Annotated in this window: 199 protein-coding genes, 6 tRNA genes, 3 pseudogenes and 1 riboswitch (2 of these 209 running past the window's edge); of the genes and pseudogenes, 129 read left to right on the top strand and 79 right to left on the bottom strand. The window is 63.4% G+C overall.

The window, feature by feature from the left end; genetic code table 11:
- A protein-coding gene (locus ACZ9C1_RS12155) for a response regulator (protein WP_457378847.1) crosses the window boundary here: on the bottom strand, window positions 1-459 show its 5' end (the start). The gene continues 2,298 nt to the left of window position 1, outside the view; 459 of the gene's 2,757 nt are visible here — the first part of the coding sequence; the start codon lies at window positions 457-459; the stop codon falls past the left edge of the window.
- A 197-nt stretch (window positions 460-656) separates the two neighbouring features.
- Between ACZ9C1_RS12155 and ACZ9C1_RS12150 the strand changes: the two genes are divergently transcribed.
- From ACZ9C1_RS12150 to ACZ9C1_RS12120, 7 genes are all read left to right on the top strand, one after another.
- On the top strand, window positions 657-1,373 hold the full coding sequence (locus ACZ9C1_RS12150) for a response regulator transcription factor (RefSeq protein WP_476254010.1): 717 nt from the start codon (window positions 657-659) through the stop codon (window positions 1,371-1,373).
- A gap of 3 nt (window positions 1,374-1,376) precedes the next feature.
- A complete protein-coding gene (locus tag ACZ9C1_RS12145; RefSeq protein ID WP_476254009.1) occupies window positions 1,377-2,777 on the top strand; it encodes a HAMP domain-containing sensor histidine kinase in 1,401 nt (466 codons plus the stop codon).
- Window positions 2,778-2,871: 94 nt separating this feature from the next.
- Window positions 2,872-3,771, top strand: a complete 900-nt coding sequence (gene cysM, locus ACZ9C1_RS12140; RefSeq protein WP_046854528.1) for a cysteine synthase CysM — start codon at window positions 2,872-2,874, stop codon at window positions 3,769-3,771.
- On the top strand, window positions 3,771-5,129 hold the full coding sequence (gene rlmD, locus ACZ9C1_RS12135) for a 23S rRNA (uracil(1939)-C(5))-methyltransferase RlmD (protein WP_476254008.1): 1,359 nt from the start codon (window positions 3,771-3,773) through the stop codon (window positions 5,127-5,129). The genes cysM and rlmD overlap by 1 nt, the downstream gene beginning before the upstream one ends.
- 99 nt (window positions 5,130-5,228) lie before the next feature.
- Window positions 5,229-7,469: a GTP diphosphokinase gene (gene relA, locus ACZ9C1_RS12130; protein WP_046854530.1), complete on the top strand. Its 2,241-nt coding sequence runs from the start codon at window positions 5,229-5,231 to the stop codon at window positions 7,467-7,469.
- 123 nt (window positions 7,470-7,592) lie between these two features.
- The gene (gene mazG, locus ACZ9C1_RS12125) at window positions 7,593-8,426 is read left to right on the top strand and encodes a nucleoside triphosphate pyrophosphohydrolase (protein WP_277505430.1); all 834 of its coding nucleotides are present in this window, start codon (window positions 7,593-7,595) and stop codon (window positions 8,424-8,426) included.
- A gap of 26 nt (window positions 8,427-8,452) precedes the next feature.
- Entirely contained in the window at window positions 8,453-8,992 is a 540-nt protein-coding gene (locus tag ACZ9C1_RS12120) for a DUF2058 domain-containing protein (protein WP_110701163.1), read from the top strand.
- A 46-nt stretch (window positions 8,993-9,038) separates the two neighbouring features.
- Here ACZ9C1_RS12120 and ACZ9C1_RS12115 read toward each other — a convergent pair whose 3' ends face one another.
- From ACZ9C1_RS12115 to purM, 4 genes are all read right to left on the bottom strand, one after another.
- On the bottom strand, window positions 9,039-9,221 hold the full coding sequence (locus ACZ9C1_RS12115; protein ID WP_023630170.1) for a hypothetical protein: 183 nt from the start codon (window positions 9,219-9,221) through the stop codon (window positions 9,039-9,041).
- Window positions 9,222-9,474: 253 nt separating this feature from the next.
- Entirely contained in the window at window positions 9,475-10,185 is a 711-nt protein-coding gene (locus tag ACZ9C1_RS12110; RefSeq protein ID WP_023630171.1) for a DUF3108 domain-containing protein, read from the bottom strand.
- 8 nt (window positions 10,186-10,193) lie between these two features.
- Entirely contained in the window at window positions 10,194-10,847 is a 654-nt protein-coding gene (gene purN, locus ACZ9C1_RS12105; protein ID WP_476254007.1) for a phosphoribosylglycinamide formyltransferase, read from the bottom strand.
- Window positions 10,847-11,905 (bottom strand): phosphoribosylformylglycinamidine cyclo-ligase, encoded by a 1,059-nt coding sequence (gene purM / locus ACZ9C1_RS12100; RefSeq protein WP_038706623.1) that lies wholly within the window; start codon window positions 11,903-11,905, stop codon window positions 10,847-10,849. The genes purN and purM overlap by 1 nt, the downstream gene beginning before the upstream one ends.
- 342 nt (window positions 11,906-12,247) lie before the next feature.
- Here purM and ACZ9C1_RS12095 point away from each other — a divergent pair, with 342 nt between their 5' ends.
- From ACZ9C1_RS12095 to ACZ9C1_RS12070, 6 genes are all read left to right on the top strand, one after another.
- Entirely contained in the window at window positions 12,248-13,303 is a 1,056-nt protein-coding gene (locus ACZ9C1_RS12095; protein ID WP_476254006.1) for a DUF2066 domain-containing protein, read from the top strand.
- A 12-nt stretch (window positions 13,304-13,315) separates the two neighbouring features.
- Entirely contained in the window at window positions 13,316-14,389 is a 1,074-nt protein-coding gene (locus ACZ9C1_RS12090; protein WP_277505422.1) for an AI-2E family transporter, read from the top strand.
- 210 nt (window positions 14,390-14,599) lie between these two features.
- Window positions 14,600-15,304, top strand: coding sequence for a DnaA regulatory inactivator Hda (gene hda, locus ACZ9C1_RS12085; RefSeq protein ID WP_031314897.1), 705 nt, complete (start codon window positions 14,600-14,602; stop codon window positions 15,302-15,304).
- A gap of 125 nt (window positions 15,305-15,429) precedes the next feature.
- A complete protein-coding gene (locus ACZ9C1_RS12080; RefSeq protein ID WP_031314898.1) occupies window positions 15,430-16,065 on the top strand; it encodes a C40 family peptidase in 636 nt (211 codons plus the stop codon).
- 146 nt (window positions 16,066-16,211) lie between these two features.
- Window positions 16,212-16,745 (top strand): C40 family peptidase, encoded by a 534-nt coding sequence (locus ACZ9C1_RS12075; protein ID WP_102683628.1) that lies wholly within the window; start codon window positions 16,212-16,214, stop codon window positions 16,743-16,745.
- A 96-nt stretch (window positions 16,746-16,841) separates the two neighbouring features.
- Window positions 16,842-19,397 carry a dermonecrotic toxin domain-containing protein gene (locus ACZ9C1_RS12070; protein WP_277505416.1) on the top strand — a complete coding sequence of 852 codons (2,556 nt, stop codon included), beginning with the start codon at window positions 16,842-16,844 and terminating at the stop codon, window positions 19,395-19,397.
- Window positions 19,398-19,403: 6 nt separating this feature from the next.
- Here ACZ9C1_RS12070 and ACZ9C1_RS12065 read toward each other — a convergent pair whose 3' ends face one another.
- Window positions 19,404-19,982, bottom strand: a complete 579-nt coding sequence (locus ACZ9C1_RS12065; RefSeq protein WP_457378686.1) for a hypothetical protein — start codon at window positions 19,980-19,982, stop codon at window positions 19,404-19,406.
- Window positions 19,983-20,131: 149 nt separating this feature from the next.
- A riboswitch (cobalamin riboswitch) is annotated at window positions 20,132-20,349 on the top strand.
- Window positions 20,350-20,461: 112 nt separating this feature from the next.
- Here ACZ9C1_RS12065 and cobO point away from each other — a divergent pair.
- From cobO to ACZ9C1_RS11990, 15 genes are all read left to right on the top strand, one after another.
- Window positions 20,462-21,073 (top strand): cob(I)yrinic acid a,c-diamide adenosyltransferase, encoded by a 612-nt coding sequence (gene cobO / locus ACZ9C1_RS12060; RefSeq protein ID WP_046854540.1) that lies wholly within the window; start codon window positions 20,462-20,464, stop codon window positions 21,071-21,073.
- The gene (locus ACZ9C1_RS12055; RefSeq protein WP_102683631.1) at window positions 21,070-22,365 is read left to right on the top strand and encodes a cobyrinate a,c-diamide synthase; all 1,296 of its coding nucleotides are present in this window, start codon (window positions 21,070-21,072) and stop codon (window positions 22,363-22,365) included. The genes cobO and ACZ9C1_RS12055 overlap by 4 nt, the downstream gene beginning before the upstream one ends.
- Window positions 22,362-23,012, top strand: coding sequence for a 5,6-dimethylbenzimidazole synthase (bluB, locus tag ACZ9C1_RS12050; protein ID WP_457378685.1), 651 nt, complete (start codon window positions 22,362-22,364; stop codon window positions 23,010-23,012). Before ACZ9C1_RS12055 ends, bluB begins: the two co-directional genes overlap by 4 nt.
- A complete protein-coding gene (cbiB, locus tag ACZ9C1_RS12045) occupies window positions 23,009-23,917 on the top strand; it encodes an adenosylcobinamide-phosphate synthase CbiB (RefSeq protein WP_476254005.1) in 909 nt (302 codons plus the stop codon). The genes bluB and cbiB overlap by 4 nt, the downstream gene beginning before the upstream one ends.
- On the top strand, window positions 23,910-24,902 hold the full coding sequence (gene cobD, locus ACZ9C1_RS12040) for a threonine-phosphate decarboxylase CobD (RefSeq protein WP_476254004.1): 993 nt from the start codon (window positions 23,910-23,912) through the stop codon (window positions 24,900-24,902). Before cbiB ends, cobD begins: the two co-directional genes overlap by 8 nt.
- Window positions 24,899-26,353, top strand: a complete 1,455-nt coding sequence (locus tag ACZ9C1_RS12035) for a cobyric acid synthase (RefSeq protein ID WP_476254003.1) — start codon at window positions 24,899-24,901, stop codon at window positions 26,351-26,353. Before cobD ends, ACZ9C1_RS12035 begins: the two co-directional genes overlap by 4 nt.
- A 1-nt stretch (window position 26,354) precedes the next feature.
- Window positions 26,355-26,876 (top strand): bifunctional adenosylcobinamide kinase/adenosylcobinamide-phosphate guanylyltransferase, encoded by a 522-nt coding sequence (gene cobU, locus ACZ9C1_RS12030; protein WP_102683636.1) that lies wholly within the window; start codon window positions 26,355-26,357, stop codon window positions 26,874-26,876.
- Window positions 26,873-27,928 (top strand): nicotinate-nucleotide--dimethylbenzimidazole phosphoribosyltransferase, encoded by a 1,056-nt coding sequence (gene cobT, locus ACZ9C1_RS12025; protein WP_476254002.1) that lies wholly within the window; start codon window positions 26,873-26,875, stop codon window positions 27,926-27,928. The genes cobU and cobT overlap by 4 nt, the downstream gene beginning before the upstream one ends.
- Window positions 27,925-28,494, top strand: coding sequence for an alpha-ribazole phosphatase family protein (gene cobC / locus ACZ9C1_RS12020; RefSeq protein WP_457378682.1), 570 nt, complete (start codon window positions 27,925-27,927; stop codon window positions 28,492-28,494). Before cobT ends, cobC begins: the two co-directional genes overlap by 4 nt.
- Before the next feature lies 1 nt (window position 28,495).
- Entirely contained in the window at window positions 28,496-29,227 is a 732-nt protein-coding gene (locus ACZ9C1_RS12015; protein ID WP_102683639.1) for an adenosylcobinamide-GDP ribazoletransferase, read from the top strand.
- Between the two features lie 84 nt (window positions 29,228-29,311).
- Complete coding sequence (locus tag ACZ9C1_RS12010; RefSeq protein WP_476254001.1) at window positions 29,312-30,502, top strand: glycoside hydrolase family 5 protein; 1,191 nt, start codon at window positions 29,312-29,314, stop codon at window positions 30,500-30,502.
- Window positions 30,503-30,544: 42 nt separating this feature from the next.
- Window positions 30,545-30,949 carry a MarR family winged helix-turn-helix transcriptional regulator gene (locus tag ACZ9C1_RS12005; RefSeq protein WP_102683641.1) on the top strand — a complete coding sequence of 135 codons (405 nt, stop codon included), beginning with the start codon at window positions 30,545-30,547 and terminating at the stop codon, window positions 30,947-30,949.
- Between the two features lie 64 nt (window positions 30,950-31,013).
- The gene (locus tag ACZ9C1_RS12000; RefSeq protein ID WP_476254000.1) at window positions 31,014-32,216 is read left to right on the top strand and encodes an MFS transporter; all 1,203 of its coding nucleotides are present in this window, start codon (window positions 31,014-31,016) and stop codon (window positions 32,214-32,216) included.
- Window positions 32,213-32,335, top strand: coding sequence for a hypothetical protein (locus tag ACZ9C1_RS11995; RefSeq protein WP_256205968.1), 123 nt, complete (start codon window positions 32,213-32,215; stop codon window positions 32,333-32,335). The genes ACZ9C1_RS12000 and ACZ9C1_RS11995 overlap by 4 nt, the downstream gene beginning before the upstream one ends.
- A gap of 46 nt (window positions 32,336-32,381) precedes the next feature.
- On the top strand, window positions 32,382-32,933 hold the full coding sequence (locus ACZ9C1_RS11990) for a glutathione peroxidase (RefSeq protein WP_476253999.1): 552 nt from the start codon (window positions 32,382-32,384) through the stop codon (window positions 32,931-32,933).
- Window positions 32,934-32,971: 38 nt separating this feature from the next.
- On the opposite strand, the gene ACZ9C1_RS11985 is transcribed toward ACZ9C1_RS11990, so the two are convergent.
- Entirely contained in the window at window positions 32,972-33,232 is a 261-nt protein-coding gene (locus ACZ9C1_RS11985) for a DUF2798 domain-containing protein (RefSeq protein WP_110701125.1), read from the bottom strand.
- Between the two features lie 115 nt (window positions 33,233-33,347).
- Here ACZ9C1_RS11985 and ACZ9C1_RS11980 point away from each other — a divergent pair, with 115 nt between their 5' ends.
- Window positions 33,348-34,277 (top strand): LysR family transcriptional regulator, encoded by a 930-nt coding sequence (locus ACZ9C1_RS11980; protein ID WP_277505396.1) that lies wholly within the window; start codon window positions 33,348-33,350, stop codon window positions 34,275-34,277.
- Between the two features lie 43 nt (window positions 34,278-34,320).
- On the opposite strand, the gene ACZ9C1_RS11975 is transcribed toward ACZ9C1_RS11980, so the two are convergent.
- The 3 genes from ACZ9C1_RS11975 to ACZ9C1_RS11965 all read right to left on the bottom strand — a co-directional run bounded on the left by ACZ9C1_RS11975 (window position 34,321) and on the right by ACZ9C1_RS11965 (window position 36,694).
- A complete protein-coding gene (locus ACZ9C1_RS11975; RefSeq protein WP_102683646.1) occupies window positions 34,321-35,598 on the bottom strand; it encodes an OmpP1/FadL family transporter in 1,278 nt (425 codons plus the stop codon).
- 144 nt (window positions 35,599-35,742) lie between these two features.
- Window positions 35,743-36,225, bottom strand: coding sequence for a hypothetical protein (locus tag ACZ9C1_RS11970; protein ID WP_102683647.1), 483 nt, complete (start codon window positions 36,223-36,225; stop codon window positions 35,743-35,745).
- Window positions 36,226-36,469: 244 nt separating this feature from the next.
- On the bottom strand, window positions 36,470-36,694 hold the full coding sequence (locus ACZ9C1_RS11965; protein ID WP_102683648.1) for a hypothetical protein: 225 nt from the start codon (window positions 36,692-36,694) through the stop codon (window positions 36,470-36,472).
- 937 nt (window positions 36,695-37,631) lie between these two features.
- On the opposite strand from ACZ9C1_RS11965, the gene ACZ9C1_RS11960 reads away from it, so the two are divergent.
- Together ACZ9C1_RS11960 and ACZ9C1_RS11955 are read left to right on the top strand one after the other, a co-directional pair.
- Window positions 37,632-38,051, top strand: a complete 420-nt coding sequence (locus tag ACZ9C1_RS11960; RefSeq protein WP_476253998.1) for a tetratricopeptide repeat protein — start codon at window positions 37,632-37,634, stop codon at window positions 38,049-38,051.
- A gap of 210 nt (window positions 38,052-38,261) precedes the next feature.
- The gene (locus ACZ9C1_RS11955; RefSeq protein WP_198754057.1) at window positions 38,262-39,620 is read left to right on the top strand and encodes a DNA recombination protein RmuC; all 1,359 of its coding nucleotides are present in this window, start codon (window positions 38,262-38,264) and stop codon (window positions 39,618-39,620) included.
- On the opposite strand, the gene ACZ9C1_RS11950 is transcribed toward ACZ9C1_RS11955, so the two are convergent.
- Together ACZ9C1_RS11950 and ACZ9C1_RS11945 are read right to left on the bottom strand one after the other, a co-directional pair.
- Window positions 39,592-43,068, bottom strand: coding sequence for a hybrid sensor histidine kinase/response regulator (locus ACZ9C1_RS11950; RefSeq protein ID WP_139673519.1), 3,477 nt, complete (start codon window positions 43,066-43,068; stop codon window positions 39,592-39,594). The two genes, ACZ9C1_RS11955 and ACZ9C1_RS11950, sit on opposite strands and share 29 nt — an antisense overlap.
- A gap of 131 nt (window positions 43,069-43,199) precedes the next feature.
- Complete coding sequence (locus ACZ9C1_RS11945; protein ID WP_258701402.1) at window positions 43,200-44,390, bottom strand: MFS transporter; 1,191 nt, start codon at window positions 44,388-44,390, stop codon at window positions 43,200-43,202.
- 165 nt (window positions 44,391-44,555) lie between these two features.
- Here ACZ9C1_RS11945 and ACZ9C1_RS11940 point away from each other — a divergent pair, with 165 nt between their 5' ends.
- Window positions 44,556-45,695: a TDT family transporter gene (locus tag ACZ9C1_RS11940; RefSeq protein WP_277505384.1), complete on the top strand. Its 1,140-nt coding sequence runs from the start codon at window positions 44,556-44,558 to the stop codon at window positions 45,693-45,695.
- 6 nt (window positions 45,696-45,701) lie between these two features.
- On the opposite strand, the gene ACZ9C1_RS11935 is transcribed toward ACZ9C1_RS11940, so the two are convergent.
- The gene (locus tag ACZ9C1_RS11935; RefSeq protein WP_102683652.1) at window positions 45,702-46,271 is read right to left on the bottom strand and encodes a LemA family protein; all 570 of its coding nucleotides are present in this window, start codon (window positions 46,269-46,271) and stop codon (window positions 45,702-45,704) included.
- 1 nt (window position 46,272) lies between these two features.
- Window positions 46,273-47,388: a hypothetical protein gene (locus tag ACZ9C1_RS11930; protein ID WP_277505382.1), complete on the bottom strand. Its 1,116-nt coding sequence runs from the start codon at window positions 47,386-47,388 to the stop codon at window positions 46,273-46,275.
- Window positions 47,389-47,660: 272 nt separating this feature from the next.
- Here ACZ9C1_RS11930 and ACZ9C1_RS11925 point away from each other — a divergent pair, with 272 nt between their 5' ends.
- Window positions 47,661-49,535 (top strand): MFS transporter, encoded by a 1,875-nt coding sequence (locus ACZ9C1_RS11925; RefSeq protein ID WP_102683654.1) that lies wholly within the window; start codon window positions 47,661-47,663, stop codon window positions 49,533-49,535.
- A 16-nt stretch (window positions 49,536-49,551) separates the two neighbouring features.
- Here ACZ9C1_RS11925 and sugE read toward each other — a convergent pair whose 3' ends face one another.
- The 8 genes from sugE to ACZ9C1_RS11885 form a co-directional block, all read right to left on the bottom strand.
- Window positions 49,552-49,869 carry a quaternary ammonium compound efflux SMR transporter SugE gene (gene sugE, locus ACZ9C1_RS11920; protein WP_023631604.1) on the bottom strand — a complete coding sequence of 106 codons (318 nt, stop codon included), beginning with the start codon at window positions 49,867-49,869 and terminating at the stop codon, window positions 49,552-49,554.
- A 237-nt stretch (window positions 49,870-50,106) separates the two neighbouring features.
- Complete coding sequence (locus tag ACZ9C1_RS11915) at window positions 50,107-51,072, bottom strand: bile acid:sodium symporter family protein (protein WP_277505377.1); 966 nt, start codon at window positions 51,070-51,072, stop codon at window positions 50,107-50,109.
- Between the two features lie 42 nt (window positions 51,073-51,114).
- Window positions 51,115-51,768: an HAD family hydrolase gene (locus ACZ9C1_RS11910; RefSeq protein WP_139673503.1), complete on the bottom strand. Its 654-nt coding sequence runs from the start codon at window positions 51,766-51,768 to the stop codon at window positions 51,115-51,117.
- Between the two features lie 13 nt (window positions 51,769-51,781).
- Window positions 51,782-52,771, bottom strand: a complete 990-nt coding sequence (locus tag ACZ9C1_RS11905; protein WP_139673499.1) for an ABC transporter ATP-binding protein — start codon at window positions 52,769-52,771, stop codon at window positions 51,782-51,784.
- Window position 52,772: 1 nt separating this feature from the next.
- Entirely contained in the window at window positions 52,773-53,567 is a 795-nt protein-coding gene (locus tag ACZ9C1_RS11900) for an ABC transporter permease (RefSeq protein WP_277505374.1), read from the bottom strand.
- The gene (locus ACZ9C1_RS11895) at window positions 53,557-54,396 is read right to left on the bottom strand and encodes an ABC transporter permease (RefSeq protein WP_094011831.1); all 840 of its coding nucleotides are present in this window, start codon (window positions 54,394-54,396) and stop codon (window positions 53,557-53,559) included. Before ACZ9C1_RS11895 ends, ACZ9C1_RS11900 begins: the two co-directional genes overlap by 11 nt.
- Window positions 54,393-55,199 carry an alkaline phosphatase family protein gene (locus ACZ9C1_RS11890; protein WP_277505373.1) on the bottom strand — a complete coding sequence of 269 codons (807 nt, stop codon included), beginning with the start codon at window positions 55,197-55,199 and terminating at the stop codon, window positions 54,393-54,395. Before ACZ9C1_RS11890 ends, ACZ9C1_RS11895 begins: the two co-directional genes overlap by 4 nt.
- A gap of 137 nt (window positions 55,200-55,336) precedes the next feature.
- Complete coding sequence (locus ACZ9C1_RS11885) at window positions 55,337-56,395, bottom strand: ABC transporter substrate-binding protein (protein ID WP_198754019.1); 1,059 nt, start codon at window positions 56,393-56,395, stop codon at window positions 55,337-55,339.
- 336 nt (window positions 56,396-56,731) lie between these two features.
- On the opposite strand from ACZ9C1_RS11885, the gene ACZ9C1_RS11880 reads away from it, so the two are divergent.
- Window positions 56,732-57,445: a UTRA domain-containing protein gene (locus tag ACZ9C1_RS11880; protein ID WP_102683661.1), complete on the top strand. Its 714-nt coding sequence runs from the start codon at window positions 56,732-56,734 to the stop codon at window positions 57,443-57,445.
- Between the two features lie 55 nt (window positions 57,446-57,500).
- Here ACZ9C1_RS11880 and ACZ9C1_RS11875 read toward each other — a convergent pair whose 3' ends face one another.
- The 7 genes from ACZ9C1_RS11875 to minC form a co-directional block, all read right to left on the bottom strand.
- On the bottom strand, window positions 57,501-59,657 hold the full coding sequence (locus tag ACZ9C1_RS11875; protein WP_277505370.1) for a mechanosensitive ion channel family protein: 2,157 nt from the start codon (window positions 59,655-59,657) through the stop codon (window positions 57,501-57,503).
- 44 nt (window positions 59,658-59,701) lie between these two features.
- Window positions 59,702-59,872, bottom strand: coding sequence for a hypothetical protein (locus ACZ9C1_RS11870; RefSeq protein ID WP_167388396.1), 171 nt, complete (start codon window positions 59,870-59,872; stop codon window positions 59,702-59,704).
- A 132-nt stretch (window positions 59,873-60,004) separates the two neighbouring features.
- A complete protein-coding gene (locus tag ACZ9C1_RS11865; RefSeq protein WP_110701091.1) occupies window positions 60,005-61,294 on the bottom strand; it encodes a M18 family aminopeptidase in 1,290 nt (429 codons plus the stop codon).
- Between the two features lie 109 nt (window positions 61,295-61,403).
- Window positions 61,404-62,039 carry an RluA family pseudouridine synthase gene (locus ACZ9C1_RS11860; protein ID WP_046854572.1) on the bottom strand — a complete coding sequence of 212 codons (636 nt, stop codon included), beginning with the start codon at window positions 62,037-62,039 and terminating at the stop codon, window positions 61,404-61,406.
- Between the two features lie 154 nt (window positions 62,040-62,193).
- The gene (gene minE / locus ACZ9C1_RS11855) at window positions 62,194-62,448 is read right to left on the bottom strand and encodes a cell division topological specificity factor MinE (protein WP_023631120.1); all 255 of its coding nucleotides are present in this window, start codon (window positions 62,446-62,448) and stop codon (window positions 62,194-62,196) included.
- Window positions 62,449-62,451: 3 nt separating this feature from the next.
- The gene (gene minD, locus ACZ9C1_RS11850; protein ID WP_023631119.1) at window positions 62,452-63,264 is read right to left on the bottom strand and encodes a septum site-determining protein MinD; all 813 of its coding nucleotides are present in this window, start codon (window positions 63,262-63,264) and stop codon (window positions 62,452-62,454) included.
- A 96-nt stretch (window positions 63,265-63,360) separates the two neighbouring features.
- Window positions 63,361-64,122: a septum site-determining protein MinC gene (gene minC, locus ACZ9C1_RS11845; RefSeq protein WP_277505362.1), complete on the bottom strand. Its 762-nt coding sequence runs from the start codon at window positions 64,120-64,122 to the stop codon at window positions 63,361-63,363.
- 100 nt (window positions 64,123-64,222) lie between these two features.
- On the opposite strand from minC, the gene ACZ9C1_RS11840 reads away from it, so the two are divergent.
- Window positions 64,223-65,158, top strand: coding sequence for a lipid A biosynthesis lauroyl acyltransferase (locus tag ACZ9C1_RS11840; RefSeq protein ID WP_139673488.1), 936 nt, complete (start codon window positions 64,223-64,225; stop codon window positions 65,156-65,158).
- 60 nt (window positions 65,159-65,218) lie between these two features.
- On the top strand, window positions 65,219-66,361 hold the full coding sequence (locus tag ACZ9C1_RS11835) for a patatin-like phospholipase family protein (protein ID WP_102685447.1): 1,143 nt from the start codon (window positions 65,219-65,221) through the stop codon (window positions 66,359-66,361).
- A 118-nt stretch (window positions 66,362-66,479) separates the two neighbouring features.
- On the opposite strand, the gene ACZ9C1_RS11830 is transcribed toward ACZ9C1_RS11835, so the two are convergent.
- Both ACZ9C1_RS11830 and ACZ9C1_RS11825 read right to left on the bottom strand, forming a co-directional pair.
- Window positions 66,480-67,295: an MlaA family lipoprotein gene (locus ACZ9C1_RS11830; protein WP_102685448.1), complete on the bottom strand. Its 816-nt coding sequence runs from the start codon at window positions 67,293-67,295 to the stop codon at window positions 66,480-66,482.
- A complete protein-coding gene (locus ACZ9C1_RS11825) occupies window positions 67,288-68,586 on the bottom strand; it encodes a serine/threonine protein kinase (RefSeq protein WP_102685449.1) in 1,299 nt (432 codons plus the stop codon). Before ACZ9C1_RS11825 ends, ACZ9C1_RS11830 begins: the two co-directional genes overlap by 8 nt.
- Window positions 68,587-68,803: 217 nt before the next feature.
- Here ACZ9C1_RS11825 and ACZ9C1_RS11820 point away from each other — a divergent pair, with 217 nt between their 5' ends.
- On the top strand, window positions 68,804-69,157 hold the full coding sequence (locus ACZ9C1_RS11820; protein ID WP_102685450.1) for a hypothetical protein: 354 nt from the start codon (window positions 68,804-68,806) through the stop codon (window positions 69,155-69,157).
- Between the two features lie 115 nt (window positions 69,158-69,272).
- Here ACZ9C1_RS11820 and ACZ9C1_RS11815 read toward each other — a convergent pair whose 3' ends face one another.
- On the bottom strand, window positions 69,273-70,808 hold the full coding sequence (locus ACZ9C1_RS11815) for a glycoside hydrolase family 17 protein (RefSeq protein ID WP_476253997.1): 1,536 nt from the start codon (window positions 70,806-70,808) through the stop codon (window positions 69,273-69,275).
- Window positions 70,809-71,042: 234 nt separating this feature from the next.
- On the opposite strand from ACZ9C1_RS11815, the gene ACZ9C1_RS11810 reads away from it, so the two are divergent.
- From ACZ9C1_RS11810 to ACZ9C1_RS11800, 3 genes are all read left to right on the top strand, one after another.
- The gene (locus ACZ9C1_RS11810) at window positions 71,043-71,903 is read left to right on the top strand and encodes a glycine betaine ABC transporter substrate-binding protein (protein WP_031314875.1); all 861 of its coding nucleotides are present in this window, start codon (window positions 71,043-71,045) and stop codon (window positions 71,901-71,903) included.
- 207 nt (window positions 71,904-72,110) lie between these two features.
- Window positions 72,111-72,422, top strand: a complete 312-nt coding sequence (locus ACZ9C1_RS11805; protein ID WP_102684287.1) for a DUF485 domain-containing protein — start codon at window positions 72,111-72,113, stop codon at window positions 72,420-72,422.
- Window positions 72,419-74,083 carry a cation acetate symporter gene (locus ACZ9C1_RS11800; RefSeq protein ID WP_476253996.1) on the top strand — a complete coding sequence of 555 codons (1,665 nt, stop codon included), beginning with the start codon at window positions 72,419-72,421 and terminating at the stop codon, window positions 74,081-74,083. The genes ACZ9C1_RS11805 and ACZ9C1_RS11800 overlap by 4 nt, the downstream gene beginning before the upstream one ends.
- 79 nt (window positions 74,084-74,162) lie before the next feature.
- Here ACZ9C1_RS11800 and ACZ9C1_RS11795 read toward each other — a convergent pair whose 3' ends face one another.
- On the bottom strand, window positions 74,163-74,315 hold the full coding sequence (locus ACZ9C1_RS11795; protein WP_046854586.1) for a DUF3309 family protein: 153 nt from the start codon (window positions 74,313-74,315) through the stop codon (window positions 74,163-74,165).
- 225 nt (window positions 74,316-74,540) lie between these two features.
- Between ACZ9C1_RS11795 and ACZ9C1_RS11790 the strand changes: the two genes are divergently transcribed.
- A complete protein-coding gene (locus ACZ9C1_RS11790; protein WP_277505351.1) occupies window positions 74,541-75,353 on the top strand; it encodes an SDR family oxidoreductase in 813 nt (270 codons plus the stop codon).
- A 127-nt stretch (window positions 75,354-75,480) separates the two neighbouring features.
- On the top strand, window positions 75,481-75,666 hold the full coding sequence (locus ACZ9C1_RS11785) for a carbon storage regulator (protein ID WP_102684290.1): 186 nt from the start codon (window positions 75,481-75,483) through the stop codon (window positions 75,664-75,666).
- A gap of 7 nt (window positions 75,667-75,673) precedes the next feature.
- Here the strand turns inward: ACZ9C1_RS11785 and ACZ9C1_RS11780 are convergent, their stop codons facing one another.
- The 6 genes from ACZ9C1_RS11780 to ACZ9C1_RS11755 all read right to left on the bottom strand — a co-directional run bounded on the left by ACZ9C1_RS11780 (window position 75,674) and on the right by ACZ9C1_RS11755 (window position 81,359).
- Window positions 75,674-75,901, bottom strand: coding sequence for a YheU family protein (locus ACZ9C1_RS11780; RefSeq protein ID WP_023630058.1), 228 nt, complete (start codon window positions 75,899-75,901; stop codon window positions 75,674-75,676).
- A 119-nt stretch (window positions 75,902-76,020) separates the two neighbouring features.
- Complete coding sequence (locus tag ACZ9C1_RS11775) at window positions 76,021-77,205, bottom strand: osmoprotectant NAGGN system M42 family peptidase (RefSeq protein ID WP_110701073.1); 1,185 nt, start codon at window positions 77,203-77,205, stop codon at window positions 76,021-76,023.
- 90 nt (window positions 77,206-77,295) lie between these two features.
- Complete coding sequence (ngg, locus tag ACZ9C1_RS11770) at window positions 77,296-79,041, bottom strand: N-acetylglutaminylglutamine synthetase (RefSeq protein ID WP_476253995.1); 1,746 nt, start codon at window positions 79,039-79,041, stop codon at window positions 77,296-77,298.
- Window positions 79,042-79,044: 3 nt separating this feature from the next.
- Window positions 79,045-80,832: an N-acetylglutaminylglutamine amidotransferase gene (locus ACZ9C1_RS11765; RefSeq protein ID WP_476253994.1), complete on the bottom strand. Its 1,788-nt coding sequence runs from the start codon at window positions 80,830-80,832 to the stop codon at window positions 79,045-79,047.
- 36 nt (window positions 80,833-80,868) lie between these two features.
- Entirely contained in the window at window positions 80,869-81,036 is a 168-nt protein-coding gene (locus ACZ9C1_RS11760) for an integrase (protein ID WP_476253993.1), read from the bottom strand.
- Window positions 81,036-81,359 (bottom strand): hypothetical protein, encoded by a 324-nt coding sequence (locus tag ACZ9C1_RS11755; RefSeq protein WP_476253992.1) that lies wholly within the window; start codon window positions 81,357-81,359, stop codon window positions 81,036-81,038. Before ACZ9C1_RS11755 ends, ACZ9C1_RS11760 begins: the two co-directional genes overlap by 1 nt.
- Before the next feature lie 125 nt (window positions 81,360-81,484).
- Here ACZ9C1_RS11755 and ACZ9C1_RS11750 point away from each other — a divergent pair.
- Window positions 81,485-81,964: pseudogene (locus ACZ9C1_RS11750) on the top strand (IS5 family transposase); the annotation flags it as partial.
- Between the two features lie 463 nt (window positions 81,965-82,427).
- Here the strand turns inward: ACZ9C1_RS11750 and ACZ9C1_RS11745 are convergent.
- Complete coding sequence (locus ACZ9C1_RS11745; RefSeq protein ID WP_457378679.1) at window positions 82,428-83,369, bottom strand: LysR family transcriptional regulator; 942 nt, start codon at window positions 83,367-83,369, stop codon at window positions 82,428-82,430.
- A 91-nt stretch (window positions 83,370-83,460) separates the two neighbouring features.
- Here ACZ9C1_RS11745 and ACZ9C1_RS11740 point away from each other — a divergent pair, with 91 nt between their 5' ends.
- The 8 genes and pseudogenes from ACZ9C1_RS11740 (at window position 83,461) to ACZ9C1_RS11705 (ending at window position 94,443) form a co-directional block, all read left to right on the top strand.
- Window positions 83,461-84,771, top strand: coding sequence for a D-serine ammonia-lyase (locus tag ACZ9C1_RS11740; RefSeq protein WP_476253991.1), 1,311 nt, complete (start codon window positions 83,461-83,463; stop codon window positions 84,769-84,771).
- A gap of 96 nt (window positions 84,772-84,867) precedes the next feature.
- Window positions 84,868-86,208, top strand: a complete 1,341-nt coding sequence (locus ACZ9C1_RS11735; RefSeq protein ID WP_476253990.1) for an MFS transporter — start codon at window positions 84,868-84,870, stop codon at window positions 86,206-86,208.
- Complete coding sequence (locus ACZ9C1_RS11730; protein WP_457378677.1) at window positions 86,208-87,716, top strand: M81 family metallopeptidase; 1,509 nt, start codon at window positions 86,208-86,210, stop codon at window positions 87,714-87,716. Before ACZ9C1_RS11735 ends, ACZ9C1_RS11730 begins: the two co-directional genes overlap by 1 nt.
- Window positions 87,717-88,018: 302 nt before the next feature.
- Window positions 88,019-88,312 (top strand): annotated as a pseudogene (locus ACZ9C1_RS11725) (hypothetical protein); the annotation flags it as partial.
- 302 nt (window positions 88,313-88,614) lie between these two features.
- Window positions 88,615-90,057, top strand: a complete 1,443-nt coding sequence (locus ACZ9C1_RS11720) for a YadA family autotransporter adhesin (RefSeq protein WP_476254572.1) — start codon at window positions 88,615-88,617, stop codon at window positions 90,055-90,057.
- Between the two features lie 40 nt (window positions 90,058-90,097).
- Complete coding sequence (locus tag ACZ9C1_RS11715; RefSeq protein WP_457378676.1) at window positions 90,098-91,249, top strand: SDR family oxidoreductase; 1,152 nt, start codon at window positions 90,098-90,100, stop codon at window positions 91,247-91,249.
- Between the two features lie 129 nt (window positions 91,250-91,378).
- Window positions 91,379-92,071, top strand: a complete 693-nt coding sequence (locus ACZ9C1_RS11710) for a response regulator (protein WP_430944482.1) — start codon at window positions 91,379-91,381, stop codon at window positions 92,069-92,071.
- Window positions 92,068-94,443, top strand: a complete 2,376-nt coding sequence (locus tag ACZ9C1_RS11705; RefSeq protein ID WP_476253989.1) for an ATP-binding protein — start codon at window positions 92,068-92,070, stop codon at window positions 94,441-94,443. Before ACZ9C1_RS11710 ends, ACZ9C1_RS11705 begins: the two co-directional genes overlap by 4 nt.
- A gap of 179 nt (window positions 94,444-94,622) precedes the next feature.
- Here the strand turns inward: ACZ9C1_RS11705 and ACZ9C1_RS11700 are convergent, their stop codons facing one another.
- Window positions 94,623-96,002, bottom strand: a complete 1,380-nt coding sequence (locus ACZ9C1_RS11700) for a sodium:solute symporter family protein (protein ID WP_046854592.1) — start codon at window positions 96,000-96,002, stop codon at window positions 94,623-94,625.
- Between the two features lie 202 nt (window positions 96,003-96,204).
- Window positions 96,205-97,155, bottom strand: a complete 951-nt coding sequence (gene speB / locus ACZ9C1_RS11695; RefSeq protein WP_046854594.1) for an agmatinase — start codon at window positions 97,153-97,155, stop codon at window positions 96,205-96,207.
- 224 nt (window positions 97,156-97,379) lie between these two features.
- Here speB and ACZ9C1_RS11690 point away from each other — a divergent pair, with 224 nt between their 5' ends.
- The 4 genes and pseudogenes from ACZ9C1_RS11690 to ACZ9C1_RS11675 all read left to right on the top strand — a co-directional run bounded on the left by ACZ9C1_RS11690 (window position 97,380) and on the right by ACZ9C1_RS11675 (window position 100,732).
- Window positions 97,380-98,273, top strand: coding sequence for a LysR family transcriptional regulator (locus ACZ9C1_RS11690; RefSeq protein WP_102684298.1), 894 nt, complete (start codon window positions 97,380-97,382; stop codon window positions 98,271-98,273).
- A 98-nt stretch (window positions 98,274-98,371) separates the two neighbouring features.
- Window positions 98,372-98,722 (top strand): annotated as a pseudogene (locus ACZ9C1_RS11685) (PAS domain-containing protein); the annotation flags it as partial.
- Between the two features lie 228 nt (window positions 98,723-98,950).
- A complete protein-coding gene (locus tag ACZ9C1_RS11680) occupies window positions 98,951-99,979 on the top strand; it encodes a methyl-accepting chemotaxis protein (protein ID WP_371918135.1) in 1,029 nt (342 codons plus the stop codon).
- 153 nt (window positions 99,980-100,132) lie between these two features.
- Window positions 100,133-100,732, top strand: coding sequence for a tRNA-uridine aminocarboxypropyltransferase (locus ACZ9C1_RS11675; RefSeq protein WP_476253988.1), 600 nt, complete (start codon window positions 100,133-100,135; stop codon window positions 100,730-100,732).
- Window positions 100,733-100,870: 138 nt separating this feature from the next.
- Here ACZ9C1_RS11675 and ACZ9C1_RS11670 read toward each other — a convergent pair whose 3' ends face one another.
- The 3 genes from ACZ9C1_RS11670 to ACZ9C1_RS11660 form a co-directional block, all read right to left on the bottom strand.
- Complete coding sequence (locus tag ACZ9C1_RS11670; protein WP_046854598.1) at window positions 100,871-102,226, bottom strand: HlyD family type I secretion periplasmic adaptor subunit; 1,356 nt, start codon at window positions 102,224-102,226, stop codon at window positions 100,871-100,873.
- Window positions 102,227-102,282: 56 nt separating this feature from the next.
- A complete protein-coding gene (locus ACZ9C1_RS11665; RefSeq protein WP_110701039.1) occupies window positions 102,283-104,418 on the bottom strand; it encodes a type I secretion system permease/ATPase in 2,136 nt (711 codons plus the stop codon).
- Window positions 104,419-104,495: 77 nt separating this feature from the next.
- A complete protein-coding gene (locus tag ACZ9C1_RS11660) occupies window positions 104,496-105,869 on the bottom strand; it encodes a TolC family outer membrane protein (RefSeq protein ID WP_102684321.1) in 1,374 nt (457 codons plus the stop codon).
- A 489-nt stretch (window positions 105,870-106,358) separates the two neighbouring features.
- Here ACZ9C1_RS11660 and ACZ9C1_RS11655 point away from each other — a divergent pair, with 489 nt between their 5' ends.
- Window positions 106,359-112,742 (top strand): retention module-containing protein, encoded by a 6,384-nt coding sequence (locus ACZ9C1_RS11655; protein ID WP_476253987.1) that lies wholly within the window; start codon window positions 106,359-106,361, stop codon window positions 112,740-112,742.
- A 41-nt stretch (window positions 112,743-112,783) separates the two neighbouring features.
- On the opposite strand, the gene ACZ9C1_RS11650 is transcribed toward ACZ9C1_RS11655, so the two are convergent.
- Together ACZ9C1_RS11650 and ACZ9C1_RS11645 are read right to left on the bottom strand one after the other, a co-directional pair.
- Window positions 112,784-113,149, bottom strand: coding sequence for a YbaN family protein (locus ACZ9C1_RS11650; RefSeq protein WP_414536609.1), 366 nt, complete (start codon window positions 113,147-113,149; stop codon window positions 112,784-112,786).
- An 8-nt stretch (window positions 113,150-113,157) separates the two neighbouring features.
- Window positions 113,158-113,745, bottom strand: coding sequence for a YecA/YgfB family protein (locus ACZ9C1_RS11645; RefSeq protein WP_023630694.1), 588 nt, complete (start codon window positions 113,743-113,745; stop codon window positions 113,158-113,160).
- Between the two features lie 244 nt (window positions 113,746-113,989).
- Here ACZ9C1_RS11645 and recQ point away from each other — a divergent pair, with 244 nt between their 5' ends.
- Both recQ and ACZ9C1_RS11635 read left to right on the top strand, forming a co-directional pair.
- Window positions 113,990-116,137, top strand: a complete 2,148-nt coding sequence (gene recQ, locus ACZ9C1_RS11640) for a DNA helicase RecQ (RefSeq protein ID WP_277505337.1) — start codon at window positions 113,990-113,992, stop codon at window positions 116,135-116,137.
- A 138-nt stretch (window positions 116,138-116,275) separates the two neighbouring features.
- On the top strand, window positions 116,276-116,713 hold the full coding sequence (locus ACZ9C1_RS11635) for a MarR family transcriptional regulator (RefSeq protein WP_102684306.1): 438 nt from the start codon (window positions 116,276-116,278) through the stop codon (window positions 116,711-116,713).
- Window positions 116,714-116,793: 80 nt separating this feature from the next.
- Here the strand turns inward: ACZ9C1_RS11635 and ACZ9C1_RS11630 are convergent, their stop codons facing one another.
- Window positions 116,794-118,980, bottom strand: coding sequence for a patatin-like phospholipase family protein (locus ACZ9C1_RS11630; protein ID WP_102684307.1), 2,187 nt, complete (start codon window positions 118,978-118,980; stop codon window positions 116,794-116,796).
- 66 nt (window positions 118,981-119,046) lie between these two features.
- Between ACZ9C1_RS11630 and ACZ9C1_RS11625 the strand changes: the two genes are divergently transcribed.
- The gene (locus tag ACZ9C1_RS11625; RefSeq protein WP_023633166.1) at window positions 119,047-119,328 is read left to right on the top strand and encodes an Rdx family protein; all 282 of its coding nucleotides are present in this window, start codon (window positions 119,047-119,049) and stop codon (window positions 119,326-119,328) included.
- On the opposite strand, the gene ACZ9C1_RS11620 is transcribed toward ACZ9C1_RS11625, so the two are convergent.
- Window positions 119,329-120,216 carry a DMT family transporter gene (locus ACZ9C1_RS11620; RefSeq protein WP_102684308.1) on the bottom strand — a complete coding sequence of 296 codons (888 nt, stop codon included), beginning with the start codon at window positions 120,214-120,216 and terminating at the stop codon, window positions 119,329-119,331. It abuts the gene before it with no gap.
- Between the two features lie 170 nt (window positions 120,217-120,386).
- Window positions 120,387-121,160, bottom strand: coding sequence for a helix-turn-helix transcriptional regulator (locus ACZ9C1_RS11615; RefSeq protein ID WP_102684309.1), 774 nt, complete (start codon window positions 121,158-121,160; stop codon window positions 120,387-120,389).
- Window positions 121,161-121,284: 124 nt separating this feature from the next.
- Here ACZ9C1_RS11615 and ACZ9C1_RS11610 point away from each other — a divergent pair, with 124 nt between their 5' ends.
- Window positions 121,285-122,100, top strand: a complete 816-nt coding sequence (locus ACZ9C1_RS11610; RefSeq protein ID WP_102684310.1) for a UDP-2,3-diacylglucosamine diphosphatase — start codon at window positions 121,285-121,287, stop codon at window positions 122,098-122,100.
- A gap of 66 nt (window positions 122,101-122,166) precedes the next feature.
- Here the strand turns inward: ACZ9C1_RS11610 and ACZ9C1_RS11605 are convergent, their stop codons facing one another.
- Together ACZ9C1_RS11605 and ACZ9C1_RS11600 are read right to left on the bottom strand one after the other, a co-directional pair.
- A complete protein-coding gene (locus ACZ9C1_RS11605) occupies window positions 122,167-122,751 on the bottom strand; it encodes an HD domain-containing protein (RefSeq protein ID WP_476253986.1) in 585 nt (194 codons plus the stop codon).
- 101 nt (window positions 122,752-122,852) lie between these two features.
- Entirely contained in the window at window positions 122,853-123,164 is a 312-nt protein-coding gene (locus ACZ9C1_RS11600; RefSeq protein WP_023631733.1) for an Mpo1-like protein, read from the bottom strand.
- A gap of 154 nt (window positions 123,165-123,318) precedes the next feature.
- Between ACZ9C1_RS11600 and ACZ9C1_RS11595 the strand changes: the two genes are divergently transcribed.
- Window positions 123,319-124,365, top strand: a complete 1,047-nt coding sequence (locus ACZ9C1_RS11595; protein WP_102684312.1) for an AraC family transcriptional regulator — start codon at window positions 123,319-123,321, stop codon at window positions 124,363-124,365.
- Here ACZ9C1_RS11595 and ACZ9C1_RS11590 read toward each other — a convergent pair.
- Window positions 124,322-125,776 carry a TrkH family potassium uptake protein gene (locus ACZ9C1_RS11590; RefSeq protein ID WP_102684313.1) on the bottom strand — a complete coding sequence of 485 codons (1,455 nt, stop codon included), beginning with the start codon at window positions 125,774-125,776 and terminating at the stop codon, window positions 124,322-124,324. The genes ACZ9C1_RS11595 and ACZ9C1_RS11590 overlap by 44 nt on opposite strands.
- 189 nt (window positions 125,777-125,965) lie before the next feature.
- Here ACZ9C1_RS11590 and ACZ9C1_RS11585 point away from each other — a divergent pair, with 189 nt between their 5' ends.
- On the top strand, window positions 125,966-126,523 hold the full coding sequence (locus ACZ9C1_RS11585; protein WP_038706586.1) for an NAD(P)H nitroreductase: 558 nt from the start codon (window positions 125,966-125,968) through the stop codon (window positions 126,521-126,523).
- 33 nt (window positions 126,524-126,556) lie between these two features.
- Here ACZ9C1_RS11585 and ACZ9C1_RS11580 read toward each other — a convergent pair whose 3' ends face one another.
- From ACZ9C1_RS11580 to ACZ9C1_RS11555, 6 genes are all read right to left on the bottom strand, one after another.
- Window positions 126,557-127,945 carry a sensor histidine kinase gene (locus ACZ9C1_RS11580; RefSeq protein ID WP_277505325.1) on the bottom strand — a complete coding sequence of 463 codons (1,389 nt, stop codon included), beginning with the start codon at window positions 127,943-127,945 and terminating at the stop codon, window positions 126,557-126,559.
- Between the two features lie 12 nt (window positions 127,946-127,957).
- On the bottom strand, window positions 127,958-128,374 hold the full coding sequence (locus tag ACZ9C1_RS11575; RefSeq protein ID WP_023632412.1) for a Spy/CpxP family protein refolding chaperone: 417 nt from the start codon (window positions 128,372-128,374) through the stop codon (window positions 127,958-127,960).
- A gap of 128 nt (window positions 128,375-128,502) precedes the next feature.
- The gene (locus ACZ9C1_RS11570; RefSeq protein ID WP_038706585.1) at window positions 128,503-129,180 is read right to left on the bottom strand and encodes a response regulator transcription factor; all 678 of its coding nucleotides are present in this window, start codon (window positions 129,178-129,180) and stop codon (window positions 128,503-128,505) included.
- A gap of 7 nt (window positions 129,181-129,187) precedes the next feature.
- Window positions 129,188-129,580, bottom strand: coding sequence for an SH3 domain-containing protein (locus tag ACZ9C1_RS11565; RefSeq protein ID WP_102684315.1), 393 nt, complete (start codon window positions 129,578-129,580; stop codon window positions 129,188-129,190).
- A gap of 139 nt (window positions 129,581-129,719) precedes the next feature.
- A complete protein-coding gene (locus tag ACZ9C1_RS11560) occupies window positions 129,720-130,019 on the bottom strand; it encodes a YciI family protein (protein WP_038706584.1) in 300 nt (99 codons plus the stop codon).
- 1 nt (window position 130,020) lies between these two features.
- On the bottom strand, window positions 130,021-130,617 hold the full coding sequence (locus tag ACZ9C1_RS11555; protein ID WP_023631974.1) for a septation protein A: 597 nt from the start codon (window positions 130,615-130,617) through the stop codon (window positions 130,021-130,023).
- Window positions 130,618-130,684: 67 nt separating this feature from the next.
- On the opposite strand from ACZ9C1_RS11555, the gene ACZ9C1_RS11550 reads away from it, so the two are divergent.
- The 6 genes from ACZ9C1_RS11550 to ACZ9C1_RS11525 all read left to right on the top strand — a co-directional run bounded on the left by ACZ9C1_RS11550 (window position 130,685) and on the right by ACZ9C1_RS11525 (window position 137,170).
- The gene (locus ACZ9C1_RS11550) at window positions 130,685-131,545 is read left to right on the top strand and encodes a PHP domain-containing protein (RefSeq protein WP_110701017.1); all 861 of its coding nucleotides are present in this window, start codon (window positions 130,685-130,687) and stop codon (window positions 131,543-131,545) included.
- A 13-nt stretch (window positions 131,546-131,558) separates the two neighbouring features.
- Window positions 131,559-132,188, top strand: a complete 630-nt coding sequence (locus ACZ9C1_RS11545; protein ID WP_102684322.1) for an L-threonylcarbamoyladenylate synthase — start codon at window positions 131,559-131,561, stop codon at window positions 132,186-132,188.
- Window positions 132,189-132,313: 125 nt separating this feature from the next.
- Window positions 132,314-133,012, top strand: a complete 699-nt coding sequence (locus ACZ9C1_RS11540) for a segregation and condensation protein A (protein ID WP_167659462.1) — start codon at window positions 132,314-132,316, stop codon at window positions 133,010-133,012.
- A gap of 14 nt (window positions 133,013-133,026) precedes the next feature.
- Entirely contained in the window at window positions 133,027-133,788 is a 762-nt protein-coding gene (scpB, locus tag ACZ9C1_RS11535; RefSeq protein WP_277505321.1) for an SMC-Scp complex subunit ScpB, read from the top strand.
- 175 nt (window positions 133,789-133,963) lie between these two features.
- The gene (gene rluB / locus ACZ9C1_RS11530) at window positions 133,964-135,028 is read left to right on the top strand and encodes a 23S rRNA pseudouridine(2605) synthase RluB (RefSeq protein ID WP_038706581.1); all 1,065 of its coding nucleotides are present in this window, start codon (window positions 133,964-133,966) and stop codon (window positions 135,026-135,028) included.
- Window positions 135,029-135,751: 723 nt separating this feature from the next.
- Window positions 135,752-137,170 (top strand): amino acid permease, encoded by a 1,419-nt coding sequence (locus ACZ9C1_RS11525; protein ID WP_023632492.1) that lies wholly within the window; start codon window positions 135,752-135,754, stop codon window positions 137,168-137,170.
- 72 nt (window positions 137,171-137,242) lie between these two features.
- Here ACZ9C1_RS11525 and ACZ9C1_RS11520 read toward each other — a convergent pair whose 3' ends face one another.
- The gene (locus tag ACZ9C1_RS11520) at window positions 137,243-138,124 is read right to left on the bottom strand and encodes a LysR substrate-binding domain-containing protein (RefSeq protein WP_139673426.1); all 882 of its coding nucleotides are present in this window, start codon (window positions 138,122-138,124) and stop codon (window positions 137,243-137,245) included.
- Window positions 138,125-138,275: 151 nt separating this feature from the next.
- On the opposite strand from ACZ9C1_RS11520, the gene ydiJ reads away from it, so the two are divergent.
- The gene (gene ydiJ, locus ACZ9C1_RS11515; protein ID WP_258600132.1) at window positions 138,276-141,293 is read left to right on the top strand and encodes a D-2-hydroxyglutarate dehydrogenase YdiJ; all 3,018 of its coding nucleotides are present in this window, start codon (window positions 138,276-138,278) and stop codon (window positions 141,291-141,293) included.
- Window positions 141,294-141,433: 140 nt separating this feature from the next.
- On the opposite strand, the gene ACZ9C1_RS11510 is transcribed toward ydiJ, so the two are convergent.
- The 6 genes from ACZ9C1_RS11510 to phhA form a co-directional block, all read right to left on the bottom strand.
- Window positions 141,434-142,630, bottom strand: a complete 1,197-nt coding sequence (locus ACZ9C1_RS11510; RefSeq protein WP_258600134.1) for an MFS transporter — start codon at window positions 142,628-142,630, stop codon at window positions 141,434-141,436.
- Between the two features lie 145 nt (window positions 142,631-142,775).
- The gene (locus tag ACZ9C1_RS11505; protein ID WP_476253985.1) at window positions 142,776-147,995 is read right to left on the bottom strand and encodes a deaminase domain-containing protein; all 5,220 of its coding nucleotides are present in this window, start codon (window positions 147,993-147,995) and stop codon (window positions 142,776-142,778) included.
- Between the two features lie 378 nt (window positions 147,996-148,373).
- Window positions 148,374-148,499 (bottom strand): hypothetical protein, encoded by a 126-nt coding sequence (locus tag ACZ9C1_RS11500; protein WP_457378521.1) that lies wholly within the window; start codon window positions 148,497-148,499, stop codon window positions 148,374-148,376.
- Between the two features lie 225 nt (window positions 148,500-148,724).
- Window positions 148,725-149,918, bottom strand: coding sequence for an amino acid aminotransferase (locus ACZ9C1_RS11495; RefSeq protein WP_277505310.1), 1,194 nt, complete (start codon window positions 149,916-149,918; stop codon window positions 148,725-148,727).
- On the bottom strand, window positions 149,918-150,274 hold the full coding sequence (locus tag ACZ9C1_RS11490; protein WP_023628481.1) for a 4a-hydroxytetrahydrobiopterin dehydratase: 357 nt from the start codon (window positions 150,272-150,274) through the stop codon (window positions 149,918-149,920). The genes ACZ9C1_RS11495 and ACZ9C1_RS11490 overlap by 1 nt, the downstream gene beginning before the upstream one ends.
- Before the next feature lie 38 nt (window positions 150,275-150,312).
- Complete coding sequence (gene phhA, locus ACZ9C1_RS11485; RefSeq protein ID WP_023628482.1) at window positions 150,313-151,101, bottom strand: phenylalanine 4-monooxygenase; 789 nt, start codon at window positions 151,099-151,101, stop codon at window positions 150,313-150,315.
- A gap of 257 nt (window positions 151,102-151,358) precedes the next feature.
- Between phhA and ACZ9C1_RS11480 the strand changes: the two genes are divergently transcribed.
- Entirely contained in the window at window positions 151,359-152,918 is a 1,560-nt protein-coding gene (locus ACZ9C1_RS11480) for a sigma-54-dependent transcriptional regulator (RefSeq protein ID WP_102683096.1), read from the top strand.
- A gap of 99 nt (window positions 152,919-153,017) precedes the next feature.
- Here ACZ9C1_RS11480 and ACZ9C1_RS11475 read toward each other — a convergent pair whose 3' ends face one another.
- Window positions 153,018-153,272 carry a DUF2790 domain-containing protein gene (locus ACZ9C1_RS11475; RefSeq protein ID WP_023630669.1) on the bottom strand — a complete coding sequence of 85 codons (255 nt, stop codon included), beginning with the start codon at window positions 153,270-153,272 and terminating at the stop codon, window positions 153,018-153,020.
- Window positions 153,273-153,679: 407 nt separating this feature from the next.
- On the opposite strand from ACZ9C1_RS11475, the gene acs reads away from it, so the two are divergent.
- The 22 genes from acs to mgtE all read left to right on the top strand — a co-directional run bounded on the left by acs (window position 153,680) and on the right by mgtE (window position 175,668).
- The gene (gene acs / locus ACZ9C1_RS11470) at window positions 153,680-155,641 is read left to right on the top strand and encodes an acetate--CoA ligase (protein ID WP_139673411.1); all 1,962 of its coding nucleotides are present in this window, start codon (window positions 153,680-153,682) and stop codon (window positions 155,639-155,641) included.
- 544 nt (window positions 155,642-156,185) lie between these two features.
- Window positions 156,186-156,971, top strand: coding sequence for an ABC transporter substrate-binding protein (locus ACZ9C1_RS11465; protein WP_139673408.1), 786 nt, complete (start codon window positions 156,186-156,188; stop codon window positions 156,969-156,971).
- A gap of 91 nt (window positions 156,972-157,062) precedes the next feature.
- A complete protein-coding gene (locus tag ACZ9C1_RS11460) occupies window positions 157,063-157,752 on the top strand; it encodes an ABC transporter permease (RefSeq protein ID WP_277505302.1) in 690 nt (229 codons plus the stop codon).
- On the top strand, window positions 157,749-158,447 hold the full coding sequence (locus ACZ9C1_RS11455) for an ABC transporter permease (RefSeq protein ID WP_102683093.1): 699 nt from the start codon (window positions 157,749-157,751) through the stop codon (window positions 158,445-158,447). Before ACZ9C1_RS11460 ends, ACZ9C1_RS11455 begins: the two co-directional genes overlap by 4 nt.
- A gap of 22 nt (window positions 158,448-158,469) precedes the next feature.
- Window positions 158,470-159,234: an ABC transporter ATP-binding protein gene (locus ACZ9C1_RS11450; RefSeq protein ID WP_023630946.1), complete on the top strand. Its 765-nt coding sequence runs from the start codon at window positions 158,470-158,472 to the stop codon at window positions 159,232-159,234.
- Between the two features lie 102 nt (window positions 159,235-159,336).
- Complete coding sequence (gene argR / locus ACZ9C1_RS11445; RefSeq protein ID WP_110702358.1) at window positions 159,337-160,317, top strand: transcriptional regulator ArgR; 981 nt, start codon at window positions 159,337-159,339, stop codon at window positions 160,315-160,317.
- Between the two features lie 545 nt (window positions 160,318-160,862).
- A complete protein-coding gene (locus tag ACZ9C1_RS11440) occupies window positions 160,863-162,083 on the top strand; it encodes an aspartate aminotransferase family protein (RefSeq protein WP_277505300.1) in 1,221 nt (406 codons plus the stop codon).
- 140 nt (window positions 162,084-162,223) lie between these two features.
- Window positions 162,224-163,243 (top strand): arginine/ornithine succinyltransferase subunit alpha, encoded by a 1,020-nt coding sequence (aruF, locus tag ACZ9C1_RS11435; RefSeq protein ID WP_139673403.1) that lies wholly within the window; start codon window positions 162,224-162,226, stop codon window positions 163,241-163,243.
- A gap of 55 nt (window positions 163,244-163,298) precedes the next feature.
- Entirely contained in the window at window positions 163,299-164,327 is a 1,029-nt protein-coding gene (gene astA, locus ACZ9C1_RS11430) for an arginine N-succinyltransferase (RefSeq protein WP_102683090.1), read from the top strand.
- Window positions 164,328-165,791 carry a succinylglutamate-semialdehyde dehydrogenase gene (gene astD / locus ACZ9C1_RS11425; RefSeq protein ID WP_277505299.1) on the top strand — a complete coding sequence of 488 codons (1,464 nt, stop codon included), beginning with the start codon at window positions 164,328-164,330 and terminating at the stop codon, window positions 165,789-165,791.
- Window positions 165,792-165,814: 23 nt separating this feature from the next.
- A complete protein-coding gene (astB, locus tag ACZ9C1_RS11420; protein ID WP_277505298.1) occupies window positions 165,815-167,164 on the top strand; it encodes an N-succinylarginine dihydrolase in 1,350 nt (449 codons plus the stop codon).
- A 14-nt stretch (window positions 167,165-167,178) separates the two neighbouring features.
- Window positions 167,179-167,469, top strand: a complete 291-nt coding sequence (locus ACZ9C1_RS11415; RefSeq protein WP_011534960.1) for a hypothetical protein — start codon at window positions 167,179-167,181, stop codon at window positions 167,467-167,469.
- A gap of 10 nt (window positions 167,470-167,479) precedes the next feature.
- Window positions 167,480-168,487, top strand: a complete 1,008-nt coding sequence (gene astE / locus ACZ9C1_RS11410; RefSeq protein ID WP_139673394.1) for a succinylglutamate desuccinylase — start codon at window positions 167,480-167,482, stop codon at window positions 168,485-168,487.
- Window positions 168,488-168,790: 303 nt separating this feature from the next.
- Window positions 168,791-171,415, top strand: coding sequence for an alanine--tRNA ligase (gene alaS, locus ACZ9C1_RS11405; protein ID WP_277505296.1), 2,625 nt, complete (start codon window positions 168,791-168,793; stop codon window positions 171,413-171,415).
- Between the two features lie 83 nt (window positions 171,416-171,498).
- On the top strand, window positions 171,499-172,734 hold the full coding sequence (locus ACZ9C1_RS11400) for an aspartate kinase (protein WP_028691060.1): 1,236 nt from the start codon (window positions 171,499-171,501) through the stop codon (window positions 172,732-172,734).
- Between the two features lie 168 nt (window positions 172,735-172,902).
- Complete coding sequence (gene csrA, locus ACZ9C1_RS11395; protein ID WP_003254503.1) at window positions 172,903-173,091, top strand: carbon storage regulator CsrA; 189 nt, start codon at window positions 172,903-172,905, stop codon at window positions 173,089-173,091.
- A 72-nt stretch (window positions 173,092-173,163) separates the two neighbouring features.
- Window positions 173,164-173,254: transfer RNA gene (locus ACZ9C1_RS11390), tRNA-Ser, on the top strand.
- Between the two features lie 48 nt (window positions 173,255-173,302).
- A tRNA-Arg gene (locus ACZ9C1_RS11385) sits at window positions 173,303-173,379 on the top strand.
- Window positions 173,380-173,449: 70 nt separating this feature from the next.
- Window positions 173,450-173,526, top strand: a tRNA-Arg gene (locus ACZ9C1_RS11380).
- Window positions 173,527-173,598: 72 nt separating this feature from the next.
- A tRNA-Arg gene (locus ACZ9C1_RS11375) sits at window positions 173,599-173,675 on the top strand.
- 72 nt (window positions 173,676-173,747) lie between these two features.
- Window positions 173,748-173,824: transfer RNA gene (locus ACZ9C1_RS11370), tRNA-Arg, on the top strand.
- A 401-nt stretch (window positions 173,825-174,225) separates the two neighbouring features.
- Window positions 174,226-175,668 carry a magnesium transporter gene (mgtE, locus tag ACZ9C1_RS11365; RefSeq protein WP_023629439.1) on the top strand — a complete coding sequence of 481 codons (1,443 nt, stop codon included), beginning with the start codon at window positions 174,226-174,228 and terminating at the stop codon, window positions 175,666-175,668.
- Between the two features lie 65 nt (window positions 175,669-175,733).
- Here mgtE and ACZ9C1_RS11360 read toward each other — a convergent pair whose 3' ends face one another.
- Entirely contained in the window at window positions 175,734-176,060 is a 327-nt protein-coding gene (locus tag ACZ9C1_RS11360; protein ID WP_003254499.1) for an Arc family DNA-binding protein, read from the bottom strand.
- 345 nt (window positions 176,061-176,405) lie between these two features.
- On the opposite strand from ACZ9C1_RS11360, the gene phnN reads away from it, so the two are divergent.
- The gene (gene phnN, locus ACZ9C1_RS11355) at window positions 176,406-177,029 is read left to right on the top strand and encodes a phosphonate metabolism protein/1,5-bisphosphokinase (PRPP-forming) PhnN (RefSeq protein ID WP_457378518.1); all 624 of its coding nucleotides are present in this window, start codon (window positions 176,406-176,408) and stop codon (window positions 177,027-177,029) included.
- A gap of 74 nt (window positions 177,030-177,103) precedes the next feature.
- Window positions 177,104-177,180: transfer RNA gene (locus ACZ9C1_RS11350), tRNA-Arg, on the top strand.
- 22 nt (window positions 177,181-177,202) lie between these two features.
- Here ACZ9C1_RS11350 and ACZ9C1_RS11345 read toward each other — a convergent pair.
- Window positions 177,203-178,405: a benzoate/H(+) symporter BenE family transporter gene (locus ACZ9C1_RS11345; protein ID WP_198754048.1), complete on the bottom strand. Its 1,203-nt coding sequence runs from the start codon at window positions 178,403-178,405 to the stop codon at window positions 177,203-177,205.
- Between the two features lie 186 nt (window positions 178,406-178,591).
- Between ACZ9C1_RS11345 and ACZ9C1_RS11340 the strand changes: the two genes are divergently transcribed.
- Window positions 178,592-179,995, top strand: a complete 1,404-nt coding sequence (locus ACZ9C1_RS11340) for an aminotransferase-like domain-containing protein (protein ID WP_277505292.1) — start codon at window positions 178,592-178,594, stop codon at window positions 179,993-179,995.
- 19 nt (window positions 179,996-180,014) lie between these two features.
- On the opposite strand, the gene ACZ9C1_RS11335 is transcribed toward ACZ9C1_RS11340, so the two are convergent.
- A complete protein-coding gene (locus ACZ9C1_RS11335) occupies window positions 180,015-180,539 on the bottom strand; it encodes a hypothetical protein (protein WP_177486058.1) in 525 nt (174 codons plus the stop codon).
- A 257-nt stretch (window positions 180,540-180,796) separates the two neighbouring features.
- Between ACZ9C1_RS11335 and ACZ9C1_RS11330 the strand changes: the two genes are divergently transcribed.
- Window positions 180,797-181,795, top strand: coding sequence for a sensor domain-containing diguanylate cyclase (locus ACZ9C1_RS11330; RefSeq protein WP_457378517.1), 999 nt, complete (start codon window positions 180,797-180,799; stop codon window positions 181,793-181,795).
- Between the two features lie 72 nt (window positions 181,796-181,867).
- On the opposite strand, the gene lpdA is transcribed toward ACZ9C1_RS11330, so the two are convergent.
- The 4 genes from lpdA to ACZ9C1_RS11310 are packed head-to-tail and all read right to left on the bottom strand — an operon-like array spanning window position 181,868 to window position 186,811.
- Window positions 181,868-183,247: a dihydrolipoyl dehydrogenase gene (gene lpdA / locus ACZ9C1_RS11325; protein ID WP_102683079.1), complete on the bottom strand. Its 1,380-nt coding sequence runs from the start codon at window positions 183,245-183,247 to the stop codon at window positions 181,868-181,870.
- Between the two features lie 2 nt (window positions 183,248-183,249).
- Window positions 183,250-184,518, bottom strand: a complete 1,269-nt coding sequence (locus ACZ9C1_RS11320) for a dihydrolipoamide acetyltransferase family protein (RefSeq protein ID WP_139673372.1) — start codon at window positions 184,516-184,518, stop codon at window positions 183,250-183,252.
- The gene (locus ACZ9C1_RS11315; protein WP_038706568.1) at window positions 184,519-185,577 is read right to left on the bottom strand and encodes an alpha-ketoacid dehydrogenase subunit beta; all 1,059 of its coding nucleotides are present in this window, start codon (window positions 185,575-185,577) and stop codon (window positions 184,519-184,521) included.
- A 1-nt stretch (window position 185,578) separates the two neighbouring features.
- Window positions 185,579-186,811: a 3-methyl-2-oxobutanoate dehydrogenase (2-methylpropanoyl-transferring) subunit alpha gene (locus ACZ9C1_RS11310; RefSeq protein ID WP_094011875.1), complete on the bottom strand. Its 1,233-nt coding sequence runs from the start codon at window positions 186,809-186,811 to the stop codon at window positions 185,579-185,581.
- Between the two features lie 198 nt (window positions 186,812-187,009).
- Here ACZ9C1_RS11310 and bkdR point away from each other — a divergent pair, with 198 nt between their 5' ends.
- The 3 genes from bkdR to ACZ9C1_RS11295 all read left to right on the top strand — a co-directional run bounded on the left by bkdR (window position 187,010) and on the right by ACZ9C1_RS11295 (window position 190,403).
- Window positions 187,010-187,498 (top strand): Bkd operon transcriptional regulator BkdR, encoded by a 489-nt coding sequence (gene bkdR / locus ACZ9C1_RS11305; RefSeq protein WP_028691050.1) that lies wholly within the window; start codon window positions 187,010-187,012, stop codon window positions 187,496-187,498.
- Window positions 187,499-187,702: 204 nt separating this feature from the next.
- Window positions 187,703-188,944, top strand: coding sequence for a glutamine synthetase family protein (locus tag ACZ9C1_RS11300; RefSeq protein ID WP_476254571.1), 1,242 nt, complete (start codon window positions 187,703-187,705; stop codon window positions 188,942-188,944).
- 130 nt (window positions 188,945-189,074) lie between these two features.
- A complete protein-coding gene (locus tag ACZ9C1_RS11295) occupies window positions 189,075-190,403 on the top strand; it encodes an MFS transporter (RefSeq protein ID WP_277505288.1) in 1,329 nt (442 codons plus the stop codon).
- Between the two features lie 66 nt (window positions 190,404-190,469).
- Here the strand turns inward: ACZ9C1_RS11295 and ACZ9C1_RS11290 are convergent, their stop codons facing one another.
- From ACZ9C1_RS11290 to flgA, 4 genes are all read right to left on the bottom strand, one after another.
- Entirely contained in the window at window positions 190,470-191,213 is a 744-nt protein-coding gene (locus tag ACZ9C1_RS11290) for a flagellar brake protein (protein ID WP_102683074.1), read from the bottom strand.
- 79 nt (window positions 191,214-191,292) lie between these two features.
- The gene (locus tag ACZ9C1_RS11285; protein ID WP_102683073.1) at window positions 191,293-191,760 is read right to left on the bottom strand and encodes a flagella synthesis protein FlgN; all 468 of its coding nucleotides are present in this window, start codon (window positions 191,758-191,760) and stop codon (window positions 191,293-191,295) included.
- Window positions 191,761-191,807: 47 nt separating this feature from the next.
- Window positions 191,808-192,122: a flagellar biosynthesis anti-sigma factor FlgM gene (gene flgM, locus ACZ9C1_RS11280; RefSeq protein ID WP_046854639.1), complete on the bottom strand. Its 315-nt coding sequence runs from the start codon at window positions 192,120-192,122 to the stop codon at window positions 191,808-191,810.
- Between the two features lie 175 nt (window positions 192,123-192,297).
- Window positions 192,298-193,047: a flagellar basal body P-ring formation chaperone FlgA gene (flgA, locus tag ACZ9C1_RS11275; RefSeq protein ID WP_102683105.1), complete on the bottom strand. Its 750-nt coding sequence runs from the start codon at window positions 193,045-193,047 to the stop codon at window positions 192,298-192,300.
- Between the two features lie 64 nt (window positions 193,048-193,111).
- On the opposite strand from flgA, the gene ACZ9C1_RS11270 reads away from it, so the two are divergent.
- The 8 genes from ACZ9C1_RS11270 to ACZ9C1_RS11235 all read left to right on the top strand — a co-directional run bounded on the left by ACZ9C1_RS11270 (window position 193,112) and on the right by ACZ9C1_RS11235 (window position 199,107).
- Window positions 193,112-194,041, top strand: a complete 930-nt coding sequence (locus ACZ9C1_RS11270; RefSeq protein ID WP_046854640.1) for a chemotaxis protein CheV — start codon at window positions 193,112-193,114, stop codon at window positions 194,039-194,041.
- 51 nt (window positions 194,042-194,092) lie between these two features.
- Window positions 194,093-194,920, top strand: a complete 828-nt coding sequence (cheR, locus tag ACZ9C1_RS11265) for a protein-glutamate O-methyltransferase CheR (protein ID WP_046854641.1) — start codon at window positions 194,093-194,095, stop codon at window positions 194,918-194,920.
- A gap of 171 nt (window positions 194,921-195,091) precedes the next feature.
- A complete protein-coding gene (locus ACZ9C1_RS11260) occupies window positions 195,092-195,655 on the top strand; it encodes a hypothetical protein (protein WP_476253984.1) in 564 nt (187 codons plus the stop codon).
- A gap of 216 nt (window positions 195,656-195,871) precedes the next feature.
- On the top strand, window positions 195,872-196,279 hold the full coding sequence (gene flgB / locus ACZ9C1_RS11255; protein WP_046854642.1) for a flagellar basal body rod protein FlgB: 408 nt from the start codon (window positions 195,872-195,874) through the stop codon (window positions 196,277-196,279).
- A 2-nt stretch (window positions 196,280-196,281) separates the two neighbouring features.
- On the top strand, window positions 196,282-196,725 hold the full coding sequence (flgC, locus tag ACZ9C1_RS11250; protein WP_046854643.1) for a flagellar basal body rod protein FlgC: 444 nt from the start codon (window positions 196,282-196,284) through the stop codon (window positions 196,723-196,725).
- A gap of 15 nt (window positions 196,726-196,740) precedes the next feature.
- Complete coding sequence (locus tag ACZ9C1_RS11245; RefSeq protein ID WP_139673359.1) at window positions 196,741-197,445, top strand: flagellar hook assembly protein FlgD; 705 nt, start codon at window positions 196,741-196,743, stop codon at window positions 197,443-197,445.
- 30 nt (window positions 197,446-197,475) lie between these two features.
- Window positions 197,476-198,849 (top strand): flagellar hook protein FlgE, encoded by a 1,374-nt coding sequence (gene flgE, locus ACZ9C1_RS11240; RefSeq protein WP_102683070.1) that lies wholly within the window; start codon window positions 197,476-197,478, stop codon window positions 198,847-198,849.
- A 72-nt stretch (window positions 198,850-198,921) separates the two neighbouring features.
- Window positions 198,922-199,107, top strand: coding sequence for a hypothetical protein (locus tag ACZ9C1_RS11235; RefSeq protein WP_102683069.1), 186 nt, complete (start codon window positions 198,922-198,924; stop codon window positions 199,105-199,107).
- Window positions 199,108-199,297: 190 nt separating this feature from the next.
- Here the strand turns inward: ACZ9C1_RS11235 and ACZ9C1_RS11230 are convergent, their stop codons facing one another.
- Window positions 199,298-200,503 carry an ISL3 family transposase gene (locus ACZ9C1_RS11230; RefSeq protein ID WP_476253983.1) on the bottom strand — a complete coding sequence of 402 codons (1,206 nt, stop codon included), beginning with the start codon at window positions 200,501-200,503 and terminating at the stop codon, window positions 199,298-199,300.
- Window positions 200,504-200,674: 171 nt separating this feature from the next.
- Between ACZ9C1_RS11230 and ACZ9C1_RS11225 the strand changes: the two genes are divergently transcribed.
- The 22 genes from ACZ9C1_RS11225 to ACZ9C1_RS11120 form a co-directional block, all read left to right on the top strand.
- Window positions 200,675-201,193 carry a calcium-binding protein gene (locus tag ACZ9C1_RS11225; RefSeq protein ID WP_277505278.1) on the top strand — a complete coding sequence of 173 codons (519 nt, stop codon included), beginning with the start codon at window positions 200,675-200,677 and terminating at the stop codon, window positions 201,191-201,193.
- Window positions 201,172-201,465, top strand: coding sequence for a calcium-binding protein (locus ACZ9C1_RS11220; protein WP_277505276.1), 294 nt, complete (start codon window positions 201,172-201,174; stop codon window positions 201,463-201,465). The genes ACZ9C1_RS11225 and ACZ9C1_RS11220 overlap by 22 nt, the downstream gene beginning before the upstream one ends.
- 215 nt (window positions 201,466-201,680) lie before the next feature.
- The gene (flgF, locus tag ACZ9C1_RS11215; protein WP_046854648.1) at window positions 201,681-202,421 is read left to right on the top strand and encodes a flagellar basal-body rod protein FlgF; all 741 of its coding nucleotides are present in this window, start codon (window positions 201,681-201,683) and stop codon (window positions 202,419-202,421) included.
- A 48-nt stretch (window positions 202,422-202,469) separates the two neighbouring features.
- The gene (gene flgG, locus ACZ9C1_RS11210; RefSeq protein WP_046854649.1) at window positions 202,470-203,255 is read left to right on the top strand and encodes a flagellar basal-body rod protein FlgG; all 786 of its coding nucleotides are present in this window, start codon (window positions 202,470-202,472) and stop codon (window positions 203,253-203,255) included.
- A gap of 73 nt (window positions 203,256-203,328) precedes the next feature.
- Entirely contained in the window at window positions 203,329-204,024 is a 696-nt protein-coding gene (gene flgH / locus ACZ9C1_RS11205; protein WP_046854650.1) for a flagellar basal body L-ring protein FlgH, read from the top strand.
- Window positions 204,025-204,036: 12 nt separating this feature from the next.
- Entirely contained in the window at window positions 204,037-205,146 is a 1,110-nt protein-coding gene (locus tag ACZ9C1_RS11200) for a flagellar basal body P-ring protein FlgI (protein WP_046857711.1), read from the top strand.
- Window positions 205,147-205,157: 11 nt separating this feature from the next.
- Window positions 205,158-206,357, top strand: a complete 1,200-nt coding sequence (gene flgJ / locus ACZ9C1_RS11195) for a flagellar assembly peptidoglycan hydrolase FlgJ (protein WP_198755353.1) — start codon at window positions 205,158-205,160, stop codon at window positions 206,355-206,357.
- Window positions 206,358-206,369: 12 nt separating this feature from the next.
- Complete coding sequence (gene flgK / locus ACZ9C1_RS11190; RefSeq protein WP_476253982.1) at window positions 206,370-208,418, top strand: flagellar hook-associated protein FlgK; 2,049 nt, start codon at window positions 206,370-206,372, stop codon at window positions 208,416-208,418.
- A 13-nt stretch (window positions 208,419-208,431) separates the two neighbouring features.
- Window positions 208,432-210,000, top strand: coding sequence for a flagellar hook-associated protein 3 (locus ACZ9C1_RS11185; RefSeq protein ID WP_476253981.1), 1,569 nt, complete (start codon window positions 208,432-208,434; stop codon window positions 209,998-210,000).
- Window positions 210,001-210,141: 141 nt separating this feature from the next.
- A complete protein-coding gene (locus ACZ9C1_RS11180) occupies window positions 210,142-213,714 on the top strand; it encodes a glycosyltransferase (RefSeq protein ID WP_457378513.1) in 3,573 nt (1,190 codons plus the stop codon).
- A gap of 55 nt (window positions 213,715-213,769) precedes the next feature.
- Entirely contained in the window at window positions 213,770-216,487 is a 2,718-nt protein-coding gene (locus ACZ9C1_RS11175; RefSeq protein ID WP_476253980.1) for a glycosyltransferase, read from the top strand.
- Between the two features lie 252 nt (window positions 216,488-216,739).
- A complete protein-coding gene (gene rfbF / locus ACZ9C1_RS11170) occupies window positions 216,740-217,510 on the top strand; it encodes a glucose-1-phosphate cytidylyltransferase (RefSeq protein WP_102683063.1) in 771 nt (256 codons plus the stop codon).
- Complete coding sequence (gene rfbG, locus ACZ9C1_RS11165) at window positions 217,492-218,565, top strand: CDP-glucose 4,6-dehydratase (protein WP_277505264.1); 1,074 nt, start codon at window positions 217,492-217,494, stop codon at window positions 218,563-218,565. Before rfbF ends, rfbG begins: the two co-directional genes overlap by 19 nt.
- Window positions 218,562-219,884, top strand: a complete 1,323-nt coding sequence (gene rfbH, locus ACZ9C1_RS11160) for a lipopolysaccharide biosynthesis protein RfbH (protein ID WP_277505262.1) — start codon at window positions 218,562-218,564, stop codon at window positions 219,882-219,884. The genes rfbG and rfbH overlap by 4 nt, the downstream gene beginning before the upstream one ends.
- Window positions 219,884-220,579, top strand: a complete 696-nt coding sequence (locus ACZ9C1_RS11155; RefSeq protein ID WP_277505261.1) for a sugar phosphate nucleotidyltransferase — start codon at window positions 219,884-219,886, stop codon at window positions 220,577-220,579. Before rfbH ends, ACZ9C1_RS11155 begins: the two co-directional genes overlap by 1 nt.
- Entirely contained in the window at window positions 220,576-221,940 is a 1,365-nt protein-coding gene (locus ACZ9C1_RS11150) for a GHMP family kinase ATP-binding protein (protein WP_277505259.1), read from the top strand. Before ACZ9C1_RS11155 ends, ACZ9C1_RS11150 begins: the two co-directional genes overlap by 4 nt.
- Window positions 221,937-223,832 (top strand): N-acetylneuraminate synthase family protein, encoded by a 1,896-nt coding sequence (locus tag ACZ9C1_RS11145; RefSeq protein ID WP_476253979.1) that lies wholly within the window; start codon window positions 221,937-221,939, stop codon window positions 223,830-223,832. Before ACZ9C1_RS11150 ends, ACZ9C1_RS11145 begins: the two co-directional genes overlap by 4 nt.
- Window positions 223,833-223,842: 10 nt before the next feature.
- Window positions 223,843-225,039 (top strand): FkbM family methyltransferase, encoded by a 1,197-nt coding sequence (locus tag ACZ9C1_RS11140; protein WP_476253978.1) that lies wholly within the window; start codon window positions 223,843-223,845, stop codon window positions 225,037-225,039.
- A gap of 7 nt (window positions 225,040-225,046) precedes the next feature.
- Entirely contained in the window at window positions 225,047-226,834 is a 1,788-nt protein-coding gene (locus ACZ9C1_RS11135; RefSeq protein WP_476253977.1) for a thiamine pyrophosphate-binding protein, read from the top strand.
- A 1-nt stretch (window position 226,835) separates the two neighbouring features.
- Complete coding sequence (locus ACZ9C1_RS11130) at window positions 226,836-227,723, top strand: sugar phosphate isomerase/epimerase family protein (RefSeq protein ID WP_102683056.1); 888 nt, start codon at window positions 226,836-226,838, stop codon at window positions 227,721-227,723.
- Window positions 227,720-228,775, top strand: coding sequence for a Gfo/Idh/MocA family protein (locus tag ACZ9C1_RS11125; RefSeq protein WP_277505253.1), 1,056 nt, complete (start codon window positions 227,720-227,722; stop codon window positions 228,773-228,775). The genes ACZ9C1_RS11130 and ACZ9C1_RS11125 overlap by 4 nt, the downstream gene beginning before the upstream one ends.
- On the top strand, window positions 228,768-229,524 hold the 5' portion of the coding sequence (locus tag ACZ9C1_RS11120; RefSeq protein ID WP_476253976.1) for an SDR family oxidoreductase. It continues 74 nt past the right edge of the window; 757 of the gene's 831 nt are visible here — the first part of the coding sequence; it begins with the start codon at window positions 228,768-228,770; its stop codon lies off the right edge, out of view. Before ACZ9C1_RS11125 ends, ACZ9C1_RS11120 begins: the two co-directional genes overlap by 8 nt.

Genomic DNA, 229,524 nt, shown 5'->3' with positions numbered 1-229,524 from the left:
TACCCAACCGAGCAGGCGCTCGGCCTCGGCGGGCACGGCGTCGGTGGCCAGGTCGCGGTGATGGCCGAACACCGGCATCAGGTAGCGGGTGGCATCATTGCCGGTGCGCTGCAGCAGTTGCGTGCCGGTACCGCCGCTGGGCGGCTGGTTGAGCATGCTGGGGCCGGCGTGGGCCAGGCGCGTGCGGTCGGCGGCGAGGAACGCCACGGCGCGCACGTCGACCTGCTCCAGGGCCTGGGCCGCGATGCGCTCCAGTTGCGCCGGGGACTGGCGAGCCAGGGCCGGCGCCGCCAGGGGCGCCAACTGCTCGGCGATCATCTTGCCGCGTTGCAGCAGCTGCGTGCGCAGGTCGCTCTGTTGCAACCAGGTGAAGTAACTGCCCAGCACCAGGGCCATCAGGCTGGCGGGGAGCAAGGCCAGCAGCAGGACGCGGCTGCGGATTCCCAAACGGTCGAGCACACCTGTCTCCTGTCATGTGCCTTTAAAAGCGCTGTTCGCGCATCAGCGGGAACGTTACTCCGCACCGGGGGCATTTGTAAGGCTTTTTGTTTGCCAAGTGAGGCTGGTCCCTCGATGGTGCGTCAGTCGGGCAATGGTTGCCTTGCCAGGAGCGCTTGCCCAATAATCACGCAACTGAGAATCGATGGCAGTTGCCAATGCATCCTGAAGCTATTCGCGCCACCAATATCCTGGCCATCGAGGACGACCCCGTGCTGGGTGCCTACCTGCACGAAGAGCTGCGCCGCGGTGGTTTCCGAGTGACCTGGTGCCGCAGTGGCCTGGAGGGGCTCGAGGCGGCGGGACGGCAAGTCTTCGACCTGGTCCTGCTGGACATCCTGCTGCCTGGCCTCAATGGCCTGGATGCCCTGGCCAGCCTGCGCCGACGCAGCGCCACGCCTGTCATCCTGATGTCCGCGCTGGGGGCCGAGGCCGACCGTATCAGCGGTTTCGAGCGGGGAGCGGACGACTACCTGCCGAAGCCTTTCAGTTTCGCCGAGCTGCGGGTGCGCATCGAGGCGATCCTGCGCCGGGTGGCCTTCGAGCGGCGTGCGCTGGTGCCACGCGAGGCGGCGGCGGGGCAGTTGCGCTTCGATGAGCAGGCGGCCGATGTCTGCCTCGCTGGCGCCTGGGCCGGCCTGACCCCTAGTGAGTACCGCCTGCTCGACACCCTGCATCGTAGCCAGGATGAGGTGCTGAGCAAGCCGTTCCTTTACCAGCAGGTGCTGCAGCGTGGCTATTCGCGGCATGACCGCAGCCTGGACATGCATGTCAGCCAGATCCGCCGCAAGCTCAAGGCCATCGGCTATCACGAGCGGCAAGTCCGCACCGTCTGGGGCAAGGGCTATGTGTTCGGCGTGGGCGAGGCCGACTGAACCGTGCTCGATCGCCATTCGCTATTCTGGAAACTGACCGTCCTGCTGGTGGGCTTCTGCCTGCTGATGATCGGCCTCAGCTACAGCTGGGGTCGCCATATGGAGACCCAGGACGCCTTCCTTTCCGAACCTGCGCGTCAAGTGCTGCGGGGTTACGCGGCCGAGGCGGAACAGGCCTGGCGCAGCGGCGGCGCTGACGGTGTCGACGCCTGGCTGGCCGGGATGCGTGGGCGCGAGCAAGGCTGGGTGGGAGTGCTTGATGGCGACCTGCAGCCGTTGGGCAGCGCCGACCTGACCGCCGGGCAGGCCCAGCGCCTGACCCGCCTGCGCGGCGTCGACTGGCCGATGAGCCGGCGCAGTATCGGCCAGCCCTGGTTGCGCCTGCCGTTCCCCGGCGCGCCTGAGCAGGGCATGCTGGTGATCGAGCTGCCGGAGCGCTTCAACCCGGGCCAGTACCGGTTGTTCTGGCGCATCGTTACCAACGGCATCATTCCCGGGTTGTTTACCCTGCTGTTGTGCGTCGGCCTGTACCGCATGCTGATCGTGCCGCTCAATCAATTGCGGGAACAGGCCAACGCCTGGCGCGCCGACCAGCTGGCGGCGCGCCTGGATTCGCGCACCACCCGGCGCAAGGACGAGCTGGGCGAACTGGCCAGGGCCTTCGACCAGATGGCCGAGCGCCTGCAGGGCACCGTGGCCTTGCAGCAGCAGTTGCTGCGCGATCTGTCCCACGAGCTGCGCACGCCGCTCAGCCGCCTGCGCGTGGCCTGCGACGGCGAGACCGACCTGCAGCGCCTGCGCGAACGCCTGCACCGCGAGGTGGACGGCATGCAGCAGCTGGTCGAAGACACCTTGCAGCTGGCCTGGCAGGACGCCGAGCGCGCCCCGCTGAACCTGGAGCCGATCCAGGTGCCGGCGCTGTGGGACCTGCTCAGCGAAAATGCCTGTTACGAAAGCGGCTGGGCACCTGGGCGGTTGCGCTGTGCGTTGCCGGCGGACTGCTGGGTGCGGGGCAGCCTCAACGACCTTGCCCAGGCGCTGGAGAACATGCTGCGCAACGCCATCCGGCACTCGCCCGAGGCGGGGGTGGTGCGTCTGGGCGGCTGGCGTGAAGGCGGGTATTGGCGTATCGACCTGGAGGACGACGGCGGTGGCGTGGCCGAGGAAGACCTCGAGCGGATCTTCGCGCCGTTTTCCAGGTTGGACGGGGCACGGCCCGGGGACGGTGGCTTCGGCTTGGGCTTGAGCATTGCCCGCAATGCGATCCGCCGCCAGGGTGGGCTGGTGTGGGCGGTCAATGGCGAGCGTGGCCTGCGCCTGTGCATGCGCCTGCCTGCCCATGAAGCGGGGCCATCGGTTGGTCCGGCGCGGGCAAGCCCGCTGCCAGGAAGCAACTCCTTATAGCTAGCCGCTATAACCACCGACAATTGCGTGATATGGCCGCGCCGGGTTTGCCGGTATGATAGGCGCCCCTGCCGTCCGGATTGCGAAAACGCCCATGACCCTGCAGTACCCAACCATCGCCGACTGCGTCGGCCATACGCCGCTGGTTCGCCTGCAGCGCATCGCCGGGAACACCAGCAATACCTTGCTGCTCAAGCTCGAAGGCAACAACCCGGCAGGTTCGGTCAAGGACCGCCCGGCGTTGTCGATGATCACCCGTGCCGAACTGCGTGGCCAGATCAAGCCTGGCGACACCCTCATCGAAGCCACCTCCGGCAATACCGGCATCGCCCTGGCCATGGCAGCGGCGATCAAGGGCTACAAGATGATCCTGATCATGCCGGACAACTCCACCGCCGAACGCAAGGCGGCCATGACCGCCTATGGCGCGGAGCTGATCCTGGTGACCAAGGAAGAGGGCATGGAAGGGGCTCGCGATCTCGCGGAAAAACTGCAGGCCGAAGGCCGTGGGCTGGTGCTTGACCAGTTCGCCAACGGCGACAACCCGATCGCGCACTACAACAGCACGGGCCCGGAGATCTGGCAGCAGACCCAGGGCACGATCACCCACTTCGTCAGCTCCATGGGCACGACCGGCACCATCATGGGTTGTTCGCAGTACCTCAAGGAGCAGAACCCGGCGGTGCAGATCATTGGCCTGCAGCCGATGGAAGGCTCGGCCATTCCGGGCATTCGCCGTTGGCCCCACGAGTACCTGCCGAAGATCTTCGACGCCACCCGGGTCGACCGCGTGGTCGACATGTCCCAGCAGGAGGCCGAGGAAACCACCCGTCGCCTGGCCCGCGAAGAGGGCATTTTCTGTGGCGTATCCTCCGGCGGGGCGGTTGCGGCGATGCTGCGCCTGTCCCGTGAAGTCGAGAATGCGGTGATGGTCGCCATCATCTGCGACCGCGGCGACCGTTACCTTTCCACCGGCCTGTTCGATCCGACCTGATGTCCAGAAAGAAAAGCAACACCGGCCTGCGCTTCCAGCCGGCCGGCGGCAACCGTGCCGCACAAGTGCCGGTGGGCAAGAAGCAGCGCCTGCTGATCGAGCGCGTGGCCGGTGACGGCCGCGGCATCGCCTTCAGCGAGGGGCGCACCTGGTTCGTCAGCGGCGCGCTGGGCGGCGAGGACGTCGAGGCGCGGGTACTTGCCGCGCGCGGCAAGGTGGTCGAGGCGCGCCTGGAGCGGGTGTTCCAGGCCAGCCCCGAGCGCCGTGAAGCGCCTTGCCGGCATTACGCCCGCTGTGGTGGCTGCAACCTCCAGCACCTGCCCCATGACGGCCAGCTGGCGCTCAAGCAGCGCCTGCTCGCCGAGCAGTTGCAGCGGGTGGCCGGCGTGCAGCCCGAAGAGTGGGCTGTTCCCTTGTGCGGACCGGAATTCGGCTACCGCCGCCGGGCGCGAGTAGCGGTACGCTGGGATACCAAGGCGCGTCAGCTGGAGGTCGGTTTCCGCGCCGAGGCCAGCCAGGACATCGTTGCCATCGACGACTGCGCGGTGCTGGTACAGCCCTTGCAGGCGATCATGCGTCACCTGCGGACCGTGTTGCGCAGCTTGAGCAAGCCGCAGGCGCTGGGGCATGTGGAGCTGTTCAGCGGTACCGCCGAGGCGGTGTTGGTACGGCATGTGGCGCCATTGCCAAGGGAAGACCTGGCGCGGCTCGAGGCATTCTGCCGCGAAGCCGGCGCCCAATTGTGGCTACAAGGCGAGGGCGAGCCGGCACCGGTGGAGGCTACGGCGCAACTGGGCTTTGCCCTGGAGCCCTGGGGCTTGGAGCTGGCCTGGCGACCGGGCGACTTCGTCCAGGTCAATGCCCAGGTCAATACCTTGATGATCCAGCAGGCTTTGGCCTGGCTGGCGCCCGAGGCGCATGAGCGGGTGCTGGACCTGTTCTGCGGCCTGGGCAACTTTGCCTTGCCCCTGGCGCGTCAGGCGCGCGAGGTGGTGGCGGTGGAAGGCGTGCAGGCGATGGTCAGCCGTGCCGAGGCCAACGCCCACGCCAACAATGTGCATAACGCACGGTTTTTTCAGACCGATTTATCGCAGCCTTTGGCGGGCGCCGGATGGGCTGTCGAGGGCTTTTCTGCGGTACTCTTGGATCCACCGCGCGACGGGGCTTTCGAGGTGGTGCAGGGCATCGCCCGGCTGGGTGCGAAACGGCTGGTCTACGTATCGTGCAATCCGGCCACGCTGGCGCGTGACGCGCAAGTGCTGGTCGGGCAGGGGTACCGGTTAAAAAGGGCCGGGATTCTCGACATGTTTCCTCAGACGGCGCATGTCGAGGCCATGGCGTTATTCGAAGTGGGCTAGCCGGGCTGGCCCTCTTGGTGCGGCCTTCAGGGAGTGAGGGGCGCACAGGTGATAGCCAGTGCACCCGCGTGGTGCGCTGTATGGAAAGGTAAAGCAAAGATGGTACAGGTGAGAGTGCACCAGCCGGTCAACAACGACGGCAGTATCAATCTCGAAGCATGGCTCGATCATGTGGTGAGCGTCGATTCGCAACTCGATCGCCCGGGGTTGAAAGAGGCCTGCGAGTTTGCCCATGAGGTCGAGAAGAAAGGCAATCCGGCCAAGCATTCCTGGGCCGATGGCACGTCCAGTTTCCAGGCGGGGCTCGAGATCGCCGAAATCCTCGCCGACCTCAAGCTCGACCAGGATTCCCTGGTGGCGGCGGTCATCTACCGTTCGGTGCGCGAAGGCAAGGTGACCTTGGCCGAGGTCGGCCAGCGCTTCGGGCCGGTGGTGTCCAAGCTGATCGACGGCGTGCTGCGCATGGCGGCCATCAGTGCCAGCCTCAGCCCGCGCCAGTCGCTGGTGCTCGGCTCCCAGGCGCAGGTCGAGAACCTGCGCAAGATGCTCGTGGCGATGGTCGACGACGTGCGCGTGGCGCTGATCAAGCTGGCCGAACGCACCTGCGCCATCCGGGCGGTGAAGTCCGCCGATGACGAGAAACGCCTGCGCGTGGCCCGCGAGGTGTTCGACATCTATGCGCCGCTGGCGCACCGTCTGGGTATCGGCCATATCAAGTGGGAACTCGAGGACCTGTCGTTCCGCTACCTCGAGCCCGACCAGTACAAGCAGATCGCCAAGTTGCTGCACGAGCGCCGGCTGGACCGCGAGCGTTTCATCAGCGATGTGATGAACCAGTTGCAGAACGAGCTGCTGGCCACCGGTGTCAACGCCGATATCAGTGGCCGGGCGAAACACATCTATTCGATCTGGCGCAAGATGCAGCGCAAGGGCCTGGAGTTCAGCCAGATCTACGACGTGCGTGCGGTACGCGTGCTGGTGCCGGAAGTGCGCGACTGCTACACCGCGCTGGGCATCGTCCACACCCTGTGGCGGCACATTCCGAAAGAGTTCGACGATTACATCGCCAACCCCAAGGAAAACGGCTATCGCTCCCTGCACACCGCGGTGATCGGCCCCGAGGGCAAGGTGCTCGAGGTGCAGATCCGCACCCATGGCATGCACGAGGAAGCCGAGCTGGGCGTCTGCGCCCACTGGCGCTACAAGGGTACCGACGTCAAGCCCAGCTCGAACCACTACGAAGAGAAGATCTCCTGGTTGCGCCAGGTGCTGGAGTGGCACGAGGAACTGGGCGATATCGGCGGCCTGGCCGAACAGCTGCGCGTCGATATCGAGCCGGACCGCGTCTACGTGTTCACCCCCGACGGTCACGCCATCGACCTGCCCAAGGGTTCCACGCCGCTGGACTTCGCCTACCGGGTGCACACCGAGATCGGCCACAACTGCCGTGGCGCCAAGATCAACGGGCGCATCGTACCGCTGAACTACAGCCTGCAGACTGGCGAGCAGGTGGAGATCATCACCAGCAAGCACGGCAGCCCGAGCCGCGACTGGCTGAACTCCAACCTGGGCTACGTGACCACCTCGCGGGCCCGGGCCAAGATCGTCCATTGGTTCAAGCTGCAGGCCCGCGACCAGAACGTCGCCGCCGGCAAGACCCTGCTCGAGCGCGAGCTGTCGCGTCTGGGCCTGCCGCAGGTGGACTTCGAGCGCCTGGCCGAGAAGGCCAACGTCAAGACCGCCGAGGACATGTTCGCCGCCCTCGGTGCCGGCGACCTGCGCCTGGCGCATATGGTCAACGCCGCCCAGCAGTTGCTCGAACCCGAGCGCCTGGAGCCGGTCGAGCTGATCCCGCGCCAGGCGCGGGGCATCCGTTCGGGCAAGCGCAACGACATCCAGATCCAGGGCGTCGGCAACCTGCTCACGCAGATGGCCGGCTGCTGCCAGCCGCTGCCGGGCGATGCCATCGTCGGCTACATCACCCAGGGTCGTGGCGTGAGCATTCACCGCCAGGACTGCGCTTCGGTGCTGCAGTTGGCGGGCAAGGAGCCGGAGCGCATGATCCAGGTCAGCTGGGGGCCGATCCCGGTGCAGACCTACCCGGTCGACATCATCATCCGTGCCTACGACCGCCCGGGTTTGCTGCGCGACGTTTCGCAGGTGCTGCTCAATGAGAAGATCAACGTGCTGGCGGTCAACACCCGCTCGAACAAGGAAGACAACACCGCCTTGATGTCGCTGACCATCGAGATCCCTGGGCTGGACGCCCTCGGGCGCCTGCTTGGCAGGATCTCGCAGTTGCCCAACATCATCGAGACGCGGCGTAACCGTACCCCTTGAGACAGAACGGGGCCGCTGTGCGGCCCATCGCTGGCAAGCCAGCTCCCACAGGTACGGCATAACCCTGTGGGAGCCGGCTTGCCGGCGATCGAGGGCAAGGCCCTCGCTGAGGAAAAGATATCCATGACCTACACCCTCGACGACCTGCTGCACCTGATGGCCCGCCTGCGCGACCCGCAATACGGTTGCCCCTGGGACCTCAAGCAGGACTACGCCAGCATCGTCCCGCACACGATCGAAGAGGCCTATGAAGTGGCCGACACCATCGAGCGCGGCGACTTCGAGCACCTGCAGGGCGAGCTGGGCGACCTGCTGTTCCAGGTGGTCTACTACAGCCAGCTGGCACGGGAAGAAGGGCGTTTCGAGTTCGACGGCGTGGTCGATGCGATCACCCGCAAGCTGATCCGCCGCCACCCCCATGTATTCCCCACCGGCGAGCTCTATGCGCCGCTGGACACCCCCAAGCTGGACGAGGCCCAGGTCAAGTCGCGCTGGGAAGAGATCAAGGCCGAGGAGCGCGCCGAGAGGAGCGAGCCTGAACAGCTCTCGCTGCTCGACGATGTGCCGGCGGCCTTGCCTGCGCTGTCACGGGCGGCCAAGCTGCAGAAGCGCGCCGCCACGGTCGGCTTCGACTGGCCGGACGCGCTGCCGGTGCTGGACAAGGTGCGCGAGGAGCTCGACGAAGTGTTGCAGGCCATGGCCGATGGCGACAGCGATGCGCTGGAAGATGAGCTGGGCGACCTGCTGTTCGCCACCGTCAACCTGGCCCGCCACCTGCGCCACGACCCGGAAAACGCCCTGCGCCGCGCCAACCGCAAATTCGAGCGGCGCTTCCGATTCATCGAACAGGCATTGCGCGAGCAGGGCCTGAACATCCAAGATCGTACCCTCGACGAGCTGGACGCCCTGTGGGGCGAGGCCAAGCGTCAGGAAAAGAACCTGCCCAGCTGCGGCTGAGCTGATGCATAAGTGAGTGAACTTCCATGAGCCTTTCCCTTCGCGACCAATTGCTCAAAGCCGGTCTGGTCAACCAGAAACAGGTTTCTCAGACCAACAAGGCCGAGAAAAAACAGAAACGCCTGGAGCACAAGGGCCAGGCCGAGGTGGACGACAGCCAGCAGCGCCTGGCCAAGGAAGCCCTGGCCGAGAAAGCCCGAAAAGACCAGGAGCTGAACCGCCAGGTCCAGGAAAAAGCCGAGCAGAAGGCCCGTGCCGCGCAGATCAAGCAATTGATCGAGGCGACCCGCCTGCCCAAGCTGAATACCGAGGACTACTACAACTTCGTCGATGACAAGAAGGTCAAGCGCATCGCCGTCAACGCCCTGATGCGCAGCAAGCTGAGCAACGGCGCGCTGGCCGTCGTCGCTCATGGCGGTGGCTACGAAGTGATTCCACGCGAGGCGGCGGTGAAGATCCAGGAGCGCGACCCCAATCGCATCCTGCTGCTCAACACCCATGTCGAGGAGGCGGACGAGGACGACCCGTACGCAGCCTACAAGATCCCTGACGATCTGATGTGGTAAGCATGAAAAACCCCGCCTAGGCGGGGTTTTTCGTTTGAAGGGGGTGTTATTGCGACGGTCGCTGGTTCTCTAGGTATTCCAGCTCCATGCGGTACTGCTGGGCTTGGTGCTCATCATGGAACATGCCGACCAGTTGGCCCTGTTGATGCACATCCCAGATCCGCACACCAGCGGCCAGGCCTTCGTGGGACATTTTCGATTCGTCGCGTTCGGTTACTTGGACTGTCATCGTTAAACTCCACTGCTTCAGTTGGCTGCGACAGCGTGTCGCACACCCTCTTTATAGAGTTTGTTAGCAGGCTAAGTAAATAAAACAGCGATGAAACAAGTTTCATGAATGGGCCAATCGCGGGGCAAGCCCGCTCCCACGAATCGAGCACAAATACGTGGGAGCGGGCTTGCCCCGCGATTGGGCGATACAGGCATTCACCAAAAAAGAAGCCCCGCACAAGACGGGGCTTCGGGTATTGCAGGCAGCGTCATCAGTTGCCTTTGACCGCCTTGCCGTCCACCGTGCCATCCTGCAGCACGATCACGTATTCCTTGCCATCGGTCTCGACCTGGCGCAGTTGCACCAGCAGGTAGTCCCAGTCCTTGGCGAACCACAGCTCGGTGATGCGCTTGCTCTGGCTAGGGTCGCGCACGCGCTCGACCTTGACCGCGTCGACCTGACCAGTCTTGGTGGCCACTTTCTCGGTGCCCAGCACGCGGAAGTCGTAGGTGTCGATCTCATCACCGTCGACCACCTGGTAGGTCATGCTTTTCTTGCCGGCGGCCACGTCATGCTGCAGTGCCAGTTGATAGGACGACTTGTCCAGCACGCCACGGTTGAGCGGCAGGCTGATCGCGTCGCCACGGTCGCTGCCAGTCACCTTCTTGCCGGTCCAGTCGAAGGTGAGGTCGACTTTCTTCGCCTTGCCCAGGCCGCCGCGTTCGAAGTGGTACTTCTGCGGCAGCAAGGTGTCATTGTCGAGCTTGAGGGTGCTTTGCTCGGTCAGGCTGGCGATCATCATGGAGGCCTTGAAATTAAGGTCCCAAGTACCGTTGGCGTTCTTCACCAGGCTGCGCTCGGCAGTGCCGCTCATGGGCAGCTGCTTCCAGTCAGCCGTGTAGCTGGCTGCGAAAGGCTTCAGATCAGCTGCCTGGAGGGGCAGGGCGAGCACGGCGAGAGCCAAGAGCAGGGCGCGACGCATAAATTCTCCTAGGATCGAATCAAGTGACCGCTGGCCGCCAGCGGCTGGCCATCCAGTAATGCACCGTGCTCGCCCAGACGCAAGCGTCCTTCGGCGAACCAGCGCACCGCCAGCGGGTAGATCTGGTGTTCCTGCAGGTGCACGCGCTGGGCAAGCGTCTGCGCGCTGTCATCCGCTGCAACCGGCACCACAGCCTGTACGACCAGAGGCCCGCCATCGAGTTCCTCGGTGACGAAGTGCACGCTGCAGCCGTGCTCGGCATCGCCAGCCTCCAGCGCACGCTGGTGGGTGTGCAGCCCTTTATACTTGGGCAACAGTGACGGATGGATGTTGAGCAGGCGGCCTTGATAGTGGCGCACGAAGCCGCCACTCAAGATGCGCATGAAGCCAGCCAGCACCACCAGGTCGGGTGCGAAGCCGTCGATCAGCGCCATCAGCGCCGCATCGAAGGCTTCGCGACCGTCGAAGCCGCTGTGCGCGAGCACCGCGGTGTCGATACCGGCTGCGTTGGCGCGTTCCAGGCCGTAGGCATCGGCGCGGTTGGAAATCACCGCGCGGATGCGTACTGGGCTGTCACTGGCGCTGTTGCTGTCGATCAGCGCTTGCAGGTTGCTGCCGGAGCCCGACAGCAGTACCACGACGTTGCAGGTCTTGCCCGGCATCAGTGTGCCTTGAGGTTCTTGAGCTCGACCTGGGCGGCGCCTTCGGCGGCCTCGGCGATCTGGCCGATGACCCACGGCTGCTCGCCGGCGGCGCGCAGCACGTTCAGGGCGTTGTCGACCTGGTCCTGGGCGACGCAGATGACCATGCCCACGCCGCAGTTCAGCACGCGGTGCATTTCATGTTCGTCGACGTTGCCTTTTTCCTGCAGGAAGTCGAACACCACCGGGCGCTGCCAGCTGGCCACGTCGACCACGGCCTGGGCGCCTTTTGGCAGCACGCGCGGGATGTTGTCCAGCAGGCCGCCGCCGGTGATGTGAGCCATGGCCTTGACCGCGCCGGTCTGTTTGATCAGCTGCAGCAGGGGCTTGACGTAGATGCGGGTCGGCGCCATCAGCAGGTCGGCCAGCGGCTTGCCGTCGAGCTGGGTGTTGTCGATGTCGGTGCCGGACACTTCGAGGATCTTGCGGATCAGCGAGTAGCCGTTGGAGTGTGGGCCGGAGGACGGCAGGGCGATCAGGGCGTCACCGGTGACCACTTTCGAGCCGTCGATGATCTCGGCCTTTTCCACCACGCCGACGCAGAAACCGGCCAGGTCGTAGTCTTCACCTTCGTACATGCCTGGCATCTCGGCGGTTTCACCACCGACCAGCGAGCAGCCGGCCAGTTCGCAACCGGCGCCGATGCCGGTGACCACGGTGGCGGCCACGTCGACGTTGAGCTTGCCGGTGGCGTAGTAGTCGAGGAAGAACAGCGGCTCGGCGCCGCACACCACCAGGTCGTTGACGCACATGGCGACCAGGTCCTGGCCGATGCTGTCGTGCTTGTTCAGGTTCAGCGCCAGGCGCAGCTTGGTGCCGACGCCGTCGGTGCCGGAGACCAGCACCGGCTGCTTGTAGCCGGCCGGGATCTCGCAGAGGGCGCCGAAGCCGCCCAGGCCACCCATGACTTCAGGGCGTGCGGTGCGCTTGGCGACGCCCTTGATGCGTTCGACCAGTGCTTCGCCGGCGTCGATGTCTACACCGGCGTCTTTGTAGCTCAGGGAGGGTTGCTTGCTCATTGATCCAGGCCTTTAGGAGGGAGGGATTCAGAAAAACGACCGGGACGGCCAAGGCCACTTTCAGAAACGGTGGCTGCCTGTACGTCACTGGTCTGCGAAGGCGCGCGATTTTATCAGGGTTGCCCCAAGGCGGCCATCCTCAGGCCGACGGGCAGGCGGGAAATCTGGGCAAAAAACGCTGTTTCACCCTGTGCGACTGGTTGCCGCGTCGGCGCCTGTATAAGGTATAGGCATGGCGACGTGCGCAAAGGCGCGGCACGGCGGAGCATTTTCCGGCGTGGCGCGGTCTCAGCCCACAGGCAAGGGCGCGTCGCCCCAAGGTCATCTGGACAGGAATCCTCAATGCGTCTTCTCAATTTCCTTGCTGGCGCCTGCCTCACTGTGGCCGGCACCCTCGCGCAGGCCGAAACCGTCTCGGGCCTGTATCAGGTTCGCGAGCCCGTCGAAGGGCAGGGCAGCGAGGCCCGCGCCCAGGCGACCGGCAAGGCGCTCGATACCCTGGTGCTGCGCCTGACCGGCGACCCCAAGGCCGCGCAGAATCCGGCGCTGGCCGCGCTGCGCAAGGACCCGCAACAGATCATCAACCAGGTCGGCACCGAGGCAGGCCCACCGGAGTCGGTGCTGGTCGAGTTCGACCCTGGCAGCACCGAGCGCGCCCTGCGCCAGGCCGGGCTGGCATTGTGGGGCAGCAACCGGCCGTCGGTCCTGGGCTGGTGGCTGAACGACAGTGTCGAGGGCAGCAGCCTGGTCGGCGATGGCCAGGGCGCCGCTGAGCCATTGCGCCGTGCAGCCCAGCATCGCGGCCTGCCCCTGCGCCTGCCATTGGCCGATCTGCAGGAGCAACTGGTGGCCAATGCCAAGCTGCTCGAGGGTAACGACCCCGCGCCGCTGCGCGAGGCGTCCGAGCGCTATGGCGCCGATGCCTTGCTGGCGGTGCACGCCCATGAGGCCGACGGCAAGTGGCAGGGCAAGTGGCAGTTGTGGCTGGGCGACCAGCGTGAACAGGGCAATGCCGAGGGCAGCGATCAGGCGGCCCTGGCCGATGCGGTGCTGCTGGCGGTGAGCAACCGCCTGGCGCCGCGTTATGTCACGCGGCCAGGCGCCAGCAGCGACCTGCAGGTACAGGTGCAGGGGATGAACCTGCAGCGTTACGCCGAACTGAGCCGGGTACTGGAGCCTTATGGCGCCCGCTTGCAGATGGCAGAGGGCGGCACCTTGACCTACCGGGTCAGCGGCAATCGCGAGCAATTGCGCGCCCAGCTGGGCCTGGCCAAGCTGCAGGAGCTGCCTGCCGAGCCTGCAGCCGCCACGCCTGCGCCGAGCGCGCAGGGCGATACCGGCACAACGCCGCCCACCACTGCCGCAACGCCGTTCGACGGCTTGCGCTTTCGCTGGTAAGGAGTGGCGCAAATGACTGACATGCGTCGTTGGGTCTGGGTGGGCGCGGCCTTGGTGATCGCCGTGCTGCTGTACTTCCTGCACAACATCCTCTCACCGTTCCTGGTGGGCATTCTGCTGGCCTACCTGGCCGACCCGCTGGTCGATCGCCTGGAGCGGCTCGGGCTGTCGCGCACCTGGGGCGTGGTGGTGGTGTTCAGCCTGTTCACCCTGATCTTCCTGGCCTTGTTGCTGGTGCTGGTGCCGATGCTGGCCAAGCAGTTGCTGCGCCTGTACGAGCTGGCGCCGCAGATGCTCGACTGGCTGCAGCACGTGGCGCTGCCTTGGGTGCAGAGCCGCCTGGGCTTGGCCGACGGCTTCTGGAAGTTCGACAAGATCAAGGCCGCGATCGGCGAGCACATGGGCCAGACCACCGACATCGTCGGCGTGCTGCTGTCCCAGGCCACCGCCTCGAGCCTGGCGCTGATCGGCTGGCTGGCCAACCTGGTGCTGATCCCGGTGGTGGGCTTCTACCTGCTGCGTGACTGGGACCTGATGATGGCCAAGCTGCGCAGCCTGCTGCCGCGCCAGCGCGAGCCGCAGGTGGTGGGGCTGGCCGGCGAGTGTCACGAGGTGCTGGGGGCGTTCGTGCGCGGGCAACTGCTGGTGATGCTGGCGTTGGGCGTCATCTATTCCTCGGGGCTGATGCTGGTGGGCCTGGAGCTGGGCCTGCTGATCGGCATGCTGGCGGGGCTCGCGGCGATCGTGCCATACATGGGCTTCATCATCGGCATCGGCGCGGCGCTGGTCGCCGGGTTGTTCCAGTTCGGCGGCGACCTCTACCCCATGCTCGGTATCGTCGCGGTGTTCATGGTCGGGCAGGCGCTGGAGGGCATGGTGCTGACGCCGCTGCTGGTGGGCGACCGCATCGGCCTGCATCCGGTGGCGGTGATCTTCGCGATCCTGGCTGGCGGTGAGCTGTTCGGCTTTACCGGGGTGCTGCTGGCACTGCCGGTGGCGGCGGTGATCATGGTGTTGCTGCGCCATGTCCATGACCTGTACAAGGAATCGGACATGTACGCCGGGGAAATAGACCCGGATCTGTGAGTGATCGCGGGGCAAGCCCGCTCCCATGCCTGGAGTCTTGAACACCCGGGGGTGGGAGCGGGCTTGCCTCGCGATGTGCTTACATTAAACGCAACTGCTTGATTTTACTTGTGCTATTCCCCTGCCGGATTGTGCCGTCCGCGTTGCGGGTATAGACTTTGCACACTGTTCATCAAAGGCCCCCTGTGGTCCCCGCGACCGCCCGCGAGCATGAAACCGATCCAGTTGCCCCTGGGTGTGCGTCTGCGCGACGACGCCACCTTCATCAACTACTACCCCGGCGCCAATGCCGCGGCACTGGGCTATGTCGAGCGGCTCTGCGAAGCCGACGCCGGCTGGACCGAAAGCCTCATCTACCTGTGGGGCAAGCAGGGCGTGGGCCGAACCCACCTGTTGCAGGCCGCCACCCACCGCTTCCAGCAACTGGGCGAGCCCGCCGTGTACCTGCCCCTGGCGCAATTGCTCGAGCGTGGCGTCGAACTGCTCGACCATCTCGAGCAATACGAGCTGGTATGCATTGATGACCTGCACGTGATCGCGGGCAAGGCCGACTGGGAAGAGGCCATGTTCCACCTGTTCAACCGCCTGCGCGACAGTGGCCGGCGCCTGCTGCTGGCAGCCTCCAGCTCTCCGCGGGAGCTGCCGATCAAGCTGGCCGACCTCAAGTCGCGGCTGACCCTGGCGCTGATCTTCCAGATGCGCGGGATGTCCGACGAGGACAAGCTGCGCGCCCTGCAATTGCGCGCTTCGCGTCGCGGCCTGCACCTGACCGACGAAGTCGGCCACTTCATCCTCACCCGTGGCACGCGCAGCATGAGCGCGCTGTTCGACCTGCTCGAACGTCTCGACCAGGCTTCCTTGCAGGCCCAGCGCAAGCTGACCATTCCCTTCCTCAAGGAAACCCTCGGCTGGTAGCGCTGAAAACACGGTGCCAGAGCGTCGAAACGGAAAAGTCACATGTTTTTCGATAAAATTTGCAAATGGGTCCGATAGAAGGCATAGTTTCCCCCTTCTAAAGGACTACAGACACGGTCGTGCCCATGCTGAAGCGCTTCGCACCCCTCGTGCCACTTGCACTTGTCACCCTTCTTTACGGCTGTGCCTCCACCGGCCCGGTCGCGCCTTCGCAGGATCAACGCATGGCCACCGAGCAATCGGTCAAGGCCAAGGCTTCAGCTTCTTCCGTATTCACCGAGGAAGAGCTGGCCAGCGAAGATGACCTCGAGGCATTTTCCAGCAACAGCAAGCCGTACCAGTTGCCCGTGCTGGCCGACAGCATTCTCGAACGCGGCATGGCGCTGATCGGTACCCGCTACCGCTTCGGTGGCACCTCCGAGAAGTCCGGCTTCGACTGCAGCGGTTTCATCGGCTACCTGTTCCGCGAAGAGGCCGGCATGAACCTGCCGCGCTCGACCCGCGAGATGATCAACGTCGACGCACCGAAGGTCGCGCGCAACAAGCTCAAGCCCGGCGACCTGCTGTTCTTCAGCACCAACGGTCGTGGTCGCGTCAGCCACGCCGGCATCTACCTGGGTGACAACCAGTTCATCCATTCCAGCAGCCGCCGCAGCGGTGGTGTGCGCATCGACAGCCTGGGCGATCGCTACTGGAGCAAGACCTTCATCGAGGCCAAACGCGCGCTCGCCATGGCGCCGACCACGATCTCGCGCAATTGAATTGATATCAAAATGCTGTACCCTGCCACGGCGGCGTAGCTGAAAAGCTCGCCGCCGTGCGCATTTACAGAAAGCGTCTAATCTAAATTTCTCAACTCTTTTTACCTTCGGCCATGGCCGGGGCTCTCCGACAGGACGTTTACATCATGGCGATGTTGGCGCGCTTCGCATTCTTCTCCCTCGTGGCCCTGCTCGCGGCCTGCTCCAGCCGTGCACCCGCTCCGGCACCGATGGCCAAGGCCCCAATGGTGTTCAACCCATCGCCCTCGTCGCCTGCGGCGGACGATGTGCTGTTCCGCGCCATCGGCCTGGTGGGCACGCCCTATCGCTGGGGTGGCAATACCCCGGACTCGGGCTTTGATTGCAGCGGCCTGATTGGCTACGTGTACCGTGACGCCGCTGGCATCAGCCTGCCGCGCACCACCCGCGACATGATCGTCATGCGTGCGCCGAACGTGGACCTCGATGCGCTGCAGTCCGGCGACCTGGTGTTCTTCGCCACCAGTGGCGGCTCGCAGGTCAGTCATGCCGGGATCTATGTGGGTGAGGGGCGCTTCGTGCATGCACCGTCCACCGGTGGCACCGTGCGCCTCGACTACTTGTCGAACAGCTACTGGGCCAAGGCCTACCTCCAGGCCAAGCGAGTACTGCCGCCGGGGCATCTGGCGCAAAATCCCTGACGCCATGGCCGCCGCCGGGCCAGGCTAGACCTATCTAACGCACGCTTTTCGCGGTGTCGATGACCATGTTCGATTCCAATGAACCAGGAATCGAACATGAGTACCCTAGCGCAAATCACGCAACATAATCTGCAGGTTCTTGGCCTCGGGCATGCCCTCGCCCGGTTGGCCGACGACGTTCTGCGTGACTACCCCGAACCCTACCTGCTGGCGCGTCGTCATGCCCGTGCGCTGCTGCGCAAGCACACCGGTAAACCGCTGGATCCCGAGCGGGTGTGGTGGCATCAGTTCAACCAGTCCCATAGCAACAGCCGTAGCTTCAGCGGCTGGGCGCACAACGGCCCGCCCGGCAAATCCATCAGCCTGGTGCAGTTGCTGATTCAACGCTTTGACCTGCCATTCCAGGATGCTGGCGATGAACTAGATGTCTACGGCGGCTTCTATCACCAGGGCCCGCATGGCGGTGCGTACGACGAGCGCAACGAAGTGCCGATGCTCGGCAAGGATGTTCAGGCAGACCTGTGGGCGCTGGACCTGGGGGCGCGACACCGCGAACAAGTCACCCTGTTCTGGACGCGACATGCCGATAATTTTCGCGTTTTGGCCAAGGTCAACCTGCTGGCGCAGCTGGAGCTGGCAGGCAAGGCCGGTCGTGTCGACGCCGCGGATGCTGCAAGCCTGCGCCAGAGCGTGGCACCGCAGTGGCTGAACGCGGATGTGCAGAGCACCGTGCAAGCGCTGCGTCGTCAAACCGCTACGACCCTCCCGGCGCTGCACTATGCCCTGGGTGCGAGCGAACGGGCGGCGCTGTGCTGCCTGCATCTGCCCAATGGCCATGTGCTGCTGTACTTGCCCTGGATGGAGCAGGCTCTGCGAGGGTTCGATTCGCCGGTGGCGTTGGCTGGGTGGTTGCGCGGGGAGTTGCAGGAGGGGCGTCAGCGCGCGGCGTACCAGCGCGCCCTCGCTGCCGATCCGCATGACCAGGCGCAAGCGGCAGCGGTTGGCGAAGCATTGGCTGCGCTGGCGGCGGCGACCGATGCCAACGAGGCCTTGGCTTTGCTCGACGCATCGGCAAGGCCGCTGCCGGGCGACTTCTTTACTTGGCTGAGCGAAAGGGCCCGGGAGGACATGCAGCGCAGTGCTGAACGCATGATCAGCAATAGCGAGTTGCGCAAAGCCATGTGGCGCGGTTACCTCGGCGCTTTCCTGCAGGTGTTTGGCGGCTTCGCGCCGTTGGGATGGCCCGCTACCTTGGTGTTGCTGGGCGCGTCGCTGGGCCGGACCGCGCTGGACGTGGATGCGGCCGTGCATGCCTCGGACGCCAAAAGCCGCAAAGCTGCGCTGCGGGCTGCGATACTCGACAGCCTGTTCTCGGCACTGGGCATGGTCGAGGTCGGCTTCGGCAGCAGCTTTGCATCGCTGTCGTACGTGGCGCCTTTCCATGAAACCGGGGTTTCGCTCAGCTCCTGGACCCGTGCCGGCAGTCAGGGGGCGGGCGTGCTCGAGGCCCGTGTCGCCAACCAGGTGCTGATCGATCCGCTGCAGGGGCCTGGTTTGCTGCGCGGGATCACCCTGGGCGGCGATGGGCAGACCTGGATCGAGTTGCAAGGCATGCCGTACCGGGTGCGCTACAGCACGGACCTCGGTCATTGGCTGATCGTGCCGCCAGACAACCCGTTTGCCTATGTACCGCTGCGGCCGGTGCGCCTGTCGGCGGGTGGCCAGTGGGAGCTGCTGCAGCGGCCACGGCTGGTGGGCGGCAATCCGCCGCTGGCAGCCGGTCTGGAACGGCAGGGTTCGCCGTTCTGGGACGAGTACATGCGCACCGATGGCCAGCGCAGCGTGGATATGTCCAATGCTGCCCTGGCGCGCCATCGCGCCGTGCTTGCCGAACAGGATATTCCGCAGTTGGGCGAGGACGAAGGCAGCAGCCAGGATGACGACGGCTTCTGCCACATTTTTGTCAATGGCGAGCCGGAATACACCTATCGGGAAGGCGGTCACTACCGCAACGACCTCATCTACACCTATACCGAGGAAGATTCACGTATCAATGACTATCTGCGCGAGGGCAGGCGGGAATTCGATCACGGCGACGAGGTCGACTACATCAACAAGCTCGCCGATTCGATGGTCGAGTTACCCAGGGACAATGTTGTTCCGCTGTATCGGGGCGGGCACGGCGGGCGCGGCACCAGCGGTCAGCACTTTCGGAGCGGCCAGTTGAAGGTCGGCGATGTGCTGGTCAATACGGATCTGGCCTCGTTCACTGAAAACCCTTATATCGTCCGTCGTTTTGCCGCCGATACCGAGCAGCCTGCTCCGGGCGGGCGCGCCGGGCTGTTCGACGACACTTCGGTAGTGTTCGAATTGCCAACTGGCCACTATCAGCGAGGCGTACAGATCTCGTCGTTTTCCAGCCTGCCGGACGAAGCGGAAACGTTGTTCTTGCCGGGAAGCTGCTTTCGTATCGAGGCGTTGTGTGAAGTGGAGGGCGCCGACTACCACTTTGTCCATGTCACCCTCAGGGAGATTGCCCGGCCTGCCAGCGGGCCATTGCATGATCTGCGCACCGGCGAGGTGTTCGACCTGACGGCCTATGCCATGCGCCTCGGCAACCAGCAGTTGGCCAGCCGTTTCTTCGAGGACTGATCGGCCTCAGGCCTGCTTGAGCAGCAAGGCCACCCCCGGGAAGTACTGGCCCAGCTCGTTGTGCAGCTTGCGATAGGCATAAGGGAAGTACCAGGCGATCGCACAGGCGGTGTGCTTCTGCAGGTCATCGACCAGGTCCTGCAGCTCCTCGGGGCTGGCGTGCTGGCCGGCCTTCCACGGGGTGACGAACAACGCCCCGGCCTTGAGCTGGCTGGCGTAGGCGATCGCCTTGGCCTGGATGGCGCTTTCCTGCAGCGCCGACGCCAGGTCGAGACGGGCAATGCGTGGCCAGCGCTGGCTGGTGTGCAGGTGGATCGATTCCTCGGCGCTGCTGATGGCCAGGTCGCCACGGGCTTCGCGTTCGCCTTCGTCGCGCTGCTTCTTGCTCGTGTACTGCTGCAGCGCCACCAGCTCGGCCTGCCAGGCGGCGGCTGCGAGCAGCCCGGCATTGGCGGCTGCACCGTGCCAGTAAGGGGCTTCGTTGTCGCCCTGGAACTGGTTGAAGCGGTCGATGCAGTCGACCCAGCGTTCCAGGGCCGAGCGTAGGAATTCCAGGCGCGGGTTATTGATGATCAGGCCTTGCATGCTGCGCTCCTTGTATTTGTGATCGAGGTCAGCCGAAATGGTGGCTATGTGATATCACTGCTTTCAGTGTGGCACAAGCTGGCGGATCGGCCATTGATCTAGGCCAGATCGGTCCTCGTTCGATTGACGCTCCCGGTGCAACCCTCTAACCTTCGCGGCGTGTTTCAGGTGCCCGGCGAACCGAGGTTCGGCAGGGTGAAACTGGGAAGCCGGTGGGCGCCAGCAGGCGCGAATCCGGCGCTGCCCCCGCAACGGTAGGTGAGTAGAAGGCGGCGCATGGCCACTGGGTACAGGTATCCGGGAAGGCGCGTCGTCCGGGCATGGCCCGCTCACGAGCCCGGAGACCGGCCTGTCACTGCCAACGGCATCACGGAGGGTGATGTGCGGTGCGATGTGGCCTGGGGCCACGGCCCCTGCGCGTTCTCCGTCTGCCCGCCTTTTCCCTGTCGCCAACCGGCGACAGCCTGCGGAGACCCCTGATGAGCGAATCCACCGAACGCGACGAACGTCACCTGGCGCGCATGCTGCGCAAGAAGGCGATCATCGACGAGCGCATCGCCAATTCCCCCAACGAATGCGGCCTGCTGCTGGTACTGACCGGCAATGGCAAGGGCAAGAGCAGCTCGGCTTTCGGCATGCTCGCCCGGGCCCTGGGCCATGGCATGCAGTGCGGCGTGGTGCAGTTCATCAAGGGCCGCAACAGCACCGGTGAGGAGCTGTTCTTCCGCCGCTTCCCCGAGCAGGTGCGCTATCACGTGATGGGCGAGGGCTTCACCTGGGAGACCCAGGACCGCCAGCGCGACATCGCCGCTGCCGAAGCGGCCTGGGCGGTATCGCGCCAGTTGCTGCAGGATCCGTCGATCCAGTTCGTGGTGCTCGATGAGCTGAACATCGCCCTCAAGCATGGCTACCTCGACCTCGACCAGGTGCTATCGGACATCCAGGCCCGCCCACCGATGCAGCATGTGATCGTCACCGGCCGCGCGGCCAAGCCCGAAATGATCGAACTGGCCGACACCGTCACCGAGATGGGCATGCTCAAGCACGCCTTCCAGGCCGGTATCCGCGCACAGAAGGGCGTCGAGCTGTGAGTGACTCGCGCCAATGCCCTGCCGTGCTGATCGCTGCCCCGGCCTCGGGCCAGGGCAAGACCACGGTCACCGCCGCCCTGGCCCGCCTGCACCGCAACCTCGGGCGCAAGGTGCGGGTGTTCAAGTGCGGGCCTGACTTTCTCGACCCGATGATCCTCGAGCGCGCCAGCGGTGCGCCGGTCTACCAGCTGGACTTGTGGATGATCGGTGCCGAGGAGAGTCGTCGCCTGCTGTGGGAAGCAGCGGGCGAGGCCGACCTGATCCTGATCGAAGGCGTGATGGGGCTGTTCGACGGCACGCCGTCGAGCGCCGACCTGGCCCGCCATTTCGGCGTGCCGGTGCTGGCGGTGATCGATGGCACGGCCATGGCCCAGACCTTCGGCGCCCTGGCACTGGGCCTGGCGCGCTACCAGCCCGACCTGCCGTTCGCCGGAGTGCTGGCCAACCGGGTTGGCAGCCTGCGCCATGCGCAGTTGCTCGAAGGCAGTCTCACCGAAGGCCTGCGCTGGTACGGCGGCTTGTCCCGCGAGCGTGGCATCGAGCTGCCCAGCCGCCACCTCGGCCTGGTCCAGGCCAGTGAACTCAACGACCTGGACGCGCGCCTGGATGCCGCCGCCGAAGCGCTCGGTGCCAGCTGCGATGCCGCATTGCCACCACCGGTCGGTTTTGCCCGGCCTGAGCCGCTGGGCGTAACCACGCCGCTTGCCGGGGTGCGCATCGGGGTGGCCCACGACGAAGCCTTCGCCTTCACCTATGGCGCTAACCTGGACCTGCTGCGCAGCCTCGGCGCGCAGCTCGAATTCTTCTCGCCTTTGCATGATCGGGAGTTGCCTGACGTAGACAGCCTGTACCTGCCAGGCGGCTACCCGGAGCTGCACCATCAGGCCCTGGCCGCCAACGCTCCCATGCTGGGGGCGATCCGTGGCCACCACGCCGAGGGCAAGCCGCTGCTGGCCGAATGTGGCGGCATGCTCTACCTGCTTGATGCCCTGACCGATGTGGCCGGTGTGCGTGCATCGCTGGCAGGCCTGCTGCCGGGCGAGGCAACCATGCAGAAGCGCCTGGCGGCCCTGGCCCTGCAGGCCGTCGAGTTGCCCGAAGGCACCCTGCGCGGCCACACCTATCACCATTCGCTGACCAGCACCGAGCTGGAACCGATTGCCCGTGGCCTGAGCCCCAATGGCGGACGCGGCAACGAGGCGGTCTACCGCCTGGGGCGGCTGACCGCTTCCTACGTGCATTTCTATTTTCCGTCCAACCCCGATGCGGCGGCGGCGCTGTTGCGACCATGAGCGAACACGCGTACAGCGCCGTTGAGCGCGCGGCGATCTACCGGGCCATCGGCGAGCGCCGCGACATGCGCCATTTTGCCGGCGGCGAGGTGGCGCCCGAGTTGCTGGGGCGTCTGCTGGCCGCCGCTCACCAGGCCCCCAGCGTGGGCCTGATGCAGCCCTGGCGCTTCATTCGTATCAGCCAGCGTGAGTTGCGCGAACGTATCCAGGCTTTGGTGGAGGAGGAGCGGGTGCGCACCGCCGAAGCCCTGGGCGAACGCTCCGATGAGTTCATGAAGCTCAAGGTCGAAGGCATCAACGACTGCGCCGAGGTGCTGGTGGCAGCGCTGATGGACAAGCGCGAGGCGCATGTCTTCGGCCGCCGCACCCTGCCGGAGATGGACCTGGCTTCGCTGGCCTGCGCCATCCAGAACCTGTGGCTGGCGGCGCGGGCCGAAGGGCTGGGCATGGGCTGGGTGTCGCTGTTCGAACCCCGGGCCCTGGCCGAGCTGCTCGGTATGCCCGCAGGCGCAAAGCCCATGGCGGTGCTGTGCCTGGGGCCGGTGACCGAATTCTACCCGGCGCCGATGCTGGTGCTCGAAGACTGGGCCGAGCAACGGCCGTTGAGTGACATGCTGTACGAGAACCATTGGGGAGAATGCCCATGAGCGTGGCCTTGCTGACCGTGGCCGGCGTGGCCTTGGATGCACTGCTGGGTGAGCCGCGGCGGCGCCATCCGCTGGTGGGCTTCGGCAACCTTGCCGCGCGCCTGGAGCAGCGCTTCAACGCCGGTGGCCGGGGCTGGCGCAGCCACGGTGTCACGGCCTGGTTCCTGGCGGTGGTGCCGCTGACCTTGCTGGCGCTGATCCTTTCCTGGCTGCCCGCTATCGGCTGGCTGGTGGACGTGCTGGCGCTGTACTGCGCCCTGGGCCTGCGCAGCCTCGGCGAGCATGTGCTGCCGGTGGCCCAGGCGTTGCGCCAGGGCGACCTGGAGGAGGCGCGGCGGCGCGTCGGTTACCTGGTCAGCCGCGAGACCCGTGAACTGGACGAACCTGCCGTGGCCCGGGCGGCCACCGAGTCGGTGCTGGAGAACGGCAGCGATGCGGTATTCGCCGCGCTGTTCTGGTTCGTCGTGGCCGGGGCGCCTGGGGTGGTGCTGTATCGCCTGAGCAATACCCTGGATGCCATGTGGGGCTATCGCAACGACCGTTTCGAGCGCTTCGGCTGGTGCGCGGCGCGCATCGACGATGGGCTGAATTATATTCCCGCCAGGCTGGTGGCGCTGACCTATGCGCTGCTGGGCAAAACCCGGTTGGCCCTGGCCTGCTGGCGCAAGCAGGCGCCGCTGTGGGACAGCCCCAACGCCGGCCCGGTGATGGCGGCGGGGGCCGGAGCCCTGGGGGTGGAGCTGGGCGGCCCGGCGGTGTATCACGGCGAGCTGCACGAACGCCCGCGCCTGGGCGAGGGGCCGATGGCCGACGCTGATGCCATCGAGCGTGGCTGGAACCTGGTACAGCGCGGCGTCTGGCTTTGGGTGCTATTGATCTGCGTGGGAGCCTACCTGAATGCTTGAGCACGGTGGCCGCCTGCTACGGGCGGTGAAACAGTACGCGATCCCTCGGCACCAGTGGCTCGACCTGTCCAGTGGTATCGCACCCTGGCCCTACCCGATACCGCCGATTCCCGTGGACGCCTGGGCTCGACTGCCCGAGACCGAGGACGGCCTGGAAGCGGCGGCGCGGCGTTACTATGGCGCGCAGCCGCTGCTGGCGGTAGCTGGCTCCCAGGCGGCGATCCAGGCTTTGCCGTACCTGCGTTCGACCGCTCGGGTCGGGGTGCTGACGCCATGCTATGCCGAACATCCGCATGCCTGGGAGCGGGCGGGGCATGCGCTGGTCGAGCTGGATGAGGCCCAGGTCGAGGACGCACTCGACAGCCTGGATGTCCTGGTACTGATCAACCCCAACAACCCCACCGGTCGCCGTGTGCCCCGCGAACGCCTGCTGGCCTGGCATGCGCGTCTGGCTGCGCGGGGTGGCTGGTTGTTGGTGGACGAAGCCTTCATGGACAACACGCCGGCACACAGCGTGGTCGATCAGGCCGGACAACCTGGGCTGATCGTGCTGCGCTCGTTCGGCAAGTTCTTCGGCTTGGCCGGCGTGCGGCTGGGCTTCGTCGTCGCCGAGGCGGATGTGTTGCGGCAACTGGCCGAGGCGCTCGGGCCCTGGACCGTCAGTGGCCCGACCCGCGTACTGGGGCAGGCGTGCTTCGCCGACGAGGCGACGCACCTGGCGCAGATTGCCCGGTGCGCCCTGGCCAGCCAGCGCCTGGCCAGGTTGCTCGAAGGCGCAGGCTTGCCACCCAGCGGCGGTTGCGACCTGTTCCAGTACGTGCGTGACGAACGCGCCACGCACCTGCACGACTACCTTGCCCGCCGGGGCATCCTGGTGCGGCTGTTCGAGCGACCGTGCGCGCTGCGCTTCGGCCTGCCCGCCACGGCGGCTGACGAACAACGCCTGGCCCAGGCCCTGGCGGACTACCACAAGGAATCGGCATGACCACCCTCATGGTGCAAGGCACCACCTCCGATGCCGGCAAGAGCACGCTGGTCACCGCCCTGTGCCGCTGGCTGCTGCGCCAGGGCGTCGCCGTGGTGCCGTTCAAGCCACAGAACATGGCGCTCAACAGCGCCGTGACCGCCGACGGCGGCGAGATCGGTCGCGCCCAGGCGGTGCAGGCCCAGGCCTGCCGGCTGGCGCCGCACACCGACATGAACCCGGTGCTGCTCAAGCCCAACAGCGACACTGGCGCCCAGGTGATCGTCCATGGCCGGGCGGTGACCAGCATGAACGCCGTGGCCTATCACGACTACAAGACCATCGCCATGCAGGCGGTGTTGGCCTCCCACGAGCGCCTGAGCGAAGCCTATCCGGTGGTGATGGTCGAAGGTGCTGGTTCCCCGGCGGAGATCAACCTGCGGGCCGGCGATATCGCCAACATGGGCTTCGCCGAGGCGGTCGACTGCCCGGTGGTCCTGGTGGCCGATATCAACCGGGGCGGCGTGTTCGCCCATCTGGTCGGCACCCTGGAGTTGCTGTCGGCGAGCGAGCAGGCGCGGGTCAAGGGCTTCGTCATCAACCGTTTCCGTGGTGACATCGCCTTGTTGCAACCTGGCCTGGACTGGCTGGAGCAGCGCACCGGCAAGCCGGTGCTGGGCGTGCTGCCCTACGTCACCGACCTGCACCTGGAGGCCGAGGATGGTATCGATACACGCCAGGGCGAAAAGGGTGAGCGCCTGCTGAAGGTGATCGTCCCGGTGTTGCCGCGCATCAGCAACCACACCGACTTCGACCCGCTGCGCCTGCACCCTCAGGTGGACCTGCAGTTCATCGGCCCGGGCCAGCCGATTCCGCCTGCCGACCTGATCATCCTGCCCGGCTCCAAGAGCGTGCGCGGCGACCTGGCGCAACTGCGCGAGCGCGGCTGGGACACGGCCATCGCTCGGCACCTGCGTTATGGCGGCAAGCTCATCGGCATCTGCGGTGGCCTGCAGATGCTCGGCGAGCAGGTGCATGATCCCCTGGGCCTTGAGGGGCCGGCCGGCTCCAGTGATGGCCTGGGCCTGCTGGCGTACAGCACCGTGCTGGAATCCGAGAAGCAGTTGCGTAATGTGGCGGGCACGCTCGATCTCGAGCAGGCCCCGGTGGCGGGGTATGAGATCCATGCCGGCGTCACCAGCGGGTTGGCGCTGGAGCGCCCCGCAGTGCAACTGGCCGATGGCCGTGCCGATGGCGCCATCAGCGCCGACGGGCAGATCCTCGCCACCTACCTGCATGGCCTCTTCGAAGGTAGCCAGTCGTGCGCCGCGCTGCTGCGCTGGGCCGGGCTGGCCGATGCGCAGACCATCGACTACGAGACCCTGCGCGAGCGCGATATCGAGCGCCTGGCCGATCTGGTCGAGCAGCACCTGGACACCGCGCGCCTGCGCGAACTGTGTGGAGTCGCCTGAAATGCACAGCCTGATCCTCGGCGGCGCCCGTTCGGGCAAGAGCCGCCTGGCCGAGCAACTGGCCGAAGCCAGCGGCCTGCCGGTGACCTATATCGCCACCAGCCAGCCGCTGGACGGCGAGATGAATGAGCGCGTGCGCTTGCACCGCGAACGGCGTCCGCCCCATTGGGGGCTGGTGGAGGAGCCCGTGGCGCTGGCCGCCGTGCTGCACGCCGAAGCCGCCCAAGGGCGCTGCCTGCTGGTGGACTGCCTGACGCTGTGGCTGACCAACCTGCTGATGCTCGAGGATGACCAGCGCCTGGCGCAGGAGCGCGACGCGCTGCTCGCCAGCCTGGCGCAACTGCCGGGCACGATCATCCTGGTCAGCAACGAAACCGGCCTGGGCGTGGTGCCCATGGGCGAACTGACCCGCCGTTATGTCGACCTGGCAGGCACGTTGCACCAGGCCGTGGCTGAACGCTGCCAGCGCGTGGTGCTGACTGTCGCCGGCCTCCCTCTCATGCTCAAAGGACCAGCCTTATGACCCCGATGTGGTGGTGTGACGCCTGCCAACCCCTCGACAGCGCCGCCATGGACCAGGCCCGCGCCCGTCAGCAACAGCTGACCAAACCGGCTGGCTCCCTTGGCCAGCTCGAAGGCCTGGCAGTACGCCTGGCCGGCCTGCAAGGGCGCGAGCGTCCCAGCCTGGAGCGGGTCGCCATCACGATCTTCGCCGGCGACCATGGCGTGGTGGAGGAGGGCATCTCTGCCTATCCGCAGGCGGTGACCGGGCAAATGCTGCGCAACTTCGTCGGCGGTGGCGCGGCGATCAGCGTACTGGCGCGCGAGCTGGACGCCGAGCTGCAGGTGGTCGACCTCGGCACTATCGACGCGGACCTGCACCTGCCAGGCGTGCACCACCTGCGCCTGGGCGCCGGTACCGCCAACTTCGCCCGCCAGCCGGCGATGACCGACGCGCAACTGGCGGCGGCGTTGCAGGCCGGCCGCGACAGTGCCTTGCGCGCGCTCGACAACGGCGCCCAGCTGTTCATCGGCGGTGAAATGGGCATTGGCAACACCACTGCCGCGGCCGCCCTGGCCAGTACCTTGCTGGGCTGCCCGGCGCGTGAGCTGAGCGGCCCGGGCACCGGCCTGGACAGCGCCGGTGTGCGCCACAAGGCCGAGGTGATCGAGCGCGCCCTGGTGCTGCACGGCCTGCGTGCTGACCAGCCGCTGCAGGCATTGGCCTGTGTCGGCGGCTTTGAAATCGCCGCGCTGGCAGGTGCCTACATGGCCTGCGCCCAGCATGGCGTGGCGGTGCTGGTCGACGGCTTCATCTGCAGTGTCGCCGCCTTGGTGGCGGTGCGCCTCAACCCGCAATGCCGCCCGTGGCTGCTGTTTGCCCACCAGGGCGCCGAGCCAGGCCACAAGGCCCTGCTGGCTGCGCTGGAGGCCGAGCCGCTGCTGGCCCTGGGCCTGCGCCTGGGCGAGGGCAGCGGCGCGGCGCTGGCGGTGCCGCTGATTCGCCTGGCTTGCGCCCTGCACGGGCAGATGGCGACCTTTGCCGAGGCCGCGGTGGCGGATCGCCCGGTATGATTCTCGAGCTGCTGCGTCATGGCGAGACCGAGCTCGGCGGCGGCCTGCGCGGCAGCCTCGACGATGCCCTGACCGAAAGTGGTTGGGCACAGATGCGTCATGCTGTCGCCGATGCCGGCCCCTGGGACGTGCTGGTCAGCTCACCGTTGCAGCGTTGCGCGTCGTTTGCCGAAGAGCTGGGGGCACGGGTCAACTTGCCGGTGCAGCGTGAGACCGGTGTGCGTGAGCTGCATTTCGGCGACTGGGAAGGGCAGAGCGCCGCCCAGATCATGCAGGCCGATGCTGATGCCCTGGGGCTGTTCTGGCGTGATCCGTATGCGTTCACCCCGCCTGCGGGCGAGCCGGTGCTGGTCTTTGCCGAACGGGTGCTGGCTGCGGTCGAGCGCCTGCGCCGCGAGCATGCCGGCAAACGGGTGTTGGTAGTGACCCATGGCGGGGTGATGCGCTTGCTGCTGGCGCGTGCACGCGGGCTGCCACGTGAGCAACTGTTGCAGGTCGAGGTCGGCCATGGCGCGCTGGTGCGCCTGGCCGTGGCTGAAGACGGTCAGTTGCGCGAGGTGCGCTGAGATGCTGCCGTTCTGGATTGCCCTGCAGTTTCTCAGCAGCCTGCCGGTGCGCCTGCCGGGCATGCCGGCGCCACAGGAAATGGGGCGTTCGCTGCTGTTCTATCCCGTGGTGGGGCTGCTGTTCGGTGTGTTGCTGTGGCTGGCCAGCCAGCTGCTGCATGGCGTGGCGGCCCCTCTGCACGCGGCCTTGCTGCTGGCGCTGTGGGTGTTGCTCAGTGGCGCGCTGCACCTGGATGGCCTGGCCGACAGCGCCGATGCCTGGCTGGGTGGGTTCGGCGATCGCGAGCGCACCTTGCAGATCATGAAGGACCCGCGCAGCGGGCCGATCGCCGTGGTCACCCTGGTACTGGTGTTGTTGCTCAAATTCTGTGCCCTGTGGGTACTGGTCGAGCGGGGGGCTGGTGGCCTGCTGGTGCTGGCGCCGGTGGTGGGGCGGGCGGCGCTGCTTGGGTTGTTCCTCGGTACGCCTTATGTGCGGCCCGGTGGGCTCGGGTCGGCACTGGCCGAGCATCTGCCGCGGCGCGGCGCCGCGTGGGTGTTGCTGGGCAGCGCGGCACTCTGCGTCACCTTGGGCGGCTGGTCGGTGCTATGGGTGTTGCTGCTGACGGCAGTGGCGTTCGCCTGGTTGCGACGGGTGATGTGCAAGCGCTTGGGAGGGACCACCGGGGACACCGCCGGGGCACTGCTCGAGTTGCTGGAACTGGTGGTGGTGCTTGGCCTGGCGTTGCAGTAGGTCGCGTCCTGCGGGGAAAACGGAAAACCATACCAAGCACTTGTTCTATCCTCGTTCGCTCGCCAACCACCAGGAATGCCTCGCATGCACCACTGGATCCTCGCCGGCCTGCTTGTGCTTGCCGGCATGCCCGCCAACGCCGCCGACCTGATCGACTTCTGGGATACACCTCGCCATGGCGGCAACAGCTTCAATCGCCTGCCCCCGGACCAGGCCTACTTCGATGCCTTGAAAAGCTACGGTGCCAGCTGGGTACGCCTGTCGTACGACAAATGGCAGCCGGCCAAGCGCGATTTCCTGTTGGGCAATGCCGACGATTACCAAGGCTTGGCTGCCTGCGATCTGCGGCAGCTGGTCGAAGTGCTAGACCGCGCCCACGCCGCTGGGCTCAAGGTGGTCATTACGCCACTGTCGCTGCCTGGCATGCGCTGGGCGCAGAACAACCAGGGCCGTTTCGACGACCGGCTGTGGCACGACAAGCGTTTCTGGACCCAGTCCGCGCGTTTCTGGCGTGATGTTGCCCTGGCGCTCAAGGATCACCCGGCCATCGCCGCCTACAACCTCGTCAACGAGCCTGCGCCTGAGAAGCAGGGTGGTCTGGCCGAGCATGCCGATCTTGCCCGGATGAAGCGATGGTACGCCAGCGAGCAGGGCGGGACGCGTGACCTGCCTGCGCTCTATCGGCAACTGTTGACGGCGATCCGCGAGGTCGACGGCAAGACGCCGGTGATGGTCGATGCCGGCTGGTACGCTGCTGCCGACGCCTTCGGCTACTGGCCCGCGGCGCTGGAGGGCGAGCGCGTGCTGTACAGCGTGCATATGTACGAGCCCTATGCCGCCACCAGTGCGCCGAACCTGGCGCGGCGCGAGCCATACGCCTACCCGGGGCCGGTACCGTTCGCCGGGAAGACGCAGCAGTGGGACGCCGGGCAAGTCGCGCGCTACCTGCAACAACCGGTCGATTGGGCCGATGCCATCAAGCTGCCGCGTTCGCGCCTGGTGGTTGGCGAGTTCGGTTGCATGCGCCGCCTGCCCGGTTGTCGGCAGTACCTGGAGGACGTCCTCACGGTGCTTGACCGCCAGCAGTTGCATTGGGCGTTCTATAGCTTTCGCGAAGACAGCTGGGACGGCATGGACTACGAACTGGGTTCGGCCAAGGTGCCGTGGCGGTACTGGCAGGCGATTGACACGGGAGCGCCTGATCCACTGGTGCGCAAGGCCGCGGCGGAGTTCGAGCCGATCCGTCGGCGGCTGCAGCCCGGAATCACCCCTTGAAATGTCTTGCAACGTCGTTGATGCGGGTATATACACGTATCCATGCTGACCAGTGAATGCATCTGTACCCATCTACGTCGTGCCGCCCGTGGGGTGAGCCGGCATTACGACGAGGCCCTTGTCGGCTTCGGCATCAATGTCGCCCAGTTTTCCCTGCTGCGTCATGTCCAGCGCCTCGACCGCCCCAGTATCACCTGTCTGGCCGAGGCCATGGGCCTGGAGCGCAGCACCTTGGGTCGCAACCTCAAGGTGCTCGAGGCCGAGGGCTTGGTGCGGCTGGCCGACGGAGAAGACCAGCGCAACCGTGTGGTGCTGTTGAGTGAGGCGGGCAGGGCATGCCTGGATGCCGCCTACCCGGCCTGGCAGCAGGCCCAGGCGCAACTGGTGAAGCGGCTGGGTGAGGGGCAGCGCGACGAGTTGGTGCGCTTGCTGGAGCAACTCGCCTGATACACGACGATTAAAAGCGGGTATATACCCGCATAAACCTTGCGATGGGCTGGAGACAACGACAATGACTTCCCTTTGGCGGAGCAGCGGTTGGGTACTTCTGGGGGCGGCGCTGATCCTCGCGCTGTCGCTGGGGGTGCGGCATGGTTTCGGCCTGTTTCTGGCGCCGATGAGCGCCGATTTCGGCTGGGGCCGTGAGGTATTTGCCTTCGCCATTGCCCTGCAGAACCTGATCTGGGGCCTGGCCCAGCCGTTCACGGGTGCCCTGGCCGACCGCCTGGGCGCGGCCAAGGTGGTGGTCATCGGCGGCATTCTCTACGCAGTCGGGCTGGCGATGATGGCCTTTGCCGATTCGGCCTGGTCGCTGTCGCTCAGTGCCGGCCTGCTGATCGGCATCGGCCTGTCCGGTACTTCGTTCTCGGTGATCCTCGGCGTGGTCGGCCGCGCCGTGCCGGCGGAGAAGCGCAGCATGGCCATGGGCATCGCCAGCGCCGCCGGCTCCTTCGGCCAGTTCGCCATGCTCCCAGGCACCCTGGGGCTGATCCAGTGGCTGGGCTGGTCGACAGCCTTGCTGGTACTGGGCCTGTTGGTGGCCTTGATCGTGCCGTTCGTAGGCATGCTGCGCGACCGCCCGCTGCCCAGCCATGGCGCCGAGCAGACCCTCGGCCAGGCATTGCGTGAAGCGTGCGCGCATTCCGGTTTCTGGTTGCTGGCGCTGGGCTTCTTCGTCTGTGGTTTCCAGGTGGTGTTCATCGGCGTGCACCTGCCGGCCTACCTGGTCGACCAGCACCTGCCGGCGACTACCGGCACCACCGTGCTGGCGCTGGTAGGCCTGTTCAACATCGTCGGCACCTACACCGCGGGCTGGTTGGGTGGGCGCATGTCCAAGCCGCGCCTGCTGACCGGCCTGTACCTGCTGCGCGCCGTGGTCATCGTGCTCTTCCTCTGGGCGCCGGTGACCCAGTACAGCGCCTACCTGTTCGGCATCGCCATGGGCCTGCTGTGGCTGTCCACGGTACCGCTGACCAATGGCACCGTGGCCACGCTGTTCGGCGTGCGCAACCTGTCGATGCTCGGCGGCATCGTGTTCCTGTTCCACCAGCTGGGTGCGTTCCTTGGCGGCTGGTTGGGCGGCGTGGTGTATGACCAGACCGGCAACTATGACCTGGTGTGGCAGATCTCGATCCTGCTCAGCCTGCTGGCCGCGGCGCTCAACTGGCCGGTGCGCGAACGCCCGGTCGCCCGCTTGCAGGCCCAGACGGCATGAACCGCCTTCTCGGCCGCGGCCTGCTGCTGGTTGCCGCAGTGCTGGTATTGGCGCTGGTGTGGTGGGGCTGGCACAAGGGTGGCCTGGCACTGATGCAGTTGGGCATGAGCCTGTGTTAAGCGCTACCCTGCACAGTCAAGGAATCATGTGCAGGAGACCGATATCATGCATGCCCGCTGGCTGACCCTACCCCTGCTGGCCCTGTCCGCCGCCACTTCGAGCTGGGCGGCGGACTGCCCGGCGCTGCTTCAGGGCAGCCTGCCCGAGCTGCGCGGCAAGGAGCAGATCGACCTGTGCCAGCGCTTTGCCGGCAAGCCGCTGGTGGTGATCAATACCGCCAGCTATTGCGGCTTCGCCCCGCAGTTTGAAGGCCTGGAGGCGACCTACAAGGATTACCGCGAGCAGGGCCTGGAAATGCTCGGCGTGCCGTCCAACGACTTCAAGCAGGAAGACGCCGACAGCGAGAAGACCGCCAAGGTCTGTTACGCCAACTATGGCGTGACCTTCACCATGACCAAGACCCAGGCTGTTCGTGGCAAGGATGCGATCCCGATGTTTGTCGAACTGGCTCGGCAGAGCAGTGCGCCGAAGTGGAACTTCTACAAGTATGTGGTGGATCGCAAGGGCAAGGTGATCGGTAACTTCTCCAGCCTGACCAAACCGGATGATCCGGCGTTCAAGGCGGCGATCGACAAGGCGATTGCTTCGCAGCCTTGAAGGCGTTCAGGAATAGGCGCGGGGTGTCTGGCCTAGCGTTATTCAGGGTGTACAGTCAGTGACACCAGCCGGAGGACTACAGGCCGAACCATCAGCACACAGAAAAACGCCACTGGCATCGCCAGTTGATAAGCCTTCAGCACATTGTGCAGGTAGTCGACATCGATCCCGCCGTTGGCTGCGGTAATCACAAAGCACATTAGCAGTGCCATGATGGCTGACATGTAAAAAGCAAAAACATAGGGCGTTGTGCCTCGGTGCAGCTTGCGTCGGCGGCGCGGGGTAGCGAATCCAGTCATGGTACTTCCTCGATGATGGGTGGATGCGCAGGTTAGCAACGGCTGTGCGAGGTGCTGTAGACCTTGATTGGTGAGTTCTTTATAAAGAGAAACTTACGAATCAGCCAGGCATCCCATGGACCTACTCAACGCCATCCGCAGTTTCATCAAGGTCGTCGAGGCTGGCAGCATCGCCGGTGGAGCCCGCAGCCTGGGACTTACTCCAGCGGCCGTGAGCCAGAACCTGGCACGGCTCGAGACACACCTGCAGGTACGGCTTTTGACCCGTACTACCCGCAACATGGCCCTGACTCCGCCTGGCAGCTTGTACTACGAGCGTGTACGGCATATCGAGCGCGACCTTGCCCAGGCCGAGCAGGTGGTTATCACCCCGGACAGCGAGCCCCAAGGGCGGCTGTGCATCGCCTCGACCTCGGCCTTCGGCCGGCATGTGCTGGCGCCGTTGATCCCGGCATTCAGCGCCCGTTACCCGCTGCTTTCGATAGAGTTGGTGATGGCTGATCGCAAGGTCAATCACGCCCTCGAAGATGTGGATGTCAGCCTGCGCATCACCCCGCAGTTGGAAGACCACCTGCTGGCCCGGCATATCGCCCGTATTCCATTTGTCTGCTGCGCGTCACCTGGCTACCTGGCCAGCGCTGGTCGGCCCGCTACCCCGGAAAACCTGCAAGACCACAGTTGCCTGGTGTTCCGCTACCCGGTGGATGGGCGCTTGCTGCCCTGGGGCTTCATGCGCGACGGGCTGCGTTTCGAGGCCCGATTCGGCAGGGTATTGATCAGTGACGACATCGATGCGTTGACCCAGATGGCCCTGAACGATGGCGGCATTACTCGCCTGGCGGAATTCGTCGTGCGTCCGCACCTGGATGCCGGCCGGCTGGTGCCGTTGTTTGAAAACAATGGCGGTGGCCACGCTTATGCGCGGACTGAACCGATGGATGTCTATCTATGCTTGGCCGACCGCTTTGCGCTGACGACCAAGGTGCGTGTATTCATGGAATACCTGCAACAGTGCCTGGGTGAACAATGGCCCGTGCAGGCATGAAAAAACCGCCACGAGGGCGGTTTCTTCATGCCGCGGGTGACACTCAGAAGCGGTAGGTCAGCGAAGCACCAATGCCGTGGGCGCTGTTTTCGTACTTGGCTTGGTAGCTGCCTTTGAGGCCGGCCTCGGTCAGGCTGTGTGGCTGGTTGTTGACCTTGGTGTCCTCTTCCCACAGGTAGGAGTAGGCCACGTCGATGGTCATGTCGTCGGACGGGCTCCAACCGGCACCGATGCTGAAGATCTTGCGATCGCCAGTGGGGATGCGCGGCGAACGGTTGGTGTTGTTGGTCGGCGACTGGTCAACCGAGAAACCGGTACGCAGGACCCATTCCTTGTTGACCTTGTACGAGGCACCAATGGCGTGAGCCCAGGTGTCGTGCCAGTTCTGCTCTTCGGTAATGGTCGCGAACTGCCCGGCAGGGCCTGCCGGCACTTCGTTGTTGACCGTGATGTTCTCCAGGCGGCTCCAACGGGTCCAGGTGCTGCCTGCGTACAGGGTCCACTGGTCGTCCAGCTCGTGGGTTACCGAGAAGTCCACCGACTCGGGGGTCTTGATCTTCAGGGTGGCATCGAACTTGTTGCCGTCCAGGCCCAGCAGCGGGTAGCTGACCTTGGTCTTGCCTTCGAGCTTGTAGTCGACCATCGAGTGGTAGGTCAGGCCGACGCGGGTGCGGTCGGTGGCTTGCACCAGGATACCGATGTTGTAGCCAACCGCGGTGTCGTCGCCCTTGATCTTAACTTCGCCATCGGCCGGACGCAGCGGCGAGATACTGGCCAGGTTGGAGCCCAGTTCACCCTCGATGCGGTTGATGGTCGGGCCGAAACCGATCGAGACCTTGTCGTTGAACGCATAGCTCACGGTCGGCTGGAAGGTCACGACCTGAACATGGCTTTTCTTGCCCCAGTAGCGCGCGGCATCGTCGCTGCCGTAGTCGGTGACCAGGCCGAATGGCACGTAGACGCCGAAACCGACGCTCCAGTGGTCATCGATGGACTTGACGTAGTAACCCATCGGCACGCCGACCAGAGGCACCATGTCGCCGTCCATTTCCCCCCCTTTGTTGCTGCCGCGTCCGGAAATATCGGACTTGGCGATGACCGCGGCACCGCCAACGGTCATTTGATCGCGCTTCAGGCGGGACATGCCCGCCGGGTTGCCATACACGGTGCTGGCATCTTCGGCAGAAGAAGAACGACCCGCAAAACCTGTCCCCATGCCGCTGATGCTCTGTTCGTTCAGGGCAAAGCCGCTGGCGAGCAATTGGCTGGAAGCGAGGGCAACGGCAACGCCGAGAGAGGTTTTGAGCATAACTTTTTTCATTATTAGAAACTCCTTGGGATCTCCGGGGCGAAACGCTACCAACAAATGCCGCGCTGCGCTATAGGCTAGAACGCAGGAGATAGAGCGGTTTTGTAGGACAATCCGACCAAAATTCCGTTTATTCCGGTTGTAGGACGTGGCTGTTCAGGAGGCGTGGGTAAGCATCGGCTCGATGCACTGGTGCCAGGCGTGGGTGAAATCCCGCAGGCGCCCCTGGGGGTGGAAGGTCTGCCGCCAGATCCGCGCCAGGCCCAATAGATCGTCGGCGGCCGGCAGCGGCGTGGCCTGCTCTTCTATCAGCATCCAGGCGATGGCGGTGGCATAGCGCAGGTTGACGGTGAGTTCGAGGTGCGGGCCACCGAGGAAGGCGTGCTGGCTGGCCAGGCCACGGACCAGGCTGGCCAGTTCGGGGTCGCGTGCGAGGTATTCGTCCCATAAACAACGGTGACGATTCTCACCGATCCGGTAAAGCCCATGGCCGCGTCGGTCATGCAGGGCAGCCCCCAGCCCCGACTGGCTTGCAGCAACGCCCAGTAACAAAGCTTCTGCGCTGTCGCAGTGGCGGCCCAGGTAGATCAGGGTCGGTCGGATCACGTATCGACTCAACTCGTTCGCAGCGATGCCCATGATGGCCTCTTACGAAAAGGGCCGACGGGCGCTGGAGCTTGGCAGCTGGTGAGTGGTCAGGCCCGCCGGAAGCGGCAGGTGCCGCTCGAGTTGAAGTGTAGTGTGATAACTGTGGTGTAAAGGGCTGTTTTTAAATCGATTGCAGCCAGAAGGCGCGGAGCATATGCCCGCTGGCGATTAAGCCAATTACCTTCAGGCTGGCGCGTGCAGGGTGTATTCATGACGCGAATTACCCCTCATTCATTCATGCCGTCAACGACTGGCGCGCACGCTCGATGACAGCCTGCAGCGGCTCGGCCCGGTTGTATTGTTCCGGATAGAGGCGCTCGCTGTGGCAGGCGACACCGTATTGGTCGACCAGGGTGAAGCTGAAGCTGCCCTTGCGTGGGGCAACGATAAGGCACTTGAGTGGAGCGAAGGCCTGGGAAAGGGTGCCAAAGGCAGCCTGGATTTGTTGATGGTTACTCATATTGTTGGATGTTCCTGCGTAAGACACGGTGATTGATCCGTGCACAATAGAAACGTTCCAGTGACGTCTTTATTAAGGAGACGCAGAACCTGACTGGAACAGGGCAGCCAGAGGGGCGCATGCAATAAATGGCGCTGGGCTGACTGGTAGGTACGACAGAAGGCAGGCAGCACACCGACACCAGGGTTCTGGGCATCGGGGAAGATCCTGATCAATCTGAAAACGTGATTCGTGCTGGGCAGGGTTTGCCGAGTGAATCATCGAATGGGCCGGTCCCGATGGGGCAGCGCCTGCTCGTCTTGAGCGTCGGGCTGTAGGGACTAAGTGGCCAGAATGACTTCAGCTGGGTACTAACAGGGCGCAACCCTACGCGAACATTCAAGGGTTGGCAAGTTTTTATTTCTTGCGGTAAGCCGACCATTATGTCGCCTATTGCACCTGCTGTGAAGAGGGGGAAATACCCCGGCAATTGTCTGGATGTACCCTTTTCGGGCGCAGTCGTGCCGTTTGTTGGTGCACTTGTACACACTCGCCCGGAGACTTGTAACGCTCTAGCAACATCCTGTGGAAGGCTCGCCAATGACTTGACTAAGGGCTTAAGTCAATGAAAAAAAACACTAATTTTTGCTGGTGAAAAAATCGACAGTTTGACTGAAAGCCCCATTTCACAGGGGTTTGCGGGCTGCCTTCAGGGGTTGTCCACCGACTTATCCACAGGTTCTGTGGATTGTCCCGGGCGCTTGCTCTAGGACGGGCGTGCCAGCTGTTTTGTCGATTGTCCGACAATGGGTGGCGCGGTCTGGCACGGGCATTTTCACCGTGAAAACGTCAAGAAAAAATCATCGAAAAAAATGTCGATCAGCCGAAAGTCGCCCGGGCCAGTTTGCGAAAAATCGAGTAGAGTGGCGCGCCTCTCGAGTCACCCTTGCTGTTGGTCATGAAGCTTCGCGGTAAACACTTCGCCAGTCCTGATGCCTCTGCATCACTGCCGTCCCCCAAGCGCTTTTCCCTGAAAGTGGCCCTGTGGCTACTCGACAGCCCGCACCTGGGCGACAAGCCCAGTGTCAAGCACCTGGCCGGGCGCATGCTCAAGCAACCGGCGCGCCAGGGCGTGGTGGTGGCGCAAAGCCGCCTGGGGCAGATGCTCTGCCGGGACTGCGGCAATGCCCGCGACCGGCGTATCGGTCATGAGCTGTTGCGTCAGGCGGCCCGTGCCGGCGACCGTCGGGCACAGCTGGAGTTTGGCCGGTTGTGCCAGGCCCAGGAGCCTGAACAGGCCCGTTACTGGTTGGAGCTGGCAGCGGGGCAGGGTTCGCAGGAGGCGCGGCGGCTGTTGCGTCAGTGGTTCCCCGCCTGAACAGGCGCGGGCTTGCCCGCGACAGGGCTGCACAGGCAACCGCGTCAGCAGCCTGATAAGCTGCGCAGCATCAATCAGTGTTCGATCGGGGTAGGCATGACAGTGGATCTGACCAGCATTCTGCTGGGCTTGGTGGCAGGTGCCGTGCCTTGCCTGGGCTGGGTCATGCAGGTACAGCGCGGCCAGGGTGCGCGCAAGGCCGAGCAAGCGTTGCTTGCAGAGCGCCTTGCCGCCGCGCAGTTGGCCCAGGCCGGCCTGCAGGCGCAGTTGGAGGCCAGCCGTGACGAGATCAGCGACCTCAGCGAGGCCAACACCGTCAAGCAGACCCAGCTAGCCGCCCAGGGGCGTGAGCTGGAGTTGCTGCAGATCGACCGCGACAACAGCCGCGATGCCGCCCACGCCTGGCACCTCGAGCGCGCCACCCGTGAGGCCGAGCTGCGCCGCCTGGAGGCGCAGGCCGCACGGCTGGAGGCCGAGTTGCGCGAGCAGCAGGAAAGCCACCAGCAACGCCTGGAAGACCTGCAGGAAGCCCGTGACACCCTGCGCGCCCAGTTCGCCGACCTGGCCACCAAGATCTTCGACGAGCGCGAACAACGCTTCGCCCAGACCAGCCAGCAGCACCTGGGCCAATTGCTTGACCCGCTCAAGGAGCGTATCCAGGCCTTCGAGAAGCGTGTCGAGGAAAGCTACCAGCAGGAAGCCCGTGAGCGGTTCTCGCTGGGCAAGGAGCTCGAGCGCCTGCAACAGCTCAACCTGCGCCTGTCCGACGAAGCCACCAACCTCACCCAGGCACTCAAGGGCCAGAAGACCCAGGGCAACTGGGGCGAACTGATCCTGGAGCGGGTGCTGGAGCACGCCGGCCTGGAGAAGGGGCGCGAGTACCAGACCCAGGTCAGCCTCAAGAGCGCCGATGGCGAGCGGTTCCAGCCTGACGTGCTGATCATGTTGCCGGGCGACAAACAGGTGGTGGTCGATGCCAAGGTCAGCCTCACGGCCTACCAGCAGTTCGTCGGCAACAACGACGAGGCCGCGCTCAAGCAGCATGTGCAGTCGCTGCGCAATCACGTCAAGGGTTTGTCGAGCAAGGACTACAACCGCCTGGAGGGCCTGCACAGCCTCGACTTCGTGCTGTTGTTCGTGCCCATCGAGGCGGCCTTCTCGGCGGCGCTGCAGGCTGAGCCCAATCTGTTCCAGGAGGCTTTCGACCGGCAGATCGTGATCGTCAGCCCGACCACCTTGCTGGCCACCCTGCGGGTGATCGACAGCCTGTGGAAACAGGAACGCCAGGGGCAGAACGCCCGCGAGATCGCCGAGCGCGCCGGCTGGCTGTACGACAAGTTCGTGCTGTTCATCCAGGACCTGGACGAGCTCGGCGCCCGCCTGGCCCAGGTCGACAAGGCCTATGCCGCGGCACGCAACAAACTGTGCGAGGGGCGCGGCAACCTGGTCAGCCGCAGCGAGCAGCTCAAGCTGCTCGGCGCCCGGGCCAGCAAGAGCCTGCCGGCCGAGCTGGTCGAGCGCGCCCTGACCGACGAGGCGCTTACTGAACCAGGCTCAGATGTCGATTGAGCAGGGCGCGCAGGGCTGCCGGCTTGACCGGCTTGGCCAGGTAGTCCAGGCCCGCGGCATGGACCAGGGCGATGGTCTCGTTGCGCCCGTCGGCGCTGATCACCACGCCGGGCACCGGCTCGCCCAGACGCGCCCGTAGCCAACCCATCAGCCCGGTGCCGGTCTCGCCGTCATCCAGGTGGTAGTCCACCAACGCCAGGTGCGGGCGCAGGCCTTTGGCCAGCAACGCCTCGCATTCGGCCTGGTTGCGCGCGGTCCACACCTGGCAGCCCCAGCGGCTGAGCAGGCTGTTCATGCCGATGAGGATGCTGTCCTCGTTGTCCACGCACAGCACCTGCAGACCGGCCAGCGGCTGGCCGGCCTGTTCCACGGGGGCGGGCGTCGCGGGCGCGGGGCTTCGGGCGATGGGCACGTTGACGCGGAACACGCTGCCCTTGCCCGGCCAGGAACGCACCTCCAGTGGGTGCGCGAGTACCCGGCACAGGCCGTCGGCGATCGCCAGGCCCAGGCCCAGGCCTTTTTCGGCGCGGGTCTGGTGGCTGTCCAGGCGTTTGAACTCCTGGAAGATCACCGCCAGCTTGTCGTCGGCGATGCCAGGGCCGCGGTCCCATACTTCCAGCCACAGGCTTTCACCTTTGCGTCGGGCGCCGAGCAGGATCGGGCCTTTGCCGTAGCGCAGGGCGTTGGTGAGGAAGTTCTGCAGCACCCGGCGCAGCAGCTTCATGTCGCTGTCGACCCGCAGGCGGCTGCCGCGCAGGCGGAACTCCAGGCCTTTTTCGGCGGCCAGTACCTTGAACTCGGTGCCGAGGGTATCGAACAGCTCGTTGAGGGCGAAGGGTTTGATGTCGGGGGTGACCTTGCCGTTCTCCAGGCGCGAGATGTCGAGCAGGTCGCTGATCAGCTCTTCGGCCGAGCGCAGCGAACTGTCCATGTGCCGCACCAGTTGCCGGGCTTCGTCGTTCATGCCCTCGGCTTGTTGCGACAGGGCGGCGGAGAACAGCCGGGCGGCGTTGAGCGGTTGCATCAGGTCGTGGCTGACGGCGGCAAGGAAGCGAGTCTTGGACTGGCTGACCGCCTCGGCGCGGCTCTTGGCCTCGGTCAACGCCTGGTTCAGCTGCGACAGTTCGTGGGTACGCTCGGCGACCCGTTGCTCCAGCCCCTCGTTGGAATCGCGCAGGGCCTGCTCGGCTTCGCGGAACGGGGTGATGTCGGTGAAACTCATGACGAAGCCGCCCCCGGGCATCGGGTTGCCGATCAGTTCGATCACCCGGCCATTGGGGAACAGCCGTTCGGAAGAGTGGGCGCGGCCCTGGCGCATCCAGTGCAGGCGCCGCGCCACATGCACCTGGGCCTCGCCCGGGCCGCACAGGCCGCGTTCGGCGTTGTAGCGGATGATGTCGGCGATCGGCCGGCCGACGCTGATCAGCCCGTCGGGGTAGTTGAACAGTTCGAGGTAGCGGCGGTTCCAGGCCACCAGGTGCAGGTTCTGGTCGACCACGCTGATGCCCTGGTTGATGTTCTCGATGGCCCCCTGCAGCAGCGCACGGTTGAACTGCAGCACTTCGCTGGCTTCGTCGGCGATGCGCACCACGTCCTCGAGCTGCATGTCGCGGCCTTCGATGGCGGCCTTGACCACCGCCCGGGTCGAAGAGGTGCCGAGCACACCGGCCAGCAGCCGTTCGGTGTGTTCAATCCAGTCGCCGTCGGCGTTCTGGTTGGGGTTGAAGCCCTTGCCCTGGCGGTAGGCGAAGCGGATGAAGCTCTGCCGGGCACGTTCCTCGCCGACAAAACGTGCGGCGAGCTTGAGCAGGTCGTCGATCTGTACCGCCAGCAAAGGTTTGCTGGAGGGGCGGGCGCTGGTCTGCTGGCCGATGAAGCGCCCGGCCTGCCAGTGCTCGGAAACCCGCGTGCGCGACAAGATCGAGACCCAGGCGAACAGGGTGAAGTTGCCCGCCAGCGACAGCACCACGCCCTGGGTCAGCGGGGTGATTGGCAAGTTGAGCGGGTTGCCGTGCAGCCAGGCCAGGCCCGGGAACAGTTGCAGCGACCAGCCCAGGCTGTGGGCGGCGATCGGCAACACCAAGGTGTAGAACCACAGGAAGATGCCGGCGGCCAGGCCCGCGAACACGCCGCGGCGGTTGGCCTGCTTCCAGTACAGCGCGCCGAGCATCGCCGGGGTCAGTTGGGTGACCGCGGCGAAGGCGATCTGGCCGATGGTCGCCAGACTCGCGGTGGAGCCAAGCAGGCGGTAGCTGACGTAGGCCAGCAGCAGGATCACCACGATGGTCACCCGCCGCACCGAGAGCATCCAGTGGCGGAACACCTCGAACGGCCGCTCGGCGTTGTTGCGGCGCAGCAGCCAGGGCAGCAGCATGTCGTTGGAGACCATGGTCGACAGCGCCACGGCCTCGACGATGACCATGCCGGTGGCCGCCGAGGCGCCGCCGATGAACGCCAGCAGGGCCAGGCTCGGGTGGGCCTCGGCCAGCGGCAGGCTGATCACGAAGGAGTCGGAGATCACCGTGCCCGGCAGCAGCATCTGCCCAGCCAGGGCGATGGGCACCACGAACAGCGCGGCCAGGGCCAGGTACAGCGGGAACACCCAGCGCGCCAGGCGCATGTCCTGGGGCTCGATGTTCTCCACCACGGTGACGTGGAACTGCCGGGGCAGGCAGATGATCGCCATCATCGCCACGGCGGTCTGCACCACCATCGACGGCCAGTTGATGGTTTCTTCCCAGTAGTCGTTCAGGTGCACGGACTGCCGCGCCTGGGTGAACAGGTCGTCGAAGCCGTCGTACAGGTTGAACACCACGAAGGCGCCCACGGCGAGAAAGGCCAGCAGCTTGACCAGTGATTCGAAGGCGATCGCCAGGACCATGCCGCGGTGGTGCTCGGTGACGTCCAGGCTGCGGGTGCCAAAGACGATGGCGAACAGCGCCAGCACCAGCGACACCACCAGCGCGGTGTCCTGCACCCGGCTGCCGGTGGCGTCGGCATTGGCGCCGATCAGCAGGTTCACCCCCAGCACGATGCCCTTGAGCTGCAGCGCGATGTACGGCAGCACGCCGACCAGGCAAATCAGTGCCACTACCACTGCGAGGGACTGCGACTTGCCGTAGCGGGCGGCGATGAAGTCGGCAATCGAGGTGATGTTCTGCTGTTTGCTGATCAGCACCATCTTCTGCAGCACCCAGGGCGCGAAGATGAGCAGCAGCACCGGGCCCAGGTAGATGGGCAGGAACGCCCAGAGCTGCTCGGCGGCCTGGCCGACCGCGCCGAAAAAGGTCCAGCTGGTGCAGTACACCGCCAGCGACAGGCTGTACACCCAGGCGCGCAGGCGCGGCGGCAACGGCGTGCTGCGGCGGTCGCCGTAGAAGGCGATGGCGAACATGATGGCCATATAGGCCAGGGCAACCACGGCGATCAGCCCGCTGGACAACGACATGCAAACTCCGGAGCAAAAAAGAAAACGCGGTCCCGATCAATCAGTCTGGCACGCAGGGCGCGGTTCGTCAGCGCCGACGATGGTCGCAGTGGCAGGACGTCGCAGGCCCCGTGACGGGCGGGTATTGCCAACTAAGCCTGTCGGGCCATGTGTGTCCCCAGCCAGTAGAACACCGCCGCCAGCATCACCGACCCGATCAACAGATAGAACACCGTCACCGGCACCACATGCCCCAGCGCCAGGCCCACCAGTATCGGGCCGAGCCCCGCGCCCAGGTTGGAGAGGTTCTGCGCGCCATAGTAAACCCCGCGCAGGTGCTCCGGCGCGATCAGGTCGATGAACATGAATTCGGCCGGAATCACGATGATCTCGCCCAGGGTGAACACCAGCATGGCCAGACACCAGACCAGCGCCGAAGCGGCCACGGAGAATCCCAGCAACCCGGCAACGAACATGGCCATGCCAGCCATCAGCCAAGGCATCAGGCGCTGACGGGTGATGCGTCGGCCAATCAGGTACTGCAGGCCGATCACTGCGAGGGCGTTGGTGGTGACCAGGTAGCTGGCCAGGCGCGCCACCTCGGCGGGATCGTGCTGAGTCACCACCAAGTACTGCGACAGGTAGGCGGTGAACTGGCCGAACACCACAGCACTGAGCACGCCGCCTAGGGTGAAGCAGACCAGCCGCCGGTCGCGCAGCATGCCCAGGGCGACCTGGGCGAAGCTCGCCGCCTGCCCGGCCTCGCGCAGGCCCAGCAAGCTGCGTTCGCCCAGGCGGTAGTAAGCCAGGCTCAGGCCGAGGCCGATCAAGGCCGACACCACGAACGGCAGGTGGTCGTCCGCCTCTATTAGCATCACCCCGAGCATCGGCCCTGCGGCCCAGGCGATGTTGTTGAACGTGTACTTGATGGCGAATACTTCGCCGCGTCGGTTCTCTGGCAGCAGGGCGCAGAACCCGGCCTTGGCGGCAATGTCGACCACCGTCTGGGCCAGGTAGGCCACCACCAGGAAACAGAAGAACGGCGCAGCCGAGGTACTGGCCACGATGCCGACGAAGGCCAGGGCGAACACCAGGGTGCAGGCGACGATCAGCGTATGGCTGCGCAGGGTGTCGACCAGGTGTCCGCCGTAGAGGCTGAGCAGGGATGCCAGGAGCATCGCGCCGCCGACCAGCAGGCCGGTCTGGCCGACCGACAGGCCCAGGTGTGTTGACAGGTACACCACCAGATAGGGCAGGGTGATCGCCCGCGCCATGGTCAAGGTGAAGGTGGTGAACAACAGCAGGCGAACCGCGGTGGGATAGCCTTTCAGGGCGCGGAGCATCGACTGATCCTTGTCATTGTCATTGTCAGCGGTCAAGCATATGCCAGGTGCCGGACTGGCTGCTATATCTTTAAAATCGATAACAGATAGAGAAATTACCCGTTATATAGATATTCTATGCAGGCATAAGATATCTCTACCTTACACAAGGGCAGGAGACACCTTATGCCATGCACCCAGACCCGCGCGCCTTCCTGGCGCCCGTTCAGCCAGTTGGCCCATCCCCGCGAAGTGATTCGCCAGTTCACCCCCAACTGGTTCGCCGCGACCATGGGCACCGGCGTGCTGGCCCTGGCCTTTCATCAGGTCCAGGTGCCGGGATTGGACAGCGTGGCCGAGGGACTGTGGTGGCTGACCATCGGCCTGTTTACCCTGTTCTGCGTCCTGTATGGCGCCCGCTGGATAATGTTCTTCAATGAGGCGCGGCGGATTTTCGCGCATTCCACCGTGTCGATGTTCTTCGGCACCATCCCCATGGGCCTGGCCACCCTCCTCAACGGCGCCCTGGTGTTCGGCTTGGCGCGCTGGGGTGAGGCCGTGGTGCCGTGGGTTGAAATGCTTTGGTGGCTGGACGTGGGCCTGGCGCTGCTATGCGGCGTGGCAATTCCCTACCTGATGTTTACCCGCCAGGAGCACAGCATCGATCAGATGACTGCGGTGTGGCTGCTGCCAGTGGTGGCGGCGGAGGTTGCCGCCGCCAGTGGCGGGTTGCTGGCGCCGCACCTGGCGGACGTTCACGCACAGTTCCTGGTGGTCATCACCAGCTATGTGATGTGGGCGGTTTCGCTGCCGGTGGCGTTCAGCATCCTCACCATCCTCATGCTGCGCATGGCCTTGCACAAACTGCCGCCGGCCAACATGGCCGCCTCCAGCTGGCTGGCGCTGGGCCCGATCGGTACCGGTGCGCTGGGCATGCTGGTGCTCGGTGGCGATGCGCCGGCGGTGTTCGCCGCCAATGGCCTGGGCGGCCTCGGCGAGGTGGCCCGTGGGCTGGGGCTGGTGGCCGGTATCGTGCTGTGGGGCGCCGGGTTGTGGTGGTTGCTGACGGCGGTGCTGATCACCCTGCGCTACATGCGCCAGGGCATGCCGTTCAACCTGGGTTGGTGGGGGTTCACCTTCCCCTTGGGCGTGTACTGCCTGGCCACGTTGAAACTGGCCGCCTGGCTGGGCCTGGTCTTCTTCACGGTGTTCGGCCAGGTGCTGGTGGTGGCGCTGGCGCTGCTCTGGCTGCTGGTGGCCAGCCGGACCCTGCGCGGGGCGTGGCGCGGCGAGCTGTTCGTGTCACCGTGCATTGCCCAGCGCTGATCGGCCTTACAGGTTGGGTGTGTAGTCGAAGGCGCTGGCGGCTTGGATATCGGTGAACGGGGTGACGGCCGCATGCTTGTTCATCACGCTGTTGACCAGAGAGCCTGGGAACATCTGGATGCCGTTGTTGAAGCGTTCCACTTCGCCGTTGAAAATCACGATGGCCGCGCCGACGTTCTGTTGCTGCTCGGCGATTTCGCGCATGAGGTTGTTCATCAGCTCCGAGGCCTTGAGATCGGGGTAGGCCTCGAAAGCCACGCGCAGCCCGCCGAGCAGCGAACGGGTTGCGTCTTCGGCCTTGGCCAGGGTCTTGCCGTCCGCCTCGACAGGCAGCTCGGCAATGGCGCTGCGCAGGCGGGTGATTCCGGCCAGCACGCCTTGTTCATGGTCGCGGTACAGGCCGGCCTGCTCTTGCAGCGCATCGAGCACCTTGGTCTTCTGCCGCTCATAGGTCAGCACATCGGCCCAGGCGCGTTTGACCCGGTTATGGTTGCCGACGATGCCGTTGTGCAGGCTGATGACGATCAGCGGTACGCCGATCAGCACGGCGAGCAGGATAAGGGCGAAAAGGTCCATGTCATTGTTCCGTCTGTAGCTGTGCCGGGGTAGGCACGGTGAAATTGTCGTCGTGCTGCTCGGCCAGGATGTGCACGGCGTCGAGCAGAGCGCTGAGCTGAGGCAGGTGCACGCCGTGGTCGATCAGCAAGCGGAAATCGCTCGCGCGGGACAGCTCGCAAGTCAGCTTGAAAGCGAGCGGGTTGTCGTTGCTGCTCAGGCACAGTTGCCCGTGCTGCGAGAACTCCAGGTTGGGCGTATCAAGCTGGCGATGCAGGTCGATCAGGTGCAGCACCGTCACCGGCTTGGCGAAGCGGGCGCAGGCCATGGCCGAGCTGCCAGTAAGGCTGAAGGCGCGGTCGAAGTCGCTTGAGGCGGTCTTGAAGTGGTGCTCCATGTCGACCATGGATGAGCGGCCGCCGCTGCCGCCACCCAGGGCGATTCCCTGCACCCAAGGGAAGTCGATCACCAGGCTGTAGCGATCGTATTCCTGGTAGGAGGTCACGGTTTTCGAGGTCGTGCCGCCCTTGCCATCGGACTCGGTTTCCTGGTGGGTCTGTTTGTCCACGTAATGCAGGTGGTACCAGCGGTAGTTGAAGCTGTGCAGCCGACCCTGATAGTGGCCCTGCACGGCGCGGCGCAGGAAACGCTTGTGGTTGCCGCGCACATAATCGCGAAACTCGATTTGCAGGCCCTTGAGCAACTGGCTGTCGGTCACCGGGATTTCCTGCAGGCCGGCGGTGATCAGGCTGGAGCGCTCGGCCAGGTCGTAGGCAAGCTTGGGGATGAGCTTCCTGCGCTGATAAAGGACGATCAGGCTGAACGCAGCGCCACCGAGCAGGCCGAGCGTGAGGTTGGACGCAAGCTGCGGCACGCTCTGGCCCAGCAGCTTGGCCAGCGGCGCCAGCAGCGGCTCGTACGCCTGCAAGTAGCCTGCGATGCTGGCAATGGCCAGTGGTCCACAGAGCAGGGCCATCAGCCAGGGCACCCGGTTGTCGAACTGCATGTTGCCGTAAAAGGCGGCCATGGCGTCCACGGCGGCCAGCAGTTCCTGCTTGGTCGTCGCCGTGCGTGCGGTGTGGCTGGCCGCCCGCACTGTGCGTTTGAGCCGGGCGTTGTGGGTATTCAATTGAATCAATGGCTGGCCTTCATCCCTGTCCAGTTCGACCCCAAGTGGCGCACCTTTGCGCGTTGGTGAGGGGCGGCAGTCTGCCAGCTTCGCGGTTGCCGTTCCATCGTGTCGAGCGACAGGCGCTGAACTGACAGCCGCTGCTTCTGCCACAGGCGTGGCGCAGCCGAAACCTATGGAAGGAGCAACGGGCTTGCCTTCATCGTCCATTCCCGTGCAGATTTGTGGCTTTATGCGCTGAACGTGCCTCCAATGACAAAGCCCAACCAGGTACACGGACGATGAGTCACCCCTCGCAATTCACCCTGCTCGGCAAGCGGCGCTTCCTGCCGTTCTTCATCACCCAGTCGCTGGGTGCCTTCAACGACAACCTGTTCAAGCAGTCATTGATCCTGGCGATCCTCTACAAGCTGAGCCTGGAGGGCGACCGCTCGATCTGGGTCAACCTCTGCGCCTTGCTGTTCATCCTTCCGTTCTTCCTGTTCTCGGCACTGGCCGGGCAGTTCGGCGAGAAGTTTGCCAAGGACCGCCTGATCCGCGCGATCAAGCTGGCCGAGATCGTCATCATGGCCATTGGCGCGACTGGTTTCGTCACGCACCACCTCGAGCTGATGCTGGTGGCGCTGTTCGCCATGGGCACCCACTCGGCGCTGTTCGGCCCGGTGAAGTACTCGATCCTGCCCCAGGCCCTGCGCGAAGAGGAACTGGTGGGTGGCAACGGCCTGGTGGAGATGGGCACCTTCCTGGCGATCCTGGCGGGTACCATCGGTGCCGGCGTGCTGATGTCTTCCAGCCAGTACGCAACGTTGGCCGCTGCGGGCGTGGTGGGCACCGCGGTGCTGGGCTACCTGGCCAGCCGCTGGATCCCGCGGGCGGCGGCCGCCGCGCCGCAGATGAAGCTGGACTGGAACATCTTCAAGCAGTCATGGCTGACTCTGCGCCTGGGCCTGGGCCAGACCCCGGCAGTGTCGCGCTCGATCGTCGGCAACTCGTGGTTCTGGTTCGTCGGCGCGATCTATCTCACGCAGATCCCGGCCTACGCCAAGGACTGGCTGCACGGCGACGAGACCGTGGTCACCCTGGTGCTGACCCTGTTCTCGGTAGGCATCGCCGTCGGTTCGCTGCTGTGCGAGCGCCTCAGCGGGCGCAAGGTGGAAATCGGCCTGGTGCCGTTCGGCTCGTTCGGCCTGACCCTGTTCGGCCTGCTCTGGTGGTGGCATTCGGGGGACGTCCCGGTCGGAGCCGCGCCCCATGACTGGCTGACCTTGCTGGGCATGAGCCAGGCCTGGTGGATCATGCTGTCGATCGTCGGCCTGGGCATCTTCGGCGGCTTCTACATCGTGCCGCTGTATGCGCTGATCCAGGCACGCACCCCGGAAGGTGAGCGGGCCCGGGTGATTGCCGCCAACAACATCCTCAACGCACTGTTCATGGTGGTGTCGGCGATCATCACCATCGTCCTGCTGAGCCTGGCCAAGCTGAGCATCCCGCAGCTATTCCTGGTGGTGTCGCTGCTCAACATCGCGGTCAATGCCTACATCTTCCGCATCGTGCCCGAATTCACCATGCGCTTCCTGATCTGGCTGCTCAGCCACTCGATGTACCGGGTCGAGCACCGCGAGCTGCAGCGCATTCCCGACGAAGGCGCGGCGCTGCTGGTGTGCAACCACGTGTCGTTCGTCGATGCACTGCTGATCGGCGGCGCCATCCGCCGGCCGATCCGGTTTGTCATGTACTACAAGATCTACAACCTGCCGGTGCTCAACTTCGTGTTCCGCACCGCCGGTGCCATCCCCATCGCCGGGCGTGGCGAGGACGAGGCCACCTACGAGCGTGCCTTTGCCCGTATCGCCCAGTACCTGGCCGACGGCGAGCTGGTGTGCATCTTCCCCGAAGGCAAGCTGAGTTCGGACGGTGAGATCGATGTGTTCAAGGGTGGAGTGAACCGCATCCTGCAGGAGACGCCAGTGCCGGTGATCCCGTTGGCGTTGCAGGGGTTGTGGGGTAGCTTCTTCAGCCGTGACCCGAACAAGGGCTTCTTCAAGCGCCTGTGGTCGCGGGTGACCCTGGTGGCCGGCGCCGCCATCCCGGTGGAGGCGGCGCAGCCTGAAGTGCTGCGCGAGCAGGTGAGCCTGCTGCGCGGCGACATGCGCTAAGGGAAAAGGAGGGAGGTCAGCTGGCGCTGACCTTCAGGCCGACCAGGCCGGTGATGATCAGGGCGACACTGGCCAGGCGGATCAGCGCCATGGATTCACCGAACAGGATGATCCCGGCGATCACCGTGCCGACCGCGCCGACGCCGGTCCAGATGGCATAGGCGGTGCCCAGCGGCAGCTCCTTCATGGCAAGGCCCAGCAGGCCGAGGCTGATGACCATGGCGCCGACCGTCAGAACGGTGGGCAGGGGGCGGGTGAAGCCGTCGGTGTACTTGAGGCCGACAGCCCAGCCAACTTCGAACAGGCCGGCGAAGAACAGGATGATCCAGGACATGGTGATTCTCCATCGTTATCAAAGATGGGGCCGTCCCCGGTATGTTCACGCACAGCGTCGTGAGGCCGTCCTCACAGTGCGCACTATAGTGCCCATTTGCCGAAGCTGGGGCAAGTTTCAAGGATCGGTGGTTGCCTCATCGCCGGCAAGCCGGCTCCCACAGGGTTAGCGCATGGCTGGCTTCATGCGGTCGGTGTGGGAGCCGGCTTGCCGGCGATGAGTCCGGGGCAGGCAACATCAATTTCTGGCAGATACGATGTTCTGTACCTCGGGCTCAGGCTCCTCCATTCGCCTGAACCACGTCGACAGCAAAGCCCCGGAGATGTTGTGCCACACGCTGAACAGCGCACTGGGCACCGCGGCCAGGGGCGAAAAGTGCGCCGACGCCAGGGCCGCGCCCAACCCGGAATTCTGCATGCCCACCTCCAGCGCCAGCGCCTTGCGCTGGGCCAGCGGCAGCTTGCACAGCTTGCCGGTCAGGTAGCCCAGCAGGAAGCCGAAGCTGTTGTGCAGCACTACCACCGCCATGATCAGCAGCCCCGATTCGGCGATCTTCGCCTGGCTGACCGCCACCACCGCGCAGACGATCATCACGATGCTTACCACCGACACCAGCGGCAGCACCTGCACCGCCAGCTGCACGCGGGCGCCGAGCAGGCGCTGGGCGAGCACGCCGAGCACGATCGGCAGCATCACCAACTGCAGGATCGACCAGAACATGTCCATGAACGAGACCGGCAGCCACGCCGAGGCGAGGAACCAGATCAGCGCCGGGGTAAGCAGCGGGGCGAGCAGGGTGGTCACCGCGGCGATCGCCACTGCCAGTGCCAGGTCGCCCCTGGACAGCCACACCATGACGTTCGACGCCGTGCCGCTCGGGCAGCAGCCTACCAGGATCACGCCCACGGCGATTTCCGGCGGCAGTTGGAACAGCTGGCACAACAGCCAGGCCACCCCGGGCATGATCACGAAATGCGCCACTACCCCCAACGCCACCCGCCATGGCTGGCGGGCGACGGCGGCGAAGTCGTCGAGCTTGAGGGTCAGGCCCATGCCGAACATCACCAGGCCCAGCAGCGGCACGATGGCGACCTTGAGGGCGATGAACCACTGCGGCTGAAGGAAGGCCAGGCAGGCGAACACCAGCACCCACAGGGCGAAGGTGTTGCCGACGAAGCGGCTGAGGGCGGCGAGGGCACGCATGGGGCAATCCTTGTTGTTCTGTTCAGGTGCCCCCGATCATACTTAAGACCAGCTCAGAATGGGCCAGCCGTTGGTTTGCGCGTGCTCGCGCAGCACCGGGTCCGGGTTCACCACGTAGGGGTGATCCACCTTCAGCAGCAGCGGCAGGTCGTTGCGCGAGTCGGAATAGAAGCTCGCGCCTTCGAGGTTTTCCTGTTCCTGGTCGAGCCACTCCAGCAGGCGGACGATCTTGCCCTCGCGGTAGGTGAGCACGCCGTGGGTCTTGCCGGTGAATACGCCGTTGACCGCTTCCAGCTCGATGGCGAGGTATTCGTCCACCCCCAGGCGCGCCGCGATCGGGCCGACGAGGTGGGTGCCGCTGGCCGAAATGATCAGAATCCGGTCGCCACGCTGGCGGTGCTCGGCGATGCAGCGGCAGGCGTCGCCGTAGATGATCGGCTCGATCACATCCTCTACCCAAGGCTCGACCAGGTGCTCTACTTCTTCCAGGGTGCGCCCGGCGATCGGCTCCAGGCTGAAGGCCATGTAGTCCTCCATCTGCAGGTGGCCTTTGCCGTAGGCTTCCATCAGTTCATGGTCGCGCTTGAGGAAACTCTTGCCATCGACCCAGCCCAGCCGGGCCATCTGCTCGCTCCACAACGACGCGCAGTCGCCGTGGATGAGGGTTTCGTCCAGATCGAAAATTGCCAGTGCCATGCGTTGAATCTCCTTAGGCCACTTCCCGTAGCGCCGTGGGGTCGATCGACAAGGATACCCGTTGTCCGTCCGCGTGCAGATCGCTGGCGCAACGATTGAGTACGTCCACCACCAGTTCAACGCCGCGCACCTGGACGCGGTAGCGGATCACGTTGCCCAGCAGGCTGTGGCTGCGGATCTCGCCATCCAGCTCGCCGTTCAGGCTCAGGGTGATCGACTCTGGGCGGATCGCCAGGCGCGCGGCCACCGGGCGTTGCAGCAGGCGGCTGGCGCTGTCGGCGTCGAGCAGGTTGTAGTTGCCGATAAAGCCGGCGGCGAACAGGTCCACGGGCGCGGTGTAGAGGGTTTCGGCATCGCCGCTCTGGACGATGCGTCCCTGGTTCATCAGGACGATGCGGTCCGACATGGTCAGGGCTTCTTCCTGGTCGTGGGTGACGAAGATGGTGGTAAGCCCCAGCTCGCGCTGGATGGCGCGGATCTGTTCGCGCAAGTGCTTGCGGATACGCGCGTCCAGCGCCGACAGTGGCTCGTCGAGCAGCAGCAGGCGCGGGCGGGTGACCAGCGAGCGGGCCAGGGCCACGCGCTGGCACTGGCCGCCGGACAGCTGGTGCGGGTAGCGCGTGGCGAAGCTGCCGAGCTCGACCAGGTCGAGTACCTCGCGTACCCGTGCCTGGCTTTCGTCGGCCTTGACCTTCTGCATGCGCAAGCCAAAGGCGATGTTCTGTTCCACGGTCATGTTGGGAAACAGCGCGTAGCTCTGGAACACCATGCCGATGCCGCGCTTCTGCGGGCTCAACGGCACGATGTCCTGGCCGTCGAGCAGGATCCGCCCGCTATCCACCGGGGTCAGCCCGGCGATGCAGCGCAGCAGGGTGGACTTGCCGCAGCCGGAGGGGCCGAGCAGGGTGACGAACTCGCCGCGCTCGATCTGGCAGTCGATGTTTTCGAACACCGGGCTGCCGGCGTAGCTCTTTTGCAGTTTCTGTACGCTGACGAAGCTCATGTCAGGTCTTGTCCTTGTTCAGGCGGTTGGCGACCCAGGTCAGCACCAGCACGAAGGCGAAGTAGGAGATTACCAGGGCGCTGTTGAAGTGGCCGCTGCTGTTGCGCATGTTGTTCAGGTACACCTGCAGGGTCTCGTAGCGGGTGCCTACCAGCAGGTTGGCAAACACGAACTCGCCGAACAGGAACGAGAACGACAGCAGCAGCGCCACCATCAGGCCTTTGCGCAGGTTCGGCAGTACCACCAGGAACGCCGCCTGCCAGGTGCTGGCGCCGAGCAGTTGGGCGGCGTCCATCAGGTCGCGCAGGTTGATGGCCTGCAGGTTGTTGGTGATGGCTCGATACATGAACGGCAGGGCGATGGTGAAGTAGCAGCCGATCAGGATCCACGGCGTGCCGACCATGGCCATCGGTCCGCTGCCGTAGAGTTGCAGCAAGCCCACCGCAGACACCACGGGCGGCACCGCGAACGGCAGCAGGATCAGCACGTTCATCAAGGCGTCGAGCTTGGGGAAGTGGTAGTGCACCACGAACAATAGCGGCAGGATCAGCACTACCGACAGCACCAGCGCGCCCACGCACACCAGCAGCGACTGGCCGAAGGCTGCGAGAAAGCGCGGTTCGCTCCACAGCGCCACATACCACTTGAAGGTCAGCCCGCTGGGCAGCAGGGTGGCCGACCAGCTGGTGGCCAGCGAATAAAGCAGGGTGCCGGCCAGTGGCAGCAGCAGGATGAGGAACAGCAGGTAGACCACCACGCTGTGGTAGAGCCCGCCGGCTTTGTTTTCAGCGCGCATGGTAGCTCCTCTTGAGCAGCCATTGATGGGCCACCGTGACCACGGTCATCAGCCCCACCAGCACCATCGCCAGGGCGCTGGCCAGGTTCGGGTCGAGGCTGATGTCGCCGGCCACAAGGCCGGCGATACGGATCGGCAGCACGTTGAAGTTGCCGGTGGTCAGGGCGTAGACGGTGGCGTAGGCGCCCAGGGCGTTGGCCAGCAGGATGACGAAGGTGCCGAGCAGCGCCGGGGTAAGCACGGGCAGGCCGATGTGCCGCCAGAACTGCCAGTGGCTGGCGCCCAGCAGCGCGGCGGACTCACGCCAGTCTTCGCGCAGGGCGTCGAAGGCGGGGTAGAGCAGCAACACGCCCAAGGGGATCTGGAAGTAGGTGTAGACCAGGATCAGGCCGGTCTTGGAGTAGATGCTGAAGTCGCCGAGCAGCCCCATCTGCTTGAGCAGCAGGGTGAGCGCGCCATTGAAACCGAGCAGGATGATGAAGGCGAACGCCAGGGGCACGCCGGCGAAGTTGCTGGTCATGTTGGCAAAGGCGCTGACGAAGTCGCGCAGTTTCGAGTCGACCTGGCGCAGCGAATAGGCGCCCAACGTGGCGATGACGATGCCGAACAGGCTCGACCAGAAGCTGATCTCCAGGCTGCGTTGCAATGCCTGCAGGTAGAACTTCGAGGCGAAGATCTTGCTGAAGTTGGCCAGGCCCCAGCCACTCTCGCTTTGCAGGCTGTTGATGGCGACCCAGGCCAGCGGCGCGATCTGGAAAATGATGAAGAACACGGCGAACGGCAGCAGGCAGAGCAGGGCCAGGTAGCGGCCGCGATGGCTTGCATTCACTTGAGCAGCTCCCGGCAGACCGGTTTGTCGTGGGCGGCGCCGAGCAGTTCGCAGATCGTGCCGCACAGCTCGGACTGCAGCGGCTTGGCCGCAGGGTCGAGGCTGAAGGCTTCGCCGAACACGAACAGCGGCACTTCACGCTCCTCGGCGAGCAGGCCGTTGTGCGAGCGGTCGTTGTTCATGCCGTGGTCGGCGGTGACCAGCACCTGGTAGCCCTCCTCGAGCCAGCGCGGCAGGTAGTCGGCCAGCAGGATGTCGGCGCTGCGCGCGGCGTTGCGGTACTGGCTGCTGTCCAGGCCGTGGCGGTGGCCGGCGTCGTCGATGTTCATCGGGTGTACCAGGAGGAAATTCGGCGCATGGCGGCGGCGCAGGTATTCGGCGTCGGCCAGCAGGTGCGAATCGGGGTAGTGGTCGGCGTAGTAGAACAGGCCGTGCTGGATCGGCAGCTTGGGGGCATGGGTGTGGCGGTCGCGCAGCGGGTCGAAGGGCGAGCGGTTGTACAGCTCGCTCATCCAGTGGTAGGCCGCCGCCGCGGTGCCCAGGCCGGCCTCGCGGGCGTAGTGGAACACGCTGCGCTGGTTGGACAGGCGGTTGATGTTGTTGTGCACGATGCCGCTGTCGATCGGCGGCACACCGGTGAGGATGCATTCGTAAAGTGGTCGTGACAGCGATGGCAGCTCGCACTCCACGCGGTACAGCGCGGCGCGGTCGGCCTCGACATAGGCGTGCAGGTGGCCCATGGCGTGGTGGGCGACCTGGTGGTTGAGGCCGTCGAGCAGGACCAGGATGACGTTGTGTTGCATGGTGGCTCCGCAGGGGTATCAGTCGGTAGCGCGTCGCCCTCATCGCTGGCAAGCCAGCTCCCACAGGTCTTGCGCTGACCTTGTGGGAGCTGGCTTGCCGGCGACAGGGCCGGTTCAGGCAGAAGGGAATCTGCCCCTTATTCCATCTCGATGATCACCTGCTCCTGCCACTTCTGTGGCAGGGCCTTGGAGGTCGCTTCCCAGGCCGCAGCATCTTTGATTGGCTGGGCGGCCTTGTACTGCTCGTTGGGCAGCAGCTTGGCCTGTACGTCCGCCGGCAGCTTCAGGTGTTCGGCACGGATCGGCCGGGCGTGGCCGATGGCCAGGTTGGTCTGGCCGGCATCGCTGAAGATGTATTCACGGGTCAGCTTGGCTGCGTTAGGGTGCTTGGCGTACTTGTTGATGATGGTGGTGTAGCCGGAGATGACCGAGCCATCGGAGGGGATCAGCACCTCGAAGCGTTTCGGGTCGATCTGTTCGCGGTAGCTCAGGCCGTTGAAGTCCCACACCACGCCCACTTCCACCTCGCCTTTCTCCAGGGTCTGGATGGTCGGGTTGGCCAGCGACAGACGCTTCTGCTGGGCCAGTTTGGTGAACAGTTGCAGACCTGGCTCGATGTTGCTTTCGCTGCCCTTGTAGGCGATGGCGGCGGCAAGCACGCCGTTGGCGGCCTGGGCGGCGGTGCCGACGTCACCGATGGCGACCTTGTACTTGCCCTTTTCCAGGTCGTGCCAGGTGCTTGGGCGGTCCTCTTTCTTCACCAGATCCTTGTTGATGATGAAGGCGATGGTGCCGGTGTAGGCCAGCGCCCAGTGGCCGTCCTGGTCCTTGGCCCACGCCGGGACCTGGTCCCAGGTGCTTGGCTTGTAGGGCTGGGTCACGCCCTTGGTGACCGCGATCGGGCCGAAGGCCGCGCCGACGTCGCCGATATCGGCGCTGGCGTTGTCCTTCTCGGCATCGAACTTGGCGACTTCCTGGGCCGAGCTCATGTCGGTGTCGCTGTGCTTGAGGCCGTACTTTTTCGCCAGGTCTTCCCAGGTGCCTTTCCAGTTGGCCCAGGCATCGGGCATGCCCACGCTGTTGACCGTGCCTTCCTTGCGGGCGGCGTCTTCAAGGGCCTTGAGGTCCTGGGCCATGGCCGAGGTGCAAAAAGCGATGGCCGAACCGAGCAGTGACGCCATGAACAACTTTTTCATCCGAAGCTCCTTTGGTGGGTGCCTTGCATTCGTTGTTATGAACGGAAGCGGTGCTTGCGACCCCTTGGTCTAGGTCAGCAAACCTTGCGCCAAGGTAGGCCTGTTGCGTGACAGTTTGATGTAAGGGGCGGGGGCGGGTGGCAGGCCCAAGGCCCTGGAACTACAGCGTAGACCAGATCGAAAGCCTTGATTCGCGTGGGCTGGCGCGGATCTGGCATATCTGGCAAGTGCCCTGCGGCGCCTGTGTCACAGGATGTTCATCAGCCGTGCCTAGGCTTGCACTACGCTCCAACTGCCCCGTTTCGGGGCTGGACTAGTCCAGATAGGTAACCTTTGATGCAAGCGACGCCACCGCGCGCGGTAACAGCCATCTGCCACGCGCTGCAGGAGCAGATCGAACACGGCTTGCTGGCGCCCGGCGGCAAGCTGCCGGCCGAGCGCAGGCTCAGCGAGGTGTTCGACACCACGCGTATCACGCTGCGCGAGGCCCTGGTGCAGCTCGAGGCCATGGGCCTGATCTACCGCGAAGAGCGGCGCGGCTGGTTCGTCGCGCCCGAGCGTCTGACCTACGACCTGATCGAGCGCAGCCACTTCCATGCGATGGTGCGAGACCAGGGGCGCGAGCCGCGTACGCAGCTGCTGTCGGCGCGGCTGCAGCCGGCTTCGGCGGCGATCTGCGCGCGCCTGCGGCTGCCGGCGCTGTCCAGCGTGGTGCGGATCTGCCGGTTGCGGCGTATCGACGGGCGGGCGGTGCTGTATGCCGAGCACTATCTCAACCCGCGCTACTTCCCAGGAATCCTTGAGCTGGACCTGGCCCGGTCACTGACCGAGATCTATGCGCGGGAGTACGCGATTCACTATGGGCAGGTGTGCTTCGAGATCCTGCCGACGGCGTTGCCGGTGGAGGCGGCGGCTGCCTTGAAGGTGTCGGCTGGCAGCCCCGGGCTGCATATCACCCGGGTCAACAGCGACCAGCATGGGCACCTGATCGACTGTGACCTGGAGTACTGGCGCCATGATGCGATTCGCATCCGCGCGCAGGCGGGGTAAGGGGGCTGCTGTGCAGCCCATCGCCGGCAAGCCGGCGATGGGGTGCGAAGCGGCCCTAGCTGGCGGCTCCGCCGGCTTCAGGGATGGCACCACCCCCAGCCGTCACCACTTGCACCGACAGCCGTGGCGTCGCCAGATCCAACCCCGCTTCATCGAGCTGGCGCTTCAACGCCAGGTTGAACGCCCGCGAAACCTCCCACTGCTTGATCGGAGCGGTCTTGAACCGCGCCCGCAGGATCGCCGAGCCCGACTCGAAACTCTCCACCCCCTGCAACTCCAGCGGCGACCAGATGTTGCGGCGCATCAGCGGATCATTGCGCAGCTTCTGGCCCACTTCGCGGATCAGGGTGATGGCCTGGTCGATGTTCATGCTGTGCGGGATGGCCACACGGAAGATCGCGTAGCCGAACTCGCGGGAGTAGTTCTTGATGCTCTTGATCTCGCTGAACGGAATGGTGTGCACGATGCCATCGATGTCGCGCAGGCGCACGGTGCGGATGGTCAGGCCCTCGACCGTGCCCAGGTGGCCGCCGACATCGACGTAGTCGTCGATGGCCAGCGAGTCCTCGATGATGATGAACAGGCCGGTGATCAGGTCGGCCACCAGCGACTGGGCGCCGAAACCGATGGCCAGGCCGATGACACCGGCACCGGCCAGCAGCGGGGTGACGTTCATGCCCATGTTGGCCAGGGCGACGATCACCGCGATGATGACGATCACCACGAACATCACGTTGCGGATCAGCGGCATCATGGTCTGCGCACGGGCGTTGGCCAGCCCGCGCCGCGAATGCACCAGGGCATGGTGCACGGCGGTGTCGGCGAGGATCCACACCAGCCAGGCGACGATCAGCGTGCCGGCCAGGCCCAGCAGGCGCAGGCTGACTTCATGGCCGTCACCCTCGGCGAAGCTGATCATCGAGTGGCCCCATACACGCAGGCCCAGTTCGATGAACAGCAGCCAGATGAACAGGTGCACCAGGACATAGCCGAAGTTGCGCAGGCGTTCGGTGTAGACCGCCTGGCGCTTGTTGGCGCGCCTGGGCTTGGCGGCATGGCGGCGGACCAGGCCATTGAGCACCATGCACACCACCACCAGCACCGTGCACATCAGCGACTGGCGCAGGGCGGTGCTGGTGTCGCCGGCGGAGACGAAGGTGGCGAACAGCGAAATTGCCACCAGGATCAGCGCCGGGATATACCAGAAGCTGCCGAGCAGTTCGATGGTGTCGCTCAGGGTGCGCCGGGTCAGGCGCCGTGACAGGGGCTGGTTGCGAATCAGGTGGGCGATCGGGCGGCGGAAGCGCAGGATGAACAGCCCGGTGCACAGCGCGGCGATCACATTGGCCAGGGTTGCCAGGGCGTGGGCCAGGTGGCTGCCCAGCGCGGTGGTCAGGCGTGGGTCGCTCATCGCCTCGCCGAACGCGGCGAAGCTGCCGATCAGCCACAGCGGGCGGAACGCCTGGTGCCGCAGAATGTGAAGGGCACGGTGGCGATGTGGGCCATCGAGCAGCGAGAAGGCAATCACGCAGATCGCCGAGAACAGGGTGCCGACCACCAGCGCGTAGGCCAGCACCATGGCCATCGACTTGCCCAGCGAGGAGGGCAGGGCGAAGCTCAGGTACACGGTGAACACCAGCGCCACCAGCCATGGGCCCAGCTTGCGCAGGGCAAAGCGCACCAGGTCCCAGGTCCGCGGGTGCTGCGGCAGGTCTTCGGTCAGGCCGAAACGCAGGCGCACACGGTGGCCGATCCAGTTGAAGGCATAGGCCAGCAGGCCCCAGACCAGGATGACTCCGGCGAAGCCGAACAGGATCGCCGGCCATTGATGCACCGGCACCACCAGTGCGGCCAATTCGTCCTGGGCCTGGTCGATTTCCAGCGACCAGCGCTTGAACGGGCTGGCATCGCCGCTGAACTGTTTCTCGAAATCATGCAGGGCACCGCCGATCAGGCCGAGCACGCCCTGTTCGACGGTGGGTTGCGATTGCCGGGTGGCGTCGCGCAGCTTTTTCAGGTCGGCCAGCAGCTTGGCGCGTTGCTGGTCGTTTTCCAGGTTCTTGATCACCTCGTCCAGGGACTTGCCCAAGGGCTCGCTGGCCTCGGGCTGGGCGGGCGTGCTGGAACCGAGCAGGCCGGGCAGGCCGGCGGCATGCGCTGGGGTGGCGAGCAACAGGAACAGCAGCGTGATGCAACGCAGGAGGGCTGGCACCGGGAAATCTACCTCAGGTCAAACGTTTGCCCGAGTGTAGAGGTTTACGACGGCAGTTTCTCGAGGATCTTCCAGCAGGTGAGGCCGAAAATGCCGAGGGTGCCGATCCACATCATCAGCACGCCGACATTGCGCTCGCGCAGGCTGAAACCGATGGTCAGCAGCATCAGGAACAGGAACACCGGCACGAACAGGGACAGGAACGGCGATGACATGGACAGCATCCTTCTGTTTTGGGGGCCATGTATCAAGCATAGCGCTTTGCAAGCGAGGCGGATTGACCGGGGGCAGGCGGTGGGCAAGTCGCACCGCCGCTCCCACGGGGGCGCGTGGGAGCGGGTTGGCCGTCAGGGCAGTTCGCGGCTGCGGTAGAAGGCGCCGAGCACCTTCACCAGGTGGGCCAGGTCATGGCTGCCGCACAGCTCGCGGATCGAGTGCATGGCGAAGGTCGGCAGGCCGATATCCACCGTGCGCACGCCCAGGTGGCTGGCGGTGATCGGGCCGATGGTCGAGCCGCAGCCCATGTCGCTGCGCACCACGAAGCTCTGCACCGGTACTTCCTCGGCCATGCACAGGTGGCGGAAGAATCCTGCGGTTTCGCTGTTGGTGGCGTAGCGCTGGTTGTTGTTGACCTTGATCACCGGGCCGGCATTGAGCTTGGGCCCGTGGTTGCCGTCGTGCTTGTCGGCGTAGTTGGGGTGCACGCCGTGGGCATTGTCGGCCGAGACCATCAGCGAGCGCTGGATGGTGCGCACATAGTCGTCGCCATCGGGCAGCAGGCGTTGCAGGGTCTGCTCGAGCATCGGGCCATCGGCGCCGCAGGCCGAGCAGGAGCCGACTTCCTCGTGGTCGTTGCACACCAGTACGCAGGTCTCGTCGCCTTCGGCGTTCAGCAGCGCCTGCAGGCCGGCGTAGCACGACAGCAGGTTGTCCAGGCGGGCGGCGGCGATGAAGTCGCCGTTCAGGCCGATCAACGCGGCGTCCTGGGTGTCGTAGAAGCTCAGCTCGTAATCCAGCACCACGTCGGCGTTGAGGTCATGCTCGCGGGCCAGCTGCTCGGTGAGCAGGGCGCGGAAGTCGATGCGCTCGTCGCCGGCGACCTGTGCCAGGATCGGTGGCAGCTCGGTCTGCGGGTTGATCTGCCAGCCTTCGTTGGCGGTGCGGTTGAGATGGATCGCCAGGTTGGGGATCACCGCGATCGGCAGCTTGAAATCGATCAGCTGGCTTTCCACCTTGCCGTCACGGCGGAAGGTGACCCGGCCGGCCAGCGACAGGTCGCGGTCGAACCAAGGGGCTAGCAGGGCGCCGCCATAGACTTCAACGCCCAGTTGCAGGAAGCCCTGGCGCTGCAGCTCGGGCTGCGGCTTGACCCGCAGGCATGGGCTGTCGGTGTGGGCGCCGACCATGCGGATACCGCCGATCAGCGGCGAATGCTTGCCGAGCTTGATGGCGATGATCGAGGAATCGTTACGGGTCACGTAGTAGCGACCACCAGGCGTAGTGGCCCAGCTGTCGCGCTCGTCCAGGCGCTGGTAGCCGGCGGCCTCGAGGCGTTGCGCGAGGCTGGCGGTGGCGTGGAAGGGCGTCGGGGAGGCCTTGAGGAATTCGATCAGGCCGGCGTTCAGGGCATCGCGCATAAGTCACTCCAGACAGCAGTGGCGCGAGTTTAGCGTAAATGCTCGAAAAATTGTGTCAGCCCTATCGCGAAGCGTGGGAGCAAGCTTGCCCCGCGATGGGGCCCGAGTCTCAGAACGGCGCCGGACACTCGAATTTCAGGCGTTCGCCAGACACCGGATGGGTGAAGCTCAGCATCGAGGCATGCAGGCACAGCCGCTCATGGGCCGCCAGCGCCTCGGGGTTGGCGTACAGCCGGTCGCCGAGCAGCGGATGGCCGATCGACAGCATGTGCACGCGCAGCTGGTGCGAGCGCCCGGTGATCGGCGTCAGTTCGACCCGGCAGTGATCGCCGCAGCGCTCGACGATGCGCCAGAAGGTCAGGGCATGCTTGCCCTGCTCATGGTCGACCACGTGGCGCGGCTTGGTCGGCGGGTCGTAACGCAGGGGCAGGTCGATGCTGCCGCTGTCGAGCGCGGGCTGGCCCCAGCACAGCGCGGTATAGGCCTTTTCGGTCTCGCGGTCGTGGAACTGGCGTGACAGTTCGCGGTGGCTGTCGGCGTCGCGGGCGAGCAGGATGATCCCCGAGGTTTCCCAGTCCAGGCGGTGGACGATCAGGGCTTCCGGGTAGCCGTTTTCCTGCAGGCGGGTGATCAGGCAGTCCTTGTTGTCCTCGGCGCGGCCCGGCACCGACAACAGCAGGGTCGGCTTGTTGATCACCAGGACGGCGGCGTCTTCGTGAAGGATCTGGATGTTCGACAGCGGCATTGCTAGGTCTCGGTGAAATGGCGGAAAGCACTGGGGCCGCCTTGCGGCCCATCGCCGGTAAGCCGGCTCCCACAGGATCCCGCGTTGTCTGTGGGAGCCGGCTTGCCGGCGATGGGCTGCAAAGCAGCCCCAATGATTACACCCAGCTGCGCGATCAGCGATCAGGCAGGGTGATGTTCAGTTCCAGAATCGAGCAGCTGCCCTGGTTTTCCAGTTCGATCTGTACGTCGTCGTTGCCGATGTTGACGTACTTGCGGATCACCTCGACCAGCTCCTTCTGCAAGGCAGGCAGGTAGTCCGGGGTGCTGCGTTGGCCACGCTCGTGCGCCACGATGATCTGTAGACGCTCTTTCGCTACCGACGCGCTGCTCTGTTTCTGTCTGCCACGAAAGAAGTCAAAAAGGTTCATGGTTTATTTGCCTCCAAACAGGCGCGCGAAGAATCCTTGCTTCGGCACTTCGATGAACCGCAGTGGCTTGGGCTTGCCCAGCAGGCGGTCGACGGTGTCGCTGTACGCCTGGCCGGCATCGCTCTGGTCATCGAGGATGACCGGGATACCCTGGTTGGAGGCCTTCAGCACGGCTTGGGATTCGGGGATGACACCCAGCAGTTCGACCGAAAGGATTTCCTTGACGTCCTCGACGCCAAGCATTTCGCCCTTTTCGACGCGCTCGGGGTGGTAGCGGGTGATCAGCAGGTGTTCCTTGATCGGGTCTTCGCCCTGTTCCGCACGGCGCGACTTGCTCGACAGCAGGCCGATCATGCGGTCGGAGTCACGTACCGACGAGACTTCCGGGTTGGTCACGACGATGGCTTCGTCGGCGAAGTACATCGCCAGGTGCGCACCTTTCTCGATACCGGCCGGCGAGTCGCAGACCACGAAGTCGAACTGGTCCTTGAGCTCCATCAATACCTTTTCGACGCCTTCCTTGGTCAGCGCGTCCTTGTCGCGGGTCTGGCTGGCGGCCAGCACGAACAGGTTTTCCAGGCGCTTGTCCTTGATCAGGGCCTGCTGCAGGTTGGCCTCGCCGTTGACCACGTTGACGAAGTCGTACACCACGCGGCGTTCGCAGCCCATGATCAGGTCGAGGTTACGCAGGCCGACGTCGAAGTCGACGATGACCGTCTTGTGCCCGCGCAGTGCGAGGCCGGTACCGATGGCGGCGCTGGTGGTGGTCTTGCCCACACCCCCCTTGCCGGAAGTAACCACGAGAATCTTGGCCAAGGTGTTTCACCCCTAAATAATTCGGGACAGACGTCCCTGCAAATACAAAAAACGGCAACGGGAAAAAGTTGCGCTAAAAATGCCGGCAAGTATCCGTTAAAGACGGGTTATGTTCAACACGTCGCCGGACAGGCTGACTTGTACGCCCGAACCCCACAGCGGGTCGCGGCGCAGGTCTTCGCACACTTTGTACTGGCCGGCGATGGAGACCATTTCTGCGGTCATCTGCAGGCAGAAGATGCGCGCCTTGGTATTGCCTTTGATGCCGGCCAGGGCACGGCCGCGCATGGCGCCGTACACATGGATGTTGCCATCGGCGAGAAGTTCCGCGCCGGGGCTGACCGAGCCGGTCACCACCAGGTCGCCGCCCTGGGCGTAGATCTGCTGGCCGCCGCGCACCGTCGAGGTGATGATCCGCGTCGGGCGAACTTCGGGTTCGGCCGGCGCAGCTGGCGGCGCTGGCGCGGGCTCGGGCTTCTTCACCTCGGGCTCCGGCTCGAGCGGCCGTTCGCGGGCGCCGGACGGCGGCAGCACCGGCAGGTCGATGGCGATCGCGGCGGCGATGTCCTCGATGCGGCTGGCGCGGATCGCCAGGGTGCGCAGGCCATGGTGACGGCACACGCGCATCAATCCGGGCAGGTCAATGGCGCTTTCGTCATGGGGCAGCTTGTCCAGGGCCAGCACCAACGGTGTGTTGCTGAAGAAATTCGGCGCCTGCGCGACCTTCGCCGCCAGCTGGCGGTCGAGGGATTCGAGGTCGTTGCGCGCCAGTTCCAGCACGGTGATGGCAAGCATGCTGCCCTTGAGCTGGAACACGGGGGCGTTATCGGGTGTCGGGTTGGGGCTCATGGTCTGCATAGACGGCTTGTTGCGAAAAAAGTGCCCTGACTTATAGCGATAAGACCGTTTGCCCGCAACCGATGTAGAATGCCGGGCTCATGTCTTGCCGGAAGCTTCAATGGAACGCCCGCGTTTTCGATCCTCTTTCCTTCACCCGCGATTCTGGGGGCTGTGGCTGGGCCTGGGCCTGCTGTGGCTGGTCGCCCAGCTGCCGTACCGGGCTTTGCTGGGGCTGGGGCGCGCCCTGGGCGCGGTGATGTACCGGCTGGCGGGTGAGCGCCGGCGTATCGCCGCGCGCAACCTGGAGCTGTGCTTCCCGGCGCTGTCCGGCGACGAACGGCAGCGCCTGCTCAAGGAAAACTTTGCCTCCACCGGCATCGCCTTCTTCGAGATGGCCATGAGCTGGTGGTGGCCAAAGGCCCGACTGGCGCGCCTGGCCCACATCGAGGGCATCGAGCACCTGCAGGCCGCCCAGCGTGAAGGAGAGGGGGCCATTCTCATGGCCGTGCACTTCACCACCCTGGAGATCGGCGCTGCCTTGCTGGGCCAGGTGCATACCATCGACGGCATGTACCGCGAACATGGCAACCCGGTGTTCGACTTCATCCAGCGCCGCGGCCGCGAGCGCCACAACGCCGACTCGCTGGCGGTGGAGCGCGACGACGTGCGCGGCATGCTCAAGCTGCTGCGCAAGGGGCGGGCGATCTGGTACGCGCCGGATCAGGACTACGGCCTCAAGCAAAGCATCTTCGTGCCGCTGTTCGGTATTCCTGCTGCCACCGTCACTGCCACCACCAAGTTCGCCCGGCTGGGCAAGGCGCGGGTGATTCCGTTCACCCAGAAGCGCCTGGAAGATGGCAGCGGCTATCGCCTGGTGGTGCATCCGCCGCTCGCGGACTTCCCCGGCGAAACCGAGGAGGCCGACTGCCTGCGCATCAACCAGTGGGTCGAGGGTGTGCTGCGCGAGTGCCCGGAGCAGTACCTGTGGGCGCATCGGCGCTTCAAATCGCGGCCTGAAGGCGAACCACGGCTGTACGACAAGAAAAAGCGTTAGGGAGCGGGCTTGCCCCGCGACAGGGCCGGTACTGGCAACCACTGACTCCAGGAAGGATGCATGACCTCAACCACCGGCCTGATCCTCTCCGGCGGCGGTGCCCGCGCCGCCTACCAGGTCGGCGTGCTGGCCGGCATTGCCGAACTGCTGCCACCGGGCGCCGCCAATCCTTTTCCGGTGATCGTCGGCACCTCGGCCGGCGCGATCAACGCGGTCAAGCTGGCCAGCGGCGCCACCCGCTTCGCCGAGTCGGTGGAGCAACTGACGGCATTCTGGCAGAACTTTCGCAGCCACCTGGTGCTGCGCAGCGACTGGCCAGGCGTGATCCGCCAGGCCAGCCGCTTCGTTGGCCACAGCCTGCTGGGGCTCGGCGGCCAGGTGCCGGTGGCACTGCTCGACAGCCGCCCATTGCGCCGCCTGTTGCACGAGCATCTGGACCTGGACGGCATCGCTCACTCACTGGCGGCCAATCAGTTGCGCGCCATCGCCGTGACCGCGTTCGGCTACGAGTCCGGCCAGGCGGTGACCTTCTACCAGGGCCGCGACACCATCGAACCCTGGTTGCGCCACCGCCGCATCGGCATGCCCACGCCGCTGACCATCGACCACCTGCTGGCCAGCTCGGCGATTCCTTTGCTGTTCGCGCCGGTGCGCCTGGGCGAGGAGTACTTCGGTGACGGCGCGGTGCGCCAGCCGGCGCCGATCAGCCCGGCGCTGCACCTGGGGGCCAGTCGCGTGCTGGTGGTCGGGGTCAGCGGCAACCCTCAGCGACCCTCGCCGCCCTTGCCGACCCAGCGCGTGTTCAGCGGCCAGCAACCGAGCCTGGCGCAGATCGGCGGACATATGCTCAACAGCACCTTCATCGACAGCCTCGAGGACGATATCGAGTTGCTGCAGCGGCTCAATCACCTCAGCCACCTGCTGCCGGCGCACCTGGACGCCCGGCGCCTGGGGCTGGCGCCGATCGAGGTACTGGTGGTGGCGCCCAGCCAGCCGCTGGACGAGATTGCCGCCCGTCATCGCCGCGAGCTGCCGGCGGCGCTGAGGCTGTTCCTGCGCGGGCCGGGGGCGACCAAGACCAGCGGGGCAGGGGTGCTGAGCTACCTGCTGTTCGAGGCGAGCTATTGCAGCGAACTGATCGAGTTGGGGCGCAATGACGCCTTGGCCAAGAAGCGGGAGCTGTGCCAGTTCCTGGGGATTTGAGGTTTCCTATACCGGCGCTCACAGCTACTGCATTGGCCTCAAGGGATGCATTGTCTCTGTGGGAGCCGGCTTGTCGTGGCGACGAACCGCGGCGAAAGGGCCGCGCAGCGGCCCCTGTTCACTCGGCGATCTGCAACTTGCGCGCCTGGGTATACACGTATCGCAGCTTCTCGTACTCGAACGGCGAGTTGGTCTGCCCGTAACGGAAGTTGGTGGTGTAGCGCTTGTCCACTGCCCGCAGCACGGTGAGTTCCGGGTGGTCGCTGGCGGTGTCGGGCACGTTCAGGTAGTTGATTTCCTTCTCCCCCACATAGTCCACCACCAGCCCGGTGGTGTCGCGCAGGTTCGACGGCCCGAGGATCGGCAGCATCAGGTATGGCCCGTCCGGCACCCCGTAGAAGCCCAGTGTCTGGCCGAAGTCCTCGCTCTGCCGAGGCAGGCCCATCTTGGTCGCCGGGTCCCATAGGCCACCGACACCGATGATGGTGTTGAACATCAGCCGCGCGGTGATTTCCGCTGAACGCTTGGGCTTGAGCTGCAGCACGCTGTTGAACAGATTGGGCACGTCGCCCAGGTTGTTGAAGAAGTTGCTCACCCCGGTGCGCACGAGGCCGGGTGTGACGTAGCGGTAGCCGTCGACCACCGGCAGGAACACCCACTGGTCGAAGCGGTAGTTGAAGTGGTAGATGCGCCGGTTCAGCGACTCCAGGGGGTCGTAGATGTTCAGCGCGGCCAGGGTCGAGCGTTCGAACTCGCGCTGGTCCAGGCCGGGGTTGAACTTGAGCTCGCGCAGTGGATCGACGAAGCCGTCGGCCTCCACGGTGAGGGTTTCGGTCTTGTCGGCCTCCACCACGCTGGCACGCGGCGCGACTTCCTCGGCCAGGGCGCAGCCGCTGGCGAGCAGGGCGGTGACGAGCAGCAGTCTGTTAACCACGGAAGAACTCCAGCATGGCGTCGCTGTTGACGCGGTAGTTGAGGTTGCCGCAATGGCCGCCATGGGGGTAGAGCGTCAGGCGTTCGCCGAACACCCGGCGCAGGAAGCCGATGTCGCCGGGGCCGAGGATCACGTCGTCGGCGTTGTGCATCACGGCGATCTTCGGGTTGTCGCGCAGATAGTCCTCCAGCGCGTACAGGCTCACCTGGTCGACCAGTTGCAGCAGGCTGTTGCCGTCGGTGCGCGCACGCCACATGGGGATCACCTGCTCGGTCAGGTAGCAGTCGAAGTCGCATTGCAGGGCGCGTTTGAAGAAGGGCTCCAGGCTGCTGCCCTCGGTGATCGGAAACTTCGGCGGAATGATCAGCCCACGACGGTTGATCAGGTCGGAGGTGAAGGCGATGTCGGCGGCCGAGAAGCGGAACGAGGTGCCGATGAGCATGGCCATCTGCTCGTTGGACAGGTGCTGGCGCGACTTCTGGAAGTCGTAGAGCAACGCATCGTTGAGGTCGATGTAGCCTTTGTCCTGGAAGTAGCGGGTGAGCTTTTCCAGCATCAGTTCATAGAAGGTGGTGCTGCGGTCGATGCCCTTGACCCGGGTCTGTACCAGCTTGTCCAGGTTGGTGATCGAGGTGTACAGGTTGACTGGCGGGTTGAGCAGCAGCACACGCTTGAATTTGAAGCTCTGGCGGGTTTCGTCGAGCTTGCTGACGAACGCCGCGTCCAGCGCACCCAGGCTGTAGCCTGTCAGGTAATACTCGCTCACCGGCAGGCGTGCCTGTTGGGCGCGTACCGCCTGCATGACCCGGTACAAGTCCTTGGCGTCCTCGCTCGACACCCCGGGGGTGGCGAAGCGCGAGGCGGCGCTCATGAAGTCCCAGCTGGTGGGCGAGGACAGCTGCACCACATGGTAGCCGGCTTGGTAGAACAGCTTCTTCAGGTACTCGTTGATGCTGCTGGAGTAGGGCGCGCCGGTGCCGGCGATCAGGAAGATCAGCGGCGCTTCGTGGTCTTGCTTGGCCAGGCGGTAACGCAGTTTCTTCACCGACCAGAAATTATCGGGCAGGGTGAACTCGCGTTCCGGGCGCAGAGTGAGGCTGTAGTCGGCCTGGTCGATGTCATCGTCGCTGGGCAGCGTCGGGCGCTGTTCCGGCGGCGTGGTGGCGATGGTCGCCTCGAACGGGTTGGTCAACGGGTAACCGTAGCTCGCGGCATCAATATCCCGCGCCGAGGCGGCCGCCGCCATGAGCAGGCCACCTAGCAGGGCGGCGAGACGCAAAGATCGAAGCATGAAGTCCCCCAGGGAAAACGCAAGGTCGTGCATTACGCAGGCTAGGACCACGACAGGCTGGACAAAGTTGCCCGTCGCCCTGTCGTTCGTCGCACCAGATGTTGCCGCGCCAGCCAACGTTTGTCTTGTGCAACATAGCTGCGGGGCCATGATTTTGCCTTTCAGCGCCCCTGTGAGGGATCATGCAGCGTTTCCATTACCGCTGTTGGAGAACCGGATGTCTCGTACCTGGCCACTCTTTGTCCTGCTGGTGGGCCTGCTCCTGTGGCTGGCGGCCAGCTATGGCGTGCGTTATGGGTTGATGGAGGATGCCCGTTGGGTCGGGTTGTGCAGTGCGCCAGGGGACATCTGGCAATGCCAGGCGCGATCGTTGCTCGGGCTGGGAATTCATTTCCAGGTCATGGCCTGGGGGGCATTGGGCCTGGCGCTGGTCTGTCAGTTGTTGCCGGGGCGGGGCGGCTGGTGGCTGGCGGTGCTGGCGTTGGCGCTCGGGGTTCCGGCGCTGGTGCTGTATACCGCGAGCATCGCGGTGTTTGCGTTGGTCCTGGCGGGGTTGCGGCTGGTACGGTAAATGAGCAGCCGTTGGGCGGCCCATCGCCGGCAAGCCGGCTCCCACAAGGTCTGACGCGCTTTTCTGTGGGAGTCGGCTTGCCGGCGAATCGAGGAAGAAGTCCTCGCGCTCGGTTTCACGCCGGGCGCAACCTCAGGCTGCGCCACAACGCTCCGACCATCAATACGCTGACCACCGCCCAGCCCCACGCCTGCGGGTTCTGCAGCCCTTCGCGGAACAACTGCGGCGCCACCCCGGCACCCACGATGAAGGCCAGCAGCGCCACCTCCGCTCGCCGCGCCGGTACCGGTCGCAACAGATAGACCACTGCCGGCAGCAGCAATGCCGCGCTGGGGAAACTGCGATAGCGCGGGTCGAACACCATCGCCAGCATGCTCACCGCTGCCGCGAACCCTGCCGCCAGCAACCCTGTGCCCGCGTGCTTCTCGAACCAGGCGAACAGCCGCTGACGCCAGCCGTCACGGCGGGCCAGCGCCAACGCGCTGTGGGCCAGCACCAGCAGGTTCAGGCCGACCAGGGCAAACGTCCACAGCCATTCGCCGGCAAAGCGGGCATTGGTGCGCATCAGCTCACCCCACAGCCCCAGGCAGCCAGCGCCCAGGGCCGCGAGCAACGGCAACAGCAGAGCGGCGCGCTGGTCGGCCGGGCGCCCGGCCAGGGCCAGGGCCGCCAGCATCAGGATCACGCTGGCCAGCAACCATTGTGGCCAGAGTGCCAGGTTGCTCACCGGACCTTCGAGCACGCCCTTGTCCTGACGGTCGGCGTCGTACAGTCCCCAGTAGCCGCCCACGGCGCCTTCGCTGGCGCGCTTCCACGGCTGGTCGAAGGCTTCGATCAGGTTGTAGCGCCAACCGTTGGCTTCAGCCAGGGCAACGAAGCCGCGGATAAAGCGTGCTTCGTTGACCCGGCTCGGCTCGGCGGTTTCGCGCTGGCGGCCCTCGCTGGGCCAGCCGGTCTCGCCGATCAGGATGTCCTTGGGCGCAAAGCGGTTGCCGAACACCTGGCGCACCTCGGTGACATGGGCCAGCGCCGCATCGATGCCGCGAGGGTCGTCTTCCCAGTAGGGCAGCAAGTGGATGGTCAGGAAATCCACCGCCGGTGCAATCTGCGGATGCTGCAGCCAGAACTCCCAGACATCGGCGTAGGTCACAGGCACACTGACCTGGCGCTTGACCTTGTCGATCAGGCCGGCCAGGCGCTCGCCCGTGACTTCCTTGCGCAGCAGCGCCTCGTTGCCGACGATCACCGCGCTGACCACGTCGGGGTTGGCGTTGGCCGCGGCGATCAGCAGCTCGACTTCCTTGTCGGTGTCCACAGGGTTGGCGTTGACCCAGGCGCCGAGCATCACCTTCAGCCCGTGCTTGCGCGCCAGCGCCGGGATCGCCTCGAGACCCGTCATCGAATAGGTGCGGATGCACTGGAAACGTTCGCTGAGCAACGCCAGGTCGGCGTCCATGCGCGCCGGGCGCAGCCGGAACGGCTGGTCGAAGGGAGACTGGTCCTTGTCGAACGGGGTGTACGAGGCGCACTGCAGCTTGTGCGCAGGGCTGGCGGCGTCGGGCAGGTGCACCGGCTTGCCCAGCCCATACCAGAGGGCTGTCAGACATAGAAAGGCGAGCAGGCTGGCGAGCAGGTAGATCGTGCGCAACATCGGGCGGTCCATCGTCGTATTCGGGAACTGGGGCCGCACAGCAGCCCCAAAGGCCAGTGATAGTAGCCCGGCGCCAAGCGTTTGGCATGCAAGGATCGCGCAGACCGCCATGCTCGCATGGCGCTAATGGCACAGTGCTGTCGCTGATCGCTCGCTGAAGGTCGCTGACAGAGCAGGTCGCAGGTGCCGGCAAGTCGATGATGCAATCTCCAAGACCTGACGAGGGATGCTTTGATGGCGACTATTACAAGAATGCGACGTTTCCTGGGCGTGGGCACCGCCCTGGTTTTGGCCATGAGTACTGCGCAGGCGATGGCCAAGGAAGTCAGCATCGGTTACGTGGATGGCTGGTCCGACAGCGTCGCCACCACCAACGTGGCCGCCGAAGTGATCAGGCAGAAACTCGGCTATGACGTGAAGCTGCAGGCCGTGGCCACCGGCATCATGTGGCAGGGCGTGGCCACCGGCAAGCTCGACGCCATGCTCTCGGCCTGGCTGCCGGTGACCCATGGCGAGTACTGGACCAAGAACAAGGACAACGTGGTCGACTACGGCCCCAACTTCAAGGACGCCAAGATCGGCCTGATCGTCCCTGAATACGTCAAGGCCAACAGTATCGAAGATCTCAAGACCGATCAGAGCTTCAAGCAGAAGATCGTCGGTATCGATGCCGGCTCGGGGGTCATGCTCAAGACCGATCAGGCCATCAAGGACTACGGCTTGACCGGTTACAAGCTGACCGCCAGTTCCGGCGCGGCGATGACCGCGGAACTGGGCCGCTCCTACGCCAAGCAACAGTCGATCGCCGTGACCGGCTGGGTGCCGCACTGGATGTTCGCCAAATGGAAGCTGAAGTTCCTCGAGGATCCGAAAGGCGTGTATGGCGCTGCCGAGACCGTCAACAGCATCGGCAGCAAGGAACTGGCGAGCAAGGCCCCGGAAGTGGCCGAGTTCCTCAAGAAGTTCCAGTGGCAGTCCAAGGATGAGATCGGCGAGGTGATGCTGGCGATCCAGGAAGGCGCCAAGCCGGAGGCTGCAGCCAAGGACTGGGTGGCCAAGCATCCGGAGCGGGTCAAGGAGTGGACCGGCAAGTAAGCGCTGGTCGAATCGCGGGGCAAGTCGCATCGGCGAACCGCCGCTCCCACGAACAATGGGAGCGGGCTTGCCCCGCGATGCGTTTGCGGTTGTTGCAAATTTTGCAAAACACCGTTGCATCTAAGACTAAGGTCGTCTGGTTGGCGTCCAGCGGCAGCATAAAGTGGAGTCGGGTTCTCCCTAATCTGTGCTGCTAGGACAAAAACAATGAACGACAGCATTTACCAATCGATACAGAACAGTCCGCGCTTCAAGGAACTGGTCACTAAGCGCGAGCGTTTCGCCTGGATCCTCTCGGCGATCATGCTCGGCCTCTATTGCGCCTTCATCCTCCTCATCGCCTATGGCCCGCACCTGCTCGGCGCCAAGCTCAGCGCCGGCTCGTCGATCACCTGGGGCATCCCCCTGGGGGTCGGCCTGATTCTCTCGGCATTCGTGCTCACCGCGCTCTATGTGCGCCGCGCCAACGGCGAATTCGACGAGTTGAACAAGGCGATCCTCGAGGAGGCCAAGCAATGATCCGACACGCCAAAACCCTGGCCGTCCTGGCCTGCGGTGCCTTCGCACCCGCCGTGTGGGCCGCCGATGCCCTGACCGGCGAGGTGCAGAAACAACCGCTGAACGTTGCTGCCATCGCCATGTTCGTGGCCTTTGTCGCCTTCACCCTGGGTATCACCTACTGGGCCTCCAAGCGCAACAAGTCGGCGGCCGACTACTATGCCGCCGGCGGCAAGATCACCGGTTTCCAGAACGGCCTGGCGATCGCCGGTGACTACATGTCGGCAGCCTCGTTCCTGGGGATTTCCGCGCTGGTGTTCACCTCCGGCTACGATGGCCTGATCTACTCCATCGGTTTCCTGGTTGGCTGGCCGATCATCCTGTTCCTGATTGCCGAACGCCTGCGCAACCTGGGCAAGTACACTTTCGCCGACGTGGCCTCGTATCGCCTCGGGCAGAAGGAAATCCGCACCCTGTCGGCTTCCGGTTCGCTGGTGGTGGTGGCGTTCTACCTGATCGCCCAGATGGTCGGGGCCGGCAAGCTCATCGAGTTGCTGTTCGGCCTGGACTACCATGTGGCGGTGATCCTTGTCGGCATCCTGATGTGCCTGTACGTGCTGTTCGGCGGCATGCTGGCCACCACCTGGGTACAGATCATCAAGGCGGTGCTGCTGCTGTCCGGCGCCAGCTTCATGGCACTGATGGTGATGAAGCATGTCGGCTTCGACTTCAACACCCTGTTCTCCGAGGCGATCAAGGTGCACGCCAAGGGCGAGGCGATCATGAGCCCGGGCGGCCTGGTCAAGGACCCGATCTCGGCGTTCTCGCTGGGCCTGGCGCTGATGTTCGGCACCGCCGGCCTGCCGCACATCCTGATGCGCTTCTTCACCGTCAGTGACGCCAAGGAAGCTCGCAAGTCGGTGCTCTACGCCACCGGTTTCATCGGTTACTTCTACATCCTTACCTTCATCATCGGCTTCGGCGCGATCCTGCTGGTCAGCACCAACCCCGACTTCAAGGACGCTGCCGGCGCCCTGATCGGCGGCAACAACATGGCGGCGGTACACCTGGCCGACGCGGTAGGTGGCAGCGTGTTCCTCGGCTTCATCTCGGCAGTCGCCTTCGCCACCATCCTCGCGGTGGTCGCGGGCCTGACCCTGGCCGGCGCTTCGGCGGTGTCCCATGACCTGTACGCCAGCGTCTGGCGCAAGGGCAAGGCCAACGACAAGGACGAGATCCGCGTGTCGAAGATCACCACCGTCGCCCTGGGCGTGCTGGCGATCGGCCTGGGGATCCTGTTCGAGAAGCAGAACATCGCCTTCATGGTTGGCTTGGCCTTCTCCATCGCCGCCAGCTGCAACTTCCCGGTGCTGCTGCTTTCGATGTACTGGAAGAAACTGACCACCCGCGGCGCCATGATCGGTGGCTGGATGGGCCTGGCCAGTGCGGTGGGCCTGATGATCCTCGGCCCGACCATCTGGGTGCAGATCCTCGGTCATGAGAAAGCCATCTACCCGTACGAGTACCCGGCACTGTTCTCGATGATCATCGCCTTCGCCGGCATCTGGTTCTTCTCGGTCACCGACAAGTCCAAGGCCGCCGAGAACGAACGTGCGCTGTTCTTCCCGCAGTTCGTCCGCTCGCAGACGGGGCTGGGCGCCAGCGGGGCGGTTTCCCACTGATGAGTAGATAGCACTCTGAACGAAGACGCCCCGGCATGCCGGGGCGTCTTCGTTTCCAGGTGTCTGTTGCAGGCTGAAGTCATATCCGCCCGAGCAACAACAGGATCAACAACACCACCAGCACCACGCCGATGATGCCGGAAGGACCGTAGCCCCAACTGCGCGAATGCGGGAAGACCGGTAAGCCACCGATCAGCAGCAGGATCAGGATGATGATGAGGATCGTGGTCATGGTGGAGTCCTTGCGTAATGGAAGGGCTGGGGCGGTCTGCTGGCCGCTTACTGTTTCCGACCAGTGGCTTCGCACAAAAATTCAATCGCCGTGGCGTAATGCTCATCTTCGCTACCCGTGCCATGACAGCGCGATGTCCACCTATTCAGCAGCCTGATGCCGCACCGCCCTCCAGCGAGTTCTGGCTAGACTCCAGCCCATTCCCACTGTTCAAGGCGCTCCACCATGCTCAACCGAATGATGATCACTGGCGCCGGCTCCGGCCTTGGCCGCGAGATTGCCCTGCGCTGGGCCCGCGAGGGCTGGCAGCTGGCCCTGGCAGACGTCAATGAGGCGGGCCTGCGCGAAACCCTGGCTTTGGTGCGCCAGGCCGGAGGCGACGGCTTCACCCAGCGCTGCGATGTGCGCGACTACAGCCAGCTCACAGCCCTGTCCCAGGCCTGCGAGGAAAAGTTCGGCGGCATCGATGTGATCGTCAACAACGCCGGGGTGGCCTCGGGCGGCTTCTTCGCCGAATTGTCCCTGGAAGACTGGGACTGGCAGATCGCGGTCAACCTGATGGGCGTGGTCAAGGGCTGCAAGGCGTTCCTGCCACAGCTCGAACGCAGCCGTGGGCGGATCATCAACATCGCCTCGATGGCAGCGCTGATGCAGGGGCCGGGCATGAGCAACTACAACGTGGCCAAGGCCGGTGTGCTGGCGCTGTCCGAAAGCCTGCTGGTGGAGCTGCGCCAGGTGGAGGTAGCGGTGCATGTGGTGTGCCCGTCGTTCTTCCAGACCAACCTGCTCGACTCGTTCCGTGGGCCGGATCCGGCGATGAAGGCGCAGGTGGGCAAGTTGCTGGAAGGCTCGCCGATCAATGCGGCCGACATCGCCGAGTACATTCATGAGCGGGTGGCTGCCGACGAGTTCCTGATCCTTCCCCATGAAGCCGGGCGTCAGGCCTGGAAACTCAAGTGCCAGGCACCAGAGCGGCTATACGACGAAATGGCGGACATGGCGGTCAAGATGCGGGCAAAGTCACGTAAAGCTAACTAATCAGAGATTTTCTGTAGGCTTTCTTTACCTTCACAAGTAGGAAATGTCTATTTCTGCGGCGAAGGATTGAGTAGGCGAAAGCTGGCGAGGCAGTCTCCGATTTTCCCTTGAGCGAGAGGCAACGGAGATGCTGGTTATCGGACGTGAAGTGGGCGAGGTCATCGTCATTGATGGGGGCATCAGGATTCAGGTGATGTCGGTGGAGAACGGCCAGGTGCGCTTCGGCATCTGCGCACCTCGAGAGGTGGAGGTGCACCGGGTAGAAGTCTACAAACGTATCAAGGCTCTGGAACTGGAGAAGCAGCGAGCCTGATGAGCCGTTACTCCAGCAGTTCCCGTGGTACTTCATGCCGGGCCAGCAACTGGCATTGCTGGCTTTCCAGGTCGAACAGGATGAACGCCTGCCCCTTGGCCAGCGCCTGGCGTACCCGCAGCACTCGGGTTTCCAGCGGCGTGTCGTCGCCATTGTCGGTGCCGTCGCGGGTGACGAAGTCCTCGATCAGGCGGGTGAGGGTTTCGCTTTCGAGTTGGTCGTGGGGGATCAGCATGGGTTTGGGCAGTGGTGATGGGGATGTGCGCATGCTACGTGAAATCCTCTGTCATGCGCAGTCGATTGGCGTAGGAAGCCTGTGCAGGAGCGGCGTAGCGCCGCTCCTGCAGATTGCTCTCAGCCCTTGTTGCCCACCAGGCTGTCCACCGCCGGCACCCGGGTGTCGCTTTCCATCTGCGCATCGTGCTCCAGCTGGTGGCTGAAGCGCTCCAGAGACGCACTGGCCGGCTGCGAGTCGCTGGCGAACACCGGGGGGCTGAGCAGGTAGGCGCCGAGCAGCCGGCTGAGCGCCGCCAGGCTGTCGATATGGGTGCGCTCATAGCCGTGAGTGGCATCGCAGCCGAAGGCCACCAGGGCGGTGCGGATATCATGCCCTGCGGTCACCGCCGAGTGGGCGTCGCTGAAGTAATAGCGGAACAGGTCGCGGCGCACCGGCAGGTCGCGGTCGCCGGCCAGTTTCAGCAGGTGGCGCGACAGGTGATAGTCGTAGGGCCCGGACGAGTCCTGCATCGCCACACTCACCGCGTGCTCGCTGGATGCCTGTCCCGGTGCCACCGGTGCGATGTCGATGCCGACGAATTCGCTGACATCCCAGGGCAGGGCGGCCGCGGCACCCGAGCCGGTCTCCTCGGTGATGGTGAACAGCGGGTGGCAGTCGATCAGTGGCTGCCGGCCACTTTCGACCACGGCCTTGAGCGCCGCCAGCAACGCAGCGACACCGGCCTTGTCGTCCAGGTGGCGTGCGCTGATATGGCCGCTTTCGGTGAACTCCGGCAAGGGGTCGAAGGCGACGAAGTCGCCGATGGCGATGCCCAGTGCTTCGGCGTCGGCGCGGGTGGTGCAGTAGGCGTCCAGGCGCACCTCCACATGCTCCCAGCTGATCGGCATCTGGTCGATGGCGGTGTTGAAGGCGTGCCCGCTGGCCATCAGCGGCAGTACGCTGCCGCGGTACACGCCGGTGTCGGTGAACACGCTGACCCGGCTGCCCTCGGCGAAGCGGCTCGACCAGCAGCCCACCGGCGCCAGGGCCAGGCGGCCATTGTCCTGCAACTGGCGAACGCTGGCGCCGATGGTGTCCAGGTGCGCCGAAACGGCACGGTCAGGCGAGCTCTGGCGGCCCTTGAGGGTGGCGCGGATGGTGCCGCGACGGGTCAGCTCGAAGGGGATGCCCAGTTCATCCAGGCGCTCGGCAACGTAGCGCACGATGGTGTCGGTGAAGCCGGTGGGGCTGGGGATGGCGAGCATTTCCAGCAGGACGCGTTTGAGGTAGTCGAGATCGGGTTCGGGGTGTTTCTCAGGCATCAGGATCACTCCTTCGTTTCGAGGGCCTCATCGCGGGGCAAGCCCGCTCCCACGCAATCACGTGGGAGCGGGCTTGCCCCGCGATGGATTTCAGGCCAAAGCCCGGCTATGCGGGAACAACAAGTCGACGAAGCGCTCGGCCGTCGGTTGCGGCTCATGATTGGCCAGCCCGGCGCGCTCATTGGCTTCGATGATCACGTAGTCCGGGTGCTCGGCATCGCGGACCATGAAGTCCAGGCCGACCACCGGGATCTCCAGGGCGCGGGCGGCGCGCACGGCGGCGTCGGCCAGCACCGGGTGCAGGCGTTCGGTGACATCCTCCAGGGTGCCGCCGGTATGCAGGTTGGCGGTGCGGCGCACGGCCAGGCGTTGCCCGGCGGGGAGGATGTCGTCGTAACCCAGGCCCGCGCCTTTGAGCGTACGTTCGGTTTCGTCATCCAGCGGAATGCGGCTCTCGCCGCCCGTGGCGGCCTGGCGCCGACGGCTCTGCGCTTCGATCAGCGCACGGATGCTGTGCTTGCCGTCGCCGACCACCTGCGCCGGGTGACGGATCGCTGCCGCCACCACTTCGAAGCCGATCACCACGATGCGCAGGTCGCAGCCGGCATGGAAGCTCTCCAGCAGCACACGGCTGTCGAAGCGCCTGGCCTGCTCCACGGCATGGCTGACTTCATCGATCGTCGTGAGGTTGACCGCCACCCCTTGGCCCTGCTCGCCATCAACCGGCTTGACCACCACCGCGCCATGCTCGTCGAGAAACGCCAGGTTGTCGTCGGCATTGCCCGCCAGCTGTTGCGCCGGCACCTGCAGCCCGGCATTGTGCAGGGCGTGGCGGGTCAGGCGCTTGTCCTGGCACAGGGTCATGGTCACGGCGCTGGTCAGGTCGCTCAACGATTCGCGACAGCGGATCCGCCGCCCGCCCAGGCTGAGGGTGAACAGGCCGCTGGCGGCATCGTCGACCTGCACCTCGATGCCGCGCCGCAGCGCTTCGTCGACGATGATCCGCGCATAGGGGTTGAGCGTCGCCTCGGGGCCAGGGCCGAGGAACAGTTGCTGGTTGATGCCGTTCTTGCGCTTGATGGCGAAGGTCGGCAGGTTGCGAAAGCCGAGCTTCTTGTACAGCCGTTTGGCCTGGCGGTTGTCGTGCAACACCGACAGGTCGAGGCAGGCCAGGCCGCGGCTCATGAAGTGCTCTATGAGGTGGCGTACCAGCACTTCGCCGACGCCGGGCCGCGTGCACTGCGGGTCCACCGCCAGGCACCACAGGCTGCAGCCGTGCTCGGGATCGTCGAAGGCCTTGCTGTGGTCCAGGCCCATGACGCTGCCGATCACCGCCTGGCTGTCCTCGTCCTCGGCCAGCCAGTACACCGGCCCGCCGAGCTCGCGCGGGGTGAGCAGCTCGGGGTCGACCGGCAGCATGCCACGGGCCTGGTACAACGTGTTGATTGCCTGCCAGTCCGCCGGGCCCTGCGCCCGGCGGATGCGGAAGCCGCGGAACACCCGTTGCGCGGGGCGGTAGTCGGTGAACCACAGGCGCAAGGTGTCGGAGGGGTCGAGGAACAGTTGTTGCGGGGCCTGGGCCAGCACCTGCTGAGGCGCCGCGACATACAGCGCGATGTCGCGCTCGCCCGCCTGCTCCTGCAGCAGGTCTTCGGCCAGGCTGAGCGGATCGGGGTAGGTATGCCCGATCAGCAGCCGCCCCCAGCCACAGTGCAGCGCCCGTGGCCGGTCGTGAGGCTCGCTGCCATCACCGGCCAGGCGCGCCTGCAGGCGCTCGTAGGACGGCGCCTGGCCACGCAGCAAACGCTGGCCGTAGGCGATCTCGTGGGCTTTCATCGGTCAGATTCCTTGTTCGCTGAGCCACAGGTTCAGGGCCGCCAGCTGCCACAGCTTGGAGCCGCGCAGCGGCGTGAGCTGGCCGTGCGGGTTGCTCAGCAGGCGGTCGAGCATGGCCGGGTCGAACAGGCCGCGATCCTGGCTCGGGTCGGTCAACAGCTCGCGCACCCAGCCCAGGGTTGCGCCTTCCAGGTGCTTGAGGCCGGGTACCGGGAAGTAGCCCTTCTTGCGGTCGATCACCTCGTGGGGGATGACCCGCCGCGCCGCCTGCTTGAGCACTTGCTTGCCGCCATCAGGCAGTTTGAAGCGCGACGGGATGCGCGCCGACAGTTCCACCAGACGGTAGTCGAGGAACGGCGTGCGCGCCTCCAGGCCCCAGGCCATGGTCATGTTGTCGACCCGCTTGACCGGGTCGTCCACCAGCATCACCGTGCTGTCCAGGCGAAGCGCCTTGTCCACCGCGTCCGGCGCGCCGGGGCGGGCGAAGTGCTCGCGCACGAAGTCGCCGGCCGCGTCGGTATCCAGACGCCAGGGCGCCTGCACGGTGGCGCGGTACTCGGCGTGGCTGCGGTCGAAGAAAGCCTCGCGATAGGCCGCGAAGGCATCCTCGGCGCCATCGACCTGCGGGTACCAGTGGTAGCCGGCGAACAGTTCGTCGGCGCCCTGGCCGCTCTGCACACCCTTGCAATGCTTGGCCACTTCCCGGGACAGCAGGTAGAAGGCGATGCAGTCGTGGCTGACCATCGGTTCGCTCATGGCGCGAAATGCCGCCGGCAGTTGTTCGATGATCTCGTGCTCGGCGATGCGCAACTGGTGGTGGCGGGTGCCGTAGTGCCGGGCGATCAGGTCGGAGTACTGGAACTCGTCGCCGCGTTCGCCGCCGGCGTCCTCGAAGCCGATGGAAAAGGTCGACAGGTCGTCTACCCCGGCCTCGCGCAACAGGCCGACCAGCAGGCTGGAATCGACTCCGCCGGAGAGCAGCACGCCGACATCCACCGCCGCGCGCTGACGGATGGCCACGGCATCGCGGGTGGCGTCGAGCACGCGGGTGGTCCAACCCTCCAGGTCGAGTTCGCGTTCGTCAGGGTTCGGGCCGTAGTGCAACTGCCACCAGGTCTGGCGCTCGACTTCGCCATGGCGGTCAATGCGCATCCAGGTGCCGGGCTCGAGCTTCTGCACATTGGCCAGCAGGGTGCGCGGCGCGGGTACCACGGCGTGGAAGTTCAGGTAGTGATTGAGCGCCACCGGGTCGATCACCGGGTCGATATCGCCGCCCTTGAGCAGCGCCGGCAAGGTCGATGCGAAGCGCAGGCGCTCGCCATTGCGCGACAGGTACAGGGGCTTGACGCCCAGACGGTCGCGGGCCAGGAACAGGCGCTGGTTGTCGCGCTCCCAGATGGCCAGGGCGAACATGCCGTTGAGCTTGGGCAGCAGTGCCGCGCCCCAGGCGTGATAGCCCTTGAGCAGCACCTCGGTGTCGCCGTCCGACCAGAAGCGGTAGCCCAGGTCTTGCAGTTCCTGGCGCAGCTCGGGGAAGTTGTAGATGGCGCCATTGAAGGCCAAGGCCAGGCCCAGGTCATTGTCGACCATGGGCTGCGCCGAGCCGTCGGACAGGTCCATGATTTTCAGGCGGCGATGGCCGAGGGCGATCGGGCCCTGGCTATGGAAGCCCCAGGCGTCCGGGCCGCGGGGCGCCAGGTGATGGGTGATGCGCTCCACCGCGGCGAGGTCCGCCGGGCGAGAGGCTTGGTCGAGGGGGCTGAAACGTAACTCTCCTGCTAATCCGCACATGTAACGTAGACCCTTTGAGTTTCGGCACTCTTGGCGTTACTGGCTTTCAGCTCGTACCACTTTTGTACCACTTTCCAGCATTTTCAGCTTATCAAGCTCAGCCCAGTCGTTAGGCGAGTTGATCCACTTGGCATACGTGGAAAGCAAAACCTGCACGCTATGCCCGAGTTGCGCGGCGATGAATGCCGGGTTCATGTCGGCCATCAGGCACATGGTCGCGTACGTGTGGCGCGTGTCGTACATCCTGCGAGCTTTCGCAGTGCTGCCAGCCAGTAGCGTTTTTGACTCGTCTCGGAGCGAATGAACATCCCCGAGCGGTCACCCGTCCCACTGGGCGCGAACACATAATCTGAACGAGCCTCGGTGAGCGGTCTGGCTTTTTCGAGCGCATGAAGCGCGCGATCGTTCAATAGAACTTTCCGGGTGCGCTTCGTTTTAGGGCGATCCTGGATCACACCACGGATCTGAATGCGGCACACGTTGGCCGTCTTTCCGCGCCTGTCGATCTCGCTCCAGCGCAGGGCCATCACCTCGCCTGGCCGCATTCCGGTGTAGAAGCATTACTCGAAATAGGCTGCGTAAATTGCCGTCATGCCGTTCGTCGTTTCGTACAGGTGGGTAAAGATCGAATCCGCCTCATCTTTGCGAACCCTATCCATTGGAAACCATGTTGCGCATTAATCTACTGCAAAACTGGTTTTCACTGAGTGACCCGGCCATGGAAGAAGCATTGTACGAGATCACCTCGATGCGCCAGTTTGGTCGACTGACGCTCAGCGCCCCGATCCCCGAGGACACGACGATCATGAATTTCCGACACCTGCAGGAGAAGCACCAGCTGGCGGGAGGTATCCTGGAGACCATCAACGGGTACCTGCGAGACAAAGGCTTATCGCTGCGCCAGGGCACGATCGTCGATGCCACGATCATCCACGCGCCCAGTTCGACCAAGAACAAGGAAGGCCAACGCGACTCGGAAATGCACCAGACGAAGAATGGAAACCAGTACTTCTTCGGCATGAAAGCGCATATCGGAGCCGACGCTGAATCGGGTCTGGTACATCATGTTCATGGCACCGCCGCCAACGTGGCTGACGTGACGGAAGTTGCCCATCTGTTGCACGGTGACAAAGCATGTTGTCTGTGCATGCAGAAAAACCGGAGGCGTCTCAGTTTTTTTGTGTAATGCGCGGCTGAAAAACCCGCTGAACCGACGCTGTCTGCGATCAGGGGCCGGATATCTGGTGACTTTTTCCGAGCATCCCTAGGAAGGCCCTGGATCTTTGTCACCAGAAATACCGTATTTGTAGGGGTAGGCCGGTGTATTCGGGTCCAATTTAAGAATGAATTTCTATTCAGGTGAAGGGCCTGAGAATTGTGCCTGCGATTGAGGGAGTGCTTTCAAGTGCTGTAAAAATGCAAAAATGTTCAGGCGGCGTTGCGTAATTCGATAAATTTTTAATAATCATGCCAGCCATTAAAAATGGCTACTGCATCTCAAGAGCGTGAGATAATCCTATGACTTTCGAGTAAAGCTGCAAGTTCTGCTGCTCAATCAGGTTGCTCAATCGGATAGATCAGCTTAGTCGCGTTGCTTAACGCCCAAGTATTATGTCACGAGCCGTTACGAACTGAGTGCAGACGGATGAAAGCCATTGCGCGAACACCTTAACGCGGTGGTCCTCCGCGCTGCGTCGCAGCATCACGTAACGCGCTGGAGCCTTGACATATTTCCCAAAGGGGTTGACTAGCCGACCACTGATCAAGTCGTCGTAGACCAATGTAGCCCGTCCCATAGCAATCCCTTGGTCGTTAAGCGCTGCGCTGATTGCCAGGCAGGAGAGGTTGAATTGTGGCCCCTCTATGTGGCCGTGATATTCAGGCATGTGTGCATCCAGCCAGGTCTTCCATTCGATAAACTCCGGTGCTCCTGACCAAGGCGTCGCATCGTGTAGCAGCACGGCTTTATCAAGCGCCAGCCCGTTATCATGTTTTAGATTTTTTTCCACATAACGAGGCGTGGCGACGGGTACTAGATATTCGTCCATCAGGAAATCAGTATGCAGATGGCTGTAGCTCTCGGGATCATAGCGGACCGCTAGATCAATTTCTTGTTCGTCCATTAATTGCCGATCCAGCGCCTGAAACTCTGCTTTCAAACGCACCTGTATGCTGGTCTCCAAGCGATTAAACTCCGGCAAACGCGGCATGAGCCATTGCAGCGTGAAGGACGGTAGGCAATTTATTTGCAGCGGTGCATTGGGCGCTGCAAGACGGTTGATCGTCTGCTGCATCTCATTGATCAGACGCGTACTCACTTCGAACAATACGGCACCGTTCGGTGTGAGTGTCAGCGCCCGAGGTTTGCGTATAAACAAAGGGTAACCAAGCCGTTCCTCCAAGTGGCGGATCTGTTGGCTCACCGCACTTTGAGTCAAATTCAGATGGGCTGCAGCCTGAGTAAAGCTCAGGGTTCGGCCGGCGGCCTCAAAGCACCTGAGGCTACCCAACAGGGACGAATCGAGAGTGATAGCCATAAGGTGTCCTAATGCATTTGTTAGAAAAAATCGTTATAGGCAATTGTCGTGGAGCTCTAGTATTCCAAGCATCACGGTGCAGGATCAGACGATGCCTATCTCGAAAATTGAACGCAGTATATTAGAACAGCTTAGATCAAGGCAGCCTATGCTATGGGTCAACCCAACCCTTGGCCGGGCAGGCTCGAGCGACATGCAGGAGGATCAACAGATCGAGGATGCCCGGCTGCGTCTTGCACGCTGTGCCCCCCTGTTGGCCAAGTTATTTCCTGAGCTTGAGCCTTGTAATGGCGTGGTGGAGTCCGAGCTGCAACCTGCCGGGCCTCTTCAGCAAGCGGTGTTCGCAGATGACACAGTTGCAGGGCATTGGTTCATCAAACGAGATGATCAGTTGCCGGTAGCGGGCTCCATCAAGGCCCGCGGTGGGTTTCATGAGGTCTTGGCTTTTGCAGAAAAAGTAGCACTGGAGAATGGCTTGCTGCGTGACTCTGATGATCGGAGCGCGATGGCGAGCCAAAAAGCCCGTGAGCTTTTCTCGCGCTATGCGGTAGCAGTCGGAAGCACCGGAAATCTAGGTTTGAGTATTGGTGTGATGGCTGCGGCATTGGGGTTCGACACTGTTGTGCACATGTCTGCTGATGCGAAGCAGTGGAAGAAAGATCGCCTGCGCAATCGTGGCGTCAGGGTTGTCGAGCATGCTGGTGATTACGCCCAAGCGGTTGCCGCCGGTAGGGCACAGTCAGATCAGTCTCCGCTTAGCCATTTCGTCGACGATGAGCGGTCGCCGTTGTTGTTCTACGGTTATGCCGCTGCTGCTGAACACTTGGCCAAGCAATTAGCCGAGCACGGCCGAAGGGTTGAAGTCCAGAGTCCTCTATTCGTATACATACCCTGTGGCGTAGGTGGTGCACCAGGGGGAATCGCCTATGGTCTCAAGCTAATATTTGGTGATCATGTTCATTGCTTCTTCGCCGAACCTGTGGCTTCCCCATGTGTACTGGTGCAAATGGCGGCGGGTTGCGAAGAACCTGTCTCGGTGTACGACATCGGGTTGGATAACCAGACGGAGGCTGATGGATTGGCTGTTGGCCTTGCATCGGAGTTCGTTTGTCCGTTGATGGTTGATCGGCTTTCTGGTGTGTATACCGTCGCCGACGACCAGCTCTACCTGAACATGCTGTCACTAAGAGACGCCATGGGCGTAGAGATCGAACCTTCTTCGGCAGCGGCGATCGACGGCCCCGGCTGGCTGGTCAAAAGTGTGGAGGGGCAGGCTTATGTTGAAGCCTTAAGTCTTAATTTACAAAATGCCACTCATGTGATCTGGGCCACTGGCGGCTCTCTCGTTCCTCGTCAGGAGCTTAATCGCTTCATTGAATACGCTCAAAGCATCAGCCGTTGATTACTATTTCATCGGTGGATGCGGGTACGTAATAACGATTGACCAGTGCCCATTCCCTAAACTGCCAAAATGCCAAAAATTACAAGGAGCAGTCTCATGGAACACTCATCATGCGCCATCAGCGATCAAGCCGCTAAAAGCTTTGCGGATAAGACCTATCGCAAAGTGGAGTTGCGTTTTATCCCGTTTCTCATGCTATGTTATGTGATCGCCTATCTGGATCGAATTAACATCGGTATTGCAAAGCTAAACATGCAGGCGGATCTACAGTTTAGCGAAGCCGCTTACGGTTTAGGAGCAGGCCTGTTTTTTATCGGTTATCTTATGTTTGAGGTTCCGAGTAATTTGATTCTGCACAGGGTGGGCGCTCGCATATGGATCGCGCGGATCATGATAACCTGGGGCATCCTGTCCGGAATGATGGCGTTCGTAAGTGAGCCTTGGCATTTTTACACCCTCCGATTTCTTCTCGGCGTGGCTGAGGCCGGTTTCTATCCAGGGGTAATTCTGTTCCTGACCTACTGGTTTCCCAACCATCGACGGGGAAAAATGACGGCGATTTTTCAAGCAGGTATTCCAGTTGCGGGTCTGGTCGGTAGTCCTCTGTCCGGTTGGATCATGGAGCACTTCCACATGATGGGTGGTCATCCTGGTTGGCAGTGGATGTTCGTGATTGAGGCTTTGCCAACTCTGCCGCTGGCCATCGGTGTTTTGTTGATTTTGTCGAACCGGGTTCAAGATGCGAAGTGGCTCAGTGCAGAAGAGAGGAGCCTGATTGAGCATGATTTGGCTCAGGATGATCGGGGTAAAGAGCACATGACTTTCATGCAGGTGCTGCGGGACACTCGAATCATCCGCATCATTCTGATGACCTTTGCAGCCATGATGGCGCTGTACACACTGGGCTTCTATCTGCCGACCTTGATCCGTGATGCCGGTGCGACGGGCGCCACTGAAATCGGAGTGCTCAGCGCAATTCCCTATTTTGTAGCAATAATTACCATGGTGCTGGTAGGGCGTAGCTCCGACAAGCACGGGGAACGACGCTGGCATCTGGCTGGGGTGATGCTGGTTGGTGCACTTGGGCTTATTGGCAGTACGTTTGCAGGGCAGAATTTGGTCTTGGCAGTGATCTGCCTGTCCATTGCTGCAGGAGGGATCATCAGCTTTTCTCCAATAATGTGGACATTGCCTACCGCGTTTCTTGGGGGGGCGACGGCAGCTGCTTGCATTGGTGTGATTAACAGCTTGGCTAACTTGGGTGGCTTCGTTTCGCCTTATATGATCGGTTGGATCCGTGATACCTATCAGAGCACTACTCCTGCTGTTTACCTGGTTGCAATTGCCCTGATTATCGGCGCGATTATTTCGCTTACGCTTAGTAATAAAAGGTTTAGTAATCATGGCCGTTCAAATTCTGTCGCGGAGGCAGATTGATGAATAAGAAAGCACCGATCCGATTGGCAGTCGCCGGGATCATCCATGAAACTAATACCTACACCACCAGCGTTACAGGTGCTACAGAGCTGAAAAGCTTCGAGCAATATCAAGGGCAGGAGATTGTTGAGGCATTTGCTGGTGCAAACCACCAGGTTGGTGGCTTCATTGAAGGTGCCAGCAAGCTTGGCGCATGCCTTGAACCGTGCTACCTGGGGCAGGCGACCCCGTCGGGTACCATCTCTACAAACGCTTATGCCGCAATGAAGCAGGCGATCGTGAGCGAGATTCAGCGCGTCCTGCCAATTGATGGTGTGTTGTTGGCGCTACATGGCGCAGGGGTAGCGGAGGGGGTTGAAGACATCGAAGGGGACATTGCCCAGGCTGTACGTGACCTTGTGGGGCAGAACGTGCCTATCGCTGCGGTGTATGACCTGCATGGAAACGTCACTATACAGATGCAAGAGACCTGCGATATTTCCCTACCATGCCGTTTGTATCCGCACACTGATTTTCGTGATCGTGGCGTCGAGGCAGTGGAGTTGATCCTGCGCATGCTCGATGATGAGCTTAAGCCGGTTAGTGTCATTCGCCGTTTGCCCATGCTTCCCTATATCGTCGCTACACAAGAGGGATACACACCGTTTCAGGTAAATGAGCTTTGTCGGCGTTTGATGGAGCAGTCAGGAGTCGTTGACTGTTCATGGTTCCACGGTTTTCCTTATGCCGACATTGCAGCACCGTGCCCAACCGTGATCTGTACCACCAACGGTGATGAGCAGTTAGCTCAGCGTTGTGTCGATAAAGTAGCCGAGTGGATCTGGGCCAACCGAGAAACGTTCAGGCCTGAGTACCCGTCCCCTGAAAAGGGTGTGGCCATGGCGCTTGAGCATGCTGGCAAGCCGATCGTGATCAACGAATACGCCGATAATCCTGGGGGCGGCACACCGGGTGATGGCACGCATCTCTTGAGGGCGTTGCTTGACGCGAACCCTCCACCTGGGGAGTGCTGTTTCGCCGCTATTAATGATGCAGCGGTTGTCCGTCAAGCGCAGCATGCAGGTGTAGGCGCAACCATCCGTGTCTCTCTCGGTGGTAAACAGGGTGAATTACAGGGAAGCCCTATCGAAGTTGATGCATACGTCAAATCCATTACCGATGGACGCTTTGCCAATCGGCCAGGCGCTATGTTTGCGGGGGTGAAATTCGATCTGGGCGCGATGTGTCGACTGATCATCCAGGGAATTGATGTCATCGTCGCTTCACGCGCAGAGCAGATCTATGACACGGAGCCGTTTGCGCTGCATGGTTTGGACGTTAGCGGACACAAAATCATTGCAATCAAGGGGGCTAACCATTTCCGAGCCTACTTCAACGGTATGGCGGAGCAGATTATCACGGTCGACAGCGTAGGATTGAGCACAGCGAACATCACGAGCTTCCCTCGTAGCCGCTTGCGAGGCCCATTCTGGCCCCTTCAAGAACTAGATGGGCCTTATAGGTTTTGAGAAAACTGCATGCCCTGCCTGATGTCTCCCGCGTGGGTAAATCTGAGCTTTCAAAGGACGTACTGGCGCGCGCTGACAGGCTTAACGCCAGAAAGCCACTAGTGGCTTTCTGCGCGTAGCCGATCGCTTTGATTTTCCAGTAAGTGTGATCGGGAAAGGTGGATAAGTGGAGGCTACGGGGATTCCAGGAGATGTTGGCGTCGCTTCAACATATGACCCGACCAAGCTCGCAAATCACGTTGCAAAAAAATAGCAGAAACATATCGCTGGTGGTGTCGAGGTCCGTGATTGGACAGAGCGTACACGTCGACGGATATCGAATACAGCCGGTCATCCCGCTTCGCTCAATTAAACGCAAACCTAAGCTTGGCTTGCCGAGGATGTTTGTTCGCCCCAAATATCAACAGCGCAGCATCATCGAGCGTATGCTCGGCTGGATAAAAGGGAGCCGCCGAATCGTCAGTCGCGTCGACAAGCTCACAAAAAGTTATGCTGCCATCGTCTCGCTGGTTTGTGTCATGCGGTGTATGCGACGGCTTTTTCAGACGGAGTCTAGCAGTCGTACCGCTACCTCTGTGGCAGTTTATGGCAGGTAAAGTCAGAACGTGCTATGGCCTGTGAAAAACCAGGCGAAAATGCATGCTCAGAACAGCGATGATCTCTATCAGTCAGCAATCATTGATTTTTAGGGAAGTTCCGATATCTCTAGCAAGACTTCACCTAGATTATTGCACTCACGTTTTAGCTCTGCGGCGCGTTTGAGGCGGCAAGCTGAATCTATATTTCAACTGAGTGATTTTTTGGTGCGTAGCACGTCGTTCGGCCTTGCATGGCTACGGCGATTTCGTGTCAAGAGGGAGGGTGAGTTATGCTGTCAAGGTTAGAGGCATTGGCCGTTGTGTCTAAGCGGCGCGGGGCTGGAAGTGTATTTGCTGTATTATTGACTGCTGCCGGTAGTTCACAAGTAGCTGCCGCGGCAGGAGAAACAGAGCTAGAAGAGCGCCTCTATACCAAAATGGTTAACCAATTTGAAGAGGAGCTTTTCCAGATTAGTAAGACGTGGGAAAGTTTTATGGCGCCGCACGTAAATTTCGTGATGGCTAGTATAGACGCGCGTTTGGACGCAACTGACGCTGGATTCGATCATCTTGCTAACGCACTTGGCGGAGGGGGTAAGGTCAAGATTGATCCGAGTACTACGAGTAACACAAACTTTGAGCTGCCAGTATTTGGCATTACGCAGGTTGATTCAGCAGGCAATATCCATGCGATACCTGGCAGCAGTAATAGTGTAGCTGGCGCCGTGGATGGCTTGGGGGAAAGTATCAAGAACACGGCCAACGCAGCGGTCAAGTACGACAACCCAGGCAGCAAGGCCCAGTTAACCCTGAACCCCGGCGGCGAAGCTACCCGGCTTGCGAATGTACAAGCGGGCGCGTTGACGGCTGACAGTACAGACGCGGTCAATGGCAGCCAGCTGTCTTCTTCAAACGGGCGTATTAGCCAACTGGATGCGCAGTTCAGTGAACTCGCCACGCGTACAGGTAATGACATAGCAGCTGCCAGGGCGCATACCGATTCGAATGTGGTCGCCGTGCGCGAATCCATCCAGGCAGTGGAGGGCGTTGCTGCCGATGCGGCGCGCACAGCGGGCAAAGTAGGCGCCGAGGTCGCAGAGCTGCGCAAAGGGGTCGGCAAAGCCTACCAGACTGATGCCAAGAGCACGCTCAGCAAGCCCCAGGCCTCCGGCAGTGACGCCGTGGCCGGTGGTGGCGGTGCCCGTGCGGTGGGTGAGGGCAGTGTGGCGATGGGCGCCCAGGCCCACGCCGAGGGCAGCAAAGCCAGTGCGGTAGGGCGCGGCGCGGTGGCCGTGGCCGATAACAGCGTTGCGCTGGGCGCGGGCTCCGTTGCCGAGCGCAACAACACTGTTGCGGTGGGACATGCCGGGAGCGAGAGGCAGATCACCCACGTGGCTGCGGGCACTCGGGGTACGGATGCGGTGAGTGTGTCGCAGTTGGCAGGTGCCACGGCGTCGGCCACCCAGCAGGCGCACGCCTATACCGACCAGCGCTTTGCACAGATCCACCATGACCTGAAGGAGCAGGACAACACCCTTAGTGCAGGTATCGCCGGTGCCATGGCCATGGCCAGCCTACCGCGCTCCCTGGTCGCCGGCAGCAGCATGACGTCGGTGGCAATGGGTAACTACCGCGGTGAGTCAGCGCTGGCGGTCGGTGTCTCGTACGTGTCGAACAGCGGTCGTTGGTCTGGCAACTTCATGGGTACAACCAATACCCGCAACGATGCTGGCGCGGCGGTGGGTGTCGGTTATCAGTGGTAGTGCATTCGACTCACTCTTCAAAGGCGAGCGTTGGACGAGCATGCAGGTATACGGTAAGTCGAACAGGGGGCTAGCGGTTGGGGAATGTCTTCTGATCACCGGTGCCACAGGCTTCATCGGCGGTGCGGTGGCGGCCCAGTTGATTGCCGAGGGCTGCGGCAGTCAGTTGTGTTTCCTGGTGCGTGCCGCCACCCCTGAGCAAGGGCTGCAGCGCTTGCTTGCCAACCTTTACCTGCATGGCCTCGATGGAGGGAGCTGCCGAGCGCTCAGTCCAGCTCAGATCATCTGTGGTGATTTGCTCGACCGATCGTGGCTTGAGTGCACGATGCCTAGGCTGATGAAGGTTGACCGGGTTATCCATTGTGCTGCTGTGTCGTCGCTTTCAAAGAGCCCAAGCCTGTGGCCGGTCAACGTTGAGGGTACCTTCGCCTTCGCCGAAGTCATGAGTAACTCATTGCGCCTGAAGCGCTTTGTGCATGTAGGGGCGGCTATGAGCTGCGGCTTTGGCTGTGCATCACCTGTCAGCGAATCTTGGCATTTTCCCGATGCTCAGCGGCAGTTGGCGCCCTCCCTGGCTGCCAAGGCCGAGGTTGAGCGGCGCATGCGCAAGGCGTTGCCCGGGCTGCCGTTGCTCACTGCGCGCCCGTCAATGGTTGTAGGGCACCGCCGATTGGGGTGTCAGGCCTCGGGAAGCCTTTTCTGGCTATACCGAATGGCCTTCATGCTGGAGTGCTTCACCTGTGAGCGCGACCAGAAGCTCGATGTGATTCCGGTCGACTATTGTGCCGAGGTGCTGATCGCCTTGGCGATCAGGCCGCACTTGGCCCACGACCTTTATCACATCTGTGCAGGTATAGATGGTACCTGTGCCTTCGCCGATATCGATCGGGCGTTCGCTTTGGTTTGTGGCACTGAGCCGGCAGGCGAACGCTGCCGGCAACGGCCGGTTGACGATCTGCACGCCTTGGCGGGCAGCTTGAAATCAATGTTCGGGCCAAGTAATGCGCGCAGGATCTTGTGCGCTTTACGCCGGTACAGCCGTTTTGCCACGCTCGGTTATGTGTTCGACAACAGTCGACTGCTCGATGAAGGTTTCACGGCGCCCCCCTGCTTTACCGACTACATAGACGTGTGCGTAGAGTCGTCCAAGGGGGTGCCAATCACTGAACAGATGCAATGGGACTTCAAGTGACAGGGGGATGGCGCGTTACTGTCATATGCGCTGGAGCCAAATGCCCGTGCAAAGGCCACGGCCCAAGCTTGCAGCTCGACTTTTAAATCATCTGGGTGTCTCGTAGTTTTTGCTCTCAATGGAGTCAACATGGGCAGTTCATTGGCCACCATTCGTGTTGCCGTGCTGGACGATCATGCCGTGGTACGTTGCGGCGTGCTCGCGCGTCTGGCCGAGGAAGCGGATATCCACGTGGTGGGAAGCTACGCGTCCAGCTGCTCGATGATCGCAGGTTTGCGCGGTGCCCCTGCCGATGTGCTGCTGGTCGACTACTCGCTTGGCCCTGACGAAGTGGATGGGGTTTCGCTGATACGCGGGCTCATGGCCAAGTTCCCCACCTGCGCGATCGTGGTGTTTTCTTCGCACCATGAGTTATCGATTGTAAACCTGGTATTGCGGGTGGGGGCGCGGGGGTTTGTCAGCAAGAACCAGGATCTGGGGCAGGTGGTCACTGCAATCCGCAGTGCGAGCCGGGGCAAGACCTACCTCGACACCGACATGACCTTCCGCTTGGCACAAGCGAGTGTCGATTCACCGATAAGGCAACCCTCGGTACAGGCCACGGAATGCAGTTCGGTCAGGCTGGAAGGTGTGCGGCTGTCCGCCAAGGAAAGCGAAGTCATTCGCTGTTTCCTGGAAGGGTTGAGCGTTCGCGAAATCGCTAAAAAATTTGAACGCAGCGAAAAAACCATTAGCACACAGAAGTGGGCGGCCTTTCGCAAACTTGGCGTGATGTCAGATGCCGAGCTGTTCAAGCTCAAGCATCAATTGAGGGGCTTTTGAGAGTACTGGTACTGCTCGGCTTTTTCGCTCTGTTGACCTGGGCTGAACCGGCGTTGGCCCAACTGGTACTGACTGCAGAAGAGCGCGCCTGGATTCAGATGAACCCGGTTGTCAGGGTGGCGGCCGACCGCAACTGGATGCCGATCGAGTACTTCGAGAACGATAAGCTCAAGGGGCTTTCCGCCGAGTTTCTTACTGTCATTGCGCAAAGTACGGGGCTGCGTTTCGAGCCTGTTTTCGGTGCGGACTTAAATGCCGTGGCTGGCATGCTCCAGCGCCATGAAGTAGACATGGTGCTTTCGCTGGTGCGTGGCTTTGCGCAGCCCGCGTTCGCAGACCTGATTACGCAGACCCGCACCTACTACATCGGCAACAGCTTCATCTTTGCACGTGAAGACAATCCGATGATCTTCGATGTGAAGCAATTGGAAGGGCAGGTCGTCGCGATCAAGGGTGGGGGGGAATACGAAGCCAAGCTGCGGGCGCGTTACCCCAAGATCAAGCTGCTGGGCGCCCGAACGCCTGAGGATGCCTTGATCGCAGTGATCGAAGGGCGTGCCGATGTTGCACTGGGTGCAGGGCAGACGATGCTGCCTTACCTGCGTAGGAAGTACGACGGGCTGCTGCAGGTGTCTGGTGGCATCGCCAGCCTTTCCGTCGAGCTGAGGATGGGCGTCAGGCGCGACCTAATGATATTGCACGGTATTGTGGACAAGGCGCTCGCTGCGATCACAGCAGAACACGCCTATGAGATCGAGGAGCACAGTTTCGACGATGCCACCTACGGTGCGCCGACCTTGAGGGTGATGCTAAGTTACTACGGGACGGTCATTGCGCTGGTTGTCATCAGCCTGTTGTTGGTCGTCTTTTTTGCGTGGCATGCCCGAAAGGAACGCTTGCTGGCCATTCGCAGCGAAAGTGAGAAAAGCATGTTTATCGCCGTGCTGAGCCATGAGATACGCACGCCCATGAATGCAATCATTGCAGCCATCGAGTTACTGGGGCGAGACGATGAGCTGTCGCGGGAGTCGCGTCACTTGCTGGACTTGGCCAGAGGTGGGTCTGAAAACCTGCTGTACCTGCTCAACAATGTGCTGGATGTGTCGAAGCTGGAGGCGGGGCGGTTGCAACTCGACTGTGTGCCCACGGATGTTGTCGAACTGATGGGCTCTATCATCGACCGGCTCGCCATCAAGGCCTGCGAGCAGGGGCTGACCCTGGAACTTGTACAGGCTTCTCCCATCGAGCAACTGCTGATGCTGGACAGGCTGCGCCTGGAGCAGATTCTGCAGAACCTGATCAGCAATGCAATCAAGTTCACCTCCGTGGGCGGGGTGACCGTGAGTGTGGGCCTGAACGCAGATGCCGCTTCGACAGGCGTTGGCGAGTTGCAGATAAAGGTTAGCGATACCGGAGTTGGTATAGATCCCAAGAACCTGGAAAAACTGTTCCAACCCTACGCGCAAGCCAATGAGCAGGCGACCCACCGCTACGGCGGTACGGGCCTGGGGTTGTTGATCTGCCGCCAGTTATGCGAACTCATGGGCGGGTCGATTCAGCTGGACAGTGAGCCAGGCAATGGCACGCAGGTAACGGTGAAGCTTGTGTGCAAGCGTCATGGGCCTCGCACTCGGCGCGCGCCCCACACATTAGCGGACCCACGTGCAATAGAGGTACGCCCGGTAGAGCATGTGCTTCGCGTGTTGCTGGTGGAGGATACGCCTGCCAACCAGATCGTGCTGCAAGCCCAATTGGAAGTGCTGGGGTGCCAGTCGACCCTGAGGGCGACCGGCGCTGACGCCCTGCTGGCGCTGGAGCAGAACCGCTACGACATCGTCCTGCTCGATTGCCACCTGCCGGACACTACTGGCTATGAAGTAGCGGGGCGTTGGCGGCAAACCGAGATCGTGCGGGGGGTGGCGCCGACGCCGATCGTCGCGTTGTCGGCACAGAACGATGCCGAACATACGATTGCCTGTTTCGATGCCGGCATGAACGGGGTACTGAGCAAGCCGATCAGGCTGGGCAAGCTGCGCGACACGCTGCAGCTCTGGGCTGACATGCCCCTTATCGAAGCGGCGCAGGAATCGTTGTCCATTAGCAGCCTGGAAGCGGCCATCGAATCGCTGTGGGTCGATACCGATGCCCTCGGTGGTGCCATCGAACACCGCGACAAGGAAACGGCGCTTTTTATCGCCCATCGGTTACTAGGCGCCTGTGCGGTGATGGGATACTCCAGCCTGATCCTGTGCCTGAAAGACCTTCAGGCTCAGTTGCTGGTGGAGGATTTCGTTCAGGCTCACGCCTGGCTGTTGCAGTTGAGGGAGAACTTGGCACAGAGCATTTGTGCGCAGGCACCGTCCAAACATTAACCGGTTTTGCCGTTGGGGAGGGTGTGCCGCGAAAGTGGGCACTTAGGTAGTGACCGGGGCAGGATGCGAGAGTTTTTAGATCGATTCGTTATATAAGATGAAGGGTCGCCTGTGGGCCATTCGCCGGTAGGCGGCCCGTACGAAAAGGGGCCGCACCGCCGGCGATGAGGTTCCAGGTGTCAGGCCAGGTTCACCGTTGCCACCGGCTTGCGTGACGCCAGGCTGACCAGCACGAAGCTCGCCAGGCCGATGGCCAGGCTGTAGTAGATCGGCGAGTTGGCGTCCAGGCCGTCCTTGAACATGAAGAACAAGGCGGTGGCGAAGCCCAGCGTCATGCTGGCGATGGCGCCGGCGGTGGTCGCGCGCTTCCAGAAGATCGCACCCATCAGCGGGATCAGCATGCCGCCCACCAGCAGGTTGTAGGCCAGGGTCAGGGCGCTGATCACGTCATTCACCGCCAGGGCGATCCCCAGCACCACCAGGCCGGTCAACAGGGTGAACAGGCGGTTGATACCCAGGCTCGACTGCTTGCCGCCGCGCAGTTTCGGCAGCAGGTCTTCGGTCAGGGTGGTCGAGGCGGCCAGCAGGCCCGCGCTGGCGGTGGACATCATCGCGGCCAGGGCGGCGGCCATCAGCAGGCCACGGATGCCCTCGGGCAGCTGGCCCTTGATCATCTCGGCGAAGGCGTTGTTCGGGTTGGCCAGGTCCGGCATCAGCACGTGGGCGGCCATGCCGATCAGCGCGCAGGCCAGGCCGTACAGTACGCAGTAGACACCGGCGGTGGTGCCGGCGCGCTGGCAGACCTTCTCGTCACGGGCGGTGAATACCCGCTGCCAGATGTCCTGGCCGATCAGGATGCCGAAGAAGTAGATCAGGAAGTAGGTGATGATGGTATCCCAGCCGATGGTGGTCCAGCTGAAGCTGGCCGCCGGCAGCTTGGCCACCAGGGCGTCCCAGCCGCCGGCCTTGTACAGGCACACCGGCAGCAGGATGAACATCAGGCCCACGGTCTTGATCACGAACTGGACGATGTCGGTCAGGGTCAGCGACCACATGCCGCCGATGGTCGAGTACACCACCACCACACCGCCGCCGAACAGCAGGGCCATCCAGAAGGGAACGTCGAGCAGTACCTGCAGCACGGTGCCCATGGCCAGGGTCGAGGTCACCGCGATCATCAGCGCGTAGGCGAGCATGATCGCCGCGCTGGCCTGGCGGGCCATCGGGTTGTAGCGGCGCTCCAGCACCTGGGTCACGGTGAAGATCTTCAGGCGCAGCAGCGGCTTGGCCAGGAACAGGTTGAGCGCGATGATCCCCAGGCCCAGGGCGGCGCACAGCCAGAAGCCGGAGATGCCGTGCACATAGCCCAGGCGCACGGTGCCGACGGTGGAGGCGCCGCCCAGCACGGTGGTGGCCATGGTGCCCATGTACAGGGTCGGGCCGAGGTTGCGCCCGGCCACCAGATAGTCTTCGTGGGTCTTCGCGCGCCGCATGCCGTACCAGCCAAGCGCGAGCATGCCGGCGGCATAGATCAGTACAACGATGATGTCCAAGGCCATTGGGGGTCTCCCGATTATCTTTATTATGGCGAGATCGGCCGTCCGGACGGTGCAAGGCGCCCGGCGGTTCTGTCTTGTGTTGGCGGGCCTCTATGGCCCTCCCGAATGGCTCCTGCCGGGGTGTTTCACTGCTGGTGTCGTGACGTCTTCATCGCTGCAAGCCAGTTCCCACAGGAAGCCGGCTTGCCAGCGATGGGGTATCTCAGCGGCGCACCACGCCCGGCAGCACGCAGAGCATTTCGAACAGCAGGTTGGCGCCCAGCAACGAGGTGTTGCCGGTGGTGTCATAGGGTGGGGAAACCTCGACCAGGTCGCAGCCGATCAGGTCCAGGCCGTGGCAGCCGCGGATGATCTCCATCGCCTGGATGGTGGTCAAGCCGCCGATCTCCGGGGTGCCGGTGCCGGGCGCCCAGGCCGGGTCGATGCCGTCGATGTCGAACGACAGGTACACCGGGCCGCCACCGACTTTCTCGCGTACTTCGGCCATCAGCGGCGCCAGTGACTTGTGCCAGCACTCCTCGGCCTGCACCACGCGAAAGCCCTGGCGGCGGCTCCAGTTGAAATCGTCGGCGGTGTAGCCTTGGGCGCGCAGGCCGATCTGCACCACGCGGTCGCAATCGAGCAGCCCCTCTTCCACGGCGCGGCGGAAGGTGGTGCCGTGGGCGATTTTCTCGCCGAACATGTGGTCGTTGACGTCGGCGTGGGCATCGATGTGGACCAGGCCGATCTTGCCGTGCTTCTTGTGCAGGGCACGCAGGATCGGCAGGGTGATGGTGTGGTCGCCGCCCAGGGTCAGCGGGATGACATTGTGCTCGACGATCTCGTCGTAGGCCTCTTCGATGATGCGCACGGCGTCGAGCAGATTGAAGGTGTTGATCGCCACGTCACCGATGTCGGCCACCGACAGCGAGTCGAACGGGGCGGCGCCAGTGGCCATGTTGTAGGGGCGGATCATCACCGACTCGGCGCGGATCTGCCGCGGGCCGAAGCGGGTGCCGGAACGCAGCGAGGTGCCGATGTCCAGCGGCACGCCGATGAACGCGGCGTCCAGGCCTTCGGCGCTTTGCAGGTGGGGCAGGCGAAGCATGGTGGCGATGCCGCCGAAACGCGGCATTTCGTTGCCGCCCAGTGGTTGGTGGAGAATCTTGTCCACGGTGGGCCTCATCAGTCGGTCGATTGTTCTGTTTGTTCGAACCTGTGCCGCCGCGCGCCTGGATCATCTGGTCATGCTGGCGGGCAGGGACATTTCGCCGCAGTCTGCGCAAGGTAGTGGCCGGGAAGAATCGCTACCGACAAATACTTACTTCAGGATTCTCTGAACTATCGGCCGGCAAGCGGGTTAGACTCTGGCGATTTCCACCCTGCGGAGCCTGCGCCATGGCCTCATCGCTGCCCGACCTGAAACTGCTGCGCATCTTCGCCAGCGTGGTGCGCCACCAGGGGTTCGCCAACGCCCAGCGAGACCTCAACCTGTCGACCTCGGCGATCAGTACCTACATGAGCCAGCTTGAAGGCGCCCTCGGGATCGTGCTCTGTCACCGTGGCCGGGGCGGCTTCAGCCTGACCAGCAAGGGCGAGTTGTTCCATCAGGAGACCCTGCGCCTGCTGGGCGAGCTGGACGGCTTCGAGCAGTACGCCGCCGCGCTCAAGGGCGAACTGCGCGGCACCCTGAACCTGGGGGTGATCGATTCCACCGTTGGCGACAGCGCCCTGCCGCTGGCCGAGGCCATCGGCGCCTACAGCCAGGAACACCCGGCGGTGCACCTGCACCTGTCGGTGTCCAGTCCCTATGAATTGCAGCTCGGCGTGCAGGACAATCGTCTGGACCTGGCCATCGGCGCGTTTTCCTCGCGTATGAGCGGGCTGCTCTACCAGCCGTTGTACCGCGAGCAGCACTGGCTGTATTGCAGCAGCCGCCACCCGCTGTTCGCCGAGCGACGCATCCCCGAACCGGTGGTCACCCAGCAGCGCATGGTCGGGCGTGGCTACTGGAGCCAGGCCGAGCTGGCCCGGCATGGTTTCAAGCACAGCGCCGCTACCGTGGAGAGCATGGAGGCACAACTGATTCTGATTCTCTCCGGCGCCTACATCGGCTACCTGCCCGAGCACTATGCCCAGGCCTGGGTCGACAAGGGCGACCTGCGCGTCTTGTCGCCGGCCACCTTCGGTTACCAGGCGCCGTTTTCCCTGATCATTCGTCGTGGGCGCAGCCGGGAACCGTTGATCCAGACGTTTCGCGACCTGCTCAAAAGCCAGCTCAACGTGGGCTGAAGCAGGCGTTGTTCAATCCGCTCGGTCAGGTCGAGCGAATTTCCTACAAAACTTGACCGCTGGCGTGCTGGCCTTCTGCTAAATATCTACTTGCTTTGATGATTTTCCCACTCATCTGGATAAGCAAGGGATCGCCAACGATGCGCATGAATTTGCCCGTCACCGAGCACGAAAGAACCTTTCCCCAAGACCAGCGGCTGATCTCCACCACCGACCTGAACAGTCGCATTACCTATTGCAACGACGCATTCGTGGCCATCAGCGGCTTCACCTACGACGAACTGGTCGGCCAGCCGCACAACCTGGTGCGTCATCCCGACATGCCGCCAGCGGTCTTCGGGCATATGTGGGACACCATCAAGCAAGGCAAGCCCTGGATGGGCGTGGTCAAGAACCGCGCCAAGAACGGCGATTTCTACTGGGTCAGCGCCTACGTCACGGCGGTGTACGAGAACGGCCGCATCAGTGGCTACGAATCGGTGCGCTCGGTGCCGAGTCGAGAGCAGATCCGCCGGGCGGAGCAGCTGTATGCCCGTCTGCGCGCGGGGCGTTCGCCGGTACCCCTGGCGGCGCGCCTGGGACACGGGATCGGCCACGGCTGGCCATTGATCGGCGCGGGCCTGCTCTCGGCCGCCGCCTACCTGTGGTTGCCGCCCTACGCGGCGCTGGGGGTGCTGATGGCCAGCCTGCTGGCGGCCTGGTACGTGGTCGAGCACCGGCAGAACCAGTCGATCCGTCGCACCCTCGAAGAGCACCCCAAGGCCTTCACCAGCCCGCTGGTGGCCCTGACCTACAGTGACAACCCCGGCCTGCAGGGCCAGCTCGATCTGGCCATCATCAGCGAAGAGGCGCGCCTGCAGACCGCGTTGACCCGCCTGGTGGATGCCGGTGTCGGGGTCAAGTCACGGGCCGCGCAGTCCGCCGGGTTGTCCGATGCCCAGGCGCGGATGCTCGACCGCCAGCGCAGCGAGACCGATCAGTCGGCCACCGCCATCGCGCAGATGGCGGCGACCATCCAGCAGGTGACCCATAACGTGCAGACCACCGCCCACGCCGCCAGCGACGCTGACCAGCTGGCCCAGCAGGGCAGCGATCTGGCGCAGCAGAGCCTGCGCGCCATGGGCAGCATGAACGAGGCGGTCAGCGACATCGGCCAGGCGGTCAACGCCCTGGCCGAGCAGACCCAGTCCATTGGCAGCGTGGTGGACGTGATCACCTCGATTGCCGAGCAGACCAACCTGCTGGCGCTCAATGCCGCCATCGAGGCGGCGCGGGCCGGCGAACAGGGCCGGGGCTTCGCCGTGGTGGCCGACGAGGTGCGGTCGCTGGCGCAGCGCACCCGCGCCTCGACCGAGGAGATCCACCACATCATCTCCACCCTGCGTTCCGGTGCCGACCGCGCGGTGGCCAGCGCCAGCCGCGGGCAGCAGATCTCCAGTGACAGTGTGCACAGCGTCGAGGCGGTGCAGGAGGCGTTGTCGGGCATCGCCCAGGCGATCAGCCGCATCACCGGCATGAGCCAGCAGATGGCCACGGCATCCGAGCAGCAGAGCCATGTGGCCGAGGACATCAACCAGCAGATCGTACGCATCGCTCATTTGTGCGACGAGAGCGCGGGGCAGGCCAAGCAGGGCGCCGAAATCAGCCAGGACCTGGAGCGCATGGCGGAGTACCTGCACAGCCTGGCGGAGCGGTTCAACCGCTGAAGCTGTAGCGGGTAACAGTAGAGGCGTGGGAGCGGGCTTGCCCCGCGATTGCGGTGCCGGCTTTGTCGCGGGGCAAGCCCGCTCCCACGTATGCCTCGCAGCAACCTGGGGATGGCTGCCCTGTGGCAAACTACCCGCCCCAAGGAGTTCCCCATGCCAAGACCCCGCTGCGAGCGCTGCCAGCGCCCGCTCGCCCATTGCCTTTGCGCACTGATCCCGTACCTGGACAGCCGTACCCGCGTGGTTGTGCTGCAACACCCCAGTGAAACCGCCCACGCCCTGAACACGGCGCGCCTGGCGGCCCTTGCGCTGGTCAATGCCGAGCTGCGGATCGGCGAGGTGTTCGATGACCTGGAGACCTTGCTGGCGACACCGGGTTATCGCCCGGTCCTGTTGTTCCCAGGTGATGAGGCAGAGGTCTTGCAGGCATACGGGCAGGGTGATGATCTGCCGTTGCTGCTGATCGTACCTGACGGTACCTGGCGCAAGGCACGCAAGATGCTCTACCTGAACCCGCAGCTGGAAGCGTTGCCACGGGTGACGCTGGGCGCGGTCCTGCCTTCGCGCTACCGGTTGCGCAAGGCACCTGAGCCAGGCGCCGTATCCACCCTCGAGGCGATCGTGCAGGCGCTGAACGTGCTGGAAGCACCTGCTGGCTTCGATGCGTTGTTGCGCCCGTTCGAGGCCTTGATCGACGGGCAGATCGCAGCCATGGGCGCCGAGACGTTTCAACGGAATCATGGGCAGGACTGAGCTAATGACGCATTGCTTTGGGTAGACCTCTGTAGGAGCGGCTTTAGCCGCGATCACCCGCGAAGCGGGTTCCAGGCACCGCGTCGCCGGCATCGCGGCTGAAGCCGCTCCTACAGAAGTCCCTGCTATGACGTGAAGTTACCGCTCGCGCAAGGCCTCGGTCCGGGCCTTCATCACCGGCTTCAACAGATAGTCCAGCACGCTCTTCTGCCCGGTGATGATGTCCACCGTGGCGACCATCCCCGGGATGATCAGCAGCGGCTTGTTGTCGCCACCCAGATGGTTCTTGTCGGTGCGCACCTGGATCAGGTAGAACGCATTGCCCTTGTCGTCGGTGACGGTGTCCGCGCCGATCAGTTCCAGCTTGGCCTTGAGCCCGCCATAGATGGTGTAGTCGTAGGCGCTGAACTTGACCATCGCGGTTTGTCCAGGATGCAGGAACGCCACATCTTGCGGCCGTACCTTGGCCTCGATCAGCAGGTTGTCCTCGATCGGCACGATCTCCACCAGGTCGCTGCCGGGCTGCACCACGCCGCCGATGGTGTTGACCTTGAGCAGCTTGACGATGCCGCGCACCGGCGACACCACGGTGGTGCGGTTGACCCGGTCGTCGATGGCGATGCTGGTGGCGGTGATCTTCGACAGTTCGGTGCGCTTGTCGTTGAGTTCCTTGGCGGCGTCGGAGCGAAAGCTTGCGTCCGATTCCTGGATCTTGCTGCGGATCTCGGCGATCGCCGCCTCGGCGCGGGGTATGGCCAGGTTGGTCGCGTTCAACTGGCCGCGCGCCTCGACGCTGCGCTGCTTGAGGCGCAGGATCTCCACCGGGGAGATGGCGCCCTTGCTCACCAGCGGCGAGGACATGTCCAGCTCCTGCTGCAACAAGCCCACCGCCGAGCGGTACTGGTCGACCTTGGAACGGAACTCGGCCAGCTCCTGAGTCTTCTGCCGCAGCTGTTCATTGAGGGTCTGCTTCTCGCTGGTCAGGCGGCGCTGTCGTGATTCGTACAGCGCGGCCTCGTCCTCGGCCACCTGCGGCGCCTTGGCGCGGACTTCGCTCGACAGCACGAAGGGGCGGCCTTCGGACTCGGCCGACAGGCGTTCCACCTGCGCGCTGAGGGCGTAACGGTCGGCTTCGCTTTCACCCTTGTTCGACTTGAAGCGCGTGTCATCCAGGCGCAGGAGGGTGGCGCCCTTGTCGACCATCTGCCCCTCTCGCACGAAGATCTCGGTGACGATGCCGCCTTCGAGGTTCTGCACCACCTGCACCTTGCTCGACGGAATGGCCTTGCCTTCGCCGACGGTAACTTCGTCGAGCACCGCGAAGTTGGCCCAGACCAGTGCCACCAGCAGCAGGATCGCCGCCAGCCACACGGTCAGCCGTGACAGGCTGGGGGATTCCTGCAGGGTGGCGCCGGCCAGCTCTGGCATATAGTCGCGTTCGGCGCGGCTGTCGCCGCCCTGGAGGTAGCTGCGCACGCTGTGGCTGATGGGCATGTTCTACCTCCGATGCAGGCCGGGGCCCGCTCCCACAGGGATTCAAGAGTGTTGGTTCACAGCGCCGCGCCGATACGGCCCTTGCGCAGCGCGTCGATGACCGCATCCTTCGGCCCGTCGGCAACGATCTTGCCGTTGTCCAGCACCAGCAGCCGGTCCACCAGGCTGAGCATCGAGGTGCGGTGGGTGACCAGCAGCAGGGTCTTGCCGGGCACCCAGTTCAGCAGGCGCTGGCGCAGCTGTTCCTCGCTGCTGTTGTCCATGTGGCTGGTGGGCTCGTCGAGTATCAGGATCGGCGGCTCCAGCAGCAGGGCCCGGGCCAGCAGCACGGCCTGGCGCTGGCCGCCGGAGAGCAGCTGGCCGCGCTCGCCCACCGGGCGGTCGAAGCCTTGCGGGTGTTGGCGGGCCAGCTCGCTGACGCCGGTCAGTTCGGCCACCTCGAGCATGCGCGCGTCGCTGACGTGCCGTGCGCCGAGGGTTAGGTTGTCGCGCAGGCTGCCGGCCAGCAGCGGCAGGTCGTGTGCCACGTAGCCGAGCTGGCTGCGCAGGTCGCTGATATCCAGTTGGCGCAGGTCGAGGTTGTCCAGCAGCACCTGGCCTTCGTCGGGGTGATGGAAGCCCATCAACAGCCGGGCGAGGGTGCTCTTGCCCGAGCCGCTGCGGCCGATGATACCGATGCGTTCGCCCGGCTTGAGGGTGGCGCTCACGTCGTTGAGGGCTGGCGCCGTTTGCCCGGCATAGCGGAAGGTGGCGTGGTTGATGGTGATGCCACCTTGCAGCGCGGTGTGTTCCAGCGCCTGGTGCTCGGCCTCGCGCTCCTGGGGCAGGCTCATCAGGGCATCGGTGCTGCGCATGGTCAGCTGGGCCTGCTGGTAGCGGGTGATCAGCCCGGCGATCTGGCCGAGCGGGGCGAGCACCCGGCTGCCGAGCATGTAGCTGGCCACCAGCGCGCCGACACTGAGGTTGCCGGCGATGATGCTGTACACCCCGGCGACGATCGTCGCCATGCCGCAGAACTGCTGGATGAACAGGGTGCCGTTGCTGGCCAGCGACGACAGGTTGCGGGCATGGGCGTCGAGGCGGGCGATGGCGCCGTTGGTGTGTTCCCACTGGTACTGGCGTTCGCTTTCAGCGCCGCAGGCCTTGAGGGTTTCCAGGCCGCCGAGGGTCTCGATCAGCAGCGCCTGGCGCACTGCGCCGAGGCTCAGGCTTTTTTGCACGGTGTCACGCAGGCGCACCTGGATGAACAGCGCCAGGCCTACCGCCAGCGGGAAGGCGATCAGCGGGATCACCACCAGCCAGCCCCCGAGCAGGCCGATCACCAGCAGCATCAGGGCCACGAACGGCAGGTCGATGATGCTGGTCAGGGTCACTGCGGTGAGGAATTCGCGTAGCCCCTGGAAGTCATGGATGCTCTGGGCGAAGCCACCGATGGTGGCCGGGCGCGCCTTCATGCTCATGCCGGTGATGCGTTCAAACAAGGTGGCGGAGAGAATCAGGTCGGTCTTCTTGCCGGCCTGGTCCAGCAGGTGGGCACGGACCATGCGCAGCACCAGTTCGAAGGCGGTACCGATGAACAGGCCGGCGACCAGCACCCAAAGGGTGGACAGCGCCTGGTTGGGGACCACGCGGTCGTAGGTCTGCATGACGAACAGCGGCACCATCAGGCCCAGCAGGTTGATCAGCAGGCTGGCCAGCAGGGCATCACTGTACAGCCAGCGGGAGTGGCGCAGAGTGTCGCGGAACCAGGCGTTGACCCGCGGGATGAGCGGCGCGCGCACGTCCTCCAGGGTATGCCGTGGGCGGGCGAACAGGGCCTGGCCGCTGTAGGCCTCGGCCAGGGCTTCGCGCTCGACCCACTGCTCACCGCCTTCGGCCTCGCATGGCAGCAGCAATGCCCGGCCGTTTTCACCCCACCGTTGCAGCACGGCGCTGCGGCCGTCATTGAGGATCAGCAGCACCGGCAGGTTGAGCGGGGAGATGGCGTCCAGGGCACGCTGCAGTACACGAGCCTGAAGCCCGGCGCGCGCGGCGGCGCGTGGCAGCAGGCCCAGCCCCAGGCGCTGCTCTGCCAGTGGCAGGCCGCTGCACAGGCTGGCACGGCTGGCCATGCAGCCATGCAGCTTGCACAGGATCAGCAGGCCATCGAGCAACGGATCATCAACATCCAGGCGCGGTTGCGCGCTTTGCATACTGGTCACGATGGCCTACTCCTGCCGCGGTGGACGGGAAATGGGCGCTGGCGAAAAATCCCTTGTCTCGTCAGAACCTAACGCATGTCAGGCAATTTCGCCTCGTTGCGCACTTCGGTCTTGGCGATGGCTTCCGGCGGCAGCGAGATACGCTGCTTGCTCAGCAGCTCGCCCATGGTCGCCAGTACCCGGTACATGGAGAACTCTTCGGTATAGCGCACCTCGGTGTAGCGACGGTTGGCGTTGTACAGCTCGTTCTCGCTGTCGAGCACGTCGAGCAGGGTGCGCTGGCCCAGGCCGAACTGGTCCTGGTAGGCGGCGCGCACGCGCTGGGTGGTCTCGGCGTACTCGCGGGCGCTCGGGGTCTGCTTGCGGGCATTGTTCATCGCGTTCCAGGCCAGGCTGAGGTTTTCGTTCAGCTCGCGCAGGGCATTGTTGCGGATGTCCATCGCCTGGTTGATCTTGTGCGCGTCCGACTGCAGGCGGGCCTTGTCGCTGCCACCGCGGAACAGGTTGTAGCTGAGCTCGACGCCGGCCTGCCAGTCATTGTTGTCATGCCCTTTCTGGCCGCCGAGGTTGTTGTTGGCACCGGTGGCCAGCACCGCGTCCAGGCGTGGGTAGAAGGGCGACTTGGCCACTTCGTACTGCTGCTCGGCGGAGCGCACATCAGCCTGCGCCGACTTGAGGTAGGGGTTGTTCTCCAGCATGCCCTGGCGGGCATTGAGCAGGTCGCCCGGCACTTCGCCCTTGATCGTGACGGGTGTTTCCAGTTCATCGGGCAGGCGCCCGACTACGCTGTAGAAGTTGGCCTCGGCGTCGGCCAGGTCGACCTCGGCGGTGTCCAGGTTGTTTTCGGCCAGGGCGCGACGGGCGCGGGACTGGTCGAGGTCGGCGGTGCTGCCCACGCCGCGTTCGCTGCGCAGGCCGATCTGGTCGTTGACCCGCAGGTGGGCCTGCAGGTTGTTCTTGGCCAGGGTTACCAGTTCACGGCGCTTGAGTACCTCGAGGTAGACCTCGATGGCACGCAGGGCGATGCTCTCGGCGGTGGCCTGGGTGTAGTAGGCACGCGAGGTGGCCACCGCTTCGGTGCGGGCGACCTCGTTGGAGGTATTGAAGCCGTCGAACAGCATCTGCCGCAGACGCAGCTCGGATTGGGTGTAGTTGAGCGTTTCCTTGTTGTGGTTACGCGTGCCGTCCGGGTTGAAGCCGCGGGTGTTGGTGTTGTCCGAACGTTGCCGGCCGTAGCCTGCGACCAGATCGACGGTTGGGTAGTACCCCCCGCGGGCGAACTTCACATCCTCGTCGGCCGACAGCCTGCTGTTGCGGCTGGCGCTGATCTCGGGATGCTGGTCCACGGCGTTCTGGACAGCCTCGGTAATCGACATCGCCTGACTGTTGGCACACGCCATGGCCAACAAAATCGCACTGGTGATGGGGGTTAAAGCGCGCATGGGGTACATCTCCCTGGTCTTGAATAATGTCCTGCTATTCGCCAAAAAAATGACGAAAAATTAGAATCAAACCGTTTCAGGTTTGTAACAACAGAGCTAAGAACATTTGTCGGGCGAGCTAAGAAGATTTTTTCATAAGATATATGCGAAAAAAAACTTATGCGGTCTAAGGAATCCGGGACATTGTTTCATTCAGGTGGTTACGGGAATTGGCTGGGACAGGCGATTTTCGGGCCTTGGTGAAAGTTCCAGATTTTTTGCAGCTAAGGAGACAGGGGAGGAAGGCGAAAGCGGAATTTGGCGACAAAAAAATGGCACTGAATAATGGCCATTCGCCCTGTTCACTATCGCGGCAGTCGTCACAGGGAGCGTGGTTTCTCACGAACGTGACAGCAGTGGTTCCAACAACCATGGCACTTGAACCGTTGCGCACATTACCCGGCACGCCTTGATCTGCGAAAAGCCCATCGGCAGGGGAGGCGTACGCTCATGGCTAAATTAGTCGGTGTGGTCGGCAAGGTAGTCGGCCAGGTATTCGCGGTGGGCGATGACGGTCATCGCCGTCTTTTGGTGGAAGGGGATCGCCTGTTCGCCGGCGAGCAACTGGAGACCGGGAGCGAGGGCGCGGTGGCGGTGCGCTTGCAAAACGGTGCCGAACTGACCCTGGGCCGTGGCAGCAGCCTGGAGATGACCCCCGACCTGCTGGCCGATCGCGCTCCTCATGTACAGGCGCCGGACGCGCAGCCCAGCAACGCCCAGCTCAGTGACGTCGAGCAACTGCAAAAAGCCATTGCCGCAGGCGCCGACCCCACGCAGGAAGCCGAAGCGACCGCGGCGGGTGGCAACCCTGGTGGCGTGTCGGGTGCGCTCGGTGGCGGCCACAGTTTCGTGATACTGACCGAGGTGGCCGGTCGGGTGGATCCCACCATTGGTTTCCCTACGGCGGGCTTCAACGGCTTCCCTTTGCTGGCCAATCTCGAGCTTGGTGGGCTCGATGGCAATGACGCGGCGCCCCTGCCGGCCGGCGCGCCACCCGCCGACAATCCGGTCAGCCTCACCGGCCTGGATGTCAGCCCGGCCGAGTTGATCCTGGACGAGGCGAACCTGCCCCAGGGCTCGGCCAGCAATCCTGCGGCCTTGACCCAGTCGGGCAGCTTCACGGTGGTTGCCGCCGATGGCGTGTTCAACCTCAGTGTCGGTGGCATCAATGTGGTCACCGCAGGCGTGGTGACCGGCGTCGGCCAGTCCATCGTCACCGGGCTCGGCAATGTGCTGACCATCACGGGCTACAACCCGGCCACGGGCGTGGTGAGCTACAGCTACACCTTGACCGGCGCGGAACATCATCCGGACGGTGCCGGGACCAATACGTTGGGCGAGCAGTTCCCGGTGCTGGTCAGCGATACCGATGGCGATGTGGCCAGCGGCACGCTGGACGTTATCGTCCGTGACGACGTGCCACGCGCCGTGAACGACAGCAATGCCAGCACCGCTACCGAGCAGCATCTGGAACTCAGCGGCAATGTGCTGACCAACGATATCCAGGGCGCGGACCGCATTCCCAGCGGCCCGGTGGTGGCCGGTACCTTCGTCGGAACCTACGGCACCTTGGTGCTGGCCGCGGATGGTTCCTACACCTACACCCTCAATACCAACGATCCGGATTTCAAGAACCTGCACGGTGGCGGCAGTGGGGTGGAGAACTTTACCTACACCCTGAAAGACGCCGACGGCGACACCAGCACCGCGACCCTGACCCTCAACGTCAGCAACCTCAATGACCCGGTGACCCTCGGCGGGCTGGACGTCAATGGCGGCGAGCTGACCGTCTACGAGAAGAACCTGGCCGACGGCAGTGCGCCCAATCCCGGTGCGCTGACGCAGAGCGGCACCTTCACGGTGGCGGCGCCCGATGGCCTGCAGACCTTGAGCGTCGGCGGTATCACCGTGGTCAGTGGCGGCGTGGCGGCAAGTTTCCCGCAGTCGATCACCACTGCGCTGGGCAACACCCTGACCATCACCGGTTTCAACCCGGCCACGGGTGTGATCAGCTACAGCTACACCTTGCTGGACAACGAGAACCACGCCAGCGGCGACGGCGCCAACAGCCTGTCCGAGCACTTCACCGTCATCGCCACGGACACCGATGGCAGCACGGCCACTGGCTCGCTGGACGTGAACATCATCGACGACCTGCCCAAGGCCAATCCCGATGCGGCCAGTGTCGTCGAAGGCGGCACGGTCAGCGGCAATGTGCTCGACAACGATACGTCCGGCGCGGACGTGCGGGCCGATGGTCGTTATGTGGTGGGTGTGCGAGCCGGCTCCGACACCTCGACATCGGCCAGTGGCCAATTGGGCGATCCGGTCCAGGGCCAGTACGGTTACCTGACCCTCGATGCCCAAGGCAACGCCACCTATCACGCCAACCCCAACCCCAACCCCAACGCCGTCGCTCCGGCGGGCGCCACGGATGTCTTCGTCTATACCGTGCGTGACAGTGACGGCGACGAAAGCACCACCACCATTACCATCGACGTGCGCGATTGCTCGCTGATCGCCGGGCCTGACAGCGAGGTCACGGTCTACGAGAAAGCGCTTGACCTGAACAAGGATGGCAACGACCTGGCCGGTGGCAATGTTACCGGCAGTGAACCGGGCTCCACCGGCGAGACGGCCAGCGGTTCGTTGGCCAGTTCCGTCAGCGGTGGCGTGGGCGGGCTGACCTTCACCCTGGTCGGCAACGCCACCGGCCAGTATGGCCAGATCCAACTGAATTCGGACGGCACCTACACCTACACCTTGACCTCCGCGCCGAACTCGCCGAATCACGTGAACGACGGCCCGAATGTGTTGACGGAATCCTTCACCTACCAGGTCAAGGATTCGCTCGGCAACACCACCACCAGCACCATCGTGATCAACATCGTCGACGACGTGCCCAAGGCTCACAGCGACTTCGCCAATGTCTACGAAGGCGGCACTGTCAGCGGCAATGTGCTGGTCAACGATGTGGCCGGCGCCGATGTGCGGGCCGACGGGCAGTATGTGGTCGGCGTGCGTGCCGGCAGCGACACCTCGACCTCGGCCATTGGTCAGCTGGGCAGCAACGTGGCGGGGCAATATGGCTACCTGACGCTCGACGCCCAGGGCAATGCCACCTACCACGCCAACCCCAATGCGGTGGCGCCAGCCGGTGCCACGGACGTGTTCGTCTACACCATCCGCGATGCCGATGGCGATGAAAGCACCACCACCCTCACCATCGATGTGCACGACATTTCGCTGGTGGCCTGCCCGGACGAGACGGCCAAGGTCTACGAGAAAGCCCTGGACCTGACCAAGGATGGCAACGACCTGGCTGCGGGCAACGTCACCGGCAGCGACCCGCACGCCACCACGGAAACCACCAGCGGTTCACTGGCAGGCTCGGTCAGCGGCGGTATCGGCGCCTTGACCTTCACCCTGGTCGGCAATGCCACCGGCCAGTATGGCCAGATCCAGCTGAACGCGGATGGTTCCTACACCTACACCTTGACCTCGGCGCCGAACTCGCCCAACCACGTCAACGATGGCCCGAACGTGGTCACCGAGAGCTTCACCTATCAGGTCAAGGATTCGCTCGGCAACACCACCACCAGTACCATCGTGGTCAGCATCGTCGATGACGTGCCCAAGGCCCATTGCGATGTAGCCTCGGTCAAGGAGGGCGCCAGCGTCAGCGGCAACGTGCTGGACAACGATGTGGTCGGCGCCGATGTGCGTGCCGACGGGCAGTACGTGGTCGGTGTGCGCGCCGGCTCCGACACCTCGACCTCGGCCATCGGCCATGTCGGCGACACCATCGTCGGCCAGTATGGCTACCTGACCTTGGACAGCCAGGGCAACGCCACCTACCACGCCAACCCCGACAGCGTGCCGGCCGCCGGCGCGACCGACAGCTTCGTCTACACCATCCGTGACGCCGACGGCGACGAGAGCACCACGACCATTCGCATCAATGTGCAGGACAGCAAACTGGTGGCGTGCGAGGACAACGACGTCACCGTGTACGAAAAAGCGCTGGACCTGCACAAGGACGGCAATGACCTGGCCGCCGGCACCGTCACCGGCAGCGAGTCGGGTTCCACTGGCGAGACAGCCTCTGGCAGCCTGGTGGGGTCGGTCCAGGGCGGCGTCGGCGCACTGACCTACAGCCTGGTCGGCAATGCCGTGGGCCAGTACGGGCAGATCCAGCTCAATGCCGACGGTTCCTACACCTATACCCTGACCTCGGCGCCGAAGACCCCGGGTGGTGCCAACGACGGCGCCAACACCGTCAACGAGTACTTCACCTACAAGGCTACCGACGCCTTGGGCAACAGCGTCACCAGCACCATTGCCATCAACATCGTCGACGATGTGCCGACGGTCCAGTGCGCGGTGCGCAGCATCACGCCCGGCCAGGTGGACTCCAACATCCTGCTGGTGGTGGATGTGTCCAGCAGCATGGCGGCAAGCTCCGGCATGCCGGGGCTGACCCGTCTGGAACTGGCCAAGCAGGCGATCAATGCCTTGCTCGACAAGTACGACGAGATGGGCGACATCAAGGTGCAGATCGTCACCTTCGGCACCGGTGCGCAGGTGCAGACCCCGGTGTGGGTCACGATCAGCGAGGCCAAGAACCTGATCGCCGGGCTCAGCCCAGGCGGCTCGACCTACTACGATTCGGCAGCGACCAAGGCCCAGGAAGCCTTCGCCACCACGGGCAAGCTGGTGGGCGCGCAGAACATCAGCTACTTCTTCTCCGACGGTGAGCCCACCAATGGTCATGCCATGACCGCGCCACGGGAAGCCGCCTGGGAATCCTTCCTCGACAGCAACGGCATCAAGTCCTACGCCATCGGCATGGGCAGCGGCGTCAACGAGGGCAACCTCGACCCACTGGCCTACGACGGCAGCAGCCATACCGACACCAACTCGGTGGTGGTTACCGACCTCAGCCAGCTAGGCGCGGTGCTCTCCGGCACGGTGCAGGGCGCACCGATTACCGGCAGCCTCATGAGTGGCGGTGATTTCGGGGCTGATGGCGGCTTCATCAAGGCGCTCCTGGTCGATGGCACCACCTACACCTACGATCCGAAGGCCAATGCTGGGCAGGGCGGTTACGCGGCCAGCGGCGGCGTGGACAAAGCCACCTTCGACACCGTGAGCAACAGCCTGAACATCAAGACCGGCCTGGGCGGCACCCTGGTGGTGAACATGGACAGCGGCGAGTTCACCTACACGCCAGCGAAGGACAACGGCAGCGGCCAGGTGGAGAAGTTCGGCTTCACCGCCAGCGACAACGACGGCGATACCCGCAGTGCCAGCCTGACGATCAACATCAACAGCAATGGCGCGCCGGTCGCTGGTGCCGACCACATCATCACCAATATCAAGGGCGCCACCCTGACGGTGCCGGCAGAGGCGCTGCTGGCCAATGACCGCGACCCGGACCACGACACCCTGAGTGCCGCGCCGACCACCTTCAATACCAACTTCGCCGACAAGGGCGCGGGCTTCACGGCGGGCACCCAGGCACAGACCATCAAGTTCGATGCCACCGCCAACAAGGCCGAGAACCAGTTGCGCGACCTGGCCCGCAGCGAGTTCACCAGCCTCAACGGCAGCATGACCGCTGCCCTGGTGGTGGCTGGTTACCTGGGCTCGATCAGCACCGCCAATGCCAACGACGAGGACACCCTGACGGTGACCCTGCGCAAGGGCGAAACCCTCACTCTCGACCATGACCGGCCCGCGGGAAACCTGCTGATGGAGTGGAAGGATGCCGGCGGCAGCTACCAGTCCATCGTCGACGGCGGCAGCTTCACGGCCACCCATGACGGGGTGTACAGCATCCATGTGATCAATACCGAGAACGCCGCTGGCAACAGCAAGGCTGCCGAGAACTACAAGCTGAGCCTGGTGGTGGACTACAGCAATGCCAGCAACGAGGACTATCACGGCAGCTACACCGTCAGCGACAACCATGGCGGCAACGGCAGCGGAGCGGTGGATATCACTTACCAGGCCGGCAACACCCTTACCGGCACCGGCGGTGACGATGTACTGCTGGCCGGGGCCGGCAATACCACCCTCAACGGTGGCGCCGGCAATGATGTGCTGGTGGCGGGGGCGGGCAACAACAGCCTGCACGGTGGTGATGGCGACGACCTGCTGATCGGTGGTCCTGGCAACGACCTGCTCGACGGCGGAGCCGGCAACGACACTGCCAGCTACGCCAAGGCCACCGCCGGCGTGGCCGTGGACCTTGGCCATGTCGGGCAGCAGAACACCGTCGGTGCCGGGCTGGACACCCTCAGCGGTATCGAGAATCTGATCGGCTCGGACTACAACGACACCCTGACCGGCAATGACGGTGACAACCTGCTCAACGGCGGCGTGGGCAACGATGTGCTCAAGGGCGGTGCGGGCAACGACATCCTGATTGGCGGGCCGGGCAACGACACGCTCACCGGCGGCAGTGGCAATGACAGCTTTGTCTGGCAGAAGGGCGAGACCGGGCACGACACCGTGACCGACTTCACCCCTGGCAGTGATCGTCTGGATCTGTCGCAACTGCTACAGGGCGAGAACGCCACCAGTGCGTCGCTGGACGACTACCTGCACTTCAAGATCAGTGGCACCGGCACCAATGTGGTGTCGACCATCGAGGTCAGCAGCGTCGCCGGCGCGGCGCCGACCCAGACCATCGACCTGGCTGGGGTGGACCTGGCGCAGCATTATGGCGTTTCGGCCGGGGCAGGGGGGCTGATCGCGGCCGGGCATGACACCGCGACCATCATCAACGGCATGCTCAATGACCACTCGTTGAAGGTGGATACGGTGTAAGCCAGCAGCGCATCGCGGGGCAAGTCCGCCCCGCGATGGCGTCACTGTGGCCGGTGCAAGGTCTTCTGCTTGAGGATCCAGGCACTGACCAGTACCGCGCTGGTCAGCATGAACGCCCGCGCCCAGAACAACGGCACCAGATAGCAGGACAGCCCGATGCTCGCCCACATCAGGCCGATCGCATACACCTTGCCCTTGAGCGGGATCCCCTCACCGCTGAGGTAGTCACGTATCCACGGTCCGAGTTTCGGGTGGTTCACCAGCCAGTGGTGAAAACGCGGCGAGCTGCGGGCGAAGCAGGCCGCCGCCAGCAGCAGGAACGGGGTGGTGGGCAATACCGGCAGGAAGATCCCCGCCACCCCCAGCGCGACGCTGAGCCAGCCGATGGCCAGCAGCAGGTAGCGCACCACCTTGGTCAGTGGTGGCGTGGCTTGAGCAGGGCGGGCTTCTCTTCGGGGGCGTGCAGCAGCAGGAACAACGCGCTCAGTGCCTCGGGGATCTGCACGATCATGTCGTCCTGCAGGTTGGCGTTGCCGGCAATGTCGGCAAACTCGGGTTGTTCGTCGAACAGGCCCGAGCCGACCATGATCGGCAGCAGCATTTCGCTGACTTCTTCCTCGGCATTCTCGAACCAGGCCTCTTCACGCAGGAACACGCCCTCCATGAAGCCGATGCACCAGCCGCGCAGGTCGGAGTCGTCCGGCTCTTCGGTCAGGTCAAGCTCACAAGGCAGGTCGAATTCCTCGTCGCTGGCCAACTGGCGGGCGATGTGCCCCTTGAGCGCGACCAGGGTGGCCTCGATCTCGGTGCGTTGGGCATCGCTGGCGTAATGGGGTTCTTCGGCGAACAGCGCATCGATCCATTCGCGTTCTGGAACTTCTTCAGAGCAGATCGACAGCGCGGTCAGGTAGCCGTGGGCGGCGACGTAGTCCAGCGCTTCTTCGTGCAGCTCATCGGCGTCGAGGAAGGCTTGCAGGCGGGTCAGTTGCTCGGCGAAGGACATTACAGGGCTACCTTGGGGAATAAACGATGCTGAATTCTAGCACCTTGCGGCGCTCGCGGGGCAAAGGGAACGTCCGTCACCGGGGCATGCCGGGGGGCGCGGCAGTCGGGTATACTCCGCGGTTTTTCGTGCCAGGTGGCGTTTTGCGGCCATCCGGCAAAAACCGCTTACGCATTCGGTGTGTGCGCGGCGGATTTATCGTCCAGCCTGAGTCCAGGATGGTACGGCGATTTTGGAGTGGCAAATGCTCGAACAGGCTCAGCGCGTCCTCAAGGATGTCTTCGGTTACGACAGTTTCCGCGGGCGCCAGGCAGCGATCATCGAATGTGTGGCGGGCGGCGGCGACGCACTGGTACTGATGCCCACCGGTGGCGGCAAGTCCCTGTGTTTCCAGGTGCCCGGCTTGCTGCGCCCCGGCTTGACGGTGGTGGTGTCGCCGCTGATCGCGCTGATGGACGACCAGGTCGCCACCCTCGACGAGCTGGGCGTGGCCGCCGCTGCGCTGAACTCCACGCTCAGCGCCGAGCAGCAGCGCGACCTGGCCGGGCGCCTGCGCCGCGGTGAGGTGAAAATGCTGTACCTGGCCCCCGAGCGCCTGGTGCAGCCGCGCATGCTGGACTTCCTGCGTGGCCTGGACATTTCCCTGTTCGCCATCGACGAGGCCCACTGCGTCTCGCAATGGGGCCACGACTTCCGTCCGGAATACCTGCAACTGGGCCAGCTTGCCGAGCTGTTCCCCCATGTGCCGCGCATCGCCCTGACCGCCACCGCCGACATGCGTACCCGCGAGGAGATCGTCCAGCGCCTGCACCTGCAGGGCGCCGAGCGTTTCCTGTCGAGTTTCGACCGACCGAACATTTTCTACCGCATCGTGCCCAAGGAGGCGCCGCGCAAGCAGTTGATGGCGTTCCTCGGCGAGCGGCGCGGCAACGCCGGCATCGTCTATTGCCTGTCGCGCAAGAAAGTCGACGAGACCGCGGCCTTCCTCTGCGAGCAGGGCTTCCCGGCGTTGCCGTACCACGCCGGCCTGGCTGCGGAGACCCGCGCCGCCAACCAGCATCGCTTTCTCAACGAGGAAGGGCTGATCATGGTCGCGACTATCGCCTTCGGCATGGGTATCGACAAGCCCAACGTGCGTTTCGTCGCTCACCTCGACCTGCCCAAGTCGCTCGAGGCCTATTACCAGGAGACCGGCCGTGCCGGCCGTGACGGCCTGCCATCGGACGCCTGGATGGCCTACGGCCTGCAGGACATGGTGATGCTCAAGCAGATGCTGCAGAACTCCGAGGGCGACGAGCGGCATAAACGCATCGAACAGCACAAGCTCGACGCCATGCTGGCCCTGTGTGAGGAAACCCGTTGCCGTCGCCAGTCATTGCTGGCCTATTTCGACGAGGTGCTGGAGCAGCCCTGCGGGCACTGCGACAACTGCGTCGACAATGTGCAGACCTGGGACGCCACCGAGCCCGCGCGCCAGGCCTTGTCGGCAGTGTTCCGCACCGGCCAGCGCTATGGTGTCGGCCATCTGGTCGATGTGCTGTTGGGCAAGGACACCGAGAAGGTGCGCAATTTCGGCCACGAGAAACTGTCGGTGTTCGGCGTCGGCAAGACGCTGGCCGAGGCCGAATGGCGCTCGCTGTTCCGCCAGTTGGTGGCGCGTGGCCTGGTGGACATCGACCTGGAAGGCTACGGCGGCCTGCGCCTGTCCGACAGCTGCCGACCGCTGTTGCGCGGTGAGGTGAACCTGCAACTGCGCCGCGACCTCAAGCCGCAGACCGCGGCCAAGGCGTCCGGCGGCAGTGGCGGCAGCCCGGCCAGCCAGCTGGTGCGCGCCGAGGAACGCGAATTGTGGGAGGCGTTGCGCACCTTGCGGCGCAAGCTGGCCGAAGAGCACAGCGTGCCGCCTTATGTCATCTTCCCCGACTCCACCTTGCTGGAGATGCTGCGCAGCATGCCTACCAGCCTCGGCGACATGGCCCAGGTCAGTGGTGTCGGTGCGCGCAAGCTGGAGCGCTACGGCCAGGCCTTCCTTGAGGTGCTCAATGGCGCCGGTGGCACCGATGAAGCGCCGAAGGTGGTGCTCGACCTACGCCACGAACTGGTCAGCCTGGCCCGCGCCGGCATGACACCGGCACAGATCGCCGGGCAACTCAACTGCACTGAGAAGAACGTCTACAGCTTGCTGGCCGAGGCCATCGGCCGCCAGGAGCTGAGCCTGGAGCAGGCACTGGACCTGCCTGAAGAGCTGATGATGGAAGTGCAGGACGCCTTCCTCGACGGCGAGGGCGAGCTGCCTGCGGTGTCCGCTGTGGCATCGCTGTTCGGCCAGCGGGTGCCGGAAGGTGTGCTGCACTGCGTGCGGGCGGCGCTTGCCGTGGAGTTCGGTGTGTGATTGCCGGCATTTGTGCCATTTGCTGACCTTTGTCATACCCTTACATGATTATCAGTCATTTCCGTGGCGTCGAACCTTGCCTGATCGGTCGGGCCATGGTTAGCTGGCTAATAATTAGTTCTATTCATTGAGTTACTTATGCCCCTGACCGACAACCAACACCGCTTCGGCATGCAGCTGGCCCAGATGTCCCGAGGCTGGCGCGCCGAGCTGGATCGCCGCCTGGCCGGGCTCAACCTGTCGCAAGCCCGTTGGCTGGTGCTGCTGCACTTGGCCAGGTTCGAGGAGGCGCCGACCCAGCGCGAGCTGGCCCAGAGCGTCGGCGTCGAGGGCCCGACCCTGGCGCGCCTGCTCGACAGCCTGGAAAGCCAGGGATTGGTGCGCCGCCAGGCGGTGATGGAAGACCGTCGGGCCAAGAAGATCCTGCTGTGCCCGCCGGCCAAGCCGCTGATCGACCAGATCGAGACCATCGCCAATGCGTTGCGGCTCGAGTTGTTCACCGGGGTCGATGAGGCCGACCTGGAAGTGTGCATGCGCGTGCATGCGAAGATTCTCGATAATCTCGAAAAGTCCTGAGCTTGACGTAGATCGCGGGGCAAGCCCGCTCCCACAAGATTCTGCTTGGCTTGTGGGTGCGGCTTGCCCCGCGATCATTTCTAGAAGGTATGCCCCAGGTTCAGGTACACCGCCTTCTCATGCGCATCGTTGGCGCCATAGCTCAGGTTCAACGGCCCCAGCGGCGTTTCCAGCCCCAGGAAGATACTCGCTGCATTGATGTAGCCGCTGTCGAACTCGTTGTCGTTGTTCCACGCCCGCCCGCGCTCCAGCGACCCGCCCAGGTACAGCGGGAAGTCCAGGGGCAGGTAGGCCCGTGGCGTCAGGCGGCGGTAGTAGACCATGCGCAGCAGGCTCATGTTCTGCCCGGAGATCGAGTCCTGGCGAAAGCCCGATAGCTGGCGTGCCCCGCCGAACACGAAGCTTGAGGTGACCACCTCGGCATCGTCCAGGGTGCGCCCGTAGCGCCCGCCCAGCACCAGGGTGTTCGGCCCGCTGCTGATGGCCTTGTCCAGGTTGAACAGCCACTGCCGGTAGTTCTGGTCCGAATCCAGCGACTTGTCGTACTTGCGCACGGTCAGGCCGATGTCTTCGCCGCTGTGCGGGAAGTAGACGTTGTCGAAGGTGTCGAAGGAGTACTTGAGCTCGTAGAAACCCTCGTTGAAGCTGACCTTGGGCAAGTCCTGGTCGCCAATGCGCACCTCGGCGTTGCCCCAGGCCTTGCCCACGCCCAGGCGCACCTCGCCGTAGGTGCCGATCTGCCGCCCGACATTGAGCCCGAAGCCGTAACGTTCTAGGCGGTACTCGGCCACCGGGTCGTTGTCCAGGATGGCCTCCACATTCTGCGAGCCCAGGGCCAGATAGGGGGCGATGAAGTAACGCGAGCCCACGTCCAGCGGCTGGTAGAACTCGCTGTACAGCTCCTGGTCGTCGCCGATCTGGGCCCGGGTCAGCCATTCGCCGCCGAGCCGGTTGATGCCGTTGACCCGGTAGCTGGCACCAAGGTTGAAGGCGCTGTCGCCGCGCAGGTCGTCCGACAGGTTCAGGCCCAGGCGCAGGTAATCGGTACCGCCACGCCGGCCGCGGGCGCTGATCACCAGGGTATGTTCATCGCCCTTGTGCGCGACGCGGTATTGCACCTGGTCGAAGTAGTCCAGCCCGTAGAGGGTGCCCATGTCGGTTTGCAGGCGGCCGAGGTCCAGCGGCTCGCCTATCGGTTGGCGGATGTAGTAGCGGACCACGTCGTCGCTGACCTTGGAGTCGTTCTCCACCTTGATGGCCGTGATGATCGGCGTGCGTTGTTTCGGCGAGCGCGCCACCGCCAGGTTGCTGTCGCCCTCGGGCTGGCGCAGCGCCGCCAGGCGCGGATCGAGGGCGCGGGTGGCGCGGTAGCCGGCATCGATCATGTCCTGGGCGCGGCCGAAGTCGGTGACGCCGAACGCGGACAGCGGCGGCTGGACGAGAATGTCTTCGCGGCGCAGGCTGGCCAGTTGCTCCTCGGAGTTGCGCCGGGTCATCAGGGTGATCGACTGGTTGAGCACATCCACCACCGTGGCCAATTGCTTGCGGTTGCGCAGCGGGGTGCCGATGTCGACGACGATGGCCATGTCCACGCCCATCTCGCGCACCACGTCCAGCGGGATGTTGTCGGTCATGCCGCCGTCCACCAGCAGCCGGCCGTCCAGTTCCACCGGGGCGAACACTGCCGGGATCGACATGCTGGCGCGGATCACCTGCGGCAGGTGGCCGCGACGGAAGATCACTTTCTCGCCACTGGTGATGTCGGTGGCCACGGCGCGAAACGGGATCGGCAGCTTGTCGAAGTCGCGCACGTCGGCGGCATGGGCCAGCTTGCTTTCCAGCAGCAGGGCGAGGTTCTGGCCCTGGATCACGCCCAGTGGCAGGCCCAGGCTGCCGTCGTCGCGAAAGCTCAGTTTCTGCTTGACCAGGAAGTCGCGGTCGTCCTGCTTGCGCCGGAACGGCACGTCCTTGCGCGGCGGGGCGTCGGACAGGGCCTGTTGCCAGTCCAGGGTGGTGGCCAGTTTCTCCAGCTCGGCGATGCTGTAGCCCGAGGCGTACAGGCCGCCGACCACCGCGCCCATGCTGGTGCCGGCGATGGCGTCGATGCGTACGCCCTGTTCTTCCAGGGCCTTGAGTACGCCGATATGGGCCAGGCCGCGGGCGGCACCGCCCGACAGCACCAGGCCGATTTTCGGGCGCGCCGTTTCGGCGGCATGCAAGGTGATGGAAGTGAGCATCAGCAGGAGGCAGAACAGCAGGCGGCGCATCGTGAGTCTCAAACCAGAGGGTAAAGACCGCTAGTATAAGCGGCCCTTCCTACGGAGTTCCCCGACATGGCCGACAGCAAGCCGCAAATTGTCATCACTTATTGCACCCAGTGCCAATGGCTGCTGCGTGCCGCCTGGCTGGCTCAGGAGTTGCTCAGCACCTTCGCTGACGACCTCGGCCAGGTCGCCCTGGAGCCTGGTACCGGCGGGGTATTCCGCATCACCTGCGACGGCGTGCAGATCTGGGAGCGCAAGGCCGACGGCGGCTTCCCCGAGGCCAAGGCGCTCAAGCAGCGGGTGCGTGACCAGATCGATCCGCAGCGCGACCTGGGTCACAACGATCGCTGATCAGGCGCTTTCGGCCACGGTCTGCCGGGTGGGTTGCTCGGCGGCCAGACGGCTGGACAGGACGATGGCGAAGATGATCAAGGCACCACCGGCGAGCATGCGCAGGGTTGGCTGTTCAGCGAACACCACCCAGGCCACGGCGATGCCATAGACCGGCTCCATGCCGAACACCACCGCGGCGGTGCGCGCCTTGATCACCGCCAGGCTGGCGACGAACAGGCTGTGGGCGACGCCGGTGCAGAAGATGCCAAGCAGGGCGATCCACAGCCAGTCCATGGGCGCCACGGCAGTCAGGCCCGGCGCGGCGAACGGCAGCAGGCACAGGCTCACCACCAGGTTCTGCCACAGCGCCGCCTGCACGGCGGGCAGGCGCCCGGAACCGGCACGGTTGGTCAGCGACAGCAGCGAGAACAGCAGGCCTGAGAGCAACGCCCAGAGCAGCCCGCCGGTGGCCTCGCTGGCCAGGTCGAAGGCGGGGGTGACCAGCACCAGGCCGATGCTCACCAACAGCACCAGCACAGCCTCGTTGCGGCGGATGCGTTCACGGAACAACAAGCCTTCGAGGATCACCGTGAAGGCTGGGAAGCTGGCGAAGCCGAGGGTGGCGATGGCCACGCCGCCGACCTTGACCGCGATGAAGAAGCTCACCCAATGCCCGGCCAGCAGCACCCCCCCCAGCAGCAGCCGGCGCAGGTCCTGGCCGCGCAGTGGTTGCCAGGCCTGGCGCGCCAGGCCGGCGAACAGGCCCAGGGCCAGGACGGCGAACATGGCCCGGCCGAAGACGATGATCGTAGGACTGGCACTGGCGGCCAGTTTGCCGAAGACGCCGGTCAGGCCGAAGAACAGCGCGCCGATATGCAGGGCGCCGAGGGCGGTGCGGTGGTTCATGGTGGTCCCTAGAGTGTGAGGTTTCCTTTACCGGCCCTTCGCCGGCAAGCCGGCTCCCACAGAGGTGCGCTCGATCCTGTGGGAGCCGGCTTGCCGGCGAAGGGCCGGTACAAGCGCCAGAAATAGTGGCAGCAGTGTAAAAAAAACTGCAGGCGCTTTCTGTCGCCCAGCTAGCGTTCCTTGTCGCCAGACTCGCGCCGCAACGCCAGCGGCGTGCAGCCGAACGCCCGCAGCACCGCCGCGCTGAATGCGCTCTGCGAGCCATACCCCACGCGCGCGGCGATCTCGCCCACCGGCAACACCGTCTCACGCAACAGCCGGCGCGCCATCGTCAGCCGCCGTTGGCGGATGTAGTCCATCGGCGTCATGCCGCACTCGCTGGCAAACCGCGCATGCAGCCGCGCACTGGACAGCCCGGCCAGCCGCGCCAGGTCGGCAACCTGCAGCGGGTAGGCGGCGTGCTGCTCGATATGGCGGTCGAAAGCGGCATAGGGCAGGCGCCTGCTGGCCAGCACCGGGGCGCAGGCTGGTGGATTGAGGCTGGCCAACAGCAACACCGCGCCCTGGCGGGCAATCAGCGGGTCGTCCACGGGGCTGGTTGCCAGCCAGTCCACCAGCTGCTGTTGTCGGCTGTCCAGGCTCAGGGGGCCGGGGCGGTCGAGCAGGCGGCGGCTGTCGTCGGCGTGCTCGCCGAGATGATCGCCGAGCCAGTGTCCGCCCGGTACGTCCAGTACCAGGCAGTCGCTGCCCTCGCGGCTCCCGCAAGTGTGGTGGGCACCGGCGGGAACCACCATCAGATCCTGGCGAGCGACCCGGCCGCCGCGTCCATCCACCTCGAAATCCAGGCGCCCGCCGAGGCCGAACACCAACTGTGGATGGTCGTGGCTGTGGGCGATCAGGTCGTGGCGGTAATGGCGCAACGAGAGCAAGGGGCCGGCGGTCATGGTGAGTCCTCACGGGGCAGGCGAAGATTGTACACCTGCAGGCGAGGGCAGGATGGTCATGTACCTGCCACCAATCTGTCACCTGCGCCTGCCAGTCTCCAGCAAACAGCGCCGGAGCCTAGCCATGACCCACGCCGAACCCCTCCGCCCGTCACGCAAGCAGCGTGTCCGCACCCTGTGGATTTCCGATGTACACCTGGGCACCCGCGACTGCCAGGCCGAACACCTCGCGCACTTCCTCAAGGGCTACCAGGCCGAGCGCATCTACCTGGTCGGCGATATCATCGATGGCTGGAAACTGCGCAGCGGCATCTACTGGCCCCAGGCCCACACCAATGTTATCCGCCGCCTGCTGACCCTGAGCAAGCGCGGCACCGAGGTGATCTACGTTACCGGCAACCATGACGAATTCCTGCGGCGTTACTCGAAACTGATCCTGGGCAACATCCAGCTGGTGGACGAGGCCGAACACCTCACCGTTGACGGCCGGCGCCTGCTGGTGATCCATGGCGATCAGTTTGACGTGATCACCCGCTACCACCGCTGGCTGGCGTTCCTCGGTGACCGGGCGTACGAGTTCACCCTGGTGCTCAACCGCTGGCTCAACCACTGGCGCGCCCGTTACGGCTATGGCTACTGGTCGCTGTCGGCGTACCTCAAGCACAAGGTCAAGGGCGCGGTGAATTTCATCAGCGACTTCGAGGACGCCATCGCCCACGAGTGCACCCGGCGTGGCTTCCACGGCGTGGTATGCGGGCATATCCACCATGCCGAAATCCGCCAGGTGGGCGAGGTGGATTACCTCAACTGCGGCGACTGGGTGGAGTCGTGCACGGCGCTGATCGAACACTGGGACGGGCGGATTGAGCTGTACCGGTTTACCGAGGCGCAGGCGCGGGAGGCGGCGTTGCGCTTGGCGGAACTGGGCGAGCCGGCCTAGCTTCTCGTCGGCCTCGCCTGTGATCGCGGAGCAAGCCCGCACCTGCAAGTAATCGGTAGTGGCGGATCAGGCGGTGGCTGGCAGGGCGGCCTTGTAGATCGACTGCCTGGGCTGGGCGAACAAGCGCTCCAGCATCGGCTCGAAGAACGCCAGCGGCAAGCTTTCATAGTCCGGATCGAACGCTGCCGCGTCATAGCGTGCGCAGAACTCGAGGGTTCGCTGGTAATGCGGGTGATCGCGGTATTGCTCGCGCAGGTGACGGTCCATGCCCAGGTGGTGGAAGAAGTAGTAGCCCTGAAAGATCCCGTGTTTCTCGATCATCCACAGGCTCTCGTCGCTGACGAACGGCTTGAGGATCGCCGCGGCGATATCCGGGTGGTTGTAGCTGCCCAGGGTGTCGCCGATGTCGTGCAGCAGTGCACAGACGACGTACTCTTCATCGCGGCCGTCGCGGTGGGCGCGGCTGGCGGCCTGAAGGGAATGGCTCAGGCGGTCGATGGGGAAGCCGCCGAAGTCGCCGTCGAGCAGGCGCAGGTGGGCGAGAATGCGTTGGGGCAACTGATGGGCGTAGGCGCGAAAGTCGTCGGCGATGATCGCCCAGTCCTGGGCGGTACCATCGCGCATGTGGCTGAAATTGGCTTGCTTGCTCATCACCGCGTGCCGCTCGTGTCGGGGAACATACCGCAGTGTTGGCCAGGATCCGGGCTTTGGCAGTGGCCCGCCGGGACGCGAACCTGGCCTTGCGGGCCGATTCAGAGGCTCAGGCGGCCCAGCAGGATGTCGCGGAACATGGCGAAGTCGCCGACCAGGCTGTACCAGGGGTGGCTGAAGGTGGCGGGGCGGTTCTTCTCGAAGAAGAAATGCCCGGCCCAGGCGAAGCCGTAGCCGGCCAGTGGCACGGCCAGCAGCAACAGCCATTTGCCGCTGCCGATGCTGTAGGCGAGCAGGGCGATTACCAGGCTGGTGCCGACGAAATGCAGGCGGCGGCAGGTGGGGTTGCTGTGCTCGCCCAGGTAATAGGGGTAGAACTCGGCAAAACTGCGGAACTGCGCTGTGCGGGTCATGGCGGGCTTCCGGATCTGCGGGTCTTGCTGACAGGATACACGGCGTGGAGCCTGAATCGAGTCTAGAGTCACTGGGGGCCGTGGCCAGTGACAATAGGCGCCAATTGAGTATCCTTTCGGTTCACCGCAGGAGCGGTCAGCACAAGAGCCTGTCATGAGTGAGAGAACCACGTCAGCCAGCTGGGCATCAGGGATCGTCAAGGCACTCGAGCTGGAAGGGCTCGATTGTCCGGCCATGTTCAAGCAGCTCGGGCTCGACTTCGCCGCACTGGACGACCCCGACGCGCGATTCACCCAGGATTCGATGACCCGCCTGTGGCAGCTGGCGGTCGAGCTGTCGGGCAACGAGGCCATCGGCCTGAACATGGCCAGGGTGGTGCGGCCGGCCTCGTTCCATGTGGTGGGCTATGCGCTGATGTCCAGCCGCACACTGGCCGAGGGCTTCGAGCGCCTGGTGCGTTATCAGCGCATCATCGCGGAGAGTTCGGACCTGAGCTTTCGCCACGAGCCCGACGGCTATGCCCTGGTGCTGACCGTGCACGGCGACCACCTGCCGCCGACCCGGCACAGCGCCGAAGCCTCGCTGGCCTGCGCCCTGGCGTTGTGCACCTGGCTCAGCGGGCGGCCGATCCAGCCGCGGCGGGTACTGATCCAGGGCGCACTGCCGAAAAATGTCGAGCCGTACAAGGTGGCTTTCCACGCACCGCTGCAATTTGGCGCGCCCCATGATGCGCTGGTGTTCGCCCGCGCCGACATGGAGGCGCCGTTGCCGACCGCCAACGAGGCGATGGCGGTGCTGCACGACCGTTTCGCCGGTGAGTACCTGGCGCGTTTCTCGGAAAGCCGGGTGACCCACCGCGTGCGCCAGGTACTGTGCCGCATCCTGCCCCAGGGCGAGCCCAAGCGCGAAACCGTGGCCCAGGCCCTGCACCTTTCGCAACGCACCTTGCAGCGGCGCCTGCAGGACGAGGGCACCAGCTTCCAGACCCTGCTCGACGACACCCGCCGCGAACTGGCCGAGCAGTACCTGGCGCAGCCAGGCACCACGTTACTGGAAACCGCCTACCTGCTGGGTTTCGCTGACCCGAGCAACTTCTACCGGGCGTTCCGCCGCTGGTTCGACAGCACGCCGAGCGAGTACCGCACACGCCTGTCGGTCAGTGACGCCAGAACGCCGGCATGCACAACACCAGCACCGTGATGATCTCCAGGCGACCGAGCAGCATGCCGCCGGCAAGGATCCATTTCGCGGCATCTGGCAGCGTCGCGTAGTTGCCGGCCGGGCCGATCACTTCGCCCAGCCCCGGGCCGACACCCGACACGGTGCCGGCGGCGCCGGTCAGCGCGGTCATCCAGTCCACGCCCAGCAGCGACAGCAGCAGGGCGATGATGCAGATGGTGATGGCGAAGAAGAACGAGAAGGTCAGGATCGAGCGCACGATCTCTTCGTCGAGGCGGTGGCCGTTGTATTTCTGCTTGATCACCGCGCGCGGATGGATCAGCTGGTTGAGGTTGGCCTTGAGCAGGATGTAGGCGACCTGGAAGCGGAAGATCTTGATACCGCCGGCCGTCGAGCCGGAGCAGCCGCCGACGAAGCCCAGGTAGAAGAACAGCATCAGCGAGAAGTTGCCCCACAGGCTGTAGTCGCCCAGGGCAAAGCCGGTGGTGGTGACCACCGAAGTAACGTTCAGCGCCACATGGCGCAGGGCATCGAGCCAGTGCAGCTCGGTGGTCGCCCAGTACCAGGTGCCAAGCACCAGCCAGGTGGTCACCAGCATGGCCAGCAGGCCCTGTACCTGCTGGTCCTTGATCAGCGCCCGGCGGTGGCCGCGCAGGGTGGCCACGTACAGGGTGAAGGGCACGCTGCCCATGATCATGACCACCACCGCGACCCAGTGCACCGCAGGGATATCCCATTTGGCCAGGGACTGGTCGGAGGTCGAGAACCCGCCGGTGGAGATCGCCGACATGGCGTGGTTGATCGCATCGAACAGGCCCATCCCCGCCCACCAGAAGGCCAGGCTGCCGAGCACGGTGATGCCGACGTACACCGCCACGATCGACTTGGCGACCATGTGCGAGCGCGGCATGACCTTCTCCGAACGGTCGGAGGACTCGGTCTGGAACAGGCGCATGCCGCCGATGCGCAGCAACGGCAGGATCGCCACGGCCATGCCGATGAAGCCGATACCGCCCAGCCAGTGCAGCATCGAGCGCCACATCAGGATGCCCGGCGACATGCTGTCCAGGCCGCTGAGCACGGTGGCGCCGGTAGCGGTGATGCCGGACATGCTTTCGAAGAAGGCGTCGGTGTAGCTGATGTGCTGGGTCAGCAGGAAGGGCAGGGCGGCGAACACGCAGACCACCAGCCAGCTGCTGACGGTCAGCAGGTACATGTCGCGGGGGCGCAGGTGCACGTGCTCGGGGCGGCCGGGGATGACCAGGCCCAGGCCCGCGAGGAAGGTGATCAGGCTCGACCAGAGAAACGACGGCATGTCGCCGGTGCGCTCGAAGACCACGAGGGTCGCCATGGGCACCACCATGCTCACCGCCAGGGTGATCAGGAAGATGCCGATGATGAAACCAATGATCCTTAAGGTCGGCAACGCCATGTGATCTGCTCTGACTCGCTACGGAAAGGGCGCCATTCTACCTGTGGGCCGGGTCTTGTAAACGCCGATTGGTGGCCTCCACGGAGCGGGCTTGCCCCGCGATGGCCGGATCGCGGGGCAAGCCCGCTCCCACGATCCCCCTCGATGGTGCAGAATGGCCGCACTTTCAATCTGCCAGGAGGGTAGCCCATGGAGGCTCTCGACGCATTGCTCAACCGTGTTTCCGTGCCACGCCTGACTGACCCGGCGCCCAATGCCGCCCAGCGCGAGGCGCTGTTCCAGGCCGCATTGCGTGCGCCAGATCATGGCCAACTGCGACCCTGGCGTTTCCTGACCATCGAAGGCCAGGGCCGGGAAAAGCTCGGCGAGCTGTTCGCCGAAGCCGTGCAAGCCAAGGGTGAAGCCACCCAGGCGGCGCTGGACAAGGCCCGGGCGATGCCGCTGCGCGCGCCGTTGCTGATCGTGGTGATCGCCCGGCTGCAGGACCACTTCAAGGTGCCTAAGATCGAGCAGCGCCTGGCCGCCGGCTGCGCCGCCCATGGCATCCTGATCGCCGCCCATGCCCAGGGTATCGGCGCGGTATGGCGCACCGGCGACATGGCCTTCGACGCCCATGTGCACAAGGGGCTGGGGCTTGCCGAGAACGAAGAGCTGATCGGTTACCTGTATGTCGGCACGCCAATGGCCGAGCCACGCACCGCGCCGATCCTGGAAACTGCCGAGTACGTCAGCGCCTGGGGCGAGTGATTGAGTGGGGCCGCTTTGCGGCCCCAGGATCTGTCAGCCAGCGCTGACCTCACGCGGCAGCTCCAGCGTAGCCACGAACCCACCCTGCGGATGGTTCGCAAGCTTCAGGCTGCCACCATGGCGCTCCGCCGCCTTGCGTGCAATCGCCAGCCCCAGCCCATGTCCCGGCGCCTCTTGCCCCGGTGCCCGGAAGAATGGCTCCCCCAACTGCTCCAGATGTTCCGTCGCCACCCCCGGGCCGTGGTCGCGCACGCTTAACACGATGCGGTCCTGTTCGCGGCTGGCGCGCAGCTCGATTGGCTGTCCGGCCGGATTGAAGCGCAGCGCATTGCGCAGCAGGTTGTCCACCGCCCGTTCGATCAGTGTCGGCCAGCCATGCAGGGTCAGGCCCGGCTGCATCTCCAGGCGTACCTCCTGATCTGGCGCTGACAGCTGGGCGTCCTTGCGCACGCCGCCCAGCAAGGCATTGAGGTCCACCGGCTCTGCATGCGCCTGCTCGGCATCGACCCGGGCCAGCACGAGGATTTCGCTGATCAGGTCTTCCAGGCGGTCGCATTCGCGGGTCAGGCGTGGCCACAAGGCCTGCCGCTGTTCGGGTTCGGCGCGCTCGGCCAGCGCCAGGGCGATGCGCAGCCGCGCCAGTGGTGAACGCAGTTCGTGGGACACATCGCGCAGCAGCTGGCGCTGGCTGCCGATCAGGCTCTGCAGGCGGGCGCCCATCTTGTTGAAGTCGTTGGCCAGCACGCCGAACTCGTCGCGGCGCACGGCCAGCCGCGCCAGGCTGTTCTGCTGGTAGCTGGTCTGCCCCAGGTCGTGCACGGCGCCGCGCAGGCGGCTGAGCGGGCGGGTAATCGACAGGGTTACCAGCAGGCTGAACAGGGTCAGCACCACCAAGGCTATGCCCAAGGCGCTGAGCGGCCAGATCAGGCTTTCGCGGTGCCAGGCGGCCAGCTCCGGGTGGGGGATACGGTAGATCAGCAGGTAGGTCTCACCGCTGCCGGGGCTGGTGTATTCCTCGGTCAGGCGGCGCCACGGCAGACGACGTTCGTCGTTGTGCTGGCGTGCCTCGAAGGCGGCGGCGCGGCGCGGGAAGGTGCCGGGGACCACGGCATCGCCGCTGTCGTCGAGCACCTGCACGTCGATCTTGTAGCGCTGCTTGCGCCGTTCCAGGAAGCGTTGCGACGACTCCAGGCCTTCCTGTTCGTAGTGCTGGGCCCAGTGGCTGGCCAGGTTGTTCAGGCCTGGGTGGCGACTGAGGATCCAGGTGTCCTGGTTGAGCATGTGCCCGAGCAGGATCGACAGCCCGGCGACCAGGGCGATGGCCAGCCAGAAGCTGGCCAGGATGCGCCAGAACAGTGAACGCAAGACAAGCACCTCCAGGAAATGGCGAAAGCCCGGCCCGCTGGGAAGCGGGCCGGGCATCGGGCTGACAGCTTACTGGGCCTTGCCGGTTTTTTCAGCCTTCCAGGCCTGGAACTCCTGCCACTCGGCCTTGCGCGCGGCGCGCTCCTTCTGCAGGTCGTCGAATTTCTTCTGCTGGTCGGGCTTGAGCAAGGCGCGGATCTGGCCTTCGGTCTTGTCGTGGCTGGCCTTGAGCTCGTCCTTCAGGGCTTTCTGCTCGGCCGCCGGCAGCTTGGCGATGTAGCGTTCGTTGATGTCGCGGCGCTGCTTCATCTGCTCGCCCATCAGCTTGCCGATCTGCTGGCGCTGGTCGCGGCTCAGGTCCAGCTGGGCGAAAGGCGCGTCACCGCGATGATGCGGGCCATCGTGGCGCGGGCCGCCTTCGGGCATGGCCATGGCCACGGTCGGCAGGGCGGCGGCGAACATCAGGGCGATAAGGGTCTTGCGCATGGTGTCTCTCCTTTCAGGGGCCGGTGGTTACCGGATGAGCCCAGTCTAGGGAGATCAAGGTCAAGGGCGGTCAGGCGAGGGTAAAGGCTGGGTAAAGATGGCAGGGCCGCGAAGCGGCCCCGGTTTTCCTACAGACTGTAGTAATAGCCGCGGCTGCGCAGGGCGACGATGCGCGGGCGGCCATCCGGGTGCGGCCCGATCTTCTTGCGCAGGTTGCTGACATGCATGTCCAGGCTGCGGTCATAAAGCGTGAGCTTGCGGCCCAGGCCGATCTGCGCCAGTTCCTGCTTGTCCAGCGGCTCGCCGGGTTGGCGCAGCAAGGCTTCGAGGATGCGGCTTTCCGACAGCGTGAGGGTCATCTCGCGCTGGTCGATGCTGACCACGCCGCGTACCGGGCTGAAGATCAGGTCGCCGATCTCCACCTGGCTGCTGGGCGCGCTGGGGTGGCTGCGGCGCAACACTGCGCGCAGGCGGGCGGTGAGCTCGCGGGGGTCGCAGGGCTTGGCCAGGTAGTCGTCGGCGCCCAACTCCAGGCCAAGGATGCGGTCCAGCGGCTCGCCGCGGGCCGAAAGCATCAGCACCGGCAGGTCGGTGTGTTCGCTGCGCAGCTGTTTGAGCAGTTCCAGGCCGCTGCCATCGGGCAGCATGACATCCAGCACCACCGCCGCCGGGGCGTGGGTGGCCAAGGCCTGGCGCGCACTCTGGCCATCGTGGCAGGCGCGCACCGCAAACCCTTCCTGGGTCAGCCAGCTGCCGAGCAGCTCGCACAGTTCCTGGTCATCATCAATCAGTAACAGCTCGCTCATTTCTCACTCAATTCAACCATTGCCGGCGTCTTCTGTGTCCGCCGCTGGCTAAGATACCGCAGACTGCGGACAACAGTGCAACGGCCGAGCCGATCAGGAACCATTGCTGCTGGTCGGTCAGCGGGCTTTGCGGGGCGCTGGCGCCTGCCTGCAGTTCCTTGATCGTCAGCTTCAGGCGCTGGTTGTCCTGGCGCAGGCGGGCGAGCTGGGCGCTTTCACGCTCGCTGTCCTGGTTCTGCAGTTGCTGGGTCAGCGCCGTGCGCTGTTTCTCGCTCTCTTCCAGGCGCTGCTGCAAGTCGGTGATCCGCGCCCCGGCTTCCAGCGACAGCGGCTGTTCGGCCGCGGCGAAAGGGGACAGCAGCAACAGGCAAAGCAGCAGGGACATCGGACCTTGACGCATTGGAACTCCTGATTCGTATCGATTCAGGAGGTTGTCGGCCAGTCGTCGGATTTTATGAATAGTGCCGCGCGGGGTGTAGCTGGGAGCGGCTTCGTGGGCGCGGGCTTGCCCCTGCGAAGCCCGTCCCGGTTAAAGCCTGTTACGGCAGGACTTGCTTGAACGGCTTGACCACGACCTTGGCGTACACGCCCGCGGCGATGTACGGATCGGCGTCGGCCCAGGCCTGGGCGGCGGCCAGCGAGTCGAACTCGGCGACGATCAGGCTGCCGCTGAAGCCGGCGGCGCCCGGGTCGTTGCTGTCGATGGCCGGGTGCGGGCCGGCGAGTACCACACGGCCTTCGGCCTTGAGCTGCTGCAGGCGCTCGATATGCGCGGGGCGGGCGGCCAGGCGGTTCTCCAGGGAGTTTTCGACGTCGCTGGCGATAATGGCGTAGAGCATGTCAGTCCTTGGGTTTGGAGGTGGAGGGATCGGCATCGTGCAGGTGGCGCGACAGGTAGACACCCTGGGCCACCAGGAACAGCACGGTCATGCCCAGGCTGCCGAATACCTTGAAGTCGACCCAGATGTCCTGGAAGGTGAAGGCGACGAACAGGTTGGCGGCGCCGCATACGAGGAAGAAGGCGATCCACGCCACGTTCAGGCGGTTCCACACTGTTTCTGGAAGTGTCAGGGCATGGCCCATGATGCGTTTGATCAGCACCCGGTCACCGATGAAGTGGCTGCCGGCGAACGCCAGGGCGAACAGCCAGTTGACCACGGGCGCCTTCCACTTTAGGAAGGTCTCGCTGTGGAAGGCCAGGGTCAGGCCACCGAACACCAGGCAGGCGACCAGGGTCAGCAACTGCCCCTTCTCCAGCTTGCCGTGGCGCAGGAACAGCGCGCCGTAGACCACCACGGAGCTGACGATCAGCATGGCGGTGGCGCTGTAGATCCCGCCGAACTCGAAGCCGTGGCCGGCGAATTCGACCGGGCGCGGGTCAAGCTTGTAGACGATGAAGAACAGCAGCAGCGGGATGAAATCGATGAATTGTTTCACAGTGGCAGCCAGAAGCGGGATGTGACGGCATAATAACAAACATCGATTCCTGCGAAAGCGCTCCTCCATGAATGTTGATCTGCACTGTCACAGCACGGCCTCCGACGGCGCCCTGTCGCCCACGGCACTGGTCGCCCGGGCCCATGAGCACGGGGTGCGCACGCTCTCGCTCACCGACCATGACACCCTTGAAGGCCTGCCGGAGGCGCGCCAGGCCTGCCTGGACAACGGCATGCAGTGGGTCAGCGGCGTGGAGCTGTCGTGCACCTGGGGCGGCGCCACCATTCATGTGCTGGGCTACGACTTCCCCCTCGACGCGCCGCCTTTGCTCGATGCCATTGCCAACCTGCACCGTGGTCGTTGGCTGCGCGCCGAGGAAATCGACCGCAAGCTGGCGGCCAAGGGCATGCCCGGCGCGCTGGACGGCGCGCGGGCGGTGCAGCAGGAACTGGGCGACAGCGGCAACGCCCCGGCGCGTCCGCATTTCGCTGAGTTCATGGTCCGCGCCGGCTTCGTCAAGGACCGCGGCGAGGCGTTCCGCAAGTGGCTGGGCGCCGGCAAGCTGGGTGACGTCAAGTTGCACTGGCCGACGCTTGCGGAAACTGTTGCGACGCTGCGTGAGTCGAATGCGTGGGTGAGCCTGGCCCATCCCATGCACTACGAACTGACCCGCAGCAAGCGCAGACGGCTGATTGCCGACTATATTCAGGCTGGAGGGCAGGCACTGGAAGTGGTCAACGGGATGATGCCGCCCGAGCAGGTGGGGACGATGTCGATCCTCACCCGTGAGTTCGGCCTGCTGGCAAGCGCCGGCAGCGACTTCCACGGCCCTGGCACCTGGGGCGAGATCGGTGCCTACCGGCCATTGCCTGAGGACCTGCCACCCCTGTGGCGCCGATTCCGACATGAACAACCTATGGCGGTATGAACAGGACGACTACGTGAGCCAATTTTTCCAGATTCATCCGGAGAACCCGCAGCCGCGCCTGATCAAGCAGGCCGTCGAGATCATCCGCAAGGGTGGGGTGGTGGTCTACCCGACCGACTCGGCCTATGCGCTGGGATGCCAGATTGGCAACAAGGCCGCGATCGAGCGGGTGCGCAAGTTGCGTGGTCTGGACAAGACCCACAACTTCACCCTGATGTGCTGCGACATGTCGCAGTTGGGGCTTTACGCCAAGGTCGATACGGGTACGTTTCGCCTGCTCAAGGCCCACGTGCCCGGGCCCTATACCTTCATCCTCAACGGCACCCGCGAGGTACCGCGCCTGCTGCTGCACGAGAAACGCCGGACCATCGGCCTGCGCGTGCCCAGGCATGAAATAACCTTGGCCTTGCTCGCAGAGCTTGGCGAGCCTTTGATGAGCGTCAGCCTGATCCTGCCCGGCGACGACGAGCCGATGGTCGATCCCTACGAGATCCGCGAGCGACTGGAGCATCACGTCGACTTGGTGATAGACGGCGGTTTCGGCGACCTCAAGGCCTCTACCATCATCGACTTGTCCGGCGACGAGCCGGAGCTGATTCGCGAAGGGTGCGGGGATCCGACGCCGTTCCTGGTCAACGCGTGAGCCAGGTGCAGGCACCTGAGGCGCCGGCCACGGAGGCGCAGACGCCGTTCCAGCTGCAACTTGCCCTGGTCTATGGCGAAGCCCTGACCGAGATGCCGGTCGACCTGTACATCCCGCCGGACGCCCTGGAAGTCTTCCTCGAAGCCTTCGAAGGCCCGCTGGATCTGTTGCTGTACCTGATCCGCAAGCAGAACGTGGACATTCTCGACATCCCCGTGGCGGAGATCACCCGCCAGTACATGAGCTATGTCGAGCTGATGAAGAGCGTGCGCCTGGAGCTGGCGGCCGAGTACCTGGTGATGGCCGCCATGCTTGCCGAGATCAAGTCGCGCATGCTGCTGCCGCGTTCCGGCGAGGTCGAGGAGGAGGAGGGCGACCCGCGCGCCGAACTGATTCGCCGGCTGCAGGAGTACGAGCGGTTCAAGGCCGCCGCCGAAGGTATCGACGAGTTGCCCAGAGTCGGGCGCGAAATCGTCGTGCCGCGCCTGGAGGCTCCGCAGGCCAAGGTGCGCAAGTTGTTGCCGGAGGTGGCGCTGGAAGAGATCCTGTTGTCCATGGCCGAGGTCATGCGCCGCAACGACCTGTTCGAGAGCCACCAGATCACCCGCGAGGTGCTGTCGACCCGCGAACGCATGAGCGAAGTGCTCGAGCGCCTCAAGGGCGGTGCCTTCGTGCCCTTCGTCGAGCTGTTCACCCGCGAGGAGGGCAAGCTCGGCGTGGTGGTGACCTTCATGGCGATTCTCGAGCTGGTGAAGGAATCCTTGATCGAACTGGTGCAGAATGAGCCCTTCGCCCCGATCCATGTCCGTGCCCGGGCAGAATGACCTGACAACTACCGATGAACCTGAACGAACCCCGTGAACTGGCGTCGCTGATCGAGGCCTTCCTGCTCGCCTCGGGCAAGCCGCAATCCCTCGAACGCCTGTACGAGCTGTTCGAGGAGGCCGAGCGCCCGACCCCCGCCGTTTTCAAGAAGGCCCTGGAGGTGCTGGGCAAGTCCTGCAGCGGCCGTGCCTTCGAACTCAAGGAAGTAGCGACCGGCTATCGCCTGCAGATCCGCGAGGACTACGCACCCTGGGTCGGCCGCCTCTGGGAGGAGCGGCCGCAGCGCTATTCCCGCGCACTGCTGGAAACCATGGCGCTGATCGCCTACCGCCAGCCCATCACCCGTGGCGAGATCGAGGACGTGCGGGGCGTGGCGGTCAACAGCAACATCATCAAGACACTCATGGAGCGCGAGTGGATTCGCATCGTCGGCTATCGCGAGGTACCCGGGCGACCGGCGATGTTCGCCACCACCAAGGCATTCCTCGATCATTTCAACCTCAAGAGCCTCGATGAGCTGCCGGCGTTGGCCGAGTTGCGCGAGCTGGAGGTGGAGCCCGCGGTCGATCCGGACGAGGCGCCGGTGCCCGCTCACCTGCAAGCCCTGGCCGATGCCAGCCTGGGCGAGGAGGGCGAGGAAATCGAGCCGAAGGAGGAAACCAGCTTCCGCTCGCTGCTGGTGGAGCTGGATGCGATGGAAGAAGGGCTCAAGATCGATTTCGATGATTTGCGCGATGAGGCTTCCATCGAGCCCGAGGACGAACCAAAGGCCTGACAGCCCGACTCTGTGGACGCCGGCTTGCCCGGCGATGAGGCCGGCACCGTCAATATGTGCCTTTGGGCAGAATCTGCTGGGCGATCGGCAAAAACCTTCTACCCTCCAGTGCGTTCCCTTGCTGAACCGCGTATGATGCGCGCCCGCTTTCACTACTACACCGGGAGGTGCCCAGATGAGTGACAAAGACCTGCAAGACCAACAACCCACCCCGCCGTCTGGCGAAAAACTGCAGAAAGTGCTGGCGCGCATCGGCGTCGGCTCGCGCCGTGACGTCGAGGCCTGGATCGGCCAGGGTCGTATCAAGGTCAATGGCGTCGAGGCCACCCTGGGCCTGCGCGTCGACCTGCACGACGCCATCACCGTCGACGGCAAGCTGATCAAGCGCGTCGAGGCCGCCGAGGCGACCCGCCGCGTGATCATGTACAACAAGCCCGACGGCGAGATCTGCACCCGTGACGACCCGGAAGGCCGCCCGACCGTGTTCGACCGCCTGCCGCGGCCGAAAGAGGGCCGCTGGATCAACATCGGTCGCCTGGACATCAACACCACCGGCCTGCTGCTGTTCACCACCGACGGTGAGCTGGCCAACCGCCTGATGCACCCGTCCTATGAAATGGACCGCGAGTACGCAGTGCGTGTGCGCGGCGAAGTCGACGACGACATGGTCGACCGGCTCAAGGCCGGTGTGGTGCTCGAAGATGGCCCGGCCAAGTTCACCGATATCCAGAAGGCGCCAGGTGGCGAAGGCTTCAACCACTGGTATCACTGCGTGGTGATGGAAGGCCGCAACCGTGAGGTGCGTCGCCTGTGGGAGTCCCAGGGCGTGGTCGTCAGCCGCCTGAAGCGCGTGCGTTTCGGTCCGGTGTTCCTGAACTCCGACCTGCCGATGGGCCGCTGGCGCGAAATGAGCCAGGGCGAGATCGACATACTCGCCGCGGAAGTCGGCCTGCAGCCGGTGGCACTGCCGGAAATGAAGCTCAAGGCCAAGGACAAGCTCGAGCGCCTGCAGCGCAAGTCGACCCGTCCGCTGGGGCGTGGCGAGCGCGTGCGTACCCTGCGTCCTGCCGCCGAAGGCCAAGCCGAGCGTCCGGCACGTGCGCCGCGTGAAGACGCAGCGCCGCGCAAGGGCAACCGCGGCAGCACGGTGGCCGAGCGTCCGAGCGAGATGCGCAAGCGTCCGTCCCGCCCTGAAGGTGACAAGCCGGCAGGCCGAGGTCGCGGCAAGCCGCGTGGCTGATTCGGTCCGGTAGCGAGAGAGCCAGCCTTCGGGCTGGCTTTTTTGTGCCTGCGGTAAATGGCCCATCGCGGGCCAAGCCCGCTCCCACGAATAGTGTGCGCATCGTGGGAGCGGGCTTGCCCCGCGATGGGGCGCAAAGCGGCCCCAAGTACCTGAATGGACAGAAGATTTCCCGCCCGGTGGCAAATTTTCAAGCCGCCTTGTAAAGAAAACTATACGATTCTGGGCGTTTTCCCCGGCTTACCTGTGCTTTTCCGTTCTTCGTCACAAAATCTTTCCAAAGCCTGCGCGCCAGAGCCTCCCCAGCCCCCTCCACCCCCTTCCCAAACCCCCGCCCAAGCGCTGAGATAGCGCCATTGCCGTGTGCAGAGCCAGGCAGGATCGCCAGGCACTTAAAACAACAAAATGGAGGCGCCATGCACGCCGATCACTCCGCCTTTTCAGGCCTTCACCCCAGGACCGCTGCGTTTTTTCCACAGGAAACGATGCAACGCGTTGACGCCTGCGCGTTTGCAGGGGTATACAATGCGCCGCGTTTTACCTGTGACTCCCTTGCGTACCGCGCACGCTTGCTGACACCCGGTTGATCCGCCCCTGGCCAGCAAGGCCACGAGCGACCTCCCGTCACAAGTATCCAAGGTAACCACCTTGCCCATTCCGCTGCGCCACGAGTGCGGTGGGTCCGATTCCGTCACAGATAAAAACAAGCAGGTGACTTCGTTCATGAGTGGACATAACTCACAGTCCGGCGAACTCAAGCGTGGCTTGAAGAACCGCCATATCCAATTGATCGCCCTGGGCGGCGCCATCGGCACCGGGTTGTTCCTGGGCTCGGCCGGCGTGATGAAGTCCGCCGGTCCGTCGATGATCCTCGGCTATGCGATCTGCGGCTTCATCGCCTTCATGATCATGCGCCAGCTCGGCGAGATGATCGTCGAAGAGCCGGTGGCCGGCTCCTTCAGCCATTTCGCGCACAAGTACTGGGGCGGTTTCGCCGGCTTCCTGTCGGGCTGGAACTGCTGGGTGCTGTATATCCTGGTGGGCATGTCGGAACTGTCGGCGGTGGGCAAGTACGTCCACTACTGGTGGCCGGAGATTCCGACCTGGGTAACCGCGGCGGCGTTCTTCCTGCTGATCAATGCGATCAACCTGATGAACGTGAAGTTCTTCGGCGAAGCCGAGTTCTGGTTCGCCATCATCAAGGTGGTGGCCATCGTCAGCATGATCGGCCTGGGTGCCTACCTGCTGACCAGCGGCAGCGGCGGTCCTGAAGCCTCGGTGACCAACCTGTGGGCCCATGGTGGTTTCTTCCCGCACGGTGTCAGCGGGCTGGTGATGGCGCTGGCGTTCATCATGTTCTCCTTTGGTGGCCTGGAGATGCTCGGCTTCACCGCCGCCGAGGCCGACAAGCCGAAGACCGTGATCCCCAAGGCGATCAACCAGGTCATCTATCGCATCCTGATCTTCTATGTCGGCGCCCTGGTGGTGCTGCTGTCGCTGACCCCATGGGACAACCTGGTGGCGAGCATTGACGCCTCCGGCGGCAGCTATGGCAGCAGCCCGTTCGTCCAGGTGTTCTCGTTGCTGGGCAGCGACGTGGCGGCCCACCTGCTGAACTTCGTGGTCCTGACCGCGGCGCTGTCGGTGTACAACAGCGGCACCTACTGCAACGCCCGCATGCTGCTAGGCATGGCTGAGCAAGGTGATGCGCCAGCGGCGCTGGCCAAGGTTGACCGCCGTGGCGTGCCGGTACGTTCGATCCTGGTCTCGGCAGCCGTGACCCTGATTGCGGTGCTGCTCAACTACCTGATGCCGCAGAATGCCCTGGAGCTGCTGATGTCGCTGGTGGTGGCGACCTTGGTGATCAACTGGGCGATGATCAGCTACTCGCACCTGAAGTTCCGCCAGCATCTCGACCGCACCGGTCAGAAGCCGCTGTTCAAAGCGCTGTGGTACCCGTACGGCAACTACCTGGTGCTGGCGTTCGTGGTGCTGATCCTGGGCATCATGCTGCAGATTCCGGGTATCCAGGTGTCGGTGTACGCGATGCCGGTGTGGCTGGTGGTGATGTATGTGGCCTACCAGCTGAAGAGCAAGCGTGGCTCCCAGGCCAATGGCGCTGCTGGCAGCATCGCCAAGTAAGCGCTGAGGCGCACCAACAAAAAACCCGATGCCGAGTAACCGGCATCGGGTTTTTTGTTGCCTGTGCCGGCCTCAGATCTGTTCGAGCAACCAGCCACGAAACGCTCGCAGCGATGGCAGTGCCTCGTTCCTGGGCGGATAGATCAGGTAGTAGCTGCGCTGGCTGGCGAAGGGCTCACCCGGGCTGAACAGCTCGCCACTGGCCAGTTCGTCCGCCACCAGTATGCGCGGCACCAGGCCGATGCCGATCCCGGCGCGCACGGCCTGGATCAGGTGCGAGGTCAGCTCGAAGCTTGGCCCCAGGCGCATGGCGCGGTGGGGCAGGGCATGGTGGGAAAACCACTCGCCCCAGGCATGGGGGTTGTTGGCGACGTTGAGCAGTACTTCCTCGCTGATCCTTTGCGGGTTCCATTGGTCGTCCGCCATGGCTTGCGGCGGCAGGATCACCACCAGTTCCTCGGCATGCAGGCGATGGCAGATCAGCCCGGGCAAGTCATGGCTGGCAACGCCGATGGCCGCGTCGATCTCGCTGGTGTCGAAGTTGATGGCTTCGATACGTGAATGAATGTGCACCAGCATGCCGGGGTGGGCGCTGTAGAAGGCATGCAGGCGCGGCAGCAGCCATTTCGAGCCGAAGGTCGGCAGCGTCGCCAGGCGCAGGGTGCCGACGCCGGACTGATAGGCCAGTGCCTGCAGGGTGGCGCTGCGGATGCGGCCGAGGGCCTCGCTGAGTTCGCGCTGGTAGAGGCGGCCGACGTCAGTCAAATTCACCTGGCGGCCCTCGCGACGGAACAGTGTCAGCCCCAGTTGTTGCTCCAGTGCCTGCACCTGGCGGCTCACCGCGCTCTGGGTCAGCGACAGTTCGGCGGCGGCGCGGGTATAGCTTTCATGCCGCGCGGCGGCCTCGAAGGCCAGCAAGAGCGACATCGAAGGGGTGAGGTGGCGGTAATTCATTCATAAAGCTCATCGATAGCGGCAGGAATATCCGTTTGCCCCTGGCGTGAAACTACAGGAACATTGACGTATTCGAAATCCTCCCATGATCCATTCATGCCGGAGCGACAAGATTTCCGTGAATTAGCCGATATCAAAGAGGCATCCTTCGATGATCGCCCAGCTGCCGCCCCGCGCGCCCGCCGCCCAATACCCCGAATTCCTAGAAGCCCTGAGAAGCAGCGGCTTCCGTGGCCAGATCAGCGCCGACTACGGCACCCGCACCGTGCTGGCCACCGACAACTCGATCTACCAGCGCCTGCCCCAGGCGGCGGTGTTCCCGCTGGACGCCGACGACGTGGCGCGGGTCGCCACGCTGATGGCCGAGCCGCGATTTCGTGACATCAAGCTGACCCCGCGTGGCGGTGGTACCGGCACCAACGGCCAGTCGCTGACCGACGGCATCGTCGTCGACCTGTCGCGGCATATGAACACCATTCTCGAAATCAACGTCGAGCAGCGCTGGGTGCGGGTGCAGGCGGGCGTGGTCAAGGACCAGCTCAATGCCGCGCTCAAGCCCCACGGGCTGTTCTTCGCGCCAGAACTGTCCACCTCCAACCGCGCCACCGTCGGCGGCATGATCAACACCGACGCCAGTGGCCAGGGCAGCTGCACCTACGGCAAGACCCGCGACCACGTGCTCGAATTGCACAGCGTGCTGCTCGGCGGTGAGCGCCTGCACAGCCTGCCGATCGACGACGCGACGCTGGAACAGGCCTGCGCCGCGCCCGGCCGGGTCGGTGCGGTGTACCGCATGGCCCGCGAGATCCAGGAAACCCAGGGCGAGCTGATCGAGAGCACCTTCCCCAAGCTCAATCGCTGCCTGACCGGCTACGACCTGGCGCACCTGCGCGACGATCAGGGCCGCTTCAACCTCAACAGCGTGCTGTGCGGGGCCGAGGGCTCGCTGGGCTATGTGGTCGAGGCCAAGCTCAATGTGTTGCCGATCCCCAAGTACGCGGTGCTGGTCAACGTGCGCTACACCAGTTTCATGGACGCCCTGCGCGACGCTAATGCGCTGATGGCGCACAAGCCACTGTCGATCGAGACCGTCGACTCCAAGGTGCTGATGCTGGCGATGAAGGACATCGTCTGGCACAGCGTCGCCGAATACTTCCCGGCCGACCCCGAGCGCCCCACCCTAGGCATCAACCTGGTGGAGTTCTGCGGTGACGAACCGGACGAGGTCAATGCCCGGGTCCAGGCCTTCGTCGCGCACCTGCAGGCCGACAAGGGTGTCGAGCGCCTGGGCCACACCCTGGCTGAAGGCGCCGAAGCGGTGACCCGCGTCTATGTGATGCGCAAGCGCTCGGTGGGGCTGCTGGGCAACGTCGAGGGCGAAGTGCGCCCGCAGCCGTTCGTCGAGGACACCGCGGTTCCGCCGGAGCAACTGGCCGATTACATTGCCGACTTCCGTGCATTGCTCGATGGCTATGGCCTGGCCTACGGCATGTTCGGCCATGTCGATGCCGGTGTGCTGCACGTGCGCCCGGCGCTGGACATGAAAGACCCGGCCCAGGCCGCGTTGGTCAAGCCGATATCCGATGCCGTGGCGGCGCTGACCAAGCGCTATGGCGGCCTGCTGTGGGGCGAGCACGGCAAGGGCCTGCGCTCTGAGTATGTGCCGGAGTACTTCGGCGAGCTGTACCCGGCGCTGCAGCGCCTCAAGGGCGCGTTCGACCCGCATAACCAGCTCAACCCCGGCAAGATCTGCACCCCCCCGGACAGCGCCGAAGGCCTGACCCCGGTGGATGGCGTGACCCTGCGCGGCGACCTCGACCGCAGCATCGATGAGCGCGTGTGGCAGAGCTTCGGCAGCGCCGTGCACTGCAACGGCAACGGCGCCTGCTACAACTACGACCCCAACGACGCGATGTGCCCGTCGTGGAAGGCCACCCGAGAACGCCAGCACTCGCCCAAGGGCCGTGCCTCGCTGATCCGTGAGTGGCTGCGCCTGCAGGGCGAGGCGAACATCGATGTGCTCGCCGCCGCCCAGCGCAAGGCCTCCTGGCTCAAGGGGCTGCCGGCGCGGCTGCGCAACAGCCGTACGCGCCGCCAGGGCCAGGAAGACTTCTCCCACGAGGTGTACGACGCCATGGCTGGCTGCCTGGCGTGCAAGTCCTGCGCGGGGCAGTGCCCGATCAAGGTCAATGTGCCGGACTTCCGTTCGCGCTTCCTCGAGCTGTACCACGGCCGCTACCAGCGTCCGCTGCGCGACTACCTGATCGGTTCACTGGAGTTCACCATTCCCTACCTGGCCCATGCGCCGGGCTTGTACAACGCAGTGATGGGCTCGAAGTGGGTGAGCCGCTTGCTCGCGGACAAAGTCGGCATGGTCGACAGCCCGCTGATCAGCCGCTTCAACTTGCAGTCCACCCTCACGCGCTGCCGTGTCCAGATGGCCAGCGTGCCGGCCCTGCGGGAGCTGACCCCGGCCCAGCGCGAGCGCAGCATCGTGCTGGTGCAGGACGCCTTCACCCGCTACTTCGAGACGCCGCTGCTGGCCTCGTTCATCGAGCTGGCCCATCGCCTGGGGCACAAGGTGTTCCTCGCGCCCTACAGCGCCAACGGCAAGCCGCTGCATGTGCAGGGCTTCCTCGGTACCTTCGCCAAGGCGGCGATCCGCAACGCCACCCAGCTCAAGGCCCTGGCCGACTGCGGGGTGCCGCTGGTGGGGCTGGACCCGGCGATGACCCTGGTCTATCGCCAGGAGTACCAGAAGGTCGACGGAGTGCAGTGCCCTACGGTGCTGCTGCCTCAGGAATGGTTGGTGAATGTGCTACCCGAGCGGGCGCCGGCCAAGGCCGACAGCTTCCGCCTGCTGGCTCACTGCACCGAGAAGACCAACGTGCCGGCCAGCACCAGGCAGTGGGAGCAGGTGTTTGCCCGTCTGGGTCTGAAGCTGGTGACCGAGGCCACTGGCTGCTGTGGCATGTCCGGCACCTACGGGCATGAGGCGCGCAACCAGGCCACCTCGAAGACCATTTTCGAGCAGTCCTGGGCGACCAAGCTGGACAAGGCGGGGGAGGCACTGGCGACCGGCTATTCGTGCCGTAGCCAGGTCAAGCGGATGACCGAGAAGCAGCTGCGCCACCCGCTGGAAGTGGTGCTGCAGTTCGCCCAGCGCTAGTGATATTGTCGGGGCCGCTATGCGGCCCAATCGCCGGCAAGCCGGCTCCCACTCTGATCGCATAAGCCCGAGCCATGCGCTAACCCTGTGGGAGCCGGCTTGCCGGCGATGAGGCCGGTGAAGCTACAGCCGAATCAGGATTAATGTGCACTTTGGCGCATCCGCCGGGCCTGGCGATACAGGTACAAGCTCAACACCAGCCCGCATCCCGCTGCCGCTGCCGCGAACAGGAAAATCGAGGCAAAGCCGAAGCCTGCTGCCACGGCCCCCACCAAGGGTCCAGTGATGCCCAGCGACAGGTCGATGAACAGCGAGTAGGCCCCCACCGCCGCGCCACGGTTGGCCGCCGATACCTGATTGACCGCCTCCACCCCCAGTGCCGGGAACACCAGCGAGAAACCGAAGCCGCTCAACGCGGCGCCGGCCAGGGCCAGTCCGGGCGTCGGCGCCAGCCAGAGCATCAGCAAGCCCAGGGTTTCTACCGACAGGCAGGCGATAGCCACGCGAAAGCCGCCGATGCGGTTGATCAGGTTGCCGAACAGCAGCCGCGCACAGATGAAGCTGGCACCGAACAGGCTCAGGGTCAGCGCGGCGTCGGGCCAGCCGCGGCTGGCGTAGTACAGGGTGATGAAGGTGGCGATGGTGCCGAAACCGATCGAGCCCAAGGCCAGCCCCGAGCCATGCGGGAAAACCTTGCCCAGCACGCGCAGGAATGGCAGCCGCACCCCTGCCACCACCGGCGCGGCGCGCTTGGGCCAGGCCAGTAGTAGGCCAAGGATGCCGAGCAGGATGATGCTCGCGCCCATGCTCCACAGCCCCAGGTGCTTGACCATCACCACGCCCAGCGGCGCGCCGATGGCCAATGCGCCATAGCTGGCGATGCCGTTCCAGGAAATCACCTTGGCGGTGTTCTGCGAGCCGACCCGGCCAATCCCCCAGCCAATCGAACCCGAGCCTACCAGGCTTTCGGCGCTGCCCAGCACCAGGCGACCAATCAGCAGGCAGGCCAGGCTCAGCCAGGGCAGGTGGGTGAGGAAGCTGCAGGCCAGCATGAACACGCCGCTCAGGCCACAGCCGAACAGGCCGTACATGACCGCTTTCTTGCTGCCCAGGTTGTCGATGATGCGGCTGGCAGTAGGGCGGCTGAGCAGGGTGGCCAGGTACTGCACGCTGATCACCAAGCCGGCGACCACGGCGCTGAAACCCAGGTCGTTGTGCACGTAGCCAGGCAGCACGGCCAGGGGAATGCCGATGTTCAGGTAGCCGATGAAGGTGAACAGGACGATGGCCACCACCTGGGCGGTGGTCCTTGGTGAAGAAAGGTGAAGCTGGGGCATGTAGGGTTCCAATCGTGGTGAAGCTGAGGCTTCGCCATGATAGCCATCTCGACCCAGGCTGGGTATGAAGCTTGGATCGAGAGGGGGATGAGGCGGCCGCGGTCGTCAAGACCGAGCCACGGTTATCACCTGAGTCTGAGCGGGGTCAGATTGGATACTGGTCCAGGTAGGTCACCCAGAAGTCGGCGTCGGCGTAGTTGAGCCTCAGTTGAGGGAGCACCACCCCCCCGCAGGATCTGCAGGTATCCATTCGAGTAAACATATGGATTGAGTAGATGCTGTTCGAGGGGTGTTTATCCTTGAGGATGGTTGCAATCAGGCGTTCCGAATCCAGATAGCGGTCATACGTTCGAACCGACACCCTACCCGAATGTCGCACAACGGGGAGGCTGACGATGTCTGGATCAGGTGCGCGGTTATGCATCAGCGCACCGGCATCGATGTAGGTGGTATCGCCTACGTTGTGGCTGTTTACGTCGGGCGTATAGGGTTTGAGATGTAATCCTTCCGCTCGTTTGCCGCCAGCTAATGCGTAATAGACGAATTTTTTTCCATCCTTGGTGACAATCGAAGCAAACGCCAAGTTGCTGTTGTTCATCTGCTGGCCAATCATTACAGCGACATCGCGCTGGGCGATATTATTGACCGTCAATGGCACCCAAAGCTGCTCCCTCCCTTGAATCGGCAGCAGCTCATTCAGGGTTTCGACGATGCTGTTTTTTTCGGCGATATTGCGTTGAGTGATGGGCTTCCAGTCTGAAATCAGACTTCTTGTTTCGTTTATAAGACCTTGTTGGGCGTGCTCCCCCGAGAGGATGTTTTCTGCATAGTGAAGCATTTCATTGCGTTCATTGTTGTCGAGGCACCATCGCGCATATGCTTGGTAGTCCTTGTTGGCGGGGGAGGCCGCAAGCCACGCCTGCAGCCCTGGCTCACGTTTCGCCACGAGGGCGCAGTACAGCAGCTTGGCAATATTGTCTCGATCGGTTGAACTGCCGGGTCGCTCGGCGACGAATCGGTACTGATTGGACAGGCGCAAGTACTCGTCGATTTCACTGGCGTCGGTCACTGGGGTAAATGTGAGTGCTCCCGGGCCTTGAGGGGTTTTATAAAACTTACCGTTGTCTACTTCCACGTAGATGCTTTTTTGCGCGTTCCATTCCATATTGAGCCCGCGTAAGCGTCGTTTATCCACGATCTGTTCTGATACTTGTTCCAGTTCTACGACTGGAACGTGGGGGTTGATTGCCTTGGCCTGCGTGCCACTGATCGCGGGTGATAGGCCGAAGTTACGCTCTCTGGACATGCGGCCGTTGATCTGGGGTAGGTAAGTCGGTGTGTTGGGTAGCCCCAGGCTGCTGCATTGCTCCGTGCTCAGTGCAAGCAGTTTCTTTTCCCTTGTGAACTGGACAGGCCGTGTTCCCTTGATGGGCGCATGGTCCCATTTGCAAAACTTTCCTTCGTGAACCAGCAGATCCAGCGAGGTGGCCGAACTCAGGTCCGTGGCCGCGATGTTTCGGCGCTCAAGATGAAACTCCCTCGCCTCGAATGCCTGGCTGATTTCCTGCCCGCGTGTCAGTGGGGGCTGATTGGGAAGCGTGCGTTCGACGGGAAGGCTGATCAACTTGGTGAATGGTGTGCAAGAGACCTCCTCCAGGTCGCGCCTGAGACGACAGGTCACCTCCGAGGCTGATATGGCCTCCAGGTCGCTGACTGGTGTATTGGATAGTTGCGTCAGGCAAGGTTCGGGCAGGTTGGCATCGAGGTGGTAGTCGTGACCATCAATCTGGATGTCGTAGTGCGCTGCACCCTTGTAACGAACCCGCAGACGACATGCTTCAGCAATAGCCAGGCTTATCTTGTCGTCTTCGGACATGACGCCTGCGATACGTGTCGGATAATGCCCTGGACTAATCGAGCCCAGGCTTTTCAAGGGTGTCAATGAAGGTGCTTGTGCCGTTCCTTCGACGATAAGCCTAGGTCCGTAGGGCAGGTTGTCGTGTGGATCAAGCAGTTTGTAACTTGTTTTTTCTGGGGTGCCTAGATCCTGCACGAGGCAGTTTTCGGTATTTCCCACCTGCATCAGGACGTTCTCTGAGTAGGGATGCGCCCTCTCACTCAAGACTTTCAGGGCAATGCTGTATGCACCCTCTTGCGTCATGTGCACCAGTGGAGGGGTTCCTCGCAGGTCGTGCAACCAACGCAGCGCAGGCTGCGCGAGCTTTTCCCAGGACTTTACGGATAGCCAGCGTGCAAGTCGGCCCATATCTCTATATACGAGAACCGGGCTTTGCTGGGCCAAATGGCTGACCAGCTCCACGATAGCGCTGCTCATTGCTTCGCAAGTGGCTCGCAAGCTGAGGCGACCGGCTGTACGTATGATTGTCGCGCTCGAGGCAATGAACTTGCCTGCCGGTATCAGGACGCCTATCGAATCCATTACGCACCCTGCGATCACACCTGCCGAGTGATCACCTTCCGCCAGATCGGAAATGCAGCCATAGAAAGGCAGGATCGCACGCGCGAGGTATTCAGCGATCTTCTTCTCCAGTGCGATCATCTCTTCCCATGGGGTGGTGTGAGTGTGATCTGCCTTGAACTGCGCCAGCGTGGATGCGTAGAGGTGCGCTGTCGCAGTAGTGGCCAATGCCTGGAAAAAGTCGGCCTCACTGGCCTGGTGCGCATAGACCCGTCTCGATGCTGCAATCAGTTTGCCCTTGCGTGGCGTCTGGAGCTGATTCGCCAGGCGCGAGGGGGTTCCGTTGAGATAGGCATCACTGTCCAGGGGGTGCAACGGGGTCGCGCGGGCCTGGAGTTCGCGGTCGTGGTTCCCCCAGTGCTTGTCCATCGTCTCGACAATATTGCCGCTAAAACCGGTGTTCGGCTCAACCCTGTAACTGAATTGCTGGTTGCAAGGACGAAGTGCACCGGCACTGGGTGTGAGTTCGAAGAAATACTCTTTACTGGCGTCGTGACTATCGAAATCTTCTCGGTGGTCGCCAGGTTGGCAACGGATGAACAGGCCTTGGATTCCTGTTTGCTCCTCGCTGTCCGACGGTGTGTTGAACGCTACCCGGCTCACTTCACAGGTGGAGGTATAAAGCTGTGTGCGCAAGGCTTGCGGCAGTTCCATGAACAGGCGCTTGATCAGGCGTGCATGAGCTTGCTGCCAGTCGGCCTTGAACGTTTCGAAGGCCTGCTCATACAGCGTTGGGACTGTGCTTTTCCCCGCCCGATAGATATCGCCGGACATGACTAACTGGGTCAGGTTTTCGATGATTGGCCGCTGGCTTGGTGCGCCGACATCGTCCGCGAACCCGGGAGTGGTGATGGTGTGGTGCCAGGTGTAGAAAGTCGCTTTGACCAAGCCTTGGGCACTCAGGTAGCGCCATGTTCCATCGGTTTCGATCGGTTTGTCCCAATATTGCCTGTCAACACCGGCCTGGCTTAATTGTTCTTCGGCCAGCGTTTTGCGGTCCGGTGGCGTCATGGCGAGCTGGCTTGCATCTTCAGCAAAGGACTTTTGTGCGTCTGCGGTGAACTCCAGCGCACGCTGAATCTGATGTGCCGTTGCTTGCCCGATGTCCTCAACCGTCAAGTCTGCAAGCGCGCCATGGGCCTTCGCATAGCGCAATGCCGGCAGGGCCAGGGCGTTGCTCCAGTGCCGCTGTACCTGTTCATCATCAGAGGCACTCAAGTCGCTGGCCAATGTGACAACTTTGTCAAATGAGGCTCTGCAACTGGCGCCGGGCATCATCGCTTCAAGCAGCCTGGCACCGTGAATCAGCGCAACGCTTTGCAGAGAACGGCCATAGTAGAGCCAGTCGGGTGTGCCGGTAACAAGCAGTTCGGGAGCGATTTCGCGAAGCAGCAGGTATTCGAGCAGCTCCAGTGCGGCCGGGGAAATGCCAGGATTGCGCTCAGTGATAGCGTTGCAGATTTTATTACGCAATTGCAGGTGGTTGTACTCGGATACCCAGTGGCCCTGAAAGTCTTCGGCCACCGAGCGATTCGACTGCGTCCGCGGCCCCAAAAAGTGATCGATGATTGCTCGGCTTGCCAGTGCTTGTGTCGCACGCGGGGATGCGGACTCTCCAACAGAGGCACCATACCAACCTGCAAGTCCGAGTAGGGGGCGGAAAACGTCTGCAAACTGCAGTGACCGCATCATCAATTGCCAGGCTTGCGGGGCAGGCATCAGCAAATGTCGCTTGTCTTGCTTGCGCTCGCAGAGCAGTTCAAAGCCTGCGTTCGTGAACAATTCGTCGATGGAGCAGTCGTCAGACCAGTCGTTGAAGGCGAGTGGCGTACTCGTCAGGGCTCGACTGTCAGGCAAAGGTTCGAGCGGGGAGGGGGCAAGCGTTGTTGGTGTAAGGGGCAACAGCAAGGAGGCTAATCGAAGGCAGCCTGTGCTACTTAGTGACGGGTGCACCTGCTTCAGTTTGTTTGCAAAGGAAAACGCCTGCATGCCCCGGGCGCGTTGAGCATTTTCAAGGGTGAGCTTCACCCAGGCTTCAGTATTTCCGTGTACTGCATGGAGTGCCACTTTCCTGAGAAGTCGGACGCCCAGATCCTGAGTATGGGCCTTGCTCCATTCAACCGGTGGGCTGTTATCGTGAGAACGATCTTCATCCACCCAGGTCGGTATCTGTGAGGCGGCAGCAAGCGCCTTGATACGAAGCTTCATCATGGGCTGGGTGAGGTGCATGTTTCGGGAAAGTATCAGTGCTTTATCTTCGTACTCTGCTGTGGTGGGCAGTAATTCTTCAAGCGTCGTGACCAGGGATGCCAAGGCTGACAGGGCCGGGCTCAATTCGTATGCCGTAAGGCCCTGCAACAGGTTTTCAGCAGGGCATTGCGCAAGCCAATCGCTAGCAAGGTCTCGGCGCTGACCACGCTTGAACTGCAGCATCCACATCTGCAATGAGCTGGGCACGCCGGCCAGCAGTTCGCCCAGTTCGAAAAATGCCTCCTTGCCCAGCCGGGCAGCCTCTGTACTCGGCATGTTTTCACCAAACAACAAGTTATCCAGCTGCTTTCTCGCGGTATCCGTTTTAATCGAGGCTTCATTAAGCCATGCGAGGCGGGCAAAAAAATGGTGGATGTGGCGGGGTGTCAGGGTTTCCGGTGCAACGCTCAATACTGCGGCAACCAGCGCGTAGGTCTTCGTGTTGCCGTACAGATCCATAAGATTGGTAAAGAAGAAGCGTGGGTCTTCAGGGAACTGCGTGTTGTTGTCCAGCAGGAATCTGAGAGTGAGGTGAACTGCCCTGATCGGATCGTGCGCCTCACGTGGCGCGCTCAGGGGAATGTCCAAGTTGTCGGCGACCAGTACAGGAGCAGATGCCTGGATGTTGTTATCCATGTCTTCATCAGTCGAGTGCCAGCTTGTTACATGTGTTCGGATTCTTTCCAGCAGTTGCGATGGGGTGATCTGCGTGGCGTCGTGACCAGGTGCTGGTTCATTGCCAGGGGGCGGTATCCGGTTCTGGGATATTGAGTGGCTGGGTGTGGCGCCAATACGCTGAGCGGTAGGAGATGCGTCACAGAGGGGGTGGGGAGTGGGTTGGGAATCAATTGACATGTGGCCTCCTGTAGGGAGGGCAACAGTCTGTGGATTCAATCAAGGACAGGGTGGTACAGGGTTATCGCATTCTGAGGGGAATCTGGACGGTGTGAAAACGTGATGACGGGGATAGCCCGCAGGTCAGCCGTTTTCACACAGTCGGAGGGGGATGCGCGGCTATTCCTGGTCGGCGCTGGATTGATCGTCACTGTCCTCGACGGCGGGCGTCGGTTCGGCGTGGGCGGCAACGGATTGCTCTTCGGGGTTCAGGCTTGGGAAGGGAAGATTCGGGATTTCATGCATCTCGTCGTTCCTCGCAAGTGTGAGTGAAAAGGCAGCGCTTGGCGCATGTGAGGCTTCGAAAAGCTGGGGCAGGATACAGCAGTCTGGATGACAGTTTGGGATTTTTCCCGGACGCTGGTCGGTTTTAGCGGGCGGCTATCGAACAATGGGATGCAGGAGGGGCGTGGGAGGCTTGCGCCGCGATAGTGCTATCGCGGCGCAAGCCCAGGCCACATCAGCCAGGTTTCAGCGACAGACGTCGGCGATGGCCGCTGCCAGCTGTTCCAGGCGCTTGGCGTCCGCTCCGGCGATGTTCGCCCGGCCGGTACCGACCATGTACACGCTGTGTCGCTCGCGCAGCAGGCGTACCTGCTCGGGGTTCAGGCCGGTGTAGGAGAACATCCCGCGTTGCGCGGCGATATGCGCGAAGCGCTCGGCCAGGCCATGGGGCTCCAGCGCTTTCACCAGGCCGACGCGAAGCTCGGCGATGCGCTGGCGCATGGCGTTCACTTCCTCGATCCACAACGCCTTGAGTGCCGGTTCCCCGAGAATCTCGGCGACCACCGCCGCGCCATGGTCTGGCGGTGTCGACCACAGGTTGCGCGCAATGAAGGCCAGCTGGCTGCGCACATCCTGCAGTTTCTCGGCGTCGTGGCTGCACACCAGCAGGGCACCGGTGCGCTCACGGTACAGACCAAAGTTTTTCGAGCAGGAGTTGGTGATCAGCAGTTCCGGCAGTTCGGCGGCGAACAGGCGCACTGCCCAGGCGTCCTCCTCCAGGCCGTCACCGAAGCCTTGGTAGGCAAAGTCGATCAATGGCAGCAGGTTGCGCCGCTTGACGATGTCGAGCACCGCGCGCCAGTCGTCCTGGCCCAGGTCGAAGCCGGTGGGGTTGTGGCAGCAGGCGTGTAGTAACACCACGTCGCCTTGCGGTGCCCGCTCCAGTGCGGCGAGCATGCCGTCGACGTTCAGCTGGTTGTCCGCGCCCACGTAGGGGTAGTGCGACACCTTGAGCCCGGCGCCGGCGAAGATCGTCTCGTGGATCGGCCAGGTCGGGTCGCTCAGCCAGATACTGCGGCCAGGCAGACAATGGGCGATGAACTCCGCCGCCAGGCGCAGGGCACCCGTGCCGCCAGGGGTCTGGGTGGCACCAGCGCGTTGGCTTTTGAGCAGCGTGCAATTGCTGCCCAGCACCAGTTCGCTGACCAGGTGCGTGAACGCTGCATCACCATGGCCGCCGACATAGCTCTTGGTGGCCTGCCGCTCGACCAGGCGCTGCTCGGCCTGCTTGACCGCAGCCGGAATCGGCGTGAGCCCTTGGGCGTCCTTGAATACGCCGACCCCCAGGTCGAACTTGGCCGGATTGCTGTCGCGGGCGTAGGCCTCCATCAGCCCCAGGATCGGGTCGCCAGGGACCCGACCGATGGCCGAGAAGTGCATCACTTGCGCCCTTCAGCAGTTTTGGCGACCTCGTCGGTGCGCGCGCACATGATGAAGTCGTTGCGGTGCAGGCCTTTGATCGAGTGGCTCCACCAGGTCACGGTGACCTTGCCCCACTCGGTCAGCAGGCCTGGGTGGTGGCCTTCGGCTTCGGCGATTTCGCCGATGGCGTTGGTGAAGGCCAGGGCGTGCTTGAAGTTCTTGAACAGGAATACGCGCTCGAGCTCCATGTGGCCGTCGCGGGTTTCGATGTTCCAGTCCGGGATCAGTCGGATCAGTTCCGCCAGTTCCTCGTCGGTGACTTTCGGCGCATCGGCGCGGCAGGCTTCGCAGTGGGCTTGGTTCAAGGCATTCATGGGTGCTTTCCGGTTTGAGTTGTTATCGACAAGGGCGCTCAGGCAGCGACCTTGGGTGGAAACTTCGGTGCGTGCAGGCCCAGCTGCATGGCCTGGTGGACCATGGCCATGATGTCTTCGTGGGCCAGGTCGAACAGACGCTTCATGTTCGGCAGGACGAAGTACAGGGGCTGCAGGATATCGATGCGATAGGGCGTGCGCATGGCTTCGATCGGGTCGAAGGCCTGGTGCTCCGGTTCGCTGGACAGGCTATAGACTGTTTCTTTCGGCGAGGAGAGGATGCCGCCGCCGTAGATCTTGCGACCTTGCGCGGTCTCCATCAGGCCGAATTCGATGGTCATCCAGTACAGGCGTGCCAGGTAGACGCGCTGTTCCTTGGTCGCCGCCAGGCCGAGCTTGCCATAGGTGTGGGTGAATTCGGCGAAGAACGGGTTGGTCAGCAGCGGGCAGTGGCCGAAGATCTCGTGGAAGATGTCGGGCTCCTGCAGGTAGTCCAGCTCTTCCGGGGTGCGGATGAAGGTGGCGACCGGGAAGCGTTTGCTGGCCAGCAGTTCGAAGAAGGTCTGGAAGGGGATCAGCGCGGGGACGCGGGCGACCTGCCAGCCGGTGGTGGCGCCAAGCACCTTGTTGACCTCGCCCAGCTGCGGGATGCGGTCATGGGGCAGCTTGAGCTGGTCGATGCCGTCCAGGTATTCCTGGCATGCCCGGCCTTCGATCACTTTCAACTGACGGGTGATCAGGGTGTTCCACACCGCATGCTCTTGCTGCGGGTAGTCGATAAAGCCATGCGCATCGGGCTCGCGTGCCACGTATTGCGTCTGTTTCATGTGGCTCTCCTGGTGAGGGCGTTCTTGTTATATGTACAGGACATACCTTAGGAATATCCCTACAAACGAGGTTTTGCACCGGGGTGAGGGCCGATCCTGCGTATCCGTTTATCTTCTGTTCGTAACGATAATTTTACAAAATCAGCGTCATCCCGGAAAATCACGGACATCGAGCTGGGCGGACGGCTATTTTTGTCAGCTTATCTTTACGACTTTTCCGTGGTGCGAGCAAAAACTCGGCCGCTTAGAGAACCTTTATGCGCATCAAAGTGCATTGCCAGAACCGCATCGGCATATTGCGGGACATCCTCAACCTGCTGGTGGAGTACGGGATCAACGTGTTGCGCGGCGAAGTGGGAGGTGACCATGGCAACGCCATCTACCTGCACTGCCCGAACCTGATCAACCTGCAATTCCAGGCCCTGCGGCCCAAGTTCGAGTCGATCGCCGGGGTGTTCGGGGTCAAGCGTGTCGGCCTGATGCCCAGCGAGCGCCGGCACATGGAGCTCAATGCGCTGCTGGGGGCGCTGGACTTCCCGGTGCTGTCGATCGACATGGGCGGCAGCATCGTCGCCGCCAATCGCGGCGCGGCGCAGCTGCTCGGCGTACGGGTGGACGAAGTACCGGGCATTCCGCTGTCGCGCTATGTCGAGGACTTCGACCTGCCGGAGCTGATACGGGCCAACAAATCGCGGATCAACGGCCTGCGGATCAAGGTCAAGGGCGATGTGTTCCTGGCCGATATCGCACCGCTGCAGTCCGAGCATGACGACAGTGAAGCCCTGGCCGGCGCGGTAATCACCCTGCACCGCGCGGACCGTATCGGTGAGCGCATCTACAACGTGCGCAAGCAGGAGTTACGTGGGTTCGACAGCATCTTCCAGAGCTCACGGGTAATGGCCGCCGTGGTACGCGAGGCGCGGCGCATGGCACCGTTGGATGCACCGCTGCTGATCGAGGGCGAGACCGGTACCGGCAAGGAGCTGCTGGCGCGGGCCTGTCACCTGGCCAGTCCGCGTGGCCAGGCGCCGCTGATGGCGCTCAACTGCGCCGGCCTGCCCGAGTCGATGGCCGAGACCGAGCTGTTCGGCTATGGGCCAGGGGCGTTCGAAGGCGCGCGGGCCGAGGGCAAGCTGGGGCTGCTGGAGCTGACGGCCGGCGGCACCTTGTTCCTCGATGGGGTGGGGGAGATGAGCCCGCGCTTGCAGGTCAAATTGCTGCGCTTTCTGCAGGATGGCTGTTTCCGTCGGGTCGGCAGCGACGAAGAGGTGTACCTGGATGTACGGGTGATCTGCGCGACCCAGGTCGACCTTTCCGAACTGTGCGCCCGGGGCGAGTTCCGCCAGGACCTCTACCACCGTCTCAACGTGCTGTCGTTGCACATCCCGCCGCTGCGCGAATGCATGGACGGCCTGGAAGGGCTGGTGCAGCACTTCCTCGACCAGGCCAGCCGGCAGATCGGCTGCCCGCTGCCGCGCCTGGCGCCGACGGCAATGGAGAAGCTCGGCCAGTATCATTGGCCGGGCAATGTGCGCCAGTTGGAGAACGTGTTGTTCCAGGCGGTGTCGCTGTGCGAAGGCGGGGTGGTGAAGAGCGAACATATCCGCTTGCCGGATTATGGCGCGCGCCAACCGTTGGGCGAGTTTTCCCTGGATGGCGATCTTTCGCAGATTGTCGGGCGGTTTGAAAGGGCGGTATTGGAAAGTTTGATGAGTGAATTTCCAAGTAGCCGGGCGCTGGGGAAAAGATTGGGCGTTTCCCATACGACCATTGCCAACAAGTTGCGGGATTATTCGTTGAACAAGTCGGTGGAGTAATCTAGAAGTTTATCGAGGTTGAAATTGATCGCAGGGCAAGCCCGCTCCCACGAATGCAAAAGTGGTGGGAGGGGCTTGCCTCGCGATAAGCCTATGGCCTCAGCCGTTGGAGCAACCGTTGCCCATCACGCGGTATTCGAGAATGTGCTTCTGGCCCTGGGAGTCCTCATAGGTCATGCGCGCAGGCACCACTTCGCAGACGTTCGGCACTTCGCTCATGGAGATGACGCGGGCGATGTCCAGGTGCTGCGAATAACTGTACTGTTCAACCGGAATCTGCTCGACATCTTTTGCTTCGCCGGCCAGTGCCGCGCCGCAAAAACCGCCAAGTACCAATACCAGTAAAGCTTTCATTTTCAATTTACCTGTCTAAGGTCGTGAGGGGGCGCGCGGCGCTTGTGGCGCCGCGAGTGCAACTAAGTTTCAACTATCAGGATGAGGTGCGGATTAACGTTGCCTTCGTGGGGGCTGTTTCCAAGTTAATCGCTTTGCCGTTGCTGGCGAGGTGAATTCTAGGAGGGTGGCCAGGGCTGAAACAGAGCGGGTTTTGATAAAGTCTTTTGACAGAATCTGTAACAATCCCTGGCAAAGCGCTGCCGCTTCCCGTCTGCGATGGCTGGATGCCATGTACTAGAGCGGTCGCTGCGCATTCGTGGATTGACGGTCCGTCGCGTTACTACCAACGTCGAATGGTCTTTGTCGCTCTGGTACAGTTACAAACGCTTCCATACAAAAACAACTATTACACCGAGGTAACACAGATGAGTGCGGCTCCACTGTATCCCGTTCGTCCCGAGGTTGCGGCCAGTACCCTGACCGACGAGGCCACCTACAAGGCCATGTACCAGCAATCGGTGATCAACCCGGACGGCTTCTGGCGTGAGCAGGCCCAGCGTCTGGACTGGATCAAGCCCTTCACCAAGGTCAAGCAGACCTCGTTCGACGACCACCATGTCGATATCAAATGGTTTGCCGACGGCACTCTGAACGTCTCCTACAACTGCCTGGACCGCCACCTAGAAGAGCGCGGCGACCAACTGGCGATCATCTGGGAAGGCGACGACCCTTCCGAGCATCGCAACATCACCTACCGTGAGCTCCACGAGCAGGTCTGCAAATTCGCCAACGCCCTGCGTGGCCAGGACGTGCACCGCGGTGACGTGGTCACCATCTACATGCCGATGATCCCCGAGGCCGTGGTCGCCATGCTGGCCTGTGCGCGCATTGGCGCGATCCATTCGGTGGTGTTCGGCGGCTTCTCGCCCGAGGCACTGGCCGGTCGGATCATCGACTGCAAGTCCAAGGTGGTGATCACCGCCGACGAAGGCCTGCGTGGTGGCCGTCGTACCCCGCTCAAGGCCAACGTCGACCTGGCCTTGACCAACCCTGAAACCAGCAGCGTGCAAAAGATCATCGTGTGCAAGCGCACCGGTGGCGACATCGCCTGGCACCAGCACCGCGACATCTGGTACGAAGACCTGATGAAGGTCGCCTCCAGCCACTGTGCGCCGAAAGAAATGGGTGCCGAGGAGGCGTTGTTCATCCTCTATACCTCTGGATCCACCGGCAAGCCCAAGGGTGTGCTGCACACTACCGGTGGCTACCTGGTGTATGCCGCGCTGACCCACGAGCGCGTGTTCGACTACCGTCCGGGCGAAGTGTACTGGTGCACCGCCGACGTGGGCTGGGTCACCGGCCACAGCTACATCGTCTATGGCCCGCTGGCCAATGGTGCGACCACGCTGCTGTTCGAAGGCGTGCCGAACTACCCGGACATCACCCGCGTGTCGAAGATCGTCGACAAGCACAAGGTCAACATCCTCTACACCGCGCCGACCGCCATCCGCGCCATGATGGCCGAGGGCGAGGCGGCGGTCGCCGGCGCCGATGGCTCCAGCCTGCGCCTGCTGGGTTCGGTGGGCGAGCCGATCAACCCTGAAGCCTGGAACTGGTACTACAAGACTGTCGGCAAGGAGCGTTGCCCGATCGTCGACACCTGGTGGCAGACCGAGACCGGCGGTATCCTCATCAGCCCGCTGCCGGGCGCCACGGGGCTCAAACCGGGTTCGGCAACCCGTCCGTTCTTCGGCGTGGTACCGGCGCTGGTGGACAACCTGGGCAACCTGATCGACGGCGCCGCCGAGGGCAACCTGGTGATCCTCGATTCCTGGCCGGGCCAGTCGCGTTCGCTGTACGGTGACCACGACCGCTTCGTCGACACCTACTTCAAGACCTTCCGTGGCATGTACTTCACCGGTGACGGTGCCCGTCGCGACGAAGATGGCTACTACTGGATCACCGGTCGCGTGGACGACGTGCTCAACGTTTCTGGCCACCGCATGGGCACCGCCGAGATCGAAAGCGCGATGGTGGCGCATCCGAAGGTCGCCGAGGCTGCAGTGGTGGGCGTGCCGCACGACATCAAGGGGCAGGGCATCTATGTCTATGTCACCCTCAATGCCGGCGAGGAGTCGAGCGAGCAGCTGCGCCTCGAGCTGAAGAACTGGGTGCGCAAGGAGATCGGCCCGATCGCTTCGCCGGATGTGATCCAGTGGGCGCCGGGGCTGCCCAAGACTCGCTCGGGCAAGATCATGCGCCGCATCCTGCGCAAGATTGCCACTGGCGAGTACGGCGCGCTGGGTGATATCTCCACCCTGGCTGATCCAGGGGTGGTGCAGCACCTGATAGACACCCACAAGGCGATGAGCCTGGCCACCGCCTGAGTAGAGCCATCGCGGCAAGCTCGCCCCTGAATGTCGTGGGAGCGGGCCCCGCAATGAGGCCGCCAGCAAAACCCCGCCCGACACCCGGCGGGGTTTTTGCTTTACTGATGCAAACTGTTACTCCGACATTCATCGGTAACCGTCGCTGTCACCGATTTCGCCCAAATGCGGGGCTTGTGGAAACATCTGTGTGCCAAATGAGTGCATTCTGCGAGCATTTCATGCGGGGGCGCACGCTGCACTTGCCGGAATACAAGGCTTTGCCAATAATGGGCCCGCTTATTGCTTTGGGTATAGGTTATTTCTCTTTTGCTCTTGCATATCTCGCAGGAGCTGTCAATATCGCCCGCCGCGGTTCCTGGCGCTTCTGTAATTAGTTGTCGCTTTGAAGAAATATCGACCTCCGGGCTGTCGCTAGAATGCCACTCACTCGCTCGTGGTCTGCGACCTTGGTCGAAACCTGCGCGGCTCGCGCTGTACCCATTCGCATATCGGGCAGCTGTTACAACTGCCTTGTATTGCCCCGTACCGATGGAGTTACCTGATGAAGAAGCTCGCACTGCTTGGCGCCTTGGCGCTTTCCGTGTTTTCCCTGGTATCGCAGGCCGATGAGAAGCCGTTGAAGATCGGTATCGAGGCGGCCTACCCACCCTTCGCCTTCAAGCAGCCCGATGGCAATCTCGCCGGTTTCGACTACGACATCGGCAACGCCCTGTGCGAACAGATGAAAGCCAAGTGCACCTGGGTCGAGCAGGAATTCGACGGCCTGATCCCGGCACTGAAGGTGCGCAAGATCGACGCCATCCTGTCATCCATGTCGATCACCGACGACCGCAAGAAATCGGTCGACTTCACCAAGCGCTACTACCTGACCCCGGCTCGCCTGGTGATGAAGCAAGGCACTACTGTCAGCGACAGCCTGGCTGAGCTGAAGGGCAAGAAGATCGGTGTGCAGCGTGGCTCGATCCACGACCGTTTCGCCAAGGAAGTCCTGGCCCCGCAAGGCGCCACCGTGGTGCCCTACGGCACCCAGAACGAAATCTACCTGGACGTCGCCGCCGGTCGCCTGGACGGCACCGTGGCCGACGCCACCCTGCTCGAGGACGGCTTCCTGAAGACCGACGCTGGCAAGGGCTTCGCCTTCGTGGGGCCGGCTTTCACCGACACCAAGTACTTCGGTGATGGCGTAGGTATTGCCGTGCGCAAGGGCGACACCGCCAACGCCGAGCGCATCAATGCCGCCATCGATGCGATTCGCGCCAACGGCAAATACAAAGAGATCGAGAAGAAGTACTTCAACTTCGACATCTACGGTCCAGACTCGAAGTAAGCCATCGAGTTTCACCTGTGCAATGGTGCAAACAGCAGAATCTCTGAGGTTTGCACCATTTTTCATTCCCAAGCCCTGAGGAATACGAATCATGTTGAAAGGCTATGGGGCAGTCATCCTCGACGGGGCGTGGCTGACGCTGCAGCTCGCCTTGTCGTCGATGGCCCTGGCCATTGTCCTCGGCCTGATCGGCGTGGCGCTGCGTTTGTCGCCGGTACGCTGGTTGGCCTGGCTGGGGGATCTGTACTCCACGGTGATCCGTGGCATCCCTGACCTGGTCCTGATCCTGCTGATCTTCTATGGCGGCCAGGACATCCTCAACCGGGTGGCGCCGCTGCTCGGCTATGACGACTATATTGACCTCAATCCCCTGGTCGCCGGCATCGGCACGCTGGGCTTCATCTTTGGCGCGTACTTGTCGGAAACCTTCCGCGGTGCCTTCCTCGGCATCCCCAAGGGCCAGGCAGAAGCGGGCGCGGCCTATGGCATGAGCGGGGTCCAGGTGTTCTTCCGCATCATGGTGCCGCAGATGATCCGCCTGGCGATCCCGGGCTTCACCAACAACTGGCTGGTGCTGACCAAGGCGACCGCGCTGATTTCGGTGGTCGGCCTGCAGGACATGATGTTCAAGGCCAAGCAGGCGGCGGACGCCACCCGCGAACCCTTCACCTTCTTCCTTGCGGTGGCGGCGTTGTACCTGGTGCTGACCAGTGTCTCGCTGCTGGCGCTGAAGTATCTCGAGAAGCGCTACTCGGTGGGCGTCAAGGCGGTTGAGCTATGATCTTCGACTACAACGTCATCTGGGAAGCCATGCCGCTGTACCTGGGCGGTCTGCTGACCACCCTCAAGCTGCTGGCGTTGTCGCTGCTGTTCGGCTTGCTGGCGGCCATCCCACTGGGCTTGATGCGCGTCTCGAAACAGCCGCTGGTGAACATGAGCGCCTGGCTTTACACCTACGTGATCCGCGGCACGCCGATGCTGGTGCAGCTGTTCCTGATCTACTACGGCCTGGCCCAGTTCGAGGCGGTGCGCGAGAGCTTCCTGTGGCCGTGGCTGTCCAGCGCGACCTTCTGCGCCTGTCTGGCCTTCGCCGTCAATACCAGCGCCTACACCGCCGAGATCATTGCCGGTAGCCTCAAGGCCACGCCCCACGGCGAGATCGAGGCGGCCAAGGCCATCGGCATGTCGCGCATGAAGATGTACCGCCGCATCCTGCTGCCGTCCGCGCTGCGCCGGGCGCTGCCGCAGTACAGCAACGAAGTGATCATGATGCTGCAGACCACCAGCCTGGCGTCGATCGTCACCCTGATCGACATCACCGGTGCCGCGCGCACGGTCAACGCCCAGTACTACCTGCCTTTCGAGGCCTACATCACGGCGGGCGTGTTCTACCTGTGCCTGACCTTCATCCTCGTGCGCCTGTTCAAGATGGCCGAACGCCGCTGGCTCGGTTACCTGGCGCCGCGCAAGCACTGACCGCTCTGTGAGATCCGACAGTATGTACAAACTCCAAATCCAAGACCTGCACAAGCGCTACGGCAGCCATGAGGTGCTCAAGGGCGTCTCCCTCGAAGCCAAGGCAGGCGACGTGATCAGCATCATCGGCTCCAGCGGTTCGGGCAAATCGACCTTCCTGCGTTGTATCAACCTGCTCGAGCAGCCGCACGCGGGCAAGATCCTGCTCAACAACGAAGAGCTCAAGCTGGTTGCCGGCAAGGACGGCGCGCTCAAGGCCGCCGATCCGAAGCAGCTGCAACGCATGCGTTCGCGCCTGTCGATGGTGTTCCAGCACTTCAACCTGTGGTCGCACATGACTGCGCTGGAAAACGTCATCGAGGCACCGGTGCACGTGCTGGGCGTCAACAAGAAGGAAGCGCTGGAGAAGGCCGAGCACTACCTGGCCAAGGTCGGTGTGTCCCACCGCAAGGACGCTTTCCCTGGGCACATGTCCGGTGGCGAGCAGCAGCGTGTGGCCATTGCCCGCGCCCTGGCCATGGAGCCGGAGGTGATGCTGTTCGACGAGCCGACTTCGGCGCTGGATCCGGAGCTGGTGGGCGATGTGCTCAAGGTCATGCAATCGCTGGCCCAGGAAGGCCGCACCATGGTCGTGGTCACCCATGAGATGGGCTTTGCCCGCGAGGTTTCCAACCAGCTGGTGTTCCTGCACAAGGGCCTGGTGGAAGAGCGGGGCTGCCCGCGTGAAGTGCTGGTCAATCCGCAGTCGGAGCGCCTCAAGCAGTTCCTTTCCGGCAGCCTGAAGTAAAGGCTGCACTTTTGCACCATGATGGGGCATGCTGCGCAACGCACGCAGCATGCCCCGGCGCCACAAGCGCGACCCTCCTTTTCAGGTTTCGGACCACGCCCTATGACCACCCAGCGAATCGGATTTCTCATCTGGCCCAGCACCAAGCCGCTGACCCTGGCGCTGGCCGAAGAGGTGTTGCAGGTTGCCCAGCGGGTGCATCCGGACGTGGTCTACACAATGTCCTACCTGCAGGCCGAGGCCGGGCAGGAGGGCGCCTGGCGCCTGCCGGGCGAAGCGTGGGCCGGCCGCCTGGAGGGCTATCACAAGCTGTTCCTGCTGGCTGATGAACCGCCGGTGGCGATCGGTTCGGCATTGTCCGCCGCGCTCAAGCAGTTGGCGCGCAGCGGTTGCATGATCGGCGGCTTGTCTGCCGGGGTGTACCCGCTGGCCGCCTTGGGCCTGCTTGACGGCTACCGCGCTGCGGTGCACTGGCGCTGGCAGGATGATTTCGCCGAACGTTTCCCCAAGGTGATCGCCACCAGTCACCTGTTCGACTGGGATCGTGATCGCCTGACTGCCTGCGGCGGCATGGCGGTGACCGACTTGCTGCTGGCGGTGCTCGCTCGGGACCACGGGGCGGAACTGGCCGGTGCGGTGTCGGAAGAACTGGTGGTCGAGCGCATTCGCGAAGGTGGCGAGCGCCAGCGTATTCCACTGCAGAACCGCCTGGGCTCCAGCCACCCCAAGCTCACCCAGGCGGTGCTGCTGATGGAGGCCAACATCGAAGAGCCGCTGACCACCGACGAAATCGCCCAGCACGTATGCGTTTCCCGCCGCCAGCTGGAGCGTATCTTCAAGCAGTACCTTAATCGCGTGCCCAGCCAGTACTACCTGGAGCTGCGCCTGAACAAGGCGCGGCAGATGCTGATGCAGACCAGCAAGTCGATCATCCAGATCGGCCTGTCCTGCGGGTTCTCCTCCGGGCCGCATTTCTCCAGCGCGTATCGCAATTTCTTTGGTGCCACGCCGCGCGAAGACCGTAACCAGCGACGTAACAGCAGCCCGTTCGAGCTGAGTTCGGCACCGGCCGAGCGCGGCTGATTAATCCAGGGTGTATGCCTTGGCTTTTGCGGGGGTGATTAGATCGAGCGCCGCCCGCGCGGCGCATCGCGGATGAATCCGCTCCTACATTTGTTGCAACGTGGCCATGCCTGATAGGCCATGGTTGTAAGCCTTGAGCGCTCGATGCGATGTTTCGGCAAGCATTGCCGCCGCCCCACCTGTCTCAAGCCTTGCGCCAAGGCAGGCAGCCATGGCCTGATAGGTTCGGTACGTTGCAAAAAATGTAGGAGCGGATTCATCCGCGATGCGCCGCGCGGGCGGCGCTCGGTTTTCGCTACTACACAAAACTGATGCCTTGCACCCTGACCCTTCTTTATCGTGTGAACATCCGTTCACCCAGCTTCCTCTCTCCCGTACACTGCGCGATTGCGACACTGTTTGTCGCATTGCCGAAAACCGCGTGAAAACTCGGTTTGGCGCTGTAACAAGTTGTCGCCTGGCAGCAAGGACAGGCGCCGATCAGTCCTTACAATCCCTTCATCGCTCGCCACTTCCAGGCCAGCGTTCCTCTTCAGGAGACTCAGATGTCCGTTGAGCAAGCCCCGGTGCAACGTGCCGATTTCGACCAGGTCATGGTCCCCAACTACTCCCCGGCGGCCTTCATTCCTGTGCGAGGCGAGGGCTCCCGAGTATGGGACCAGTCCGGGCGCGAGCTGATCGACTTTGCTGGCGGCATCGCGGTCAACGCCCTGGGTCACTGCCATCCGGCGCTGGTCAAGGCGCTGACCGAGCAGGCCAATACCCTCTGGCATGTCTCCAACGTGTTCACCAACGAGCCGGCTCTGCGCCTGGCGCACAAGCTGGTGGACGCGACCTTTGCCGAGCGCGCGTTCTTCTGCAACTCCGGCGCCGAAGCCAACGAGGCCGCCTTCAAGCTGGCCCGCCGTGTCGCCCATGACCGCTTCGGTCCCGAGAAGCACGAAATCATCGCCACTGTGAACAGCTTCCACGGTCGCACCCTGTTCACCGTCAGCGTTGGTGGCCAGCCCAAGTACTCCGACGGCTTCGGGCCGAAGATCACCGGCATCAGCCACGTGCCGTACAACGACCTGGAAGCGTTGAAGGCGCAGATCTCCGACAAGACCTGCGCCGTGGTCATCGAGCCGATCCAGGGCGAGAGCGGTGTGGTGCCGGCCGACAAGGCCTACCTGGAAGGCGCGCGCAAGCTGTGCGACGAACACAACGCGCTGCTGATCTTCGATGAAGTGCAGACCGGCGTCGGTCGCACCGGCTCGCTGTATGCCTATCAGCACTACGGCGTCACCCCGGATATTCTGACCAGTGCCAAGAGCCTGGGCGGTGGCTTCCCGATCGGAGCCATGCTGACCACCAGCGACCTGGCCAAGCACCTGGCCGTCGGCACCCACGGCACCACCTACGGCGGCAACCCGCTGGGCTGTGCCGTGGCCTGCGCCGTGCTGGATGTGATCAATACCCCGCAGACGCTGGCCGGCATCAAGGCCAAGCACGAACGCTTCAAGACCCGCCTGGAGAAGATCGGCCAGGAAACCGGCCTGTTCACCCTGGTGCGCGGTGTCGGCCTGCTGATCGGCTGTGTGCTCAGTGACGCCTGGAAGGGCAAGGCCAAGGACATCCTCAACGCCGCCGAGAAGGAAGGCGTGATGGTCCTGCAGGCAGGTCCCGATGTCGTGCGCTTCGCCCCGAGCCTGGTGGTCGAGGATCGCGATATCGATGAAGGCCTGGAGCGCTTCGAGCGCGCTGTGCGCAAACTGACCCAGGGCTGATCCTGCGGTGCTGTTGCCGGCCTCGAGCGAGGCCGGTGATACCTGATTCCAGTGCGGGCACCTGCTTGCAGGTAGTGGCGCGTGCCCGCCGTTTTTTCGTGCCGAGGTGATCGGCCCGCTTTCCCGAAAGGAGTGACACCATGCTGGTGATGCGCCCCGCGCAAATGGCTGATCTGAACGAAGTGCAGCGCATGGCTGCCGACAGCCCCATTGGTGTCACCTCGCTGCCGGACGACGCTGGGCGTCTGGGCGACAAGATCGCCGCGTCGGAAACCTCTTTCGCCGCCGAGGTCAGCTTCAACGGCGAGGAGAGCTACTTCTTCGTGCTCGAGGACAGCGCCACCGGCAAGCTGGTCGGCTGCTCGGCCATTGTCGCCTCGGCCGGCTACTCCGAGCCGTTCTACAGCTTTCGCAACGAGACCTTCGTACACGCCTCCCGCGAGCTGAAGATCCACAACAAGATCCACGTCCTGTCGCTGTGCCACGACCTTACCGGCAACAGCCTGTTGACCAGTTTCTACGTGGTGCCGGAGCTGGTGACCAGCGCCTTCGCCGAGCTCAACTCGCGTGGCCGCCTGCTGTTCATGGCCTCGCACCCGGAGCGCTTCGCCGAGTCGGTGGTGACCGAGATCGTCGGTTACAGCGACGAGCAGGGCGAGTCACCGTTCTGGGACGCCATCGGCCGCAACTTCTTCGACCTCAATTACGCCGATGCCGAGCGCCTGTGTGGCCTGAAGAGCCGCACTTTCCTCGCAGAACTGATGCCGCACTACCCGATCTATGTGCCGCTGTTGCCGGACGCCGCGCAGGAAGCCATGGGCCAGGTGCACCCGCGGGCGCAGATCACCTTCGACATCCTCATGCGCGAAGGCTTCGAGACCGAGCACTACATCGACATCTTTGACGGCGGCCCGACCCTGCATGCCCGGGCCTCGGGCATACGCTCCATCGCCCAGAGCCGGGTGGTGCCGGTCAAGCTCGACGAGTCGCCGGTCAAGGGCGGCCGTCCGTACCTGGTGTGCAACGGCCAGTTGCAGGATTACCGCGCCGTGCTGCTGGAACTGGACTGGGTTCCGGGTAAGCCGGTCAACCTCAGCGGCGAAGCCGCCGAGGCCCTGGGTGTCGGCGAAGGCGCCAGCGTGCGCCTGGTCGCGGTCTGAAACGCCGCAACAGAGAGTTTCGCGGCAGGCACAGACCGCCGCACAAGGAGATAGCATGATCGTTCGTCCTGTACGCAGCAGCGATTTACCCGCGCTGATCGAGTTGGCCCGCAGCACCGGCACCACCGGGCTGACCACCCTGCCTGCCAACGAGGATCGCCTCGGCCAGCGGGTCGGCTGGGCGGAAAAGAGCTTCCGCGGCGAAGCCGAGCGCGGCGATACCGACTACTTGTTCGTGCTGGAGAACGACGAGGGCCTGGTGGTCGGCATCAGCGCCATCGCCGGCGCCGTCGGCCTGCGCGAGCCCTGGTACAACTACCGGGTCGGCCTGACCGTCAGTGCCTCTCAGGAATTGAACATCTACCGCGAGATCCCCACGCTGTTCCTGGCCAACGACCTGACCGGCAACTCCGAGTTGTGTTCGCTGTTCCTGCGCAGTGATTACCGCAGCGGGCTCAATGGCCGTCTACTGTCCAAGGCGCGCATGCTGTTCATCGCCGAGTTCCCGCAGCTGTTCGGCAACAAGATCATCGCCGAGATGCGCGGCATGTCCGATGAAGTAGGTCGTTCGCCATTCTGGGAAAGCCTGGGCCGGCACTTCTTCAAGATGGAGTTCAGCCAGGCCGATTACCTCACCGGCGTGGGCAACAAGTCGTTCATCGCCGAGCTGATGCCCAAGTTCCCGCTGTACACGTGCTTCCTCTCGGAAGCGGCGCGCAACGTCATCGGCCGCGTGCACACCGACACCGAGCCGGCGCTGGCCATGCTCAAGCGCGAAGGCTTCAACTACCAGGGCTACGTCGACATCTTCGACGCAGGCCCCGCCATCGAGTGCGAGACCTCGAAGATCCGCGCCGTGCGTGACAGCGAGACCCTGGTGCTGGCCGTTGGTACACCAGGCGACGACGCCACCCCTTTCATCATCCACAACCGCAAGCGCGAAGACTGCCGCATCACGGCCGCGCCGGCGCGCCTGGCCGCAGGCACCCTGGTGGTCGATCCGCAGACCGCCAAACGCCTGCGCCTGGGCGCCGGTGACAACGTGCGCGCCGTGCCACTGTCCGCCGGTCGGGAGGCCCAGTAAATGAAGACGCACTACATTGCCGGCCAATGGCTGGCTGGCCAGGGCGAAGCCCTGCAGTCGCTCAACCCCGTCACCCAGGCGGTGATCTGGCAAGGGCAGGGCGCCGATGCTGCACAGGTAGACAATGCCGTGCAGGCTGCCCGTCAGGCGTTCCCCAGCTGGGCGTCGCTGAGCCTGGATGCGCGTATTGGCGTGCTGGAGGCCTTCGCCGAGAAGCTCAAGGCCAATGCCGAGGCGCTGTCGCGCTGCATTGGCGAAGAAACCGGCAAGCCGCTATGGGAATCGGCCACCGAAGTGACCAGCATGGTCAACAAAGTCGCCATTTCGGTGCAGAGCTACCGTGAGCGTACCGGCGAGAAGAGCGGCCCGCTGGCCGACGCCACTGCCGTGCTGCGCCACAAGCCCCATGGCGTGGTGGCGGTGTTTGGCCCGTACAACTTCCCCGGTCACTTGCCCAACGGCCATATCGTTCCGGCGCTGCTGGCCGGCAACTGCGTGGTGTTCAAACCCAGCGAGCTGACCCCCAAGGTTGCCGAGCTGACGGTCAAGTGCTGGATTGAGGCTGGGTTGCCGGCTGGCGTGCTCAACCTGATCCAGGGCGCCCGTGAAACTGGCGCGGCGCTGGCCGGAAATCCTGGTATCGACGGTCTGTTCTTCACCGGCTCCAGCCATACCGGCAACCTGCTGCACCAGCAGTTCGCCGGCCGCCCGGACAAGATCCTGGCCCTGGAGATGGGCGGCAACAACCCGCTGCTGGTCGACGAGGTCAAGGACTTGGACGCGGCGGTGTACACCATCATCCAGTCGGCCTTCATCTCCGCCGGCCAGCGTTGCACCTGTGCCCGCCGCCTGTTGGTGCCGCAGGGCGCCTGGGGCGACGCGCTGATCCAGCGCCTGGTCGAGGTGAGCCGCAGCATCAGTGTCGGCGCATTCGACCAGCAGCCCGCGCCGTTCATGGGTTCGGTGATTTCGCTGCAGGCGGCTCGCGCCCTGCTGGCGGCCCAGGCCGAACTGCTCGGCAAGGGCGCAGTGGCGCTGCTGGAGATGACTCAGCCGCAGGCTGACGCCGCCTTGCTTACCCCCGGCATCATCGATGTCACTGCGGTGGCCGGGCGCCCGGACGAGGAGTTCTTCGGCCCATTGCTGCAGGTGATCCGTTACACCGATTTCGATGCGGCAATCGAGGAAGCCAACAATACCCAGTACGGCCTGGCTGCTGGCCTGTTATCGGATTCCAACGCCCGCTACCAGCACTTCTGGCTGCGCAGTCGCGCCGGCATCGTCAACTGGAACAAGCAACTGACCGGCGCCGCCAGCAGCGCGCCGTTCGGTGGCGTCGGTGCCAGCGGCAACCACCGCGCCAGCGCCTACTACGCGGCGGACTACTGCGCCTACCCCGTGGCTTCGCTGGAGACCGCGAATCTCGTACTGCCGGCGACCCTGACGCCGGGCGTCACCCTATAACAACAGGTCTCGGAGCCTTGCCGATGAAATCCTTTGAAGTGAATTTTGATGGCCTGGTGGGGCCGACCCACAACTACGGTGGCCTGTCTTACGGCAACGTGGCCTCGCAGAGCAACAGCCAGCAGGGTTCCAACCCGCGCGAGGCGGCGCGCCAGGGCCTGGCGAAGATGAAGGCGCTGATGGAAATGGGCTTCAAGCAGGGCGTGCTGGCCCCGCAGGAGCGCCCGGATGTGGCCGCATTGCGCCGCCTGGGTTTCACCGGCAATGATGCCGAAGTGATCCAGCGTGCCGCCAAGGAAGCCATGCCCCTGCTGGTCGCCAGCTGCTCGGCGTCGAGCATGTGGGTGGCCAACGCCGCCACTGTCAGCCCTAGTGCCGACACTGCGGACGGTCGTGTGCACTTCACCGCCGCCAACCTGAACTGCAAGTACCATCGCAGCATCGAGCACCCGACCACCAGCCGGGTGCTGGGCGCCATGTTCAACGATGACAAGCACTTCGCTCACCACCCGGCCTTGCCGGCCGTGGCGCAGTTCGGTGACGAAGGCGCAGCGAACCATACGCGGTTCTGCCGTGCCTATGGCGAAGCGGGTGTCGAGTTCTTCGTCTACGGCCGTAGCGCCTTCGACAGCCGCTACCCAGCGCCGCAGAAGTACCCGGCGCGCCAGACCCTGGAGGCTTCCCAGGCTGTCGCCCGCCTGCATGAGCTGAGCGATGATGGCGTGGTCTACGCTCAACAGAATCCGGCAGTGATCGACCAGGGCGTGTTCCACAACGACGTGATCTCGGTAGGCAATGGCGAGGTGCTGTTCTACCACGAGGACGCCTTCCTCGAGACCGATGCGGTGCTTGGCCAGCTGCAGGCTAAACTGGCCAGCAAGGGTGGCCGCTTCCAGGGCATCTGCGTGCCGCGTGCGGCGGTGACGGTGGAGGACGCGGTGCGTTCCTACCTGTTCAACAGTCAGTTGCTCAGCCGCGAAGACGGCTCGATGCTGCTGGTGGTGCCGGAAGAGTGCCGCAACAACGAGCGGGTCTGGGCGTACCTGGGGCAATTGACCAGCCAGGGCGGCCCGGTGAAGGAGGTCAAGGTGTTCGACCTCAAGCAGAGCATGCAGAACGGCGGTGGCCCGGCTTGCCTGCGGCTGCGCGTGGCGTTGAAGGAAAACGAACTGGCGGCGGTCAACCAAGGCGTTATCATGACCGCCCCGCTGTACGACACCCTGGTGCAATGGGTCGACAAGCACTACCGCGATCGCCTCGGCGAGGCGGACCTGGCCGACCCGCAGTTGCTGGTGGAATGCCGCACGGCACTGGATGAACTGACCCAGATCCTCAAGCTGGGTTCGGTCTATCCGTTCCAACGCCAACCTTGAAGAGAGAAATTGCAATGTCCGACGCCCTGCGCCTGATCCTGGAAGATGAAGACGGCACCCAGCTGGAAACCTCGTGCACCCGTTTTGCCGTGGTCTGGCAAGGCAAGGAAGTGTGGATCCAGCAGGACGGCCGCGGCCAGCTGCTGATCGGCGTCGATGTCGAGGAAGACGACACCGAGTACGCTAACCTGCTGCTGCGCCCGATGGCCACCAACCTGGTCAGCCTGCAACTGGAAATGGAACCGGCCGATGTCGCCGGTGACGACGACCACGTCCATGGCCCGGACTGCGGCCACCACCACTAAGGAAGCGCCTATGCTCGCCCTTGGCAAACTGCTTGAGCTGACCCTGACCGATCACGAACCGGCCGAGAAGACCCAAGTGACCACCCGGGGCGTGCGTTTGCGCTGGCTGGGGGAGGGTGCGCTGGAAGTGCGCCCGCCCGAAGGTGAGGATTGCGGGCTCGACCTGCTGCTGTCGGCCGGTATCCATGGCAACGAGACAGCGCCGATCGAGTTGCTCGAAAGGCTGCTGCACGGCGTGGCCAACGGCAAGATCAAGCCGCGTGCGCGGGTGCTGTTCCTGTTCGGCAACCCGGCGGCGATCCGCAAGGGTGAGCGCTTCATCGAGCAGGACATCAACCGCCTGTTCAATGGCCGCCACGAACTCTCCAGTGGCTTCGAGGCATTGCGGGCCGCGGAGCTGGAGCAGTTTGCCCGGGTGTTCTTCAGCAAGCCCGAACGCACCCGCCTGCACTACGACCTGCATACCGCCATTCGTGGGTCCAAGATCGAGCAGTTCGCGCTGTACCCCTACAAGGAGGGGCGCCTGCACTCTCGTCGAGAGCTGGCGCGTCTGGCAGCGGCCGGCATGCAGGCGGTACTGCTGCAGAGCAAGTCGTCGATCACCTTCAGCGCCTTCACCTATGAGCAGCTCGATGCCGAAGCCTTTACCCTGGAGCTCGGCAAGGCACGGCCGTTCGGGCAGAACGAGGAGGTCAATCTCGACAGGCTCGAAGCGCGTCTGATCCAGCTCATCGAAGATACCGAACCGGTAACCGAGCAGTCCCTGGATGGCCTCAAGCTGTTCAGTGTCGCCCGCGAGATCATCAAGCACAGCGACAGTTTCCGCCTGCACCTGCCGGCGGACATCGAGAACTTCTCCGAGCTGAAAAAGGGCGATCTGCTGGCCGAGGACCTGGCCGAGACGCGTTGGGTGGTGGAGGAGGAGGGCGCACGAATCATCTTCCCCAACCCCAAGGTGAAGAACGGGCTGCGCGCCGGCATTCTGATCGTCCCGGATTCGGGGCAACGCCTGGCCTGATTCCCTTAGGCGCGGGGCAAGCCCGCGCCTGCGATTTTGGATCCCTTCGGTGATGAAATTCTTTTAATTCACCAACCTGTTAATTTTCCCTGTCCCGGGACCGTAATTGGCTTGCCAGTAGCGAAACGCTGGCGATAGCATCGCGGTCATGCCGTTTTCAATTGCTTTAGCCCTGCAAGCCGTCCAATCGACGGTTTCTATCGCATAAACACACTGCACCGAGACTGCAGGACCGATATAATGCGGCCCTTTGCCGTCGTTTCGTCGATTCGACGTGTGGCCGCCGTTTCCGTGGAAGAACCTATGAAAAGCGCAGAAATCCGTGAAGCCTTCCTCCGCTTCTTCGAAGAGCAGGGACATACTCGCGTTGCCTCCAGCTCCCTGATCCCGGGCAATGACCCGACCCTGCTGTTCACCAACGCCGGCATGAACCAGTTCAAGGACTGCTTCCTCGGCCAGGAAAAGCGCGCCTACACCCGCGCCGTGAGCAGCCAGAAGTGCGTGCGCGCCGGTGGCAAGCACAACGACCTGGAAAACGTCGGCTACACCGCCCGCCACCATACGTTCTTCGAGATGCTGGGCAACTTCAGCTTCGGCGACTATTTCAAGCGCGATGCCATCACCTTCGCCTGGACCTTCCTGACCTCGGACAAGTGGCTGAACCTGCCCAAGGAAAAGCTGTGGGTCACCGTCTACGCCAGCGACGACGAAGCCTACGACATCTGGACCAAGGAAGTCGGCGTCCCCGCCGAGCGCATGGTGCGCATCGGCGACAACAAGGGCGCCCCATACGCTTCCGACAATTTCTGGACCATGGGCGATACCGGCCCGTGCGGCCCGTGCACCGAGATCTTCTACGACCACGGCGCTGATATCTGGGGCGGCCCACCCGGCTCGCCGGAAGAAGACGGCGATCGCTACATCGAGATCTGGAACAACGTCTTCATGCAGTTCAACCGCACCGCCGATGGTGTGCTGCACCCGCTGCCCGCCCCGTCGGTAGATACTGGCATGGGCCTGGAACGCATCAGTGCGGTGATGCAGCACGTGCACTCGAACTACGAGATCGACCTGTTCCAGAGCCTGCTGGCCGCCGCCGCCGAAGCCATCGGCTGCAGCAACGACGACCAACCGTCGCTGAAGGTGGTCGCCGACCATATCCGCTCCTGCGGCTTCCTGATTGCCGACGGTGTGTTGCCGTCCAACGAAGGCCGTGGCTATGTGCTGCGCCGCATCATTCGCCGGGCCTGCCGCCACGGCAACAAGCTGGGCGCCAAGGGCAGCTTCTTCCACAAGATCGTCGCCGCTCTGGTCGCCGAGATGGGCGAAGCTTTCGCTGAGCTGAAGAGCCAGCAGGCACACATCGAGCGCGTGCTCAAGACCGAGGAAGAGCAGTTCGCCAAGACCCTCGAGCAGGGCCTGCGCATCCTCGAGCAGGACCTGGCCCAACTGCAGGGCAAGGTCGTCCCGGGCGACGTGGTGTTCAAGCTGTACGACACCTACGGCTTCCCCATGGACCTCACCGCCGACATCGCCCGCGAGCGCGAGCTGACCATCGACGAAGCCGGCTTCGAGCGTGAAATGGAAGCCCAGCGCGAGCGTGCCCGTTCCGCCAGCGCCTTCGGCATGGACTACAACAGCCTGGTCAAGGTCGACACCGCCACCGACTTCCTCGGCTACGACACCACCGAAGGGCAGGGCAAGATCGTCGCCCTGTACAAGGATGGCCAGTCGGTCGACCAGTTGGGCGAAGGCGAGGAGGGTGTGGTCGTGCTCGACCGCACGCCGTTCTATGCCGAGTCTGGCGGCCAGGTCGGCGACAGCGGCTACCTGCAGGCCGGCGCCGCGCGCTTCGACGTGCGCGATACCACCAAGACCGGTGGTGCTTTCCTGCACCACGGCGTGGTCGCCAGCGGTGCTTTGGTCATCGGCTCGCCGGTCGAGGCCAAGGTCGATGCCGAGGTGCAGCACGCCACCTCGCTGAACCACTCGGCCACTCACCTGTTGCACGAAGCGTTGCGCCAGGTGCTGGGCGATCACGTGCAGCAGAAGGGCTCGCTGGTCGACAGCCAGCGCCTGCGTTTCGACTTCAGCCACTTCGAGGCGGTCAAGCCAGAGCAGATCAAGGCCCTGGAAGACATCGTCAACCGCGAAGTGCGCAGGAACACCCCGGTCGAGACCGAGCTGACCGATATCGAAACTGCCAAGGCCAAGGGCGCCATGGCGCTGTTCGGTGAGAAATATGGCGACACCGTGCGCGTGCTGAGCATGGGCGGTGATTTCTCCGTCGAGCTGTGCGGCGGCATCCATGCCAAGCGCACTGGCGATATCAGCCTGTTCAAGATTGTCAGCGAAGGCGGCGTGGCCTCTGGCGTGCGCCGTATCGAAGCGGTCACCGGCGCCGCCGCGCTGGCCTACCTGAACGCTGCCGAAGAGCAGGTCAAGGAAGCTGCGCAGCTGGTCAAGGGCAACCGCGACAACCTGATCGACAAGCTGTCGGCTGTGCTCGAGCGCAACCGCCAGCTGGAAAAGCAGCTCGAGCAGCTGCAGGCCAAGGCCGCCAGCGCCGCCGGGGACGATCTCTCCAACGCGGCCGTTGAGGTCAAGGGTGCCAAGGTCCTCGCCGCCCGCCTGGATGGGCAGGATGGCAAGGTCCTGCTGGCGCTCGTCGATCAGCTGAAGAACAAGCTCGGCCATGCAGTGATCCTGCTGGGCAGCGAGCATGAGGGCAAGGTCGTGCTGGTGGCTGGCGTGACCAAGGACCTCTCCAGCCAACTCAAGGCTGGCGATCTGATGAAACAAGCCGCTGCGGCGGTCGGTGGCAAGGGCGGTGGTCGCCCTGACATGGCCCAGGGTGGTGGCGTCGACGTCGCCGCGCTGGACAAGGCCCTGGCCCTGGCAGTGCCGTTCGCCGAGCAGGGACTTTGAGATGAGGCGGCCGGCGGTCTATTCGCCGGCCGTTTCATGTTGGATTGTTTTTTGGGGCCCTTTAGGGCTGAGGCACCTTTGAAATGGCGTTGATCGTACAGAAATTTGGCGGTACCTCTGTCGGTTCCATCGAGCGGATCGAGCAGGTTGCCGACAAGGTCAAGAAATTCCGCGAGCAAGGCACCGACCTGGTGGTCGTGCTGTCGGCGATGAGCGGGGAAACCAATCGCCTGATCGACCTGGCGAAGCAGATCACCGACAAGCCCGAACCCCGCGAGCTGGACGTGATCGTCTCGACCGGCGAGCAGGTCACCATCGCCCTGTTGTCCATGGCCCTGATGAAGCGCGGCGTGCCGGCGGTGTCCTACACCGGCAACCAGGTGCGCATCCTCACCGACAGCGCCCACAACAAGGCGCGCATCCTGCAGATCGACGACCAGAAGATCCGCGCCGACCTCAAGGCCGGCCGTGTCGTGGTGGTCGCCGGCTTCCAGGGTGTCGATGAGCACGGCAACATCACCACCCTCGGTCGTGGCGGTTCCGACACCACCGGCGTGGCCCTGGCGGCGGCCCTGAAGGCCGACGAGTGCCAGATCTATACCGATGTCGACGGCGTCTACACCACCGACCCGCGTGTCGTGCCCCAGGCCCAGCGTCTGGAGAAGATCACCTTCGAGGAGATGCTGGAAATGGCCAGCCTCGGCTCCAAGGTGCTGCAGATCCGCTCGGTGGAGTTCGCCGGCAAGTACAACGTCCCGCTGCGCGTGCTGCACAGCTTCAAGGAGGGTCCGGGTACCCTCATTACCATCGATGAAGAGGAATCCATGGAACAGCCGATCATTTCCGGTATCGCCTTCAACCGTGATGAGGCCAAGCTGACCATTCGTGGCGTCCCGGACACCCCAGGCGTTGCCTTCAAGATCCTCGGCCCGATCAGCGCCGCGAACATCGAAGTCGATATGATCGTGCAGAACGTCTCGCACGATAACACCACCGACTTCACCTTCACCGTGCACCGCAACGAGTACGAGAAGGCGCTGAGCGTGCTGGAGAACACCGCCCGCGAAATCGGCGCGCGTGAAGTGATCGGCGACACCAAGATCGCCAAGGTGTCCATCGTCGGCGTCGGCATGCGCTCCCACGCGGGTGTCGCCAGCCGCATGTTCGAAGCCCTGGCCAAGGAGAGCATCAACATCCAGATGATCTCCACCTCCGAGATCAAGGTCTCGGTGGTGATCGAAGAGAAGTACCTGGAGCTGGCTGTACGCGCGCTGCATACCGCGTTCGAGCTTGATGCTCCCGCCCGACAGGGTGAGTAAGACGCTGCCTGGAGGGGCGCGGCTTGCCGCGCCCTTCGCGTTTCTGGCCGCTGCTGGTGTCCCTGTCCAGGCGCCTGTGGTGGTCGATTCGGGTCTGCGCCGTCGTCCCCGGCCAGGCCCTGCTTATCAAAGACTGTTGTCCCTGAAGATTCATGTGAGGAGAAAACTATGCTGATTCTGACTCGTCGGTGCGCCGAGAGCCTGATCATTGGTGACGGTGAGATCACCGTGACGGTCCTGGGTGTCAAAGGCAACCAGGTGCGTATCGGCGTGAGCGCGCCGAAAGAAGTGGCCGTTCACCGCGAGGAAATCTACCTGCGGATCAAGAAAGAGAAGGACGAGGAGCCAAGCCTTTAATTCTTTTGAAGTTTTTTTCAAAAAAAGGGTTGCAAACGAGGAAGGGTGTGTTTAATATTCGCCTCGTGTTGCGGTGAGGTGGCCGAGTGGCCGAAGGCGCTCCCCTGCTAAGGGAGTATACCTCATAAGGGTATCGGGGGTTCGAATCCCCCCTTCACCGCCATTATTTGCCTGGAGCGCTTCAAGCGATCCGAATGGCACAGCAAGACACGGACTCATAGCTCAGCTGGATAGAGTACTCGGCTACGAACCGAGCGGTCGGAGGTTCGAATCCTCCTGAGTCCGCCACTTTTGAAGTGGCTTTGCCTGCAAGGCTGCTTCAATCAACCAGTGGTAACCTGGTCTAAAACTACCCCACGGACTCATAGCTCAGCTGGATAGAGTACTCGGCTACGAACCGAGCGGTCGCAGGTTCGAATCCTGCTGAGTCCGCCACTTTTGAAGTGGTTTTGCTTGCAAAGGCACTTCAACAAGCCAGTGGTAATCTGGCCTAAAACTACCAACCACGGACTCATAGCTCAGCTGGATAGAGTACTCGGCTACGAACCGAGCGGTCGCAGGTTCGAATCCTGCTGAGTCCGCCACTTTTTGAAGTGGCTCTGCTTGCAAAGACGCTTCAACAAGCCAGTGGTAACCTGGCCTAAAACTACCACCACGGACTCATAGCTCAGCTGGATAGAGTACTCGGCTACGAACCGAGCGGTCGCAGGTTCGAATCCTGCTGAGTCCGCCATACATCAAGAAGCCCGCTCATTTGAGCGGGCTTTTTGTTTTTCCATATGCGCTGAATTGTCGCAGATGTCCATCTAAGCTACTGCTGTAGGCCTTCCTTGCAAGGGTCTGCAGCTGAAGATCGAGTCGACACAAAACGAATGTGCTTTTAACGCCAGAGCAACCGTCGCACTGATGGCTTCGAGCGTTGTCACAGCTTTAGCGCGCAAACGATTGTTCTAGCCAAAAATTTAAGCGATCCGACAGCTTGCACAGTGTATGATTGCGCCCGTCAGCCCCGCCGGGGCTTGTGGAATACCACCATGGACTTACCCAGTAGTTACTCGCTAACACGCTTCATACAGACAGATCTGACCGATTGATTCTCCCGGCGTGCTCCGCTGCTGGGAGTGGAGTTCGCCTATGACCGAAATCGAAGTAAAGAAAACCCAAGACAGCCTGCAGGATCGCCTGGCCCAGGTGATCGAACTGTTGCAGCGCCAGCGGGTGGTCGAGGACCTGACGCACCGTCAGGAAGGTCATCACCATGACCTGGTGGAAAACCTGGTCCACCGCCAGAACCTGGTCGAGCTGCAGCGCAAGCTCGACGACCTGCACCCCGCCGACATCGCCTACATCCTCGAAGCCCTGCCACTGGACGATCGCCTGACGGTCTGGCAGCTGGTGCGCTCCGACCGTGACGGCGACATCCTGCTTGAAGTCTCCGATGCCGTGCGTCAGACCCTGATCGCCGACATGGACGATCACGAGTTGCTGGCGGCCGCCAAGGAGATGGACGCTGACGAACTCGCCGACCTGGCTCCGGAATTGCCCCGCGACGTCGTCCATGAACTCATGGAGAGCCTCGATGCCCAGCAGCGCGAGCGTGTGCGCTCGGCCCTGAGCTACGACGAGGAGCAGGTCGGTGCATTGATGGACTTCGAGATGGTCACCATCCGCGAAGATGTCAGCCTCGAAGTGGTACTGCGCTACCTGCGCCGGCTCAAGGAGCTGCCAGGGCACACCGACAAGCTGTTCGTGGTCGATTACGACGGTATTCTCAAGGGCGTGCTGCCCATCAAGCGGTTGTTGGTCAACGACCCGGACAAGAAGGTCGCGGAGGTCATGGCCAATGACCCGGTGACCTTCCACCCCGAGGAAGATGCCTACGACGCGGCTCAGGCCTTTGAGCGATACGACTTGGTATCCGCTCCGGTGGTGGACAAGAAAGAGCGCTTGATCGGCCGCCTGACCATCGATGAAATGGTCGATCTGATCCGTGAGGAAAGTGAGAGCGAAGTGCTCAACATGGCCGGTCTGCGCGAAGAGGAAGACATCTTCGCCTCGGTCTGGCGCTCGCTGCGCAACCGTTGGGCGTGGCTTGCCATCAACCTGATCACCGCGTTTGTCGCGTCGCGGGTGATCGGCTTGTTCGAAGGCTCCATCGAGAAGCTGGTGGCCCTGGCGGCATTGATGCCGATCGTTGCCGGTATCGGCGGTAACTCCGGCAACCAGACCATCACCATGATCGTTCGCGCCATGGCGCTGGACCAGGTGTCACCAGGCAACACCAGCCGCCTGATGCGCAAGGAGCTGGCGGTATCGTTGATCAATGGCCTGGTCTGGGGCGGTGTGATCGGGGTGGTGGCGTTCTGGCTGTATGGCAGCTGGTCGCTGGGGCTGGTCATGACCGCCGCGATGACCTTGAACCTGCTGCTGGCAGCGCTGATGGGTGTACTGATCCCGATGACGCTGACGCGCCTGGGCCGAGATCCGGCAATGGGCTCGAGCGTGATGATCACTGCCGTGACCGACAGTGGTGGATTCTTCATCTTCCTCGGCCTGGCAACGCTGTTCCTGATGTAGGTCGACGGAGCGCCAGAAACAAGAAAGCCAGCTTACGCTGGCTTTTTTGTGTTCGCTTGGCAGGATCAGGACGCGTCGGCGGCCATTTCCACATCGTGGGCGATGAGGGCGACCAGCGCATTCTGCTGGCGGTGGGACAACTGGCGGAAGCGCTGCAGCAATTCGCGTTCGTGAAGGCTGAGCTCTGGGCTGTCCAGGCGCATGCTCAGCTCGTCACCCAGAGCACCTTCCTGGATAAGGCTCTGCTCCAGGCGGGCGATGATCTCGGAGTTCATGCTGCGGTGATGGTTGCGCGCTACCTCGGCAATGCGCTCACGCATCCCGTCTGGCAGGCGGACGACAAACTTGTCAGCGGTGCGGCTGGAGTAGATAGCCTGTTTCATTGGGCGCATATAAATTGACCGGTTGTTCTGGTTCAGGGGAGCGGTTCTCAAATTGGCCGCACGGTGGAAGTACGACCGCGGCGACGACAAAATGTTCAACCGTGATGTGATTTTGGTTCTTCATCTTGCCTCATGATCGCCGTTTCCTTGGCGTCAATTCTGTGACAAATAGTGATCTCGATAAAGGCTTTTTGCCAGTACCAATTATCAGAAATGAGCACTGGTTTGAAAAGTTTCACATTCATCGAATTGCACAGGTGTCAGACAAATGCCGTCAAAATCTGGTAAAAGACAGCAAAGGGTCAGGGAAAATCATCAAATGCGCTGGTTTCCCATACATTGAGCATAGTGGCTATGCAATATGACGCAAGCGGTGGGGTGGCCTCAAGGGGGCGCCTGATATTCCTCATGGGACCGTCTGGTTCAGGAAAAGATTCCCTGCTTGAGGCGGCCCGTGAGCGATTGTTCACCCAGGGGGTCGAAATCGCTCGGCGGGTCATCACGCGTTCGGCCGAGGCCAAGGGTGAAGCCGCGCATGGCGTGAGCGCCGAACGTTTCGAGGCAATGCGCGAAGCGGGGGCCTTTGCGTTGGACTGGCAGGCCAATGGCCTGCGCTATGGCATCCCTGCGCAACTGGATACATGGCTCGCTGCGGGGCGCTCGGTACTGGTCAACGGCTCGCGTGCGTACCTGCCGATCGCCCGGCAGCGCTACCCTGATCTCGTAGCCGTCGGGCTGGTTGTTTCCCCGCAGGTGCTGCGCCAGCGCTTGCTGGCCCGTGGAAGAGAAAGCACCGAGCAGATCGAGCAACGCCTGGCCCGCAATTTCCGACTGCAGGCCTACGATCCCGGTGTGCATGTCGTGGACAATTCCGGGCCGTTGGCCGGTGCGGTGGAAGCTTTGATCGCGCTGTTGCGCGCCGAAGGCGTGATCGCTGACACGCAGGGAAAAAGGCCGACGTGCATAATGCCCGATTGATACATGACAAATGCGCACATGCTGGTTAACATGCTCGCCGTCCCCGCCGCGCAGCGTCTGTTGTCGGCCTCTGTGTCTCAGTAGCTCAATTGGATAGAGCATCCCCCTCCTAAGGGGAAGGTTGCAGGTTCAAATCCTGCCTGGGACGCCATCTCTTTCCAATTCTCCTTCGTTTACCTTGCCTGGATGCCTTCCCGGGGCTGTCGAGCCGTTTGTCTGTGGCTCAGGGCGAGGTGTGCAGCCAGCCCGAAGATCAGCCCCCAGAATGCGGCGCCAAGGCCGAGCAAGCTCATCCCAGAGGCGGTGACCAGGAAGGTGATCAGCGCCGGTTCCCGTTGTTTTTCGTCACTCATGGCGCCCACCAGGCCGTTGGCGATCGCGCCGAATAGTGCCAGGCCGGCGAGGGCGGCTATCAGTTCCTTCGGCAGGGCGGCGAACACCGAGGCCAAGGTGGCGCCGAAGCTGCCCATCAGCAGATAGAAGGCACCGCAGGCCATGCCGGCGATATAGCGCTTGTCCGGGTTCTCGTGGGCTTCGCGACCGGTGCAGATGGCCGCTGTGATCGCCGCCAGGTTGACGCCGTGGCAGCCGAATGGCGCCAGCAGCAGCGAACCCAGGGCGGTGACCGAGACGATCGGGCGTGCCGGTACCTGGTAGCCGGAGGTGCGCAGCACGGCGATACCGGGCACCGACTGGCCGGTGAGCGACACCAGCGCCAAGGGCAGGCCGATATTGACAATGGCCTGCCAGCTCCACTGCGGGCTGGTCCAGGTGGGGACGGTCATTTCCAGCACCAGCGCCTGGGTGTCCAACTGCCCCAGGCCGGCGGCGAGGCCGCAGCCGACGATCAGCACCGAAAGAATCGCGTAGCGCGGCGACAGGCGCTTGAACAGCAGGTAACTCGCCAGCATCGACAGCACCAGCACGGGCTGCAGGCGGATCGAGCTGAACAGCTCGGCGCCGAAGCGGAACAGGATGCCGGCCAGCATCGCCGCGGCGATGGCCTTTGGCAGGCGATTCATCAACTTGTCGAAGGCGCCGCTCAGGGCGATCACCGCGATCAGCAGCGAGGCGACGATATAGGCGCCCACCGCTTGAGCCAGTGACACGCTCGGCAGCATCGATACCAGCAGCGCCGCGCCGGGCGTGGACCAGGCGGTGATCACCGGTACCCGCAGTTTCCAGCTCAGCAGCAGGCCGGTCAGGCCGCTGCCGATGGAAATGGCCCAGATCCACGATGCGGTCGCTTCGTTGCCCAGGCCGGCTTGGTCGGCGGCCTGAAACACGATGATCAAGGGGCCGGCGTAGGAGATGATCACGGCGATCAGGCCGGCGACCAGGGCGGAGAGGGAAAAATCCTTTCTGAGATTATCCATGGTGAGTCCAGATGAGTTGATTGATTCGATTGATTCGATTCAAATTGAATCTATACGGTAACGTGGCCTGAATTCAAGAGGGGCTGCTCTCACGCGGCTGCTGTTCACAACTTGAATCGCTCGGAGGATCGACTCAAGTCGGTCTGTGTGTTCAAATTTCAATCATTTAAGCCCGGTAGCCGTCTCATGTGGGTTCCACGGATCAGCGAAAGCAATCAGCCTGTCTACCTGTCCATCGCCGATGCGCTGGCGCACGATATCGCCAGTGGCGCCCTGCGACGTGGCGAGCGCTTGCCGACGCTACGCGAACTGGCGCAGGCACTGGACGTTACGCCAGGCACCATCAGCCGCGCCTACACCGAGGCGTCGCGTCGCGGCCTGACCCAGGGCGAGGTGGGCCGCGGCACCTACGTTCTTGACCGGATCGGCGACACGGGCGAGGCCCCTGCCGTTACCCGCGCGACCTCCGCCGCAGCGCCCGTTGCCCGCAGCGAAGTGCTCGACCTGTCGATCATCAAGCCCTACGGCGAAACCCTGCAGTACTGGTTGCGCAACGCGCTGACCGAACTGGCCAATACCGCGCGGCTGGAGCAGGTGCTGGACTACGCCCCCGACGGCGGCCATCCGGCGCATCGCGAGGCGGGCGCGCAATGGTTACGGCAGTGGCTGCCGGGTGCGCAGTGGCAGCAGGTGGTCATCACCAGCGGCGCCCAGCACGGGCTGATGGTGGCGATCAGCGCCTTGACCGCGGCGGGTGATCTGGTGCTGTGCGAGTCGCTGTGCTACCCGGGTATCATCTCCGTGGCTCACGGCCTGGGCCGCCGCCTGCGTGGTGTGCCGATGGACGAGCAGGGCATCATCCCCGAGGCGTTGCGCGAGATCTGCCAGCGCGAGCGGCCAGCCATGCTGGTGTGTGTGGCAACCTGTCAGAACCCGACCACGGCAATCATGTCCAACGAGCGTCGCGCCCAGATCGCGGCGCTGGCGGAGGAGTTCGACTTCCTGTTGCTGGACGACGACATCTACGGCTTCCTCGCCACCGATCCACAGGCCCGGCCGCTGGCGACTTTTGCACCGGAGCGTTCGATCTACCTCACCAGCCTGTCCAAGTCCGTCATGCCGGCGTTGCGCATCGGCTACCTGTACAGCCCGCTGAAACTGCTGTCGCGGCTGACTGCCATGGTACGCAGCACGGTGTGGATGCCTTCGCCGTTGACCGCGCAACTGGCCAGCCATGTGATCGGCGAAGGGCTGGACAGCCAGCTGATCCGCATGCACCGCGCCGAGGCTGCGGCACGCCAAGCCATCGCCCGTGAAGTCTTCACCGATGCGTCGTTGCAAAGCCAGCCGCACAGCTACCACCTTTGGCTCAACTTGCCCGAGCCATGGCGCAGCGACGAGTTCGCGATGCTGGCGAGAGCCAATGGCGTGGCGGTCATGAGCGCCAGCCAGTTCCAGGTGGAGCGCACGGGCGATCCGCGTGGCGTGCGGGTCGTACTGATGTCGCCGACCAGCCGGGAGGAGTTGCGCTTCGCCCTGACCCAGTTGGCCAGCCTGCTCGAGTCAGGGGACCCGAAACGCTTCTACTGAACCGGGGACAAAGCCCGGCTCAAAGCTTGGCGGTGTAGCGTCGCTCGGTATCATCGTCATTTGTCGAGTTCAGGACGCTTTGCGGCTGAGTGGTGGCCTGTTCTCGCTGCGCCTGCTGTTCGAGCCTGGCCTGGGTTTTGCGCTCGACCTCGTCCTGCAAGCGTTGGGCGATCAGCTGGTCGACCCTCATTTTCTGCTCGGGCGGCAACGCGTCGTACTCCTCCGGACTCAAGCCCAGCTCCTGAAACATCTTTTCCTTGATCTTCTCTGCCGGCGACTTGGCCATGTAATCGCGAAACTCCTGGAGGGCGCTGGATCCTTCCTGTTTGCCCACGCTGGCCTGTTCACGCTTGGCCGCGTCCGGATTTTGCAGCATGACCATCAGCTTGGCGAAGGCCTCCTTGCGATTGTCTTCGGCGTGCTGCTGCGAGGTGCTGCCCTGATTGTTCTGCTGCGCCGAGGTTTTCGCGCTGGCCATCAGCGGCTGGAGCGCGGGCAACTGTGCTGCAGGCTGTTCGAGAACGCTGCGTTGCTGTTGCTGCACGGTCTGCCACCCCAGGCCGTTCGCTGTGATAAGCATGTTTCCTCCGTGAACGACTGTTAAAGAGGCGACTAAAGGGGCAAAAGCTGTGCCAGCGATGGTGGAGCGGCAAAATAGGCCGTAAGGGCTATTCCGGCGACCTCTCGCTCGGAATATGCTTGCCCGGCAGAGGAACGGTATTGCCGCTAGCGGCAAAAAAATAGCAAGTGTCGGCAGCACCGGTTACGGGGCGCAGTTGCTGGGCAGCAGGGAGAGTGTCCATGAGTCAGGCAGCAAAGCCGATACCGGCCGGCTTCACCGAGCAGCAATTGCACACCTTGTTCGAGCTGATCAGCGACGGCATCTGGGACTGGGATGCCAACAGCGGCTACGTCTACCGCAACTCAGGCTGGTACGCGATGCTGGGTTACGCCAGCCACTCGCTGGACAACTCCGTGCTGACCTGGGAAAGCGTGATACACCCGCAGGACTATCCGCGGGTGATGGCGCATTTCGAGGCCTACATCACCCAGCGCAACGAGCACTACCGCATCGAGTACCGGTGCCGTTGCCACGATGGCAGTTACCTGTGGGTCGAGGACAGCGGCCATATCATCGCCCGCAACGCCGATGGCTCGGTGGCGCGCATGCTCGGGGCTCATCGCAATATCGACGCAGGCAAGCGCCTGGTGGAGGAGCTCGAACAGCGCAATCTATCGCTGGAGAGCCAGGTGGCCGAGCGAACCTGCGAGCTGTCCTGGGTCAACCAGCAGTTGCAGCGGCAACTGGATGAGAACCGCGAACTGGCCGAGCGGGATGCGTTGACCCGCACCGCCAATCGCTATCGCCTGGAGAAAACGCTTCAGCAGGAGTGCGAGCGCGCCCGGCGCTTCCGTGAGCCACTGGCATTGATCGCCATGGACCTGGACGACTTCAAGCCGATCAACGACCTGCACGGTCATGCCCGTGGCGACGCGGCGCTGATCGAGGTCACCGAGCGTATCCGTCAGTGTCTGGGCGGTCGGGGGCTGCTGGCACGTTGGGGAGGTGATGAGTTTGCCGTGGTGTTGCCGCACACGTCGCTGCAGCAAGCCTGTGCAGTGGCCTCGTCGATCCGCGTGGCGATGGCGGCGATCGAGCCTATCGGCACGTGCCGGCTGACCATGAGCTATGGCGTGGTGCAGTGGCGCGAGGGGGACGATGCCGGCGGGTTGCTGGCGCGGGCGGACCAGGCGCTGTATCGGGCAAAGGCGCAAGGCAAAAACACCGTAGCCGAGTGATGGTAAAAAAAGGACCCGCGGCGCCTGGGGCGCAGCGGGTAAAATCGGCTATTGCCGCTTCAGTGTCTTCAATCAGATGTGCAGTGCGTGCCCCAGCGCGCGCAGCGCCGCTTCCTGCACCGCCTCGCCCAGCGTCGGGTGGGCATGAATGGTCCCGGCGATGTCTTCCAGGCGCGCGCCCATCTCCAGGGACTGGGCGAAGGCGCTGGACAGTTCGGAAACCGCCACGCCCACGGCTTGCCAGCCGAGGATCAGATGGTTGTCGCGGCGAGCCACCACGCGCACGAAACCGCTCTTCGACTCCAGGCTCATGGCCCGGCCGTTGGCGGCGAAGGGGAACTGCGCGACGATGCAATCCACACCTTGCTGGCCGGCCTGCTCCGGGGTCTTGCCGACCACCACCACTTCCGGATCGGTGAAGCATACCGCGGCGATTGCGGTCGGCTCGAAGCGCCGCGTCTTGCCGGCGATGATCTCGGCGACCATTTCACCCTGTGCCATGGCCCGGTGCGCGAGCATCGGCTCGCCGGCCACGTCGCCGATGGCCCAGACGTTGCGCATGCTGGTCTGGCAGCGCTCGTCAATGGCGATGGCAGCGCCGTTCATCTTCAAGTCCAGGCTTTCCAGGCCGAAGCCTTTGGTGCGTGGGCGGCGACCCACGGCCACCAGCACCTGGTCAGCCTCCAGGCGCAGCTGGCCACCTTGGCCGTCGCTGGCCAGCAGGCAACCGTCGGCATAGCCTTCGACACTGTGGCCCAGGTACAGCGCGATGCCGAGTTTCTTGATCGAGTCAGCCACCGGCGCGGTGAGCTCCGCGTCGTAGGTCGGCAGGATGCGGTCGCGGGCTTCCACCACGCTGACCTTGGCGCCGAGCTTGCGGTAGGCGATGCCCAGCTCCAGGCCGATGTAGCCGCCGCCGACCACCACCAGGTGCTCGGGCATGGCCTTGGGCGCCAGGGCCTCGGTGGAGGAAATGATCGGCCCGCCAATCGGCAGCATCGGCAGTTCGACACTGCTGGAGCCGGTGGCCAGCAGCAGGTGTTCGCACTGGATGCGCTGGCCGTCGACTTCGATGCTCTTGCCGTCGAGGATCTTCGCCCAGCCATGGATCACCTTCACACCGTGCTTTTTCAGCAGCGCGGCGACGCCGCTGGTGAGGCGGTCGACGATACCGTCTTTCCACTCGACGCTGCGGCTGATGTCCAGGCGTGGCGAGGACACGCTGATGCCCAGCGGTGAGGGTTCGGTGTAGCGGCTGGCCTGGTGGAACTGCTCGGCCACATGGATCAGCGCCTTGGACGGAATGCAGCCGATGTTCAGGCAGGTGCCGCCCAGGGCCTGGCCTTCGACCAGCACGGTGGGGATGCCCAGTTGCCCGGCGCGGATGGCAGCCACATAGCCGCCGGGGCCGCCACCGATGATCAGCAGGGTGGTGTTGATGAGCTCTTGCATGATCACTCCACGAACAGGCAGGCGGGCTGTTCCAGCAGGCCGCGCACGGCCTGGATGAACAGTGCGGCATCCATGCCATCGACCACGCGGTGGTCGAACGAGCTGGACAGGTTCATCATCTTGCGCACGACGATCTGGCCGTCGATCACCACCGGCCGTTCGACCATGCGGTTGACGCCGACGATCGCGACTTCCGGGGTATTGACCACCGGTGTGCTGACGATGCCGCCAAGGGCGCCGAGGCTGGTCAGGGTGATGGTCGAGCCGGACAGCTCTTCACGGCTGGCCTTGTTGTTGCGCGCCGCGTGAGCGACACGGGCGATCTCGCTGGCGTTGCTCCACAGGCTGCCGGCTTCGGCGTGGCGCAGCACGGGCACCATCAGGCCGTTGTCACCCTGGGTGGCGATGCCGACGTGCACCGCGCCGTGGCGGGTGATGACCTGGGCTTCGTCGTCGTAGGTGGCATTGATCTGCGGGAAGTCGCGCAGGGCGACGACCATGGCGCGCACCAGGAACGGCAGCAGGGTCAGCTTGCCGCGGCTGTCGCCATGCTTGGCGTTGAGCTGCTGGCGCAGGGCCTCGAGTGCGGTGACGTCGATTTCCTCGACGTAGCTGAAGTGGGCGACGCGACGCTTGGCGTCCTGCATACGCTGGGCGATCTTGCGGCGCAGGCCGATCACCGGTACCTGCTCGCTGTCGGTGCGCTTGCCATAGCCCCCTGGCGCCTGGCCAGTGCTGCTCTGCGGCTTGCTGATGAAGGCGTCGAGGTCTTCATGCAGGATGCGCCCGGCCGGGCCGCTACCGTGCACGTAGCGCAGCTCGATACCGGCATCCAGGGCGCGCTTGCGCACCGCCGGGGAGGCCAGTGGCTTGTCGTGGGCCTCGCGCGGCACGATGGGCGCGGTTGCGTGGGTCGCGGCAACCTGCGGCTGGGACTCGACGCGTGGCTCGGGGCGGGCCGCGGCCTGTACCGCTGCCGGTGCCGGCTCGGCCGGCTTGGCCTGGGGCGTGTCGACATGGTTGCCGCTGCCTTCGACCTCGATGCGGATCAGCTCGCTGCCGACCGCCATCACCTCACCGGGCTGGCCGCCCAGGGCCAGCACCTTGCCGCTGACCGGCGAAGGGATTTCCACGGTGGCCTTGTCGGTCATGACATCGGCCACCACTTGATCTTCGGCGATCACATCGCCGACCTTGACGAACCATTCCACCAACTCGACTTGCGCGATGCCTTCGCCAATGTCCGGCATCTTGATGACGTGCGTGCCCATTCAGACCTCCATGACCCGTTTCAGTGCCGCGCCTACCCGCGAAGGGCCGGGGAAGTAGGCCCATTCCTGTGCGTGGGGGTAGGGGGTATCCCAGCCGGTGACGCGCTCGATCGGCGCTTCGAGGTGATGGAAGCAGTGCTCCTGGACCAGCGATACCAGCTCCGCGCCGAAGCCGCAGGTGCGGGTGGCTTCGTGCACGACCACGCAGCGGCCGGTTTTCTTCACCGACTCGACGATGGTCTCCAGGTCCAGCGGCCACAGGCTGCGCAGGTCGATGACCTCGGCGTCGACGCCGCTCTCTTCGGCGGCCACTTGCGACACATATACGGTGGTGCCATAGGTCAGCACGGTGACGTCGTTGCCTGGGCGGGTAATCACCGCCTTGTCCAGCGGCACGCTGTAGTAGCCATCCGGCACGGCGCTGTGCGGGTGTTTGGACCACGGCGTCACCGGACGGTCGTGGTGGCCGTCGAACGGGCCGTTGTACAGGCGCTTGGGCTCAAGGAAGATCACCGGATCGTCGCATTCGATCGAGGCGATCAGCAGGCCCTTGGCGTCGTAGGGGTTCGATGGCATGACGGTGCGCAGGCCGCAGACCTGGGTGAACATCGCCTCGGGGCTCTGGCTGTGGGTCTGGCCGCCGTAGATGCCGCCACCGCAAGGCATGCGCAGGGTCAGCGGGGAGATGAACTCACCGGCCGAGCGATAGCGCAGGCGGGCCATCTCCGAGACGATCTGGTCGGAGGCGGGGTAGAAGTAATCGGCGAACTGGATCTCGACCACCGGGCGCAGGCCATAGGCGCCCATGCCCACGGCGGTGCCGACGATACCGCTTTCGGAGATCGGTGCGTCGAACACGCGGGACTTGCCGTACTTGGTCTGCAGGCCCTCAGTGCAGCGGAACACGCCGCCGAAGTAGCCAACGTCCTGGCCATAGACCACCACGTTGTCATCGCGCTCGAGCATGACATCCATGGCCGAGCGCAGGGCCTGGATCATGGTCATTGTGGTGGTGGACATGGCGTTTTCCAGATGGATGCTGTTGTTGTGATCGTTCATCTCAGACCCCCAGTTCCTGGCGCTGACGGCGCAAGTGGTCGGGCATTTCCTTGTACACATCTTCGAACATCGACGCGGCACTGGGGATATGGCCGTTGCTCAGGGTGCCGAACTGCTCGGCGTCCTTCTGCGCCTTGATCACCTCGGCCTCGAGCTCGGCGGTGACCGCCTGGTGCTCTTCCTCGGACCAGTGGCCAAGCTTGATCAGGTGCTGCTTGAGGCGGGCGATCGGGTCGCCCAGCGGGAAGTGGCTCCAGTCGTCGGCCGGGCGGTACTTGGACGGGTCGTCCGAAGTCGAGTGCGGGCCGGCGCGGTAGGTGACCCACTCGATCAGCGTCGGGCCCAGCCCGCGGCGGGCGCGTTCGGCGGCCCAGCGCGAGGCGGCGTAGACGGCGATGAAGTCGTTGCCGTCCACTCGCAGCGAAGCGATGCCGCAACCCACGCCACGGCCGGCGAAAGTGGTCGACTCGCCACCGGCGATGGCCTGGAAGGTAGAGATCGCCCACTGGTTGTTGACCACGTTGAGGATCACTGGGGCGCGGTAGACGTGGGCGAAGGTCAGCGCGGTGTGGAAGTCGGACTCGGCGGTGGCGCCGTCGCCGATCCATGCCGAGGCGATCTTGGTATCGCCCTTGATCGCCGAGGCCATGGCCCAGCCGACCGCCTGGACGAACTGGGTGGCCAGGTTGCCGCTGATGGTGAAGAAGCCGGCCTCGCGCACCGAATACATGATCGGCAGCTGGCGGCCCTTGAGCGGGTCACGGGTGTTGGACAGCAGCTGGCAGATCATGTCGACCAGCGACACGTCGCGGGCCATCAGGATGCTCTGCTGGCGATAGGTGGGGAAGCACATGTCGGTGCGGTTCAGGGCCAGGGCCTGGCCGCTGCCGATGGCTTCCTCGCCCAGGCTCTGCATGTAGAAGGACATCTTCTTCTGACGCTGGGCAACCACCATGCGGCTGTCGAAGATGCGCGTCTTGAGCATGGCGTGCATGCCCTGGCGCAGCACCTGCGGCTCGATGCCCTCGGCCCACGGGCCAACGGCGTCGCCATGCTCGTTGAGCACGCGCACGAGGCTGTAGGAAAGGTCCGCAGTGTCGGCGGCTTCCACATCGATAGGGGGTTTACGGACTTGACCCGCGTCGTTCAGGCGCAGGTAGGAGAAATCGGTCTGGCAGCCTGGCCGGCCTGTAGGCTCGGGCACATGCAGACGCAGGGGGGCGTACTCGTTCATGCTTTTTACGCTCGCTCGAATGTTGTTTTTGTGAGCTTTGAAGCGGCCGCCGCTGACTGCCGGCTCGTGACTGGCAGGTCAGCGTCTTTTTACATCATAGGGGGACGGCAGGAGAATTTTTCTCTCAAGTTCGTTGCCTTTCTCCCGTGGCGCAGATAAACATTCCGTACAAACACAAAAACCAGGTCAATTTCTCTCATGCGTAAACTGGATCGAACGGATATCGGCATCCTCAACAGCCTGCAGGAAAACGCCCGCATCACCAACGCGGAGCTGGCGCGTTCGGTCAACCTGTCGCCCACGCCGTGCTTCAACCGGGTCAAGGCCATGGAGGAGCTGGGGGTGATTCGCCAGCAGGTGACGTTGTTGTCACCCGAGGCGCTGGGGCTGGATGTGAATGTGTTCATCCATGTCAGCCTGGAAAAGCAGGTGGAGCAGTCGCTGCACCGCTTCGAGGAAGAAATTGCCGAGCGCCCTGAGGTGATGGAGTGTTACCTGATGACCGGCGACCCCGACTACCTGCTGCGGGTCCTGCTGCCAAGCATCCAGGCACTGGAGCGCTTTCTCGATTACCTGACACGCTTGCCCGGGGTGGCGAACATTCGCTCCAGCTTTGCCTTGAAGCAGGTGCGCTACAAGACCGCGTTGCCGCTGCCGGCCAATGGCATGACGTTGCGCGAGCAATGATCCGGGCGCGGTGCCTGGGGTGCTTGATATTTTAAACACCCCCGGCCTATGTTGTGTGCGTCGCCATTCCCGGCATGCGAACACAACAAGAAGGACAGCGTCATGACGACCGAAGGCCCGCGCAACCAGGCAGTGCTCCTGGAGGGCATCGATGAAATCGAGTGCGTCACCCCCGACCTCAACGGCGTGCCCCGCGGCAAGGTGATGACCGCCGAGGGCTTCCTCGAGGGGCGCCGCCTGCAGATGGCCCGTGGCGTGCTGCTGCAGTGCATCATGGGCGGTTACCCGGCGGCAAAATACTATGGCAGCGACGATGGCGACCTCGCGCTGGTGGCCGAACCCTCGCAGATCCATCGCCTGCCCTGGAGCGACGAACCTCGGGCGTTGACGATCTGCGATGCGGTGGAACTCGATGGTAGCCCTTCAGGGTTGTCCAGCCGTGGCCAGCTCAAGGCGGTGATCGCCCGATATGCGCAGCGCGGGCTGGCCCCGGTGGTGGCGACGGAGCTGGAATTCTTTGTCTTTGCCGCCAACGCCGATCCGACCCAGCCGTTCCAGCCGCCGCTGGGCAAGGACGGACGCCGGGAAATGGGCCACTCGGCCTTCAGTGTCAGCTCCAACAACGGTCTGCGCCCGTTCTTCAACGAGGTATACCGCTGCATGGCGGCGCTGGGCCTGCCACGCGACACCTTCATGCATGAGATGGGTGTCAGCCAGTTCGAGATCAACCTGCTGCACGGCGATCCTTTGCTGCTGGCCGACCAGACCTTCCTGTTCAAGCACCTGCTCAAGGAGGTCGCGCTCAAGCATGGCCTGATCGTGGTGTGCATGGCCAAGCCACTGGCACACACACCCGGCAGTTCGATGCACATTCACCAGAGCCTGGTGGAGGTCGGCAGTGGGCGCAACGTGTTCAGCGACGAGCAGGGCAGGGCGACCGACACCTTCCACCATTTCATCGGTGGCCTGCAGGCCTGCCTGGCCGACTTCACCGCGCTGTTCGCGCCGAACGTCAATTCCTACCAGCGCCTGTGCCACCCTTATGCGTCACCGAACAACGCCTGCTGGTCCGAGGACAACCGTGCCGCGGGCCTGCGCATTCCGGCCAGCTCGCCTGTGGCACGGCGGGTGGAAAACCGCCTGCCGGGTGCCGATGCCAACCCCTACCTGGCCATTGCCGCGAGCCTTGCCGCTGGCCTGCACGGCATTGAGCGGCAGATCGCGCCGACGCCGGCCATCCAGGGCGAGTTCGAGGTGCCGGAATACCTCAGCCTGCCTTGCACCTTGCATGCCGCGCTTGAGCGGCTCAAGCGCAGCGACCTGGCGCGGGAACTGTTCGGCAAGGAGTTCATCGAAGGCTACATCGCCACCAAGACCCTGGAACTGAGCGATTTCTTCGATGAAATCACCCCCTGGGAGCGCCGCGTGCTGGCCGCGCAGGCCTGAGCGCGACACAACCGCTACTGGATGCGCCCCCATGGCTCTTTTTGCTGCCTGGGGGCCTGTGCCAAGATGGATTTGCTTTTATGCTTGCCTGCAACCCAACGCCACCTGGTCAAGGAGCTTGACGGGACGTATGCGAAATATCTGGAAGCCGTTTCAGTCGCTGTACTTCGCCGCCTTGATGATGCTGATCGGCTCGGGCCTGCTGAGTACCTACCTGGCCTTGCGCCTGGCCGCCGATCATGTCGACAGCCTGTGGATCGGTGCGCTGATGGCGGCCAACTACTTCGGCCTGGCGGTGGGGGGCAAGGTAGGGCACCGCTTGATCGGCCGGGTCGGGCATATCCGTGCCTATGCCACGTGTGCCGGCATTGTCGGCGCCGCGGTGCTCGGGCATGGGCTGACCAACTGGCTGCCGGCCTGGGTCGGGCTGCGTATGATCGTCGGCCTGGGCATGATGTGCCAGTACATGGTTATCGAGAGCTGGCTCAACGAACAGGCCGACGCCAAGCACCGTGGCGCGGTGTTCAGCGGCTACATGATTGCCTCCTACCTGGGGCTGGTGCTCGGCCAGTTGATCCTGGTGGTGCACCCGCAACTGGGGCCGGAACTGCTGATGCTGGTGGCGATGTGTTTTGCCTTGTGCCTGGTGCCGGTGGCGATGACCCGGCGCATTCACCCCGCACCGTTGCGCCCGGCGCCGATGGAGCCGAAGTTCTTCATCAAACGCGTGCCGCAATCGCTGTCAACTGTGCTTGGTTCGGGCCTGATCGTCGGCTCCTTCTATGGCCTGGCGCCGCTGTATGCGTCCAGCCAGGGTCTGAGCACCGAGCAGATCGGCCTGTTCATGGGCTGCTGCATCTTTGCCGGGCTGCTGGTGCAGTGGCCGCTGGGCTGGCTTTCCGATCGCTATGATCGCGCCGTGCTGATCCGCAGCGTGGCCATCGGCCTGGCCCTGGCCGCCGCGCCGCTGGCGATCCTGCCGGGGGTTCCGCTCGAGCTGCTGTTCGCCATGGGCTTTGTCATTTCGCTGTTGCAGTTCTGCCTGTATCCCTTGGCGGTGGCGTTCTCCAATGACCACGTGGAGAGTGAGCGGCGGGTCTCGCTGACCGCGATGCTGCTGGTCACTTATGGTGTGGGCGCCTGTATCGGACCGTTGGCGGCCGGGGTGCTGATGAAGCTGCTGGGCGCGCAGATGCTCTACGCCTTCTTCGTGTTCTTCGCGTTGGTGCTGGTGTGGCGCATTCGGCCCAAGGCAGTCACTGGGCTGCACCAGGTCCAGGATGCGCCGCTGGGGCACGTGGCGATGCCAGCGGCGGGCTCGCCCTTGTCGGCGGCCCTCGACCCGCGGGTGGATGAGCAGACGGTGCAGGATGTGATGCAGGCGCCGGTGGCGGCGGAAGATACCGAGGAGGATGCCGGTGCGCAGGCGCAAGGCGAGGGGGGCAAATCGATGTCCTAGGCGGCCTGCCCGGGCACCAATGAAAACGCCACCCGAGGGGTGGCGTTTTTCATGGGCTGGCGACGATCAATAGTCGTCCTTGTCGAACCGCCGCGCTTCACGCTGCAACTGATAGACGAAGCTCTCGATCTTGCGCTGGGCCTGGCCGTTGAGGTTGTGGAAGCGCACCCCGGCGAAGGTGGTGTTGATGCGCTCTTCGAAGTGCAGGTGGCGCAGTTCGACCAGGGTGTCGGTCAACCCCAGTGGGGTGCCGGCCTTGAAGCGCTCATAGACCTGGCCGAGTTGCAGGCGGTCCTCGACGTTGCCGTCGAAGCGCAGTTTGCAGCCGGTTGCCGAGATATCCAGCAGTTTGCCGCGCAACGCGCCATTGCCCTTGAGGTGGGTGCCGTCGAGGGTCACGTCGACCAGTTGCGACAGCTTCAGCGCGGCGCGGAAGGCATTGCGGCGTTGGTGATAGGTCACTTCCTCGGGCAGCGGGCCACGGTAGCAGCGGTGGCCGTCGATCTCGGTGATGGTCAGCGGTATGTTGCTTTCCCAGGCGATGCGCACGCCGTCGTGGAAGCCTTCGACGCGGAAGGGTTCGCCGCTCTCGATGTACTTCTCGCCGTCGCGAGGGATCATCTCATCCAGTGCCAGGACACCGCTTTCCCGGTCGACATGCACCACATAGCTCTGGAACCGCTGGCTGCGCTCATGGAAGCTGATGATCAGTGGGTCGTGGCTATCCAGCAGCTGGCGCAAGTTGGCCGCGATCTCCAAAGGGGTGGTCAGCACCTTTGGGGGCTGGGGAGCATCGGATTCATTGAACACGGGTTATCAATCTCCAGGCAAAACGGCACACGCAAGTTACGGCATTTTGCCAGTATGTTCCGTGCCTTGAAACAAATAATCAAACCTGGCTGATTGCCCGGGGCTTGTCCATGGGCGATGTGGCGCCACGGCTGTCATAGAGCGACGGGGAGTCGCCGCCCATGAGGATTCTGATCTGATTGGTCGTGGCGTGTTGCTGCGCCTGGATGATCCGCCCATTGGTCTCGTTGACCTGCTGGCAGTTGTCCATCAGTTGGGTCAGCACATCGAGCTGCTGCATGATGATCTCGCCATTGGGCGACAGCTCGGCGACGGCTTTCACGCCTGCACGGTCGGCGCTGAGGCCGAGCCCAGTGAGCAGGTTGTTGCGCCGCAGCCCCTGCTGCTCAAGCAGGACGATCAGGGATTGCTTGCGGGCAAGGATCTGCTCCAGCTTGGCCATGTCCCGACCGTGCAGGGCCACTGCCTCCTTTTGTAGAAGGTCGAGCAGTTCCTGCGTCGGTGCTAAATCGTCTTCGATCAGTTGCAGCAGAGTGATGTCGTGCATGGCTAACTCTTGGCGTGGTGCGTCCTTGAAGTCAGCGCGCCTGGTGGTTAGCGCTGAGCTTCGAAATCAAGCAGTTTGCTAGCGACCCGGTCGGCATCGACCTTGTAGCTGCCGTCTGCGATGGCCTGTTTCAACTCGGCCACACGGGCACTGTTGACGGTGGGCTGATCGCGCAGCTTGTCGCTGATCTTCTGCAATTGCTGGGCCTCTGGGCTCAGATGTACTGTTTCTCCGCTGGCACCGGTGTGCTTGGGCGCTTCGTTGGCCTCGCCGGCTTTAGCGGCGTTGCCGGACGCGGTGTTGCCGCGAACGCCGCCCGTGACGGACGGAGAGTTATTCAAACGACTGAAGTCGATGACCATGATCAAAACCCCTGGGAATTAGGACGCATGCCTTGTTTTCGACCAAACCGAAAAAAACTTTAGGCACGAATGCAACACGGCCTGAAGCTGGCTTGCGTATCCCGATATCTGACAGAGTTTAGGGGCCGAGGTTGCACACCGCCACCCCTCTGTCGAAATCCTGACGCAGGGTAGGTTACATGGCGACCTCGACTTGCCCGGCACCGGTTACCCGGGCCTTGATCACCCGTTTGGAATTGAGGTTGCGCACGCGGATCTGCGCTTGCATCCCGCCCTTGTCGAGGGCTTCGCCCGGCATGCGCACACTCAGGTTGCCACTGCGGGCGATGATCACTACGTGGTCGCCTTTGCGCACCACTTCGGCCTGTTCCAGGTGCTGTTGGGTCAAAACCTGGTCAAGTACCGTGGGGCGCAGCAGTTTCATGCCCACGGCCTGCTCCAGCAGGGTCAGGTAGCCGGGGCCCAGGGTGCCTACATCGCGCTCGCGCAGGGCCACATCGCTTTCATCGATGATGCTTTCGCGTTTCAGTGGCCGGGTCATTACCACGACATCGCGCAGCAGGCGCACCTGGGCGGGCACGAATACGGTCCAGGGCGCGGCACCGTCGCAACGCACCCTCACTGTTACCCGGCCCAGCGGGGTCGAGCCTTCCAGTGAGGCATCCAACTGTTGGCTGCACAGCGGCATGCGCAGGCGCGGGTCAAGCTTGTTGACTTCGATCTCGTAGCGGCCCTGAGTCTGGGTGGTTGCCAGATAATCTTCGACGGTGAATTCAAGAAAGCCTTGAGTGACACCGATAAGCTGTTCAGGCAAGGTAAAAGAGTCCGCCAGCGTACGCGCGCCGGGTGCTACCAGGCACAGCACAGCCAGGGGGCCGGTCAGCAGGCGCGTCAGTCGTCGGAAAAATGTCGTTTTCGTATGCATGACGCTCAAAAAAGCAAAGCCCGTGCCGACTTGCTGCACAGGGTAATCGTTGAAGGAGTCCGGCATGGCTGGAGTGATGGATTCGGTCAACCAGCGTACACAGCTGGTGGGGCAGAATCGCCTGGAGCTGCTGTTGTTTCGCCTCAATGGCGACCAGCTCTACGGCATCAATGTTTTCAAGGTCCGGGAAGTGCTGCAGTGCCCCGACCTGACGCTGCTGCCTAAATCCCATCCGGTGGTGCGCGGCGTGGCCAACATACGCGGGGCGACGATCCCGATCCTCGACCTGTCGATGGCGACCGGTCTGCCAGGGCTGAAGGAAGAAACACGCAAGAGTTTCGTCATCATCACCGAGTACAACACCAAGACCCAGGGCTTCCTGGTGCACTCGGTCGAGCGCATCGTCAACATGAACTGGGAAGAGATCCATCCGCCACCCAAGGGTACCGGGCGCGATCACTACCTGACTGCCGTGACCCGCGTCGACAACCGCATGGTCGAGATCATCGATGTGGAGAAGGTGCTGGCCGAGGTGGCGCCATCTTCCGAGTCGGTGTCGGAAGGTGTGATCGATGCCGAGGTACAGGACAAGGCGGTGATGCTGCGGGTATTGACCGTCGATGATTCGTCGGTGGCGCGCAAGCAGGTGAGTCGATGCCTGCAGACCGTGGGTGTCGAGGTGGTGGCGCTCAACGATGGTCGCCAGGCCCTGGATTACCTGCGCAAGCTGGTGGATGAGGGCAAGCGTCCGGAGGAGGAGTTCCTCATGATGATCTCGGATATTGAAATGCCGGAAATGGACGGCTATACCCTCACGGCGGAGATCCGCAGCGATCCGCGCATGCAAAAACTGCACATCTGCCTGCATACTTCGTTGTCCGGGGTATTCAACCAGGCGATGGTCAAGAAGGTCGGTGCCGATGACTTCCTGGCCAAGTTCAGGCCGGATGACCTCGCCCAGCGCGTGGTCGATCGGATCAAGGCGAGTCATTGAAACGGCCGGGGTTCGCCCCCGGCGCTAGCGATTTAAGAAGAGGCGGCAGCATTGTCTACGGGTAATTTGGATTTCGAACAGTTCCGGGTATTCCTGGAGAAAGCCTGTGGCATCCTGCTGGGCGAGAATAAGCAGTACCTGGTCTCCAGCCGTCTCAACAAGCTGATGGAGCAACAGGGCATCAAGTCGCTGGGCGAGCTGGTGCAGCGCATCCAGACCCAGCCACGCGGTGGCTTGCGCGAGCAGGTGGTCGATGCCATGACCACCAACGAGACGCTGTGGTTTCGCGATACCTACCCGTTCGAGGTGCTCAAGAACAAGGTGATTCCGGAGTTCATCAAGAACAACCCGGGCCAGCGCCTGCGCATCTGGTCGGCGGCCTGTTCATCGGGGCAGGAGCCATACTCGCTGTCGATGGCCATCGACGAGTTCGAGCGGACCAACCTGGGTCAGTTGAAGATGGGCGCGCAGATCGTTGCCACCGACCTGTCCGGTGCCATGCTCAACAACTGCAAGACCGGTGAGTACGACAGCCTGGCCATTGCCCGTGGCCTGTCGCAGGAGCGCCTGCAGCGCTACTTCGACACCAAGGGGCCGGGGCGCTGGGCGATCAAGCCGCCGATCCGCAGTCGCGTCGAGTTCCGTTCCTACAACCTGCTCGACAGCTATGCGCCGCTGGGCAAGTTCGACATCGTGTTCTGCCGCAACGTGCTGATCTACTTCTCGGCCCAGGTCAAGAAGGACATCCTCATGCGTATTCACGCCACGCTCAAGCCCGGGGGGTACCTGTTCCTCGGGGCGTCCGAGGCGCTCAACGGGCTGCCGGACCACTACCAGATGGTCCAGTGCAGCCCGGGGATCATCTACCAGGCCAAATGAGGCTCGACAAAAAGGCCGGTATCGCGAGATACCGGCCTTTTTTTGTGCGTTCTGGCCGAATTCGGCGATACCGCTGACTTTGAGCACAGCGGTGGACGGGGCGGTGCTGGCTGCCAGCCACATGCCCAGTGCCGAGTTGTCGGCTACCCGCAGGTTGCCGTCGAGGGTGGCGTGGAGGCTCTGCAGGCTGAATGTGGTCGGCGGCTCGCTGCGGTCGCCGACGTCGAGCCAGCCGTTGTTCGCCAGGCGGATGCTGTTGCTGCCGCGCCCGCCGTGGGCAATCCCGTAGGCGCTGTCACCTTCGACTTCGATGTTGGCCAGGCCAAGGAGGTCGCCTTGGATCATGCTGCCTTTGCGCATGATCAGCTCGACAGGGCGATTGCTGCCGGTGGCATTGATGGCGACGTTGCCCCAGATCTCGCCGCTGTTGAAGATGTTCAGGTCGCCGTTGGCCTTCTGCCAGGGCGGCACGCCAGTGCCATCATGGGTGGTGTTGCCAATGCGGATGGCAGTGTCGGCCGCTACGATCCTGCCACTGTTGTCGATGTGGCGCCCCAGGCTGTCGAAGATGCTCGCGCCATCCAGCACGATGCCTTGCGCGCCTTGGTAGCCGGCGAAGATCTGTCCCTGGTTGTCGATGCCGGCCAGCACCGCCGGTCGGTTGCTGGCGTCCGTGGTGGCGTGGATGGCGATGGCGCGCGGGACGCGGATGCTACCCGATTGGTGGCCAATTGACGTGTTTGTTTTGACGTCAATTTTTTGGTTTGCCGCTTTTGCCGCCTGCCGATTGCCGCCTGGGTAGCTCAAGGCGGAAGCACATTGCCGCTTTTCTGGCATAAGGCGCGGCCTGAAACAGGCAAAACCCCCGTACTCATGGGGTTCAAGATGGTTGGCACAGGGCTTGCTAAAGCCATAGCAAACGAACTCTGGTCACCTTCAAAGGTCCCCGACATGAGCATCAGCTTCGACAAGGCGCTTGGCATTCACGAAAAGGCACTGGGCTTTCGCGCTCAGCGTGCCGAAGTGCTGGCCAACAACATCGCCAACGCCGACACGCCCAACTACAAGGCGCGTGACATGGACTTCTCGTCCGTGCTCGCTGCCGAGTCCGACAAGCAGCAGAAGGGACGCATCGCCCTGGAGCGTACCGACAGCCGTCATATCGAGGCCGAAGGCCTGGCCATGATGGACGATACGCTGAAGTACCGCACGCCGATGCAGCCGTCGATCGACCAGAACACCGTGGACGCGCACCTGGAACAATCGAACTACGCGGAAAACGCCGTTGGCTTCCAGGCCAGCTTCACCCTGCTCAACAGTAAATTCAAAGGGCTGGTATCGGCCCTGCGTGGAGAGTGACCATGTCTCTTGCCAGTGTCTTCAATATTGCCGGTAGCGGCATGAGCGCGCAGAACACGCGTCTGAACACCGTTGCGTCGAACATCGCCAACGCCGAGACCGTGTCGTCGAGCATCGACCAGACCTACCGTGCGCGCCACCCGGTATTCGCCACCACCTTCCAGCAGGCCCAGGCCGGCGCCGGCCAATCGCTGTTCGAAGATCAGGGCCAGGCCGGGCAGGGGGTCGAGGTCAAGGGCATCATCGAGGATCAGAGTAATCTCGAAGCCCGCTACGAGCCAAGCCACCCGGCGGCGAACAAGGATGGCTATGTCTACTACCCGAACGTCAACGTAGTTGAGGAGATGGCTGACATGATCTCTGCCAGCCGCGCGTTCCAGACCAACGCCGAACTGATGAATACCGCCAAGACCATGATGCAGAAAGTACTGACCCTGGGTCAGTGATAAGGAATCCGGACCATGGCAGTGACCAACACCAACAATGGCGTGAACCTGAACGACGTACTCAACGCGTCCGGGGTCAGCACTGGTACCAAGAAAACCACCACCGAGCCCGTCGACAAGAACGCGCTGGGCAAGGATGCGTTCCTCAAGCTGCTGGTTACCCAGATGCAGCACCAGAACCCGCTGGATCCGCAGGATAACGGCGAATTCATTGCGCAGCTGGCCCAGTTCAGCAGCCTGGAAGGTATCCAGACCCTGAACGGCTCGGTCAACAATATCATTGGCGGCATAGCGTCGAGTCAGGCGCTGCAGGCCACCACGCTGGTGGGGCGCTCGGTGATCCTGGATACCGACAAGGCGATGGTCGACACCACCGCCAGCTTCACCGGTCAAGTTGTCGTGCCGCAGAACATCACCGACGGCAAGGTCGAGATCAAGGACAAGGACGGCAAGGTGGTCAAGACCATCAGCCTGGGCGAGCAGGCCAAAGGCACCGCCGACTTCATCTGGGACGGCACCAACGAGAAGGGTGAGAAGGTCGACCCTGGCCAGTACACCTTCACCGCCACCACGACGGTCGATGGCAAGGCGCAGACCATGTACACGCTTTTGCCGGCCAAGATCACCAGTGTCAGCTTCCAGGGCGGTAGCGAGATGATGCTCACCGTGGCAGGCGGCCAGAAGATCGGCGTCTCGAAAGTACAATCTATTGGAATCTAAGGCCGCTAGATCGGCAGAAGGAGTGAATGCATGTCTTTCAATATCGGCCTTAGCGGTCTTTACGCAGCCAACAAGCAACTGGACGTTACCGGCAACAACATTGCCAACGTCAACACCGTCGGCTTCAAGTCGTCGCGTGCCGAGTTCGCCGACGTTTATGCAGGCTCCAACCGCCTGGGCGTGGGCAAGAACCAGATCGGCAACGGCGTGCGCCTGGCCTCGGTTTCCCAGCAGTTCGGCCAGGGTGATGTCAACAACACCGGTAACGTGCTGGACATGGGTATCCAGGGGCAGGGTTACTTCGTGCTGTCCGACAACGGCTCGATGACCTACACCCGGGCAGGTGCGTTCCAGACCAACAAGGATGGCTATGTGGTCACCTCCGATGGCCTGAACCTGCGCGGTTACAGCACCGATGAGAACGGCAAGATCGTCAAGGGTGTGCTGACCGACCTGCGGATCGACACTTCGGCGCTGGCGCCGAAGGCCACCACGCTGATCGAGCAGGGCATCAACCTGAACTCCTCGGCCCCCGATATTCCGCTGGAAATCGATGATGGTTCCGGCACGATGATCCCGAACAAGCCGTTCAACCCGACCGATCAGAGCACCTACACCAAATCGTTCCCTACCAAGGTCTATGACAGCCAGGGTAACGAGCACGTCATGGAGCAGTTCTACCGCAAGACAGGTCAGAATGAATGGACCATGTACACCCTGGTCCAGGGCCGAAACCCGCTCGATCCGTCCAGCACCCAGCCGTTGACCGCCACCATGTCGTTCAATCCCGATGGTTCGGTGAAGTCCATGGCGGCCCAGAACGATGGGAGCACGCCTCCAGTACCTGGCGTGCCGGCGGGCGATTGGAGCGTGGTCAACAACACCTTCACCCTGAAGAACTGGATTCCTGCCGCCAAGGATGCGGCGGGCAATTGGGCGCCCAATGGTTCCCAGGGTAATGCTGACGGCATGCAGCTTTCGATGAAGAGCACCACGTCCTACAACACTGAAACTGCTCGTATGTCGCAGTCCCAGGACGGCTACGCCACCGGTATCCTGTCGAGCCTGTCGATCGACTCCTCCGGCGTGATGTTTGCCAGCTTCAGTAACCAGCAGTCCCGCGCCATTGGCCAGGTGGCAATCGCCAGCTTCGCCAACGAGCAGGGCCTGCAGCAGACGGGCGGCACCCGCTGGAAGGAAACCTTCTCCTCGGGCATTCCGGGTATCGACGCGCCGAAAACCGGTACGCTGGGCGAGATCGAGTCCAACTCGCTGGAAGCCTCCAACGTCAACCTGACCCAGGAGCTGGTGGAGCTGATCAAGGCCCAGAGCTACTACCAGGCCAACGCCAAGACCATCTCCACCGAAAGCACCATCATGCAGACCATCATCCAGATGACCTGATGGTCGCTGGCTGATCGCTTGTCAACGAACCCCTTTGCAAGAAGGGGTTCGTCGTTTTCAAGGAGAGTCCCCATGAAAAAGCTGCTGGCTGCTGCTGTCGCGGCGTTCTGCCTGCTACAGGCACAGGCCGCGATGGCCCCTTGGTGGCGTTGGGAAAGTCAGGCCGACGGGCGTCTGGTGTGTTCGCAATGGTCACCCGGTGATGGTTGGAAGCGCTTTGCCGGACCGTTCGACAATGCCGCTTGCAGATCCCTTTGATGCAGGGCAAAAAATGATGGTTTGAGGCCATCAATTGGCGGATTTCCTTCAGGTATTATCCGTGCCACCTCACTCGTTCGAGTGTCTGGCAAGCGTCTTGTTCCAAGGATCGGAGCTCGTGAAAAGCACTAAGGATACTGGTGCCAACGTGCTGCCGGCAGCGCTTGGCGTGGCCTTGAAAAAAGGTTCTTCACGGATTGCCGGGAAAGTCATACTTGATCTTCATGAAAAAGAATTCGCTGTCCCGGTAGCCGTAAGCCATCCGCTTGATCACCTTGATCCGGTTGTTTATGCCTTCCAACTGCCCGGTGTGCATGGGCCATCGCACCCTGCTCAGGATGCCGCGCCAGTATCCCTTCAGCCGTCTAGCAAACTGCTTCAGCGCCGGTATTTCGCTTTCAGCAGCCAAGCGCAGCCACTGTTTCCAGGCTGATCGCCACCCCCAAGCGGTGGTAGGCGACCACAGGGCTTTGAGCTCTGCCTTCATCAAGTAAACTGTCATCAGCGATTGGTTGGCCGCCAGCAGATCCTGCAGATGTACCTGCTGATCTTCTCGCTTGAGGTTCTCTGGATTGCGCAGCGGCAGCCACCGCGCTTGCTTGATCACCTTGCGCGCGGGTTTGTCCTGGCGCAGGCGGTTGGCCTCATCGACCCGTACCCGGTCAATCACCTCTCGCCCATACTTGGCGACCACATGAAACAGGTCATAGACAACGCGTGCCCTAGGGCAATGTTGGCGCACCTCCAAGTCAAATGCGGTGTTCATGTCCATTGCCACTGCTTCGATCCGTGCACAGCCCTCCGGCCCCAGCTCCTCGAAAAAGGGCCTGACAGCGGCTCGGCTACGCCCTTCGCCAATCCACAGCACCCGGCGAGTGTCGGCATCCAACACCACGCTGGCGTAGCGATGCCCTTTGAACAGAGCGAACTCATCCATCACCAAGCGTCTGGGCTGGGCCCTCGGCAGCTTCTCCAGTGCGGCCTGTAGCGCCCGCCGCTCCAGCAAACGCACGCTGTCCCAATGCAAACCAAACAGCTCCGCGACGTGCAAGGTGGGCAGTCTTTGGCAAGCCTGGATCACGGCTTCGGACAAACGCCTGGTCATCCGCGAATAGCGGTCAAGCCAGCGGACTGACTCCATTCGCTTGCCACATGCGCTACACCCAACGCGTCGCAGCTCGACATTCAATCGCACCGCCCGGCCAAGAATGGGCAGGTCACGGATTGAGCGCTGACAGTATTCGTGGATGGCGGTGCTGGGCTGATGACAGCCGCTGCAGGTGGGGAATCTGGTGGGCTGCGGAATCAGGTCGATCAACAGGTCGTTGCCGTCATGCCGGATCGCGGTGACAGAAAAGCCCTCCCAAAAGGGCAGAAACGTATTAATATCGTGCACAAGAACGCCGGTTTGTAGATGTGTTTGCTCGCACGAACATCATCCATCAAACCGGCGTTCTTGTTTCTGTCTTTCCTGGGATTCCGTGAAGAACCTGAAAAAAGGCCTGATCGGCGTGGCCCTGTTTTCGGGCTCAGTGTCATCGGTAGTAGCCAGGACGACACCGTCATCATGCAGGCGACAGGTTTGAGCAAGCGCTTTGCCGGTGGTGCCGGTAACGACGTCTACTACCTGTACAACACCGCTGGCGTGTTCGAGCAGGCTGGCGGTGGCATCGACGAAGTGCGCACGACCCTGGCCAACTACACGCTGACCAGCGAGGTGGAGAACCTGACCTTCATCGGTACCGGCAACTTCACCGGCTATGGCAATGCCAGTACCAATGTGATTGTCGGTGGTGCTGGCGATGACACCTTGTTTGGTGGCGCTGGTGCCGACCGATTCGTCGATGGGGTGGGTATCGACACCGTTTCGTATGGCGACAGCAGTTCAGGCATCCTCCTGAATCTCAAGACCGGCCAGCACGGTGGCATCGCCGAAGGCGATACCTTCGAGGGCATCGAGAAGTTCGTCGGATCATCCTTGGGTGATGTCTTCGTGGCCAACGACCAGGCTAATGACTTCAATGGCGCTGGCAGCGTCGATCTGTTGACGTTCGCGGGTGGGGGGTGGCATCACGCTCGATTCTGAACGCAACCGGCCATGACCTGTTCACCAGTATCGAGAGCTTCGAGGGCGCGGCCTTCAATGACACGTTCATCGGGACTGCCGCGAGCGAGAACTTCATCGGCGGCGCTGGGGCGGATGTGATCAATGGCGGTGCCGGGCGGGATTCGGCCTGGTACATCTCGAGCAATGCCGGCAACCTGGATTACGGTGTGATGCTCAGTAACTGGTACGCCGGCTCGAACACTATCGAGTCGTTCCAGGCCAACAACGGAGATACCTTCACCATCACCTGACAGCCAAGTGTCGCCCGTAGCGTCGAGGGCGGCCAGCCCTTGCCGCTGCCGGCTACCCGCCGCCGAGATTTTGTCTCGCGCGCGCCGGGCTTTTCAGCAAAGGCCCCGTAAACCGGGGTCTTTGCCGTTTCTATGGTAGTTGGCGCGAAACTTGCTCAACGCTTGCCACAGCCACGGCGACCGGCAATCGATCGCCCGTGCAGCGGAGGATGACTGTGGACAAGATGCTTTACGTGGCCATGACCGGCGCCAGCCAGAACGCACTGGCGCAGAAGGCCCATGCCAACAACCTGGCGAACGTTTCCACCAACGGTTTCCAGCGCGACCTGGAGCAGGCGCGCTCGATGCCGGTATTCGGTGACAGCTTTCCGGCGCGTGCTTTCGCCATGAGCGAGCGCCCGGCCACCGATTTCAGTGCCGGCCCGTTGGTTGAAACCGGTCGTGAACTGGATGTGGCGGTCACCGGTGATGGTTTCATCGCCGTGCAGGCACCCGACGGCAGCGAAGCGTATGTGCGTACCGGCAGCCTGAACATTGACGCGCTCGGCGTGCTGCGGGCCGGCAATGGCATGGCGGTCATCGGTAACGGCGGCCCTATCGCCATTCCACCAGAGCAGAAGGTCGAGGTCGGTGACGACGGCACCATCAGCATCCGCGCCATGGGCGAAGACCCGCGGGTAATGGCCGAAGTGGACCGTATCAAGCTGGTCAACCCGGACACCAAGGGCATGACCAAGGGGCTGGATGGTCTGATCCATACCGCCAGCGGCCAACCCGCAGACGCCGATGTGAATGTGCGTGTGGTGTCGGGTTTCCTCGAGGGCAGCAACGTCAATGCCGTCGGCGAGATGACTTCGATGCTGGCGCTGTCCCGTCAATTCGAACTGCACGTCAAGATGATGAGCGCGGCCAAGGAAGGCGACGAAGCCATGGCGCGTGTTTTGCAAATCGGCTAATCACATTTGAACGAGTGCCGTAAAACAGGCGCACGAGGAGAACACTAAATGCTTCCGGCTCTTTGGGTCGCTAAAACCGGCCTGTCCGCCCAGGACACCAACCTGACGGTCATCTCCAACAACCTGGCCAACGTTTCGACCACCGGCTTCAAGCGTGATCGCGCCGAGTTCCAGGACCTGCTGTACCAGATCAAGCGCCAGCCTGGCGCGCAGTCCACCCAGGACAGCGAGCTGCCTTCGGGCCTGCAGGTCGGTACCGGTGTGCGCGTGGTCGGCACTCAGAAGAACTTCCAGACTGGCGGGTTGCAGAACACCGAGAACCCGCTGGACATGGCAATCAATGGCCGCGGTTTCTTCCAGGTGCTCCAGCCTGATGGCACCGTGTCGTACACCCGTGACGGCACCTTCCACCTGAACTCCGATGGCCAGGTGGTCACCGCCAACGGTTTCGCGCTGGAACCTGCCATTGTCGTGCCGCCGGATGCCCAGACCTTCACCGTGGGCCAGGACGGCACCGTGTCGATCACCACCCAGGGCAACCCGGCTGCGCAGATCATCGGCAACATCCAGACCGCCGACTTCATCAACCCGGCCGGCCTGCAGGCCATGGGCAACAACCTGTTCCTCGAAACCGCCGCCAGCGGTGCGCCACAGGTCGGTACCCCGGGGCTGAACGGCTTCGGTCTCACGTTGCAGCAGACCCTGGAAAACTCCAACGTCAGCACGGTCGAGGAGATGGTGAACATGATCACCACCCAGCGCGCCTACGAGATGAACTCCAAGGTCATCTCCGCCGCAGACAAGATGCTGTCGTTCGTCACTCAGCAACTGTAAGCCCTGGCGGCCCAGCCACTTCGGGCCGCCGATAAACCGCACGCTGCTACAGCGCCTGCCAGAGGTAAGAGTCATGTATCGTCTGTTGTCCGTTTTCGCCCTGGGGGGGGCGGTGTTGCTGGCTGGTTGCGTCGCACCGACGCCCAAGCCCAACGACCCGTACTACGCGCCGGTTCTGCCGCGCACCCCGCTGCCGGCAGCGGCCAATAACGGCTCGATCTACCAGGCCGGTTTCGAACAAGGCTTGTATACCGACCGCAAGGCGTTCCGGGTGGGTGACATCATCACCATCACCCTCAACGAGCGTACCTCGGCGAGCAAGAACGCAGGTTCCCAGATCCAGAAGAACAGCAAGGCCAATATTGGCCTCACCTCGCTGTTCGGTACCGTGCCCAACACCAACAACCCGCTGGGCAGCGGGGACCTCAGCCTTGACGCAGGCTACAGCGGCGATCGCAGCACCAAGGGCGACAGCAAGGCCACCCAGGGCAACACGCTCACCGGTTCGATCACCGTTACCGTGGCCGAAGTGCTGCCCAACGGCATCATTGCCGTGCGTGGCGAAAAATGGATGACCCTGAACACCGGCGAAGAGCTGGTGCGCATTGCAGGCCTGGTACGTGCCGATGACATCGCCACCGACAACACCGTGCCGTCCACCCGTGTGGCCGATGCGCGCATCACCTATTCGGGCACCGGCTCCTTCGCCGATGCCAGCCAGCCCGGTTGGCTGGACCGTTTCTTCATCAGCCCGCTCTGGCCCTTTTGAGTACGGATGACCATGTTCAACGCTAGGCGGTTGATTGCCGCGACACTTCTTTTGTCCTGCGCGTTCGGCGCTCACGCCGAGCGCCTGAAAGACATCGCCAGCATTTCCGGCGTGCGTGCCAACCAGTTGATTGGCTACGGCCTGGTGGTCGGCTTGAATGGCACCGGTGACCAGACGACGCAAACGCCGTTCACCCTGCAGACGTTCAACAACATGCTGTCGCAGTTCGGCATCAAGGTGCCGCCTGGGTCTGGCAACGTGCAGCTGAAAAACGTGGCGGCGGTGTCGGTGCATGCCGACCTGCCGGCCTTCGCCAAACCTGGCCAGGTGGTCGACATTACCGTGTCGTCGATCGGTAACTCCAAGAGCCTGCGTGGCGGTAGCCTGTTGATGACCCCGTTGAAGGGGATTGATGGCAATGTCTACGCCATCGCCCAGGGCAACCTGGTTGTAGGTGGTTTCGATGCCGAGGGCCGTGACGGCTCGAAGATCACCGTCAATGTTCCGTCGGCGGGCCGCATCCCGGGTGGTGCGTCCGTCGAACGTGCCGTACCCAGCGGTTTCAACCAGGGCAACAGCCTTACCCTCAACCTCAACCGCCCAGACTTCACCACGGCCAAGCGGATCGTCGACAAGGTCAATGAGCTGCTCGGCCCTGGCGTGGCCCAGGCCCTTGATGGCGGTTCGGTACGGGTGACCGCACCCATGGATCCAAGCCAGCGCGTCGACTACCTGTCGATCCTGGAGAACCTCGAAATCGATCCGGGCCAGGCAGTGGCCAAGGTCATCATCAATTCGCGTACCGGTACCATCGTCATCGGCCAGAACGTCAAGGTTTCGCCGGCGGCCGTCACCCACGGCAGCCTGACCGTGACCATCACCGAAGACCCTATCGTCAGCCAGCCGGGGCCATTCTCCAATGGCCAGACTGCGGTCGTGCCGCGTTCGCGGGTCAATGCCCAGCAGGAAGCCAAGCCGATGTTCAAGTTCGGCCCCGGTACCACGCTGGATGAAATCGTCCGTGCAGTGAATCAGGTGGGTGCGGCGCCAGGCGACCTGATGGCGATCCTCGAAGCCTTGAAGCAGGCCGGCGCATTGCAAGCCGACCTGATCGTGATCTAAGGGGGCGTCTGATGAATCCAAAAACTCAGGTGTCCAGCCAGATCGACAGCGGCGCCTACACCGACCTCAATCGCCTGAGCGCGCTCAAGCATGGTGATCGGGATAGCGAGGGCAATGTTCGCAAGGTAGCCCAGGAATTCGAGTCGATGTTCATCAGCGAGCTGCTCAAGGCATCGCGCAAGGCCACCGATGTCATGGCCGATGAAGACAGCCCGATGAACAGCGACACGGTCAAGCAGTACCGAGACATGTACGACCAGCAGCTGGCTGTGAGCATGTCCCGCGAGGGTGGCGGTATTGGCCTGCAGGACGTGCTGGTGCGCCAGTTGTCCAAGAACAAGGCCGCTTCTGTGAACACCAGCCCGTTCCCACGTATCGAAGGGCGTGCCCCAGCGTTGTGGGCGTCGAAAGTCGCCGCGCCAGTGCATGCCGAGGCAGGCGCGGGTGTGCGCAATGACGTGGCGGCGCTCAACTCGCGGCGCCTGGCACTGCCGGGCAAGCTCACCGATCGCCTGCTGGCCGGTATCGTGCCGTCTGCCGGCAGCCCGGCCACAGCGACCAACACGGCGGCGTTGCCGCGCCGTGGCGACATCCCGGTCGGTGGCGTTGCAACTGGCGACTGGGAGCCGGCCAGGGCGTTCGCGGCCCCGAGCGGCAACCTGCAGATTCTCGGGCGCGCTGTGGCTCAGCCCCCGCTGGCACCGAAAAAGGCTTTCGCCGACAGCGACGCCTTCGTCGAGACCATGCTGCCGATGGCCGAACAGGCTGCCAAGCGCATTGGCATCGACCCGCGCTACCTGGTGGCGCAGGCAGCGCTGGAAACCGGCTGGGGCAAATCGGTCATGCGTAATGCCGATGGCAGCAGCAGCCACAACCTGTTTGGCATCAAGGCTACTGGCAGTTGGCAGGGTGGTGAGGCGCGTGCGATCACCAGCGAGTTCCGCAATGGTGCGTTCGTCAAGGAGACGGCTGCGTTCCGTTCCTACGACAGCTATCAGGAAAGTTTTCACGACCTGGTAACTTTGCTGCAGAGCAATTCACGCTATCAAGATGCCGTGAGCGCCGCCGATAAACCAGAACAGTTTGTGCGAGAGCTGCAAAAGGCCGGTTACGCCACCGACCCCAATTACGCCAGCAAGATCTCGCAGATCGCCAAGCAGATGAAGTCGCAGCAGAGCTACGCAATGCTCGGTACCAGTACACAACTTTAAGGGCAGGGAACCATGGCGAGTTTGATCAATATCGGTATGTCGGGGCTGGGTGCCGCCCAGTCCGGGATGTACGTCCTGGGTAACAACATCGCCAACGCCGATGTTGAAAGTTACTCTCGCCAACAAATGGTGCAAAAGACCAAGGGTGCCCAGCAGGTTGGCCAGGTATTCATGGGGACCGGCACCACCCTGGCCGATGTGCGACGGGTGTACAACGCCTTCATCGAGAACCAGTTGCGTACCACCACGTCGCTCTCCAGTGACGCCAACACTTATCTTAATCAGATCGGCCCGCTCAACACTGCCCTGTCGGGCGCCGACACCGGTATCACTGCCGCACTCAAAAGCTTCTTCAGCGCCATGCAGGATGCTTCTGCCAAGCCCACCGAAGATGCCTCGCGCCAGTTGCTGCTGACCAGCGCACAATCACTTGCCAAGCGTTTCAATACGCTGTCGGCGCAGTTCACCCAGCAGAACGCCAACATCAACGGCAGTCTGGGGTCGATGGCCGAACAGGTGAACAACATCACCAAGACCATCGCCGACCTCAACCAGCAGATCGCCAAGCTCGGTGTTGTCAATGGTCAGCCCAATGACTTGCTTGACCAGCGTGATGGCGCGGTGCGCGAGCTGAACAAGCTTGTCGGCGTGGACGTGGTGGAGCGCGAAGGCAGCTACGACATCTATCTGAAAAATGGCCAGTCCCTGGTGCTGGGCAACTCCACCCAGACGCTGGGTGTGGAACCCGCCCCGACCGACCCGACGCGCATGAACCTGGTGCTCAACCGCGGTTCGACCAAAATGGACATCACCGACAACACTACCGGTGGCGAAATCGGTGGCTTGTTGCGCTACCGCAAGGACACCCTCGACCCTGCGCTCAACGAGCTGGGCCGTGTGGCGCTGGTGGTCGCCGATGCGATCAACAGCCAGCTGGCCCAGGGTATCGACAAGAATGGCCAGTTCGGTGCGACCCTCTTTGGCGATATCAACAGCGCAGCGGCCGTTGCCGGTCGCAGCATCCCCAAGCTGGGCAACAGTGCCGGCTCCGGCAACCTCGATGTGCACATCAAGGACAGCGGCAAGCTCACCACCAACGACTATCAAGTCGTATTCACCAGCGCCACCGAGTATTCCGTGCGCCGGCTGCCCGATAATTCCGAGATGGGTACCTTCGATATCACGGCCGACCCACCTCCTGTGATCGACGGTTTCACGCTCAACCTCAATGGTGGCACCCCGGTTGCCGGCGACAGCTTCAAGATCACCCCGACCCGCAACGCGGCGGCCAGCATGGAAACCGTGCTGACCGACCCGAGCCGCCTGGCCATGGCCAGCCCGCTGAACGCCACCAGCGGTTCGGGCAACAAGGGGACCGGGCAGATCTCCCAGCCCACCTTGACGTCCAAGCTGGATATCTACGACGCCAAGCAACGCTCGGACATGCAGACGGGGCTGAAGTATTCGACCCCGGTCAAGCTGGTGTTTGGCGACGATTCCGTATCGCCTCAGGCGTACACCATGTACGACTCCAAAGGTAACCCGCTTGGCAGCGGTACGGTCATCCCTGGCCAGGAAAACAAGCTGCAGCTGTCTGTGCCAATGGTCGATGGCAACGGCAACCCGATCAATGACGCCAGTGGCGCTCAAATGAACTTCTCGTTCGAGATGAGCATATCCGGTGCGCCCAAGAATGGTGACAACTACACCGTATCGCTGACCAAGGCCGGTTCTGCAGACAACCGCAATGCACAGTCGGTGATCGACCTGCAAACCAAACCCACGGTCAATACCGGCGATGGCAGCAAGGGCATCAGCTTCACCGATGCCTACGCCAAGCTGGTATCCAATGTCGGCGGCAAGACCAACCAGGCATCGATGGACAGCGACGCCACCAACGCGCTGCATGGCTCCGCGCTGACCAGCCGCAACTCCAGCTCGGGGGTGTCGGTGGATGAAGAGGTCGGCAACCTGGTCAAGTTCCAGCAGTACTACACCGCGTCGTCGCAGATCATCAAGGCGGCACAGGAAACCTTCGCAACCTTGATCAACAGCCTTTAAGGAGCCGTAGGCCATGCGCATCTCCACTCCGCAGTTCTACTCCAGCAGCAGCGCCAACTACGAGCGTACTTTTGGCAATCTCAACAAGACCCAGCAAGAAGCCAGCGACTTCATCCGCGTGCGCACCGCCGCCGATGATCCGGTTGGCTATGCGCGTCTGTTGCAGCTCGAACAGCAGCAGAACATGCTCGACCAGTTCAAGGGCAACATCACCAACGTGCGCAACGCGCTGGGCTCCAGCGAAAGCGCGCTCAATGCCATTGGCGCGGTGCTGCAGCGGGTCAACGAGCTGGCCATGAGTTCCGGCAACGGCAAGTTCACCGACGCTGATCGCAAGGCCAACGCCGAAGAACTGGCATCGCTGGAAGACCAACTTTTCTCGCTGATGAACAGCAGAGATGAGAACGGTAAGTACCTGTTCTCGGGTTCCAAGGGCGACACCCAGCCCTATGTGCGCAACTCTGATGGCACCTACAGCTATCAAGGCGACCAGAGCAATCTCATGCTGCAAGTGGGTGACATGCTCAGCCTGGCGGCCAACGAGACTGGCTACAGCGCCTTCGAGCAAGCGCTCAATACCAGCCGCAGCGAAACCAGGCAGACTGCCCCGCTGCCCAATGACGGCCGTGTCAGCCTGTCCAACGGCCAGGTGTCCGGTAGCGCAACCTACAACGACCGTTTCCGCAGCGGCGAGCCCTACAGCATCGAGTTCACCAGCAGTACCGAGTTCAAGATCCTCGACGCTGCTGGCAACGATGTCACCCTGGAAGCCAGCCAAGGGGGCAAGTTCGACCCTAAAGGGGAGAACAGCAGCATCAGTTTCCGCGGTGTGGATCTGCGCTTGAAGATCGATTTCAAGCCGGGGGATGAAGCCAACCCGGACGCAGCCATCGCTGGCCATACCTTCAGCCTCAGCTCCAAGGCCGACTCGATCTCCGGTAGCCGGAGTCCGGGCAACACGTCGTCGTCGCAGGTCACCGATGCCAAGATCACCGACCCGACCGCCTACAAGGCCGCGTTCCCGGGTGGTGGTGCCGTGCTCAAGTTTACCAGCGCTACCGACTTTGAACTGTACGCCGCGCCAATGACTGCCGACAGTCGCCCGGTTTCCTCGGGGACCCTCAGCGGGACCACGGCCACCGCAGCCGGTGTGAGCTTCGAGCTGTCCGGCCCGCCGAGTGCAGGTGATTCGTTCGGCATCAAGGTGGATACCCACCAGAACCAGAACGTCCTCAATACCATCAGCCAGTTGCGCACTGCGCTGAACACGCCGCAGGACAATGACCCGGCTGCGCGCCAAGCCTTCCTGGCCTCGTTGGACTCTGCGATAGGTAATATCGCCAGTGCCACCAACCAGGTGTCGTCCTCCATTTCGGCGATCGGTGGTCGCGGTCAGGCCCTTGATGTACAGGCTGAAACCAACGAGGCGCTGGGTATCGAGAACACCAAGACCCAGGGCTCGATCCGCGACAGCGACATCGGTGAAGTGATGATGCGTCTGGAGATGCAGAAGAACCAGCTGACAGCTTCGATGCAGTCTTTTGCCAAGATTTCCAGCCTGTCTCTGGTCAACTACATCTGATCGCTATGCCACAAGGCGGCTTGCTTTTGCTGCCGCCTTGCTCTCTGCCTGGCGCGATGCCGGGCAACGGGCCGGTCCAGGCCCGTGCCCTGGCCTTGCGGACCTGCCTGGCAATTCGAACCATCGCTTGAGTGACTTTCTGTGAACGCACAACCCCTCGTCAGTATCGCCATCCCAGCGTTCAACCCCGACTTCTTCCGCACCACGCTGAACAGCGCGTTGACCCAAGATTATCCCAATCTGGAAATCGTGGTCTGCGATGACAGTGCTGGAGGTGAAATCGAGGCGATCTGCCAGGAGCTGGGTGAGGGTTCGAGTAAGCCCCTGCATTACGTGCGCAACCCTCGCAGGCTTGGATTTGCCTGCAACCTGATGGCGTGTCTGGAGCGCTCGTCTGGAGACTTCATCAAGTTCCTTTGCGATGACGATACGTTGCTTGGGTATTGCATCAGCTTGCAGGTCAAGGCAATGGAAGGCCGGCCGGGGGTCAGCATGGTTACGGGCCAGCGGCTGATCTGCGCCGCAGACGATGTGCTCCTGCCATCGCGCCCGCTCAACTTCATCATCTCGCCCGAAAGCGCGGTACTCAAAGGGACTGACCTGCTCGACAGCATCGCCGATAACGTCCCCAACCTGTTTGGTGGTATCAGCCATGCGTTGTTTCGCAGGGCACAGGTCGAGGAGTACCTGCCTACGCTGGTGCAGGATGGCCAAGGCTTCGTAGCGCGCCTTGATCTGGCACTTTTCAGCTGCCTGCTGCGCCGTGGCGATTTGTGCAGCCTTGAGCAGATTCTCAGCCTTGAGCGCGTTTACCCCGGGCGCCTGAGTCATCAGTCCACCATCATCGAGGCGGCCAAGGTCGAAACCGAGTGGCTGCGCCAGATGCTTGCGGCCCGTACAGGCGAGGCGGCGCCCTCTGCAGGTTGGGTGCGTTACCTTCCGCTGGCCTCTTATGCGGGAGGGGAGGGGCAGACGTGGGAAGAGGTGGACATGCGAGCCGCTTTTTCCAAGCAGATGGCCAACTACAACCAGCAAGTCGGTACTTACAGCCTTGATTTCACCGAGCTGTATGAGCAGTGGCTCGCGCACCGTGAGCTGTCGCCTGGCCAGGTGCGCTTGCTGCCCAAGCGTCTGGAGCAATGGCCTGCCATGCCGCGTATCGTTGTCGTCGTGTCGTGCAGCGAGGGCGAAGAGGACGCATTGCGTACCACTTTGGATAGCCTGGCAGTGCAGTCCTATGCGGCGAGTCGCATCCTGGTGGTCGCTGCTGCGGATGTCGAAGGGCTGGCGACAGAAGTGCAGTTCATCCGACCGCGTGGGCATGGGTTTGCCGAGCTTGAGCAATGGCTTGACGCTAACGATCAGGCAGAGTGGGTCTACCTGCTGCGTGCCGGTGATCGACTGCATCCTCACGCGCTGGTGATCATGGCTGAGCGTATGGCGCTGCGTGCCGAATGTGCCTGCTTGTACAGCGACGAAGGTAGCCATGATGGTCTGGCGCCTTCCCACCCGATCCTGAAGCCTGATTTCAACCTCGACCTGATGCGTAGCCTGCCCTATGTGGGGCGGATGTTGGCCTTCAGATGTTCGACGTTGCGTGCCTTGGGTGGTTTTGATGAGCGTTTCGCCGCACTTGCGCCACATGACCTGTTGTGGCGTGTGGTCGAGCAGCAGGGGCTGCAGGCCGTGGAGCACATTGCCGAGGTGCTGGTTCATTGCAAGCACACTTACGCCGACTGGCTGGGTGATGAACAGTGGCGAGAGCAGGCTGTCGGTGTGGTGCAGGCGCATCTGCAGCGCCTTGGGGTCGGGGCACAGGTGGACGCAATCGCGGGGGGTATGGTGTCCCGTGTCACCTACCAGCACGACCATGCTGCGAGCGTATCTATCCTGATCCATGTCGGGGCGTCGCTGCCGCTGTTGACCCGTTGCGTCGAGTCGCTGCTGGCCAATACCGCCTATGGTAGCTTCGAAGTGTTGCTGGTGGCGGACGAGCAGACGCCGGTTGATGTGCTTGCCTGGCTGTCGGCAATGGCTGGCATGGGTAGCGATCAGTTGCGTGTGGTTCAGGTGGCCGGCCACGGCCGGGCATCCGGCCTGAACCTTGCCAGCCAGCAGGCGCGCGGCGACTATCTGTTGTTGCTCGACAGCGACTGCGTGTTGTTCGACCGGCAATGGCTGCAGGAGTTGATGCAGCACGCCCAGCGTCCGGAAGTCGGCGTGGTAGGCCCCAAGCTCTTTTCCAATGATGGCAACGTTGTTTCTGCGGGCCTCGTGCTGGGACTCAACGGCCTGGTCGGCAGTGCGTTCGTTGGCTGTGGGGTGAATGCCGACAGCTACATGAACCGCTTGGGCATGGTCCAGAACTGGAGCGCCTTGAGCCTCGATTGCCTGGTTGTGCGCAGTGAACTGTTTGCCGAGTTGGGCGGCCTGGATACGGCAGCCTTGCAGGCGTCCCTGTTCGATGCAGACCTGTGCCTGAGAGCACGTGAAAAGGGGTATCTGGTTGTCTGGACACCATTTTCCAGGGTGGTCAAGTTCCCGTCGGCGGTGCCGGACGCGCAAGTGGCGCAACCCGGATCTTGCGATGGTGACGTCTTTTTTGACCGCTGGTTGCCCTGGATTGCCTGGGACCCGGCCTACAACCGGAACTTGAGCCTGAAGCTTGCGAACTTCAACTTCGAGCCTGGGTTGCGCGCAGGGTGGGACCCGTTCATGGCCCGTGCCATGCCTTCGGTGCTTGGGTTGCCGAGCAATACCTCGGCCATTGGTCACTATCGCGTGGTTCAGCCGTTCACAGAGCTGGAACAACGCGGCTGGATTCAGGGGCGTATCAACTACAGCACGCCTGGCCTGATCGAGCTGGAGCGGGAGAAGCCTGATGTGCTTATCCTGCAATGTCGCTACATGCCGCACAGTATCAGGGAGTTGAGCCAGCTCAAGCGTTACTCGAATGCCCGGCGCATCTACGAACTCGATGACTATGTGATCGAGCCATCGCAGAAGAACGACCATGTGCGCAACTTGCCGACCAACATCCGCGAGCTGGTCAGCGAGGGCGTAGGCTTGTGCGATCGGGTCGTGGTGTCCACCGAGCCGTTGGCCGATGCGCTTTCGAGCATGCACCATGACATCAGGATCGTTCCCAACATGCTCTCGGCTTCCTTGTGGACGGGCCTGGCCAGCGAGCGCCAGACCAGCGCCAGGCCGCGTGTCGGTTGGGCCGGCGGAACCAGTCATCGCGGTGACCTCGAGTTGCTGCTGGAGGTCATCAAGACCCTGGCCAATGAAGTGGACTGGGTGTTCTTTGGTATGTGTCCGGAAATGCTGCGGCCCTACATCAAGGAGTTTCACCCGGGGATTTCGTTCGCCGAATACCCGCGCAAACTGGCCAGCCTGAATCTTGATCTCGCGCTGGCGCCGCTTGAGCAGAATCTGTTCAACGACTGCAAGAGCAACCTTCGCCTGCTGGAGTACGGTGCTTGCGGTTTCCCGGTGATCTGCACCGACACCAAAGCCTATGCGGGCTACCTGCCGTGTACGCGGGTGAAAGACAACAGTACGGCGCAGTGGCTGGAGGCGATTCGCATGCACCTCGCCGATCCGCAGGCCAGCTATCGACAGGGTGATGCCCTGCGTGAGGTGGTGCTGCGAGACTACTTATTGACATCGCACCACCTGCAGCATTGGGCCAATGCCTGGTTGGCGGACTGAGTCTGGTAGCAGCCCGATACCCGGGCTGCAAAACGAAATTTTTGAAGAGGGCGCTATGGCCGAAATCACAACCGCACCATGCACCGAGGTGACTGTCATACTGCTGGGGCAGGGGCTGGCGGACTACCGGGCCCGTGCGCGCCATCATTACCAGCGGGCCGGTGTCCCGTGCCTGGCGCTCGACGCGTTGCAGCATTACCGCGAGCACCTTGTGCGGTTGCTGCAACAGGTCACTACGCCCTACGTGGTGCTCACCCATGAGGCTGACTTCGCGCTGCCGCCGGCCTTGCAGCGTGCTGCCACTTGCCTGGGCGAGCAACCCCAGGTTTGTGCAGCTCAGGGCCATGCCCTGGGTTTCGATGTGGGTAATGCCCAACTGACCTACCACAAGCTGGGTGGTGCGATGCCTGCGCGGGAAGGTGAGGGAGGGCTGACCCGCCTGCGCCAGTATGGCCTTGCCGGCCGTCAGGCGTGGCGTGCAGTCACGCGCCTGCCAGCCCTGCAGGCTGCCCTGATGCAGGCGCCGGCTGATGCCGATCTGGCTGATTTTTGCCTTGGGTTGTCTTATGCGATCCTCGCTCAGGGAGAGGTTGCTGCCCTCGAGCAGACCGATGTGCTGTGCGCAATGCAGACTGAGGGTCGCGAGCAGGTGCAGCGCGAGGAGCGCCTGAACCGGGCGCTGTTCGACCTGCGCCAGCGGGATGCCCAAGGGGAGGCGTTGTGCGTTGGCGACGCGGAGTTCGCCGTGCTCCATCGCTTTGTTCGTGAGACTTACGACCAGGGTGACGCACCTTTGCTGTTCACCTCCACCTGGACCAGCGTGATCGATGACCCGGAGCGGCTTTTCGAGCCCCGCCAGTACGTCGAGATGCCTTACTACAACAGCGCCCTGTTCACTCAGCTGGTGGCGCTGGAGTTTCTTTGCCATGCGTTGCCGGCAGGCAAGGCGCAGCATGCGGCGCTGGAAGGGAGTTGGGTGCGTCAGCGGGACCTGGTGCAAGTACATCCTAATGACACGCCTGCAAGCCTTCAGTTACGTTACATGCAGGCGTTGGCGCTCGGCTTGTTCGATCCGCAGCTCTGCCACAAGCTCGTGGAATCGATGGGGGCAGAGCACGATAGTGATCAGGTCCGCGAAATGCGCAATTGGCTGGAGCGCTTGCAGCAGGTGTCGGGTATCGACCTTCAGCCGCGGCTGCAGGCCACCGCTTCCGGGCAGTTGCTGGCAAGCCTGGCGCAGGCGACACCGGACACTGCAGCACGCGAGCAGGTGCTGAAGTACCTGTCCGCTCACCCCGCAGGGCAGATTGCGTTCGTGGTGCTGGACCTGAAGAACGACGACGCGGCGTTGCAAGCCACCTTCGACAGTCTCCTGGCCAGCGGTATCCGTGACTTCAAACTGGTAGTGCTCAAGGGGGGCAAGCCTCCGGTCATCACTACGGCGCGCGACACCTTGCACTTCGTTCAGGTCAACGACGGTAACTGGTTGGCGCACCTGAACCAGGTGGTACGCCAGTTGCCGAGCGAATGGCTGATGCTCCTGCAGGCCGGCGACGAACTGCAGGCCGGTGGGTTGCTGCACTTGCTGGTGGAGTTGGCCGAGTCGCCTGCCTGTCAGGCGATCTGTGCCAATGAGGTACAGCGAGACGAGGAGGGGCGGTTGCACGCGGTGGTGCGCCCCGGTGCGGATCTGAACCTGTTGCGCAGCCAGCCTGGCCTGATGTCCCGGCACTGGTTGCTGCGCCGCCAGGCAGTCATCGAGCTGGGAGGTTACAGTGAGGCTCACCAGCAGGCACTGGAGTTCGACCTGTTGCTGCGTCTTGTCGAGTCGCACGGCGTTGGCTGCATGGCGCACCTGGATGACTATCTGGTTGTCGCGCAGCAGGCCTCGGCGGCGTTGATGCAGGCATCCCAAGGGGCGCTCAATCGTCATCTCGCCCAGTTGGGCTATCGTGCCCAGTTGAGCGAGCAGCAAGGCGAAGGGCAGCGTATCGATTTCCGACATGCGGCAACGCCGATGGTGAGCATTCTGCTCGCCAGCACAGGTGATCATGCCCAGCTCGACGCATGCCTGACCAGCGTGCTGCAGCGTACGCGATACCCTCGTTACGAAGTGCTGGTGGTATGCGCTGAAGAGGAAGTGGGTGCCTTGCAGCACCTGGGTGGACGTGTCCAGGTGCTGGTGGGCGAGCCTGGCGTGTCGCGCAATGCCTGGCTGAACCAGGCGGCGGAGCAGGCGCGGGGCGAGTACCTGGTGCTGCTCTCGGCGCAATGCCAGGTAATCGCGCCTGCCTGGATCGAAGGGTTGCTCAATGAAGCGCAGCGCCCCGAGGTGGGGGTAACCGGGGCGGCCTTGTATGCGCCCGATGGCACCCTGGCACATGGCGGATACGCCCTTCTGGAAGGTCCGCAGGTGGTAGCGCCATGGCAGGGGCTGTCGGCAGAGGAGTGCCGCATTGCCCGTTGGCCAGAGGCCGTGCGTGGTTGTGCGGCCGTCTCGGCAGATTGCCTGATGGTGCGTCAGGATGTCTTCGCCCATTGTGGCGGCCTGCAGATGGCGGAGGGGGCGGACCTTGATCTGTGCCTTGCAGCCGCGCAAGCCGGGCAACTTGTGGTGTGGACGCCTCAGGCGCAGTTGCAGGTGAGCGCGCAGCCGGTGCTGGGCGAGCGCCTGGCGCTTGACCTGCAGACTCGTTGGCCGTCGGCGTTCAGCGGCCGCAGCCTGCAGGCCCCCGCCATGGCCTGGCTCGAGCAGGCCCGCCAAGCTCGGTAAGTCAGGCGATTTATTGACGGGTTGCGGCGCCAGTCGTCGCAACCCTGCTTTGCCCCCCCTTTCCCTTCCGCATGCGTCATGCCTTGCCGTGCGGTCCGCACTTCCCGCCCATCGCCCAAATGAGCCAAAAACACTGGCGTAACCGAGCGCTTGCGAAATTGGCAATCTTTTTGCTTTGAAAGCCCAAGTTGCTGAATTGGTCAGTATTTTGTCAGCCCGTCCGGGGCAGCGGCCTCTCAAGGTAAGTCGACAATGAAAACAGTCATCCTGGCCGGCGGCCTGGGTACACGCATCAGCGAAGAGTCCCATCTTCGTCCCAAGCCAATGATCGAGATCGGCGGCAAGCCCATCATCTGGCACATCATGAAGATCTACTCGCACTACGGGATCAACGACTTCGTGATCTGCCTCGGTTACAAGGGCTACGTGATCAAGGAATACTTCGCCAACTATTTCCTGCACATGTCCGATGTCACCTTCGACATGTCGGAAAACCGTATGCATATCCACAACCGCAACGCCGAGCCCTGGCGCGTAACCTTGGTGGATACCGGCGAGAACACCGCGACTGGCGGGCGGATCAAGCGTGTGCGCGACTATGTGGGCGACGAGACCTTCTGCCTGACTTATGGCGATGGCGTGGCCAATGTCGACATCGGCGCACTGGTCGACTTCCACAAGCATCACGGCAAGCTATCGACGGTCACGGCCGTGCAACCACCAGGGCGCTATGGCGCACTCGACGTGCGTGGCGAGCAGGTGCATGGTTTCCAGGAAAAACCATTGGGTGACGGTGGCTGGATCAATGGTGGCTTCTTTGTACTTGAGCCTGGCATTTTCGATTTCATCGAGGGCGACGACACCACCTGGGAATATGAGCCGATGCGCGCGCTGGCCCAGAGCGGCCAGCTGATGAGCCATACCCACCGTGGATTCTGGCAGGCGATGGACACCCTGCGTGATCGCAATTACCTGGAAGAGCGCTGGAAGTCGGGAGAGGCGCAATGGCGGGTATGGTCGTAAGCCGCAGCTTCTGGAGCGGGCGTCGGGTCTTCTTGACCGGGCACAGCGGCTTCAAGGGCGGTTGGCTGGGGTTGTGGCTGAGCGAGCTGGGCGCCCAGGTGTATGGCTACTCCCTGGCGCCGGGCACATCGCCGGCGTTGCATGACTGCCTGGGATTGAGCGAGCGGATGGCTGGCGAGTTTGCGGACATCCGTGACGCGGCACAGTTGGCGCGCAGCCTGGCGGCGTTCCGTCCGGATGTGGTGCTGCACCTTGCTGCACAGCCGTTGGTGCGTGAGTCCTACCGCACTCCGGCCGAAACCTATGCGACCAATGTGACCGGTACCCTGAACCTGCTTGAGGCGGTGCGTCAGTGCGACAGCGTGCAAGCGGTACTGGTGGTGACCAGTGACAAGTGCTACGAAAACCGTGAATGGCAGTGGCCCTATCGCGAGCAGGATGCCCTTGGCGGGCATGACCCCTACAGCAGCAGCAAAGCCTGTGTCGAGCTGCTGTGCGCCTCGTGGCGCGATTCATTCTTGCGCGAGCGTGGTGTTGCACTGGCAACGGTCCGTGCTGGCAACGTGATCGGCGGCGGCGACTGGTCGGCCGATCGCCTGCTGCCCGACATCCTGCGTGCCTGGGATGCCAATGAGTCGCTGGTGCTGCGCTATCCGGGCGCGGTGCGTCCCTGGCAGCACGTGCTTGACCCGTTGCAGGGCTATCTGCTGCTGGCTCAGGCGCTGGTGGAGCAAGGCCAGGCCATGGCTCGGGCGTGGAACTTCGGCCCCGACAGCGAAGGCACCGCCACCGTCGGCGAGGTGGTACAGACCATGGCCTCGTTGTGGCCAGGCGAGGCGCGCTGGTCGGTAGAGGCACTTGCGCAGCCGCACGAGGCCGGCCTGCTCACCCTTGACTCCTCCAGGGCCCGCCAGCTATTGGGCTGGCGCCCGGTCTGGGGGTTGCAGCAAGCCTTGCACCAGACCCTTGAATGGCATCGTGCCTGGCGCGATGGCCAAGACATGCAGCACTACAGCCGCGCGCAGATCGCGGCTCATGAAGGCGAAATCCAATGACTGATCAAACGGCGCAGCAGTTGCGTCAGCAAATTGCCGAGCTCGTAGGCCGTTATGCCGAGCTTGAGCTCACCGCGCCATCGTTCGTGCCAGGGCAGCATGCCGTGCCGCCATCGGGCAAGGTTATCGGAGCGCCCGAGCTTCAGGCCATGACCGAGGCGGTGCTCGATGGCTGGCTGACCACTGGGCGCTTCAACCAGGCGTTCGAAAAGCGCCTGGCGCGCTACCTTGGACGGCGCGGCGTGCTGACGGCCAACTCCGGCTCTTCCGCCAACCTGTTGGCGTTCTCGGCCCTGACCTCGCCACGATTGGGCGACCGGGCGATCATGAAGGGCGATGAGGTCATCGGCGTAGCTGCGGGCTTCCCCACCACGGTCAACCCGATCCTGCAGTTCGGTGCGGTGCCGGTGTTCGTCGATATCGAGATGGGCACCTACAACATCAACCCGGACTTGATTGAAGCCGCGATCGGCCCGCGCACCAAGGCGATCATGCTCGCTCACACCCTGGGTAACCCGTTCAACCTCAAGGTCGTGCGGGAGCTGTGTGACCGCTACGGGTTGTGGTTGATCGAGGATTGCTGCGATGCCCTGGGTGCCACCTACGATGGCCGTCAGGTCGGCAGCTTTGGTGACCTTGGCACGCTCAGTTTCTATCCCGCGCACCACATCACCATGGGGGAGGGTGGGGCGGTGTTCACCGATTCGCCGCTGCTCAAGCGTATCGTCGAGTCGTTCCGGGACTGGGGGCGCGACTGCTATTGTGGCCCAGGCGAAGACAATACCTGCCACAAGCGTTTCTGCTGGCAACTCGGCGACCTGCCCCAGGGGTATGATCACAAGTACACCTATTCGCACCTGGGCTACAACCTGAAGATCACCGACATGCAGGCTGCCTGCGCGCTGGCGCAGATGGACCGGGTGGATGACTTCATCGCCGCGCGCAAGCGTAACTTCGCCTGGCTCAGCGATCGCCTGGCCGGGTGCACCGAGCAACTGATCCTGCCCCACGCCACCCCCGACAGCGACCCCTCGTGGTTCGGTTTCCCGTTGACCCTGCGCGATGGCTGTGGCGTAGAACGCCTGGACCTGTTGCGCCACCTCGATGCGCAGAATGTCGGCACACGCTTGCTGTTTGCTGGCAACCTGACCCGCCAGCCGTACATGAAAGACCAGCAATACCGGGTAGCCAGTGACCTGAGCGTGACCGACAAGGTCATGAAGGACACGTTCTGGATCGGCCTGTGGCCGGGTTTGGGCGAGGCGCACCTGGAGCACGCGGCAAGCAGCATCGAAAGCTACGTGCGGAGACTGCGCTGATGCGCGCCTACGTGCTGTGTGGCGGCTTTGGCACGCGCCTGCAGAGTGTGACCCAGGGCGGTCAGAAAGCCCTGGTGCCGGTGCATGGCGCACCGTTTCTGCAGGCGGTCCTGTGCCAGTTGGCGCAGGCGGGCGTGACCGAGGCGGTGCTGTGCGCACATTTTCGTGCCGACCAGATGGCCGAGCACCTCAGCGTGTTGGCAACGGCCAGTGGCCTGTCGCTGCATCTGGTGGTCGAAGCCCAGCCACTGGGCACCGGTGGGGCGTTGCTCAATGCATTGCAGGAGCAGCCCGCGCAGGCCCGTTATCTGGTGCTCAACGCCGATACCTACCTGGATGCGCCGGCCTATCGCCAGGCGCTGCAGGCCGACGGCAATTGTGTGGTCGGGGTCAAGGTCGCTGACCGCAGCCGCTACGGTAGCCTGGCGCTCGACAGCGAAGGTGGCTTGCGTGCGATAGAAGAAAAAGGGCCGGCTGGCCCGGGCCTGATCAACGCGGGGGTTTACGCCTTTGTTGCCACGGCATTTGCCGGTGCCACCGTGCAGGCATGTTCACTGGAGCGCGACCTGCTGCCCTCGCTGCTGCAACGGGCAACGGTGGGCGTAGGTGAATACGAGGGGCGCTTCATCGATATCGGCACGCCGGAGTCGTTCGCCCGTTATGCCAGTGAATTCCAGGGGGGCACTGCACCATGAACTCACTCGTCCAGACCCTGAGCATCAGCGCGCGGCGCAGCATTCTCGATGCCATCGAACATATCGAGGCGGGTGCCTTGCAGATCGCCTTCGTTGTCGACGATGGCGGTTGCCTGGTGGGTGTGGTGACCAATGGTGATGTGCGTCGACACCTGCTGCAGGGGGGGCAGACCGACGCCCCCGTCACTACCTGCATGAACCGCCAGTTCAGGGCGGTAGCTGTCGGCACTTCGCGAGAAGAGCTGCTGAAACTGTTCGACCTTGGCTACATTGCCATCCCAGGGGTAGATGCTGAGCAGCGCCTGGCTGAAGTCTACACCCGCCAGTTGGCCGCAAGTGCCGAGGTGCCGGTGCTGGCGCGGGCTCGAGCGCCGGTGCGCATGAGCTTCTGTGGAGGCGGTACCGACCTTACCTATTTCTTCATCGACCACCCGGCGGCGGTGCTCAGTTGCACGGTCGGTTTGTATGCCCATGCCACGCTGGTGCCACGCAAGGACCAGCAGATCAGCATTCATGCTGAAGACCTGGGGCGCGAGGAGCACTTCCATTCGCTGGCTGACCTGTTGGCAGCCCCTGAGAAAAGCCTGCTGGCCACCATCATTGCGGTGATCAAGCCTGACTACGGGTTTGACCTGTTCCTGCGTTCGGACTTCCCGGTGGGCTCTGGCCTTGGCGGGTCTTCGGCGGCCACCACGGCGACCATTGCAGTGTTCAACGAGCTGCGCCAGGACCGCTGGAGCACCTACGAGATCGCTGAGCTTGCCTTCCAGGCCGAGCGCCTGTGCTTTGGCATCGCGGGGGGCTGGCAGGATCAGTACGCCTCCGCGTTCGGCGGTTTCAACCTGATCGAGTTCGAGAACCAGCGCAACCTGGTGCACCCGATTCGCCTGGAAGACGCGATCCGCAACGAATTCGAATCGTGCCTGCTGCTGTGCAATACCGGCATCTCCCACGATTCGGGGCGCCTGCACGAACAGCAGCGCGAAGAGATTGAAGCCCAGGACTCGCAAACCGAACTGCTGCACGCCAGCGTGGCGTTGTGCCGGCGGATGCATCGCCACCTTATCCGTGGCGAACTGCGCGGTGTTGGGGTTTGCCTTGATGAGGCCTGGCGCCTCAAGAAGCGCTTCTCAACCGCGATCAGCCACGGTCGGCTCGACGATATCTATGAAGCGGCCATTGCCGCTGGCGCGGTGGGAGGCAAGTTGCTGGGCGCAGGCGGCGGCGGCTTCTTCCTGTTCTATGTCCAGCCACAGCTGCGCCAACGGGTGATCCGCGTGTTGTCCGAGCTTGGCTGCGAAACCCAGAATTTCCGATTTGAATCCAGCGGCGTAACCTCATGGCGAGCGAAAATCCAATGACCCCCATTCTTCTTGACGGCACCCCGCTGGGCGGCGAGCACGTCTATGTCATCGCCGAGGTGGGCAACAACCACAACGGCTCCCTGGAGCTGGCCCTGCGCCTGGTCGATGCCTCCATCGAAGCCGGTGCCGACTGCGTCAAGTTCCAGTTGCGCAACCGTGAAGCCCTGTACCGACGCAAGGCTGATGGCTCGCGAGCCGAAGACCTGGGCGTCGAGTACATCCAGGACCTGCTGGACAAGGTCGAGCTGAGTTTGGACGAGCACCGCCAGGTGCGTGACTACTGCGCCCAGAAGGGCATTACCTACCTGTGCACGCCCTGGGACGAGCCCAGTGTCGATGCGCTGGCGACCTTCGATGTGGCGGCGCTGAAAATCGCATCGGCCGACCTGTGCAACCCGTATCTCATCGCCAAGGCCGCCAGCCTGGGCAAGCCGTTGATTCTGTCCACCGGCATGTCGTTCGAGCACGAAATCATCCGTGCAATCGAGCAGCTCAACGCGCTCGGCACGCCATTCGCGCTGCTGCATTGCAACAGCGCCTACCCGGCACCGGAGTCCGATATTCAGCTGGGCTATCTGCGCCGTTTGCAGGAGCTGCACGGGTTGGTTGGCTACTCCGGCCATGAGCGAGGCATTGCAATCACCCTGGGCGCTGTGGCGCTGGGTGCAAAGCTGGTGGAGCGGCACATCACCCTGGATCGCGACATGGAAGGGCCGGACCACCTGGCCAGCCTTGAGCCGACCGAGTTCCGCCAACTGGTCGACGGTGTTCGCCAACTGCAACTGGCCTTGCCGTGGCAAGGGCCTGGGCGTCATGCCAGCCAGGGTGAATTGCTCAACCGCGAGAACCTGGCTAAAAGCGTCATCGCTGCCCGCGATATCAGCCGAGGCACCCTCATCAGCGCCGATATGCTGCGGGTGGCCAGCCCCGGCCAGGGCCTGGCGCCGTATCGCCTCGAAGAGCTGCTGGGCAAACCGGCAAACCGTGATATCAGCCAAGGCGATTTCCTGTTTGACAGCGACCTGCAAGAGCAGCAGGCGAGCCAGCCTTTGACGTTCAACCTCCCCGTACGCTGGGGCGTACCAGTTCGCTACCACGACTTCGCCGATTATCATCGCCGCATTACCCCCGACCTGTTCGAGTTCCATCTCTCGTACCGTGACCTGAGCCTGGCACCGGCGCCTTTCCTGGCGCGCACCGAGTGTTCGCGGCTGGTCGTCCACGCCCCGGAGCTGTTCGAGAACAGCGAACTGCTGGACCTGGTGGCCGATGACCCGGCGTATCGTCAGCGCTCGATCGACAATCTGCAGCGGGTGGTGGATGCCACCTTGCAGATTGGTGAGTTCTTCCCCCACGCCGATGCCCGGTTGATCGTCGCCAACATCGGAGGTTTCTCTGCCGACCAGCCGCGACCGCTGGCCATGCGTGGCGAGCTTTACGAGCGCTTCCACGAGGCCTGTGCGCGGGTCGACTTTGCCGGGACCGAATTGATCCCGCAGAACATGGCGCCGTTCCCTTGGCACTTCGGTGGCCAGCGTCACCAGAACATCTTCATGATGCCCGACGAGCTGGCCGAGCAGGCACGCACCCATGGCTTGCGCCTGTGCCTGGACTTGTCCCACCTGCAGATGACCTGTTTCCACTTCGGCCTCGACTTCCAGGTTGCGCTGCGCGAGCTGCTGCCGTACTCGGCGCACTTGCATGTGGCCGATGCCAAGGGCACCAACGGTGAAGGTGTGCTGATGGGCACCGGCGACATCGATTGGCCTGCCAGTTGGGCACAGATTGCACAAAACACCCATGCCAGCTTCATCCCTGAAGTCTGGCAGGGCCACAAGGACCACGGTGCCGGCTTCTGGTCGGCGTTGCGTTTCCTCGAATCATTGTGAGGCGCCATTGATGACTGTTGAACATCTGAACGACCGCCTGGAGCGCTTGCTGAGCGAGCCCGTGGAAGCCATCCGCCAGCGCCAGCACGAAACGCTTGATCACCTGCTCGGCGGCCTGGACAAGCCCTTCATCCTGTTTGGCGCCGGCAACCTGGGGCGCAAGGCTGTCAAGGTCCTGCAAGGCATGGGGCTGCGCCCCGAGGCGTTCATCGACAACAATCCGGCTCTCTGGGGCAGCGAGGTTCAGGGCGTCCCGGTGTTCAAGCCAGCAGACTACGTGGCGCAGCACCAGGGCGAACTGCCAGGCATGATCGCCACTATCTGGTGCGGCGAAGCGACCGATCGCATGCAGGATCGCCTTGAGCCCTTGCTGGCCTTGGGCTTCCAACGCATCGCGCTGTTCGGGCACCTGGCATGGCGTTACCACGAGAGCTTCCTGCCGCACTATTCGCTGGACCTCCCGGAAAAGGTGGTTGCCCAAGCCGAGCGCATTCGCCAGGCTTATGCCTTGCTGGGCGACGACGCTTCGCGCCAGTTGTTCGTCGATCACGTGCAATGGCGTCTGTTCCTCGACTACGACCTGCTGCCGCCTGCTTCGCCACGCGCGATCTACTTCGATGCAGCGTTCAGCAACACCAGGGCTGACGAGGTGGTCTACGACATTGGCGCGTTCAATGGCGATTCTGTTGAAGGGTATCTGCATAGCGGCCGCCCGTTCAGCCAGATTCATTCGTTCGAGCCATCGTCGGCCAACCACGCGGCGTTGCGTGCCACGCTGGCGGCATTGGAAGGCAGCGAGCGCTTCCATGCCCACCAGAAGGCTGTCGGCGACAGCAGCGGTGAAATCTTCATGGAAGCCACTGGTGGCCCTGCTGCCCGTGTTGGCAGCGGCAGTGAGCGCGTGCAGGTGACGACCCTCGATGAGCTGGCCGAAACCATCGCCGCCCCGACGTTCATCAAGATCGATATCGAAGGGTTCGAACCGCAGTGCCTGGCTGGCGGCAAGCGCCTGATCAGCGAGCGCCAGCCGCTCATCGCCGTATGCGTGTACCACGAGCAAGACCACCTTTGGAGCATCTTGCTGCAACTGCACGGTTACTACCCGGGCTACCACTTCAGCCTCGGGCCGCACCTGGCAGAAGGCTGGGACCTGGTGCTGTACGCCGTGCCTGCCGACCGTCTTCCCACTTTGAATCGTGCCGAGTAAAGCCCCCATGCGCGTTGCCGACTATATCTTCCAGTTCATCGCCGACCAGGGCATCGGGCATGTGTTCTTCCTGCCTGGCGGTGGTGCCATGCACCTGAACAATGCCTTGCTGCGCCAGCCGCGTCTCAGTGCGGTCAGCATGCTTCACGAGCAAGGCGCGGCCATCGCTGCCGAAGGCTATGCCCGTACCTCGGGGCGCTTCGGCGCCTGCCTGGTCACCTCCGGCCCTGGGGCCACCAACGCTATTACCGGCCTGGCCGGTGGCTGGTTCGAATCCACGCCGATGTTCTTCGTGTCGGGCCAGGTCAAGCGTGCCGATCTCAAGGGCGAGACTGGCCTGCGCCAGTTGGGGACCCAGGAGCTGGATATCGTCAGCGTGGTCAGCCCGCTGAGCAAGTACGCTGTGTGCCTGCTCGACCCCCTGCGCGTGCGGTACGAGCTGGAAAAGGCTGCCTACCTGATGCTGAACGGGCGCAAAGGCCCGGTGTGGCTGGATGTGCCCCTGGATGTTCAGGCTACCGAGATCGACCCTGGCCAGTTGGAAGGCTTCGAGCCGCCCGAAGATGACGCCCACTTGCCCGACGCGGCTGCGTTGCAGCGTTTGGCTCAGCGTTTGAAAGAGGCACAGCGCCCGGTACTGCTGGTTGGCAATGGTGTGCACTGTGCCTCGGCTGAAACCAGCCTGCGTCAGCTGGTCGAGCAACTGGGTATTCCGACCCTGACCACCTGGATCGGTGCCGACCTGCTGGAATTCGATCACCCGCTCTACTTCGGGCGTTGTGGTACGGTTGCCGCCCGTGGGGCCAACTTCACTGTGCAGAATGCCGACCTGGTACTGGCCATCGGTTGCCGCATGGATTTCTCCATCACCGGTTTCAACCGCGCGCATTTCGCCCGTGCTGCCGACATCGTGGTGGTAGACATCGATGCGGCCGAAATCGACAAGCTCGGTGATATGCCTGACGAGCGCTTCGTCTGCGATGCCAAGGCGTTCATCGACGGCCTGAGCCAGGCCACCGCGCAGGGAGACCATGCCTATCCTGCCTGGATCGAGCGTTGCACGGCGTGGAAGCACAGCTACCCGGTGGTGCTGCCGGAGTACCGTAAGCCGAGCCCTTACGTAAATACCTATGTGTTTGCTGAAACCCTGTCGGCAGCCATGGCCGAAGGCGACCAGATCATTCCGGGTAGCTCCGGTGCGGCGCTGGACACCTTCTGGCTGGCCGTGCGCCTCAAGCGTGGCCAGCGCGCGGTGGCCACAGGCGGCCTCGGTTCGATGGGCTATGGCCTGCCAGCGTCCATTGGCGGCTGCCTGGGCAGCGGACGGCGGCGGACCATTTCGGTGGATGGTGACGGTGGTTTCGTCATGAACATTCAGGAGCTTGAAGTGGTACGCCGCCTGCGCCTGCCGATCAAGTACTTCATCCTCAACAACAACGGTTACGCTTCGATCCGCGCATCCCAGGGCGGGTACTTCAAGGAAACCATCGGCTGTGATCCGGACTCGGGGCTGACCCTGCCGGATATCAGCGCCCTGGCTGCCGCCTTTGGCCTGGCGACCGTGCGTATCACCGGTGAGGATGACTTGCGTGCCAGCCTGGACAAGGTATTGGCCCAGGAAGGCCCGGTGCTCTGCGAACTGATGGTCGAACCTGACCAGGCCATCGGTCCACGGGTGACTTCGCGCATCGGCCAGAACGGCGCGATGGTCTCAAGGCCATTGGAGGACTTGTTCCCCTTCCTTGAGCCAGAAGAGTTGCAGGCCAACATGCTGATTCCGATGGTGGAGCAATGACATGAGCGATTACCTGAGCCAGTACGCCGACGCCGGCCTGTACACCATGCAAGGCCGGTTGGGGGCGCCCGAGGGCGGGCGCTTCCAGTCCTTCCCCCGCGATGGCTGGATGCGCGAAATCGAGAATGCTCGCAAAGCCGGGCTGCGTGGTATCGAGTGGATCTACGACCTGTATGGCGAAGGGGCCAACCCGCTGGAAACCCCGGAAGGCCGCGAGCAACTGCGCCAGGCGCTGAACGCCCACGAGGTTTCGGTGGTATCGATCTGCGCCGATTACTTCATGGATCGCCCGCTGCTGCGCTGCAGCGAAGCCGAGCATCAGCAGTTGCTTGAACGCCTGCAGTGGCTGTTGGGCATCTGCCCGGAAATGGGCGTTACCCGCGTGGTATTGCCGTTTGTCGATGCTTCCAGCATGCGTACCGTGGATGAGTGCGAGCAGGTCGTCAAGGCGCTGACCAAAGTGCTGCCCGAAGCCGAGCGCTTTGGGGTGGAACTGCACCTGGAGACCGACCTGGGGCCTCAGGATTTTGCGGCATTCCTGGCACGTCTGGACCACCCGATGGTGTGGGTGAACTACGACGCGGGCAACAGTGCATCGCTGGGGTTCCGCCCGGCAGATGAGTTTGCTGCCTACGGCAAGCGCATTGGCAGTTTCCACATCAAGGACCGGCGCCAGGGCAGTACTACCGTGCCCCTGGGGCAGGGGGATGCTGATTTTGCCGAGCTGCTCGAACAACTGCGCCGTTATGACTACCGCGGCGATTTCGTGCTGCAGGTGGCACGCGGTGAGCCGGGTGATGAAGTGCGCTGGCTGGCGCAGATGGCGACGCTTGCCTGTGAGTGGCTGCGTGGCAACGCCTTGAGCGAGAAAAAGGGAGCAAACCTGTGAAAGTGCTGTTCTGTGGCCTGGGTGGGATCGGCCAGCGTCATTTGCGCAACCTGCGCCAGTTGCTGGGCGAGCGCCTTGAGGTGCACGCCTATCGAGTACGTGGCCAGAAGATCAAGCTGCGCGACAACCTGACCATCGATGAAGGCGCCGACCTGGAAACCGACTACGGAATCACCGTGCACCGGGACCTGGACGCGGCGCTGGCGGTGGCGCCGGACGCTGCGTTCATCTGCAACCCAAATGCGCTGCACGTACCGGTAGCGCTGGCCTGCGTCAAGGCCAACGTACCGGTATTCATGGAAAAGCCCCTGGCCAGCGACCTGCACGGTGTGGCCGAGTTGCTGGAGGAGGTTCGCCAGCGCCGCCTGGTGTTCCACGTGGGCTACCAGTTCCGCTTCCACCCTGGCCTGCAGCGCATGAAAGCCTTGCTCGACAGCGGCTTCTTCGGTCGCCTGATCAGTGTGCGTGCCGAAATCGGCGAGTACTTGCCCAATTGGCATCGTTATGAAGATTACCGGCAGATGTATGCGGCCCGTGCCGACCAAGGTGGCGGCGTGGTGCTTTCGCAGATCCATGAAATGGACTTGCTCTATTGGTTCTTCGGGCTGCCGCAGAGTATCACCAGCCATGGCGGCCAGTTGAGTGGCCTGGAAATCGACGTCGAAGACAGTGTGTCTTCGTTGCTGCGTTATGAGAGTTCCGCCGGGCGCTTCCCGGTGATGCTGCATCAGGACTACCTGCAGCGGCCGCCGGTGCGTGTGTTCAAGATCGCAGGCGATGCCGGTGTGGCTGAGATGGACCTGCTGGCCAACCGCCTGCGGGTGTATGACACCCAGGGTGAGTTGTGCGAGCAGGATGCCTTTGAAGGTTTTGCGCGCAACGACATGTTCCTTGCCCAGGCCGGGCATTTCCTGGAATGCGTGGCCAGTGGCGAGCGGCCGGTCGTGGACTTGCATGATGGCTTGCAGAGCCTGCGCCTGGCTCTGGCTGCCCTGCGCTCGCTGAAGGATCAGCGCGAAATCCGCCTTGATGAGGTTCAGGTCGATGAATGACGTGCAGGCACTGTTTGATCTGAGCGGCCGCGTGGCAGTGATCACCGGTGGTGCCGGCTTGCTGGGTTACCAGCATGCCGCCACCATTGCCGGTCTGGGCGGCACGCCAGTTTTGCTGGATATCGACGCTGCTGGCCTTGAGCGCAATGCCGCGAAACTTCAGGAAACCTATCCCTGCAAGCCCCTTGCCCTGGTCGCCGACATCACCGACCTGGCTGCCGTGAAAGATGCCGCCGATCAAGTGCAGGCCGCGTTCGGCAAGGTCGATATCCTGATCAACAATGCCGCTCGCAACCCAAAGGTCGAAAACACCGACGGCCAGGATTTCTCACGGCTTGAGCATTTTCCCTGGGAGCAGTGGCGCCTGGATATCGACGTGGGGTTGGGGGGCGCGTTCAATTGCGCCAAGGTATTTGGCAGCCAGATGGCGAGCCAAGGGCGTGGGGTGATCATCAACATTGCCTCTGATCTTGGCGTCATTGCGCCGGACCAGCGTCTGTACCGTGTCGATGGCCGTGAGGCGGACAACCAGCCGGTGAAGCCTGTGACCTACTCGGTGGTCAAGCATGGCCTGATTGGCCTGACCAAGTACCTGGCCACTTACTGGTGCGAGCAGGGCGTACGTTGCAACGCCTTGTCTCCAGGGGGTGTTTTCGCTGGGCAGAACGATGTGTTTCTCAGCCGCCTGACCCAGCTCATTCCGCTGGGGCGCATGGCCGAGGCTGACGAGTACCGGGGGGCGATAGCCT

It is taken from the genome of Pseudomonas sp. TE21435 (assembly GCF_056279265.1).
Note: the sequence above shows the minus strand (reverse complement) of the source record. Positions and strands in the feature narration are given on the sequence as shown.

Coding starts and splice junctions, on each gene's coding strand:
- ACZ9C1_RS12150 (WP_476254010.1), top strand. CDS start 657: ATGCATCCTGAAGCTATTCGCGCCACCAATATCCTGGCCATCGAGGAC.
- cysM (WP_046854528.1), top strand. CDS start 2,872: ATGACCCTGCAGTACCCAACCATCGCCGACTGCGTCGGCCATACGCCG.
- rlmD (WP_476254008.1), top strand. CDS start 3,771: ATGTCCAGAAAGAAAAGCAACACCGGCCTGCGCTTCCAGCCGGCCGGC.
- relA (WP_046854530.1), top strand. CDS start 5,229: ATGGTACAGGTGAGAGTGCACCAGCCGGTCAACAACGACGGCAGTATC.
- mazG (WP_277505430.1), top strand. CDS start 7,593: ATGACCTACACCCTCGACGACCTGCTGCACCTGATGGCCCGCCTGCGC.
- ACZ9C1_RS12120 (WP_110701163.1), top strand. CDS start 8,453: ATGAGCCTTTCCCTTCGCGACCAATTGCTCAAAGCCGGTCTGGTCAAC.
- ACZ9C1_RS12115 (WP_023630170.1), bottom strand. CDS start 9,221: ATGACAGTCCAAGTAACCGAACGCGACGAATCGAAAATGTCCCACGAA.
- ACZ9C1_RS12110 (WP_023630171.1), bottom strand. CDS start 10,185: ATGCGTCGCGCCCTGCTCTTGGCTCTCGCCGTGCTCGCCCTGCCCCTC.
- purN (WP_476254007.1), bottom strand. CDS start 10,847: ATGCCGGGCAAGACCTGCAACGTCGTGGTACTGCTGTCGGGCTCCGGC.
- purM (WP_038706623.1), bottom strand. CDS start 11,905: ATGAGCAAGCAACCCTCCCTGAGCTACAAAGACGCCGGTGTAGACATC.
- ACZ9C1_RS12095 (WP_476254006.1), top strand. CDS start 12,248: ATGCGTCTTCTCAATTTCCTTGCTGGCGCCTGCCTCACTGTGGCCGGC.
- ACZ9C1_RS12090 (WP_277505422.1), top strand. CDS start 13,316: ATGACTGACATGCGTCGTTGGGTCTGGGTGGGCGCGGCCTTGGTGATC.
- hda (WP_031314897.1), top strand. CDS start 14,600: ATGAAACCGATCCAGTTGCCCCTGGGTGTGCGTCTGCGCGACGACGCC.
- ACZ9C1_RS12080 (WP_031314898.1), top strand. CDS start 15,430: ATGCTGAAGCGCTTCGCACCCCTCGTGCCACTTGCACTTGTCACCCTT.
- ACZ9C1_RS12075 (WP_102683628.1), top strand. CDS start 16,212: ATGGCGATGTTGGCGCGCTTCGCATTCTTCTCCCTCGTGGCCCTGCTC.
- ACZ9C1_RS12070 (WP_277505416.1), top strand. CDS start 16,842: ATGAGTACCCTAGCGCAAATCACGCAACATAATCTGCAGGTTCTTGGC.
- ACZ9C1_RS12065 (WP_457378686.1), bottom strand. CDS start 19,982: ATGCAAGGCCTGATCATCAATAACCCGCGCCTGGAATTCCTACGCTCG.
- cobO (WP_046854540.1), top strand. CDS start 20,462: ATGAGCGAATCCACCGAACGCGACGAACGTCACCTGGCGCGCATGCTG.
- bluB (WP_457378685.1), top strand. CDS start 22,362: ATGAGCGAACACGCGTACAGCGCCGTTGAGCGCGCGGCGATCTACCGG.
- cbiB (WP_476254005.1), top strand. CDS start 23,009: ATGAGCGTGGCCTTGCTGACCGTGGCCGGCGTGGCCTTGGATGCACTG.
- cobD (WP_476254004.1), top strand. CDS start 23,910: ATGCTTGAGCACGGTGGCCGCCTGCTACGGGCGGTGAAACAGTACGCG.
- ACZ9C1_RS12035 (WP_476254003.1), top strand. CDS start 24,899: ATGACCACCCTCATGGTGCAAGGCACCACCTCCGATGCCGGCAAGAGC.
- cobU (WP_102683636.1), top strand. CDS start 26,355: ATGCACAGCCTGATCCTCGGCGGCGCCCGTTCGGGCAAGAGCCGCCTG.
- cobT (WP_476254002.1), top strand. CDS start 26,873: ATGACCCCGATGTGGTGGTGTGACGCCTGCCAACCCCTCGACAGCGCC.
- cobC (WP_457378682.1), top strand. CDS start 27,925: ATGATTCTCGAGCTGCTGCGTCATGGCGAGACCGAGCTCGGCGGCGGC.
- ACZ9C1_RS12015 (WP_102683639.1), top strand. CDS start 28,496: ATGCTGCCGTTCTGGATTGCCCTGCAGTTTCTCAGCAGCCTGCCGGTG.
- ACZ9C1_RS12010 (WP_476254001.1), top strand. CDS start 29,312: ATGCACCACTGGATCCTCGCCGGCCTGCTTGTGCTTGCCGGCATGCCC.
- ACZ9C1_RS12005 (WP_102683641.1), top strand. CDS start 30,545: ATGCTGACCAGTGAATGCATCTGTACCCATCTACGTCGTGCCGCCCGT.
- ACZ9C1_RS12000 (WP_476254000.1), top strand. CDS start 31,014: ATGACTTCCCTTTGGCGGAGCAGCGGTTGGGTACTTCTGGGGGCGGCG.
- ACZ9C1_RS11995 (WP_256205968.1), top strand. CDS start 32,213: ATGAACCGCCTTCTCGGCCGCGGCCTGCTGCTGGTTGCCGCAGTGCTG.
- ACZ9C1_RS11990 (WP_476253999.1), top strand. CDS start 32,382: ATGCATGCCCGCTGGCTGACCCTACCCCTGCTGGCCCTGTCCGCCGCC.
- ACZ9C1_RS11985 (WP_110701125.1), bottom strand. CDS start 33,232: ATGACTGGATTCGCTACCCCGCGCCGCCGACGCAAGCTGCACCGAGGC.
- ACZ9C1_RS11980 (WP_277505396.1), top strand. CDS start 33,348: ATGGACCTACTCAACGCCATCCGCAGTTTCATCAAGGTCGTCGAGGCT.
- ACZ9C1_RS11975 (WP_102683646.1), bottom strand. CDS start 35,598: ATGAAAAAAGTTATGCTCAAAACCTCTCTCGGCGTTGCCGTTGCCCTC.
- ACZ9C1_RS11970 (WP_102683647.1), bottom strand. CDS start 36,225: ATGGGCATCGCTGCGAACGAGTTGAGTCGATACGTGATCCGACCGACC.
- ACZ9C1_RS11965 (WP_102683648.1), bottom strand. CDS start 36,694: ATGAGTAACCATCAACAAATCCAGGCTGCCTTTGGCACCCTTTCCCAG.
- ACZ9C1_RS11960 (WP_476253998.1), top strand. CDS start 37,632: ATGAAGCTTCGCGGTAAACACTTCGCCAGTCCTGATGCCTCTGCATCA.
- ACZ9C1_RS11950 (WP_139673519.1), bottom strand. CDS start 43,068: ATGTCGTTGTCCAGCGGGCTGATCGCCGTGGTTGCCCTGGCCTATATG.
- ACZ9C1_RS11945 (WP_258701402.1), bottom strand. CDS start 44,390: ATGCTCCGCGCCCTGAAAGGCTATCCCACCGCGGTTCGCCTGCTGTTG.
- ACZ9C1_RS11940 (WP_277505384.1), top strand. CDS start 44,556: ATGCCATGCACCCAGACCCGCGCGCCTTCCTGGCGCCCGTTCAGCCAG.
- ACZ9C1_RS11935 (WP_102683652.1), bottom strand. CDS start 46,271: ATGGACCTTTTCGCCCTTATCCTGCTCGCCGTGCTGATCGGCGTACCG.
- ACZ9C1_RS11925 (WP_102683654.1), top strand. CDS start 47,661: ATGAGTCACCCCTCGCAATTCACCCTGCTCGGCAAGCGGCGCTTCCTG.
- sugE (WP_023631604.1), bottom strand. CDS start 49,869: ATGTCCTGGATCATCCTGTTCTTCGCCGGCCTGTTCGAAGTTGGCTGG.
- ACZ9C1_RS11915 (WP_277505377.1), bottom strand. CDS start 51,072: ATGCGTGCCCTCGCCGCCCTCAGCCGCTTCGTCGGCAACACCTTCGCC.
- ACZ9C1_RS11910 (WP_139673503.1), bottom strand. CDS start 51,768: ATGGCACTGGCAATTTTCGATCTGGACGAAACCCTCATCCACGGCGAC.
- ACZ9C1_RS11905 (WP_139673499.1), bottom strand. CDS start 52,771: ATGAGCTTCGTCAGCGTACAGAAACTGCAAAAGAGCTACGCCGGCAGC.
- ACZ9C1_RS11900 (WP_277505374.1), bottom strand. CDS start 53,567: ATGCGCGCTGAAAACAAAGCCGGCGGGCTCTACCACAGCGTGGTGGTC.
- ACZ9C1_RS11890 (WP_277505373.1), bottom strand. CDS start 55,199: ATGCAACACAACGTCATCCTGGTCCTGCTCGACGGCCTCAACCACCAG.
- ACZ9C1_RS11885 (WP_198754019.1), bottom strand. CDS start 56,395: ATGAAAAAGTTGTTCATGGCGTCACTGCTCGGTTCGGCCATCGCTTTT.
- ACZ9C1_RS11880 (WP_102683661.1), top strand. CDS start 56,732: ATGCAAGCGACGCCACCGCGCGCGGTAACAGCCATCTGCCACGCGCTG.
- ACZ9C1_RS11870 (WP_167388396.1), bottom strand. CDS start 59,872: ATGTCATCGCCGTTCCTGTCCCTGTTCGTGCCGGTGTTCCTGTTCCTG.
- ACZ9C1_RS11865 (WP_110701091.1), bottom strand. CDS start 61,294: ATGCGCGATGCCCTGAACGCCGGCCTGATCGAATTCCTCAAGGCCTCC.
- ACZ9C1_RS11860 (WP_046854572.1), bottom strand. CDS start 62,039: ATGCCGCTGTCGAACATCCAGATCCTTCACGAAGACGCCGCCGTCCTG.
- minE (WP_023631120.1), bottom strand. CDS start 62,448: ATGAACCTTTTTGACTTCTTTCGTGGCAGACAGAAACAGAGCAGCGCG.
- minC (WP_277505362.1), bottom strand. CDS start 64,122: ATGCAGACCATGAGCCCCAACCCGACACCCGATAACGCCCCCGTGTTC.
- ACZ9C1_RS11840 (WP_139673488.1), top strand. CDS start 64,223: ATGGAACGCCCGCGTTTTCGATCCTCTTTCCTTCACCCGCGATTCTGG.
- ACZ9C1_RS11835 (WP_102685447.1), top strand. CDS start 65,219: ATGACCTCAACCACCGGCCTGATCCTCTCCGGCGGCGGTGCCCGCGCC.
- ACZ9C1_RS11825 (WP_102685449.1), bottom strand. CDS start 68,586: ATGCTTCGATCTTTGCGTCTCGCCGCCCTGCTAGGTGGCCTGCTCATG.
- ACZ9C1_RS11820 (WP_102685450.1), top strand. CDS start 68,804: ATGTCTCGTACCTGGCCACTCTTTGTCCTGCTGGTGGGCCTGCTCCTG.
- ACZ9C1_RS11815 (WP_476253997.1), bottom strand. CDS start 70,808: ATGTTGCGCACGATCTACCTGCTCGCCAGCCTGCTCGCCTTTCTATGT.
- ACZ9C1_RS11810 (WP_031314875.1), top strand. CDS start 71,043: ATGGCGACTATTACAAGAATGCGACGTTTCCTGGGCGTGGGCACCGCC.
- ACZ9C1_RS11805 (WP_102684287.1), top strand. CDS start 72,111: ATGAACGACAGCATTTACCAATCGATACAGAACAGTCCGCGCTTCAAG.
- ACZ9C1_RS11800 (WP_476253996.1), top strand. CDS start 72,419: ATGATCCGACACGCCAAAACCCTGGCCGTCCTGGCCTGCGGTGCCTTC.
- ACZ9C1_RS11795 (WP_046854586.1), bottom strand. CDS start 74,315: ATGACCACGATCCTCATCATCATCCTGATCCTGCTGCTGATCGGTGGC.
- ACZ9C1_RS11790 (WP_277505351.1), top strand. CDS start 74,541: ATGCTCAACCGAATGATGATCACTGGCGCCGGCTCCGGCCTTGGCCGC.
- ACZ9C1_RS11785 (WP_102684290.1), top strand. CDS start 75,481: ATGCTGGTTATCGGACGTGAAGTGGGCGAGGTCATCGTCATTGATGGG.
- ACZ9C1_RS11780 (WP_023630058.1), bottom strand. CDS start 75,901: ATGCTGATCCCCCACGACCAACTCGAAAGCGAAACCCTCACCCGCCTG.
- ACZ9C1_RS11775 (WP_110701073.1), bottom strand. CDS start 77,205: ATGCCTGAGAAACACCCCGAACCCGATCTCGACTACCTCAAACGCGTC.
- ngg (WP_476253995.1), bottom strand. CDS start 79,041: ATGAAAGCCCACGAGATCGCCTACGGCCAGCGTTTGCTGCGTGGCCAG.
- ACZ9C1_RS11765 (WP_476253994.1), bottom strand. CDS start 80,832: ATGTGCGGATTAGCAGGAGAGTTACGTTTCAGCCCCCTCGACCAAGCC.
- ACZ9C1_RS11760 (WP_476253993.1), bottom strand. CDS start 81,036: ATGGCCGACATGAACCCGGCATTCATCGCCGCGCAACTCGGGCATAGC.
- ACZ9C1_RS11755 (WP_476253992.1), bottom strand. CDS start 81,359: ATGGCCCTGCGCTGGAGCGAGATCGACAGGCGCGGAAAGACGGCCAAC.
- ACZ9C1_RS11745 (WP_457378679.1), bottom strand. CDS start 83,369: ATGGCTATCACTCTCGATTCGTCCCTGTTGGGTAGCCTCAGGTGCTTT.
- ACZ9C1_RS11740 (WP_476253991.1), top strand. CDS start 83,461: ATGCCTATCTCGAAAATTGAACGCAGTATATTAGAACAGCTTAGATCA.
- ACZ9C1_RS11735 (WP_476253990.1), top strand. CDS start 84,868: ATGGAACACTCATCATGCGCCATCAGCGATCAAGCCGCTAAAAGCTTT.
- ACZ9C1_RS11730 (WP_457378677.1), top strand. CDS start 86,208: ATGAATAAGAAAGCACCGATCCGATTGGCAGTCGCCGGGATCATCCAT.
- ACZ9C1_RS11715 (WP_457378676.1), top strand. CDS start 90,098: ATGCAGGTATACGGTAAGTCGAACAGGGGGCTAGCGGTTGGGGAATGT.
- ACZ9C1_RS11710 (WP_430944482.1), top strand. CDS start 91,379: ATGGGCAGTTCATTGGCCACCATTCGTGTTGCCGTGCTGGACGATCAT.
- ACZ9C1_RS11700 (WP_046854592.1), bottom strand. CDS start 96,002: ATGGCCTTGGACATCATCGTTGTACTGATCTATGCCGCCGGCATGCTC.
- ACZ9C1_RS11690 (WP_102684298.1), top strand. CDS start 97,380: ATGGCCTCATCGCTGCCCGACCTGAAACTGCTGCGCATCTTCGCCAGC.
- ACZ9C1_RS11680 (WP_371918135.1), top strand. CDS start 98,951: ATGGCCAGCCTGCTGGCGGCCTGGTACGTGGTCGAGCACCGGCAGAAC.
- ACZ9C1_RS11675 (WP_476253988.1), top strand. CDS start 100,133: ATGCCAAGACCCCGCTGCGAGCGCTGCCAGCGCCCGCTCGCCCATTGC.
- ACZ9C1_RS11670 (WP_046854598.1), bottom strand. CDS start 102,226: ATGCCCATCAGCCACAGCGTGCGCAGCTACCTCCAGGGCGGCGACAGC.
- ACZ9C1_RS11665 (WP_110701039.1), bottom strand. CDS start 104,418: ATGCAAAGCGCGCAACCGCGCCTGGATGTTGATGATCCGTTGCTCGAT.
- ACZ9C1_RS11660 (WP_102684321.1), bottom strand. CDS start 105,869: ATGCGCGCTTTAACCCCCATCACCAGTGCGATTTTGTTGGCCATGGCG.
- ACZ9C1_RS11655 (WP_476253987.1), top strand. CDS start 106,359: ATGGCTAAATTAGTCGGTGTGGTCGGCAAGGTAGTCGGCCAGGTATTC.
- ACZ9C1_RS11645 (WP_023630694.1), bottom strand. CDS start 113,745: ATGTCCTTCGCCGAGCAACTGACCCGCCTGCAAGCCTTCCTCGACGCC.
- recQ (WP_277505337.1), top strand. CDS start 113,990: ATGCTCGAACAGGCTCAGCGCGTCCTCAAGGATGTCTTCGGTTACGAC.
- ACZ9C1_RS11635 (WP_102684306.1), top strand. CDS start 116,276: ATGCCCCTGACCGACAACCAACACCGCTTCGGCATGCAGCTGGCCCAG.
- ACZ9C1_RS11630 (WP_102684307.1), bottom strand. CDS start 118,980: ATGCGCCGCCTGCTGTTCTGCCTCCTGCTGATGCTCACTTCCATCACC.
- ACZ9C1_RS11625 (WP_023633166.1), top strand. CDS start 119,047: ATGGCCGACAGCAAGCCGCAAATTGTCATCACTTATTGCACCCAGTGC.
- ACZ9C1_RS11620 (WP_102684308.1), bottom strand. CDS start 120,216: ATGAACCACCGCACCGCCCTCGGCGCCCTGCATATCGGCGCGCTGTTC.
- ACZ9C1_RS11615 (WP_102684309.1), bottom strand. CDS start 121,160: ATGACCGCCGGCCCCTTGCTCTCGTTGCGCCATTACCGCCACGACCTG.
- ACZ9C1_RS11610 (WP_102684310.1), top strand. CDS start 121,285: ATGACCCACGCCGAACCCCTCCGCCCGTCACGCAAGCAGCGTGTCCGC.
- ACZ9C1_RS11605 (WP_476253986.1), bottom strand. CDS start 122,751: ATGAGCAAGCAAGCCAATTTCAGCCACATGCGCGATGGTACCGCCCAG.
- ACZ9C1_RS11600 (WP_023631733.1), bottom strand. CDS start 123,164: ATGACCCGCACAGCGCAGTTCCGCAGTTTTGCCGAGTTCTACCCCTAT.
- ACZ9C1_RS11595 (WP_102684312.1), top strand. CDS start 123,319: ATGAGTGAGAGAACCACGTCAGCCAGCTGGGCATCAGGGATCGTCAAG.
- ACZ9C1_RS11590 (WP_102684313.1), bottom strand. CDS start 125,776: ATGGCGTTGCCGACCTTAAGGATCATTGGTTTCATCATCGGCATCTTC.
- ACZ9C1_RS11585 (WP_038706586.1), top strand. CDS start 125,966: ATGGAGGCTCTCGACGCATTGCTCAACCGTGTTTCCGTGCCACGCCTG.
- ACZ9C1_RS11580 (WP_277505325.1), bottom strand. CDS start 127,945: ATGCCCGGCCCGCTTCCCAGCGGGCCGGGCTTTCGCCATTTCCTGGAG.
- ACZ9C1_RS11575 (WP_023632412.1), bottom strand. CDS start 128,374: ATGCGCAAGACCCTTATCGCCCTGATGTTCGCCGCCGCCCTGCCGACC.
- ACZ9C1_RS11570 (WP_038706585.1), bottom strand. CDS start 129,180: ATGAGCGAGCTGTTACTGATTGATGATGACCAGGAACTGTGCGAGCTG.
- ACZ9C1_RS11565 (WP_102684315.1), bottom strand. CDS start 129,580: ATGCGTCAAGGTCCGATGTCCCTGCTGCTTTGCCTGTTGCTGCTGTCC.
- ACZ9C1_RS11560 (WP_038706584.1), bottom strand. CDS start 130,019: ATGCTCTACGCCATTATCGCCAGCGACGTCGAAAACTCCCTGGAGAAC.
- ACZ9C1_RS11550 (WP_110701017.1), top strand. CDS start 130,685: ATGAATGTTGATCTGCACTGTCACAGCACGGCCTCCGACGGCGCCCTG.
- scpB (WP_277505321.1), top strand. CDS start 133,027: ATGAACCTGAACGAACCCCGTGAACTGGCGTCGCTGATCGAGGCCTTC.
- rluB (WP_038706581.1), top strand. CDS start 133,964: ATGAGTGACAAAGACCTGCAAGACCAACAACCCACCCCGCCGTCTGGC.
- ACZ9C1_RS11525 (WP_023632492.1), top strand. CDS start 135,752: ATGAGTGGACATAACTCACAGTCCGGCGAACTCAAGCGTGGCTTGAAG.
- ACZ9C1_RS11520 (WP_139673426.1), bottom strand. CDS start 138,124: ATGAATTACCGCCACCTCACCCCTTCGATGTCGCTCTTGCTGGCCTTC.
- ydiJ (WP_258600132.1), top strand. CDS start 138,276: ATGATCGCCCAGCTGCCGCCCCGCGCGCCCGCCGCCCAATACCCCGAA.
- ACZ9C1_RS11510 (WP_258600134.1), bottom strand. CDS start 142,630: ATGCCCCAGCTTCACCTTTCTTCACCAAGGACCACCGCCCAGGTGGTG.
- ACZ9C1_RS11505 (WP_476253985.1), bottom strand. CDS start 147,995: ATGGATAACAACATCCAGGCATCTGCTCCTGTACTGGTCGCCGACAAC.
- ACZ9C1_RS11500 (WP_457378521.1), bottom strand. CDS start 148,499: ATGCATGAAATCCCGAATCTTCCCTTCCCAAGCCTGAACCCCGAAGAG.
- ACZ9C1_RS11495 (WP_277505310.1), bottom strand. CDS start 149,918: ATGCACTTCTCGGCCATCGGTCGGGTCCCTGGCGACCCGATCCTGGGG.
- ACZ9C1_RS11490 (WP_023628481.1), bottom strand. CDS start 150,274: ATGAATGCCTTGAACCAAGCCCACTGCGAAGCCTGCCGCGCCGATGCG.
- phhA (WP_023628482.1), bottom strand. CDS start 151,101: ATGAAACAGACGCAATACGTGGCACGCGAGCCCGATGCGCATGGCTTT.
- ACZ9C1_RS11480 (WP_102683096.1), top strand. CDS start 151,359: ATGCGCATCAAAGTGCATTGCCAGAACCGCATCGGCATATTGCGGGAC.
- ACZ9C1_RS11475 (WP_023630669.1), bottom strand. CDS start 153,272: ATGAAAGCTTTACTGGTATTGGTACTTGGCGGTTTTTGCGGCGCGGCA.
- acs (WP_139673411.1), top strand. CDS start 153,680: ATGAGTGCGGCTCCACTGTATCCCGTTCGTCCCGAGGTTGCGGCCAGT.
- ACZ9C1_RS11465 (WP_139673408.1), top strand. CDS start 156,186: ATGAAGAAGCTCGCACTGCTTGGCGCCTTGGCGCTTTCCGTGTTTTCC.
- ACZ9C1_RS11460 (WP_277505302.1), top strand. CDS start 157,063: ATGTTGAAAGGCTATGGGGCAGTCATCCTCGACGGGGCGTGGCTGACG.
- ACZ9C1_RS11455 (WP_102683093.1), top strand. CDS start 157,749: ATGATCTTCGACTACAACGTCATCTGGGAAGCCATGCCGCTGTACCTG.
- ACZ9C1_RS11450 (WP_023630946.1), top strand. CDS start 158,470: ATGTACAAACTCCAAATCCAAGACCTGCACAAGCGCTACGGCAGCCAT.
- argR (WP_110702358.1), top strand. CDS start 159,337: ATGACCACCCAGCGAATCGGATTTCTCATCTGGCCCAGCACCAAGCCG.
- ACZ9C1_RS11440 (WP_277505300.1), top strand. CDS start 160,863: ATGTCCGTTGAGCAAGCCCCGGTGCAACGTGCCGATTTCGACCAGGTC.
- aruF (WP_139673403.1), top strand. CDS start 162,224: ATGCTGGTGATGCGCCCCGCGCAAATGGCTGATCTGAACGAAGTGCAG.
- astA (WP_102683090.1), top strand. CDS start 163,299: ATGATCGTTCGTCCTGTACGCAGCAGCGATTTACCCGCGCTGATCGAG.
- astD (WP_277505299.1), top strand. CDS start 164,328: ATGAAGACGCACTACATTGCCGGCCAATGGCTGGCTGGCCAGGGCGAA.
- astB (WP_277505298.1), top strand. CDS start 165,815: ATGAAATCCTTTGAAGTGAATTTTGATGGCCTGGTGGGGCCGACCCAC.
- ACZ9C1_RS11415 (WP_011534960.1), top strand. CDS start 167,179: ATGTCCGACGCCCTGCGCCTGATCCTGGAAGATGAAGACGGCACCCAG.
- astE (WP_139673394.1), top strand. CDS start 167,480: ATGCTCGCCCTTGGCAAACTGCTTGAGCTGACCCTGACCGATCACGAA.
- alaS (WP_277505296.1), top strand. CDS start 168,791: ATGAAAAGCGCAGAAATCCGTGAAGCCTTCCTCCGCTTCTTCGAAGAG.
- ACZ9C1_RS11400 (WP_028691060.1), top strand. CDS start 171,499: ATGGCGTTGATCGTACAGAAATTTGGCGGTACCTCTGTCGGTTCCATC.
- csrA (WP_003254503.1), top strand. CDS start 172,903: ATGCTGATTCTGACTCGTCGGTGCGCCGAGAGCCTGATCATTGGTGAC.
- mgtE (WP_023629439.1), top strand. CDS start 174,226: ATGACCGAAATCGAAGTAAAGAAAACCCAAGACAGCCTGCAGGATCGC.
- ACZ9C1_RS11360 (WP_003254499.1), bottom strand. CDS start 176,060: ATGCGCCCAATGAAACAGGCTATCTACTCCAGCCGCACCGCTGACAAG.
- phnN (WP_457378518.1), top strand. CDS start 176,406: ATGCAATATGACGCAAGCGGTGGGGTGGCCTCAAGGGGGCGCCTGATA.
- ACZ9C1_RS11345 (WP_198754048.1), bottom strand. CDS start 178,405: ATGGATAATCTCAGAAAGGATTTTTCCCTCTCCGCCCTGGTCGCCGGC.
- ACZ9C1_RS11340 (WP_277505292.1), top strand. CDS start 178,592: ATGTGGGTTCCACGGATCAGCGAAAGCAATCAGCCTGTCTACCTGTCC.
- ACZ9C1_RS11330 (WP_457378517.1), top strand. CDS start 180,797: ATGAGTCAGGCAGCAAAGCCGATACCGGCCGGCTTCACCGAGCAGCAA.
- lpdA (WP_102683079.1), bottom strand. CDS start 183,247: ATGCAAGAGCTCATCAACACCACCCTGCTGATCATCGGTGGCGGCCCC.
- ACZ9C1_RS11320 (WP_139673372.1), bottom strand. CDS start 184,518: ATGGGCACGCACGTCATCAAGATGCCGGACATTGGCGAAGGCATCGCG.
- ACZ9C1_RS11315 (WP_038706568.1), bottom strand. CDS start 185,577: ATGAACGATCACAACAACAGCATCCATCTGGAAAACGCCATGTCCACC.
- ACZ9C1_RS11310 (WP_094011875.1), bottom strand. CDS start 186,811: ATGAACGAGTACGCCCCCCTGCGTCTGCATGTGCCCGAGCCTACAGGC.
- bkdR (WP_028691050.1), top strand. CDS start 187,010: ATGCGTAAACTGGATCGAACGGATATCGGCATCCTCAACAGCCTGCAG.
- ACZ9C1_RS11300 (WP_476254571.1), top strand. CDS start 187,703: ATGACCGCCGAGGGCTTCCTCGAGGGGCGCCGCCTGCAGATGGCCCGT.
- ACZ9C1_RS11295 (WP_277505288.1), top strand. CDS start 189,075: ATGCGAAATATCTGGAAGCCGTTTCAGTCGCTGTACTTCGCCGCCTTG.
- ACZ9C1_RS11285 (WP_102683073.1), bottom strand. CDS start 191,760: ATGCACGACATCACTCTGCTGCAACTGATCGAAGACGATTTAGCACCG.
- flgM (WP_046854639.1), bottom strand. CDS start 192,122: ATGGTCATCGACTTCAGTCGTTTGAATAACTCTCCGTCCGTCACGGGC.
- flgA (WP_102683105.1), bottom strand. CDS start 193,047: ATGCATACGAAAACGACATTTTTCCGACGACTGACGCGCCTGCTGACC.
- ACZ9C1_RS11270 (WP_046854640.1), top strand. CDS start 193,112: ATGGCTGGAGTGATGGATTCGGTCAACCAGCGTACACAGCTGGTGGGG.
- flgB (WP_046854642.1), top strand. CDS start 195,872: ATGAGCATCAGCTTCGACAAGGCGCTTGGCATTCACGAAAAGGCACTG.
- flgC (WP_046854643.1), top strand. CDS start 196,282: ATGTCTCTTGCCAGTGTCTTCAATATTGCCGGTAGCGGCATGAGCGCG.
- ACZ9C1_RS11245 (WP_139673359.1), top strand. CDS start 196,741: ATGGCAGTGACCAACACCAACAATGGCGTGAACCTGAACGACGTACTC.
- flgE (WP_102683070.1), top strand. CDS start 197,476: ATGTCTTTCAATATCGGCCTTAGCGGTCTTTACGCAGCCAACAAGCAA.
- ACZ9C1_RS11235 (WP_102683069.1), top strand. CDS start 198,922: ATGAAAAAGCTGCTGGCTGCTGCTGTCGCGGCGTTCTGCCTGCTACAG.
- ACZ9C1_RS11225 (WP_277505278.1), top strand. CDS start 200,675: ATGCAGGCGACAGGTTTGAGCAAGCGCTTTGCCGGTGGTGCCGGTAAC.
- flgG (WP_046854649.1), top strand. CDS start 202,470: ATGCTTCCGGCTCTTTGGGTCGCTAAAACCGGCCTGTCCGCCCAGGAC.
- flgH (WP_046854650.1), top strand. CDS start 203,329: ATGTATCGTCTGTTGTCCGTTTTCGCCCTGGGGGGGGCGGTGTTGCTG.
- ACZ9C1_RS11200 (WP_046857711.1), top strand. CDS start 204,037: ATGTTCAACGCTAGGCGGTTGATTGCCGCGACACTTCTTTTGTCCTGC.
- flgJ (WP_198755353.1), top strand. CDS start 205,158: ATGAATCCAAAAACTCAGGTGTCCAGCCAGATCGACAGCGGCGCCTAC.
- flgK (WP_476253982.1), top strand. CDS start 206,370: ATGGCGAGTTTGATCAATATCGGTATGTCGGGGCTGGGTGCCGCCCAG.
- ACZ9C1_RS11185 (WP_476253981.1), top strand. CDS start 208,432: ATGCGCATCTCCACTCCGCAGTTCTACTCCAGCAGCAGCGCCAACTAC.
- ACZ9C1_RS11175 (WP_476253980.1), top strand. CDS start 213,770: ATGGCCGAAATCACAACCGCACCATGCACCGAGGTGACTGTCATACTG.
- rfbF (WP_102683063.1), top strand. CDS start 216,740: ATGAAAACAGTCATCCTGGCCGGCGGCCTGGGTACACGCATCAGCGAA.
- rfbG (WP_277505264.1), top strand. CDS start 217,492: ATGGCGGGTATGGTCGTAAGCCGCAGCTTCTGGAGCGGGCGTCGGGTC.
- rfbH (WP_277505262.1), top strand. CDS start 218,562: ATGACTGATCAAACGGCGCAGCAGTTGCGTCAGCAAATTGCCGAGCTC.
- ACZ9C1_RS11155 (WP_277505261.1), top strand. CDS start 219,884: ATGCGCGCCTACGTGCTGTGTGGCGGCTTTGGCACGCGCCTGCAGAGT.
- ACZ9C1_RS11150 (WP_277505259.1), top strand. CDS start 220,576: ATGAACTCACTCGTCCAGACCCTGAGCATCAGCGCGCGGCGCAGCATT.
- ACZ9C1_RS11145 (WP_476253979.1), top strand. CDS start 221,937: ATGACCCCCATTCTTCTTGACGGCACCCCGCTGGGCGGCGAGCACGTC.
- ACZ9C1_RS11140 (WP_476253978.1), top strand. CDS start 223,843: ATGACTGTTGAACATCTGAACGACCGCCTGGAGCGCTTGCTGAGCGAG.
- ACZ9C1_RS11135 (WP_476253977.1), top strand. CDS start 225,047: ATGCGCGTTGCCGACTATATCTTCCAGTTCATCGCCGACCAGGGCATC.
- ACZ9C1_RS11130 (WP_102683056.1), top strand. CDS start 226,836: ATGAGCGATTACCTGAGCCAGTACGCCGACGCCGGCCTGTACACCATG.